The sequence below is a fragment of the uncultured Xanthomonas sp. genome, from assembly GCF_964278005.1.
Classification (GTDB): Bacteria; Pseudomonadota; Gammaproteobacteria; order Xanthomonadales; family Xanthomonadaceae; genus Xanthomonas_A; species Xanthomonas_A sontii.
Window position 1 is genome coordinate 1 of sequence record NZ_CAXYKF010000009.1, and the last position, 225,650, is coordinate 225,650.

The window sequence follows — 225,650 nt, forward strand, 5'->3', positions numbered from 1 at the left end:
AGGACTTCCCCGGCGTGTACGGCGAACTGAGCAAGGGCATCAACACCATGATGTTCGAGCACCTGGACGCCATCGTCGAGGCGGTCGAGATCCTCAACGAATACGCCAACGGCGATCTGCGCCGCGACGCGCGCCGGCTGCCCGGCAGCCGTGCGGTGCTGCACGAGTCGATGGATGCGGCCAAGGCCAGCCTGCTGGCGATCAATACCGAGATCAAGCGCCTGGCCGCGTCGGCCGCGGCCGGCGACTTCAGTGCCCGCGGCGATGCGGCCAGTTTCCAGCACGACTTCCGGCTGATGGTGCAGGACCTCAACGCGATGATGGAGGTCAGCGACCGCAACCTGGGCAAGCTGTCCGCCCTGCTGCAGGCGATCGCCGCCGGCGACCTCACCGCACGCATGCACGGCGACTTCCATGGCGTGTTCGCGCGGATGCGCGACGATGCCAACGCCACCGCCGACCAGTTGACCGGCATCGTCGGCCGCATCCAGACCGCCGCGGTCAGCATCAATGCCGCCGCCAGCGAAATCGCCACCGGCAACGACGACCTGTCGCGCCGCACCGAGCAGCAGGCCGCCAGTCTGGAAGAAACCGCCGCGTCGATGGAGGAGCTGACCTCCACGGTCAAGCAGAACGCCGAGCACGCGCGCCAGGCCAACCAGCTCGCCAGCGGCGCGGCGTCGGTCGCGTCCCAGGGCGGTGCCGTGGTCGGTCAGGTGGTCGAGACCATGAGCGGCATCGAGGCCTCGTCGAAGAAGATCGCCGACATCATCGGCGTGATCGACGGCATCGCTTTCCAGACCAATATCCTGGCGCTCAACGCGGCGGTGGAAGCGGCACGTGCCGGCGAGCAGGGCCGCGGGTTCGCGGTCGTTGCCAGCGAAGTGCGCACCCTGGCGCAGCGTTCGGCCAATGCCGCCAAGGAGATCAAGACGCTGATCGACGATTCGGTGACCCGCGTCGCCGAAGGCTCGGCGCTGGTCGACCGGGCCGGCAGCACCATGCAGGAGATCGTGGCGTCGGTGCAGCGGGTGACCGACATCATGGGCGAGATCTCGGCGGCGTCGCAGGAGCAGTCGGCGGGCATCGAGCAGGTCAACCAGACCGTCACCCAGATGGACGAAAGCACGCAGCAGAACGCGGCGCTGGTGGAAGAAGCCACGGCGGCGGCGCGCTCGATGGAGCAGCAATCGGTGGAGCTGACCCAGGCCGTGGCGCTGTTCAAGCTGGACGGCGCGCCGGCTGCGGCGCCGATGCCGGCTCCGTTGCCGCGCGGCAGGCACGCGACGCAGACGATGACGCGCAGTCCGCGCCCGCAGGCCGCGGTCGCACCGGCACGCCGCGCGCCGTCGTTCGCGGCGGCGGTGGCGCTGGACAAGGACTGGCAGGAGTTCTGAGTCGTTGCGGTCCGGTCGCCGGACTGTCGTTGGTGCGGCCGCCTTCCTCGGAAGGCGGCCGCACGCGTTTGCCGATCGCTCGCCGGGCGACGGGGCCGATCAGGGCACCCGCGTCCGCCGATCGACGGCGCTGGGTCACGCTGCGGCCGCCGGGCGCGGCCGCAGTGCGGTCGGCACTTACTGCGGCGGCTTGGTCTGCGGGCTCTTGATCACGTACGAGGTGATGTACTCGCCGTTGGAGCCGTAGACCACCACGATGGTGGTGTTGGCGTCGCGGTAGACCACGGTGGCGTTGCACGGGCAACTCGCCGCGGCGGTGACCATGCCTAGCGGTTGGTTCTTCGCGTCGTTGACCGCGATCATCTGCTCCTCGGCGGCGGTGCCGATCGGCAGCCGTGCCTCGGTGCCCGGCGTGGCGGTGAGCACGGTGATGACCTCGTCCCGCAACGAGTTGATCTGTACGAAGCGCAGGCCGGCCTTCTCGAACGTGTAGACCTTGAACAGCGGCGACAGGCTGACGTTCTTCTTGCCGATGGGCAGGCGTTCGCCCATGCCCTGGATGGCATCGGCGGCGTTGAGCGGTGCGCGCTCGGCGGCCTGCAGGCAGGGCACGGCCAGCGCGGCCGCCAGCACCGTCAGGGTCAGCAACGGTTTGATCATGGTGTCTCTCCTTGTCTGGATGGTACGGACCTGTACGCCATGGGACGAGCGGCAGCCGTGGTCCTTTCCGGCCGGAGCGCCCGCAACGGGCCGTCTCCCGGTCCGTCGTCGCCTGCCGTCCTCCTGGCTCAGCGTGCATGCCCTCATCGGCTGGTACGGAGACAGGAGATTCGGTGGGCGTCGAGTTCAGTATTTCTGACGTTAGTATCGCTGTCAATATGCTAAATCAACGAGATGGAGCAAAAGTCTGCGATGGCTGCGGGTAAGGAATATCCGTACATGTCGGGCATCGAGCGGTGCCGTCGTCTTGCCGGACGTGGGAGGGCCGCCAGCAACGCGCTCGCCGTCCGCCCCGGCGGTGTGGATCGCGGCCGCGTGCGCGGATCCGCGCTGCGTTGCAGCAGCCATGCCGCCGCTGTGCGCCGATCCGCGCTCGCAGGCGGCCAAACGCGCGCGTAGCCGCACGGCATCGTCGCCAGCCTGTATCGTGTCGCGTTTTCCGCACCCGACCGAGCCGATGCCGCATCCGTCCGCGCCTGTCCCGCCTGCCGCCGCACCCGCCTTGCGCCATGCGCTGAAACCGCGGCAACTGATCATGATGGGATTGGGCAGCGCGATCGGCGCCGGCCTGTTCCTGGGCTCCGGCGTCGGCGTGCACGCGGCAGGGCCCGCGGTGCTGATTTCCTACCTGGTCGCCGGCGCGCTGGTGATCATCGTGATGAACGCGCTGGGCGAGATGGCGGCGGCCAAGCCGGCCAGCGGTGCGTTCTCGGTGTACGCCGCCGACGCGATGGGTCCGACTGCCGGCGCCACCGTGGGCTGGCTGTGGTGGCTGCAGTTGGTGATCGTGATCGCCGCCGAGGCCGTGGGTGCCGCCGGCCTGCTGGCGACGGTGTGGCCGGGCTTGCCGGTGCCGTTGGCCGCGATCGCGTTCATGGCCGCGTTCACCGCGATCAACCTGCTGGGCGTGCGCAATTTCGGCGAGTTCGAATTCTGGTTCGCCATCCTCAAGGTCGCGGCGATCGTCGGCTTCATCCTGGTCGGCATCGCCTTGCTGGCCGGCTGGCTGCCCGGGGTGGCCTCGCCGGGCCTGTCCAACGTCACCGGCAACGGCGGCTTCGCGCCGAAGGGCCTGGCTGGCATCGGTGCCGCGCTGCTGGTGGTGGTGTTCGCGTTCGGCGGCACCGAGATCGTGGCGGTCGCCGCGGCCGAGACCGCCGACCCGGAGCGCAGCATCGCCCGCGCCATCCGCACCGTCGCCTGGCGCATCCTGGTGTTCTACATCGGCTCGCTGAGCGTGATCATCGCGGTGGTGCCGTGGCAGAGCGAGGCGCTGAGTTCGCCGTTCGCCGCGGTGCTGCAGGTGGCCCGGATTCCCGGCGCCGCCACCGGCATCACCCTGATCGCGGTGATCGCGCTGCTGTCGGCGCTCAACGCCAATCTCTACGGTGCCTCGCGGATGATCTTCTCGCTGGCCCAGCGCGGCGAAGCGCCGCGCGCGCTGGCCGCGTCCAGCCGCCAGCAGGTGCCGTGGATGGCGGTGCTGGCCAGCGTGCTGTTCGGCTTCGTCGCCGCGGTGCTGGAGCTGCTGTATCCCAACCGCGTGCTGCCGGTGCTGCTGAACATCGTCGGCGCCACCTGCCTGCTGGTGTGGACGATCTCGCTGCTGTCGCAGCTGATCCTGCGTGCGCGCGCCGACCGCGCCGGCACCCGCCTGCCGTTCCGCATGCGCGGCTATCCGGTGCTCACCGTGCTGGCGCTGGCGATCCTGGCGCTGATCTTCGGCCTGCTGGTGGCCTCGCCGGATACCCGCACGCAGTTCCTGTCGATGGCGGCGCTGACCGCGGTCATTGCCGTGGTCAGCGGCGTGGCGCGGCGGCTGCGCGCGGGGTAGGGCGCGCGCTCCAGCGGTGGCGGCATGCCGTTGTGGGAGGGACTGCCGTCTCGATGCGTGAGGGTGTCGGCCGGTGTCGGGCTTCGCTCGTCGCGACTGACGTCGCTCCCACAGGCGCGGGCTCCGCGCGCGTCATGTCCGCTGCCGTAACAGCGGCGCTTGTTGCTTTTCATGGATCAACCGCGGCAGTTGCCGTGGTAAGTCTGTCGCGGCTGAAGCCGCTCCTATGACGGCACCGCCAGCTCGCAGACTCCCTCGTAGTAGCGGCTTCGGCCGCGACGCGGTGCGGTAGAAGCCGCCGCGGCCGACCCGCGGTCGCTGCAGGCCGAGCCTGGGTGCCCATCCCGCGGGCTTGGCCGCCATGGGCAATCCGCGAAGTGGGCGCGCGCGACTCAGCCCAGCAGCAGGCGCGCACCCAGCGCGCACAGCAGCGCCGGCGGCATCACCAGCGCGCCGACCTTGAGGAAGCGCCAGAAGCCTACGTCCTCGCCTTCGCGGCGGATCGCGGTGAGCCACAGGATGGTCGCCAGCGAGCCGGTGATCGACAGGTTCGGGCCCAGGTCCACGCCGATCAGCAGCGCGTCCACCACCAGTTGCGGCGGCTGCGCCTGGGCCACGGTGGTGCTGGCGATCAGGCCGGCGGGCAGGTTGTTCATCAGGTTGGAGCCGAACGCCAGCAGGGTGCCGGCGATGCCGGCGGTGGCCTGCGGCGAGTGCGCAGCGGCGTCGGCCAGGGTACGCGCGAGCAGGCCGATCACGCCGGTGCGCGACAGCGCCTCCACCAGCACGAACAGGCCGGCGACCAGCGGCAGCACCGACCACGACACCGCCTTGGCCATCGGCAGCGGCGACTGGCGGCCACCCAGGCACACCACGCCCAGCGTCGCCAGGCCGGCCAGACAGGTCGGCAGGCCCAGGTCCAGGCCGAGCGCGGAGACGCCGACCAGCAGCGCGGCGGTGGCGAGGATGCCGACCAGGGCGAAGGTGCCGCCGCGGGTCAGCGGCACCGTGTCCACGCGCGTGGCGCAATGTCCGGTCAGGTCCTTGCGCTCGGCCCAGCGCAGCATCACGAAAGTCACTCCGATCGCCAGCAGCGACGGCAGCGCGAACGCGGCCATCCACGCGCCAAGGGTCGGCATCTTGCCGCCGTACAGCACCAGATTGGCGGGGTTGGAGATCGGCAGCACGAAGCTGGCGGCGTTGGCGATCAGCGCGCAGGCGAACAGCAGCGGCAGCGGCTTGGCGCCGGCCTTGCGCGCGGCCGCGTACACCGCCGGGGTCAGCACCACCGCGGTGGCGTCGTTGGACAGGAACGCGGTGACCACGATGCCGACGCCGAACACCAGCGCGAACAGGCGCTGGGTCGAGCCCTTGGCCAGGTTCACCGCATGCATCGCCACCCAGTCGAACAGCCCTTCGGCGCGCGCGGTCTCCGACAGCAGCATCATGCCGATCAGGAACAGATAGACGTCCAGGCCCTTGAGTACCGCCTGCCACGCCTCGCCGCCGGGCATCAGCCCCAGCACCATCAGCAGCAGCGCGCCGCCCACCGCCCAGCACGCCTCGGGCAGCTTGAACGGCCGCGCGATCACGCCGGCCGTGGCCAGCGCGCAGATGCTCCAAGTGGCGAAATTGGCCGTGTGCGCGCCGGGCATGCTCATGCCGCCGCAGCCGTGGCACGGGCGCCAAGGCGCGTGCGCGAGCAGGCCGCCGGGGCAGGGCAGGGGAGGGCAACGAGAGCGGGCACGGGCACGGGCATGGGGCGTCGGGCAGCGGAGTGCGAGGGGCGTGCAGGATAGCAGCGGGGCAGGTGCAGGCCGGGCTGGCATGGGCGCTCTGGCGCCCGCGGTTTAGCTTGCGTAGACACGCGCGGCGTGGCGGGCCGTATATCGATGCACGCCCGGGCCGCGCGGCGCCGCGGTGCCGCTACCCCAGATGGCGTGCGAGCCATCCTTGCACGAACGCCACCGGCCCGGTCCGCGGTGGTGGCGTCAGCCCGGCGCTGCGCACGAAGCCGGCGGCGGCCTGCGCCAGCGTCTGGTTGGAACGACGCACGGCCTGCTGCGCGGCCGCCTGCTGCTGGCGCAACTGCACCAGGTGCAGCGACGGCCGTCCGGGCGGTGCGAACTTCTGATCGCGGCGCAGCGCATCGGCGGACAGGCGGGTGGCCTGGCTTGCCTGGTGCAGCGCGTCCAGCGCATCCAGCACCTGCAACAGCCAGCGTCCGCTGTCGCTGAGTTGCAACGCAGCGGCGTCGTCGTGTGCCGGCACCAGCAGTGGCGGAATCGCCGCGCCGGCGACCACCGCTGCGCTCGGTTGCAGGGCGCGCAGGCGGGCGTGGAACGCGGTCTGCGATGAAGAGGGGGCGGTCGCCATGCCGGGCCTATGCACGAAAGCGCGGACTGTACGCGGTTTCACGCAACGTTGCGCAGCGATTGGCGTTGCAGCGGTAGCGACGTCGCGGCCAGCCACCGGCTGGCACGTGCCGTTTCAGTGCGTCTCCCCAACGCGCGGCGCATGCTTGAGCACGCGCCATTGGTGTAGCCGCGCTCAGTTGTCGGCGGTCGTCTGCGTGGCGGCGTCGCTGCGCTTCTGCGCGAACAGCCACTGCCACATCTTCGGGTCGCGGTAGGTGGCATCCCAGGCGTTGTGGTTGCCCTGCGGGTATTCGGTGTAGCGCACGTCGGCGTCGAGGTTCTTGAATGCACGGACGATCTTGCGGTCGTCGTGCGGCAGCACCACGTCGTCCTGGGCGCCGTGGAAGATCCACACCGGCACGTGCCGCAGGCGCTGCGCCAGGGCGCTGTAGGGATCGGCCAGATAGGCCACCGGCGTCACCACCAGGTATTCGCGGTCTTCGTGCGGGGAGAGGATCGCGCCGCAGATCGGTACCAGCGCAGCGAAGCGCTGCGGCTGCTTCAGGGCGATCTCCCAGGTGCCGTAGCCGCCCATCGACATGCCGGTCAGGTAGGTGCGCTGCGGGTCGCCATTGAACTCGGCACTGCTGTCGTCCAGCGCCTGCAGCGCCATGGTCGCGTTGGCGCCGTTCCATTCCTCGCCGTCGGGTGCCTGCGGCATCACCACCAGGGCCGGGAAATCGGCCAGGTGGCGGCGCAGGTACGGGCCCAGTCCAGCCGTGGTCTGGTCGCGGCCATCGTCGCCGCGCTCGCCGGAGCCGTGCAGGAACAGCACCACCGGCACCGGGCCCTGGCGATGCGCCGGCGCCGGCACGAACACCTGGTAGCGATAGACGCGCCCGTCGAGGCTGAGCTGGCGGCTGACGAAGTGGCCGGTGGCCGGGTCGCTGGGCAAGCTGCTGCAGCCGACCATCGACAGGCACAGCAGAAGCAGCAACGAACGCATCGACATGGCCGGCCCTCGGATGGGAAGGCCGCAGTATCGTGGGCGGGACGTCTCCGCGACAACCCGGGCAGGGGCGGCGGACATGCGCCAGTCAGCCGGCGGCCAAGGCGCGTGCTGGCGTGGCGTGCCCGTCGTGCACCGGTGGATGCGGCGACGCGCGCTGCTGCCGCTCCGTGCGGCGCGCCGGCGGGAACCGCGCCCGCCGTACGCACACGCCTTACAGCAGGACCAGGGTGGCCAGGCCGAGGAAGCTGAGGAAGCCCATCACGTCGGTCAGCGTGGTCAGGATCACCCCGCCGGCCAGCGCCGGATCGAAGCCCAGGCGCTTGAGCGTCAGCGGCACCAGCACGCCGCCCAGCGCGGCGGTGAGCAGGTTGATGGTCAGCGCCGAGCCGATCACCAGCGACAGCAGCGGCTGCTTGAACCACAGCAGCACGATCAGGCCCAGGCCGATGCCCAGCGCCAGGCCGTTGATCAGCGCCACCGCCAGTTCCTTGCGCAGCAGCACGATCACGTTGGAGGCGCCGATCTGGCCCAGCGCCAGGCCGCGCACCATCAGTGCCAGCACCTGGGTGCCGGCGTTGCCGCCCATGCCGGCCACGATCGGCATCAGCGCGGCCAGCGCCACCAGCTTGGCGATGGTGCCCTCGAACTGGCCGACCACGCTGGAGGCAATGAAGGCGGTGCCGAGGTTGATCGTCAGCCACAGCAGGCGGCGCCGGAACGCGCGCCGCACCGGGCTGAACAGGTCCTCGTCCTCGTCCAGGCCGGCGGCGCTCATCGCCTGGTGCTCGGCCTGGTCGCGGATGATGTCGACCACGTCGTCGATGGTGATGCGGCCGAGCAGGATGTTGTTGTCGTCCACCACCGGCGCGGAGATCCAGTCGTGGTCGGAGAACTGCCGCGCGACCTCGTCGGCGCCTTCGCCGACGTCGATCGCCGGCTGCTCGTCGTCGATCAGCCGGTTGATCGGGGTGGAATCCTCGTGGGTCACCAGCGCCGCCAGCGACACCCGCCCCAGGTACTGGTGGCGGCGGCTGACCACGAACAGGTGGTCGGTGTGGTCCGGCAGTTCGCCGCGCAGGCGCAGGTAGCGCAGCACCACGTCGACATTGACGTCGGCGCGCACGGTGACCACGTCCGGGTTCATCAAGCGGCCGGCGCTGTCCTCGGGATACGACAGCACCTGCTCGAGCCGCTCGCGGTTCTCGCGGTCCATCGACTTGAGCACTTCGTCGATGACCGTGTCCGGCAGGTCCTCGACCAGGTTCGCCAGGTCGTCGATGTCCAGGTCTTCGACCGCGGCGACGATTTCGTCGGGGTCCATGTCCGCGAGCAGGCTCTCGCGCACTTCCTCGCCGACGTGGACCAGCACCTCGCCGTCGTCCTCCGGATCGACCAGCCCCCACACCACCTCGCGCTTGCCCGGCGGCAACGACTCCAGCAGGTTGCCGATCTCGGCCGGCGCCAGCGTATTGACCAGCCGCCGCACCGGGCCCAGGCGCCCGCTGTCCAGCGCATCGGACAGCATGCGCAGCTGCCGCGCGGTCTTGTCGTGGCGGACGGCGTCGGCCATGCGCTGCTCCCTTGGGGTGAGGCCGCGCTCCGGAGAAACGCGGTGGGTCAGATGTTCATCCCAACATTATCGCCTGCATGTTGCGGGAAGCACAGTGTTGGTGGGGCCGGGAGTGGGGAATGGGGAATCGGGAATCGCAAGTGCAGAGCGAAGCAGGGTCAGTGCGCTGGGAGAAAAGCGACGGGGTAGCAAGCGAAAAACTGCTCTTGGGGAAGGGGACGAGAGGCAAAGGGCAGGGGGCAGGAACAGGGGAGCAGGGGAATAGGTAGCACCGAGAAGGAAGCAGAGAGCAGTGCAGAAGCCAGGAAGGCAGAAAGCCAGGGAGAGGGATGTCGATCGGAATGACGCATCTACGCCGGCACGCGGGCGACGGTTTTTTGTGGGAGGGACTTCAGTCCCGACGCGATAGGGTTTCAGGCGTCGGGACTGAAGTCCCTCCCACAAGGCAATGCCGCAACACGCACGGGAACTACCCGATCGCGCAGCCCAGCCAGCGCTCGATGCCCTTGCGGTCGCGCGCCTGCAGCAGTTTGGCGCCGCGCTGGCGCAGGGTCTGCAGGTCGGTGTCGCGGATCACCTGGCGTACTTCCAGCATCGTCGCCGGGTGCAGGCTGAACTCGCGCAGCCCCAGCGCCAGCAGCATCGGCGTCAGTGCCGGGTCGCCGGCGATCTCGCCGCACACCGCCACCGGCTTGCCATGGGCCTGGCCGGTGGCGATCACCTGCGCGATCAGCCGCAGCACCGCCGGATGCAGCGGCGAATACAGCGCGGCCACTGCTTCGTTGTTGCGGTCTGCGGCGAGCAGGTACTGCACCAGGTCGTTGGTGCCGATCGACAGGAAGTCGATCGTGTCGATGAAGGTATCCAGGGCCAGCGCTGCGGCCGGCACCTCGATCATCGCGCCGAGTTGCACCTGCTCGGCGATGGCATGACCGTCGCGGCGCAACTGCGCGGCGATGCGCTTGAGATGGCGGCGCATCGCCAGTAGTTCCTCGCGCGTGCTGACCATCGGCACCAGCACCCGCACCGGGCCGTAGGCGGAGGCGCGCAGCAGCGCGCGCAACTGGGTGTCGGAGACCTTGGGCCGGGCCAGCGACAGGCGCACGCCGCGCAGCCCCAGCGCCGGGTTTTCTTCGTTGCTCATGGTCAGGCCGGTGCGATCGGCCTTGTCCGCGCCCAGGTCCAGGGTGCGGATGGTGACGGGCCGTCCGCTCATGCCCAGCACCGCGTCGCGGTAGGTATGGAACTGTTCTTCCTCGTCGGGCAGGGCGTCGCGCTGCAGGAACAGGAATTCGGTGCGGTACAGGCCCAGGCCGTCGGCGCCCAGCGCATGCGCGCGGGTGACGTCGTCGCGCGACTCGGCATTGGCCAGCAGGGTGATGTCCACGCCGTCGCGGGTGCGGCTGGGCTTGGAGCGCAGCTTGCCCAGGCTGCGCTGCAGCTTGGCCTGCTCGCGCACGCGGCTGCGGTAGTCGCGCAGGTCGTCCGGGGTCGGGTCGACCAGCACCGCGCCCTGGGTGCCGTCGATGATCAGCACGTCGCCGTCGTTGATCTTCTGCAGCGCGTCGGCGACGCCGACCACCAGCGGCAGGTGCAGGCTGCGCGCCAGGATCGCGCTGTGCGAGAGGGTGCTGCCGGCGCTGGTGACGATGCCGACCACGCCCTGCGCCTGCAGTTGCGCCAGTTCCGACGGCGCCACGTTCTCGCACACCAGAATCTCGCCGGCCAGGCCTTCGCTGTCCGGCTGGCGCTTCTGCAGGAACGCATGGATCCGCCCGATCACATGGTCCAGATCGTCCATGCGGCTCTTGAGGTAGGCGTCTTCCATGTCGTCGAACACGGTCGCCAGGCGGTCGCGCTGCAGGCGCAGCGCGTAGTCGGCGCTGTAGCGGCCGGTGCGGATCAGTTCGTCCAGGCCGTGCAGCAATTCCGGGTCGTCGAGCAGCAGCGCGTGCAGGTCGAGGAATTCGCCGACCTCCTTGGCCAGGGCGCCGTGCAGGCGCTGGCGCAGGCCGTGCATCTCCTCGCGCGCGGCGTCCACCGCGCGGTGCAGGCGGTCGAGTTCTTCGGGGATCTGCGCGGCGCCGATGCGTTGCTCGGCCACCTCCAGCGCATGCGGCAGGCGCACCCGCGCCCGGCCCAGGGCATTGCCGCGCGAGGCGCCATGGCCGGCGATACGCACGCTCACCGCGCGTGCCCCGTGCGGCGGCACCGCGTCCCTGCCTGCGGCCGCCGGCGGCGCATGCTCAGCTGTCCTCGTCGAAGCGCCGCTCGAACAGGTCGACCACGGCCTTGAGCGCCTCGGCTTCGTCGGCGCCGTCCACCCGCACCGTCACCGGCGTGCCTTGCGCGGCGGCCAGCAGCATCACGCCCATGATGCTCTTGGCGTTGACCTCGCGGCCCTTGGCCGCCAGCGTGGCGTTGCAGCGGAACGAGGACAGCGTCTGCACCAGCTTGGCAGTGGCGCGGGCGTGCAGGCCGAGGCGGTTGGAGACCAGCAGTTCGCGTTCAAGCATCGTCGATCACCACGCCGTTGCGCGAGCCGGCGGCGGCGGTCGCGGGCAACTGCTCCAGTCCTTGTTCGGGGTAGTTCATGATCCGCAGCAGCATCGGCAGGCTCAACGCCGAGACGCGCCGCACCGGCGTGCCCAGGCGCGCCAGCCGTGCGGCGAGGTTGCTCGGGCTGGCGCCGTACAGATCCGTCACCACCAGCACGCCATCGCCGTCGTCCACCCGCCGCAACGCGGCAGATGCGTTCGGTAGCAGCGCGTCGAGGTCGGCGTCGAACGGCACCTCGAAGGCTTCGGTTTTCAGCGGCAATTGCCGCAACAGCCGGGTCGCCACGCTCAGCAGCGCGGCGCCGATCCCAGGGTGGGTGATGAGGAGAATGCCACAGGCCATGGGAGAACGTTAACAGGTCAGGCAGGGCGCAGGGAATGCCTGTGGGGAGCGGAGATTGGGGATTCGGAATTGGGGATTCGCAAGAGCCAGAGCAATGCCGCTTTTGCCAATCCCGAATCCCCGATCCCGAATCCCGGCTTTTCGATCAATCCTGCTCGCGATGGAAGGTCGCCACTTCCGGCCAGCCCTGTTCGCGGGCGTGGCGGGCCAGGCGTTCGGCCAGGTACACCGAGCGGTGCTTGCCGCCGGTGCAGCCGAAGGCGATGGTCACGTAGCTGCGGGTGTCGTTGCGCAGCCGCGGCAGCCAGGTGTCGAGGAAGTCGATCAGTTGCGCGGTGTAGCGCTGCACGTCCGGCTGCGCGTCCAGGTACTCGCGCACGCCGCTGTCGCGGCCGGTCATCGGGCGCAGTTCCGGGTCCCAGTGCGGATTCGGCAGCACCCGCGCATCGAACACGAAATCCGCCTCGGCCGGCACCCCGCGCTTGTAGGCGAAGGACTCGAACAGCAGCGACAAGGTGTTCTCGGCGGACAGTGCGAACTCGGTGGTGACCCGCCGGCGCAACTGGTGCACGTTGAGCGTGCTGGTGTCGATCACCGCATCGGCCGCCGCGCGCAGCGGCTCGGTCAGGGCGCGCTCGCGCTCGATCGCCTCCGGCAGCGACAGACCCTGATGCGACAACGGATGGCGCCGGCGGGTGTCGGCGTAGCGCTTGATCAGCGCCTCGTCGTTGGCGTCGAAGAACAGCAGCCGCGCATCCAGGCCGAACTGCGCCACCGCCTCGCGCCAGCGCGAGAGCTGGGTCAGGTCGCTGTGGCGGCTGCGCACGTCGATGCCCACCGCCAGCTTGCTGGGGCCGGCGTCCTCGCGCACCAGGCTCTTGACGAAGGCCGGCAGCAATTCCACCGGCAGATTGTCGACGCAGTAGTAGTCCAGGTCCTCGAAGGTCTTCAGCGCCACCGACTTGCCGGAGCCGGACAGGCCGCTGACGATGACCAGGGTGGAGGTGTTGGCGCCGGCGGTCATGGGGTGCGCCGCTCCAGCAGGTTGCTGTGGCGGGCGATGAACATCGCTGCCGGATCGATGCCCTTGGTGCGCAGGATGTGCAGGCGCGTGGCGGCCTCGGTCAGCACCGCCAAGTTGCGGCCGGGCATCACCGGCAGGGTGATCAGCGGCACGTCCAGGTCCAGCACGTGGCGGGTGCCGGAATCGCCGGTGAGGCGCTCGTAGCCGTGGGGCGTGGGCTCGGTCATGGGCCGGGTCAGATGCACGATGAGCCGAAGGTACTTGTTCTTCTTTACAGCCGTGTCGCCGAACATCTCACGCACGTTGAGCACGCCGAGCCCGCGCACTTCCAGCAGGTCCTGCAGCAGTTCCGGGCAGGTACCGTCGAGCACGTCGGGGGCGATCTGGGTGAATTCGGGCGCGTCGTCGGCGACCAGGCGGTGGCCGCGGCTGAGCAGTTCCAACGCCAGTTCGCTCTTGCCCGAGCCGGCCTCGCCGGTGATCAGCACGCCGATCGAGTAGATCTCCATGAACACGCCATGCAGGATCACCCGCGGCGCCAGCGTGCGTGCCAGGTGGTAGGAGAGGTGATTGAGCAGTTCGTGGCCGCGCTTGGGCGAGACCCACAGCGGCGTATCGGATTCGTCGGCGGCCGCGCGCAGGTCCTCCGGGCACGACTGGTTCTTGGTGACCACCAGCGCCAGCGGCCGCACCTGCACGATCTTCTCGATGGTCTCCCAGCGCTGGCGCGCGTCCAGCGAGTCCAGCCAGGCCAGCTCCTCGGTGCCGAGGATCTGCACCTTGTTGGGGTAGATGGTGTTGAGGTAGCCGGCCAGCGACGGCCGCCGCGAGACCGCATTGCCGGCCTCCAGCACCCGGTGCTCGCCCTTGTGCCCGGCCAGCCAGCGCAGGCCGAGGCGGTCGCGCTGCTGGTCGAACAGCTCGCGTGCGTCGATGCTGGTGTTCATGCGGCGGCCCGTGGCGCGCCGCCGAGCAGCGCATACAGTGCGGCGGCGTCCGGCGCGTTGCGCAGGGCGTCGCGGAATTCCTGGATGGAGAGCTGCTCGGCCAGTTCGGACAGCAGCATCAGGTGTTGGTGGGTGTAGTGCGCCGGGACCGCCATGGCGAAGATCAGGTCGACCAGGGTGCCCTGGCCGTCGAAATCGATCGGCTGTTGCAGGCGCAGCAGTGCGCCGCGTGGGGCGTCCAGGTCCGGCGCGCGGCCGTGCGGGATGGCGATCCCATGGCCGATGGCGGTGCTGCCGAGCTGCTCGCGCTCGCGCAGGCTGGCGAAGAGTTCATCGGCGCCGGCCTGCTGGCAGGCCAGCAGACCGGCAGCGGTGTGCAGCAGGGTGTCGCGATCGGCGGCCGGAAGCACCTGGGTGCTGACGGCCGCCATCAGATCGGTCAAGGGCATGGCGGCGCAACGTGGGGAGGATCACGCGAGATTGTCGCGCACCTCGGCCGCATGGTGGTCGTGCTTCTTTTCCTTGTGCTTGATGATCAGCCGGTCCAGCTTGTCGGCGAGCAGGTCGATCGCCGCGTACATGGTCTGCGCGGTGGCGTCGGCGTGCAGGGTGCGGCCGGGGACATTGACCGTGGCCTCGACGTGATGGTCGGGCTTGCGCAGCGCCAGCTGGGCGCGGACCTCGATGGTTTCCTCGTAGTGTCGCTTCAGCCGTTGCAGCTTGGTCTCCACATACTCGCGCAGGGCGGGGGTGACTTCGATCTGCTGGCCGTAGGTCTCGATACGCATCGGATACTCCTTGGTTCGGGTTTCACACCTATGAACCATCGCCGCCGCCGCTAGCCGATTCGAACGCGTTCGTGGGAGGCGGAAATGTTCATGGCCTCACGATACTTCGCCACGGTGCGGCGCGCTACAGGCACGCCGGCACTTTTCAGCAGGTCGGCCAGCTTGGCGTCAGAAAGTGGCTTGCGCGGATTCTCCGCCTCGATCAGCCGGCGGATCATCGCCTGGATCGCGGTGCTGGAGGCTTCGCCGCCGCTGTCGGTGTCGATGCCCGAGGCGAAGAAGGCGCGCAGCGGGATGGTGCCGCGCGGGGTGCGCACGTACTTGCGGGCGATGGCGCGCGAGATGGTGCTTTCGTGCAGGCCCAGTTCGCCAGCGATCTCGCGCAGGGTCAGCGGCCGCAGCGCCTGTTCGCCGAACTCCAGGAAGCCGGCCTGCTGCTTGAGCAGGCACCGGGTCACCTTGAGCAAGGTCTCGCCGCGCGCCTCCAGGCTCTTCAGCAGCCAGCGCGCTTCCTGCAGTTGCCCGCGCAGGTAGCCGGCGTCGCTTTCGCCGCACTGGCGGATCAGCCGCTCGTAGCCGCGGTGGATGGTGACCTTGGGTTGCGCATGCGCCGACAGCGCTGCATGCCAGACGCCGCGCTGACGCCAGACCACGCAGTCCGGCACCACGTAGGTGTCGCTGCCCAGTTCGCCGATCTGCTTGCCCGGGCGCGGGTCCAGCGAGCGCAGCAGCGTGACCGCGGTGTCGACCTCCGCCGTCGGCCGCTTGAGTTCGTGGGCCAGTCCGGCCACGCCGCTGCGCGGCAACCGCTCCAGCGGACCGTTGGCGATGATGCGGGCCAGCGCCAGCCCCGGCGTGTCCTCGGGCAGGATGTCCAACTGCAGGGTCAGACACTCGCCCAGGCTGCGCGCGGCGATGCCGGCCGGGTCGAAGCGCTGGATCTGGTGCAGCACGGTGAGGATCTCGTCCTCCTCGGCGGCGATGTCCGGGCGCAGCGTCTCGGCGATCGCGGCCAGCGGCTCGCGCAGATAGCCGTCGTCGTCCAAGGCGTCGATCAGCGCCGCGCCGATGCTGCGGTCGCGCGCCGACAGGGGCGACAGGTGCAACTGCCACAGCAGGTGATCGATCAGGGTGTCCGGTTCGGCGACGCGTTCGGCCGCGTTGCCCAGGTCGTCGTCGTCGAACGAACCGCCGCTGCCGCCGGCCCAGGCCGGCTCGGCGTCGGCCCAGTCGGCGCCGTCGGCGGCCTGCGTGGCTTCGCCGCGGTCGCCATCGCCGTCGCTACGTGTCTCGCCTGCCGCGTGGTCGCGGTCAAGTCCGTGGTCGGCGCCTTCGCTGCGTTCGAACGCCGGTGCAGCGTCCTCGGACCACTCCAGCAGCGGATTGCTCTCCACCGCCTCGGCGATCTCCACCTCCAGCTCGGCGCTGGACATCTGCAACAGCTTGATCGCCTGCCGCAACTGCGGCGTCATGACCAGGTGCTGTCCCAGCGATGTCTGCAGCCGTGCTTTCATCCGTCGTGTGTACTCAGCAGTGAAGCGGTTCTGAATCTTAGCGTTGTCTCAGAGAAGTTACCTGCGCTTGGCGGTAGGGGCTCCTGTGATCGCACTTAACATTTTTGTTGACGATGGATTAATTGGTGTGATATGTATCACGGGCGCGAGCTTTGCAATGGAGTTTGCGCGGATAATCAATGGCTAATACAAAAGGAGTTTGTTTACTATGGCCGTGCCAGTTTTTGCTAAGAAGCTTGCAGGTGTTTTATTGCTTGCGGTTACGACGACAGCGTTTGCAGACTCCGTTAGCATCAATGGGGTTAATTATAGTTGCACCAATAGTTGTGTCGTTACTATCAGTGGCAGTAATGTTCATGTCGCCGATTGTTGTGGCGGTCAAGTAACGATGCGGTTCAATACTCCGGGCACTCCTAAGCCTGGGAATTAATAAACAGTTGCGCCCCTGAAATGGGGTGCCTATACGTCTTGTGCTAATCGGGAGTGCGATGAAAAAGAAGCGGCTTTTGTTTTTCTCTTCCATCGCGCTCCTTGTTTTTGGGGTATTTTATTTTTTTGGATCTTCTTTGCTGTCTGTTGGAAGCATTGGCGACACGCCTGGGTCGGCTGCCCGACTGCGGCAGTCCGTTGATGCAGTTAATGCGGGGGATGATTCAGGTGGAATTCGAGCTGGAGTTCCTAGTAATCCCGTAGTTGGGGAGGGACTCAATGCTGTTGATGGCGGGAGTAAGGAAAATAAAGCGGAAGTGCCGATCGGTGAGAGTGCTGTGCTCTCCGGCGATGCTCTGTCTTTAAGTAAGGCAAAAAAGCTTCTCGATAAAGATAATTTCCCGGTGCTGCTACGCGGTTTCGCGGGTAAGTATGCTGGCGATCCGGAGGCTCAGGAATTAAAGAAAATTTATCTGTCTACGATGAAGGAGAAGCTTGCGGTACGCAATGATGTTAGTGGTATCGATTTTGAGTGTGGCACCTCTGTGTGTGTCGGCGAGGTGAATATGTCTGGAAATAAAGACGATGAGGGTCTTGTTTCTGGAATTTTTGGTCCTCCTACTCCGGCTTATGGGTTGCTGGAAACGTCTGAGGTCGTTGGGGGAGGGGTGGAAAAAAGGTTTGTTTTTTCCACCGATCCTAAGGTCAATGCGATATCCTCAAACTAACATCAAAGTTTGAATGTTTCTCCGAGGTAAACTCTTCTCACCTCTGAGTTCGCAAGAAGCATTTCCGGGGAGCCCTGCGCCAACACGCTGCCTTCGTTGAGGATATACGCCCGGTCGCAGATTCCCAAGGTTTCTCGCACGTTGTGGTCGGTGATTAGCACGCCGATGCCGCGCTGCTTGAGGTGGGTGACGATGCGCTGGATTTCGCCGACCGAGATCGGATCGACGCCGGCGAAGGGCTCGTCGAGCAGCATCAGCCGCGGCTTGGCCGCCAGCGCGCGGGCGATCTCGCAGCGGCGGCGTTCGCCGCCGGAGAGGCTGGCGCCAAGCTGGTCGGCGACGTGGCTGATCTGCAGTTCGTCCAGCAGCGCCACCAGTTCGCGTTCCTGTCCGGCGGCATCCAGGTCCTCACGCAGTTCCAGCACCAGGCGGATGTTGTCGGCGACGCTGAGCTTGCGGAACACCGACGGTTCCTGCGGCAGGTAGCCGACGCCGAGCTTGGCGCGCTTGTACATCGGCAGCGCGGTGATGTCGTTGCCGTCGAGCACGATGCGCCCGGCATCGGCGTCGACCAGGCCGACGATCATGTAGAAGCAGGTGGTCTTGCCGGCGCCGTTGGGACCGAGCAGACCGACCACTTCGCCGGCCTCCAGGGTCAGCGCAAAATCGCGCACCACTTCGCGCTGCTTGTAGCGCTTGCGCAGGCCTTCGGCGAGCAGCATCACTGGCCTCCTTGTTTCGCAGGCTTGGCCGGCTTGGCTGGCGTCGCGGCCGGTTTGGCGGCAGGCTTCGCGCCGTTCGCAGGCGTGCCGGCCGGAGCAGCGCCAGCGTTCTTCGGCTGGATCACCGTGTGCACGCGGGTGCCGTCGCCGCCGCCCTGCATGTCGCCGGTCTTGGTGTTGTAGACCATGCGCTGGCCGGCGTTGGTGCCCTTGGGCGAGGTCATGCGGTAGTTTCCGGTGAGGATCACCGTGTCGGTGGGCACCTTGTAGTCGATGTTGTCGGCGACCGCGTCCATCGGCGAGCCGTCGTCCAGTTCCTGCTTCAGGGTGGCCTGCTTGCCGGTCAGCACGACGCGATCGATGTCGCCGTTCTTGCGGAACAGGTCGGCGGTATCGGCATGGATCTCCAGCGTGCCCTGGATGATGACGACATTGCCGAAGAAACGGACCTTGCCGTCGTCGGCCATCATGTTGCCGTCCTGCGCGTCGGACTTGATGTCCATCGGCTGGTTGCGATCGGACGACTTGGCCAGCGCCAGGGTCGGCAGCAGCAGGGCGAGCAGGGCGAGCTTAGCGGGCAGCATTCGGTTCATAACGGGACTTGACCTGTGAAAGGAGCTTGTACTGCCGGGATTTCAAGTCGACCTGGAAGCCGACGCCGGTCTGCATCATACCGGGCCGGGTCATGGTGACCGGGTCGGCGGTGCGTGCGCTGTTGGTCTGCGGGAAGACGTCCAGGCTCTGGGTACGGAAGGTGGTGGGCGGGATGCTGGGCACCTTGGGGCTGTCGCCGGCGACGTCGTCGCGCAGGCGCAGTTCGTCGCCGTTGGCGCTGACCCAGCCGGTCTTGCTGCGCATTTCCCAGTGCTGGCCGTTGGCGTCGGGCAGCAGGAACAGCGGAGTCACGATCGACATGGTCTGATCGGCGCGGCTGCGTTCCATCTGCGGCGCGCGCAGGGTCATCGCTTCCTTGCCCTGCTTGTCCAGGCTGACGATCTCGAAGTCGCGGGCGATGTAGTCCACGCTGGCTTCGTCGGACGGATTGCGGCTGGGCTTGCTGCGCTGGTTCCAGGCCGACCAGCCGCTGATCAGGGCGCCGACCAGCAGCAGGCCGCCGAGAGTGGTACGCCAGTTCATGCGCCATGCTCCTGCAGCAGGGACGGGACGTGGCCTTGCGCCGCCAGCAGCACGTCGCACAGTTCGCGGGCGGCGCCTTCGCCGCCGCGGGCGCGGGTGGTCCAGTGCACGTGTTCGGCGGTCCAGGGATGGGCGTTGGCCGGTGCCACCGCCAGGCCGACCACGCGCAGCGGCGCCAGGTCGGGCAGGTCGTCGCCCATGAAGCAGACCTGCTCCAGGCCGATGCCGCGCTCGTCGCACAGCGCCTGCACCCCGGCGCGCTTGTCCTTGACCCCGATCTGCACCAGCAGGCCCAGTTCCTGGCCGCGCTTCTCCGCGGCCAGGCTGGGCCGCGCGGTGATCAGCGCCACGTCGATGCCGTGCCGGCGCAACTGCACCAGGCCCTGGCCGTCGAGCACGTTGAAGGCCTTGCTCTCGTTGCCGTCGCGGTCGTAGTACAGGCGGCCGTCGGTCAGCGTGCCGTCCACGTCGAAGCACGCCAGGCGAATCCGGGCGGCGCGGTCGATCAGGTCGGCGGGAAGGTCGGCCAGCGGGGAATAGGGCATGTTCGGGATATCGGGGCGGGGAGGCCGGCTTTCCAGCGGCCAGGGCCAGCGGCGTGGGGCACCGCGGGCAGTGAACGGGTTCAGCCTGTTAAACCACTCTGGCGCGCAACAGGTCGTGAATGTTGAGCGCGCCGACCGCGCGGCCGGCCGCATCGACCACTATGAGGCCGTTGATCTGGTGGGTCTCCATCAGCCGGGCGGCCTCGGCGGCGAGCTGGTCGGCGCCGATGGTGCGCGGCTGCCGGGTCATCACCTCGGCGATGCGGGTCTGGCGCACGTCCAGCGCGCTGTCCAGGGCGCGGCGCAGGTCGCCGTCGGTGAACAGCCCGAGCAGGCGGTCGTCGGCGTCCACCACCGCGGTCATGCCCAGGCGCTTGCGGCTCATCTCCACCAGCGCCTCGCTGAGGCTGGCGTCCTCGCGCACCTTGGGCAGTTCGTCGCCACGGTGCATGACGTCGGTGATGTGCAGCAGCAGGCGGCGGCCGAGGCTGCCGGCCGGGTGCGAGCGGGCGAAGTCGTCGGCGGTGAAGCCGCGCGCGTCCAGCAGCGCCACCGCCAGCGCATCGCCCAGCGCCAGCGAGGCGGTGGTGCTGGAGGTCGGCGCCAGGTCCAGCGGGCAGGCCTCGGCCGGCACGCTGACGTCCAGGTGCAGGTCGGCCTCGCGCGCCAGCGTGGACTGCGCGCGCCCGGTCATCGCGATCACCGCGTTGCCCTGGCGTTTGAGCACCGGCAGCAGCATCAGGATCTCGTCGGACTCGCCGGAGTAGGACAGCGCCAGGACCACATCGGCATCGGTGATCATGCCCAGGTCGCCATGCCCGGCCTCGCCCGGGTGCACGAAGAACGCCGGGGTGCCGGTGGAGGCGAGGGTGGCGGCGATCTTGCGCGCCACATGGCCGGACTTGCCCATGCCGGTGGCGACCACGCGCCCGCGCGAACCCAGGATCAGCCGGCAGGCGGCCGCGAACTCGGCGCCGATACGCGCGCCGACCGCCGCCAGCGCGGCCTGCTCGATCTCGACCACGCGACGGCCGCTGGCGACCAGGCCGGCGTCGTCGGGCATCGTGGGAGACAGGGGCGATACATCCATGCGGGTGCCGGTCGGAGGGTAGAATGGCCGATCATTTTATTAGGAAAGCCCGGTGGACGCCGAAACCATCCGTAAACTCATCGAGGCCGGCCTGCCGGACGCGCAGGTGCAGGTGCAGGGCGACGACGGCGTGCACTTCGAGGCCACCGTGGTCAGCGCCGCCTTCGCCGGCAAGCTCCCGCTGGCCCGCCACCGCATGGTCTACGCCACCCTGGGCGAACTGATGGGCGGGGCGATCCACGCGCTGGCCCTGACCACCCTGACCCCCGAGCAGGCCGGGCACGCCGCCGGCTGAGCCGCCGCGCCCGTTTTTCCCTTTTTCCCTTCCCCCACGAGACCCATGGCCAAAATCGTAGTGACCGGCGGCAACGCGCTGCACGGTGAAGTCAATATTTCCGGCGCCAAGAACGCCGTGCTGCCGATCCTCTGCGCGACCCTGCTGGCCGATGCGCCGGTGGAGATCACCAACGTGCCGCAGCTGCACGACGTGATCACCACGGTGAAGCTGCTCGGCGAGCTGGGCGCGGAAGTCACCATCGACGAAGGCACGCTGTCGCGCGGCAGCGCGATCACCGTCGACCCGCGCAAGGTCCACCAGCACGTCGCACCGTACGAACTGGTGCGCACCATGCGCGCCTCGATCCTGGTGCTGGGCCCGTTGCTGGCCAAGTTCGGCGCGGCCGAAGTGTCGCTGCCGGGCGGCTGCGCGATCGGCTCGCGGCCGGTCGACCAGCACATCAAGGGCCTGCAGGCGCTGGGCGCGGAGATCAGTGTCGAGAACGGCTACATCAAGGCCAGCAGCAACGGCCGGCTCAAGGGCGGCCGCTACGTGTTCGACATGGTCAGCGTCACCGGCACCGAGAACGTGCTGATGGCCGCGGCCCTGGCCGACGGCACGACGGTGCTGGAGAACGCGGCGATGGAGCCGGAGGTCAGCGATCTGGCCGACTGCCTGATCGCGCTGGGCGCCAGGATCGAAGGCGCGGGCACCTCGCGCATCGTCGTGCATGGCGTGGAGCGCCTGTCCGGCGGCCGCCACGCGGTGCTGCCGGATCGCATCGAGACCGGCACCTTCCTGGTCGCCGCGGCGATGACCGGCGGCAGCGTCACCGTGCGCCGTGCGCGCGCCGACACCCTCGACGCGGTGCTGGACAAGCTCACCGAGGCCGGCGCCAGCATCGAGACCGGCGAAGACTGGATCCGCCTGGACATGCACGGCAAGCGCCCGCGCGCCGTCAGCCTGACCACCGCGCCGTATCCGGCGTTCCCCACCGACATGCAGGCGCAGTTCATGGCGCTCAACTGCGTGGCCGACGGCGTCGGCGTGATCAACGAAACGATCTTCGAGAACCGTTTCATGCACGTCAACGAACTGCTGCGCCTGGGCGCGGACATCCAGATCGAAGGGCATACGGCGATCGTGCGCGGCGCCGAGCGGCTCAGCGGCGCACCGGTGATGGCCACCGACCTGCGCGCCTCGGCCTCGCTGATCCTGGCCGGCCTGGTCGCCGACGGCGACACCACCATCGACCGCATCTACCACCTGGACCGGGGGTACGAGAACATCGAGGAGAAGCTGGGGGCGCTGGGCGCGTCCATCCGGCGCGTCGCATGATCCTCAGCGGCCGCTTCAGCCGCCGGCGCAAGGTATTGCTGGCGATCGTGGTGGTGCTGCTGGCCTGGGTGGGCTATGCCTGGTACACCGGCATCGCCATCACCCAGGGCATCGAGGAGCGCGACATGGACTGGAACGGCGACGGCCAGGTCACCCGCGACGAGATCTGGCAGTCGTTCTATGCGGTCGGCGTCAGCCGCACCCAGAACGGCCCGCGCGAATGCAGCACCTTCTACTGGCGCAGCACCGGTGCGCAGATCCGCGTGGATTGCCGCACCACCTTCAAGGCCGCGCCGGCGGAGAAGAAGTAACGGCGTGGGGCAGGGCGCTGACTGGGCGGCGCCCGCGTTGGGAGTGCATCGGCAAGGCGCGTCGGTCGCCATGCTCCCGTGTTCCATGCAGAGGAAGTGGCTTGCGCCCTCGGGGCGCCTGCAAATCACTGGGCAGTTGCTGCAGGGCGATTCGCACAGTCGCGCCGGGGCTGAAGCCCCTCCCGCATGAGGGCGATCACGGGCGGGGAGCCGCTGCTGCGATTCCCCATTCCCGATTCCCCAATCCCGGCCTTACCGCAACGCCTTGATCGTCAGGTCCAGCGCGTCCTGGCCGTTCTCGCGCTGCAGGATGCGCACCGGCACCGGCATGTCCGGCACGATCCAGGCAATGATTTCCTTGGAGCCGTCGGTGCGGCTGACCTTGGTCGCCTGCTCGGTCTTGCCGTTGACGGTGACCGCTTCCTTGCCGGCGACGCGGTAGGTCATCGGCTTGGCGCGGCCCTCGTCGACCATGCGGTAGCTCGGGGTCTTGCCGGCGTTGACGTCGCGCGCGATCGCCAGGTTGATCAGCAGCGCGTCCATGTCGCCCGGCTGCAGCTTCACCGGGCCGCGGCGGTCGGCCTTGAGATCGCCGCCCCAGGTCGCCTGGCCGGTGCTCCAGTCGTAGTTGGCGGTCACCGCCTTCTTCTTGATCAGGAACACCGAGCGGTCGTCGCTGCTGAGCGGACGCAGCTGCCCGCCCTTTTCCTCGAACACGGTGCTCTGGCTGAGGTCGGCGACCTGGTTCTTGATCGCCAGGCTGTAGCGCCAGCGGTCGGCGCCTTGCTTGGCCAGGGTCATCACGCCGTTGGCCTGCATGCCCATGTAGCTGGCCTGGTAGTCCGCGGTGAACGGCTCCAGGGCCAGGGCGGGCAGGCTCGCCGTGGCCAGCAGGGCGGCGGCGAGGGCGGTCAGCGGGCGGGCGATGCGGGTCATGGTCAGGCTCCTTGGTATTCGGTCAGGCGCAGGTCGATGCGGTCTTCGCCATCTTCGCGCTGCAGGATGCGCACCGGCGTCGGCACGCCGTTGGCGATCCACAGGATGGTCTCATTGCGGCCGCCATTGGTGCGCGACACCCGCAATGCGTCGTAGCTGATGTCGCCGACCTGCACGGTCTCGGTCTGGTCGGCGGCGCGGTAGACATGTTCGCGCACCCGGCCGACGTCGACGAAACGGTAGGTCATGGTCTTGCCGGGCTGCGCGTCGCGCATCAGCGAGAGATTGAGCAGCAGCGCACTCTGGTCGCCGGGCTGCAGCGGGATCGGCGCCTGCCGGTCCTTCTTCAGGTCGCCGTCCCAGCGCGCCACGCCCTGTTTCCAGTCGTACACGCCGGTGACCTTCTTGCCGAAGAACACCGCCTTCTTGACCGTGCTCTGGCTTTGCGGGACGTAGCGGCCGTCCTGCACGGTGAACACCGTGCTCTGTTCGATGTTGAGGCCGAGGATGCTGGCGAAGCCGCTGCGGCCGTGCACGCCCAGGTCGACCCGCCACTGGTCGCCGCCGGTATGCACCACGTCCATGCGCGCGTCGCCGGCCGGCTTGCCCTTGTACAGCGCGTCGTAGGTGGCCACGAACGGCTGCAGCGGCGGCGGCGTCCAGGCCTCGGCGGGCAGCGCCGGCGACGCTGCGACAGCAGGTGCAGGTGCGCCGGTGGCGAGCGCGGTCGGAGCAGGGGCGGTCTGCGGCGCCGGCTGCGCGGCGGGCGCCGGCGCGACCTGCGCAGCGACGATGGGCGCCAGCAGGCCGAGGCCGGACGCGACGAGGAAGGCGAACGGACGCGGAGCGAGCTTCATGGGATCGGCTGGCGTGAGCGGGAGGGAAGAGGGGGAGGGGGCGCGGAAGGTGCGGCAGCGCATTCAGGGAAGCAACACGTCGTCGCAATCTAGGCGCAGCGGACTAAACCGGCACTGACCGTCCAGCCAGACCTTGCCGTCCCGTTCAGCCAGGCGGCCCGTCGCGGCCAGCCGCAGCACCGCGCACAGCAGCCGGTGTTCGCGCGGCAGCAGGCGCTGCGCGAGGTCGTCGGGACCGTCGCCGGGCTGCACCGGCACCCGCACCTGCGCGATCACCGCGCCGGCGTCCAGTTCCGGCACCACGAAATGCACGCTGGCGCCGTGTTCGGCGTCGCCGGCCGCCAGTGCCTGGGCATGGGTGTGCAGGCCGCGGTACTTGGGCAGCAGCGAGGGGTGGATGTTGAGCAGGCGCCCGCCGAAGCGCTGCACGAAGCCTGCGCCGAGAATGCGCATGTAGCCGGCGCAGACCACCCAGTCCGGCCGTGCCGCGGCGACCGCGTCGCCCAGCGCCTGCTCGAAGGCGACGCGATCGGGGAAGTCCTTGGGCCGCGCCGACCAGCGCCGGTCCGGCGCCACCATCGCCAGCGCCGGCGCCTCCGGACGATCGCCGAACACGCCGACCACCTCGGCATCGAGGGTGCCGGCGGCGATCGCGGCGAGGATGGCCTGCAGGTTGGAGCCGCGCCCGGAGGCGAGGACAGCGAGGCGGGGCGTCATCGGGCGGGAGTCCGGAACAGGGCGCCCACGGCCGGGCGTTGCAATGTCAGCAGGGTGGCGATGCCCAGTGCGGTGCCCAGCGGGAAGCCCAGGCAGGTGATCACGGCGCCGGCGTAGCACAGCCCCAACTGGCGGCGGTGGCGCAAGGCGCGCGCAACCAGCACCTTGAGCAGCAGCGCGAGCAGACCGAAGCCGAGCAGGATCGACAGCATCACGATCGCGATGACGCCGCTCTGCGCCTGGTCCGGGCTCTGGCCGACGGCGTTGAGCTGCGCCTCCTCGTGCACGCCGTAGGCCAGCAAAGCGCCCACCAGCAGCACCACGACGACCTGCAGCCCCGCCATGACGGCATACAGCGTCGCCAGGGTGTTCAGGTCGGAGGTGGCACGCACCACATCGGCGGCATGGCCGCCGGGGGCGGGGAGGGGCGGTGGCAGCGACATCGTCTGTCTCAGCGCAAGGTGGAGGGAATCGGGCGCGGGATGCGCCGCCACGGCCAAGCGCTGGCGCAGCCCAGCGTAGCCAGCAGCATGTCCATGTGCGCATCCCAGGGATCGCCCTGCTGGCCGTTGTAGGACTCGGCCTGCTCCGGCGACAGCAGCAGCGCGATCAGCCATTCCAGCCATTCGTAGACCAGGCTGACGCACATGATCGCCATCGTCGCCAGCACGAAGGCCTGCCGCGCCGACAGCGCCGGCCAGCGCTGGCGCGCGTGGTCGCGCAATGCCGGCGCGAAGCACACCCCGAACAGCAGGTGGATCAGCCGGTCGGTGTGATTGCGCTGCCAGCCGAACGCCGCACTCGGCGACCAGCCACCGGTCAGCGCGCGCAGCCACTGGTCGTAGGGCACATTGGAGTAGAGCCAGTGCGCGGCGATGTTGTGCACGCTGATGAAGAGGCAGATGGCGGCGAAATGGCCGGTGCGCAGCTGCCAGCGCCGGTCGTGCCAGACCAGCCAGGCCAGGCCCAGTACCGCCAGGGAGCTGTGCATGGCCTGTTCCGCCGGCCACAGCGGCCGTATCCAGCTGGCGGCGAACACCGCCAGCGCCAGCGTCAGCCAGGCGCGCTTGGCCGCCGCCATGCGGCTCAGCCGATGTGCACGCGTTCGCCGGCGTCCGCGGCGGCCACCACCGCGCCGATCTGCCAGTGCGCCAGGCCCAGGCTGTCCAGGCTGCGCTCCAGCGCGGCCACCTGCTCTGGCGCGGCGACCAGCACGAAGCCGATGCCGCAGTTGAAGGTGCGCCACATCTCGCTGTCGGCCACCGCGCCTTCGCGCTGCAGCCACTCGAACACCGGCGGCAGGGTCCAGGCACTGGCGCGGATGTCCAGGCCCAGGCCGTCCGGGATGACCCGGATGATGTTCTCGGTCAGGCCGCCGCCGGTGATGTGCGCCATGGCATGGATGGCTTCGCCCTGTTCGCGCAGCAGCGACAGGATCGGCTTGACGTACAGCGCGGTCGGCGCCATCAGCGCGTCGGCCAGGGCCACGCCGCCGACCTGCAGGTCGGCCGGGCGCCCGGCGCGGTCGTAGATGCGGCGGATCAGCGAGTAGCCGTTGGAATGCGGACCGGAGGAGGCGATGCCGATCAACACGTCGCCCTGGCGCACGCGGGCGCCGTCGAGCAACTGCGACTTCTCCACCGCGCCGACGGTGAAGCCGGCCAGGTCGTATTCGCCCGGCGGGTACATGTCGGGCATTTCCGCGGTCTCGCCGCCGATCAGCGCGCAGCCGGCCAGTTCGCAGCCGCGGGCGATGCCGCCGACCACCGCCACGGTGGTCTCCACGTGGAGCTTGCCGGTGGCGAAGTAGTCCAGGAAGAACAGCGGCTCGGCGCCCTGCACCAGCACGTCGTTGACGCACATGCCGACCAGGTCGATGCCGATGGTGTCGTGGCGGCCGAGCTGCTGCGCCAGCTTCAGCTTGGTGCCGACGCCGTCGGTGCCGGACACCAGGACCGGCTCGCGGTACTTGCCGGACAGGTCGAACAGCGCGCCGAAGCCGCCCAGCCCGCCCATCACTTCGGGGCGGAAACTGCGCTTGACCAGGGGCTTGATGCGTTCGACGACGGCGTTGCCGGCATCGATGTCGACGCCGGCGTCGCGGTAGGTCAACGGGGCGGCGGCGGGGGGCTGGGAAGTGGTCACGGGCGGCGGGGTCGGCGGATAAGGCGGCGATTTTAACAGGCCGCATTGGCGCTAGGCCCGCATTCGGGCAACAATTCGCCCCGGATACGCCGAGTATTGGACCCTTCATGCGCCGCAGCCTTGCCTTCCTCCTGTCTTTCGCGCTGTGCCTGCCCGCCGCGACCGCCCTGGCCCAGGCCGAGCTGCGCACCGAGGGCGACGTGGCCGGCGCCACCGGCCCCTACGATGCCGAGGTGCCGGTCAACAGCCAGAGCGAGGGCGACCGCAACGGTGCCCTGGCCCGTGCGCTCGGCGTGGTGCTGGGCAAGATCTCCGGCGACAAGAGCGTGATGTCGCGGCCCGGGGTGACCCAGGCGCTGCGCAACGCCAAGAATCTGGTCGACACCTTCGACTACCGCCAGGACCAGGGCACCTCGCCGAGCGGCGCGCCGACCTTCCGCACCATCCTGGTGGCGCGCTTCCGCCCGCAGGACGTGGACGGCCTGGCCGCGGCGCTGGGGCTGCCGGTGTGGCCGCAGCCGCGGCCCAAGCCGGTGGTGTGGCTGGCCATCGACGACGGCAGCGGCCCGCGCCTGGTCGGCGTGCAGCAGTCCAACGCCGCGCGCAGCCTGCTCGATCGTGCGATCGAGCGTGGCTTCCGCCTCGGCCTGCCGACCGGCAACGCCGCCGAGCAGGCCCTGGCCGGCGCGATCTGGCGCCAGGACACCGCGGCGGTGGCCAGCGCCTCGTCGCGCTACAGCCCGCCGATGCAACTGATCGGCAAGCTGTACCGCGGCAAGGCCGGCGGCTGGACCGCGGACTGGACCTTCGTCGATAGCGGCAAGGTGCTGTCGACCTGGTCGTCCAGCGACGCCGACGCGCGCCGCGCCATGGCCAGCGGTGCCGACGGCGCCGCCGACGCCCTGGTCAAGCGTTATGCCAAGGCGGTCAGCGCCGGCCCGGCCGGGATCTACCGGGTGGTGATCACCGGCATCCGCAGCGCCGACGATTACCTGCGCGCCTCCGCCGCGCTGCAGAACGCCTCGGTGGTGCGGCGCATCGTGCCGGTCCGCGCCGACGGCGATCGCCTGGAACTGGATCTGGATCTGCTCAGCGGCGTGTCCGGTCTGAACCGCATGCTCGGCCCGGACGGCGCGCTGCAGCCGGTGGTCGCGCCGGTCGACGGTCCGGTGATCCTCAACAGCGAGCCGACGGAGTACCGCCTGAAATGACGTTGTCGCCCGAAGCCGAGATCGCGCTGTTCCTGCGCCGCCTGAAATGGACGGCGGTGATCGTCGGCGTGCTGTGGGTGGTGTGGCTGCTGGCGCCGATCCTGACCCCGTTCGTGCTGGCGCTGCTGCTCGGCTGGCTCGGCGACCCGCTGGTGGACCGCCTGGAGCGCGCCGGGCGCTCGCGCAACATGGCGGTGACCCTGGTGTTCGTGCTGATGGTGTTGCTGCTGGTGCTGGCGCTGGTGATCCTGGTGCCGATGCTGGAGCGGCAGATCGTCACCTTCATCGACGTGCTGCCGCAGGCGCGCGACTGGTTCATCGGCACCGCGATCCCGTGGGCCGAGCGGAAGACCGGGCTGGAGCTGATGGGCTGGCTGGATCCGGAGCGGCTGATCGACTGGATCCGCGGGCACTGGCAGCAGGCCGGCGGCGTCGCCGCGACCTTCTTCGGCTACCTGTCGCGCTCGGGCTTCGCGATGGTGACCTGGGTGGTCAACCTAGTGCTGCTGCCGATCCTGACCTTCTACTTCCTGCGCGACTGGGACCTGCTGGTCGCGCGCGTGGCCGCCACCATCCCGCGCAACCACGTTGGCACCATCACCCGCCTGGCGCAGCAGTCCAACGAGGTGCTGGGCGCGTTCATTCGCGGCCAGTTCCTGGTGATGCTGGCGCTGGGCGTGATCTACGCGGGCGGACTGACCCTGGTCGGGCTCAAGCTCGGCCTGTTGATCGGTATCGTCGCCGGCCTGATCAGCTTCATCCCGTACCTGGGCGCGACCACCGGCATCCTGCTGGCGGTGTTGGCCGCGCTGGTGCAGGCCAAGGGCTTCGACCTGCAGTTGCTGATCCTGGTCGGCGTGGTGTTCACCGTCGGCCAGTTGCTGGAAAGCTACGTGCTGACCCCGCGCATCGTCGGCGACAAGATCGGCCTGCATCCGGTGGCGGTGATCTTCGCGGTGATGGCCGGCGGCCAGCTGTTCGGTTTCCTCGGCATGCTGCTGGCGCTGCCGGTGGCGGCGGTGGCCAACGTGCTGCTGCACTACCTGCACGAGCAGTACCGGCAGAGCGACCTGTACGCGGGCGAGAAGTCGGCGATCCTGCTGGATACGGTCACCGAGCGCACCACCATCATCGAACTGCCGCCGCGCAGCCCCGACCAGCCGTGAGCGTGCCGCAACTGCCGCTGGCACTGCGCTATCCGCCGGAGCAGCGCCTGGATCGCTATCTGGGCGCGCCGGACGGGCTGCTGGCGCAGCTGCAGGCGGTCGCCGACGGCGCCGCCGACGACTGGGTGTACCTGTCCGGCCCCGCCGGTACCGGCAAGACCCATCTGGCCCTGGCGCTGTGCGCGGCCACCGAACAGGCCGGGCGCAGCGCCGCCTACCTGCCGCTGCAGGCCGCCGCCGGCCGCCTGCGCGATGCGTTGGAAGCATTGGAGGGCCGCGATCTGGTCGCCCTCGACGGCCTGGAAGCGATCGCCGGGCAGCGCGAGGACGAAGTGGCGCTGTTCGATTTCCACAACCGTGCGCGCAGCGCCGGGGTGACCCTGCTGTACACCGCGCAGGCGATGCCCGACGGCCTGGCGCTCAGCCTGCCGGATCTGCGCTCGCGGCTGTCGCAGTGCACCCGCATCGCCTTGGCGCCACTGGACGACGCCGGCCGCGCCGCGGTGCTGCGCGAGCGCGCCCAGCGCCGCGGCCTGGTGCTGGAAGACGCGGCGATCGACTGGCTGCTGACCCACGCCGGCCGCGACCTGGCCGGCCTGATCGGCCTGCTGGAGCGCCTGGACCGCGAATCGCTGGCGGCGCAGCGGCGGGTGACGGTGCCGTTTTTGCGTAGGGTGGGAATCGGGAATGGGGAATCGGGAATGGGGAAAAACTGAAGCGCGAGGACTGAAGCAGTACGTAGAAGCCAGAAGAACAAAAAGTAGCTTGCAATCGATGCACTGGTTGCCGCTGCAGACAAAGATGGTTGCGGGGGCAGGATTTGAACCTACGACCTATGATGGGCGACGACGTATGCCGTGGTTGAGGCTGCCGAAGCTCGCGGGAAATCAGCTTTTCCCGATTCCCGATTCCCGTTTCCCCATTCCCAGCACCTCATCCAACTCCGCCAGCCGCTGCGGCGTCCCCACGTCGGTCCAGCGGCCAGGGTGGTGCAGGCCGTGCAGCTGGCCTCGTTCGGCCTGCGCACGCAGCAGCGGCACCACCGAGAAGCGGGGCGGCACGCCCGGCGCGGTCGGCGCCGGGGCGGCGATGGTCTGCCAGTCGCGCAGCAGGGCGGGGCGGTACATGCCGATGCCGGCGTAGGTGAGCAGCGGGTCGCCGGCGTTGTGCACGTGTCCGTCGTCCTGCAGGGCGAAATCGCCGTGCGCCGCATAGGCCGGCGGATCCACCAGCACCAGCTGCGCCAGGCCCGGTGGCTCGGGCGCCAGCCGGGCGAAATCGAAGTCGGTCCAGATGTCGCCGTTGACCAGCAGGAACGGCGCCTCGCCGAGCAGCGGCAGCGCGTGCAGCATGCCGCCGCCGGTTTCCAGCGGTGTGGCGCCTTCGTAGGAATAGGCGATGCGCAGCCCGAACGCGCTGCCGTCGCCGAGCGTCTGCGGGAATTGTTCGGCCAGCCAGGACGTGTTGATCACCACCTCGCGCACGCCCAGCGCGGCGAGCTTGCGCAGGTGCCAGACGATCAGCGGCGTGCCGCCCACCGCCAGCAGCGGCTTGGGCGTGTGTGCGGTCAACGGACGCATGCGCTCGCCGAGGCCGGCGGCGAAGATCAGCGCCTTCATACGCCGGCCGCCGCGCGCTGCGCCAGGGCCGGCTTGATCCGCGTCTGCAGCAGTTGCGCCAGCGGCTGCAGGCTGGGGTGCCGCGGCAATGCCTCGTCGAGGTAGGCGATGAAGCGCGGCACGTTGTCCAGGTACCAGGCCTTGCCGTCGCGGTAGTTCAGCCGCGCGAAGATGCCCAGGTTCTTCAGGTGGCGCTGCACGCCCATCCACTCGGCGTCGCGCAGGAATTGCGCCAGCGGCGGCACCGGAATCCCGGCCTGCAGCGCACGCGCGTGATAGCTGGCGAGCCAGGCGTCCACCTGCGCCAAAGGCCAGCTGACCGTGGTGTCCTTGAACAGGCTGACCGGGTCGTAGGCGACGGGGCCGATCACGCAATCCTGGAAATCCAGCACCGCCGGGCCGTCGGCCGCCGGCATCAGGTTGCGCGGCATGAAGTCGCGGTGCACCAGCACCTGCGGCTGCGCCAGCGCGTTGTCCATGAGCTGACGCTGCACGCCGTGCAGGGCCGCGCGTTCGTCGGCATCCAGGGTGATGCCCAGGTGGCGCTGCAGGAACCAGTCCTCGAACAGGCCCGCGTCGCGTTGCAGCAGCGCCTCGCCGAACACGCCCATGCCCGGTGGCGGCGCGATCGCCTGCAGCCGCAGCAACTGGCCGAGCGCGGCGTCGAAGTGCGCGTCCGCTGTGCTCGTGTCCAGGCATTGCGCCAGGGTCGGTTGGCCCAGGTCTTCCAGCAGCAGGAAGCCGGCCTCCGCGTCCTGCGCCAGGATCGTCGGCACCCGCACGCCGCCGCCGTGCAGCAGCGCGTGCATGCGCAGCCACGGCCGCACGTCTTCCAGGTCCGGCGGCGAATCCATCACGATGCGACTGACGCCCTGGCCATGGCTGCGCCAGTAGCTGCGCTGGCCGGCGTCCACCGAGGCGCGCTGCAGCGTCGCCTGTGCGTCGTCCAGGGCCGTGCGCGCCCAGGCCAGGCGTTGCGCGGCGCGTGCCGCAAGGACATCGGGAACCATCGGGCTGGCGCTCATCGGCAGGCTGCGGCGGAAATGAGCCGCACAGCGTAAACGGGCGCCGCCGCCGTGGCGAGCGGCGCGCCGTGCCTCAGCGCTTGCTGGAGAACAGCCGCAACAGCGCGAGCAGGGCGATGGCGCCGAGCAGCGCACCGAGGAAGCCCGCCGGCTCGCCACGGCTGTACCAGCCCATGTAGTGGCCGAACCAGCCGGCCAGCAACGCACCGGCGATGCCCAGCAACACGGTGAACAGGCAGCCGGAGCGCCCGCTGCTGGGGCCGAGGAAACGCGCCAGCAGGCCGACCACGAAGCCCACCAGGATGATGTAGAGCCAACTGTCGCTGCCGAACAGAGTGTGCATGGAGAGCGTTCCGGACGCGGAAGGGAATCAGCGTCGGATCGTGCCAGATCGACTGTGATGGCGTCGATGCTTGCGTGTGCAGCGCAGGCGGCCCAGCCCTCGAGGCTGGCCGCTCACGTTACCCAGCGATCACGCCACGGAGAGGCGTCGCATCTGGATCGACGCCTCTCCAGCAGTAACCCGGGTAGCCAGGTACTCAGAAAGCCGGCGTCGCCAATCCCGAATCCCGACTCCCCAGTCCCCCCCCCTCAGCAGCACCCATGCCCGCCATGCTGCTCGCCGCCGGCCACCGCCGCGCTGCCGGTGGTCTCGCCGCGCAGGCTGGCGGCATGGTGGGCGGCGATCACCCGCGACACGCAGGCAGTCACCCGCTTGCCCATCGGGATGTGCAGGAACTCGTTGGGGCCGTGCGCGTTGGAATGCGGGCCGAGCACGCCGGTGATCATGAACTGCGCGCCGGGGAACTTCTCGCCGAGCATGCCCATGAACGGGATCGAGCCGCCTTCGCCCATGTACATCGCCGGCTTGCCGAACGCCGCCTGCGAGGCCGCTTCGATCGCATCGGTCAGCCACGGCGACTGCGCCGGGGCATTCCAGCCGGAGGAGGACTTCTCCAGCGCCAGCGACACCTCGGCGCCGTACGGCGGATCGCGCAGCAACACGTCCTTGAGCAGTTCGCCGGCGTGCTTGCCGTCCAGCGTCGGCGGCAGGCGCAGCGACAGCTTCACCGCGGTCTCGGGGCGCAGCACATTGCCGGCCGAGGCCAGCGGCGGCAGGCCGTCGGCGCCGGTCACCGACAGCGCCGGGCGCCAGGTGCGGTTGAGCACCAGCTCGGACAGGTCCTCGTGCATCGGCCGCATGCCGGGCAGGAATGGGAACTTGCTGTAGACCTCGTCGCCCAGCACCTCGGCGACCTTGCGCGCCTGCGCCAGCCGCTCCTCGGGGATGTCGGCGTACAGGCCGTCGACCTTGATCTTGCCGGTGGCTTCGTCCTCCAGCCGCGACAGCAGGTCGCGCAGCACGCGGAAGCTCGACGGCACCACGCCGGAGGCGTCGCCCGAATGCACGCCTTCGCTGAGCACCTTGACGCTGAAGTTGCCGCCGGCCAGGCCGCGCAGCGAGGTGGTGCACCACAGTTGTTCGTAGTTGCCGCAGCCCGAATCCAGGCACACCACCAGCGACGGCTTGCCGATCCGTGCCGCCAGATGGTCGACGTAGGCGGGCAGGTCGTAGCTGCCCGATTCCTCGCAGGCCTCGATCAGCACCACGCAGCGCGCGTGCGGGATGCCCTGGTCCTGCAGCGCCTGGATCGCCGCCAGCGAACCGAACAGGGCGTAGCCGTCGTCGGCGCCGCCGCGGCCGTACAGGCGGTCGCCCTTGAGCACCGGCGTCCACGGGCCCAGGTCGGCGTCCCAGCCGGTCATTTCCGGCTGCTTGTCCAGGTGCCCGTACAGCAGCACGGTGTCCTCGCCGGTCGCGTCGCTGCTGGCCGGCACCTCCAGGTAGATCAACGGGGTGCGGCCTTCCAGTTGCACCACCTCCACCTGCAGGCCGGGGATCGCCTGCGCGCGCGCCCAGCGCTCCATCAGCGCCACCGCATCGGCCATGTAGCCATGCGCGACCCAATCGGCGTCGAACATCGGCGATTTGTTGGGGATGCGGATGTAATCGACCAGTTGCGGGACGATGTCGTCATCCCACTTTTCGCTCAGGAAACGGTCGATCTTGGCACTGTCCATGAAAAGCTCCGAAGTGATTGCACACGTGTGCAGCCATTCTACGCCCCGGTGCCCGTGTAGGGTTTTTCCTACACGGCGACGCGCCGTTTACCTGCTGTTTGTGACGCGTTCCGACGATAGGCTGTACCCATGTGGCGAGCGATGCTGACAACGCCGGCAGGAAAGGCCGGCGAAGTCCCCATCCAAGTCACAAGGAGCGTTGCCATGCAGTCTTTTATCGTGGTCCTGAAGTCGCTGGTCGTTGCCCTGATGCTGTCCGGTTCCGCGCTCGCCGCGGACAAGGTCAACATCAACTCCGCTGGAGCGGAGGAAATCGACCAGGTGTTGGTGAACGTGGGGGCCTCCAAGGCCCAGGCGATCGTCGACTACCGGCAGGCGCACGGACCTTTCAAGAGCGCCGAGGAACTGGCACTGGTGAAAGGCATCGGACTCAAGACGGTCGAGCGGAACCGCGACCGGATCGATGTGGGCGCCACGAAGGCACCCGCACCGACAGCCGCCAAGCAGGCAGCTGCCAAGCCGGTGGAAAGGCGTTAAAGGGATTTGCAACGAAAGGATAGGGCCGGCGCTGGACGCGCGGCCGCAGCCTCACTGAGCAGGATGCGAAGGGGGAAGGCAGGAAGCCGACAGGGAGGTACATCGTCGCCCGGCGTTGCACAGTGACGTGCAGCCGGGCGATGTTTTTTGGGCGCCATGGCGCCTCTTGCGTCGCATATTCGGGCTGGCCAAGGACAGGCCCCTTGCCCTGATCGTGCAGAATGCGCGCATGGACTGGTGCACGCTGCCCGCGCGGGTGATCCCCGCCAATGAGTATCGCCGCGAACGCTGGCGCAACGGCCTGGGCTGGACCCGGGAGATCCTGCGTCTGCCGGCCGCCGGCGATGACTGGGTGCTGCGCCTGTCCATCGCCGAGATCGAGCAGGATGCCGCCTTCTCAGCTTTCCCCGGGATCGACCGCGAACTGGTCCTGCTGCGTGGCAACGGCGTGCGCCTGCGTTTCGACGACGGCGAGGAACAGGTGCTGCAGGATCCTTGCGCGCGTCTCCGCTTCGCCGGCGAGCGGCCGTTGCGTGGCGAGTTGCTGGACGGGCCGACCCACGATTTCAACCTCATGTGGCGACGCGACCGGCTACGCACGCAACTGCTGCACCGGCCGCTGGTCGGGCCGATGCTGTTCTTCGCCGAACCCGCTGTCGCCTGGGCCGTTCATCTTCTGGCAGGGCAAGCGCAGTTCGATGCGGCCAGCGGACTGCCGCCATTGGCGGCCGGCGACAGCGCCTGGTTGGCCGCCGATGCCAGGCGCCGCTTTGCTTTGAGCGGGGGCGGGGAGGTGTTGGCGATGCGCATCGAGGCCCTGCCGACGCCGGCGGACTGAGCCCGCTGCACCACGCGCGCGGCTCTTGCAGCGTCGACGCCGACCGCGTCCAATGCGCGAACGCGGCCATCCGGGCCGTACAGCGGAAGCCGACAGGTGCTCTCGGACAACAGGTGGTTGGCGAAAATTCTGGTGGCGGACGCGGACGCGGTCTTGCGCGACCGGATTCGCGATTACCTGGCGTGTTTCAACCTGCAGGCCCACGACGCCGACAGTGCGCCGCACCTGCAGGCGCAACTGGCGGCCGGGCATTACGACGCGGTGGTGCTCGATGCCGGCCTCGACGGTGCCGAGGGCCTGCGCTTGTGCCGGCAACTGCGCGACCGCGGCGATATCGCCATCGTGATGATGGCCGACAGCGCCGAGCCGGTGGACCGGGTGATCGGGCTGGATCTGGGCGCGGACGACTTCCTGGTGCGGCCGCCCGACCTGCGCGAACTGGTGGCGCGGCTCAACGCGGTGCTGCGTCGGGTGCGCGCGACCCAGCCGCCGGCAGCGGCGCATGGCGGCTGGCAGGTCGATGCCGCGCGTCACCAGGCGGTGGCGCCGGACGGGCGGACGATCCCGCTGTCGCCCGGCGAACTGCGGCTGATGGCGGTGTTCCTGGAGCAGCCGGGCGAGGTGCTCACGCGCGAGACGCTGCGCACCGCGCTGGGCGACGGCGAGGCCAGCATGCCTGCGGGCAGCCGCGGCATCGATCTGCAGGTCTCGCGGCTGCGCCAGAAGCTCGGCGACGACCCGCTGGTGCCGCAATGGATCCGCACGGTACGCGGCAAGGGCTATGTGTTCGAGCTGCAGCGCATGGGGTTGCCGGCGTCGCGCTGATGGCGCGACGGCGTGGCGTTCCTGGCGTCGCCGCGGCCGAAGCCGCCACCGTAGCAGTGGCGGTCGGGTCGCGGCGCGTTGTCCGGAACACGCCGGCGCGAGGTCTCGCGCGGTGCCCTGGTGTTCTCCCCGGCCGCGGCTCATCGAGCAGCGCGCCGCGCTCAGCCCCGAGCTAACGCCGCGAAGCCGCTGCTGAGCTGTTCCTGCACTGCGCCGTCCTGGCGCACCAGGAAGCGCACCGCCAGTCCTTCGCGCTCGGCGCAGGCCAGCCCGGCTTCCACACCGAGCACGCTCAGGGCAGTGGCCCAGGCATCGGCACGCATGGCATCGGCGGCCACCACCGTCACCGCGGCCAGCGTCGCGGCGATCGGTCGGCCGCGACGCGGATCCAGCAGGTGTCCATAGCGTCGTCCGTCCTGTTCGAAGTGGTGCCAGCGATCGCCGGAGGTGGCCACCGCCAGGCCGTCGACCGCGAGCGCGCGCGGCGATGCGTCGCCATGCACCTCCTCGTCCGCAGCAGCCTCGATCAACACCCGCCACGGCTGCGCGTCCGGCTTGCGGCCATAGCCATAGAGATCGCCGCCGACCTCGACCAGTGCGCTTTCCACGCCATGCGCACGCAGCGCCGTCGCTGCCAGGTCGACGCCGTAGCCCTTGGCGATCGCCGACAGATCCAGATGCAGCCCGCCCGGCTGGTGCCAGCGGCCCGCGTCGTCGACGGTCAGTCGGCGCCAGTCGCCCGCGGCGCGGGCCCGTTGCAGGGCGGCGGGCTCCGGCACCCGCCGATCTCCGGCGGTGGCGCCGAAACCCCACGCGCCGACCACGGCGCCGATCGTGGGATCGAAGGCGCCGCCGCTGCGATGCGCCACTTCCAGCGCGCAGCGCAGCACCGTGTCGAACGCGGCCGGCAAGGCGTGCCAGGTATCGGCGTCGGCGCGGTTGTAGCGGCTGAGATCCGATTGCGCGTCCCACGTGCTCATCTGCGCGACGACCAGATCGAGTTGCGCCTGGATCGCATCGCGCAATGCGTGCAGGTCGCTGCGTCGGGGCGGCAGCAGCCTGGCGCTCCAGCGCGTGCCCATGCTGCTGCCGTGCAGCGTGGCGATGCCGGCGCTGGCGCGGACTGCGGTCGGTGAAGCGGGGCGACTCACGCGTCGACCCAGTGCGACCGTACAACGGCAGCGCGCAGGTGCCCTACGCTGCGCGACCGTGTGCCGGCGGCATGTTCGGCGTTCAGGTCGCCACGCCCGCTCATGTCTCCGACCAGTCGCGCAGCAGGTTGTGGTAGACGTTGGTCAGGCGCAGCAGCGCCGCCGCGTCCGCGCCGCTGGCGGTCAGCGCCTGGATCGCGGTGTCCAGGTCGAACAGGGTCTGCCGCCGGCCGGCGTCGCGCACCAGGCTCTGCACCCAGAAGAACGATGCCATGCGTGCGCCGCGGGTCACCGGCGCGACCCGGTGCAGGCTGCTGGACGGATACAGGATCAGGTCGCCGGCGGGCAGCTTGACCTCGTGCTCGCCGTAGGTGTCGTGGATCAGCAGTTCGCCGCCGTCGTACTCCTCCGGCGCACTCAGGAACAGGGTGCAGGACAGGTCGCTGCGCACGGTCAGCGCCGGCTGCGCGGCGGTGGCGGCCTGGGTCATCACGGCGCCGTCGACGTGCAGGCCGTAGCTGCCGCCGCCGCTGTAGCGGTTGAAGCGCGGCGGGATGGTGCGCAGCGGCAGCGCCGCGGCGAAGTACAGCGGACTGCGCGCCAGTGCGCTCAGCACCGCCTGGCCGAGGTCCTGCTTCAGCGGCGAGGCGTCGGCCAGTTGCAGGTTGCGCTTGACCTGCGCGCCCTGCGCGCCGACGGTCTCGCGGCCGTCCACCCAGTCGGCGGTCTCCAATGCCTGGCGGAACCGCGCGACCTCATCGGCGCTGAGGATGTCGGGAATGTGCAGCAGCATGGGGCGCTCCGGCAGTGGACGCCCAGCATAGGGCGTCCACTGCGCGTTGGAAGGCGCGGTCGGTCAGAACCGGACCTCGGCGGTCAGCAGCACCGAGCGCGGCGCGCCGGGCGTGTAGCGGAAGCCGCTCTTGTTGATCGCGGCGACGTAGTCCTTGTCGAACAGGTTGTAGGCGTTCAGGCGCAGCGCCACGTGGTCGTTGACCGGATAGCTCAGCACCGCATCCCACACCGTGTACGACTTCACGAACGCCGGCGTGCCGACCGCACCGTCACGGCCGCGCTTCATCTCGCCCGAGTAGCGCACGCCGCCGCCGACGGTCAGCCCGAATGGCAGGGTGTAGGTGGTCCAGGCAGTGAATGCGCTGTCCGGCGTGTAGGCCAGATCCTGGCTGCCGTCCTGCGAGACGGTCGTGCCCTGGCGCACCCGCGCATCCAGCTTGGTGTAGCCGCTGGACAGCGACCAGCGCTCGGTCAGCTTGCCCACCGCCGACAGTTCGATGCCTTGCACGCGCTTCGCGCCGCTCTGGTAGTACAGCCCGTCGCTGCCCTGCACGATCTCGTTGTTCACGTCGGTACGGAACAGCGCCAGCGTCGCGAACAGCGCATCGTCGAGGAAGTTCCATTTCGTGCCGACCTCGGCGGTCTTGGCCTTCTGCGGATCGAAGCGCGGATTGTTGGCATTGTTGGCCGAGGCGCTCAGTTCCAGCGTGCTGCCGCCTGGCGGTTGCTGCGAGGTGGCGAAGTTGGCGTACACGCTCACGTCCTCGTTGGCCTTGTAGACCGCGCCGAGCTTCCAGCTGAACAGCGTGTCGGCGATGTCGGTGTCCAGGCCGACCACGGTGGTGCAGGGCGCGGCGGTGGCGGTGGCGGAACTGCACACCAGGCTGTCGAAGTCGGTCTTGTAGCGATCCGCGCGCACTCCGGCGGTGACCAGGAAGCTGTCGCCGAACTTCAGCGTGTCGAAGGCATAGGCCGAGTAGGTGGTGGTGGTGCCATGGCTGCGCGCGCCGTTGCGCGCGGTGTGCAGCGGCGTGGTGTTCCAGTCCGGCGCATACAGGTTGGCCGGATTGGCTGCCAGCCAGGCGGCGCGGTCGACGATGTTGTGGCCCCAACTGCGCAGTTCCTCGCGCGAGGCTTCCACGCCGGTGCTGAGGTTGTGCTGCACCGCGCCGGTGGCGAAGTCCACGCGCAGGTTCAACTGGTCGGCGAGGGTGGTGTACTGCTGGTCCTTGAAGGTCGGCAGGCTGCGCAGCACCGTCCAGGTCGCAGGATCCGCCGGATTCGGCGTGCGCAGGTTGGCGGCGTTGGGCATGAACGCGAACAGCAGGTAGTCCTGCTCGTTGCGGCCCCAGCGCGCGGTATTGGTCAGCTTGACCGTGTCGGACACGTCGTGCTCGATGCGGAACGTCGCCATCTTCGCGGTCACGTCGTCGTGGTCGTCGCGGGTGCCGTAGAAGTTGCTGCTGTCCACGCGCGCCGCGCTGCCGAGCCACGGCCGTGCGGGGTCGGGCGAGCTGTAGCCGGGCAGGCCGATCGTCGGCACGCCGCCGTCGGGCACGTTGTCCTGCTTCACGTACAGCAGGTCGAGCAGGTAGCGCGTGTCGGTGCCCAGGCCGAACGCCAGCGACGAGGCCAGGCCCCAGCGCTTGTTGACGACATGGTCGCGGCCGATGGCGTCGCTGTCCTGGCCCATCACGTTCAACCGCAGCGCGCTGCTGGCGCCCAGCGCCTGGTTCCAGTCCGCGGTCGCGCGGCGCTGGCCATGGTCGCCGCCGGACAGCGTGGCGCTGCTGGCGTTGTCCAGGTGCGCCTGCTTGCTGACCAGGTTGATCGCGCCGGTCGGCGCGCTGCGGCCGTTGTCGGTGCCGGCCGGGCCTTTCTCGACCTCGATCTGCTCGATGTTGAACACGTCGCGCGAGATCGAGCCGAGGTCGCGCAACCCGTCGACGAAGATGCTGCTGGAGCTGTCGAAGCCGCGCATGTAGATCGCATCGCCGGTGCTGGTGTTGCCGTTCTCGCCGACATAGAACGTGCCCACGCCCGGGCTGTTGCGCAGCGCTTCGGTGAGGGTGGTGGCGCCCTGCTCGTTGAACAGGTCCTTGCCGATGATGTTGAGGGTCTGCGGGGTGTCGATCAGCGGCTGGGTGAACTTCGGCGAGTCCGGCGCCTCCACCAGGTAGCGCTTGGCGCGCTGGGCCTGCACGTCGACCTTGTCCAGGGTGGTGGGCTGGTCGCCGGTCTCCGCATGCGCGGGGGAGAGCAGGCTCAGCCCGCCGAGCAGCACGGCGGTGCTGAGGGTCGGTGCGGCGGCCTGGCGGGTCACGGTGTGTTTGCGGCGCTTGATCGGAGAGGTCATGGGCGGTTCGGTTTGCAGGAGGGGCGGCACCCCGATCGCGGGCAGCGGCCGTCCCCTAGTGGGAGCGGCCGCGGCGGCGAGATCGGGCGGCTGGGCGAAACGGTGTCTGCCGCGCATGCGATGCAGGCAGTGCATTCATTTTCCATGCAAATACGAATTGTTTGCAATCTCTTTGTCATCGGTGCCGGTCCGCCGCGGTTCGGATAGCCGGACTCGCCAGAAAATGCGGACCATCGACCAAGGCGCGCAATCGGCCAAAGGACCCGGCACTGAGTGGTTTGGGGCCCGTCCGTGCGGGCGCGCGACGCCAGCGCCGACCAGACGGGCGCTGCGGGTAGGTGGAAGTCCGAACTAGGGACGGTAGAGAGGCGCGCCGGTGTCAGGCAGCGGATGCTGCCTGGAGATGGCGCGGTACCGACAGCGCAGTGTCGCTGCCGGATCGTCGCACCAGGTGCGTTTCGACGTATGCCGAAGGAGCGGGTGGTGCAGTGCCAGATTGCGTGTCGCCATGAGCGTCGCCAGTGTCGGCGGACCACGAAGCCAGGCCGATACTCGCCCTCTGTGCAAGGGCGGCACGCGCCAATGCTGTCGGGATTGGCCGCTTGCGGCGCCGTCCCGCGGCACCGCAAGCAGCGGGGTTCAGGCCGCCGCGGCCTGTGCCACGCGCGGGCCTTCGCGCAGGGCGCGGCCGATCAGCCCGACCAGCAGATCCAGCTCTTCGCTGTCCATCGCGAAGTGCGGGGTGAAGCGCAGCGAGTTCTCGCCGCCGTGGATCACGTTGACGCCGTGCTGGCGCAGCCACTCCTCGGTGGAGCCGGCGCCGTAGCACTTGTACTGCGGGGCCAGCGCGCAGGAGAACAGCAGGCCGGTGCCCTGGACCTGGGTGATGGCGCCGCCGAGCTCGGCCTTGAGCTTCTCCAGCTTCTGCACCGCCTCGGCGCCGCGCTCGCGGATGTTGGCGCGCACCTGCGGGGTCAGCTGCGCCAGGGTCGCGGTGGCGACGTCGAGCGCGCGCGGGTTGCTGGTCATGGTGTTGCCGTAGGTGCCCTTGCGATACACCTGCGCCGCGTGCTCGGTCACCGCCAGCACCGACAGCGGGTACTGCGCGGCGTTGAGCGCCTTCGAATAGGTTTCCAGGTCCGGCGGGTCGAGCTGCTCGAAGCCGGGATAGTCCACCACCGACAGCACGCCGTGCGCGCGCAGGCCGGCCTGGATCGAGTCGACCAGCAGCAGGCTGCCGTGGTTGCGGGTCAGTTCGCGCGCGGCGGCGTAGAACGCCGGCGGCAGCGCGCGGCCGGGGTCGCCTTCGCCCATCACCGGCTCCAGGAACACCGCCTCGATGAACCAGCCGTGCTGCTCGGCGTCGGCGAAGGCGCGGCGCAGCGCCTCCACGTCGTAGGGCGCGATGGCGATCAGCGCATCGTCGCCGCGGTAGCTGGCCAGGTGCTGCAGATAGGTCTTGCGGCTGGAATCGGAATACATGCCGGGCCGGTCGGTGCGGCCGTGGAAGCTACCCTTGACCACAAGGCGCTTGATCTTGGCGCCGGCGTGGCGTGCGCCCGGATCGGTCTGCAGCTTGGCGTTGATGTCGACGATGCGTGCGGCCAGGCCCACCGATTCGGAACCGGAATTGAGGCACATGAAGCGGGCGTACGGACAGCCGCCGCGGCGGTGGCCGATCTCCGCGCGCAGCGCGCGCTCGAAGCGCAACTGCGACAGGTTGGGGGTCATCACGTTGGCCATCACCTGCGGCCGCGCCATCGCCTCCAGCACCGCCTCCGGGGTGTGGCCGAAGCCGAGCATGCCGTAGCCGCCGGCGTCATACAGCACGGCGCCCTTGAGCGTGACCACCCACGGGCCGCGTGCGCTCAGCGCCACGTAGGGGGTCACCGCGTCGTCGGCGTAGAAATTGACGAACCCGGCCTGCAGGTGGCGGATCTGCTCGGCTTCGTCCAGGTCCAGCAATTCGCCGAATTCGGCAGCGATGCGCGCGTAGTCGTCGCCCGCCGCCTCGATCGCCGCGCGCAGTGCCGGATGCGAGGCCGCCAGGCGCTCGATGCTGGCGTCGTCCAGGCCCTGGGTCAGGCGATCGCCGGCGTGGGCACGGAGCGGGGCGAGGGGGCCGAGTACGGTCATGGAGATCTCCTGAAGGCGGGCTGTCTGGCGACGATCCTGTCTATTATCGGGACAGGATCGTCGAATGGCAGCGTGAATCCGTGCAGGAATTGACGCATTTTCGTCGATTCGACGAAAATCGGTGGTCATGAAGATCACCGCCTCCGACGATGCCCTGCTGTCGCTGCTGCGCGAGGACGCGCGCGCCTCCACCGCCCAGATCGCCCGTCGCCTGGGCGTGTCGCGGACCACCGTGCAGAGCCGGATCGAGCGTCTGGAGCGCGAGGGCGTGATCTGCGGCTATACCGTGCGCACCCGCGACGACTACGAACAGGGCCATATCCGCGCCCACATCCTGATCACCGTGCTGCCGAAGAAGATGACCTCGGTGGTCAAGGCACTGCGCGAGATCGATGCGGTGCGCGTGCTGCATTCGGTCAGCGGCTCCTTCGACCTGATCGCGCTCGGCGTGGTGCCGGGCGTCAACGACATGGACGAACTGACCGACCGCATCGGCGCGCTGGACGGGGTGGAGCGCACGACCTCGTCGATCATTCTGTCCACGAAATTCGAGCGGTGAAGCGCCGGGATTCGGAATTGTAATGGGGCTTCGCAACAGTGCGATCCCGCTTTGCTTCAACGAATCCCCAATCCCGAATGCCCAATCCCGCCGCCGCTACAATGGCCGGCCCATTCCCGATCTCCCCCGGCGCCTTGAAAAAGTCCGATTTCCACTACGACCTGCCTGAAGACCTGATCGCGCAGGAACCGCTGGCCGAGCGCTCGGCCAGCCGGCTGTTGCTGGTACCGCCGGCGCCGGCGGCCTTCGCCGATCGGCACGTGCGCGATCTGCCGGAACTGCTGCGTGCCGGCGACCTGCTGATCTTCAACGACACGCGGGTGATCCCGGCGCGGCTGTTCGGGCAGAAGAGCACCGGCGGGCGGGTCGAGATCCTGATCGAGCGGCTGCTCGGCGGCCAGCGCGCGCGGGCGCAGCTGGGCGTGAGCAAGTCGCCCAAGGCCGGGGCGCGCATCGCCCTGGATGCCGGCGGCGAGGCCGAGGTGCTGGGCCGCGATGGCGAGTTCTACCAGTTGCAGTTCCATGTGGACGGCGCGCTGGAGCACTGGCTGCAGCAGGCAGGACGCTTGCCGTTGCCGCCGTACATCCGCCGCGAGCCGGGCTTGGACGACCGCGAGCGCTACCAGACCGTGTTCGCGCGCGAGGCTGGCGCGGTCGCCGCGCCGACCGCCGGGCTGCATTTCGACGCGCCCTTGCTGCAGGCGCTGCAGCAGCGCGGGGTCGAGGTCGGGCATGTGACCCTGCACGTCGGTGCCGGCACCTTCCAGCCGGTGCGGGTGGAAGCGCTGGAGCAGCACCAGATGCACCGCGAGTGGCTCAACGTCGGCGCCAGCCTGGTCGAGCAGGTGCGGCGCAGGCGTGCGGCCGGCGGCCGCGTGATCGCGGTGGGGACCACGGTGGTGCGCGCGCTGGAGAGCGCGTCCAAGGACGGCGAACTGCATCCGTTCGCCGGCGAGACGCAGATCTTCATCCTGCCCGGCTACCGCATCCGCAGCGTCGACGCGATGGTGACCAACTTCCATCTGCCCGAGAGCACACTGCTGATGATGGTCTCGGCCTTCGCCGGCCGCGAGCGCATCTTCGCCGCCTATCGCCACGCCATCGCCGAGCGCTACCGCTTCTTCAGCTACGGCGACGCGATGCTGTTGTGGAGCAGCGAGACGCCGGCAGACCGCGTGGGCTGACCCGCGTGAGGTCGTGCGGTCGTGGCGGCCGTCGATCGAACGCGTTGGCGAAGATGGTGGCGTTGTTACGCCCAGCCGGTGAACGCATCGACGACGCGTGCGCCGCGCACCGATGAGCAGGCGTCGTCGCGCTGGCGGTGCCTGACCTCGCGCCTCACCTCTGGCCTGCCGCTGCACAAAATGCAAGCCACCGCGAAGCGTCGCGAAACTTGCCTGCATCCGCGTGATTGCACGAGGCGGCGCCCGTACCCTCATCCGCCCCTTCGGGGCACCTTCTCCCGAGGGGAGAAGGGAGAGGCCAAAGCCCCTCTCCCGCCGGGAGAGGGGGTGGGGTGAGGGGGAGGCAGCGCGCAGCGACAGCCCATCAACCCCGCATCGCGCAGACACGGTATCGCGCCCGTATCAACGACCATGCAGCAGCAGGGGCCAGACGTTCTTGCCAATCCTCAAGGGCTTCACCACGGCCGCAGGCCCGTCATCCCGACTCCCCAATCCCGACTACTTGATCGGCTCGTCCAGCATCAGTTCGCGCACGAACCGCACCGGCGGGGCGCCGTAAGACAGCACCTGGTCGTGGTAGGTCTTGAGGTTGAACTTGGTGCCGAGCTTGTCCTGCATCGCCTTGCGCAGATCCAGGTGCTCCTGCACGCCGACGAAGTAGGTCGGCAGCTGCGCCGAAGTCAGCTGCGCGCGCACCCACTTGCCCTCGGCTTCGCTCTGCTGCTGGAAGGTGTCGTGGACCATCAGGTGCAGCGCCTGTTCCTTGCTCCAGCCGTCCACGTGCACGCCCTGGTCGAGCAGTGCGTTGGCGATGCTGCGCAGATAGAACTTCAGCTGCACCAGGTGGAACAGCGGATCGTTGTCCAGATAACCCTGCTCCTGCATCATCCGCTCGGTGTACACCGCCCAGCCTTCGGCGAACACGCCCGAGCGCAGCACGCCGCGCAGCGTCGACGGGAACTTGGCCGAATGCCAGCCTTCCACGTAATGCCCGGGCACGCCCTCGTGGATGCTCAGCAGGTGGATCATGCGGCTGTTGTACTCGCGCAGGAACGAGTCGGCCTGCTGCGCGGTCCAGTCGTCGGGAATCGGCGACACCGCGTAGAAGGTCTTCAGGTTCTTGTCCAGCGGACCGGGCGAATCGCAGTACGCCACCGCCACGCCGCGTTGGAATTCGGGCATCAGGATGATGTCCACCGGCGCGTCGGGCAGGGTCACCAGGTCCTTCTTGCGCACGAAGTCGGTGGCATCGGCCAGCGAGGCCTTGGCGGCCTCGACCACCTTGTCGCGCGCCGGATGCTGCGCATAGGCCAGCTCCAGCGCCGCCTCGATCGCCTTCTGCTGCTGTTCGTCGCTGGGCGCATCCACCAGCGGCGGCGCGCCGGGTTTGTCCTTGAGCACGGTGCGGGCGATGCCGTACATGTCCTGGCGCACGCGCGTGAGCTCGGCCTCGGCGCGCTGCTTGATGTCGGCGCGCGACAGCGAGGAGTTGAGCGCGAACTTCAGCTTCTGGTCGTACTTCTCCGCCCCAAGGCGGAAGTCGCCCTTGGCGTTGGGCACCAGGGTCTGGTCCAGCCAGGTCTGCTGTTCGGTCACGGCCTTCTTCAGGCCGTCGATCGCCGCCTGCAGGCGCTGCGCGTCGGCCTGCGGCAGTTCCTGGATGTGCGGGACGATGAAGCTGTCGACGATGCTGAGGATGCCGCGGTTCTGCTTGGCCACGGTCTTGGCGCTGATCTCCGACACGCGCGCCGGGTCCAGGTTGGCGCGCGCCTGCGCGAACAGCGCCGGGATCTTCTCCATGCGCGCGGTGGCCGACTTCAGCCGCTCCGGCAGCGGCGCGAACTCGCGCGCCATCAGTCCGTAGATCGCGCCGCCGGCCAGGCCGTTGTAGACCTGCGGGTCGGTCGCCCAGCCTTGTGCCACCTCGCTGTTCCAGATGTCCGACTGCAACTGGTTGCGCAGGATCGCCGCGTCCACCTGGTTCTCGCGCGAGAGCTTGGTGACGTCGAGCTTGTCCAGCTCGGCCAGCAACTGCTTGCTCGCGTCCAGGCTCTTCTGCCGGCCCGCGGCGCTGAGGTCGTCCAGTTCGCTGTCGTAGCGGTGATCGCCGGTCTGGGTGGCGCCGACCGGGGACAGCTGCATCCAGGTGTCGACGGCGCGCTTGGAAAGCGCGGCGAACGCAGTGTCGGCGGCCGGGTCCGCCGCGGCGGCGGCCGAGCCGGGGGCGGCGTTGCTGGCGGCAGGCGCGTCGGCGGGTTTCTGGCAGCCGGCAAGGGCGGCGAGCAGGGCGGCGGCGAGCAGGTGCTTGCGCATCGGGGTTCCTGGAGTGGGTCGATCCACCAGGGTAGCTGCGCCGTGCTGCCAGCGCCCCTGCCATTGGATTACCCTGAACGCTTTCGCCATTCAGGAGCACTGCAATGCAGGACAAGGGACGCCGCCATCGTGGCCATGTCGTAGGCGACACCGCGTTCGATCCGGATGGCGTCGCAGCAGCGGCTGGCACGCTCGATGTCGTCGCGCCTGCGCGTGGGCGCTGGTGTCGTTGGGGCGCTTCCCTGGCGCTGGCGGTGTCGATCGCTGCCTGCAGCCGGGGAGGCGAGAGCGCGGCGCTGCCGGCCGCTCATCTCTATTCCGCCGATGCCGCCGGTAGCGCGGCCAGTGCCGCCGAGGCCGCAGCGCAGGCGGCAGAGGCAGCCGTCGCAGCGCCGCCGCCGAGTCCCGGCGCTTTCGCCATGCCGTCCCTGGCCTATGAGCACGAGGTCGATGTGGCATTGCCGGTGGCACAGATTCCCGCGCGGCTCAAGCAACTCCAGGAAAGCTGCCTGAAATCCAGTTTCGGCGCATGCACCGTGTTGCAGGTCGAGCAGCGCGGCGGCGAGCAGCCGCGCGGTGAGCTCAGCGTGCGGATCGCGCCGGCCGGGGTCGAGCCGTTGATCGCGCAGGCGGGCCAGGACGGCCAGATCGAAAGCCGCACCACCCATGCCGAGGATCTGGCGCAGGCGGTGCAGGACAACGACGCGCAGCGCCAGCGCCTGCAGGCCGAGCAGCGGCGCCTGCAGGAGTTCCAGCAGCGCCGCGATCTCAGCGTGGCCGACATGATCGCGCTGTCGGAGAAACTGGCCGCCGTGGAGACGCAATTGCTCGCCACCAGCCAGGAAGCCGCACAGCAGCGCCGGCGCCTGGATACGCAGCGGGTGACGCTGACCTTCGCCGCGCCGACCGCCGAGCGGAGCCGCAGCGACATCGGCGAGGCGCTGCGCGACAGCGGCGAAATCTTTGCCGGATCGATCGCCTGGGCGATTCGCGCGGTGGTGGGGTTGGCCCCATTCGTGCTGCTCGGCTATGCGCTGTGGCGGCTGATCGCCTGGCGCCGACGTCGGCGTCGTTCGGCCTAGGAGACAGGCGCGGTTCCCGTCCGATGAAATCGGGCGGGAGCGGATGGAGGTGAGCGCGCGCGGTGTTGCCACGCGTTGCCGACGGAACGGTGGCATGTCATCCAGGAGCCGTGAACGACGATGGGTGGCGGGTCGCGGCTGAAGCGGCTGCTACCGTTCTTCTCGTCTGACCCTCAAGCTTGAGCAACAGCAAAACGACTCCTGCCGGGGCTCGCGATACATTGGCTGCGGGCACTGTGGGAGGGACTTCAGTCCCGACGCCTTGAAGTCGGGTACCTGAGGCACGGCTGGCGCCTCTAGAAATCCAGGATGCTGGCCATGGGCACGCCAGGACGCTGCGCCATGCGGCGCAACGTCCCGGATGCAGGCCCTCAGCCTTCGTCCTGTTCGAACTCCACGACCACGTCCAGTTCGAACGCCAGGGCTTCCACGGCCTCGCGCACCTTCTGGGCGGTGGCGGCGTTGCCGGCCTCCACTTCCACTTCGTGGGTGCCCGGTCCCTGGTCGTCGGGCAGGCCGGCGGAACTGGAATCGTCGTCGTCCATGTGCGGCATCAGGTCGTCGATTTCCTCGACGTGTTCGATGCCATCCAGGCTCGACAGCAGGTTGATGATGGCGCGGGCATCGTCCTCGCTACCGGTGATGCGGATGCGGAGCTGGGGCATGGGCCTTCCTCTTGGGGGGAAGGCGCAGGCTAGGCAGGCATCGGCTAAGGCGGGGTGATGACGCGCTCAATGCATCGGCGCGACCGCATCCGGCCCGGCATGTTCGGCCACGGGCAGCAGCAGCGCCTCGGCGGCCGCGCGCAGCAGCGTCGGGGCAATGTAGCGGCGATGCGCGGCGGCGATCAGCGCCATGTACAGGTGCCCGAAGCGGTTGCGGCAGGCCACCCGCGTTTCCAGGCTCAGTTCGGCGCTGCCGTCGTCGCGCAGCGTCACCCCGACGCAACTGCGGAACACCAGGTGGCGATCGTCGGCACCGAGCAGCACCTGCACGCGCCGCGCCTGCGCGGTGGAGGCCTGCGCCAGCACCGGGAACCGCCCGGCAAACAGTTGATCGCGCTGCGGCGACAGCAGCGAGGACACCGGGCAGCCCAGCGGCGAGGTGCGCAGCCGCAGCGGCGCCACCAGCACGTTGCGCAGGCGCATCAGCCAGGTCACGCCGCGCGGCGGGTGCTGCAGGAAACCGTCCAGCAACGCCGTCATCAGCGCATGCGCTCCCAGTGGCCGCAGCGCCTGCGCCGGCACCGTCAGCCGCACGCTGTCCTGGTGATGGTGCGCGGGCAGCTGCGGTTCGAGCAGCGAGCCGGGCAGCAACTGCGGCGTCACCCGCGCCCGCGACAGGCGCGGCGCCAGTGCCGCGAAGCCGGCCGGATGCCGCCAGGCACCCAGCCGCTGCCGCAGGCGACCGCTGAGGGCGCGCAGGCCGGCACACCAGGCCAGGCGCCGGCTGCCCGGCGAGGCCGCCAGCGACAGTCGCACGGTCGGTACGGCCAGCCCGTGCGCCTGCGGCGATGCCAGCAGGGTCGCGACCGGCGCCGGCAGCAATTCGGTGAGCGTGGCGATATCGGCAGTGCCGGCCAGCACCTGCGCGCGCACGTCCTCGGCCAGCGTGCCGCCGGCTTCGTCGCTGTGGCAGGACAGGGCGAAGAACGCCGGATGCCCGGACTGCGCACGCAGCGGCGCGAACTGGTGCCAGGTGCCGCCGCCAAAGCGCACACTGAACAGGCAGTCGGCGGGCAATTCGACATGGCGCAGCGCGGCGAGGAACTGCTGCGGATCCTGCGCCAGCTGCGCCGGCGAGGCGGTGCTGAAACGCAGCAGCGCGCCGCCGCTGCCGGTGATCGCGGTGAACATGCGATGCCCGGCATGGCAATGGAACGGATGGCCGCCGCTGCCGACCGCGAACGAATACAGCGCGGTGGACTCGCCGTTGCCGAAATCGGTGCCGGCCAGGCGCGCCGAGGGTTCGTCCAGCGCGTCGCGGAACTGCGGATGCGCGCGCTGGCGCAGGCAAGCCTGGGCGATCAGCGGATCGCCGGCGCCGACGCCGAGCTGGGCGATCAGGATGACCTCCACCGGCAAGCCACCGCTGTAGGAGGGCAGGCGCACCGAGGGGAATCCGGTTTGTGCGGCGGCGTGTTCGCTGAGCGGTGCGGCGGTCATCGGCGGACTCCTGTTGCCGTGGCGGATGGGTCAGGCGGTGCGCTTGGCCTGCCTGCGCGACTCGCGCTTGAGCGGGCCGGCGCTGGGGCAGATCTCGAAGGCGAAACCGCTGAGGGTGTTGACCAGGTTGTCGGGGGTGAGCCGGTAGACCACGAACTGGCCGCGGCGCTCGCTCGCCACCAGCCCGGCCGCTTCCAGCACGGACAGATGCCGCGAGATCGCCGGCGCGCTCATCGCGAAGCGCTGCCCGATCTCGCCGGCCGTGAGTTCCTGTGCCGACAGGTAGGCCAGGATCTCGCGGCGGGGGCGCGAGGCGAGGGCTTCGAAGACGCGGTCGATGGACATCGGGGATTAGCTAATTAACGAATTAGTTAATTAATGACGTGTTGCCTTGTCTATGTCAAGTGCCGAATCGGCGCGGTGACGCGGTTTCCCCCAAGGAGGTTCGCCATCCATGAGAAGAGCCGCCGTGTTGAAGAGGTGACGGGCGCAGCCCCCCGTTCGTCAACCTTCCTTGTGTGTCGTCACCAGGCGCAGGAAGGCTTCGTGCTGGTAGCGGCTCATCCGCAGTTGCTGCCCCGTCTCCATGGTGACCACGTGGTGGCCGTTGAACCAGGGGTGGATCGCCCTCACCCGACGCAGGTTGACGATCGCCGATCGATGCACGCGGGCGAAGTGGCGCGGGTCCAGCCGCGCGGCCAGCGTGGCCATGGTCTCGCGCAGTTCATGGGTGCGGTCGGCCAGGTGGATCAGCACCGTGTTGCGACTGGCCTTGATCCAGACGATGTCCTCGACCGCGACCAGCACCACCGCTTCGTCGACGCGTACCGGAATCCGTTGCAGATAGTCGTCGCGTTGGCGCAGCGCATCCAGGGTCTGCAGAATGCGTGCCTCGACAAAGGAACCCGCGCCGCTGCTGAAGGACAGTCGTCGTTTGGCGCGTTGCAACGTCTCGGCGAAGCGTTCGCGGCTGAAGGGCTTGACCAGATAGTCCACCGCATTGGCCTCGAACGCACGGACCGCGTACTGCTCGTAGGCGGTGACGAAGATCGTCGCCGGCATGTTGGCCGCGCCGATCGTGGCGACGACGTCCATGCCGGTCATGGCCGGCATCTGGATGTCCAGGAACACCAGGTCGGGCGATTGGCTGCGGATCGCGATCACCGCGGAGGCGCCATCGCCGCATTCGCCCAGCAGCGCGATGGCCGGATCGGCGCGCAGCAGTCGCACGATGGCGTGGCGCGCGATCGGTTCGTCGTCGATGACCAGCGCCGTGATGCTCATGCTGCGACGTGCTCCGGGGCGTCCTCGGCGTCCAGTTCGCGGAACGGCAGCCGGATACGGCAGGACACGCCCTGCGGATAGAGCATGTCGAGCCGGATGTCGGCGTTGTCGCCGTAGAGTTCCTTCAGCCGCAGGCGGCTATTGGAGAAACCGATGCCGTGTCCGCCCGCACTGCTGTTGTCCTGCAGCGTGCTGTTGCCGTTGCGCACTTCGATGGACAGCGTTTCGCCTTCGCGTCGGCACTCGATCTCGATGCGGTCGCTGCCGACACGTTGGCCGATGCCATGGCGGATCGCATTCTCCACCAGCGGTTGCAGCAGCAGGCTGGGCACTGCGCAGTGCAGCGTGCCGGGCGCGACATAGAGCTTCGTGCTCAGGCGCTCGCCATAGCGCTTGCGCTGGATGCCGAGATACAGGTCGAGCAGGGCCAGTTCGCGTTCCAGGGTGATTTCCTGGCCGTCGTAGTCTTCCAGGAAGGCGCGCAGCAGTTCGCTCAACCGCAGCAGCATGTCCTCGGCGGCGACGGTGTCTTCGTCCAGCAGGGTGACGATGGCATGCAGCGTGTTGAACAGGAAATGCGGTTGCAGCTGGCTCTTCAGCGCTTGCAGGCGCGACTGCGCGAGTTCGGCGGCCAGACGGCTGGCTTCCACGTCGCGCCGGGCCTTCTCGGCGTGGAAGTGCAGCGCTTGCTGGATCGCGAACAAGGTCCAGTAGGTCAGCAACCCGATGGCGAAGTGCTGCTCCAGGAAATACCCCAGTTGTTCAGCGAAACCGCTGGGCTCGAACAGAGTGGAGACCAGCGCGCCGATGACCATCGCGGCGAACGTCACGCACAGGCTTGCGGCTGCCTGCGCGCCAAGCCCGTGGAAGCGCTGGGCGCCGCGGACGGGGAAACGTTCGGCGAGCCGGAAGACGGTGGGCGCCAGGAGGGCCCAGCTGTACCACTGGATCAGCGACCACCGGATGAGCACCTCCAGAGGCCACCTGCCGGCAGACGCACCGTTGTTGATGATGTTCTGAAGCATGAACACCATAGCCACCAGCGTCCACAGCGCGACATAGCGCCACAGGCTGATTTGGGTACTGCCGAGTCGGACGTTCATCCAGCGATGGCCGAGGGGTGACGGGCGCATCCTAGGCGCAGCGACACGCCATGGAAAGCGCCGATGCGCGCGCACTACGATTGGGAGCGCGAGAACGACGATTCGTCCCGAATCGATTTGCAGCCGCACGGCTACACGGCCTGATGGGCACGTCAGCACCAAGGGAATTTGTTCCCTCGCGGCTGGCGAATCCTTCCCATCGGAGCTCTGTCATGCCCTCGATCCGTGTCCTTGCCTTGACCCTTTCCCTGTCCGTCGCGACCGCAGCGGCGGCCGCTGCCGAGCCGGTTCGCTATCTGGAGTTGAGCAACCGCGCCTACGACGCGCTGACGGCGCTGGCAGTCGCTGCCCCAGGCAGCCATGCCTTCCGTGACGTCGCGCTCGGTGCGCCGTTGCGGGGTGGCGGCGACGCAGCGACCTTCCCGCTCGCAGGCGCCGCATGCCGCTACGACCTCCGCTTCACCTTTCGCAACGGACGTTCGATGCTGTATCCGGATGTGGACGTCTGTGCCCACCGCGTGCGCATCCGGCCGTTGCCGCGCCTGCAGCCGGGCGCGCGTGCGTTGCAGGTCGCGGGAGCCGCAGGAACGTCGCCCTGACGCGCGCCGCGTTCGGCTTCGTCGCCGTGCGACTGTGTCGTCGCAAGGCGCTCTCCGTCGCGGCGGAGGCCGCGCCTGCGAATGCGTGCGGAGAGGGGCGCTAGCCCGCCTTCGGTGGCAACCCGAGCAGTTCCGCCGGCAGCGCCGGCATCGGCGTGCGCTCGTCCAGCGCCTCGCGCTTGAGCCAGTCGACGAAGTGGCTGGCGGCCGGGCTGAGCAGGCGGTGGGTCGGATGCACGATGTAGTAGGAATAGCGCGCGGTCAGCGCCGGGCCGGGCAGGCGCACCAGTTCGTAACGCTGCAGGTAGGGCTGGGCGATGTGCTTGCGTGCCAGCACCGCGCCCACGCCGTACACCGCCGCGCGCATCGCATCGGTGCTGTCGTTGAAGGTGTGCATGGGCGGCAGCGCCACACCGCGCACGCCGGCGGCGCGGAACCAGTCGCGCCAGCCCTGTGGCGACATGTCGGTGAGCAGCGGCAACTGCGCGATCTGCTCGGGTCGGCGCAGCGTCGCCAGTTGCGGCAGGGCGGGCGAGGCGACCGGGAACAGTTCGTCGTCCATCAGATGGTGCGAGGTCAGGCCCGGCCAGGCGCCCTGGCCGTAGCGGATGCCCAGATCCGGGCCGCCCTCCTCGAAGCGCGAGAACGCCGCATCGGTCTGGATGTCCAGCCGCACGTGCGGATACGCCTGGCAGAAGCGCGGCAGGCGTGGCAGCAGCCAGCAGTACGAGAGCGAGCGCAGCGTGGTGAGGCGCAGCGGCGCGGTGTCGGCCTGCGGATGCAGGTTGCCGGCGACCGCGGCGATGTCGGCCAGCGCCGCGCTGGCGGCATCGGCCAGTTGCCGGCCTTCGGCGGTCAGCTTGACCCCGCGCGCGTGGCGCTGGAACAGCGTGGCGCCGAGCAGGGCTTCCAGGCGCCGCACATGGTGGCTGACCGCGCTGGCGGTGAGATGCAGTTCCTCCGCGGCATGGGCGAAGTTCTGGTGGCGCGCCGCGGCGGCGAACACGCCGAGTGCGGGCAGCAGGGACGGGCGCAGTTGCATGAGCAGACACGCGGCAGATTTGTGGCTCGCGACGATACTACGCGCTTGTCGGCCCCGTGGTGCAGGGCGATGCTGGCAGCCGAACACGACATGCGCGGCGGGCAGCGGTGATGCGGAGTCGGTGCGGATGTGCCGCCCGGCGTCCTCAGCCGGCAGCGGATGCGTGGCGTCGCACGACCGCTGCGGCGCGTGTCCGATCGACCGCGAGCCTCTTCCATGCCCACCTCCGATCCTTCCCTGCAGCCGGCCATCGCCTCCGCGGCTGCTGCCTCCGCATCCGACGGCGCGCCCGCCCGCGACTGGCGCACGCCGCTGGAACTGGGTTTCCTCGGCGTCGTCTGGGGCTGCTCGTTCCTGTTCATGCGCGTGGCCGCGCCGCAGTTCGGCGCCTACGCGCTGGTGGAACTGCGCCTGGCGCTGGGCGCGGCGGTGCTGCTGCCGTTCCTGTGGCTGGCGCGGGCGCGCTTCCCGTTGCGGCGCTGGCCGACCCTGGCGGCGATCGGCTTGCTCAACTCGGCGCTGCCGTTCCTGCTCTTCGCCTGGGGCGCGCAACATGCGCCGGCGGCGATCGGCGCGATCTGCAACGCGATGACCGTGCTGTTCACCGCCTTGATCGCCTTCCTGTTTTTCGGCGAGAAGATCGGCACGCGCCGCGCGCTGGCGCTGTTGATCGGCTTCGCCGGCATCGTGGTGCTCGCCACCGGCAAGTCGGCCGGCATCAGCGTGGGCCCCGCCGCGCTGGCCGGCACCACTGCCTCCCTGCTGTACGGCATCGGCTACAGCCTGGTGAAGCGGCACATGAGCGATCTGCCGCCGGCCGCGGCGGCGGCGTCAACCCTGGGCTGTAGCGCGTTGCTGCTGGCGCCGCTGGCCTGGACGCACTGGCCGGCCGCACCGGTACCGGCGGTGGCCTGGGCCTGCGCCGGCGGCCTGGGCGTGCTCTGCACCGGCCTGGCGTTCCTGTTGTACTACCGGTTGATCCAGCGCATCGGCCCGGCGCGCGCGTCGACGGTGACCTATCTGGTGCCGGTGTTCGGCGCGCTGCTGGCCTGGGCGATCCTCGGCGAGCCGCTGACCTGGACCATGTTGCTGGCCGGCATGCTGATCCTGGGCAGCGTCGCCTTCAGCCAGCGCGCGCGGTAGCGGCGCAACTGGCAGGCGTGCGCGAGGACGTCGGCGCGCCGCAAATTCCGTGTCCACACTTTGCCTGAGAACGACGCAATGACCGATTCCCTGCTCGCATCGCAGTTCGCCTTCAAGGCCTGGGCCAACGCCGAACTGCTGCAGGCGCTGGCGCAGATCGATGGTGCGGCGTTTCCGGCGCAGCGGCAGCGCGCGATCCGGCTGTTGAACCATACCTACGTGGTGGACCGGATCTTCGCTGCGCACCTGGAGGGCGGCACGCATGCGTTCACCGCGAGCAATACGCCGCAGACGCCGGAACTGAAGGCGCTGGGTGCGGCGGTGGCCGAATCGGACCGGTGGTATGCCGACTATGTCGCCCGGATCGACGCGCCCGCCTTGCAGCAGACACTGGCCTTCCATTTCACCGATGGCGATGCCGGCCGCATGCGCCGAGAGGAAATGCTGTTCCACGTGCTCGCGCATGGCGCTTTCCACCGCGGCAACATCGCCATGCTGTTGACCGAGTGCGGCGTGGAGCAGCCGCGCGAACTGTTCACCCGCTTCCTGCACGCGCAGCAACCGCAGCGGCGCAGCGTCGGCGGCGCCTGAGCGCGCACCGTCCGGCGCGCGCATGACGCGTCACTTCGGCGGCGTACGCACCGGCAGCGGCACATTGCACAGGTCGATGTGCCCGGCCGGACGCTTGTAGAAATCGTCGCGGCGGTTGCGTCGCGCCTCGACCACCTCGCGGAAGGTGCGCGTATCGGTGCGCAGCAATTGCAGCGGGGTGCGCTCGTTCTCCGGCACATCGCTGGCCAGGCGGATGGCGTGGATCGGGGTGCGTTGTTCGGGTTTTTCGTAGAAGCCCATCGGGTCCGGCCCGCGCGGGATCACGCTGAGCAGTTCCATGCCCTTGACCACGCGGCCGACCACGGTGATGTTGCGGTCCAGTTGCCGCGGCGATTGCCCGGTGACCACGTACAGTTCGGCGCCGATGCTGCTGTCTTCGTCGTTGTTGCGGCCGGCGCCGAGCGTGCCGTAGCAATGCGCCAGCCAGGCGGTGCCGGCCTTGGGATCGCGCGCCACCGGAAAGCCGTCGACGAAGCCCACCTGCGGCGCCCAGCCGTCGCGGTCGGGCAGGGGCTGGAACGCCAGGCCCGCGGCCGGGCGCTGGAATTCGGCGGGCAGGTGGGTCTTGGCGCTGCCCAGCGACCTGGCCTTGCCCGGCTCCTCGCCGTCGGGGTCGCCGAACTGCACCACGAAATTGTCCTGCGCGCGGTAGATGCTCAGGCCGTCCCAGAAGTGCTCGTGGGCCAGGGTGCGGATGTTGCCGACGTGTTGCGGCGCGAACGCCGGCGCCAGTTCGATGATCACCCGGCCGGTGTCCAGTTCCAGGTACAGCGTGTTCGCCGGATCCAGCGTGCGCCAGTCGCTGGGCTTGGATGCGTCCAGGATCTGTTGCGGGCTGCGGTAGGGCACGGCCGGCGGCGGTGCCCCGGCCGACGCGGCGAAGGTGGACAGCGACAACGCGAGGGCGAGCAGGGAAGTGCGCAGCGGCATGAGGGCGGCCCGGTCGGTGAGCGCCCGATTCTCACCGAAGCGGCGGCCGCTGCCAATGTGCCAGCGGCATGGCGCGACCGCCGTGCCGCCGACAGCGCTGTCTACGACAGCGCGCGCTTCTGCGGTTCCTGTGTGTCCTGCACCGGCGCCTGGTTCGGCAGCGGCGGCAGCGCGGCCAGTTGCCTGGCGCTTTCCGCCGCCGGGATGGTGGCCGCCTGCGCGGCGTCCACGTAGGCCACCCGCTTGTCGCCGGCGCTGGGGTCGCCCTGCACCGCGAACACGCGGCCGTTGTCGTTGCGCAGCACGTGATCGACCTGGGTCAGGCCGTCGCGCCTGGCTGCCAGCAGCAAGTTGCTGGCGACGTTGGCGTCGTACGGGGTGAGCTTGCGCTCGATCGCCTGCTGCATCGCCTGTTGCCGCGGGTCGGCGGCGGCAGCGGCGTGCGGCTCCGGCCCGCTGCCGGTGGCGCGTGTCGGCGCCGTCGGCGACTTCTGCTCTGGCGTTTCGGCCTTGGCGTCGATGCGTTGCAGATCGCCGCCCGGCGTGCCGCCGGCGCTGTCGGCCACGCGGAACAGGCGCTCGCTCAGGCCGTACTGGGAATTGCCCAGGTTGCGCGCCAGGCCGATCGCGAAGTCCTGCGGACTTTGCTTGGCGTACTGCGCCGCCTCGTGCGCGGTCATCGGGCTGGCCTGCGCCGCGCGCTGGTACTGCTGACGCAGCGCATCCATCTGCCGCTCGGAGAAGTGCAGGGTGAGCTCCTGGCCGGCCTTCGCCGGACCCGCGGCACCGGCCTTGCCGGCGAGCACCGAGTTGAGCAGCTGCGCCTGGTTCTCGTCGACCTTGTCGAACTTGAACTGGTAGCTGCGTTCGTCCACGCGCTCGTTGTTCGCGGCGTCGAACTGGCGGGTCATGGTCATCGGCACGTTGCCGGCGTACTGCACCTTGCCGACCAGACTGTAGCTGCCGTCGGCATAGGTGGTGCGCACGTTCTCCCCGGTGTTGCGCTGGCCGCCCAGCTCGGCCTTGAACGGGCCTACCGCGAGTTGGGCACGGGTTTCCGAACTCATCGTGAGGCTTTCGACCTTCTGTACGTCGCTGACGCCGGGTACGTTGGCGGCGAGCTTGCCGCTGGCCAGGAAGTCGCGATAGGCGGCTTGCGCCTGCGGCTCGCGCAGGTCGAAGGTGGCGGTGCGCATGGTCGCCTGGCCGAGCGCGTCCTGGCGGCCGAGCATGGCCTGGGCGATGTCGGTCTTGAATCCGACCGCCTCCAGCCGCTCCAGCGCCTGGGTCGGGCCGACCGCCACGCGCACGCTGTGCTCGTCCACGCGCTGCACGGCGTAGCTCATGCCGGCCGCATCGGTGCGCTCGCTGGAGGTGGCCAAGCCGCGAAACGTCGCCTCCATCGAGGTCTTGGCGAAGGCCTGGCCATCGAGCTTGACGCTGCCGTCCACCGGGATGGTCTGCGGGTCGAACGGATTCACCTGGGCGGCGGCTTCGGCCTTGGCCTCGCCGGGCAGGCGCACCTCGTAGCGGCCGCGCTCGCCGACCGCCTGGGTCAGGCTGCCGTCGACGGCCAGGCGCCCGGCCTTGAATGCGCCCTCGATGCGATGGCCCTGGGTGAATTCCATCTCCACGTTGAACACGGTCTTGCCGTCTTCCTGTTTGCTGCCGGCGCCGACCTTGCCGGTCTGCACCAAGGCGTACTCCAGTGGGCCACGCCTGGCTTCGGTGACCGTACGGCTGTACTCGAGCGAGCCTGCGCCAGCGTTCGGATCCCGCTTGATCGGGCCAGCGGAGTATTGGTTGCCGGAACTGGCGAAGCTCGGGTCGGTGGCCTGGCCGGGTTGCTGTTCGGTGGGGGACGGGCTCATGCGATACCTCCTGGAATGCATGTGGAACGGAACCGTCACGAGTGTAGGGCGCGCGACGTTGTCGAAACGTTTGCCGCGGCAATCGCGGCGTCTGGGCGGCGTGCATGACCAATGGCACGATCACTATGTTGAACTCGTTACTAGTATCTAGCTCAACCTAGCGAGGGCGTCATGGTCGAGCCGGATGCACAGCTGAAGAAATTCCAGAAGGAGCTGAGCGCCGGCACCGTGTCGCTGGCCCTGCTGGCGGTCTTGGCCGCGGCCGAGGCGCCGCTGTACGGCTACCTGATCGCCAAGCGCCTGGAGCAGGTGGGCGAGGGCGTGCTCAGCGGCAAGCAGAGCGCGCTGTACCCGGTACTGCGCAACCTTGAGGCGGCGGGGCTGCTGTCCAGCCATGTCGAGCCGTCGGTGGCGGGGCCGCCACGGCGTTACTACCGCATCACCGCGGCGGGTCTTTCCACGCTGCGGCAATGGGCCGCGGCGTGGCGCGCCACCCGCGATTCCGTCGATTCCGTGCTGAAGGGGATTTCAGAATGAGCAGCGCACACACCGCACCGCGGCCCTTGCCGACCACCATTCCCGACTACCTGGCGCAACTGCGCGCGGCGCTGGCCGGCGCCGACCCCGCGCTGGTCCAGGACGCGCTGTACGACGCGGAGGAATACCTGCGCTCGGAGCTGGCCGAGCAGCCGGGCAAGAGCGAGGCCGAGGTCATCGCCGGCGTCGCCGGCAGCTACGGCGCACCGGAGGAAGTGGCCGAGATCTACCGCGATACCGAGGTCACGGTGAACCGCGCGCTGAAGCCGCCGGCGCCGCCCAAGCGCAAATCGTTGCCCGGCCGCTTCTTTGGCGTGGTCGCCGACCCGCGCGCCTACGGCAGCCTGTTCTACATGCTGCTGTCGCTGGTCACCGGCATCTTCTACTTCACCTGGCTGGTCACCGGCGTCAGCGTGTCGGCGGGCTTGCTGATCCTGATCGTCGGGGTGCCGCTGCTGGTGCTGTTCTTCGGGTCGGTGCGGCTGCTGTCGCTGGTGGAGGGGCGCGTGGTGGAAGTGCTGCTGGGCGAGCGCATGCCGCGGCGGCCGCTGTACAGCGCACCGCAACAGCCGTGGCTGCAGCGCATCGGGCAGATGTTCACCGATGCGCGCACCTGGACCACGATGCTGTACTTCCTGCTGATGCTGCCGCTGGGGATCGTCTACTTCACGGTATTCGCGGCCTTGCTGAGCATGTCCTTCGCCCTGCTGTTCTCGCCGGCGGCCTTGCTGGACCCGGACATCGCGCACCTGACGATCAACATGGGGAGCACGCAGTGGAGCGGCAGCGAGACCTGGTTGCCGCTGGTGCTGATGAGCGTGCTCGGCGGCCTGCTGTTCTTCGTCACCCTGCACCTGTCGCGCGGCTTCGGCAAGGCGCATGGCCTGCTGGCCAAGCACCTGCTGGTGCGCAGCGAGGCGCCCTGATGTCCTGATGCACGATCGCCTGCGGCGTGGTCGCCGCGGGCGAGATGCCGCTCAGCCCGCCTTGCGGCTGCCGCGGCGCTTGAGCGGGGTGACGTTGCCGGCCGCCGACGCGCGGCTGGCGCCGGCATTGGCGGCGATGAAGCTGCGCACCTGCGGATACACGATGTCGCGCCAGCGACGGCCGCTGAAGATGCCGTAATGGCCGGCGCCTTGCACTTCCAGGTGCTGGCGGCGCGCCGCGGGAATGCCGGTGCACAGGTCCTGCGCGGCCGCGGTCTGGCCCAGGCCGGAGATGTCGTCCAGTTCGCCTTCGATGCTGAGCAGCGCGGTGTCGCGGATCGCGGCCGGGTCGACGCGTTCGCCGTCGATCACCCATTCGCCGCGCGGCAGCAGGAATTCCTGGAACACCACGCGGATGGTGTCCAGGTAGTAGGTGGCCGGCATGTCCAGCACCGCGTTGTACTCGTCGTAGAAGCGGCGGTGCGCCTCGGCGTCCTGCAGGTCGCCCTTGACCAGATTGGCGTAGAAATCCCAGTGCGACATGAAATGCCGGCTCGGGTTCATCGCCAGGAAACCGATGTGCTGCAGGAAGCCCGGGTAGACGGCGCGACCGTGGCCGGGGTAGGCCGGCGGCACGGTATGGATGACGTTGTGCTCGAACCAGGACAGCGGATTGCGCGTGGCCAGGTTGTTGACTTCGGTGGGGCTGCGGCGCGCGTCGATCGGCCCGCCCATCATCACCAGCGAGCGCGGCGTGGTCTCGCCGCGCCCGGCCATCAGCGAGACCGCGGCCAGCACCGGCACGGTCGGCTGGCACACGCTCATCACGTGCAGCGATTCGGCGCCGATGTGGCGGATGAAGTCCTGCACGTAGCGCACGTAGTCGTCCAGGCCGAAGTCGCCTTCGGACTGCGGCACCATGCGCGCGTCGATCCAGTCGGTGACGTAGACCTTGTGGTCGCGCAGCAGGGTGCGCACGGTGTCGCGCAGCAGGGTGGCGTGGTGGCCGGACAGCGGCGCCACCACCAGCACGGCCGGCTGCTTCTTGAGTCCGTCCACGACCTTGGCGTCGTCGCTGAAGCGCTTGAAGCGCAGCAGGCGGCAGAACGGCTTGCGCAGCACTTCCTGCTCGACGATCGGCAGGGCGTGGCCGTCGACTTCGACATGGTCCAGCGCCCAGGCCGGCTTCTCGTAGTCCTTGCCCAGGCGGTGCATCAACTCGTTGCTCGCGGCCAGGCGCTCGGCGCCGGGCAGCGTCGACCACAGGCTGTTGGGGTCGGAGAAGATCTTGGCGTTGGCTTCGGCCTGATGCACCCAGGGGGCGAGCAGGTTACGGGTCAGTTCGTGCCACTGGTAGAGCATGCCGGTGTTTCCATCCTGAGCGTATGCTGCCGTGCAGCATAACGCATCCGCGCGGTTTGCACCTTAATGGGGCACCAGACCAATCGTCTCCAGGGCCGCCGCATCCCCCGCCAGCGCTGGCGCCAGCCAGCAATGACTGCCCACCGGGCGCAGCCCGAGCGCACCGAACTGGCGCCGGTACCAGCGCGCCGCGCGGGGCTGGAAGCCGGCGTGGTCGCCGTCGAAGTCGTCCTCGGCGGCGAAGGTCTCCAGGAACGCCACCCCGCCACACAGCTCCACCAGGCCGGGCAGACCCTGGCGCAGTTCGCGACTTGGCACGTAGTGCAGCACGTCCGAACACACCAGCAGGTCCACCGGTGCGCACGGCCGCAGCCAGGCGAAATCGCCGAAGCGCGCCGGGTGCAGGTTGCGGTGGCGGCCGTAGCGGGCGACGGCGTAGTCGCTGCTGTCGAAGCCGAGATAGCGCAGTTTCGGCCGCAGCTTCAGCAGCGGCGCGCGCCAGGCGCCTTCGCCGCAGCCGATGTCGAGCACGCTGCGGATCGGCCGTTCCAGGTAGTACTCCGCCTGGGCCACGGCGAGCGCGACCTTGCGCGCCAGGCGCGCGGCATCGCCGATGCCGTCGCGGCGATACCAGCGCTGGAAGTAGTCGGCGTCGTACTGTTTGTCCATGCGGGCGTGTGGTCCGTGCGGGCGCCGGACGAATCGGCGAAAATGGCCGCACATCCTACGCCAGCGACACGGAGCCAGCGCATGCAACTCTACCTGTGGATCAAGTCCCTGCATCTGCTGTTCGTGATCGCATGGATGGCGGCGGTGTTCTACCTGCCGCGGATCCTGGTCAACGTCGCCGAGAGTGAGGGCCAGCCGCAGGTGCAGGAGCGCCTGGCGCTGATGGGGCGGCGCCTGTACCGCTTCGGCCACAGCATGTTCGGTCTGGCGCTGCTGCTGGGGCTGGCGTTGTGGCTGGGCTACAAGGTGCTGCCGAACGCCATGCCGATGGTCGTTGCGCCCGGCCTCAGCGGCTGGCTGCACGCCAAGCTCGGCCTGGTGGCGTTGATGCTGGCCTACTACATCTTCACCGGCCGCTGGCTCAAGCGCGTCGGCCAGGCTGGCGCGCTGCCGTCCTCGCGCGCGCTGCGCCTGTTCAACGAGGTGCCGGTGCTGGCGCTGCTGGTGGTGATCTGGCTGGTGCTGGCCAAGCCGTTTTGAGCGGGGATTGGGGATTTGGGATTGGGGATTCGAAAGTCCCCGTTTCCGACCCTTTCCGGGTTTGCGCCAGCAGCTAGGCGTTGCGGCTGTCGAGTTGCTTCAGTTCGCTGCGGGCCAGGTCGATCCACTGGCGTTGGTCGCGCTGGTAGTAGCGTGGGGCCAGGCTGGAGCGCTTCAGTACTTCGTTGAACACTTCGCCGGCGCGCTGCGGCTGGCCCGCGCGCTGCAGCAGTTGCGCGTAGCGCACGCGCGCTTCTTCGCCGGGGTAGTCGTCGGCGAGCGCGGCGTATTCCTCCAGCGCCGCGTCGGTCTGGCCCAGCGCCTCGGTGGCGCGCGCGTAGAGCAGGTGGCCGTCTTGCGAGCGGAACTGCGGGTTGGCGGCGATCAGCCGGTCCAGCGTGGCTTTCACCGCGGCCGGCTGGTCCAGGCCGAACTGCGCCTTGGCCAGTCCGAGCAGTAGTCCGGGGTCGTCGCGGTGGATGCCGCGCAAGCCGCTCTCGAACACCTCGGCCGCCTGCGCGTACTCGCCGTTATCCAGGTGCACCTCGGCCAGTTGCCGGCGGTTGTCCACGGTGTCGGCCAGTTCCAGGCGATTGCCGGCGGTGCGCTTGTCGCGGTTCGGATCGAGCGTGGCACCGACCTTGCGCAGGTGGCGGCGCGCGCGCGGATCGTTGCGCCACTCCGGCAGCAGTTCGGCGATCACGTAGATCAGGATCCCCAGATACGAAAAGATCAGCAGGATGAAGATCCAATACAGCGGGCGGCCGCTGCGCACCACGTGCACGCAGCAGGCCAACTGCAAGGCCAGCGACAGCAGGACGATGGGATTCATGGACAACGCTTCCTTGTGTCGCGATCAGGCCACTTCGTACGCCCCGTAGCTGCGCAGGCGCGCGTAGCGCTTCTCCAGCAACTGCTCGATCGGCTGCTGTTCCAGGGCGTGCAGTTCGTTGAGCAGGACCGCCTTCAGGCGCTTGGCCATCTGCGTGGGGTTGCGGTGGGCGCCGCCGATCGGTTCGCGGATCACCTTGTCGACCAGGCCCAGCGCGGACAGGCGCTTGGCGGTCAGGCCGAGCTGTTCGGCGGCGTCCTTGGCTTTGGAGGCGTCCTTCCACAGGATCGAGGCGCAGCCTTCCGGAGAGATCACCGAATAGGTGCCGTATTCCAGCATCAGGGTGCGGTCGCCCACGCCGATCGCCAGCGCGCCGCCGGAGCCGCCTTCGCCGATCACGGTGCAGATCACCGGCACCTTCAGTTCGGCCATTTCCAGCAGGTTGCGCGCGATCGCTTCGCTCTGGCCGCGCTCCTCGGCGCCGATGCCGGGGTAGGCGCCGGGGGTGTCGATGAAGGTCAGCAGCGGCAGCTTGAAGCGCTCGGCCAGCTTCATCAGGCGCAGCGCCTTGCGGTAGCCCTCCGGGCGCGGCATGCCGAAATTGCGCGCGATCTTGCTCTTGGTGTCGCGGCCCTTCTGGTGGCCGATGATCACCACCGCGCGGCCGTCGATGCGGCCCAGGCCGCCGACGATGGCCTTGTCGTCGGCGAACGCGCGGTCGCCGGCCAGTTCCTGGAACTCGTCGCAGAACACGTTGATGTAGTCCAGCGTGTACGGGCGCTGCGGATGCCGCGCCAGCTGCGAGATCTGCCACGAGGACAGGTCGCGGAAGATCTGCGCCGTGCGCACCCGCAGCTTGTCTTCCAGCGCGCTGACCTCGGCATCGACGTTGACCGCCGGGCCGGTGCTGGCGTTGCGCAGTTCCTGGATCTTGGCTTCCAGATCGGCGATGGGTTGCTCGAAGTCGAGGTAGTTCGGGTTCATTGGAAGCCGTCGGATGGATCAAAGGTGGGGAAGCTTAGCCGAATGTACGGCAACTGCCCGTACGCTGCGGTGTGGAAAGGCCGGCGGGGCGCGGCTGGCCGGCGGCGGCGGCTCAGGGAACGACCAGCGCACTGCGCCCGGTCAGCTCGCCGAAGGCGTGCACGAAGGTGTTGCATGCCTCGTTGGCCGAGGGCGGCAGCGAGGCGCCCAGCGTCGCGGTGGCGGTGGTGAACGCCATCTGCGCCTGGAAGGCTTCCTTGCGCAGGGCACGCTGCGCGTCGGCGCTGGTCGCGCGCAGGTGGCGCGCGTAGAGCGCGCGCAGCGGGCCGGCATGGGCCTCGTAGGCCGGGTCCAGCGGCGGCAACGTCGCCGGGGCCTTCTCCAGCGCGAAGCGCGGCGTCACGTAACGGCCCGGCCGCGCGCGCTCGAACGCGCCGGGCTGGCCCATGCCGGTCTCGACGTAGGCGATGAAGTCCGGCGCAGTGAAGATCTTGCGGTCGATCTTGCCGCCGCTGGCATCGACATGCGCGACGACCTGCTCGTCCGGGAACGGCTCGCGCACGCCGAAGGTCCAGTCCTTGTCGATGAACAGGTTGTGGGTCTGTTTGAACGGGCCTTCGAAGGTGACGCCGTTCAGTTCGATCCGCGCGTTGATCGAACCGAAGTTCTTCGCCTTGTCCGGGCCGGTGAGGTAGATCGCGTTCGCGGTCACGTACTCGCTCAGGGTCGGATTGATCAGTCCGCCCCTGGTATCGGCGTAGACGATGAAGCGCACATCGCCCAGGCGTTCGCTGCGCAGGTGGTGCTCGCCGGCCGCCAACGTCACCGGCTGCGCCTGCTGTGCCGGCACCTGTAGGGTCTTGCCGTCGAGCGTGATCGACAGCGGCGCGGCGGTGGGGTTGTCGATCTGGAAGTCGACCTTGGACGAGGAACACGCCGCCAGCGCGAGCGCGGCAGCGAACGGGAACAGCACGGTCTTCATCGCGGCATCCTTCCTTCGGCCATGTGCAACGGGCGCGCCGCGCTGCGCGCCAGGCTCAGTTCGCCCATGGCGGGTTGTATTTGACCTTCACCGCACGCACCGCCGGGTCGCCGCGCAGGGCGTCCAGCAGTTGCGGGTCCACGCGCACCGAATGGCTGCCGTTGAGGTCGAGCATGCCGGCGATGCCGCCCTGCGCCGACTGCAGCAGCAGGTCCAGGCGCAGGGGGGTCTTGCCCGGGCGGTGGCGGGCGAGCAGACCGTCGATGCGCGGCCAGGCGCTGCGCTGGCGCAGGTCCAGGCGCAGCGACAGGCGCTGCGCGTGGTGCGTGCAGATCTGCTCGTAGTCCCAGCACTGGCGGATGCGCATCGCGTAGCCGCCGTTGAATTCGTCCTCGCGCACGCCGCCCTTGACGATCAGGATGCGGTCGCGGGTCAGCAGGTGGCCGAACTCGGCGATGGCGTCGGAGAATGCGCTGCACTCGATGCGGCCGCGGCCGTCCTCCAGTTGCACGAACACCTGGCTGTCACCCTTGCGGCGCACGCCGACCACCTGGCCGGCGAGGATCGCGCTGACCTCCGGGCGCCAGGCGCGCTTCTCGCCGTCGCCGCCACCGCCGCGGCCGCCGCCGGATTGCGCGCAGATCTTCTCCAGCGCGCTCAGGTCGCAGCCAACCAGTTCGCGCACTTCGTCGCGGTACGGATCGAACGGATGGCCGCTGAGGTAGAAGCCCAGCGTCTCGCGCTCGCCGGCCAGCAACTGGCCCAGCGGCCATTCCTTGCTTTCCGGCAGGTCCAGGCGCAGCGCCGGGGCGCTGGTGTCCGCGCCGCCGAACAGCGAGTTCTGTCCGGAGGCGCGCTCGCGCGCCATCTGCTCGGTGGCCTTCATCACCTCCGGCAACTGCAGCATCAGCGTGGCGCGGTTGGCGCCCAGCCCGTCCATCGCGCCGGCGTTGATCATCGCCTCGAGGGTGCGCTTGTTGAGCTTGGCCGATTCCACGCGGGTGCAGAAATCCAGCAGCGAGGCGTACTCGCCGCCGCGCTCGCGCTCGGCCACGATCGCCTCGCAGGCGCCGCGGCCCACGCCCTTGATCGCGCCCAGGCCGTACTGGATGGTGTCCGGCGTGGCCGCCTCGAACATGTAGGCCGAGGCGTTGATGCGCGGCGGCAGCACGGTCATGCCGAGGTTGCGCACCTCGTCGAGGAAGCCGACCACCTTGTCGGTGTTGTCCATGTCCGAGGACAGGGTGGCCGCCATGAACTCGGCCGGGTAATGGCGTTTCAGCCACGCGGTCTGGTAGCTGACCAGCGCGTAGGCGGCGGCGTGCGACTTGTTGAAGCCGTAGCCGGCGAACTTCTCCATCAGGTCGAAGATTTCGTCGGCCTTGGCCTCGCCGACGCCGCCCTTGGCCGCACCCTCGCGGAAGATCTCGCGGTGCTTGGCCATTTCCGCCGGCACCTTCTTGCCCATCGCGCGGCGCAGCAGGTCGGCGCCGCCCAGCGAGTAGCCGCCGACGATCTGCGCCATCTGCATCACCTGCTCCTGGTACACCATGATGCCGTAGGTGTCCTTCAGGATCGCTTCGGTGCGCGGATCGGGATAGACGATCTCCTCCTGCCCGTGCTTGCGCGCGTTGAACGAGGGGATCAGGTCCATCGGGCCGGGGCGGTACAGCGAGACCAGCGCGATCAGATCCTCGAAACGGTCGGGGCGGGCGTCCTTCAGCAGCCGGCGCATGCCCGAGGATTCGAACTGGAACACCGCGCCGGTGTTGCCCGAGGCGAAGATGCCCTTGTAGGTCGGCGCGTCGTCGAGCGGGATCGTGGCGATCTCCACCGGCGGGATGCCGGCGCGCGCGTGGCGCACGTTGATCGCCTTCACCGCCCAGTCGATGATGGTCAGGGTGCGCAGGCCGAGGAAGTCGAACTTGACCAGGCCGACCTGCTCGACGTCGTCCTTGTCGAACTGGGTGACCGGGTTCTTGCCGAAGGTGTCGACGTCGTGTTCGGCGAACAGCGGGCAGAAGTCGGACAGCGGCGTCGGCGCGATCACCACGCCGCCGGCGTGCTTGCCGGCATTGCGGGTGAGGTCCTCGAGCTGCCGCGCCAGGTCCATCAGGTCGCGGACGTCGTCCTCGGCCTGGTAGCGCTGGATCAGCTCCGGCGAGGCCATCTCGCTGTCCTTGCCTTCGCCCATCGCATCCTTCAGGGTGATGCCGAGGATGTTGGGGATCAGCTTGGCGACGCCGTCGACCAGGCCGTACGGGAAGCCGAGCACGCGGCCGCAGTCGCGCACCACCGCCTTGGCCGCCATGGTGCCGTAGGTGATGATCTGGCTGACCCGGTCGCGGCCGTACTTGCGCGCCACGTAGTCGATCACCTCGTCGCGGCGATCCATGCAGAAGTCGATGTCGAAGTCGGGCATCGACACGCGTTCCGGGTTGAGGAAGCGTTCGAACAGCAGGTTGTACGGCAACGGATCCAGGTCGGTGATCTGCAGCGCCCACGCCACCAGCGAACCGGCGCCGGAGCCGCGGCCCGGGCCGATCGGGATGCCCTGGTTCTTGCCCCACTGGATGAAGTCGGCCACGATCAGGAAGTAGCCGGGGAAGCCCATCTTGATGATCGTGTCCAGCTCGAACTCGAGCCGGTCCACGTAGTCCTGGCGGGTCTTGCCGGGCGCCAGCGGGTTCTTTTCCAGGCGCGCGGCCAGGCCGTCGCGCGACTGGCTGCGGATCCAGCTGTCCAGCGTCTCGTCGTCGGGCACCGGATAGGCGGGCAGGAAGTAGGTGCCCAGCTGCATCTCGATGTTGCAGCGTTGCGCCAGCGCCAGGGTGTTGTCGATCGCGTCGGGGATGTCGGCGAACAGCGCGGCCATTTCCTCGGCCGACTTCAGGTACTGCTGGTCGCTGTAGTCGCGCGGTCGCTTGGGATCGTCGAGCACGCGGCCGGAGGAGATGCACACGCGCGCCTCGTGCGCGGCGAAGTCGCTGGCGTACAGGAAGCGCACGTCGTTGCTGGCGATCACCGGCAGGCCGCGGGTGCCGGCGGCGTGCAGGGCGAACTGGTTGAACGCCTCCTCGCCATCGCGGCCGGTGCGGGTCAGTTCCAGGTGCAGGCCGTCGCCGAAGATGCGCTGCCAGTCGGCCAGTTGCTGCTCGGCCAGATCGTGGCGGCCTTCGCTGGCCAGGCGCCCGGCCAGGCTCTCGCGGCCGGCCAGCGCGAACAGGTTGTCGCTGCCGGTCTGCAGCCATTCCGGGCGCAGCGCCACGCCGCCTTCGTTGCGGTGGCCTTCCAGCCACGCGCGGGTCAGCAGTCGCGACAGGCTCAGGTAGCCGTCGCGATTGCGGCACAGCACGGTCAGCCGCCACGGCGCCTGGGTGCCGGCGGCGATCAGCAGGTCGGCGCCGGCGATCGGCTTGATGCCCACGCCCTCGGCGGCCTTGTAGAACTTGACCAGCGCGAACAGGTTGTTGAGGTCGGTGACCGCCAGCGCGGGCAGGTCCAGCTCCACCGCGCGGCTGAGCAGGTTGGCCTGCTTGGCTTTCTTCGGGTCAGCCTGATCCGGTTTCTCGGGCACACGGATGGTCGAATCCGCCAGCGAGAACTCGGTGTGGATGTGCAGATGGGCGAAGCGGGAAGTGGACATGCGGAACCAGAGCGATGCCCGGGCAGGGTAGCGGCGGGGGGCGAGCCGGGCAAGGCTTGACAGGTGGAAGAGGCGGGACCGGGGACCCGGGGCCCGGGACCCGGAAAAGCAAAAGCCAGGACTGCCGTCCGCGCACGTGCTTGGGAGCATCGCGTGATCGGCGTGGACACCGGTAAGTGGCGTCGAATTCGGAGCCTATGCGACCAGTTGCCGTTCCGGGTCCCGGGTCCCGGGCTCCGGGTCCCGGCTTTTCAGGGCCATCCGCACCGGCGCGAAGCTGCGCCGGTGATGGATGCAGGGGCCGTGCGCGGCCAGTGCGGCCAGGTGCGCCGGGGTGGCGTAGCCCTTGTGCAGGTCGAAGCCGTAGTGCGGGTGTTCGTCGTGCAGGCGCTGCATGATCCGGTCGCGGGTGACCTTGGCCACGATCGAGGCGGCCATGATCGCGCGGTCGCGGGCATCGCCGCCGACCAGCGCCTCGGCGGCGCAGGGCAGACCCTTGGGCACGCGGTTGCCGTCGATGCGGGCGAAGCCGGCCACGTGGGCCACGCCCTCGACCGCGCGGCGCATGCCCAGCATGGTCGCCTGGTAGATGTTCAGCCGGTCGATCTCCTCGGCCTCGATCAGCACCACCTGCCAGGCCAGCGCGCGCTCGACGATGCGCGCATACAGCGTCTCGCGCCGCGCCGCGGTCAGCTGCTTGGAATCGTCCAGCCCGTTGATGCGGGTACGCGCCGGATCGAACACCACCGCCGCCACCGCCACCGGCCCGGCCAGGGGGCCGCGGCCGGCTTCGTCGACGCCGGCATAGAGCCGGGAATCGGGAGTGGGGAATGGGGAATGGGACAAAAGCGACTGCTGCGGCGACGGCGGGGGAAGGGAGCGCTTCATGCCGTTGCTCCTGTCGATTCCCGATTCCCGATTCCCGATTCCCGGCCCTCCAGCAATTCGAGCACCGCATCGGCCGCGCGCGCCGAGGCGTCCTGGCGCAGCAGCAGGTGCAGGCGTTCGTATTCGGGCTGCAGCGCCGCCACCGCCTGCGGGTTGCGCAGCCAGTGCAGCAGCGCGGCGGCCAGGGCGTCGGGGGTGCAGGCGTCCTGCATCAGCTCCGGCGCCAGGTCGTGGCCGGCGAGGATGTTGGGCAGGGCGTAGCGGTCCACCTTCAGCAGGCCCAGCGCCTTGACGATGCGGTAGGTGAGCGGGGCGACCTTGTAGCCGACCACCATCGGCCGCTTCACCAGCATGGCTTCCAGGGTCGCGGTGCCGGAGGCCAGCAGCACCGCATCGGCGGCGAGCAGCGCGGTGCGGGCGTGGCCGTCCAGCACCTGGGTGGCGGCCGCCGGCAAGGCCGAGCGCGCGAGTTGTTCTTCGATCAGCGCCTTGCACGCGGCATTGGCGGCCGGCACCAGCACGCGCGCGTCCGGAAGCTGCTGCAGCACCTGCGCGGCAGCGGCGAAGAAGGTGTCGCCGAGCTTGCCGATCTCGCCCAGGCGGCTGCCCGGCAACACCGCCAGCACCGGCACGTCGGCGGCCACGCCCAGGGACGCACGCGCCGCGCCGCGGTCTTCGTGCAGCGCGATCGCATCGGCCATGGGGTGGCCGACAAAGCGCGCGTCCACGCCGTGCTTGGCGTAGATCGGCGGCTCCATCGGGAACAGGCACAGCACCCTGTCGGCGCTGGCGCCGATCTTGGCCGCGCGCTGCTCGCGCCAGGCCCATACCGATGGACTGACGTAATGCACGGTGCGCAGCCCGCGCTGCTTCAGCCAGCGCTCCACGCCCAGGTTGAAGTCGGGCGCATCGATGCCGACGAACACGTCCGGGCGCCAGGCCAGCAGCCGCTCGCGCAGCGCGCGGCGCAGCTTCAGCAGGCGCGGCAGGTGCCGCAGCACTTCCAGCAGGCCCATCACCGCCAGCTCGCTGGCGTCGAACCAGGTCTGGCACCCGGCCTGGCGCATCGCCTCGCCCCCGACCCCGGCGAACTCCGCGTCGGGATAGCGCGCGCGCAACGCCTCGATCAGCCCCGCGCCCAGCAGGTCGCCGGAGGCTTCGCCGGCGACCAGGGCGATGCGCAGCTTCGCTGCGCGGGGAATGGGGAATGGGGAATGGGGAATGGTTGAAGCAACAGCGGGGCTGGGGCCGGGCGGGCGACCGCTCTTCCCATTCCCCATTCCCCATTCCCCATTCCCGGCATTCATCGCAACAACGGCCGCTCGCTGGATTCGATGAACTCCAGCATCGCGCGCACGTCCTCGCTGCCTTCGGCCAGCACCGCCAACTGGTGCTTGGCCTCGGCCAGCGGCAGGCCGGCCACGTACAGCGCGCGGTAGGCGCGCTTGATCGCGGCCACGCGCTCGGGATCGAAGCCGCGGCGCTTCAGGCCTTCGCTGTTGATGCCGCGCGGGCGGCCCAGGGAATTGCCGCCGACCATGGTGAACGGCGGCACGTCGCCGTTGATCAGCGCGCCCATGCCGAGGAAGGCGTGATCGCCGATGCGGCAGAACTGGTGCGCGCCGGCGAAGCCGCTGATGATCACGTGGTCGCCCACTTCCACGTGCCCGGCCAGGGTGGTGTTGTTGGAGAACACGCAATGGTTGCCGACGATGCAGTCGTGGGCGACGTGGGTGTAGGCGAGGAACCAGTTGTCGCTACCCACGCGGGTGATGCCGCCGCCGCTGCCGGTGCCGCGGCTGACGGTGACGAACTCGCGGATCACGTTGCGGTCGCCGATCACCAGTTCGGTGCGTTCGCCGGCGAACTTCTTGTCCTGCGGGTCGCCGCCGAGCGCGACGTGGCCGACCAGGCGGTTGTCGCGGCCGAGCCGGGTCGGGCCGACGATGCTGCAATGCGAGCCGATCTCGCAGCCTTCGCCGATCTCCACCTCGGCGCCGATCACGGTGAAGGCGCCGACGCGCACGTTGGCGGCGAGTTTCGCGCCGGGATCGATGATCGCGGAGGGGTGAATCAGGGGAGCGTTGGCGCTCATCGCAGGTCTCCTGCCAGGGTCATTCGCGGGTGCCGGCGCACAGCACTTCGGCGCAGGCCACGACCTTGCCGTTGACCTTGGCCTCGCCGTAGTACACCGCCATGTTGCGGATCACCCGCTTGATTTCCACATGCAGCTCCAGCACGTCGCCGGGCACCACCTGGCTGTTGAAGCGGGCGTTGTCGACCTTGACCATGTAGAACAGCTTGGACTGCGCGTCGCGGCCCATCGCCAGCTGGGTCAGGATGCCGCCGGCCTGCGCCAGCGCCTCGATGATCAGCACGCCGGGCATGATCGGCTGGCCGGGGAAATGGCCCTGGAAATACGGCTCGTTGATGCTGACGTTCTTGTGCGCGACGATCCGGCGGTTCTCGAAATCCAGCGAGACCACCTTGTCCACCAGCAGGAACGGGTAGCGGTGCGGGAGCAGTGCGCGGATCTGGTTGATGTCCGGCAGGGTGGCGTCCGGCAGGGGCTGATCGTGGCTCATTCCTTCTCCTTGCTGACAGACAGGATGCGACGGGCCAGGGCATCGAGCTGTTTGAAGCGCGCGGCGTTCTTGCGCCACGTGCGGTTGTCGGTCAATGGGGTGCCGGACGAGTACTCGCCCGGCTCGTGGATGGAGTTGCGCACGACCGACTTGCCGGTGACCACGACCTTGTCGCAGATCTCCAGGTGGCCGACCACGCCGACCGCGCCGCCGAGCATCACGTAGCGGCCGATCTTGGCGCTGCCGGCGATGCCGGTGCAGCCGGCGATGGCGCTGTGCGCGCCGATGTGCACGTTGTGCGCGACCTGCACCAAGTTGTCCAGGCGCACGTCTTCTTCGAGGGTGGTGTCTTCCAGCGCGCCGCGGTCCACGCAGGTGTTGGCGCCGATCTCGCAATCGTCGCCGATGCGGACGCCGCCGAGCTGCGGCACCTTGATCCAGCGGCCGGCGTCCATCGCCAGGCCGAACCCATCGGCGCCGAGCACCGCACCGGGATGCACACGCACGCGCTGGCCCAGACGCACCCGGGTGACCAGGGTGACGCGGGCGATCAGTTCGCTGCCGGCGCCCACCTGGCAGTCCTCGCCGATCACGCAGCCGGGGCCGATCACGCAGCCCTCGCCGATGACGCTGCGCGCGCCGATGCTGACGAACGCGCCGATGTGCGCGCCGGGCGCGACCTGCGCGCTGGGATCGATACTGGCGCTGGGATGGATGCCGGGCGGTCGCAGCGGGGCCACGTCGAACAGCGCGGCGATCTTGGCGAAGGCGACGTACGGATCGCGCGCGATCAGCGCGGTGCCGGGCGCGGCCTCGGCATCGTCGGCACGCAGCACCACGATCGCCGCCGTGCTGTCGGCCAGTTGCGCACGATAGCGGGGATTGGCCAGGAAGCTGAGCTGTCCCGGGCCGGCCTGCGCCAGCGTGGCCACGCCGCGCACCGCGACGCTGCCGTCGCCATGCACCTGCAGGCCGAAACGCTCGGCGATCTCGTCAGCGGTATAGGTCGAAGTATTCACCGGGAGATTCTACCGTGTGCCACCAGCACGGTCATACGTACGCCCGCGTAGGGCGAGCGCGCCGCTCTCGCAACGCTATCCCGGACAGGTCACGATTAACCGACTGGAGCAAAGCCCCCTTTGGTAAAGGGGGCGCGCCGAAGGCGCGGGGATTCGGAGAGTGATGAGCCGGGGCCCGCGATTCGCAATGCGAATCGTGGGGCGTCAGCGCGAATGCGGTGACGCGCTCGGGGCGCGCCGACAGGCGCGGGGATTAGGCAAGCCAAGCCCCAGCAGGTTTTCGCGCAGCGAAAACCTGGCTGCCAGGGGCGCAGCCCTGGCAGCGGGTGGGCAGTTCTTTTAGAACTGTCCACCAAAGGTGAACTGCAGGCGCTCGATCTCGTCGTTGTCTTCCTTCTTCAACGGAATCGCATAGCTGATCGAGATCGGGCCGACCGGGGCCCGCCACAGCAGGGCGATACCGGTGGAGGCGCGCAACTGGTTGGACTTGAAGTTGTCCACGCCATTGAACACGTTGCCGACGTCCACGAACGCCGAAATGCGCGCCGACGGGCTGTCGAACAGCTTCGGGAAGTACATTTCCGCCGAGCCCACGGTCTTGAACGAGCCGCCCAGCGGCTGGCCGCGGCGGTACGAGGCGGTGGCCTCCGAGCGCGGGCCGAGGGTGTTGTCCTCGAAGCCGCGGACCGAGTTGGTGCCGCCGGCGTAGAAGTTCTCGTAGAACGGCAGGCCCGAGGCGGTGACGCTGCGGATCAGGTTGGAGCCGTTGCAGGCCTGCGGGTTGTAGGTCGTCGTGCCTTGCGCATCGCTGGTGTAGGTGCCGCAGATGTCGCGCGACACGTCGCTGCCGTAGCTGTCGCCGTAGCCGAACTCCGCGCGGGTGTTGAGCACCAGCGCCGGCGAGATCGGCCAGTACTTGGAGATCTGGTAGTTGAGCTTCCAGTACTCCACGGTCGAACCGGGCAGGGTGGCTTCCAGGCCCACACGCTGGTACATGCCGCGGGTGGGCATGAAGTAGTCGTTGCGGGTGTCGCGCGCCCAGCCGAGCTCGCTGCGCCAGGCATGGAAGGTCTTGGTCCCGATCGCGTCGATGTAGTTGATGATCGCCTGCGGGGTGAAACCCGGATAGGTGGTGATCTGGTTGCTGTCCACGCCGAACATCAGCGAGACGCTGTCGGTCTCGGTGATCGGCACGCCGAAGATCACCTGCGCCGCGCCGTTGGTGCTGTTGTACTGCGCGGTGCCGAAGTCGGAGTAGTCCAGCTTGCGCCAGGACAGGTTGTAGCCCAGCGACACGCCGTCGTCGGTGAAGAACGGGTTGGTGTAGGAGAACGCGTAGCGCTCCTGGTAGCTGCTGCGCGAGGCGTCCACCGCGACGCGGTTGCCGCCGCCGAGGAAGTTGTTCTGCGACAGCTGCACCGAGGTGGTGACGCCGTAGGTCTGCGAATAGCCTAGGCCGAAGGTGAAGCTGCCCGAGGTGGTCTCCTTGACGTTGTAGACCACGTCGACCTTGTCGTTGCTGCCCGGCACCGGCGGGGTTTCCACGTCCACCGACTCGAAATAACCCAGGCGCTGCAGGCGGATCTTGGAGCGGTCGATCGCCGCCTGCGAGTACCAGGTGTCCTCGAACTGGCGCATTTCGCGGCGCAGCACTTCGTCGGAGGTGCGGGTGTTGCCGCGGAACACGATGCGCCGCACCGACACGCGCGGGCCCGGGGTCACCTGCAGGTTCACCGCCACCGTGCGCTTCTCGCGGTCGGTGGTCGGGATCGGGGTGACCTTGGCGAAGGCGTAGCCGATGTTGCTCAGGGTGTTGGTGATGGCGTCGGAGCTGTATTCCAGCAGCGCGCGCGAGAAGGTGTCGCCGGCCTTGGGGATCACCAGCTTCTCGATCTCTTCCTGCGGCAGGATGGTGTCGCCGGTGACCTTGATGTCGGAGATCTTGTACTGCTCGCCTTCGGTGATGCCGGCGGTCAGGTACATGTCGCGCTTGTCGGGGCTGATCGCCACCTGGGTGGAGTCGACGCTGAAGTCGACGTAGCCGCGGTCCAGGTACCAGGAGTTGAGCTTCTCCAGGTCGCCGGACAGCTTTTCCTTGGAGTACTGGTCGTCGCGGCGGTACCAGGACAGCCAGTTGTGCTCGCGCGACTCCCAGTTCTCCAGGATGTCTTTGTTGAGGAATTTCTCGGTGCCGATCAGGTTGACGTGGCGGATCTTGGCCGCCTTGCCTTCCTTGATCGCGATGGCCACGTCGACGCGGTTGCGGTCCAGCGGGCTCACCGTCGGGGTGATCTCGACGTTGTACTTGCCGCGGTTGTTGTACTGGCGGGTCAGCTCCTGGGTCACCCGGTCCAGGCTCAGCCGGTCGAAGGTGCCGCCTTCGCTGAGGCCGATGTCGGACAGGCCCTTGAGCAGTTCCTCGCTCTTGATGTCCTTGTTGCCGGTGACGGTCAGCTTGTTGATCGCCGGGCGCTCCTTGACCGTGACCACCAGGATGTTGCCCTGGCGGTCGACGCGCACGTCCTCGAAGAAGCCGGTGCGGTACAGGGCACGGATCGCCTCGGCGACCTTGGCCTCGTCCACGGTGTCGCCGCGTTCCACCGGCAGGTAGGTGAACACGGTGCCGGACGAAATGCGTTGCAGCCCGTCGACGCGGATGTCGCTGGCGGTGAAGGGCTCCGCTACCTGGGCCAGGGCCGGCAGGCTGAGGCTGGCGGCGAGGGCGAGGGCAAGCAGGCGGCGAGTGGGAAATCTCGTCATGTCACGTCCGGTAGAGGTCGATATCGTTGTTGCATGGGCGCCGGCGCAAGACGACAGCGGGTCGAGTGGATCGGCGCGGGTCATCGCAGGGCCTGGCCGAAGAGGTCGTTGTAGAACGCCAACCCCATCAGTCCTGCCAGCAACGTCAGGCCCACGAATTGCCCCGCCGCCATGGCGCGCTCGCTCAGCGGGCTGCCCTTGACCAACTCGATAAGGTAATACAGCAAGTGCCCGCCGTCCAAGATCGGGATCGGCAGCAGGTTCATGATCGCCAGGCTCAGCGACAGCAGCGCCAGGAAATTCAGGAACCAGTCCGGGCCCTGCTTGGCCGAGACGTTGGCGACCTTGGCGATGGTGATCGGGCCGGACACGTTCTTCAGCGAGGCCTCGCCGGTCAGCATGCGGCGCAGGATGCCGAGCGTGTCGCCGGCCAGCCGGCCGGTCTCGCGGAAGGAGACCGGGATCGCCGCCAGCGGGCCGTAGCGCAGGGTGGCGTCGTAGGCCGGGCGGCGCTGCTCGCCGATGGCCACGCCCAGCGTCCAGCGCGGCGCGCCGGGGCCGGCGGCCTGCTTGAGATGGACGTCCAGGGCCAGGCGCTCGCCGTTGCGCTCGACCTCGATCAGGCCGTTGCCGCCGCCGCGGCCCAGGGCCTGCACCTGCGGCGCGACCTGGTCGGCGCTGGTGATCGGGGTGCCGTCCACCGCCAGCACGCGGTCGCCGGGGCGCAGCACGCCGTCGGCGGCCGAGCCGGCGGTGACGTTGGCGATGACCGCCGGCTGCAGGGTGAAGCGCCAGGTCAGGCCGGCCAGGGCCGGCACCTGCTGCTCGTCGAAGCCGACCGGCAGCTGCGACAGGCGCAGGGTCCGGGTATGGCTGGCGCCGTCCTGCGCGTCCTCGGTCTGCACCGGCACGTCCTCGCGGTCCATGGCGGCGACGGTCAACTGCATGGCGGCCTCGCTCCAGGTGGCGACGTCGCGGTCGCCGACGCGGACGATGCGCTCGCCGGGCTGGAATCCGGCCTGCTGCGCCAGGCCCTCGGCGCGGCCGACGATGGGCGCGTAGTCCTGCTTGCCGATCACGAACATCGCCCAGAGGAACGCCACGCACAGGATCAGGTTGGCGATCGGGCCGGCGGCGACGATGGCGATGCGCTGCCACACGCTCTTGTTGTTGAAGGCCTGCGCGCGCTCGGCAGGGGCCACCTCGCCCTCGCGTTCGTCGAGCATCTTCACGTAGCCGCCGAGCGGAATCGCGGCGATCGCGAACTCGGTGCCGTGGCGGTCGTAGCGCGACCACAGCGGCTTGCCGAAGCCCACCGAGAAGCGCAGCACCTTGACCCCGCAGCGGCGGGCGACCCAGAAATGGCCGAACTCGTGGAAGGTCACCAGGATGCCCAGGCTGACCAGCATCCACCAGATGGAGCCGACGACATTACCCATGCGCGTGGCTCATGGCGGCGTGGGGATCAAGCATGGGCGAAGTGGCGGGCAATGGCGAGTTCGGTGATCTTGCGCGAGTGCGCATCCGCCGCCAGCAACGCGTCCAGGGAATCGGCCGCGACCGCAGGCAGCTCGGTCAGGGCGTTCTCGACCAGCGCAGGAATCGATAGGAAACCGATCCGGCCCTGAAGAAAGGCTGAAACAGCCACTTCGTTGGCCGCGTTCAGGATCGCCGGGGCGCTGCCACCGGCCTGCATCGCGCGCCAGGCCAGGCCCAGGCAGGGGAAAGCGTCCAGGTCCGGCGCCTCGAAATCCAGCCGGCCCTGCGTCAGCAGGTCCAGCCCGGCGACCCCGGAGGCGATGCGGTCCGGCCAGCCCAGGCCCACCGCCAGGGTGGTGCGCATGTCCGGCAGGCCCATCTGCGCCAGGGTCGAACCGTCGATGAACTCGACCAGCGAATGCACCAGGCTCTGCGGGTGCACCAGCACCTCGATGCGCTCGGGCGCCAGCGCGAACAGGTGGTGGGCCTCGATCACTTCCAGGCCCTTGTTCATCAACGTCGCCGAATCGACGGAGATCTTCGGCCCCATCGACCACTTCGGGTGCGCCACGGCCTGCGCCGGGGTCACCGCCTGCAGGCGCGCGCGGTCCCAGCCGCGGAACGGGCCGCCGGAGGCGGTCAGCAGCACCCGCCGGACTTCGGCGCCGGTCTGGCGCGAGCGCAGGCACTGGAAGATGGCGTTGTGCTCGCTGTCGATCGGGATGATCTCGGCGCCGGCCGCGGCCGCCGCGGCGGTGACCAGTTCGCCGGCCAGCACCAGCGCTTCCTTGTTGGCCAGCAGCAGACGCTTGCCGGCGCGGGCCGCGGCCAGGGTCGAGGCCAGGCCGGCCGCGCCGACGATGGCGGCGACCACGCTGTCGCAGGCGTCGCTGGCCACCAGTTGGTCCAGTGCGGCGTCGCCGGCATGCGCCTGGGTCGACAGCCCGGCCGCGCGCAGGCCGTCGCGCAGCGCCGGGTACAGCGCCGGATCGGCGATCACCGCATGCGCGGGACGGTGCGTGGCGCACAGCGCCAGCAGCGCGTCGACGTTGCGCCCGGCGGCCAGCACGCCGGCGCGCAGGCGCTGCGGATGGCGCGCGATCACGTCCAGCGCCGAGGCGCCGATCGAGCCGGTGGCGCCGAGCACGGCGATGGTGCGGACCGCTGGGGTCTTGCTGCGTTGCGTGTTCACTGGCTCAGAACCCGAAGATGTCCTTGCCCAGTGCGAAGATCGGCAGCGCCGCCAGCACGCCGTCGATCCGGTCCAGCACGCCGCCGTGACCGGGAATCACGTTGCCCGAGTCCTTGGCGCCGACGTGGCGCTTGAGCAGGCTCTCGAACAGGTCGCCGACCACCGAGGCCAGCACGCTGACCGCGGCCACGATCAGCAGCCCGGGCAGGTGCGGCAGGGTCACCCCGGCCAGCCAGCCGAAACCGGCGGCCACGATCAGGCCGGCCAGCAGGCCGCCGACCAGGCCTTCCACGGTCTTGTTGGGGCTGATCCGCGGCGCGAGCTTGTGCTTGCCGAACTGGCGGCCGGCGAAATAGGCGCCGGAATCGGCGGCCCACACCGTCGCCAGCGCGGTCAGCAGCCAGCGGTGGCCGTTCGGCTCGCTGGCGTGGATCAGGCCCAGGGCGGCCCAGGCCGGCACGATCGCCAGGGTGCCGGCGGCGAGCTTGAACACCCGCGCATAGGTGGCGTGGTCGGAGCCGAAGCGGTAGAAGCCCAGCCACAGCAAGGCCACGCACCACCAGCCGGCGCCGATCAGGGTGGTCAGCTGGAACAGCACCAGCGAGCCGGCCGAGGCCCACACCAGCAGCACCATCAGCAGCAGGTTGAGCATCAGCAGGATGGTGCGCGGCAGGGTGTCGTCGACCTCGGCCAGCTTCAGCCATTCCCACAGGCCGATCAGGAAGATCAAGGCGGCCAGTGCGACCAGCCACTGGGTCGGCAGCAGCAGGATGGCGCAGATGGCCAGCGGGGCCATGATCAACGCGGCGATGACGCGGGTACGGGTCATGCGGAAACGTTCTCCGTCGCCGCTTCGGCGACCTGCGCGCTGGTGAGGCCGAAACGCCGCTCGCGGCGGGCGTAGTCGTCCAGGGCTTGTTGCAGCACCTCGGGGCCGAACTCGGGCCAGAGGGTCTCGGTGAACCACAGTTCGGTGTAGGCCAACTGCCACAGCAGGAAGTTGCTGATGCGCAGGTCGCCGCCGGTGCGGATGAACAGGTCCGGCGGCGGCAGGTCGGCCAGCGCCATGCGCGCCGACAGCGCGTCCTCGTCGATCTGCTCCGGGCGCAGGCGCCCGGCGGCGACGTCCTCGGCCAGCGCGCGCGCGGCCAGGGCGATGTCCTGGCGGCCGCCGTAGCTGGCGGCGATCGACAGGTGCAGGGCCTGGTTGTCGCGGGTGCGCGCCTCGGCCTGGGCCATGCGCTCGCACAGCGACGGCGCGAAGCGCGAGCGGTCGCCGATGAAGCGCACGCGCACGCCGCGCCGCTGCAACTCCTCGACCTCGCGGTCGAGCGCGTGCAGGAACAGCTTCATCAACGCGTCCACTTCCTCCTGCGGACGCCCCCAGTTCTCGCTGGAAAAGGCGAACAGGGTCAGCGCGCCGATGCCGCGCTCCAGGCAGAAGTCGATGGTGCGGTTGACCGCGCGGGCGCCCGCGCGGTGGCCGATCACGCGCGGCCGGCGGCGGCGCTGCGCCCAGCGGCCGTTGCCATCCATGATGATGGCCAGGTGGCGGGGCAGGGACATGGGGACGGGGTCGGAAGGCATGGCCGGCAGGCGCAGGCTCAGACCGCCATCAGTTCCTGTTCCTTGCCCTTGACCACGTCGTCCACGTCCTTGATCGCCTTGTCGGTCAGCTTCTGGATGTCGTCCTCGCTGGCGCGGGCCTCGTCCTCGGTGACCTTCTTGTCCTTCAGCAGATCCTTGACCTGCTGGTTGGCGTCGCGGCGGATGTTGCGGATCGCGACCTTGGTGTCCTCGCCTTCGCCATGCACGACCTTCGACAGCTCGCGGCGGCGCTCCTCGGTGAGCGCGGGCAGGTTGAGGCGGATGGTGGTGCCGGCGGTGTTCGGGGTCAGGCCCAGGTCCGAGGCCAGGATCGCCTTCTCGACCGCGCCGACCATCTGCTTTTCCCACGGGGTGATGGTCAGCGAGCGGGCGTCGGCGACGGCCACGCTGGCGACCTGGCTCAGCGGCATCTCCGAGCCGTAGTAGTTGACCTTCAGGTGCTCGACCAGGGCGGTCGACGCGCGCCCGGTGCGCACCTTGATGAGCGTATGACGCAGCGCGTCGATGCTCTTGGCCATGCGGGTCTGTGCGTCTTGCTTGATTTCGTTGAGCATCGCCGGTGTCCGTGCTGAATCTGAATCGGACGATTATAGCCTGCTGGGAGTGGGGAATCGGGAATGGGGAATGGCGAGGGCGGATCCCTGCGCGCCTGACTGAACGCCAGTGGCGCGAGAATCGGGGCTGGCGCCAATGTTGCAGTGCGCAACGCTGTTGCGATTCCCGATTCCCGATTCCCGATTCCCGGCTTTTCAGCCCCGACCTTTGACCAACGTGCCGATCTCGGCGCCGCGCAGGATCTTCAGCAGTTCGCCGGGCTGGCCCATGTTGAAGATGCGCAGCGGCAGGTCGCTGTCGCGGGCCAGGGCGAAGGCGGCGGTGTCCATCACTTCCAGGTTGCGGGCGATGACCTCGTCGTAGGTCAGGCTGTCGAAGCGTACGGCGTCGGCGTGCTTCTTCGGGTCCTTGTCGTACACGCCGTCGACCTTGGTCGCCTTCAGCAGCAGGTCGGCACCGATCTCGATCGCGCGCAGTGCCGCGCCGGAGTCGGTGGTGAAGAAGGGGTTGCCGGTGCCCGCGGCGAAGATCGCGATGCGGCCCTTTTCCAGGTGGCGGATCGCACGGCGGCGGATGAAGTCCTCGCACACGTCGTTGATCTTGATCGCGCTCATCACCCGCACCTTGGCGCCGAGCTTTTCCAGCGCGTCCTGCATCGCCAGCGCGTTGATGACGGTGGCGAGCATGCCCATGTGGTCGCCGGTGACCCGGTCCATGCCGTTGGCGGCCAGGCCGGCGCCGCGGAAGATGTTGCCGCCGCCGATCACCAGCGCCACCTCCGCGCCGGCCTGCTGCGCCTCGATCACCTCATGGGCGAGGCGATTGATGATCTTCGGGTCGATGCCGTAGTCCCCGTCTCCCATCAGCGCTTCGCCGGACAGTTTCAACAGGATACGGCGATAGGCGAGCTGGGACATGGCGACCTCGTTGGGGGATGACGGGCAAACCACACGATTTTAGCCGATGCGCGCCAGCGCGTCTGTGCCGCCGGCGATGCTTCAGCGTTGCGCCTCTCCGCATGAGCGCGCGGTGACGCGATTGCGACCGCCGTGCTTGGCGCTGTACAGCATGTCGTCGGCCGCCTGCAGCAGTTCCTGCGCGCTGTTGAAACGCTCGCGGCCGCCCTGGGTGGCCACGCCCGCGGAGAAGCTGATGCGCAGCGGCCCCTGCTTGGTGTCGGCCATCGGCCGCTGCGCGATCTCGGCGAGGATGCGCCGCATCACGCCCAGCGCGGCCTCTTCGCCGGTGTTGGGCAACAGCACCAGGAATTCCTCGCCGCCGAAGCGCGCCACGGTGTCGCTGGCGCGCAGCATCGGCTGCAGGGTCTGCGCGAATGCGCGCAGGACCTGGTCGCCGACCAGGTGCCCGTGCGCGTCGTTGATCTTCTTGAAATCGTCCAGGTCGATGAAGGCCACCGACAGCGGCCAGTCGTGGCGATTGGCCAGTTCGAACTGCTGCTTGAGCAAAGTGTCCAGCTGGTGCCGGTTGAACACGCCGGTGAGGGCATCGCGGCTGGCCTGTTCGGCCAGGCGCCGTGCGTGCTGCTCGTACTCGTCGGCGCGCTGGCGCACGCGGTTGGCTTCCTGCACTTCGCGCAGGTTGCGCAGCACCATCAGCTCGCGGGCATGGCTGATGATCGCGTCGACCCGTTCCGGCTGCGCGATGCGCACGTCGAAGATCGGGCTGACCGCCGGCAGCGCCTCGGCGATGTGGCCCACCACCTCGTCGAAGCGGCGGCTGTCCAGTTGCAGGTCGCGATAGGCGCACTGCATGGCGTGGGTGCGCGCGGCTTCAGGATCGTCGCCGAGCCAGATGTCGGCGACGGCGCCGGACAGGCGCACGCAGATGTCGAAGGGTTCGGTCGCGGCGCCGGCAGTGCCGCCGCCGCCGATACTGCGCTGCAGGTAGGCGGGCAGCTTCCATTTCTGCGCCAGCCAGGCACCGACCTCCGCGCGGTCGGCGCCCAGGTGCTCGCGCTCCAGCGCGCTCAGCCGTTGCGGATCGCCAGCCGCCTCGTGCAGCAGGGCGGCGTACTGGTCGTGGCAGACGTGCAGCAGGGCCAGTGCGCCCATGTCCTGCAGCAGCCCGGCCAGCATCAGTTCCTCGTGCTTGCGCAGCCCGGCGGCCTGGCCGAGCAGGCGGCTGGCCAGTGCCGCCAGCACGCTGCGTCGCCACAGCCGTTCCTGCGGCTCGCCGCTGCCGCCGCGCAGGCTCTGCACCATCGAAAAGCCCAACGCCAGGCTCAGCGCGGCGTTGAGGCCGAGCATGGTCAGCGCCTGGCCCAGGTTGTCGACACGGCGTCGGCTGGCGTACAGCGGGGAATTGGCGATGCGCAGCATGCGCGCGCTCAGTGCCATGTCCATGGCGATCGCATCGGCGGTCGCGGCCAGGTCCACGTCCGCATCCTGCGCCAGTTCGATGATGCGCAAGGCAACGCCGGGGGGCGAGGGCAGGTCGCGGGAGTGACTCAGGATCGCTTCGAGTTCAGGATGCATGCACTTCCGATACGGCATGGAATGAGAGGTGGGGGAGCGGCCTGTCCCGGCCTGCGCAGCGTACACCCGTAAAAAAAAAGCCGCGACAAGCGCGGCTCTTTTCTTCCCGGGAGCGGGATCAGGCCAGGCCGGCCTGCTTCATCACTTCGGCGGCGTAGTCTTCCACCACCTTCTCGATGCCTTCGCCTACCGCCAGGCGCTGGAAGCCGACCACGTCGGCGCCGGCGGCCTTCACCGCCTGCTCCACGGTCTGGTCGGTGTTCAGCACGTAGGGCTGGCCGTACAGGGTGACCTCGTTGACGATCTTGGCGATCTTGCCGCTGATGATCTTCTCCAGGATGTCGGCCGGCTTGGCCTTGTCCTTCTCCGACATCTTGGCCAGCTCGATTTCCTTTTCCTTGGCCACGAACTCGGCCGGGACGTCGGAGGCCTTGACGTGCGGCGGGTTCATCGCCGCGATGTGCATGGCGATGCCGCGGGCCAGGTCGGCGTCGCCGCCCTTGACCTCGACCAGCACGCCGATGCGGCCGCCGTGCACGTAGGCGGCGACGTTGTTGGCGCTGTCGATGCGCACCAGGCGGCGCACCTGCACGTTCTCGCCGACCTTGGCGATGACCGCGGCACGGGCTTCCTCGACGGTCTCGCCGCTGGGCAGCTTGGCGCTCTTCAGCGCTTCGACGTCGGCGGCGCCGGAGGCCAGGGCGGCCTGGACGACGGCGTCGGTGAAGGCCAGGAAGTTGTTGTCCTTGGCGACGAAGTCGGTCTCGGAGTTGATTTCGACCAGGACCGCCTTGCCGCCGTCCTGCGCCATCGCGATGCGGCCTTCGGCGGCGACGCGGTCGGCCTTCTTGTCGGCCTTGGCCAGGCCCGACTTGCGCAGCCACTCGGCGGCGTTGTCGATGTTGCCGGCGTTCTCGGTGAGTGCCTTCTTGCACTCCATCATGCCGGCGCCTGTGCGCTCGCGCAGTTCCTTGACCAGGGAAGCAGTGATTTCCACGGGATGTCCTCACGAAAGGTGGGAAAAGGCCGGCTTGCGGCCGGCCGGTAGATCTGGGAAGCGGGCGCCGCAGGCGGCGCTCGCGAAGCCGGGCGCGCCGAACGCGCCGGGCGGCGGCTGCGCATGATCGCGCAGCCGCATGGCGCGCCGGTTACTCGGCGGCGGGAGCGGTCTCTTCGGCCTTCTTGCCGTTCTTGCGCGGGCCGCGGCCCTTGTCGTCGCCGCCCTCGGCGAACTCTTCCTCGCGCACGCTGGCGGCGTTCGGCGCAGCGGCCTTGCCTTCCAGCACGGCGTCGGCGGCGGCACGGGCGTACAGCTGCACGGCGCGGATGGCGTCGTCGTTGCCCGGGATGGCGTAGTCGACCAGGTCCGGGTTGTAGTTGGTGTCGACCACCGCGATCACCGGGATGCCGAGCTTCTTGGCTTCCTTGATGGCGATGTCTTCATGGCCGATGTCGATGACGAACAGGGCGTCCGGCAGACGGTTCATTTCCTTGATGCCGCCCAGCGAGGCTTCCAGCTTGTCGCGCTCGCGGCGCAGGGTCAGCACTTCGTGCTTGACCAGCTTGTCGAAGGTGCCGTCGGTTTCGGCCGCTTCCAGCTCCTTCAGGCGCGCCACCGACTGCTTGACGGTGCGGAAGTTGGTCAGCGTGCCGCCCAGCCAGCGCTGGGTCATGAACGGCTGGCCGCAACGCTCGGCTTCTTCCTTCACCGCGTCGCGGGCGCTGCGCTTGGTGCCCAGGAACAGGATGGTGCCGCGCTTCTGCGCGACGCTGGAGATGAAGTTCATCGCGTCGTTGAACAGCGGAACCGTCTTCTCGAGGTTGATGATGTGGATCTTGCCGCGCGCGCCGAAGATGTACGGCGCCATCTTGGGGTTCCAGTAGCGGGTCTGGTGGCCGAAGTGGACGCCGGCTTCCAGCATCTGACGCATGGTGACCTGAGGCATTGCAGTGACTCCTGATGGGGAACCGGCCGTGCGCGGGCAGGAATGGGTGAAGCGCGCGCATGACGACGGCCTTGCGGGCCGCACGACGATTCCGGGGTTGGGCCTCCCTGCTGCCTCCGTGGCCGAACTCCTTGCGGAGCACCCCGGCACGGGCGATGGCGGCAGGTGTGAATTCGCCGGTGCGTCCGGCGTGGACGGTCCATCGGCCCATGACGGGCACGACGAAGCCGCGCACTATACCTGGCGGGGGCCGCTGGCGCAATGTGCCGGGCGGTTCACTCGGCGGGCAGCGCCTGCAGCGGCGCCTGGTCGTCGAGCCTGGCCGCGAAGTGGCCGCCGGGCGCGGTCGCGGCGGCCGGCAGCGGCCAGCGTTTGTAGGCGCCGGCCAGGACATAGCCGGAGAGACTGGGGAACAGGGGCAGGGTGCGGCCGTCGGCGCCGACGAAGCTCAGGTCGCTGAGCCGGGCGTGGGCGCTGCCGCGGTTGTGCACCACCAGCTCCGGCCCGCGCGCGCCGGCGCTCAGGTGGGCGCTGAGGCGCGGCGCGGCTGCCGGGTCCGCCGGGCTCAGGAACACCGGGGTCGAATAGCGCAGCAGCAAGGGTGGGGCCGGCGCGGCGGGCGCCGGTGCGGCCGGGTCGGCTGGGGCGGGGCGTTCCTCCAGCACCAGGCGGTAGGCGCTTTCCTCGGCGCTGGCCGGTCCGGGACGCACCAGCCGCAGCAGTTGCCGCCCCTGCGCCGGGATGTCGATCGATTGCGGGCTGGCGCGGATCTCGTCGTTGCTCTCCAGGTCGTCCATCCCGTCGGTCTGCCGCCAGCGGTACACCGTGACCTGCGCCTGCCAGCGGCGGTCCTGGGTATTGCTCAGCCAGATGTCGGTGCTGGTCTCGCCGGGGGCCAGTTGCACCAGGGTCGGGCTGATCCGCACCCCGGCCGCGCCGGCACTGCCGGCCAGCGCCAGCAGCAGCGTTGGCAGCAAGCGCGCGCGCGCGCTGCGGGCGCGGCCCACTAGAACGCGACCGTGGCGTAGCCCGCCGACGTGCGCGGCGTGATGCCGGCGGCGGGCAGGCTCAAGGCCAACGCCATGCCGGCGCCGGGCGCGGGTGTGCCGTCGATGCTGACCTGGTAGGCCAGCGGGCGGTTGCAGGCGACCGTCGGCAGTGCCCCGGGTTGCGGACGCGCCGGGGCGCCGATCTCGCAACTGCGTTCGATACGGATACCGATCCGCAACATCGCGCCGCCGGTGCCGACGGCGGGTTGCGCCGCCGCGTCGACGCCGGCCACGCACAGGCTCGCCAGCAGCAGCGGTCGCAGGAACGGCGCAGTCATCGAGCGGGACTCCGGGGAGGACACAGCCAATAGCGGCCCGACCCCCCGGCAACTTGACCGGCGCCACGGCGCCGTTCAGGCCTCAGTAGGTGACGGTGACCTTGACCACGTCGCTGTAGCTGCCCGGGGCGGGCGTCTGCCGGGCCGGGACCTGCCCGTACAGGGTCAGCGCCTGTGCGCTGCCGGTCCCGGTGCCGGTCTGGGTATCGGTATTCAGGGTGCTGCCCCAGCGTTGGGTGCGCGCAGCGTCGCGGTACAGCTCATAGGTCAGGTACTGGCCGCTGGCGCTGCGCATGCGGCGCACGTTGCCGCTGGCGTTCTGACCATTGTCCAGGCTCACCTGCCAGGCGGTGCGGTAGCGGCAGTTCATGCTGAGCACGGTGGTGTAGTTCAGCGGGTTGTCGATCAGGCCGGACTGGGTGCCGAAGTCCAGGTCGGCGATGCTGGCGATGGTGCAGGTCGGTGCGGCGGTGGCGCTGGCCACGAACGGGAACTGCACCGAGGTGCCGCCGCCCTTGCCGCCGGTGGTGCAGGAGGTGGGAATCACCGCGGGGTTGCCGACCAACGGCTCGTCGTAGCGGTACTGCAGGTTGGTGTACACGCCGCTGAAGCTGTTCTGGTAGGTCCCGGTGGCGATGCCGCTTTGCAACGGCACCCGCGCGTAGACGGTGTAGGTGCCGGTGCCGCTGCCGCCGGTCGCCAGCGACGAATAGGTCAGGTCCACCTGCAGTGGGGTGGAACCGCTCAGCGCGCTGCCCCAGACCAGGCTGCGCGCGCTGTCGCGGTAGAGCTGGAAGCCGAGGCTGTCGTTGAGCGGGTTGAGCATGCGCCGCGGGGTGATGCCGAGGCCGGCACCCTGCGCGCCCTCGCCGATGTTCAGGCACATGCGCACGTAGATCGTGCCCAGCACGCTGATCGCGCCGGTCTGGCAGGTCACCAGGATCTGTGCGGTGGCGTCGGTGGCGGCGGTGTCGGAGAGGGTGCCGAAGCTCACCGCCGTGGCCTGCGCGGTACAGGTGGTGGTCGCGGCAGCGCGCTGCGGCAGCAGCGCCGCGGCCACCAGCAGCAGCGCCGGCAGCCATATCCGCCAGGCGCGCGCGCTCACGGCGTGCGCTCCGACAGGCAGCGCAGCGGACCCAGCCGGGTGGGCGGCGCCTGCGTCGGGCGCTCGATCCGGAACCGGCAGCGGCTTCCTTGCATGTCCACCTCCAGGTCGTTGCGGCCGGGCGCGAGCCCTTCCACATAGGCCTGGCCATCGTAGCCGACCAAGGTGTCGACGCCCGGTCCATGCACCAGGCTGCCAACCGGCAGCGGCGCGTCGGCGGCGTCGTGCAGTTGCACCAGCACGCCGTCGCTGCGGCGGATCGGGAACGCCACCACCACCCCGGTGCGGTCGCGCGGTACCACGATCTGGTCCACCTGCTCCGGCCGCAACTCGGGCGGCAAGCGCATCGGATCGATCGACAGCCGGTTGTGCTGCCAGGCCAGCAGCGGCGTGACCAGCAGGAAGCCGCGCGCATCGGTGCGGCCGATCGGCCGGTTCTCCAGCAGCACTGGCACGTCGGCGACGCCGCCGGTGGAGACCAGGGCGAAGGCCTGGTCGAGATCGCGGCCAGGGAACCAGCCGCCGCCGATCCAGGCCACGCCGCCCGACGCTTCCGCGTAGGCGTAGCGCTGGCCGCCGGCGCTGGCGATGCCGCCGGCGTAGCGGGCGCTGTCGCCACGCCAACTGGCTTCGGCCAGGCCGCCGCCGCCGTCCTGCCCACCGCGCGCCTGCAGCCGCCAGCCGCTGCCGCCGTCGGCGGCCGCCGCCTGGCTGAGGTCGGCCGTCGCACTGGTGCGTTCGCCGATGCGTTGCATGGCCACGCCGGCCTGGCGGCGGCCGTCCAGCGCGATCGACCAGCCCAGGTACACGCTGCGGTCGCGGGCCTGGTCCAGGTTCTGGTTGACGCTCAGGTTCAACGACGACTGCCGCGGCAGGGCACGGGTCCAGAACAGGCTGGCGTAGCGTTGGTCGCCGCTGTCGGGGTAGGCCAGGCGCACGTAGCTCAGGGCGATGTTGCCGACGCCGTCCCAGGTGCTGCCGAACAGGGCGCGCTCGCTGATCCGCGGCGGCGCGGCGCCGTAGCGCGCGGCCACGTCGCGGTAGCCGGATTGCGCGCGCTGGGTATCCATCGCCAGGTTGAAGCGGCCGTTGTTCCAGCGGTAGCTCAGCGCGTACTGCAGGCCTTGCTGGCCGGCCGCACCGCCGTGCGCCAGCGAGGCGCCGAACACGCCGGCGCGCGGCAACAGCCACAGGCCGCCGACCCCGGCATTGCGCACGCCGGCGCCGGCCTCGGCGTGCGCCTCGGCGGTGAAGCGCGGGCCGAGGCCGCGCCGCCAGCTGGCGCTGCCGACGGTGTCGCCGGCATAGGCGAAATCGGCGACGCCGTACGCCTCGCGCACCCGGCCCAGCGCCAGCGACCAGTCGGTCAGGCCGCTGGCCAGCAAGTCCTGGGTCGCATAGAACGGAAAGGCCAGCGAGCGGGTGCGGCCGTAGGCGTCGGTGATCACCACCTGGGCATTGCCGGCGCCGTCCACGCCCGGCGCGGCGGACAGCTGGAACGGCCCGGCCGGCAGTTGCGCGCCGTACTGGCGGATGCCGTTGACGTACAGGTCCACGCTGGACGGCACCGCCACTTCGCCGAGGAATTCCGGCAACGGGGTGATCGCGCGATACGGCTGCAGGCCGAAGTCGCTGCCCACCCGCACGCCGCCCAGGCGCACGGTGCGGCTCCAACTGGTGCTGCTGCTGAAGGTGTCGCCCAGCACCACGCTGGTCATGCGCTCGGGCAGCGACCATTGCCATTGCGTGTCCAGGCGGATCGTCTGGGCACGCCAGTCCTGCTGCGGCTCGCGGTACACGCGGCCGACGAAGGACTGCCGCAGCAGGCCCTGGCCCAGACCGAACACGCGCAGCTCGCCACTGGCGGTGAGATTGCTAGCGCCGCCCTGGCGGCTGGCGTAGAGGTCGTAGTCGAGCAATGCGCCGGGTGAACTGGTCGCCGGCAGCGACGGCACGCCGCCGCGCGCGTCGATGCGGGTGGTGGCGACGTCCAGCAGCGCCACCGGCGCGTCGATCGTCACCTGCTGCAGGCTGGCGTCGTAGCGGAAGCGCACGCCGTCCAGGTCGCCCAGGGCGATCGCCGCGCTGGCGTCGCTGCCGTCCACGCGCAGGCCGAGCTGGCGCAGGGTGGCGGCGCTGGCGCGCAGTTGCTCGCCGTCGCGTTGGAACTGGAACAGGCCGGGCTGGCGGGTCTGGTTCAGGGTGACCTCCAGGTACAGGGTCTCCTGCGCCGGTGCCGCGGCCTGGGGCTGGGGCAGGACCTGCGGCTGGGCGACGGCGAGTGCGGCAGTGCCGACCCACAGCGCGAGCAGCAGTTCAAGGCGCCGCGGTGTCCACGACCAGCGACTGCGCGCGCGGCTCGCCATTGATCCTTGCCTCGAACGTTCCCTGGGTCTGCGCCAGCGCCGCCGGCAGCGGCCAGCGCTTGCGCTGGCCCGGCAGCACGTAGCCGGCCAGGCCTTCGGCGATCGCGCTGCGGCGGCCGTCGCCGGCGACGAACTGCAGGTCCACCAACTGCGCGTGGCCGTTGCCCTCATTGCGCACTTCCAGCGCCGCGCCCGCGCCGTCGCGGAGCAGCCGCGCGCGCAGTGCCGGCGCCGTGGTCGCGGCCGGCTTGAGGAACACCGGCACCGAATAGCGCAGCACGAACTGCAGCCCGGCGCTGGCGTTGCCGCCGGCATCCTGGCTGGGCAGTTCGTCGACCAGGATGCGATAGGCGTCCTCGCCGGCGGCGGGCGCGGGATCCAGGCGGATCACCCGCACCAGTTGCCGCGCGTGCGGCGCCAGTTGCAGCATCGGCGGGCTGAGCGCGATGCGGTCGCTTGGGTCGAGCACATCCTCGCCGTCGCGCTGCTGCCAGCGGAACACGCGCACCTGCGCGCGCAGCGGCACGTCGCCACTGTTGCTCAGCCACAGGCCCTGCGCGGTTTCCTCGGCGCGCAGCGAGACCGAAGTCGGCGCCACCTGCAGGCTCGCGGCGACAGCCGCGCCTGCCGCCGCCAGCCACAGCGCGGCGAGCGCCGGCAGGCGCAGGAAGGAAGACAGTCGCGAACGCATGCAGGCGGCTCCGGTTACCAGGTGACGGTGGCGGTGACGACGTCGCTGTAGGAACCGGCAGGGTAGTTGGTGCTGGCGACCTGGCCGTAGACGGTGATCGGTTGCACTGCACCATTGCCGGTGCCGGCCTGGGTGTCGGTGCCGATGGTCGAGCCCCAGTTCTGGGTGCGCGCGGCATTGCGGTACAGCGCGTACGGCACGCGTGCGGTATTGCTGGCGTCGGCACTGCCCATGGTGCGGGTGGTGACCGTGGCGCCGGAGCCGGAGCCGGCGTTCAGCGCGATGTTGTACGGCGTGCCGGAGGTGCAGCGCACGTTCAAGGTGCCGGTGCTGTTGATCGCGGTCTGGGTGGAATTGACGCTGCCGAAATCGACGTCGGTGGGCGCGGTCTGGATGTCGCAGACGCTGGTGATCTGGATCTTGACGTTGAAGGTGCGCGAGTCGGACTGGGCCCAGGCCAGGCCGGTCCCGGCGGCGAACAGCACGATGAAGGCGAGAACGCGATGGAAGAGGTACATGACAGGGTTCTTCGGTGAGGGCGGACAACCGCCGGTGCCACTGCCAGTGCAAAATGCGCGCCAGTTCACATATTTATGGATCGTTATCCAGTTTTCACATGGGATGACCGCCACAGGGTGCCGTGTTCAGTGCGATGAAGGCAGCGGCGACCGCGCCGGCGTGCCAAAAACCCGGCAACGCGTCCGGCGCGTTCAGCCAGCGCCGGGATGAGCGATAATGACGACCATGACCGTCAATCTGAAAACTCCGCAGGACATCGAGAAGATGCGCGTGGCCGGCCGCCTGGCCGCCGAGGTACTGGACCTGATCGGCCCGTACGTGAAGCCCGGCGTCACCACCGCCGAGCTGGACCGCATCTGCCACGACCATATCGTCAAGGTGCAGGGGGCGGTGCCGGCCAACGTCGGCTATCGCGGCTTTCCGAAGACCGTGTGCACGTCGGTGAACAACGTCATCTGCCACGGCATCCCCAGCGAGGGCAAGGTCCTGAAGGACGGCGACATCGTCAACATCGACGTCACCGTGATCAAGGACGGCTGGCATGGCGACACCAGCCGCATGTACTGCGCGGGCACGCCGTCGGTGATGGCGCGGCGCCTGATCGAGGCCACCTACGAGGCGATGTGGCGCGGCATCCGCGCGGTGAAGCCGGGCGCCACGCTCGGCGACGTCGGCCATGCCATCCAGCAGTACGCCGAGAGCGAGCGCTTCAGCGTGGTGCGCGAGTACTGCGGCCACGGCATCGGCAAGGTCTACCACGACGAACCGCAGGTGCTGCACTACGGCCGGCCGGGCGACGGCCTGGTGCTGAAGCCGGGCATGACCTTCACCATCGAGCCGATGATCAACGAGGGCACGCGCTACACCCGCGTGCTGCCGGACGGCTGGACCGTGGTGACCAAGGACCGCAAGCTCTCCGCGCAATGGGAGCACATGGTCGCCGTCACCGAGGATGGGGTGGAGGTCCTGACCCTGTCGCCGGGCGGCCTCGGCGAACCGTGAGCCTGCTGCCGGCCGGTGCCGATGCCGGCATGCCCGGTGCCGGCGTCGACGACGCCGGTTGGGCCGCCGCGGTCCGGCAACTGCTGGCGCAGACCGATGCGCGGCTGAGCAAGCGTTTCGACCAGGGCGACGACATCGATCGCCTGCTGGCGCTGCGCGCGCGCGCGCTCGACCAGTTGATCCGCCACGCCTGGAGCCGCTGCGTGCCGCGCGAGGCCGGGCTGGCGTTGTTCGCGGTCGGCGGCTATGGCCGTGGCGAACTGTTCCCGCGCTCGGACATCGACCTGCTGGTGTTCGGCGACCTCGATCCCGCCTGCGAACCGGCGCTGGCACGGCTGTTCCCGCTGTTGTGGGACGCCGGCGTGCCGGTGAGCCATGCGGTGCGCTCGGCCGCGCAGTGCACCGCGGCCTGCGCCGACCAGACCGTGCTGACCGCGCTGATCGAGGCGCGCCCGCTGCAGGCCGACGCCGCCGCCAAGGCGGCGCTGGCGGCGGCCATCGCCCCGCAGCGGGTGTGGCCGCCGCGCGAATTCTTCATGGCCAAGCGCGAGGAACTGCAGGCCCGCCACCAGCGCTTCGGCGACACCGCCGACAACCTGGAGCCGGACATTAAGGACGGCCCCGGCGGCCTGCGCGACCTGCATACGCTGGGCTGGATGGCGCTGCGCGCGTTCGGCGTGCGCGATCTGGAGCCGTTGATCGGGCTGGGCCATGTCGGCGGCGACGAGGCCGCCGCGCTGCGCCGCGAGCGCCGCGAACTGGCGCGCTTGCGCTACGGGCTGCACCTGGTCGCCAACCGTCCGGAAGAGCGCCTGCGCTTCGATTACCAGAAGACCCTGGCGCAGCGCCTGGGCTTCTCCGACGACGTCGAGAGCCTGGGCGTCGAAAAGATGATGCAGCGCTTCTATCGCAGCGCGGCGATCGTGCGCCGGCTCAGCGACCGGCTGCTGCAGCGCTTCGAGGAACAGTTCGACGGCGAAGCGCAGCCGCAGCCGCTCCACGGCGGCTTCTCGCTGCGCCGCGGCTACCTGGCCGCCGACGACGAGCGCTGGCCGCAGGCCGATCCGGTGCAGGTGTTCGCGCTGTTCGCCACCTGGGCCGCGCACGGCGAGATCCGCGGCCTGCATTCGCTGACCGCGCGCGCGCTGGCCGAGGCGCTGCCGCATCTGCCGGCCTACGCCAGCGCCAGCCCGACCGCGCGCGAGCGCTTCCTGGCGCTGTTGCGCGGCCCGCGCGCGGTGCAGACGCTGACCCGGATGGCGCGGCTGGGCGTGCTCGGGCAGTGGATCCCGGCGTTCGCGCAGGTGTCCGGGCGCATGCAGTTCGACCTGTTCCACGTGTACACGGTCGACCAGCACACGCTGATGGTGCTGAAGAACATGGCGGTGTTCGCCAACGCGCGCGCCGACGAACGCTTCTCCATCGCCCACGAAGTCTGGCCGCGGCTGCGCAAGCCGGAACTGCTGCTGCTGGCCGGCCTGTTCCACGACATCGCCAAGGGCCGCGGCGGCGACCATTCGGAGCTGGGCGCGGTGGATGCGCGCGCGTTCTGCGCCGCGCACGCGCTCAGCGCCGCCGACACCGAGCTGGTCGCCTGGCTGGTCGAGCAGCATCTGCGCATGTCGGTGACCGCGCAGAAGCAGGACATCGCCGATCCGGAGGTGATCCATCGCTTCGCCAGCCTGGTCGGCGACCGCGAGCGGCTGGACTATCTGTACCTGCTGACCTGCGCCGACATCGCCGGCACCAGCCCCAAGCTGTGGAACGCGTGGAAGGACCGGCTGCTGGCCGACCTGTACTTCGCCGCGCGCCGCGCCCTGCGCGAAGGCCTGGAGCATCCGTTGCCGGTGGCCGAGCGCCTGCAGGAGGCGCGCGAGGCCACGCGCGCGCTGATGCACATCCAGGGCCACGACGACGCCATCATCGACCGCCAGTTCGCCGGCATGCCGGACGAGAGCTTCCTGCGCTTCCGTCCCGAGCAACTGGCCTGGCAGGCGACCTCGCTGATGGAGGTGGAACTCGGTGGCACCCTGGTCAAGGTGCGCCCGGTCACCCCCGACGACGCGGCGCTGGAAGTGTTCGTGTATTCGCCGGACCGCGACGGCCTGTTCGCCGCGATCGTGATGACCCTGGACCGGCTCGGCTACGGCATCCATCGCGCGCGCGTGCTCGACGCCCCGCACGGGGCGATCTTCGACACCTTCGAGGTGATGCCGGCCGACGCCTTCGCCAGCGGCGACATCGCGCAGTTGCAGGCCGGACTGCGCGAGGCGCTGGCCGGCGACCTGGCGCGGCTGCGCCCGGCACGGCGGGTGGTGCCGCGCCAGCTGCGGCATTTCCGCTTCGCCCCGCGCATCGAATTCCGCGAAAGCCTCGACGGCCGCCTGACCCGGCTCAGCCTGGTCGCGCCGGACCGCCCGGGGCTGCTGTCGGACGTGGCCCAGGTGCTGCGCCGGCAGCACCTGCGCGTGCACGACGCGCGCATCGCCACCTTCGGCGAGCGCGCCGAGGATCTGTTCCACATCACCGACGAGCACAACCTGCCGTTGCCCGACGCCGCCCGCCAGGCGTTGCAGGCCGCGCTGCAGGCCTGCCTGGACCCCGATACCCCGCCTGGAGACCCCCGCTGATGGCCACCAAGAAGCCTGCCGCCAAGAAGCCCGCTGCCAAGACGGCGGCCCCCAAGAAGACGGCCAAGCCGGTTGCCGCAAAGCCGGCGGCGCCGACCGTGGCGAGCAAGCCCGCCAAGCCCGCACCGAAGCCGCTGCGCGCCAAGCCGGTGGCCGTGCCCAGCGCCGACGAACTGAAGTTCACCATCGACAGCGCCTTCGAGCGCCGCGCCACGCTGACGCTCGACGAGATCGAAGGGTCGACCCGGCCGGTGGTCAACCGCGTCATCGACGGCCTGGAGAGCGGCGAGTTCCGCGTCGCCGAGCCGGACGGGCACGGCGGCTGGAAGGTCAACGAGTGGCTGAAGAAGGCGGTGCTGCTGTACTTCCGGGTCAACGAGATGGCCGTGGTGGAAGCGCAGCCGGCGCCGTTCTGGGACAAGGTGGAGGCGCGCTTCGCCGGCTATCACGAAGCCGAATTCCGCAAGGCCGGGGTGCGCGTGGTGCCGGGCGCGGTGGCGCGCCGCGGCAGCTACTTCGGCAAGGACGTGGTGCTGATGCCGAGCTTCACCAACATCGGTGCGCACGTGGGCGAGGGCACCATGGTCGACACCTGGGCCACGGTCGGTTCCTGCGCGCAGATCGGCAAGCACTGCCACCTGTCCGGCGGCGCCGGCATCGGCGGCGTGCTCGAGCCTCTGCAGGCCAGCCCCACCATCATCGAGGACCACTGCTTCATCGGCGCGCGCTCGGAAGTGGTGGAGGGCGTGGTGGTCGGCCACCACAGCGTGATCGGCATGGGCGTGTTCCTGGGCCAGAGCACGCGCATCTACAACCGCGCCACCGGCGAGATCTCCTACGGCTACGTGCCGCCGTACAGCGTGGTGGTGTCCGGGCAGTTGCCGTCCAAGGACGGCTCGCACTCGCTGTACTGCGCGGTGATCGTCAAGCAGGTCGACGCCAAGACCCGCAGCAAGACCAGCGTCAACGACCTGCTGCGCGGCCTGGCCGACTGAGATGCCGGCGGCGGTGCCGGACCTGGCCGAGGCCGCGGCTTACCGGCACCCGTCCGCCGCCTGGTACGGGCGCGCGCTGCCGCGCCTGCTGCATGCGCCTGGCTGGACCCGGCTGCGGCGTGCGTTGACGCAACGCTGGCCGCTGCCGGTGCTTGTGAGCGACGTGCGCGAGGTGGTCTATCTGAACTGGTGGGTCGACGTGCGTCGCGCCCCGCCACCGCCGCCGGGCTACGCCCACGTCGTCCACCAGGGGCGCACGCCGTACACCATCCTCAGCTATCGCCACGGCCATTTCGGTCCTGCCCTGGCCGGACCGCTGCGGAAGCTGCTGCCATCGCCGCTGCAGAGCAACTGGCGGTGGTACCTGCGCCGCGTGGACGACGTGGGCGCCGGGCCGGTGGTGCTGTTCGACCGCAACGTGATGGATGGATTGGCCTACGTGGCCGGCGCACGCGCCGCCAGCGACGCCATGCAGCCGCACCTGGCCGCGCGCTTCGTGCACGCGCTGCAGTCCGATGGCAGCGGCCACACGCAGATCGAGCCGGGGCAGGGCAGCGCGCCGGCGCTGCAACTGCACTGGCAGCCTGCCGAGGCCTGGCACGATGCCGACTGGACGCCGGCGTTCGCCACGCGCGAGGCCCTGCTGCGCTTCCTCACCTGCCAGGACGAGGCCATCGCCCGTACCTGCGACGGCCGCTGGGCCAGCACCCGCATCGCCTTGCCGGTGGACCCGGCCACGCTGCAGCCGTTGCGGCTGACCGGGGCGCTGACCTGCCCGCGGCTGCAGGCGCTGGGTGTCGCGCTGGAGGAGGGATTGGCCTTCCGTCTGCCGCGTGTCGCGTTCCGGGTGGTGTCCGAACGGCTGCTCTGAGCGCCTGGCGCCTGGGTAACGCCGGCAGCGTGCAACCTGTTCGAGCGGTTCCGTCGCGTGCCTGCGGCCAGGGCCATGCGCGCCGGTTGCACCGCAGCGTCGCCGTGCCTGTTGCGTCGACGCTCGCCTCTGCCTGGGTGATCGACGGCGCAGGAGATGGACGGCCGGCTGTCGGGTGAACCGGGCGATCCCGTAGCCGGTCGGGAGCGCTGTGCATACCCGGCGTACATGGGTGGCCCGATACGCTGGCGCACGCGATTGCGCCACTGCCGCCACGTCAGGGGGCGGAACGGAAGAGGCCTGGCGCGCTGCCACGAACGAACAGGAGAGACCGATGCGTACGATCATGTGGGCTTGCTGGATGACGGCGGCGTTCGCGCTGTCCGGGTGCGACCGTGAGAGCGCACCGACGCCGACGGCGCCCAAGCAGGGCGACACGCCTGCGGCGGCCGCCGCTGCGCCCAATCCGGCGCCGGCCGCGACACCTGCGCCTGCGCAAGCGCCTGCGACGACGACGAGGACGGGGACTGCAGGCGCGGCGGGCGCGCCGCTGTCCTGCGCCGACGAGATCGGCGCCGACGCCGCGGCGGCGCGTGCGGCCACCTGTCGCTCGGTGTCGCCGGCCACGCACCCGCCCTGCAATGCCGCCAACAGCTGCGCCATGATCGACGACGAGATCGCCCGCAGCTGCGCGCTGCTCGGTCGCGACGGACCGGCCACCGCCGGGTGCGGCCCGGCCGCCGATAGCCCGCAGGCCGCGGCCGACGTGGTGCGGCGCTACTACGCGGCGATCAACGCGCGCGACTACGCCACGGCCTGGCAGCAGTGGGGCGAGGACGGGCGCCCGGGGCAGTCCTACGCGGCCTTCGAGGCCGGCTTCGCGCAGACGCGTGCGGTGAAGGCGACGATCGGCACGCTGGGCGCCAGCGATGGCGCCGCCGGTTCGGTGTACCAGCCGGTGCCGGTCACCGTGGAGGCGACGCTGGCCGACGGCACGCGGCAACGCTTCCGCGGCGACTACGTGCTGCGCCGGGTCAACGGTGTGGACGGCGCTTCGGCGGCGCAGCTGCGCTGGCGGATCGACTCGGCCAAGCTCCAGGAAGTGCCGGTGCAGTGAGGCCTGCCGGCGTCTTCTTGCGCCTGGGAGGCCGATGGCGCGCGCGGCGGGTAAGATCACGCGCGCTGCTGGCTGTCGATGACGGCATGCCCGGTTCGTCTCCTGATGGCATCGCCCGCCGAAAGGCGGTGCGCGGTGCTTTGGGGTGCGATCTGTTCTGGGCCGACCGACCCTCACCCCAACCCCGCTCCCGGTGGGAGAGCGGCTTCATTCGCTTGAAGGGATGTTTCGATGACGACGTTGTACGGATTGAAGAACTGCGACACCTGCAAGAAGGCGACCAAGTGGCTTGACCGCTTCGGCGTGGCCTACACCTTCGTCGATTACCGCGAGCACAAGCCGACCCCGGAGACCCTGCTGGACTGGGCCGGCCAGGCCGGTGGGTTCGACGCGCTGGTCAACAAGTCCTCCACCACCTGGCGGCAGTTGCCCGACAACAAGAAGACACCCGGCTCCGATGCCGAGTGGAAGCTGCTGCTGCGCGAGTATCCGCAACTGATCCGGCGGCCGGTGGTGGTGACCGACGACGGCAAGCTCAGCCAGGGCTTCTCCGACAATGGCTTCAAGCAGCGGTTCGGGGTGGCGTGAAGATCCGCCCGTACCGGGCCGACGACTGGGCGCGCCTGTGCGCCATCCACGATGCCGCGCGCCTGGAGGAGTTGCAGGCGGCGGGGTTGGCGGAGGCGTTCCTGGCGCTGCCGATCGCGGCCGAGCGCGAAGGCTTGTTCGACTACCGCGTGCAGATCGCAGAAGCGCAGGGTCAGGTGCTCGGCTTCGTCGCCGACGACGGCGAGGAACTGGCCTGGCTGTACGTGGATCCGGCCGCGCGCCGGCGCGGCGTCGGTCAGGCGCTGGTGGCCGCGGTGCAGGAGGCCAGCCCGGCTGGCTTGACGCTGGAATTGCTGGAGGGCAATGCTGCGGCGCTCGCGTTCTACCGCGTCTGCGGTTTCGTCGAAACCGGCACGCACGGCGGGCGCATGCCTGGCAACGAAGCTTTCGCGGTGCGCGTGCAGTGCATGCGCTGGCCCGGCATCGCGCCGTAGCGACGACCGGCGCCGCGACCGCGCACCCGTCCGGCGATCCTGACCGATGTTTCGAATCCGCCAGTCCCACTCGTACACTGCACGCCGTGCGCCGTCGGCACGCGACGCTGCCGCCGCCGATCCGCATCGCGTCTCCCTCGTGTTTCCAACGGTGTCCCTGCATGTCCGATGTCCTTGAACTCGCCTGCGACCTGATCGCCCGCCCGTCGGTCACCCCCGACGATGCCGGGTGCCAGGACCTGATCGCGCAGCGGCTGCAGCGCGCCGGTTTCGCCATCGAGCGGCTGCGCTGCGGCGAGGTCGACAATCTGTGGGCCACCCATCGCGGCGGCGACGGTCCGGTGCTGGCGCTGCTCGGGCATACCGACGTGGTGCCGCCGGGGCCGCGCGAGGCCTGGAGCAGCGATCCGTTCGCGCCGCAGGTCCGCGATGGCGTGCTGTACGGGCGCGGCGCCGCCGACATGAAGGGCAGCGTGGCCGCCTTCGTGGTCGCCGCCGAGCGGTTCGTGGCCGCGCAGCCGCAGCACCCGGGCACGCTGGCGCTGCTGCTGACCAGCGACGAGGAAGGCGATGCGATCGACGGCGTGCGCCACGTGGCGCGCGTGTTCGCCGAGCGCGGCGAGCGCATCGACTGGTGCATCACCGGCGAGCCCTCGTCCACCGAGCGGCTCGGCGATCTGCTGCGGGTCGGCCGTCGTGGCAGCCTCTCCGGTGCGCTGCGGGTGCGCGGCGTGCAGGGGCACGTGGCCTATCCGCACAAGGCGCGCAACCCGATCCACCTGGCCGCGCCGGCATTGGCCGAGCTGGTCGCGCGGCACTGGGACGACGGCTACGAAAGCTTCCCGCCGACCAGCCTGCAACTCTCCAACATCCATGGCGGTACCGGCGCCAACAACGTGATCCCCGGCGAACTGCAGGTCGCCTTCAACCTGCGCTACACCCCGCACTGGGATGCGCCGCGGCTGGAAGCGGAGATCGCCGAGCTGTTCGATCGCCATGGCCTGGACTACGAACTGCGCTGGCACCGCAGCGGCGAGCCGTTCTACACCCCCGAAGGCACGCTGCGCCGGGTGGCGCGCGAGGTGCTGGGCGAGGTCGCCGGCGCGCCGCCGGAGGAGAGCACCGGCGGCGGCACCTCCGATGCGCGCTTCATCGCGCCGCTGGGCGCGCAGTGCATCGAAGTCGGCCCGGTCAACGCCAGCATCCACCAGGTCGACGAGCACGTGCGCGTGGCCGACCTGGAGGCGTTGCCGGATTTGTACCTGCGCCTGATCGAACGGTTGCTGCGGTAACAGTTGCGCCGGCCCGCGTGCCGGGTTACGGTCGTTCCATGACCTCGCTGTCCGCCCTCCGCTCGAGCAACGCCAACGGCCGCAATAATGCGCTGGCGAATAATCGTGCGCGGCCGATGCGGGTCTGCGACTAGGCGCTACCAGAAACACCACGCCCAGCCACCAGAAAACCCGCATCGGCCGATGCGGGTTTTTTTGTGTCTGGGTGTCTCCCCTCCGCAACCAACACCCCACGATCAGGAGCTTTCCCATGTGTTCGATCTTCGGCATCTTCGGCCTGCAACCGGGCGACGACCTGCAGGCGCTGCGGCGTCAGGCGCTGGACTGCTCGCAGCGGCAGCGCCACCGCGGCCCGGACTGGAGCGGCGTGTATGTCGACGACGGCGCGATCCTGGTCCACGAGCGCCTGGCCATCGTCGACCCGGCCGGCGGTTCGCAGCCGCTGCTTTCCGACGACGGGCAGCTGGCGCTGGCGGTCAACGGCGAGATCTACAACCATCGCGAACTGAAGAAGCAGCTGGTGCAGCCATACGCCTTCCAGACCGGCTCGGACTGCGAGGTGATCAACGCGCTGTACCGCGAAACCACGCCGGACGCGCTGCTGAACCGCCTCAACGGCATCTTCGCTTTCGCGCTGTGGGACAAGGCCGCCGGGCGCGTGCTGATCGCGCGCGATCCGATGGGCGTGTGCCCGCTGTACTGGGGCCACGACGCGCAAGGGCGGCTGCGCGTGGCCTCGGAGATGAAGTCGCTGGCCGACAGTTGCGCCGACGTCGCCCAGTTCCCGCCAGGCCACTACTACGACAGCGCCAGCGGCGAACTCGTGCAGTACTACCGCAAGCCGTGGCGCGACTATGCGGCGGTGCAGGGCGTGGAGGTGAGCAAGCAGGAACTGCGCGAGGCCTTCGAGCGCGCCGTGCATCGCCAACTGATGACCGACGTGCCGTACGGCGTGCTGCTCTCCGGTGGACTGGATTCCTCGCTGGTGGCGGCGGTGGCGGCGCGCTTCGCGCGCAAGCGCATCGAGGAGAACGACGAGGCCGAGGCATGGTGGCCGCGCCTGCACTCGTTCGCGATCGGCCTGAAGGGCTCGCCGGATCTGGCCGCCGCGGCGATCGCCGCCGAGGCGCTGGGCACGGTGCACCACGGCTTCGAGTACACCTTCGAGGAAGGCCTGGACGCGTTGCCGGAGGTGATCCGGCACATCGAGACCTACGACGTCACCACCATCCGCGCCTCCACGCCGATGTTCCTACTGGCGCGGCGGATCAAGGCGATGGGGGTGAAGATGGTGCTCTCCGGCGAAGGCAGCGACGAGATCTTCGGCGGCTACCTGTATTTCCACAAGGCGCCGAACGCGCGCGAATTCCACGAAGAACTGATCCGCAAGCTCGACGCGCTGTACAACTACGATTGCCTGCGCGCCAACAAGTCGATGATGGCCTGGGGCGTGGAGCCGCGCGTGCCGTTCCTGGACGTGGAGTTCCTGGACGTGGCCATGCGCATGGACGCCCAGTACAAGATGGCCGGCACCCGCGCCGACGGCAGCAAGCGCATCGAGAAGGCGGTGCTGCGCGAAGCCTTCGAGGGCTATCTGCCCGAGTCGATCCTGTGGCGGCAGAAGGAGCAGTTCAGCGACGGCGTCGGCTACGGCTGGATCGATGGGCTGAAGGCGCATGCCGAGGCGCAGGTCAGCGACCGCGAACTGGCCGCGGCCGACAAGCGCTTCCCGGTGAACCCGCCGCAGACCAAGGAAGCCTATTACTACCGCAGCCTGTTCGAGCGCGTGTTCCCGACGCCGGCCGCGGCCGAGACCGTGCCTGGCGGCAAGTCGATCGCCTGCTCCTCGCCGGCGGCGATCGCCTGGGATGCCAGCTTCGCGACGATGGCCGATCCCTCCGGCCGTGCGGTGGCCGGGGTGCACGCGCAGGCGCTGGGGTGACCGGCGCCAGCCTGCTGGCGATCGCCGGGGTGCTGACGCTGGGGGCGATCAGCCCCGGCGCCAGCTTCCTGCTGGTGGCGCGGCTGGCCGCGGGGCGCTCGCGCGCGGCCGGGCTCGCCGCGGCACTGGGCATGGGCGTGGGCTGCGCGCTGTTCGCGCTGGCGGCCTTGTTCGGCCTGCAGGCGTTGCTGGAGCGGGTGCCGGCGCTGCATCGCGCGGTGTCGGTCGCCGGTGCCGCCTATCTGCTGTGGCTGGCCTGGCGGGCGTGGCGGACGCCGGCGTCGCTGGCCGCCACCGCGCCGGAACAGCAGGTGCCGGCGGTGCGCTCGGCCTTCGTCATGGGCCTGTTGACCCAGCTCGGCAACCCGCAGACCGCGCTGGTGTTCGCCGGCCTGTTCGCCGCGCTGCTGCCGGCGCAGCGCGTGCCCGCCGAGTACGTGGCGCTGCCATCGCTGGCCTTCGCCATCGATGCGGCCTGGTTCGCGCTGGTGGCCGGGTTGCTGTCCGCACCGGCGCCGCGGCGCTGGTGGTTGCGCGCGCGGCGGCCGCTGGACCGGCTCAGTGCGGTGTTGATGAGTGGCCTGGGCCTGCGCCTGCTGTGGCGGGCGGTGTAGCCGCAAGCGCAGGCGTGTCGCGCTGCCCGGGTAGCGTGCGTGTTCGACGCCGGCGATGCGTGCCGCGGGATGCGGCTCCTTTCCGCGCGCCTCCCGCTACGCCGGATCCGCCGTCGGCGCTGCGCTGTCGAGGACGCCGTGCACGGCCGCCATGATGGCTGGCCCTGTGGCGCTGTCCAGGCAGATCCGGCTCTTGCCGTCGCGCTTGGCCGCATACAGCGCACGGTCGGCACGCTTGAGCAGATCCGAGACGTCGCCGTCGGGATGCATGCGCGCGACCCCGGCGCTGAACGTGAAGGCCACGCCCTTGGCGCGGGTCTGGCGCACGCGTTCCAGCAGCCGCTGCAGCAGGGCATCGGTCTGGGCGTCGCTCATGCCGTCGAGCACGATGCCGAATTCCTCGCCGCCGAGCCGGCCGACCCGGCAGCCGTGTTCGAGCCGGGTCAGTTCGGCGGCCAGGGCGAGCAACACCGCATCGCCGACATCGTGGCCATGGCGGTCGTTGACCTGCTTGAAATCGTCGATGTCCAGCATCGCGAACTGCAGCGTGCCGCGGCGACCGCGCTCGGCCGCCAGCGCATGCAGTTGCGCCATCAGGGCGCGCCGGTTGGCCAGCCCGGTCAGCGCATCGGTCTCGGAGATGCGCCGGTAGTCTTCCTTCAGACGGTAGGTGATCAGCATGCTGCGCGCGAAGGTGCGGTTCATGGCCAGGCCGATCAGCGACACCGCGGCGACCAGCAGCCCCAGCAGCATCGGGTCGCTGGCGGCCGCCGGTGGCAGCGCCCGACCGCTCAGCATGATCGTCCAGGTGTATGCCAGCGCCAGCAGGTAGTCGCGCGTGAACGGGAACAACAGATTGATGCCCAGGCACAGGGTGACCGTGGTCGGCAGCCACCAGAATTCGCCATGTACGCCCATCTGCCGCAGCTCGATCTGATACGCCCACGACAGCAGCAGCACGTACAGCGCGCCGCTCAGGCGCCAGTGCCAGAAGCGGCGGACCAGCAGGGTGCAGGCGGCGGCGCCGAGCAGCGCGGCCAGCAGGATCAAATTGACCAGGCCCCATGGTCGCTGCAGATACGGATTGAACAGCAGCGTCGCGACCCAGATCGACAGGGTCAGCGCTTGGATGGCGGTGGTCGACCGGCCCAGCAGGTGGCGGATGTACTCCGGGTACGTCATGTGCTGCCCAACGGCGCGTCCCGGCCGGTTCGTGATGTGCGGACGCCGACGCGCACGCGATGGATCGATGGCAGCTTATCGGCATGCCGGCGTGGCGGCTTGAGTGGCCGCAGCGTCTGCGGTTCAGCCTGTTCGTGCCGCACGCAGCGGCGGTGAAGCGGGGTGGACGTCTGCGCTGTCTGCGTCGGGCCTGATGCGCGTGCACCACGAGCGAGTGCGCTGCGGGGCGGCGGCATGCGCCGCCCCGCGGGGGGGGCTGTTGGTGCTGCCTGCTACAGCGACGTGGCGGCCGGCAGCACGGGATCGCGCGCGAACGCCGCGGACGTGCTGGCCGACACCGGCGTGGCGCCGTCCAGGCGAAGGCTGTCGTTGCCCGCCTGCCGGGCGGCGGACAGCGCGCGGTCGGCGCGGGCGAGCAGGTCGGACAGTTCGCCGCCGGCCGGCAACGAGGCCAAGCCGACGCTGCAGGTGAAGCTGGCGCCATCCACGCGCAGGCCGCGGATGCGCTGCTGCAGGCGCCGCACCAGTGCGCTCGCCTTGTCCTGCGACACGCCCTCGAACAGCAGGCCGAACTCCTCGCCGCCGAGGCGGCCGACGCGGCAGCGCGGGTCCAGCCGCACCAGTTCCGTCGCCAGCGCCTGCAGCACCGCATCGCCGACGTGGTGACCGTGCTCGGCGCCGATCCGCTCGAAGTCGTCGATGTCCAGCATGGCCAACTGCACGGCGTGCTGGGTGCCGACCGCTGCCTGCAGGTCGGCCATCAGCGCGCGCCGGTTGGGGATGCCGGTCAGTGCGTCGGTCGCGGCCAGGCGCCGATAGCCTTCCTTCAGTGCGTGGTTGCTGCGCATGGTGGTGACGAAGATGCGGTTCAACGCGAACCCGACCATGGTCACCGCCGCCACCAGGATCTCCAGCAGCGGCAGGTCGGCGGAGGCCGGCACCAGGCTGTCGTGCCAGCCGAGCATGATCGCCCAGGTGCAGGCCAGCGCCAGCAGATAGTCGCGCGCGTGGCAGAACAGCACGCTGTAGCCCAGGCTCAGGGTCACCGCCACCGGCAGCATCCAGGCCAGGCCGGCGCCGCCCATGTGGTGCAACTGCAGCCGGAACGCGGCATCGAACGCGATCACCGACAGGAAGGCGCCCAGCCGCCATTGCCAGGACCGCCTGGCCATGCGCATGACCAGGCCGCTGCCGAGCATGGCGACGAACGCCAGCGCGTAGCGCGCGTCCAGTGGGTGGTTCAGGTAGGGGTTGCACAGCAGCAGCGCCAGCCACACGCACAGGGTCAGGCCCTGGATCGCCAGGATCGGCGTGTCGAGGGTGCGGCGGACATGAAGGTGGTAGTTCATCTGCTCTCCCAGAGCGCCGCGGCACTCCAGCGTCTGCGGCACGGCCGGTCGGTGGTCCAGCGCGGTCCGTCGGTCGCTGGGGCGTCGTCACCGGTTAGCGGCCGCTGCAGGCAGAGCTTTAATGGATGTGTCGCGGCGTGCGTGTCGTCCGCCTGGTCGTGGTCCGACACCCGCCTGGACGCGGCCTGGCCTGGGGGTCACCCCGGTTCTGCCGCCACGCGCGGGCGGGCGCGCCCCGGCCGACCTGTTCAAGGCCGGCCGGGTGGCGTGCGCAGGCGCCGCGGCCGCGCGCGCTTACTCGAAGCGCACGCAGTGGCCGTAGCGTTCGGGCTGGATGTCGATGCCCGAGGCATCGGCCTGGTTGTTCTTGCGCCACAGATTGGGGCGGAACTCCGGGCCGGTGCAGTTGGCCGCGCTGTCCACGCCGATGGTGTAGGTGTAGGGGTTGCCGCGGAAGGTGTTGTTCTCGAAGGTGTTGTCCTGGCTCATGCTGTTGTCCCAGCACAGGATCTGCGGCGTGCGCTGGCGGATCGAGCAGGTCAGGTAGAGCCCGGCGCCCTTGTTGTCGATGAACTGGTTGCCCGCGAACAGGTTGCGCCGCGCGTCGGCCAGGTACACGCCCTGGCTGCCATTGCGCTCCAGGCGGTTGTCGCGGATCTCGCTGTCTTCCAGATGCTCGGTGGTGATGCCGGCGGCGACGTTGTCGTGGATCACGTTGTCGATCAGCTTGACCTTGGCGGTGCGGTTGAACGACACCCCGTCCCAGGTCGCGCCGGACACGTCGTTGTGCGCGATCAGCAGGTCGCGGCTGTCGAACTCGCTGAGCAGGCAGGCGCTGCGGCACTTGCTCACTCGCAGGTGGGTCAGCTGGATGTTCTGGCCGTTGCGCACCACCACCAGGCTGTTGCTCAGGTACGGGCGTTCGGGCATGAACTCCTTGTCGATGGTGCCGCCGACGATCTGCAACTGCTCCACGCGCACGTCGCGGATCGGCCGGATCGGGCGCTCGTTCTGGTAGTCGCCGATGACGATGGTCGGCTGCTGCACGTGGTCGCGCATGCGCAGCACGGTGCTGTCGCCCTGGCCGCGCAGGCGCAGGCCGTCGCGCTGGATCGAGATCAACTTGCTCACCGGGAACTCGCCGGCGCTCAGGCACACGGTGGCGGGTTTGCCGTCGTTGGGGACGCGGTCGATCGCGGCCTGCAGATCGTCGCCGGGTTGGGCGCGTACGCTGCAGTCGGAGGCGGCCGCGGGCGCGTCGGCAGCCGGCGTGGCACAGGCGGAAAACGACACGGCCGCGGCGAGCGGCAGCAACAGGGCGAGCAGGGGAGGGCGCTTCATCGGTAGGCAGACTCGGCAGTGGGGGAAGGGGGAAGGCAGGCCGGCGTATGCGGTCGGACGCCGGCGCGGAGCCGATCGCGGGTCATTGTGGTGCGGACGGGCTTAATGTCAGCGTGTGCCGGGTCGGGCCGGGCAGGAACTTTGTGGCGCGGCCCTGCACCCAGTCGGCGTGGCCGGCGCCCCAGAACGGCGACAGTGGGTGGCCGCTCTGGCCGCCGGGCATGTGCACGATGCCGTCGGCCTCGTGACCCGGTGCCACCACCATGCGCTCGGAGGCGCCGAACGCCGGGCGCTGCACCCGCGGCATGTCGTCGTCGCCGGGCAGCGGCGTGTCCGGCATGCACAGCCAGCCGCGCAGCGGCGCTGGCAGGCCCTGCGCCAGCGGATGGCAGATCGCCGCACGGTTCTCCTGGCCCCAGCGGCGTGTGTCCAGCGGGCCATCGGCCTGCAGGTGCGTGCGCACCTCGGCGGCGGCGTCTTCCAGCAGCGCCTGCCAGCTGCCGTAGCGGCGCGGCAGCAGGTGCAGCGGCTGTTGCTGCAGCAGCGGCCAGGCCACGCCTTCCAGTTGCGGCAGCGCCGGTGGCGCGGCATCGGCGTCCGATCCTGTAGGTGCCGGCGCGATCAGGCCGTCGCGGATCCGGGTCAGCACCGCCAGGCGCCAGGCGCGCACCAGGGTATAGCTCACCGATCCGGTGCTGGCGCGGCCCTCCCAGTGCTTGGCCGCTTGCGAGATGGCGTGCAACGCCGGCGTCGCCGCACCGGCATCGCGTTGCTGCAGCAGCGCCCACCAGCGCTGCAGGAACAGGGCGCGGTCGTCGAGCTGGATCGCTAGCAACTGCGGTTCGTTCAGCCGCGGATGCAGGCGCAGGTCGTCGCGGATCTGCTGTGCGCGTGCGCCCAGCGCGTAGCCGCCGTCGCCGAGCGGTGCCAGTTCGGCGCCGCCGACCACGCGGGCATTGGCGGTCCACAGTTGCCCGTCGGCGGGGTCGATGCGTTGCGGCGACTGGCTGGTGGACAGCGGCCATGGCGCGCAGCGCGCCTGCGCCGGCACTGTCGCACGCACGTCGTGCATCACCGCATCGGCCGCGCAATGCGGGCCGCGCAGCGGCAGCGGGCCGAGCACGCGCCAGCCGATATGGCCGTCGCGGTCGGCCAGCACCAGGTTCTGCGCCGGCGTGGCGATGCGTTGCGCGCGGGCGAAGGCGTCGGGGAGGGACGTGGCGCGGGCGAAGTCGGCCAGCCCCAGATTCAGCGCACCCGGCAACTGCGCGGCCCAGCGCAACGCCAGCGCGCTGCCGTCGGGTTCGTGTTGCAGGATCGGGCCATAGGCGGTGTCTTCGACCTGCAGTTCGGTGTCGGGGGCGCCCGAGACCTTGATCCGTTCGCGATGCACGCTGACCGGCGTGCAGCCGGGCTGCGCCACCGCGGCGCACGGGGTGAGCCGGTACCAGTCGGCGGTATCGGCATAGCTGTTGGTGAACCCCCAGGCGACGTGACCGTTGCTGCCGACAATCACCGCCGGCAGGCCGGGCAGCGAGAATCCGGACACGTCCACGCGGCCGCCCGGCGCCTGCGCATCGGCATAGCGCAGGCGCACGCGGAACCACAGGCTGGGCGCGCGCAGGCCCAGATGCATGTCGTTGGCGACGATGGCGCGGCCGTCGGCGGTGCGGCTGCCGGCGATCGCCCAGTTGTTGCTGCCGGGCGCGCTGGTGGCGACCGCCTCCGTCGCGGCGGGGGCGGGCGCGTCCGCCAGGCGGCGCAGATCGACCTGATCGGCGGAGGGCAGCGCCGCGTCGCCGCGCACGCTGCCGTCCAGTGTCGCGTCCCAACTGCTGCCCTCGTGGCGAAGCAGGGCGTACAGCGGCGCCGGCAAGCGCTGCTGCAGACGGTACAGGGCCAGCTTGCGTTCGAGCTGCTTGCCCTGCAGGTCGAAGTACATCGCCTGGCCGGCCAGCGCCGAATCCACAGGCTGCCAGTCGCGCGGCGCGGCGAACAGCATCAGGTAAGGCCACGGCCGTATCCGCAACGCGTGCAGGCCCTGGTTGACGCCGGCGCTGTAGGCCTGCAAGGCCGCCGCGTGCTGGCCGGCGAACGCGGCCAGTTGCGCGCTGCTGCGCGCGCGCAGGCGATGCGCCCGCCGTGCCTTGTCCACGTCCAGCGCGTGCGGGCCGACCAGTTCGGACAGCTCGCCGGCGGCCGCGCGGCGCAGCAGATCCATTTCGAAGAAGCGTTCCTGCGCGTGCACGTAGCCGAGCGCGCGCATCGCATCGGCCTCGTCGGCGGCATCGATGGTGACCACGCCCAGCGCGTCGCGCTGGATGCTTGCCGGTGCGCGCAGGCCTTGTAGCGGGGCCTTGCCGTCGAGCGTGGCCAGGCTGCCGCGCAGCAGCAGCCAGATGCCCAGCGCCACGGCCGCCGTCAGCAGCAGCGTCCCCAGCAGCAGGCGTTTCCATCGACCGCGCATCGTCTCTCTCCGGTGGGCAAGTCTTCGATTCTAGACACGACTGCGTGTCGTTCCCGCGTAGGCGCGGCACGCTGTGCGCGGGGTCACGCATCGTGGGTGGTGCGACTCGGGATGTGAATGATTCCGATTGGAACGCGGCGCGGCGGCATCGGGCACTATGGCGCCCTCAGTCGACCCCACGGAGCCCGCCCCATGAAGGGACACCCCGACGTTGTGCAATGCCTCAAGGAGCTGCTGCGCGGCGAACTGGCCGCGCGCGACCAGTATTTCATCCACTCGCGGCGTTACGAGGACCAGGGCCTGCTGGCGCTGTACGAACGCATCAACCACGAGATGGAAGAGGAGACCGAGCACGCCGATGCGCTGCTGCGGCGCATCCTGTTCCTGGAGGGCGACCCGGACATGCGCCCGCATGCCTTCGAACCCGGGCGCACGGTCGAGGAGATGCTGGAGAAGGATCTGAAGGTCGAGTACGAAGTGCGCGCCAATCTGGCCGCGGGCATGAAACTGTGCGAGCAGCACGGCGACTACGTCAGCCGCGACGTGCTGCTGGCGCAGCTGCGCGACACCGAGGAAGACCATGCCTGGTGGCTGGAACAGCAGCTCGGCCTGATCAAGCGCATCGGCATGGCGCTGTACCAGACCTCGAAGATCGACGGGCACGTGTCCGGCAAGGACGCCTGATCCGTCCGTGCGCCTCCCACATGCGGGAGGCGCCGATGCACTGAGCGGGACCCATCCCCGCCATCGCGGCCGTGCCATCGCCGGTCGCTTCTGACCCGCCGATCGTGCCGGTCGCCACAACTCTCGCTGGCCCGCACCGGCGCTGCCGACCTTCGCGGGCGATAGTGCGCATGGCGGTGTCGCGGCGGTTGCTGCTGCAGCAAGGCCGCAACGACTGCCGACACGCCTTCTGCCCTTCTCGTTTCCTGACGCCGCCGATCGGGTTCGGCCGCGCGCGGCCGCGTGGCTGGATGGCGTGGCTGGCGCATTCGCTCGGTTCGCAGTGCGACGCCATGGCGATCGGACGAGCCGATCTGTCGTCGCCGTCCTCGCCGATGGCTGTTGCAACGCCGCAAAAATCGGCCGTCGCACGCATGTCGCTGTATCCGCGAACCCTTGAAATCCCGGCGTTTGCGCGCCTCGCCACGTCCGTGGCGAACGCCGCGCGGGCAATGCTTGCAAAACGATAGTTATCGCTATACGGTAGTTTTCACTACTTAATTGCGCGATGGCGAGGGGGCGTTCGATGCAGGCGAGTCCGGGAATGAAGCGGTACGGCGTGGTCGGTGTGGTGGTCGCGGGATGGCTGCTGGCGACCGCGCCGGCGTGCGCCTCGCCGGCCGCGGCGCAGGGGTTGTGGCTGACCGCGGCCAAGGACGCGGTGGTGGAGTTCGCGCCGTGCGCGGATGCGGCCACGGCCTTGTGCGGACGCATCGTCTGGGACAAGGACGCCGGCACCGCCACCGATACCTGCGGCGTGCAGATCGCACGTCTGGGGCGCGAGGACGGCGATACCTGGCGCGACGGCTGGGCCTTCGATCCGCGCAGCGGCAAGCGCTACAAGGCCACGCTGCGCGCCAGCGGCAAATCGCTGGACCTGCGCGCCTTCGTCGGGGTGGAAGTGCTCGGCGAGACCGAACGCTTCACCCGCGTGCAGACGCTGCCCAGCACGCCGGTCTGCGCGACGTGATTCACCCGCCGCGCGCGCAACGCGCCGGCGTCATCGATGTGCGGGGGCCAGCGACGGCCGCCGCGCGTCCCACCTTCCTCAGCGAACAGGGGAGATTGAGATGACCGCAGTCCGCTTCATGGCGACCCTCGCGGGCGCACTGGCCCTGCACGGCGCGTGCTGCGCCCGGGCCCAGGCCCAGCAGGCCGACGCCGATGGCATGGTCAATTACGAGTTCCAGAACCAGATCAAGCTGATGAGCGAGCAGCGTACGCGCGGCGTGTCCGACTCGCTGATGCGCCCATCGTTGAAGTGGACCACCCAGTTCGTGCACGCCAGTGGTTTCGTCGCGCTGCTGGAGGTGGCCAAGGTCAGCAAGAAACAGTTCCTCGACGGCGACGGCCTGGGCATCACCGCCGCGGCCGGCTACCGCTTCGGCAATCCCGATGCCTGGCATGCCGGCGTCGGCCTGGCCACCGAGCGCTTCCCCGGCGCCAGCTTCCTGGCCCCGCACCGGATCGACCTGGAGACGGGAACGCCCGAGGACATCCGCCGCACCGACTACGACAGCAATTTCGGCGTGCTCGAACTCGGCTACGGCGCGGTCGAGGGCCGCCTGCTGTACGTGTTCTCCAAGACCTACCGTGGTGCCGACACCGGCGGCGTGTGCGCGCAGATCCTGCAGTTCGCCGCCGACCCGACGACGGCGCTGCGCTGCTTCGCCCGTGGCGAGCACGACTCGCGCGGCACGCTGCTGGGCGATCTGAACTACCAGACGCCGCTGCTGCCGTCGGTATTGCCGTCGACCACGCTGCGCCTGCACGCCGGCTACCAGAAGCTGCGCAACTTCAGCGAGGGCAGCTTCGCCGACTACCAGATCGGCGTCACCCACAAGCGCTGGGGCCTGGACTGGAACCTGGACTGGGTCAGCACCCGGGTCAACGCGCACGAGCTGTACTGGGTGCAGGACGGTGCGCGCATCCGCAAGACCGACGGCGACACCCTGGTGGCCTCGATCGGCTACACGTTCTGACCGATGCGCAGCGAACTGCTCGATGCCGACCGGGGCGGCGACCAGCCGCTGGTGCTGGCGGTGGACCTGGGAACCTCCGGCTGCAAGTGCGCGCTTGTCACCCTGGACGGCCAGGTGATCGCCTGGGCCTTCGAACCGGTGCCGCTGCACGTGCATGGCGTCTGCGCCGAGCAGGATCCGCGCGACTGGTGGAACGCGTTGCTGGTCACCGCGGCGGCGGTGCTGCAAGGCAGCGAGGCGTTGCGCCGGCGGGTGACCGCGGTGTGCTGCTCGACCCAGGGCGAGTGCACCGTGTGCGTGGACCGCGACGGCCGCGCGCTGGGCAACGCCATGCTGTGGCTGGACATGCGCGGGCAGGCCGCGATCGCGCGGCGCCTGCGCGGGCGTTGGCTCAACGTGCGCGGCTATGCGCCGCTGAAACTGCTGCGCTGGCTGCGCCTGAGCGGCGGCGCGCCGGCCGGCAGCGGCAAGGATTGCGCCGGCCATATCGCCTACCTGCGCGACCACGAGCCGCTGCGCTACCAGCGCACGCACAAGTTCCTCAACGCGCTGGACTATCTCAACCTGCGCCTGACCGGGCGCTTCTGCGCCACCGCCGATTCGGTGCTCACCACCTGGGTCACCGACAACCGCGACCCGATGCGCATCCGCTACGACGACGGCTTGCTGAGGCTGCTCGGCATCGAACGCGACAAGCTGCCGGAGCTGGTGGCCTCCACCGAGGTGCTGGGACCGCTGCTGCCGGGCGTGGCCGCGCAACTGGGCCTGTCGCCGCAGACCCGGGTGATCGCCGGCGCCATCGACAACTCGGCGGTGGCGGTGGCCGCGGCGGTCGAGGACTACGCCGCGCATCTGTATCTGGGCACCTCGTCGTGGCTGGGCGCGCACGTGCCGCGGATGAAGACCGACGTGTTCAGCAACATCGCCGCGGTGCCGTGCGCGGTTAGCGGGCGCTACCTGGCCACCGCGCTGCAGTCCACCGCCGGCGCCAACCTGTCGTTCCTGCGCGACCGCATCCTGTTCCATCCCGACGAACTGCTGCGCGACGAGGAACGCCCGGACGTGTACGAGGTGCTCAACGTCATCGCCGCGCGCGTGCCGCCCGGGGCCAACGGCCTGGTGTACATGCCGTGGCTGTTCGGCGAGCGCACCCCGGTGGAGGATCACAGCCTGCGCGCCGGGCTGGTCAACCTGTCGCTGATGCACACCCGCGAGGACATCATCCGCGCCTTCATGGAAGGCGTGGCGCTGAACACGCGTTGGATGATGGAGCCGTTCGCGCGCCTGCTCGGCCGCGATCCCGGCGTGATCGCCGCGGTCGGCGGCGGCGCGCAGTCGGACCTGTGGTGCCAGATCATCGCCGACGTCAGCGGCCAGCCGATCCGGCAACTGCACAACCCGATCCAGGCCAATGCGATCGGCGCCACCTTCATCGCCGGCGTCGGCCTGGGCCGGCTGCGCTTCGCCGACCTGCCGGCGCTGCAACGCGCGCGCCGGGTGTACGAGCCGTCGCCGCTCACCCGCGCGCTGTACGACGACCGCTATGCGATGTTCCGCGAATTGCAGCGCACGCTCGCGCCGATCTACCGGCGCATGAATCCCGTTCCCGAATGCGTGCCGGAGGTTCCCCAGCATGTTTGCCCATGAACAACGCATGCGTGTGGTCGCGCTGTGCGTGGAGCTGTCGCGGCGCGGCTACCTGGCCGGCACCGGCGGCAATGTCGCGCTGCGCCTGGATGCCGAACGCTTCGCGGTGACGCCGTCGGCCATCGATTACCTGGCGATGCGCGCCGAGGACATCTGCGTGGTGGGCCTGGCCGACCTGCGGCAACTGGACGGCGCCGCCACGCCGTCGGTGGAGACCGGCCTGCATGCGCAGGTGCTGCGCCGCCGGCCCGACGTGGCCTGCAGCATCCACACCCACCAGCCGGTGGCCAGCGCCTGCGCGCTGCTGGGTGCGGCGCTGACGGTCGAGGATCCGGCGTTGCAGGCAACGATCGGCACGCGCGTGCCGATGGTCGGCTACTTCCCGTCCGGCACCGGGCTGCTGGCTTGGCTGCTGGCGCGGCAACTGCGCGCGTCGAGCAACGCCTACCTGATGCGCAACCACGGCGTGCTGTGCTGTGGCCGCAGCCTGGAGCAGGCGGTGGCCGCGGTCGATGCGCTGGAGCAGCTGGCGCGCGATCACCTGGCGCGCCGCATCGAACGCCGCGCGCTGCACGACGCCGGCCTGGCCGCGCCGTTGCGTGCCGTCCTCACCGCCCTGGAGGCCTGACCCCATGCACGCCCTTTCCGTTTCCGCTCCCCCGAACCCGGCACCGACCATGAGCCAGACCCCCGCCATTTCGCAATGGCCCGATGTGGACCAGTTGTACGCACGCTTCCATGCACTGGTGAACCAGCCGATGCGGCCGATCGGCGCCGCCGGCATGGCCAAGGTGATGCGCTATTTCGACGCGCGCTGCCAGGGCTCAAGGCGCCTGGGCGAGGCGGCCAAGCAGGTGATCCCCGGCGGCGTGCAGCACAACCTGGCGTTCAATCATCCGTTCCCGCTGGCCATGCACAGCGCCGAGGGTGCGTACCTGACCGACGTCGACGGCAACCGCTACATCGACTTCCTGCAGGCCGGCGGCCCGACCCTGCTCGGATCCAATCCGCCGGAACTGCGCGAGCACGTGCAGGCGGTACTGGACCAGTGCGGCCCGGTGACCGGCCTGCTGCACGAGTACGAGGTCAAGCTGGCCGAACTGGTCTGCGCCAGCATGCCGGCGGTGGAGATGCTGCGCCTGCTCGGCTCCGGCACCGAGGCGGTGATGGGCGCGGTGCGCCTGGCCCGCACCCACACCCGCAAGAAATGGATCATCAAGATCGGCGGCGCCTACCACGGCTGGAGCGACCAGTTGGTGTACGGCATGCGCCTGCCGGGCACCGGGCGCATGGAGGCGATCGGCATCCCGCGCGGCGCCACCGCCTACACCCAGGAATGCCATCCCAACGATCTGGAGGCATTGCGGCGCAAGCTGCAGTTCAATCGCCTGCGCGGCGGCACCGCGGCGGTGCTGCTGGAACCGCTGGGGCCGGAGAGCGGCACGCGGCCGGTGCATCACGACTACAACCGGCAGGTGCGCAAGTTGTGCGACGAGTTCGGCGCGCTGCTGATCTTCGACGAAGTGGTCACCGGCTTCCGGCTCGGGCCGGGCGGTGCGCAAGGCTACTTCGGGGTCCTGCCGGACATCACCGTGCTCGGCAAGTGCCTGGCCGGCGGCTATCCGATGGCCGGCGCGATCGGCGGTCGCCGCGAGGTGATGATGAGCCTGGTCGGCGGCATCGGCACCACCGCGCGGCGCGCCTTCGTCGGCGGCACGCTGTCGGCCAATCCGCTGTCCTGCGTGGCCGGTTACCACGCCTTGCTGGAAGCGCAGCGCAGCGACGCCGCCGGCCAGGCCGGCCGCGCCGGCGATCGCCTGCGGCAGGGCCTGGAGGCGATCATCCGCCGTCTCGGCCTGCCGTACGTGGTCTACAACATGGGCTCGATCGTGCACCTGCAGACCTCCGGCGTGCTGCTGCTGGACACCGGCAACCTGTACAAGCTGTGGCGCGTGCGCAACGAAGCCAAGGAGCGCAAGCACATGATGGAAGAGATGGGCGCGGCGTATTCGGCGCACGGGCTGATCACCCTGGCCGGCAGCCGCATCTACACCAGCCGCGCCGATACCGATGCGGTGGTGGACGAGGCGCTGAACCGCTTCGACGACGTGTTCAAGCTGGTGTAGCGCATGCCCACCGTCCCGCAGATCGAAGCACTCTGGCTGCACACCCGCGCGCGGCTCGTGGCCAAGCGCCTGCTCGGCGACGACGCGGCAGCGCTGGCGCTGCGCTGTCCGGGCAGCACGGCGATGTGCTGTGGCGCGCTCGAGGCGGAGCGGCCGCAGTGGCTGGACTGGCACGACCCGGCGCTGCCGGCATGGGCGCAGGTGCACGCTCAGGTGTATGCGCGGCGTCCCGATGTCGGTGCCAGCGCCTGGTCGGCCGGCGCGTTCGGCCACCTTCTGGCCAATGTCGGCGGCGTGTTGCCGCAGGTGTTCGACGAACAGGCGCGGCACATCGGGCCGATGCCGGCGCCGTTTCCTGCGCTCGACGCGTTGGCGACGGCCGCGCCGGGCAGCGGCAGCGTCCTGCTGTTCGGCGGACGCCCGCTGTGTCTTGGCATCACCGCGCAGCGGCTGGCACTGAACGTGGAGTTGTTCGAGAAATGCGCCAAGGCCTATGTGCTTGCCGCGGCCACCGGCGGGCAGGTGCGGGAGCTGCCCTGGTGGGTGCGGCGCATCGCCAACGGGCGGCTGCGCAAGGACCAGGTGCGTGCCGCCGCGGCCTTCGCCGCGGGCGAACTGCCGGCCGAGAGCAAAGGCTACTGAGGGTCCATCGCGATGACCGCCACGCCATCCCCGTCTTCCGTCGCATCAACCGCCGTCCAAGCGACACGTCCGCTCGCTGCGGCCTTGTCGATCGGCGCCATCGCGCTGCTGATCCTCGGCGTGCAGCCGATCGTGCTCGGCGCACTGGTCGAGCAGCACCTGATCACGCTGCCCGGCGTGGGCGTGGTGGCGATGGGCGAGATCATCGCCCTGGGCATCGGCGTGGCGCTGGGCGATGCGCTGCTGCCGGTGTCCTGGCAACGCACCACGGCGGTCGTGGCGGCGTTGCTGGCCGCGCTGCTGAACCTGGCCACGGTACAGGCACAGGGCGATGCGGCGTTCGTCGCGCTGCGCGCCGTCGCTGGCCTGGCCGAGGGCCTACTGGTCTGGGTGGCCACCGTCAGCATCGTGCGCGCGGCCACACCGGACCGGATCACCGCGGTGTTCATGGTGCTGCAGGCGCTGGCGCAGATCGCGCTGGCGGCGGCGCTGGCGCTGTGGGTGTTGCCGGCGGCCGGCTGGCAGGGCGGTTTCGTCGCCATGGCCGCGACCTGCCTGCTGGTGCTGCCGCTGGCGGCGGCACTGTCGGTGCCGGCAAGCCTGGCTCCCGCCGCCGATGCACAGTGCGCGGCGACCGCCACCGCCAGGCTGCGCTGGTCGCCGGCGACGCTGGCGCCATTGCTGGTGGCGTTCCTGCAGATGTCGGCGATCGGCGCGCTGTGGGCCTACCTGGAGCCGCTGGCGTTGCGCGCGGGGCTGGACGCGCACGCGGCGCAACTGCAGACCTCGTGGGTGCTGGGCATGCAGATCGTGGGTGGTCTGGCGGCGATCTACTGGGTGCGCCGGCTCTCGGTGACGGCGACCCTGACCCTGGGCAGCGTGGCGCTGTGCCTGGTGGCCGCGGCGATGTACCGGGTTCCCGGCAATGCGGCGCTGGGCTTTGCCGCGGTGTGCGTTGCGTTCGGCTTCGCCTGGATGTTCCTGATGCCGTTCCATGTCGGCCTGGCGCTGCGTGCCGATGCGCAGGGGCGGGTGGCGGTGCTGGTGCCGGCCGCGCAGTTGATCGGGTCGGCCTGCGGGCCGTTGTTGGCGTCGCTGCTGCTGCACGCCGACGATCCGGCGCCGGTGCCGCTGGTCGGTCTGGGCTTTGCGCTGACCGCGGCGCTGCTGGCGCTGTGGATCGGCCGGCGGCAGCGCCGTCCGGCCGTCGTGGAGGCAGGCTCGCATGCGGGCTGATGGTGGTGGCCGTGCGAGCGCGCTGGTCGCTGCGGTGACGCGCTTCCGTCGGCCGCGCATGGCGCAGGGCAGGAGACTGCCAGGCACCGGGCGATGGCCGATGTCCGCCAAGCAGGAGCGCGGCGATGGCGCCTGAGCCCGTGCTGGACGCCCCACCGGAGACGGTCGCGGCGCTGTTCGCCGCGCAGCAGGCCATCGCGCTGGCCTGGCGCGGCTCCTCGGCGAACACGCGGCGCGCGCATCTGCGTGCGCTGCGCGATGCCTTGCTGGCGCGACGGCAGGCGCTGATCGCCGCCTTCGCCGCCGATTTCGCCAAGCCCGCACTGGAAGTGGAATTGACCGAGCTGCTGCCGGTGGTCGACGAGATCGCCACCGCCATCGCGCAGCTGCCGCGCTGGATGCGTCCGCGCAAGGTCTCGCCCACCTTGCTGGCCCTGGGTACGCGCGCGCGCATCGCGTTCCAGCCCAAGGGCCGCTGCCTGATCATCGGGCCCTGGAACTACCCGGTGGCCACCGTGCTGGGGCCGCTGGTGTCGGCGCTGGCTGCCGGCAACACGGCGCTGATCAAGCCCTCCGAGTTCACCCCGCAGGTCAACGCGGTGCTACAGGCGGTGCTGGACGAGGCATTCGCACCGGAAGAAGTGGCCCTGGTGCAGGGCGGCGCGGCGACCGCGCAGGCCTTGCTGGCCTGTCCGTTCGACCATGTGTTCTTCACCGGTTCGGCGTCGGTCGGCCGGGAGGTGATGGCCGCGGCGGCGCGGCAGCTGACGCCGGTGACGCTGGAACTGGGGGGCAAGTCGCCGGTGATCGTCGACCGCAGCGCCGACCTGCGTCTTGCCGCCGAGGTGATCGTCTGGGCCAAGCTGGTCAATGCCGGACAGACCTGCATCGCGCCGGATACCTTGTTCGTGCATCGCGACGTCAGCGCGCGCCTGCTCGCACACTGCCGCGCCCTGCTGGCGCAGCGCTACGGTGCCGACGCGCAGGCGGTCGCCTCCAGCCCGCACCTGGCGCGCATGATCCACCCGGCGCATGCCGCGCGGGTGGCCGCGCTGATCGACGAAGCGCGCGCCGGCGGCGCGCAGTTGCTGGCCGGTGGCGAGCACGACGCGGAGCGCTGCTACGTGGCGCCGACGCTGCTGGCGCAGGTGCCGGCGCAGGCGCGGATCGCGCAGGAAGAGATCTTCGGTCCGGTACTGCCGGTGGTCGAGTTCGCGCGCCTCGACGAGGTGCTCGATCGGCTCGACGTCGCGCCCAAGCCGCTGGCGCTGTACCTGTGGAGCCAAGACCGTGCCGGCATCGCCCAGGTGCTGGCGCGCACCAGTTCCGGCAGCGCGGTGGTCAACCACTGCCTGCAGCAGTTCGTGCACAGCGGTTTGCCGTTCGGCGGGGTGGGCGCCTCGGGATTCGGCAGCGCGCACGGCGTGCACGGCTTCCGCACCTTCTCGCACGAACGCGCGCTGCTGCGGGGCGGCCGCCAGCCGATCGTCAAGGCGTTCTTTCCTCCGTACACCACGTTGCAGCGGCGCTTGGCGGCCGGCCTCAGCGGTTGGCTGGCACGGCGTTGAGCGACGCTGCCGGTGTGCCAGCGGCCGGCGCGGTAAGATGCGATATCGGCGCGTGCCGCGACGTCGCGGCGCAGCCCGCGCACCCATTGCCGCGGCGATGCGTGCCGTCAGGCTGGCGACGTGCCGCCACCGCGGCGCCTGCTGCTTCACCACCATCGAGATCCCATGCCCGCCGACACGCCGCGTTCCCCCGCACCGCACCGCCCGCGCCTGACCGGGAACAAGGTGCCGGCCCAGCATCGCGCCACCGAGACCTACGAACAGATCCTCTCGGTCACCGCGCAACTGCTCGGCGACGTCGGCGTGGAGCGGCTGTCCACCAACCTGGTGTGCGCGCGTGCCGGGCTGACGCCGCCGGCGCTGTACCGCTATTTCCCCAACAAGTACGCGCTGCTGTCGGAACTGGGCCGGCGGCTGATGGAGCGGCAGAACCAACTCATCCCCAAGTGGATCACCCTGCATGCGATGAGCGGCACGCGCGAGGAATTGCAGCGCGCGCTGGCCGGGTTGGTGCTGGATACCTACCGCGTCACCAAGGCGACCGAGGGCGGTGTCTGGGTGCTGCGCGCATTGCGCGCGGTGCCGGCGCTGCAGCAGGTGCGCCTGGAGTCGCATGCGCAGGTGACCAAGGGCCAGGTGCGCTTCCTCAGCGAGGCCTTCCCCGACGCCGACCCGCGCCAGTTGCGCCTGGTCAGCCGCATCGTGGTCGACCTGATCTATGCCACGGTGGAACTGTTGTTCGATACCCGCCTGAGCGCGCGCGCGGTGGCCGACACGGTGGCGGCGATGATCGCCAGCCATATCGAGCAGTTGCGCGATGCTGCGACAGTAGGCTAGGCGACTTGGACTCGGTCGCTCGGGCAGCCGCGTTGTGCGAGGGGCTTCAGCCCCGACGCGCTGCAGGTGATGCGCGTCGGGGCTGAAGCCCCTCCCACAAAAGCCTCGTGACGTGCAGGTATTGGGGACGCTTGGGTTCGCACGCGATGCGCGTGCAGCCAGTGGTCGCTGTTGCGCTTCAACCGCGACGCTTCAGCGGTAAGGCCTCGCGGCAGAAGCCGCTCCTAAGAGAAGCGGGATGCCGCGCCGTATGCAAACGCTGCACCGGCGCGAAACTCCCATCCCGCATCCCAAATCCCGAATCCCGCGCTTGGCGCCAAGAGCTTACTCCACCGCCAGATCGTCGACCTTCTGCCACCCGCGCGGCAGCAATCCGCCGCGGCTGGCGCGGGCGCCGAGGTAGGCGTCCAGGTCCTTGAACGACAGCGACATGGTGCGTTGGCCGCTCTTGACCAGCAGCGTGTTGCCCGGCGCCACCGCGGCGATCGCCACCACCCGTTCGGTGCTGAGCTTGGCCTTGGGGATGTCGATGATCTTGTTGCCCTTGCCCTTGTCCAGCTCGGGCAGGTCGGCGACCGGGAACGCCAGCAGGTGGCCGGCGCTGGTGACCGCGACGATGCGGTCGCTGCCGGCGCCGCTCACCGGCGCGGGCGGCAGCACCTTGGCGTTCGGGGTCAGGTTGAGCATGGCCTTGCCGGCCTTGTTGCGGCTGGTCAGGTTCTCGAAGCGGGTGACGAAGCCGTAGCCGTGCGAGGACGCCAACACCAGGCGGCTGTCGTTCTCGCCGCTGGCGATGGCCTGGAACGAGGCACCGGCCGCGGGCGAGAAGCGTCCGGTCAGCGGCTCGCCGTTGCCGCGCGCCGAGGGCAGGGTGTGGACCAGGGTCGAATAGGCACGGCCTTCCGAATCCAGGAACGCCACCTGCTGCGTGCTGCGCCCGCGCACCGCCGCCAGCAGGCCGTCGCCGTCGCGGTAGGACAGCGCCGCCGGGTCCACGTCGTGGCCCTTGGCCGCACGGATCCAGCCCTTCTCCGACATCACCACGGTCATCGGCTCGCTCGGCACCAGCTCGGTCTCGTCGATGGCCTGGGCCGCGCCGCGCTGCACCAGCGGCGAACGCCGCGCATCGCCGAACTTCTTGGCGTCGGCCGTCAGTTCGTCCTTGATCAGCTTCTTCAGCTTGGTCTTGCTGGCCAGCAGCGCCTGCAGCTGCTCGCGTTCCTTGGCCAGCGCGTCCTGCTCGCCGCGGATCTTCATCTCTTCCAGCCGCGCGAGCTGGCGCAGGCGCGTCTCCAGGATGTAGTCGGCCTGTTCCTCGCTGAGCGCGAAGCGCGCGATCAGCGCCGGCTTCGGCTCGTCCTCGGTGCGGATGATGCGGATCACCTCATCCAGGTTGAGGAACGCGGTCAGCAGGCCTTCCAACAGGTGCAGACGGCGCTCGACCTTCTCCAACCGATGGTTGAGGCGGCGCACCACGGTGTCGCTGCGGAAGCGCAGCCATTCCTCCAGCAGGGTCTTGAGGTTCTTGACCTGCGGGCGGCCGTCCAGGCCGATCACGTTGAGGTTGACCCGGTAGCTGCGCTCCAGGTCGGTGGTGGCGAACAGGTGGCCCATCAACTGCTCGGCGTCGACCCGGTTGGAACGCGGCACCAGCACCACCCGCACCGGGTTGGCGTGGTCGGACTCGTCGCGGATGTCTTCCAGCCAGGGCAGCTTCTTGGCGCGCATCTGCTGCGCGATCTGCTCGATCACCTTGGACGGCGACACCTGGTAGGGCAGCGCCGTGACCACGATGTTGGCGTTTTCCTTCTGGTAGGTGGCGCGGGCGCGCACGCTGCCATGACCGGTTTCGTAGATCGCGCGCAGGTCGGCGGCCGGGGTGATGATCTCGGCGGTGGTCGGGTAGTCCGGGCCGCGCACGTGTTCGCACAGGTCGGCGACGCTGGCATCGGGATCGTCGAGCAGGCGGATCAGCGCGCTGACGATCTCGTTGAGGTTGTGCGGCGGCACGTCGGTGGCCATGCCCACGGCGATGCCGGTGGTGCCGTTGAGCAGCAGGTGCGGCAGCCGCGCCGGCATCCAGGTCGGCTCGTCCAGGGTGCCGTCGAAGTTCGGCGACCAGTCCACCGTGCCCTGGCCCAGTTCGCCCAGCAGCACTTCGGCGATCGGGGTCAGCTTGGACTCGGTGTAGCGCATCGCCGCGAACGACTTCGGGTCGTCGGTGGAGCCAAAGTTGCCCTGGCCTTCGATCAGCGGGTAGCGGTAGGAGAACGGCTGCGCCATCAGCACCAGCGCTTCGTAGCAGGCGCTGTCGCCATGCGGGTGGTACTTGCCGATCACGTCGCCGACGGTGCGCGCGGACTTCTTCGGCTTGGCCGTCGCGTTCAGGCCCAGCTCGCTCATCGCATAGATGATGCGCCGCTGCACCGGCTTGAGCCCGTCGCCGAGGAAGGGCAGGGCGCGGTCCAGCACCACGTACATGGAGTAGTCGAGGTAGGCGCGTTCGGCGTATTCGCGCAGCGGCAGCTGTTCGAAGCCATGGAAGGCGGGGCGGGCGAGATCGGTCATGCGCAGGAAATACCTATAGGGGAACGCGGCGCCAGGCGCCGCAGGTCAGCCGGTCGATTATCCGGATGCGGCCGGCGATGCCAAGCCGCGCGTGCCGCCGGCGCTGGCCAGGTAACGGGCCGGAGGATGGCCGAAGCGGCCGCGAAAGGCGGTGACGAAGGCGCTGGGGCTGCTGTAGCCGAGCCGGAAGGCGGTGTCGGCGACGCTGGCGCCGTCGCTGAGCCGGCGCAGCGCCTCGGCCAGCCGCGCCTGCTGGCGCCAGCCGGCGAAGCCGAAGCCGGTCTCGTCGCGGAAGTGGCGGCTCAGGCTGCGCGCCGACAGCCCGGCCCAGTGCGCCCATTGCGCCAGCGAGCGGTCGTCGGCGGGGGTTTCCAGCAACTGGGTGGCGATGCGCAGCAGCCGGCGGTCGCGCGGCATCGGCAGGTGCAGATGCTCGACCGGGGCGTTGCGCACCTCGTCCAGCAGCACCGCGCACAGGCGCTGCTGCTCGGCCGCCAGCACCGGCGGCACCCCCCACTGGCTCATCCGCCGCAGCACCTCCCGGAACAGGCCGTTCATGCCGATCACGCAGGTCCGCGGCGGCAGGTCGGCGCAGACGTCGGGGCGGATCAGCACCAGGTAGCTGCGCACCCGCCCGGACACCTGCACCGTGTGCAGTTCCTGCGGCGGCATCCAGCCGGCACAGCCCGGCGGCAGCGACCACTGGCCGTGCGCGGTGCGGGTGCTCAGCACGCCGTCCTCCACATAGATCAATTGCCCGCGCACGTGGCGGTGCCAGTCCACCTCGCGCCGTAGCGACACCGGCGAATGCGCGATGAAGGCCAGCGCGGGCGGGCCATCGGCGCGTTCGAACCACTCCATGGCGCGCGGGTCCAGCGCGCTGTCGGAGCCGACGCTGGCCGGAACGTCGGCCGGCTGGGTTGGCGCGATTTCGATATCCATTGTCCGGATTGTAATACCGAGCCATAGCCGCGCGCCGCTACAGTGCGCTCGCCGTCAGCGTTCCTCTACTGCAACGCAGCATCTAGTTTCCTTGGGGATATTTTCTTGACATATATTTCTAAATGAAAATAATAGGCGCCCATGAACTGCGCTCCCTCCTTTCCTGGCCAGCCCTCGTTCGGCCTGTTGCTGCGCCAGGTGCGTGACGGCCTGATGCGCCGCCTCGACCGCGCCATGGCCGGGCTGGAGCCGGACCTGGGCTTCAGCCACTACATCGGCATGAAGGCCCTGGCCCACATGGCGCCGTGCACCGCCAACGAACTGGCCCAGGCCATCGACCAGAACCCCAGCGCGGTGACGCGCCTGCTGGACAAGCTGGAAGACCTGGGCTGGGTGCGCCGCGAGGCGCACGCGCAGGACCGCCGCGCGTTGCGCCTGGTGCTGACCGACGAAGGCCAGGCGCTGTGGCAGCAGCTCAAGCAGCGCGGCGACGACGTCATCGCCGATGCCTTGCGCGATCTGTCCGCCGACGAGCGCGAGCACTTGTTTTCGCTGTTGGTCCGCGTCCGCGATTCCCTCAATTCGCCCTGAACCCGCCCACATGACTCTGTCTTCTTCTCCCTCCCGCCTGCGCCCGTTCGCGGTCGCGGCCCTCACCCTGGCACTGGCGGCCTGCGCCAGCAGCCGTGGCCTGGAACCGCAGGGGCGCCGGCTCGATGCCGACCGCCAGCTGCACATCGGCAAGACCCTGGCCGCCGACGCGCTGGCGCCAGCGCCGTGGCCGCAGCAGGACTGGTGGAAGGCGCTGGGCGATCCGCAGCTCGACGCGCTGATCGCCGAGGCCCTGCAGGGCACGCCCAGCCTGGACGCGGCCGATGCGCGGCTGCGCCTGGCGCAGGCCCAGGCCGGCGCGGCCGATGCCGACCGCGGCGCCAAGCTGTCGCTGTCGGCCGGCTACACCGGCCTGCAACTGCCCAAGGGCCTGGCCGGCGACGAGATCGGCGGCAAGTACATCCACAACGAGCAGGCGCTGCTGAACTTCAGCTACGGCTTCGACCTGTGGGGCGGCAAGCGCGCCTCGTGGGAGGCGGCGGTGGACCAGGCGCATGCGGCCGAGGTCGACGCGCAGGCCGCGCGCCTGGACCTGTCGGCCGGCGTCGCCCGCGCCTATGCGCAACTGGGTTACGCCTGGCATCTGTACGACCTGGCCGGCGCCGAACTGGCGCGCTCGGAGAACAGCCTGAAGCTGGTGCGGCAGCGCCGCGATGCCGGCATCGACAACAACCTGCAACTGCGCCAGGCCGAGGCGCGGGTGCCGGCGGCGCGCCAGCAGCAGGCGGCGGCGCAGCAGCAGATCGACGAAGCGCGCACCGCCCTGGCGGCCTTGCTCGGCCGCGGCCCGGATCGCGGGCTGCAGATCGAGCGCCCGCGCCTGCTCGACCCGCAGGTCGCGCGGGTGCCGTCGGTGCTGCCCAGCGACCTGCTCGGCCGCCGGCCCGACGTGGTCGCCGCGCGCTGGCGCGTGGAAGCCGCCTCGCAGGGCATCCATGCGGCCAAGGCGCAGTTCTATCCCAGCATCAATCTGACCCTGCTGGGCGGCGTCGCCGCCACCAATCCGGGCGACCTGTTCAAGAGTTCGTCGGTGCTGGGCCTGCTCAGCCCCGGCGTGAGCCTGCCGCTGTTCGACAGCGGGCGGCTGCGCAGTCAGCTGGCCGAGCGCGATGCGCAGTACGACCTGGCGGTGGCCAACTACAACCAGACCCTGGTGGCGGCGTTGCGCGAGGTGGCCGATCAGGTCAACGCCGCGCGTTCGCTGGCCGAGCAGGCGCAGCAGCAGGCGCAGGCGCTGCAGACGGCACAGGCCGCCTTCGACCTGTCGCAGCAGCGCTACCGCGCCGGCATCGGCAACTACCTGGACGTGCTCAGCGCGCAACAGCAGTTGCTGGACGCGCAGCAGCGCCTGGCGTCGCTGCAATCCAATCAGATCCTGGTCTCGGTGCGCCTGAATCAGGCGCTGGGCGGCGGCTACGACGCCACCTCCGCCGCCGATGCGCCGAGCTCTTCTTCTTCCGCACCTTCGCATTCCTGAGATCGCTGCAATGAATCAGACAACGACCCCCGCTTCCTCCGCTCCCGCCCCCAGCCGGCGCGGCAAGCTGCTGCGCGGCCTGGCCGTGGTAGTGGTGCTGGTGCTGATCGCGCTGGCGATCTGGTATTTCCTGGTCGGCCGCTGGCACGAGGACACCGACGACGCCTACGTGCAGGGCAACCTGGTGCAGATCACCCCGATGGTGGCCGGCACCGTGGTGCGCATCGACGCCGACGACGGCATGCGCGTGGAGCGCGGCCAGCCGCTGGTCAAGCTCGACCCGGCCGACACCGAGGTCGCCCTGCAGCAGGCCGAGGCCAATCTGGCGCGGACCGTGCGCCAGGTGCGCGGTCTGTACCGCTCGGTCGAGGGCGCCCAGGCCGAACTGTCCGCGCAGCAGGTGACCCTGCAGCGCGCCCGCGCCGACGTCGCCCGCCGCGCCAGCCTGGTCGCCACCGGCGCGATCTCCGCCGAAGAGCTGGCGCATGCCCGCGATCAGCTGGCCGCCGCCGAAGCCGCGGTCAGCGGCTCGCGCGAGACACTGGCGCGCAACCGCGCCTTGATCGACGAGAACGGCGTGGCCGACCAGCCCGACGTGCAGGGCGCCGCCGCGCAGGTGCGCCAGGCCTTCCTCAACAATGCCCGCAGCGCCATCGTCGCGCCGGTGGCCGGCTACGTGGCGCGGCGCTCGGTGCAGGTCGGTCAGCGCGTGCAGCCCGGCACCGCGCTGATGGCGGTGGTGCCGCTGAACCAGGTGTGGGTGGACGCCAACTTCAAGGAAACCCAGCTCAAGCACATGCGCCTGGGCCAGCCGGTGGAACTGGAGTCGGATGTGTACGGCAGCGCGGTGACCTACCACGGCACCGTGCAGAGCCTGGGCATCGGCACCGGCAGTGCGTTCTCGCTGCTGCCGGCGCAGAACGCCAGCGGCAACTGGATCAAGATCGTGCAGCGCGTGCCGGTGCGCATCGCCATCGACGCCAAGCAGCTGGAGCAGCATCCGCTGCGCATCGGCCTGTCGATGAAGGCCGACGTCAACCTGCATGACCAGAACGGCGCGGTGCTGCCGACCAAGCCGGCCAGCGGCACGCTGCTGGATACCGATGTGTATGCGCAGCAGCTGCAGCAGGCCGATGCGGCCGTGAAGCAGATCATCCACGCCAACCTGCCCGACGCCGCCAAGGCGAACTGAGCCCGGTCATGTCCAACCAAGCTGCCGCTCCCGCCGCGCCCGGGGTTCCGGGCGCACCGGCCGCCGGGTTCCGCCCGGCCAGTGTGGCGTTGTGCACGGTGGGCCTGGCGATGGCCTCGTTCATGCAGGTGCTCGACACCACCATCGCCAACGTCTCGCTGCCCACCATCGCCGGCAACCTCGGCGCCAGTTCGCAGCAGGCGACCTGGGTCATCACCTCGTTCGCGGTCAGCAACGCCATCGCGCTGCCGCTGACCGGCTTCCTCAGCCGCCGTTTCGGCGAGACCAAGCTGTTCGTGTGGGCCACGCTGGCCTTCACCGCGGCCTCGCTGCTGTGCGGCCTGGCCCAGAGCATGGGCATGCTGGTGGTGTCGCGCGCGCTGCAGGGCTTCGTCTGCGGCCCGATGTACCCGATCACCCAGAGCCTGCTGGTGTCGATCTACCCGCGCGAGAAACGCGGCCAGGCGCTGGCCTTGCTGGCGATGATCACCGTGGTCGCGCCCATCGCCGGGCCGATCCTCGGCGGCTGGATCACCGACAACTACAGCTGGGAATGGATCTTCCTGATCAACGTGCCGCTGGGCATCATCGCCGCGACCGTGGTCGGCTCGCAGCTGCGCGACCGTCCCGAGCCGACCGAGCGCCCGCGCATGGATTACGTCGGCCTGATCACCCTGATCATCGGCGTCGGCTGCCTGCAGGTGGTGCTGGACCTGGGCAACGACGAGGACTGGTTCAGTTCGACCAAGATCGTCGTGCTGGCCGCGATCTCGGCGGTGGCGCTGGCGGTGTTCCTGATCTGGGAGCTGACCGACAAGGATCCGATCGTCGACCTGCGGCTGTTCCGCCACCGCAACTTCCGCGCCGGCACCATGGCGCTGATCGTGGCCTATGCGGCGTTCTTCAGCGTGTCGCTGCTGATCCCGCAGTGGCTGCAGCGCGACATGGGCTACACCGCGATCTGGGCCGGCCTGGCCACCGCGCCGATCGGCATCCTGCCGGTGATCATGACCCCGTTCGTCGGCAAGTACGCCTCGCGCTTCGACCTGCGGCTGCTGGCCAGCATCGCCTTCATCTTCATGGCCACCACCAGCTTCATGCGCTCGGACTTCAACCTGCAGGTGGATTTCCCGCACGTGGCCGGGGTGCAGTTGCTGATGGGCGTGGGCGTGGCGCTGTTCTTCATGCCGGTGCTGCAGATCCTGCTGTCGGACCTGGACGGGCGCGAGATCGCCGCCGGTTCCGGCCTGGCCACGTTCCTGCGCACGCTGGGCGGCAGCTTCGCCGCCTCGCTGACCACCTATCTGTGGGCCAAGCGCACGCAGCTGCACCATGCGCACCTGACCGAGCACATCTCCACCTACACGCCGGGCATGCAGGAACAGGTGCAGATGATGGGCAACGGCAGCCTGCAGAACGGCGCGGCGCTGCTCAACAACACCATCAACCACCAGGCCTCGCAGATGGGCTTCAACGACATCTTCTACCTGCTGGGCTGGACCTTCCTCGGGATCATCTTCTTCCTGTGGCTGGCCAAGCCGCCGTTCGGCGGTGGTGGTGGTGGCGCGGCGGCGGCTGGCGGCCACTGAGCCTCGACGTCGGCACGGGCGGCACCACGACCCGTGCCGTTCCGTGCCGCTGCAATGGTGGTGCGCAAGCGGCGCTTGCACGCCATTGCCTGATGGCGTGCCGTCCGGCGCGCCGCACCAGGGCATGCCAAGTGACATGCATGCCCGGCGTCGCGCTCCGGCGCGGGGACACTTGCCGCTGCCGCGGCCTGCGCACCAGAATGCGGCCCTTCGCAGGCTTCGGCAGCCCCGCACATGCAGCGCTTTCTTCGCGCCTTCGGCGCCCGCTTCGCCGCATCGCTTCCGCGCGCGGCCGTCCTCGTACTGCTATGCCTCGGTGCGCACCCGGGCCACGCGCAGGCCGCGCCGCCGCCGGCGCCCTCGCCGGTGCCGGTGACCCCGGCCGATCGCCTGCACGAAGCCTGGTGGGCCGAGCGCCACCAGCAGGTGCTGGCGCAGGTGCGTGCGCACCCGGATGCGCCGCTGCTGCTGATCGGCGATTCGATCACCCAGAACGACGAGAAGGCGCAGGCACCGGACGAAGACTTCCAGTCGACCTGGCAGACCTTCTACGGCAGCCGCGGCGCGCTCAACCTCGGCTTCAGCGGCGACGCCACCGAACACGTGCTGTGGCGCCTGCAGCACGGCGAGGTCGACGGCCTGCGGCCCAAGGTCGCGCTGCTGCTGATCGGCACCAACAACACCGTCCACCAAGGGCAGAGCGCGGCGGACACGGTGCGCGGGATCGATGCGGTGGTCGCCACGCTGGAGCAGCGCCTGCCGCGCACCCGCATCCTGTTGCTCGGCCTGCTGCCCAGCGCACTGTCGGCGCAGAAGAGTGCGCGCGACGCCGAGGTCAACCGCGCGCTGGCGGTGCGCTACGGCGACAATCCGCGTGTGGCCTATCTGGACATCGGCACCGTGTTCCAGCGCGTCGATGGCACGCTGGACCCGAGCCTGTTCTACGATCCGCGGCAGCGTCCCGGCAGTGGCGCGCTGCATCCGGACACGCGTGGGCAGCGGCGCATGGCCGAGGCCATCGAGCCGACCCTGGCGCGGCTGCTCGACGAGGCGCCGCGGGTGCCGCTGGACGCAATGACCGACGTCGACACCGCGCGCATCGCGGTGCCCTGGCTGGAGCAGGATTCCTACGACTGGTACGGCCGCCACCATGCCGCGCTGGACGCCGCGCGGCAGTTGCAGCCGCAGGTGGTGATGCTCGGCGACTCGATTACCCATTTCTGGGCGGGCGCGCCACAGGCGATCCGGGTGAATGGCGCGCAGGCCTGGCAGCGCACCTTCGGCGACGCGCGGGTGCTGAACCTGGGCTTCGGCTGGGACCGCACCCAGAACGTGCTGTGGCGGCTGCGCCAGGGCGAGGTCGACGGCCTGGCGCCGCGCTGGGTGGTGATCAACCTCGGCACCAACAACCTCGCCGGCACCGAGCATGCGCGCACCAACACGCCGCAGGAGACCGCCGACGGCGTGGCGGCGGTGGTCGCCGAGATCCGGCGGCGCCTGCCGCGCAGCCGGATCGTGCTGATGGGGATCTTCCCGCGCGGCTTCGCCGCCGATGCGCCGCAGCGTGCGCCGATCCTGGAGACCAACCGCCTGCTGGCCGCGCGCTTCGCCCACGACCCGCAGGTGCGCTGGCTCGACATCGGCGCGCGCTTCCTGCAGCCGGACGGCACGCTGCCGGTGGCGCTGATGCCCGATGGCACCCATCCCAGCGAAGCGGGCTACGCGATCTGGGGCGAGGCGCTGCGCACGCTCGGCGTCGGCGGCTGAAGAGCGTCTCGAACATCACGCGTGCCGCGCCTCAGCGGGAAGCGTGGTCGTCCTCGTAAGAGCGGCTTCAGCCGCGACGGGCATGCCGGTCGCGTTTGGTCGCGGCTGAAGCCGCTCCTGCGAACGACATCCCGTCGTTACTGGCGATGCCCGAACGCCACACGCGCCGCCAGTGTGACTCAGCCGTTGTCCGGCTTGAGCAATTCCAGCACGGCTTCGCGGCGCCGCACCGAGGCGTTGCGATAGCGCGCGAGCAGGGCACGCTCCTGCGCGTCCTGCGCCAGCAACGGATAGTCGGCGGGCAGGTCCTGCACGCGCTTGCCGGGACCGACGCCGCACACCAGTTCGTCGAGCGAGCGGTTCAGCACGCTGCGCAGCGTCGGCAGCAGGCGGAAGCTCGGCGTTTCGCGGTCGTTCTCCCAGGCCGACACCGAGGACTTGGTGACGTCCAGCGCGAAGCCCAACTGCTCCTGGGTGAGCCCGGCGGCTTTTCTGGCTTCGCGCAAACGCTCGCCGAAGCTATTCATCGCGGTGGGCCTTGGGGGACGGCGGGCCTACCAAGATATGGAGCATCCGCCGGCTTGTCGTACAGTCACGCTTGACTCCAATTGTTCGGAGATTCAATACTCGTGCGGTGCGGAATGCACGGACGCGCGAGGATGCGCATGCAGGACATGGATGTTGTGGACACGAGGGTGTCGGCGCCGCGGTGCGCTGCCGCCATGCATTGGCCGATCGCGGCACGACGCGGCGCCTGCCGGTACGTGGGGGAGGGCGCATGGCCACCTACGAAGTGAGACTCCGGCGCGTCGCGCAACTGGAGCCGTCCTTGCAGGTGCTGGTGCATGCCGCCAATGCCTACCTGGCCGCGCGTGCGGCCGAACGCCACAACCCGGGCTACCGTGCCTACAAGGTGGCGGTGTGGGTGAAGGGCGTGCGCGTGGACATCGGTCCGTTGCGTCCGCCGCAGCGCTGAGCGCCGCGGCCTGCGCGCAGCCAACAAAAAACCCGCCGAAGCGGGTTTTGAGATCTTGCTCGACCTGTCGGTCGTGGTGCCCAGGAGAGGACTCGAACCTCCACGGTTTTACCCGCTAGTACCTGAAACTAGTGCGTCTACCAATTCCGCCACCTGGGCAACTCAGAACGAGAATTGTGCGCGTGGCGGCGGGCACTGTCAAGCGCTTTGCGACGGCGGCAGTGCAGCGCCGTCGCGGACGCGTCGGTGGCGACCTCAGTAGCCGACGTTGAAGCGCAGGCCCTGGTTGATCGCGCAGCGGTAGCCGAGGGTGCTGCCGGTCTGCTGGTAGCTGGGCAGGGCGAACACAAACATGGTGAAGTCCACGGTGTTGTCGGGATGCACCTGGTAGCGCAGGAACTGCTGGATCGGCTTGCCGTCGCGGCCGACGGTCACGTGCTCGTCGGCGAAGGACAGGGTGCCGTCGGCGGTGACGCGGTAGGCGCCGATGCGCAGGCCGCCGCGGGTCTGGCTGGGCGTGGCGCCGCCGGAGGTGGGCGTGCACTGGCTCAGGTCGATCGCCACGGCGACCGAGGCGCCGCTGTCCAGGGCGCGCTGGATCTCGGTGAGGGAATTGAGCGTGGCGTCGTCGGCGCCTGCGGCGGAGGCGCTGGTGGCGCTGGCGAACAGGGCGGCGGCGAGCAGGGAAGCGGACAGGCTGTGCATGGGGGAGGCTCCAGAGCGTGGGGGAGGGCGACGGATTGCCGGATGCAAGCTAGCGGGGCGCCGATCCGGGTCAACCGACAAAATCGCGAACTTCCGCTGCCGTCACGCCGGATCTTCGAAGCGGGTCCGCTTGTGACAGCGCCGTGTCGGAATCCGCATTGCACTGCGGTTTTCCGCCGAATGCGTGCGCCGCCGACGCGCGCGGTGCGGCTGCTTGGCCCGACGGGGTCGTGGCATCGGTGCAGGCGATCGCGAGCGAATGCGAAATAGGCGTTGACAAGGTCGCGCGGGCACCGCAGAATTCGCGGCCTTCAGCGCCCAGGTGGCGGAATTGGTAGACGCACTAGTTTCAGGTACTAGCGGGTAAAACCGTGGAGGTTCGAGTCCTCTCCTGGGCACCACATGCAAGATCGCGAGAGCGCTGAACTCTCGCACCGACCGGCCCGCTGACGCGGGCTTCGTCGTTTCTGGGGCGCACGTTCGCCGCAGCGCGCCGCCCGGTTCGGGTGACGCCACCTGCATGGGAGTACCATGCGCGGATGACAACTCGCAAAAGCAAGTCCGGCAAGCCCGGCAAATCCGCGTCCGGCGACGCGCCCACCTCCGATACGCCGAAGAAATCGCGTCTGCCCGCCTGGATGCCCAGCTTCCTGCGCCGTGGCCCCAAGCCGCCGCTGCAACCGCTGCACCCTCCGTCGCCACCGCCGGCGGCCGCGCCCGACACTGCCGCGCCGATCCACGACCCCTATGCCGCACGCGAGGCCGAGCGCTATGCGCAGCCGATCGCCAGCCGCGAGGCGATCCTGCAACTGCTCGAACGCTGCGACGGTCCGCAGACCCTGGACGAACTGGCCGAACAGCTCGGTCTGACCGAGCCGACCCGCAAGGAAGCGCTGAGCAAGCGCCTGGGTGCGATGCTGCGCGAAGCCCAGGTCGTGCAGAACCGCCGCGGCGGCTACGCGCCGCTGCAGCAGACCAACCTGATCCCCGGCGTGGTGATCGCCAATCCGGACGGATTCGGCTTCCTGCGCCCGGACGAGGGCGGCGACGACCTGTTCCTGCCACCGTACGAGATGCGCAAGGTGCTGCACGGCGACCGCGCCCTGGCCAACGTCACCGGCATCGACCGCCGCGGCCGCCGCGAAGGCAGCATCGCGCGCGTGCTCGAGCGCGGCCTGACTCGGATGATCGGCCGCTTCAGCCTGGAAGCCGGCATCGCCTTCGTGGTGCCCGACGACAAGCGCATCCAGCGCAACGTGCAGATCCCCGCCGACGCCGTCGGCGAGGCCCGCGACGGGCAACTGGTGGTGTGCGAACTCACCTCCGCGCCGGACGCGCGGCGCCCGCCGATCGGCAAGATCATCGCCGTGCTGGGCGACAAGCTGACCCCGTCGCTGCTGGTGGAAGCGGCGATCCACGGCCACGAGCTGCCCTACGAGTTCCCGCAAGAGGTGCTGGACGAAGCCGCGGCGGTGCCGCTGACGGTGGAGCCGGCGGCGATCAAGGGCCGCGTGGACCTGCGGCAGACGCCGCTGGTGACCATCGACGGCGCCGACGCCAAGGACTTCGACGACGCGGTGTTCTGCGAGTCCAACGCCGACGGGTTCCGCCTGGTGGTGGCGATCGCCGACGTGTCGCACTACGTGCGTCCGGGCACGCCGCTGGACACCGAGGCGGTCAAGCGCGCGACCTCGGTGTATTTCCCCGGTTTCGTGGTGCCGATGCTGCCGGAGACGCTGTCCAACGGCATCTGCTCGCTCAACCCCAAGGTCGACCGCATGTGCTTCGTCTGCGACATGCAGATCGACCGCCAGGGCGAGGTGGCCGGTGCGCGCTTCTACGAGGCGGTGATGAACTCGCACGCGCGGCTCACCTACGAACAGGTGTGGCAGGCGGTCGGCGAAAAAGACGAGCAGGTGCGCAAGGACGTGGCGGCGGTGCTGCCGCAGCTGGAGCGGCTGCATCAGCTGTACCAGATCCTGGCCAAGGCGCGCGCGCGCCGCGGCGCGATCGAGTTCGAGACCGCGGAAGTGCGCTTCGTGCTCGACAACACCGGCGAGGTGACCCAGGCCGGCATGCTGGTGCGCAACGACGCGCACAAGCTGATCGAGGAATGCATGATCGCCGCCAACGTGGCCGCGGCGCGCTACCTGCTGGAAACGCATATTCCGGCGCCGTTCCGCGTGCACGAGCGCCCGCCGGAATCCAAGTACGCCGACCTGCTGGAGTTCCTCAAGGAATTCAAGCTGAGCCTGCCGGCGTGGAGCAAGGTGGTGCCGGGCGACTACACCAAGCTGCTGAAGAAGGTGCGCGAGCGCCCGGACGCGGCGCTGCTGGAATCGGTGCTGCTGCGCAGCCAGAGCATGGCGGTGTACTCGCCCGACAACGCCGGCCACTTCGGCCTGGCGTTGGAGGCGTACGCGCACTTCACCTCGCCGATCCGCCGCTATCCGGACCTGCTGGTGCACCGCGCGATCAAGTACGCGCTGACCCGCGGCGCGCCGGACAAGTACCTGTACGCGCCGCGCGCGATGGCGGCGCTGGCGCTGCAGTGCTCCGAGCGCGAGCGCCGCGCCGACGAGGCCGAGCGCGAGGTCGACGAGCGCTACCGCGCCGCGTGGATGGAGAAGCACGTCGGCGGGCAGTTCGACGGCGTGGTCAGCGGCGTCACCAGCTTCGGCCTGTTCGTCGAACTGGACCAGTCCAAGGTCAACGGCCTGATCCACGTGACCCAGTTGCCGCAGGACTATTACCAGTTCGACGCGACCCGCAAGACCCTGACCGGCGAGCGCCGCGGGCGCGAGTTCCGCCTGGGCGACCGCGTGCGCATCCTGGTGCTGAAGGCGAGCATGGAAGAGCGCAAGATCGACTTCCGGCTGGTCGAGGAAGGCTCGTCGGCGCATGACGAGTTGCCGCCGCCGCCACCGCGTGGGCAGCCGGCCAAGCGCAAGAAAAAGAAGTACTGACGGCGCAGCGTCGCGGCGAACCGCCTGGCGGCCGCCGCGATCGCGCTTCCCGTGCGTCGTGCGGGAGGTCACCTGCGCGATGCGGTTCGCAGCGGAGAGCGGATATGGAGCAGGAGCAGGAGTACAGCGGCGGTTGCCAGTGCGGGGCGGTGCGTTTCCGCGTGCGCGGGCGGCTGCACGACGCCTCGATCTGCCATTGCCGGATGTGCCAGAAGGCGTTCGGCGCCTACTACGCGCCGCTGGTCTCCACCCGCGGTGCGGACCTGACCTGGACCCGCGGCGCGCCCAGGCGCTTCGCCTCGTCCAATCTGGTGCAGCGCGGCTTCTGCGCCGACTGCGGCACGCCGCTGACCTACGAGGCGCCGGACGGCATCGCCGTGGCCGCCGGCGCTTTCGACCATCCGGAGGCCGTGCCGCCGACCATCCAGTACGGCATCGAAGCGAAGCTGCCATTCGTCGACGCCCTGCATCGCCTGTCGGCGATCCGCACCGAGGGCGATCTGGTCGCCGCGCCGTTTCTGGCCGATATCGTCTCGCGCCAGCATCCGGACCACGACACCGAGCGCTGGCCGGCTTGAGCCGTGACTGACAGTGCCGACCTCGCGCGGCGCGTTGTCGGGAGATCGCTGGCGACCTCGGGAATCGGTCGCGCCAGGCAGCTGGCCGGTGTTCCCGACGTCATCGCGTCGGGACTGAAGTCCCTCCCACAAGGCTGCGCCGCGCCTTGTCTGGATGGCGCTGCGTCGTTGGTCTTGCTGTCGCGACACGCAGGCCCCGGGCATCGCAGGAAAGTGCGACGTCACGGCCAAGCCGCTTCTACCAATCCCCAATCCCGAATCCCCAATCCCGGCCCCCAAGGCATGACGCCAGCGGCCACAACCCCTACCATGCCCGCTTTCCTTACGCGTAGTCCCGCCTCATGAGCAAGCAGAACCAGTGGATCGTCGGCGTCAATGCCGTGGCCTCGTCGATCGAGAACGACGCGGACAACGTGCGCGAGGTGCTGGTGGAAGCGGGCAGCAAGAATCCGCGTCTGCAGGAGATCGAGGAGAACGCGCGGCGCAAGGGCATCGACGTGCGGCGGGTGAACACGCAGGCGCTGGACGGCGTCGGCGGCGCGGTGCGGCACCAGGGCGTGGCCGCGCGTTATGCCGCGGCGCGGACCTGGGCCGAGAGCGAGCTGGAAGGCCTGGTCAGCGCCGCCGAAGGCCGCGCGCTGCTGCTGGTGCTGGACGGTGTGCAGGATCCGCACAACCTCGGCGCCTGCCTGCGCAGTGCCGCCGCGGCCGGGGTGACCGCGGTGGTGATTCCCAAGGACAAATCGGCGCCGGTCAACGCCACCGTGCGCAAGACCTCGGCCGGCGCCGCCGACCGCCTGCCGATCGTGGCGGTGACCAACCTGGCGCGCTGCCTGCGCGAGCTGCAGAAGCAGGGCGTGTGGATCTACGGCCTGGCCGGCGAGGCCGAGACCTCGCTCTACGCGCAGGACCTGCGCGGCAACGTGGCGCTGGTGCTGGGTGGCGAGTCCGACGGCCTGCGCCGGCTGACCCGCGAGCATTGCGATGGCCTGGTGCGGATCCCGATGCCGGGCGAGATCGAGAGCCTCAACGTCTCGGTCGCCGCCGGCGTGACCCTGTTCGAAGCGGTACGGCAGCGCCTGGGCTGAGCGCCCCTTCGAAAAGCCCCTCTCCCTCCGGGAGAGGGGTTGGGGTGAGGGTCCGGGGGCGAAGCCCCTCGCCGCATCAGTGCGACACCAAGCTTTCGCGCTTCACCCTCAACCGCCGCTGCAATCGACGTTTCCCCAGGCTTCGCCCGTACCCTCATCCGCCCCTTCGGGGCACCTTCTCCCGGCGGGAGAAGGGGAGCGCGTGGCGCCTGGAGCCACTCTCCCCCCGGGAGAGGGGTTGGGATGAGGGTGCGGGGCGGAGCCTTCGCGCATCAGAACGACACCAGGCTTCGCCCGCGCGCTTGTCCGCCGCTGCGATCGATGTCTTCCCAGGCTTCGCCCGTACTCTCATCCGCCCCTGCGGGGCACCTTCTCCCGGTGGGAGAAGGGAGCGTGCTGCGATGGGATGTTGTTGGTGCTCCGCTCTGCGAAGACCGCTCCGGCTTAACCGCCGCGCAATCTTCACGCGTCCTTTTCCCGCAGGCTGCTACGGCCTCCACCCGCAGCGACGCTTTTTTGCCTACCATGGGCGCTCGTCCCGTGTTCCGCTCCGGTAATGAGTCTGTGTCGCCCCCGTCCCCTTGACGCTGGACCCCCGCGCCAGGGTCCTGTCGCGCCCCGCCTGCGTCGGATCGGGTCGGGACAGTGAGCGTCGCCAGGGGGAGGGGGGAGACAGCACGCGACCGCGGGCGCGCGTGGCCGGTGCTGCTGTTCTTGCTGCTGGCATTGGGCGTGGCGTGGCGCGCCGTTGCCGCCGATGGTGGCGCAGACGGGGTGCCGCCGCTACGCGACTACGCGATCGATTCCTGGACCTCGCGCAACGGCCTGCCGCACAACTCTCTGCGCGATCTTGCGCAGACCCCGGACGGCCGCCTGTGGTTCGCCACCTGGGAAGGGCTGGTGCGCTACAACGGCCTGGACTTCGCCGTCATCGACCGCAGCACCCGCCCGGGCCTGCCCGACAACGGCGTGGGCTCGCTGTACGTGGACCGCGCCGGCGCGCTGTGGCTGAGCGATTCGCGCGGCAATCTCGGCCGCCACGATGCGGCCGGCAACTGGCGCTTCTGGCGGCAGCCGCCGGGCTGGCCGCATGCGCTGATCCACGCCATGACCCAGGACCGCGACGGCCGCATGTGGCTGCTGTTCGAAGGCAACGGCCTGGGCTGCCTGTGGCCGGACGGTCGCTTCGATTACCAGCCGGCGCCGCGCGACCTGCCGTTGGCGGCGAGTTTCCCGCACCTGGCCGCAGACGACCAGGGGCGGATCTGGATCGGCAGTCTCGATGGCCTGCTGTACCGCGACCCGCAGGGCGTGCTGCGGCGCGCGCCGGCCGCGTTCGGCCTGCCGCCGGGGCTGGCCTGGCCTTATCGGGCACCGGACGGCTCGTTGTGGCTGGTGGCCGGCGAGAACCTGTACCGACTGCAGGGCGAGCAGGTGGTGCTGGTGCAGCACTTGCCGGGCTACGGCCATTTCACCTCGATGCTGCGCGACCGCGATGGCGCGATCTGGCTGGGCACCGAGAACCAGGGACTGCTGCGGATCAGTGTGCACGGCATCGAGCGCATGCTGCCGGGCGACGTGCTGCCCAACGGGCGCATCGTCAGCCTGCTGCAGGACGCCGAGGGCAGCATCTGGATCGGCGCCAATGGCGGCCTGTTCCGGCTGCGCGAGACGCTGTTCGCCGGCTACACTCGCCGCGACGGACTCAGCGGCGACTACGTGCGCGCGCTGCTGGAGACGCCGGACGGCGCACTGTGGATCGGCAGCGCCGCCGGGCTGGACCGGATGGCGCCGGATGGCCGCATCGCCCCGGTTGCGCTGCGCGACGCGCCATCGGTCCTGAGCCTGGCGCGCGGCCGCGACGGCGACCTGTGGATGGGCACCTACGCCGACGGCGTGTTCCGCCTGCGCGACGGCCGCGTCGTGCGCCACTACGGAACCAACGAGGGCTTGCCCAGCGGGCAGGTGCGTGCGCTCAGCGTCGATGCCGCCGGCACCGTCTGGATCGGCACGCGCAGCGGGGTGATGCGCATCGACGGCGACCGGCTGTCGGTGCCGGACGTGCCCGGCTTGCCGCGCGGCCTGATCACCGCCCTGGCCAGCGTCGACGGCGCACTGTGGATCGGCTCGGTCGAAGGCGCGGCGGTACTGCGTGATGGCCGGGTGCGGAAGCTGGCGCTGGAACCGCTGGGCGGCGCGCGCACCGTGTTCGGATTCCAGGCGTTGGGCCGCGATGTGTGGATTTCCACCGACCGCGGCCTGCACCGCGACCGCGATGGCCAGCTGGCGCGGGTGGGGCTGGAGCAGGGCATGCCCGTGGATACGGTGTTCCAACTGGTTCGCGATCGCCTCGGCAACGTCTGGATCAGCAGCAACCGCGGCGTGCTGCGGACCACAGCGGCGGCGCTGGACGCGGTCGCCGACGGCCGCCAGGCGCGGTTGCAGGTGAGCCGTTACGACGAGATCGACGGCATGTCCAACGCCCAGGGCAATGGCAGCTCCGGGCCGTCGATGATCCTGCGCCACGACGGCACGGTGTGGCTGGTCACCGCCGGTGGCGTCAGCATGGTCGATCCGCGGCGCCTGGCGCGCTTCCGCGATCGCCTGCCGCCGCCGGCGGCGATCGAGAGCGTGTTGCTGGATGGCCAGCCCTTCCCGTGGCAGAACACGTCGCAACTACCCGGCGCCAAGCGCATCACCGTGTCCTATGTCGGCCTCAGCTATCTGCTGCCCGAGCGTATCCGCTACCGCACCCGGCTCGACGGCCTGGACACCGGTTGGATCGATCGCGGCAACCAGCGCAGCGTGGAGTTCATCGGGCTGCCGCCGGGCGACTACACCCTGCACGTCGCCGCGGCGCATCCGGACGGCGCCTGGAGCACCCGCGAAGCCGTGTGGCGCTTCAGCGTGGCGCCGCTGTGGTGGCAGCGGCACAGCGTCCATGCGGCGGCCGCGGTGGCGCTGCTGCTGGCGCTGGTGCTGCTGTACCGCTACCTGATCGCGCGCTACAAGCGTCGCGCCCTGCGCCTGGAGCGGCTGGTGGCGCGGCGCACCAGCGCGCTGCGGCTGCAGACCGAGCGCCTGCTGCAGGCCGATGCCGAGAAGAGCCAGTTGCTGGCGGAACTGCAGCGCCAGGCTACCGCGTTCGAGCGCCTGGCGCACGAGGATGCGCTGACCGCGTTGCCCAACCGGCGTCACTTCGACGAGGTGCTGGTGCACAGCATGCAACGCGCGCAGCGCAGTGGCGCGCCGCTGTGCCTGTTGGTGATGGACATCGACCGCTTCAAGCAGATCAACGACGGCTACTCGCATGCCACCGGCGATGCGGTGCTGCGCGAAGTCGGGCAACTGCTGCTGAGCGCCTGCCGCGCCTCCGACCTGCCGGCGCGCCTGGGTGGCGAAGAGTTCGCGGTGCTGCTCGGCGACACGCCGCTGGCCGACGCCGAGCGCCTGGCCACGCGCCTGCGCGACCTGTTCCATGCACGCCTGCAGTGGGCGCCCGAGGCGCCGGCGCTGCGCGTCACCTTCAGCGCCGGCCTGGTCGCGCTGCGCCCGGACGACACGCCGAGCCAGTGGCTGGAGCGCGCCGATGGCGCGCTGTACCGGGCCAAGGGTATGGGGCGCGATCGGGTATGCGTGGGCTGAGTGCATGCGTCCGGGCATGCGGATCGAGTGCTGTCGTTCTACCTTGTCGCGTGATCGCAGACGCGAGCGTTTCAGCGTGAGGCGTGTAGGTCCAGCATCTCCAGCGCCATCTCCGCCGCCTCACGGGTGTCTGGACGTTCCGACCGCAACGACAGGGCCAGCCCCGCGCGCAAGGTCGGATCCGCAAAGGCGGCGGCCAACTGCGTAACCCAGTAGCGGCTACCGCCAGGGAGCGTGGGATCTTCCAGCGCCTCCCGGATCGCGGCGACGGTATCGCTGCGGTCGCAGGCATGGAACACGTCCTCGACCAGCGGGTAGACACCCCAGCCATCGCCGTTGCCGAAGGAGCGCAGGAACAGCGGGAGCGCGGCGCGATCGGGATCGGCGACAAACAGCCGTCTCGCCGCGTCGTAGGCGTCGATCAAGTCCTGGCTGAGCTGGTCGTCGTCGGGCAGCGGTTGCTGCGCGCGCAGGAAGGTCAGGGCGTCGGTCTTGTTCACTAGGAGGGTGATCGTTTGTGGGGTCATGTTCGTCATGATGCGCGTCGTCGTGTGCAGGCGAGAGGCCTTGTACACGTGCGGAGTGCCAATGCCCGCGCGCTGGATGCGGCGGGCGAGCGCAGGATCAGCGCGCAGGCAGGTGCCGCGACACCTTCGCGGTCAGCAGCTGCACCAGCGCCGGATCCATGTATCCGTAGTCGTCGGGGATGTCGAGGCAGACGATGCGTGCGCGGCCGAGATGGCGCTTGAACCGCCGCGACAGCTTGTTGCGATGCGCCGGTTCCATGACGAAGACGATGTCCGCCCACTCCAGCAGTTCCGGGGTGATTGGGGTGTCCGCGTCGTGGTCGACGCCGGCCGAGGCGGTTTCCACGCCGGGCCAGGTGGCGAACACCTGTTCGGCGGTGGGGCTGCGCAGCCGGTTGCGGCTGCAGACGAACAGCAGGTGGCGGGTCATGCGAGCGGCTGGCGGTGCGCGCGTGCCTTGCGATCCATGCCGCGGCTATGGCGCTGCGCCGACCGGCGGGGCCGGCCAGGCGTTGGCGATCTTGCAGAACAGGCGCGCGGTCTGCTCGGTGTCGTAGACCGCGCTGTGCGCGTCGGCGGCGTTCCAGTCGAAGCCGGCGGCCTGCACCGCGCGCGCCAGCACGGTCTGGCCGTAGGCGATGCCGGCCAGGGTGACGGTGTCGAACACGCTGAAGGGGTGGAACGGATTGCGCTTGTGGCCGCAGCGGGCGACCGTGGCGTTGAGGAAGTTGAGATCGAAATGGGCATTGTGGCCGACCAGGATGGCGCGCTGGCACCCGTACTTCTTCACCGCCGCGCGCACCGGCGCGAACACATGGTCCAGCGCCTCGCGTTCGGGCTTGGCGAAGCGGAACGGATGGTCCAGGACGATGCCGGTGACCTCCAGCGACTTCGGATCGATCAGGGTGCCGGGCGCCGGCACCACGTGCGCGCTGGCGGTGACGCCGGGATAGAGCTGGCCGAAATCGTCCATCTCGATCGGCACCACCGCGATCTCCAGCAGCGCATGCTTGTTCCAGTCGAAACCGCCGGTTTCCACGTCCACCACCACGGGCAGGTAGCCGCGGAAACGCCGCGACATCGGGGTGATGACCAGGGGTTGCGAGGGACTGTCGACCGAATCGTTCATCCGCCAAGGTTAGCAGAGCGCGGCCTCCGGCCGCCGCGGCGTCACTCCGGCAAACGCGTGCCGAGCACGCTGCCCTGCGCGCGCAGCCGTTCCAGCAGGGCCGCGCCCTCGTCCAGCAGGGCGCCAGGCGCAAGGCCGTGCGCGGCGGCCAGATCCAGCAGCAGTGCGCGTCCGCTGCGCGTGCCTGGCTGCAGCGCCGCCAGCACGGCGTAGGCCAGCGGCGCCAGTTCGGCGAAGCGCACCTGGCCGTCGGCCTCGCGCCGCGCCAGCAGACAGGTCGGCTGCGCCGGCGCCGTGTCCGGCTGCCAGGCCGGGCCGATGCGCTGCACCGGCCAGCGGTAGCGCAACAGGCGCAGCCACGGCGACAGCAGCGGGATGCCGTCGAGCAGGTCGCCGCGCGGATCGTGCGGCGGCAGCGCCGCATCGTCGATCTGCACCTGCAGTTCCACGGTCTCGTAGTGCGCCAGTTCGGCCAGCCAGGGATGCTGCGGATCGGGTGCGCGCTGCGCCAGGAACGCCACCAGTTCCTCGCCCAGGCGCGGGAACAGTGGCGTGCGAGCGCGGTGTTCGGCGCAGAACGCACGCAGCAGCGCCTCCCAGTCGGCGTCGCCGAGGGTGGCGCGCAGCACCGGGAACTGGCCGCTCAGCAGCTGCGCCAGATTGTCGAAGAACAGGGCGCGGTACACCGCCAGGCGCTGCGGCGGGATGTCGGCCGGCGGCGGGTGTCGCTGCGGATCGCGCAGATGCAGGGTCAGCGCGAACTGCTGCGCGCGCAGCGTCTCGCTCATGCGTCGGGCGACTGCGCATGCGCCTGCGCGGCGCGGATGCACTGCACTTCGTCCAGCAGCTCGCACAGCGGCGGGAACTGGCCGTCGCGCTCGAGCACGGTGGGACGCACGCCGTGCAGGCGGTAGGCGGCGGCAAGCAGGTCCCACACCGGGTCGGCCACCGGCGCGGCGTGGGTGTCGATCTTCAGCCCGCTGGCGGCATCGTCACGATGGCCGGCGACGTGGTACGAGGCGATGCGTGCGCTCGGCAGGGCGGCGAGGAAGGCCAGCGCGTCGTCGCCGTGGTTGCTGGCGTTGACGTGCACGTTGTTGACGTCCAGCAGCAGGTCGCAGTCGGCCTCGGCCAGCACCGCGGTCACGAAGGCGGCTTCGCTCATCGTCTGGCTAGGTGCGGCGTAGTAGGAGACGTTTTCCACCGCGATGCGCCGGCCCAGCGCGTCCTGCACCTGGGCGATGCGCGCGCCGACGTGGCGCACCGATTCGTCGGTAAACGGCAGCGGCAGCAGTTCGTAGAGGTGGCCGTCGTCGGCGCTGTAGCTGAGGTGCTCGCTGTACAGCGCGACCCGGTGCCGGTCGAGGAACTGCCGGGTCTGCTGCAGCAGCGTGGTGTCCAGCGCCGCCACGCCGCCCAGCGACAGCGACAGGCCGTGGCAGCTGAGCGGATGCCGCGCGCTCAGCGTCTGCAGCAGTTCCCCGGGGCGGCCGCCGACGCCGATCCAGTTGTCCGGTGCGCATTCGAGGAAGTCGAACGCATCCGTCGGCGCCTGCAGCAGGTCCTGCAGCAGGCCGCGGCGCAGCCCGAGGCCGGCGCTGGCCGCGGCCAGCGGCCGGGCGTCGTACCGGGGTGGTTCAGAGGCTGCCACCGCATTTGCCCTCGCCGCACTTGCCTTCGGCCATGGCCTTGTCGTCGTGCTTGGCCTGGGGCGTGGCGGCGCTCCCGGCCGCCGCGGGCTTGGCCGGCGTCGCCGCCGGGGCGTGCGCACCGCAGCTGCCGTCGCCGGCCTTGGCGCCGCAGCCGCCTTCGCTGGCCTTGGCCGGGTCGGCGGCCTGCCCGTTGTGCGCCGTCGGCGCGGGCGTCGGCGTTGCCGGCGCGCTCGCCTCGGTGCTTTGCGGCGGGGTGACGGCAGCCTGCGCGCCCAGCGCATAGCCCTGGGCGAGGTCGGTCATCGCCAGCGCGGAGGCGGACAGGCCGATCCCGCCAAGCAGAACCGCACCGGCGAGGGCAGAGGACGGACGGGACGACGTGGACATGCGCAGGCTCCTGGCGATGGACGGGTGCCGGTCGGGGTGGCCGACAGTGCGCCAAGCCTACCCGCTGCCGCACCGCGCTGCATGCGGCGGTGCGTGGCGACAAAAAAGGCTCCGTTGCGCACGGAGCCTTGGGACGCCAGCGGCGGTGGAACGGCGCATGGCCGGTCCGCACGCCGGGGATCAGATGCCGCTGGTGGAGCTGGTCTCGTCGCGCTTGTCGCGCGGCGGCAGCGGCTCGTCGCCGTGCACCAGGAACCACACGTTCTCAGCGATGTTGGTGGCGTGGTCGCCGATCCGCTCCAGGTTCTTGGCCATGAACAGCAGATGCGTGCACGGGGTGATGTTGCGCGGGTCTTCCATCATGTAGGTCAGCAGCTCGCGGAACAGCGCGGTGTACTGCGCATCGAGCTGCGCGTCGCCCTGGCGCACCAGCAGCGCGGCGTCGGCGTCGTTGTTCTGGTAGGCGGCCAGCGCCGCGCGCACCTGTTCGGCGGCGAGCTTGCCGAGCTGGCGCAGGCCCAGGGTCTGCGGCATCGGCGGGGACATGTTCAGCGCGATCGAGCGCTTGGCGACGTTGGCGGCGTAGTCGCCGATGCGTTCGACGTCGGCGGGAATGCGCAGGCCGGCCAGGATCTCGCGCAGGTCGCGCGCCATCGGTCCGCGCAGCGCCAGGCGCATGACGTCGTGGCTGATGGAGTGCTCGAGCGCGTCGATCGCTTCGTCGTTGACGACGATGCGCAGCGCGGCGTTGTCGTCGCGGCGTTCGACCACGTCCAGCGCCGCTTCCAACTGCGCCACCGCGGTTTCGCCCATGCGCACGATCTCGGCGGCGAGGCGATGCTGTTCTTCGTCGTAGCTCTTCACGATGTGCTCGTTGGGCTGAGTGTTCATGTCGTAGGTCCAATAGGTGCGTTGGTGTCGCCGCGGCCATGCCTGGCGGTGCGGTGCTGGCGTCGCCGGGCGCCCGCCCGTGGGGCGGCGGGCGCGGCCGCTGCGTCGAGGCAGCGGCGGCCGCAGCGGCTCAGCCGAAACGGCCGGTGATGTAGTCTTCGGTCTGCTGCTTGTTCGGCTGCGAGAAGATGATTTCGGTGCGGTCGTGCTCGATCAGGTCGCCCAGGTACATGAAGGCGGTGTAGTCGGACACGCGCGCGGCCTGTTGCATGTTGTGGGTGACGATGACGATGGTGTAGTCGTTCTTCAGCTCTTCCACCAGCTGCTCGATGCGGCTGGTCGAGATCGGGTCCAGCGCCGAGGTCGGCTCGTCGAGCAGCAGCACGTCCGGACGCAACGCCACCGCGCGGGCGATGCACAGACGCTGCTGCTGGCCGCCGGACAGGCCCAGCGCGCTCTGCCCGAGCTTGTCCTTGACCTCGTCCCACAGCGCGCCCTGGCGCAGCGCCTGCTCGACGCGGTCGGCCATGTCGGCCTTGGACAGCTTCTCGTGGTGGCGGATGCCGTAGGCGACGTTCTCGAAGATGGTCATCGGGAACGGCACCGGCTTCTGGAACACCATGCCGACCTTGCTGCGCAGGCGGTTCATCGGGTACTTCGGCGAGAGGATGTTCTCGCCGTCCAGCAGCACCTCGCCGCGCGCTTCCAGCTTCGGGTACAGCGCGTAGATGCGGTTGAAGATGCGCAGCAGGGTGGACTTGCCGCAGCCGGAGGGGCCGATCAGTGCGGTGACGCGCTTCTCCGGCACTTCCAGGTTGATGCCCTTCAGCGCGTGGTACTTGTCGTAGTAGAAGTCCAGGCCGCGCGCGGCGATCTTGACCGGCGACGGCGCCAGCGCGGTGTGCCCGTTGGGCATGGCGATGCGGTGCATCGGGGCGGCGTTGTGGTGATCGTTCATGGCCGGGTCCATAGGGGAATCAATCGTTGGAGATCTTGTTGCGCACCAGCAGGGCGCGCGCGCCGAGGCTGACCAGCAGGACGAAGACGGTGAGCACCAGCGCGCCGGACCAGGCCAGTTGCTGCCAGGTCGGGTAGGGGCTGCCGGCGAAGTTGTTCATCACCACCGGCACGCTGGCCATCGGCTTGAGGATGTTGTTGTTCCAGTACAGGTTGCCGAAGGAGGTGAACAGCAGCGGTGCGGTCTCGCCGCTGATGCGCGCCAGCGCCAGCATCACGCCGGTGACGATGCCGGCCGAGGCGCTGCGGTACAGCACCTGGATGGTCACCTTCCATTGCGGGATGCCCAGCGATAGCGCGGCCTCGCGCATCTGCGCCGGCACCAGCCGCAGCATCTCGTCGGTGGTGCGGACCACCACCGGCAGCACGATGAAGGCCAGCGACAGCGCGCCGGCCAGCGCCGAGAAATTGCCGCCGGTCTGCATCACGTAAAGGGTGTAGACGAACAGGCCGAGCACGATCGACGGCGCCGACAGCAGGATGTCGTTGACGAAGCGCACCACCTGGCCGGTCTTGCGCGCGTTGCCGTACTCGGCCAGCCAGGTGCCGGCGGCCACGCCCAGCGGCGTGCCGATCAGCAGCGCCAGGCCGCACATCACCGCGCTGCCGAAGAACGCGTTGGCCAGGCCGCCGTCCTCGCCGGGCGGCGGGGTCATGCGCGTGAACAGGTCCAGGTTGATGCCGGAGATGCCCTTGGCCAGCAGGGTCCACAGGATCCAGGCCAGGAACACCAGCCCGAACAGCGCGGTCAGGCAGGACAGGGTGAGCGCCACGAAGTTGACCACGCGGCGGCGGTTGTACAGGCGGTGTGCGATGTCGGCGGCCATCTCAGTTGCCCTCCTTGCGCGACAGTTGCGCCAGCATCAGGCGGGCGATCGCCAGCACGACGAAGGTCACCAGGAACAGGACGAAGCCCAGCAGCAGCAGTGCCGAGCGGTAATCGCCGGTGGCTTCGCCGAAGTCGTTGGCGATCAGCGCGGCGATGGTGGTGCCCGGCTCCAGCAGCGAGGGCGACAGGCGCACCGTGTTGCCGACCACGAAGGCCACCGCCATGGTCTCGCCGAGCGCGCGGCCCAGGCCCAGGAAGATGCCGCCGATCACCGCCGAGCGGGTGTAGGGCAGCACGATGTCCCAGCTCACCTCCCAGCGCGTGGAGCCGAGCGCGTAGGCCGACTCCTTGAGACGGGTCGGCACGGTCAGGAACACTTCGCGCATCACCGAAGAGATGAAGGGAATCACCATGATCGCCAGCACGAAGCCGGCGGTGAGCAGGCCGATGCCGATCGGGGGGCCCTGGAAGATCGGGCCGATCAGCGGCAACGTGCCGAGGTGGTCGTTGAGCCAGGGCGTGACGTACTCGGACATGATCGGGATCAGCACGAACAGACCCCACATGCCGTAGATGATCGACGGGATGCCGGCCAGCAGTTCGATCGCGGTCCCGACCGGGCCGCGTAGCCAGCGTGGCGCCACTTCGGTCAGGAAGAAGGCGATGCCGAAGCTCACCGGCACCGCGATCAGCATCGCGATCAAGGCAGTCACCAGGGTGCCGTAGATCGGCGCCAGTGCGCCGTATTTGTTCTCGACCGGGTTCCACTCGCTGGAGTAGAAGAAGCTCAGGCCCTGCAACTGCAGGGCATGACGGCCGCCCCACAGCATCGACAGCGCAGCGCTGCCCAGGGCGACGAGTACCAAAACGACGGTGGCGGTGAGGATCCAGCGGAACAATCGGTCGGCGCGGGCGTCACGCAGGTCGCGTCCGCGTGGCGCCGACATCGCTTCGGGAAGGACAGTGCTGTTCATGGGCTCGGTCGTCGCCGGAGCACGCGCCTGCGCGCTCCGATCGTGGCCGCGGCGGGGATGACCGCGCGCGGTGGGTGGTTGCATCGCTCCCGCACAGGCGGGAACCCGAAAGTCCGGATCACAAGTTGCCGAGACGGCGACCGGCGGCGCCTGGACTGCACCGCCGGTCGCCGGTTGCCGCCGCGCTGCGCGCAGTGCGCACCGCGGTGGCGCTTACTTGAATTCCTTGCTCCAGTAGGACTCGATCTGCTGCACCAGTTCCGGCGGCAGCGGCACGTAGTGCAGGGCGTCGGCCTGCGGCTGGCCCTTCTCGAAGGCCCACTTGAAGAAGTCCAGGGTCGCCTTGCTGCGCGCCGGGTCCTTGGCCTGCTTGTGCATCAGCATGAAGTTGGTGGCGGTGATCGGCCACGCCTGCGCGCCTGCGGCGTTGGTGATGACCAGGTTGAAGTCCTTGGCGTTGGCCCAGTCGGCCGACGCGGCGGCCGCGGCGAAGCTCTCGGCATTGGGCTGCACCCAGTTGCCGGCGGCGTTCTGCATCGACGCGTACGGCATCTTGTTCTGCAGCGCGTAGGCCAGTTCGACGTAGCCGATCGAGCCCTTGATCTGCTGCACGTACGAGGCCACGCCTTCGTTGCCCTTGCCGCCGACGCCGCCCGGCCACTGCACCGAGGTGCCTTCGCCGACCTTGCCCTTCCACTCCGGGCTGACCTTGGACAGGTAGTTGGTGAAGTTGAAGCTGGTGCCCGAGCCGTCGGAGCGGTGCACCAGGTTGATCTTGGTGTCGGGCAGGGTCACGCCCGGGTTCAGCGCGGTCAGCGCCGGGTCGTTCCACTTGCTGATCTTGCCCAGGAAGATGTCCGCCAGCACCGGGCCGGTCAGCCGCAGCTTGCCCGCGTCCATGCCGTCCAGGTTGACCACCGGCACCACCCCCCCAATCGCCGAGGGGAACTGGCCGAGACCGGCCGCGGCCAGCTCGGCGCTGTCCAGCGGCTTGTCGGAAGAGCCGAAATCGACCGTGCCGGCCTTGATCTGGGCGATGCCGCCGCCGGAACCGATCGACTGGTAGTTGATCTTGTTGCCGGTGGCCGCGTTGTAGTCGGCCGACCACTTGGAGATCAGCGGGTAGATGAAGGAGGCACCCGCGCCGGAAATCTCCGCCGCAGTCTTGGCGCCGGCGGCCGGCGCGGCAGCGGGCGTCCCACCTGCCGCATCGGCGGCGCCCTGCTTGTCGCCGTTGCCGGGCTGGCAGGCGGTGACGGCGAAGGCCAGGGCGAGGGACAGGACGGCAATGCGCGCCGGCTGCAGTTTCATGGGGGGTCACTCCGTAGCGAAGAGCGCCGGGACATCCGGCGGATGCTCGCTATGAAATGATATTTTTGTTACAGCGAGATGACTTGCGGACTGGTTGGCGGACGCCATCACCGGATGCGGCGCTCGCGCCGCCTTCCGGAACCGTGGCAGGGCAGGGCGGCGTGCCCCCGCTGGGCCTGCGCACGGCTCCGCCAGCGGGGACAAAAAAAGACGCGGACCCTGCGGTCCGCGCCTTCGGGACATCGCCGTGCCGGCGCGCGAGCGCCGGACGGGCGAGGCGCCGGCTTACTTCATGTTCTGCGCCCAGTAGGCTTCGATCTGCTTGACCAGCGGCTCCGGCAGCGGCACGTAGTCCAGCGCCTTGGCCTGCGGCTGGCCCTGCTCGAACGACCACTTGAAGAAGTCCAGCGCGGCCTTCGACGACGCCGGCTTCTTGGCCTTCTTGTACATGATGGCCCAAGTGGTGGCGGTGATCGGCCACGCGTCCTGGCCCGGCGCGTTGGTCATGATCAGGTTGAAGTCCTTGGCCGACTTCCAGTCCGCGGTGGCGGCGGCAGCGGAGAAGGTCTTGTCGTCCGGCATCACGAAACGGCCGGCGGCGTTCTTCATGCCGGCGTAGCTGAGCTTGTTCTGCAGCGCGTAGGCGTACTCGACGTAGCCGATGCCGCCGCGGATCTGCTTGACGTAGGCGGCCACGCCTTCGTTGCCCTTGCCGCCGATGCCGGCCGGCCACTGCACGGCGGTGCCTTCACCGACCTTGCTCTTCCACTCCGGGCTGACCTTGGACAGGTAGTTGGTGAAATTGAAGCTGGTGCCCGAACCGTCGGAGCGGTGCACGATGGTGATCTTCAGGTCGGGCAGGGTCAGGCCCGGGTTCAGCGCGGCGATCGCCGGGTCGTTCCACTTGGTGATCTTGCCGAGGAAGATGTTGGCCAGCACGGTGCCGTCGAGCTTCATCGCACCCGGGGCCACGCCCGCCACGTTGAACACCGGCACGATGCCGCCGATCACGACCGGGAACTGGCCCAGGCCGAACTTTTCCAGATCCGCGCCGCTCAGCGGCTTGTCGGAGGCGCCGAAATCGACCGTGGCCGCCTGGATCTGCGCGATGCCGCCGCCGGAACCGATCGACTGGTAGTTGACGCGGTTGCCGCTTTTCTCAGCATAGGCAGCCGACCACTTCGACAGCACCGGGTAGACGAAGCTGGAGCCTGCGCCAGTGACATCGGTGGCTTGCGCCGCGAGCGAAAACGTAGCGACCGCGGCGGCTGCCAGCAGTCGGAGCTTGAGGGAACGCATCGGGAGAACTCCTGAAATAGGTGGAATGCCGGCACCCCGGCCGGCATCGGCTGCATTCCAAGACTTTTTCATGAACGTCTGAAGAAAATCAGATGTCAGTCCGGTGACAGCCTTTCCGGACGGGGTTGCCTTCGTTTCGAAACGAAGCTGACTCAAAACCGTCATGTCTTTGACGGAATCTTTACAAATGGTCGGGCCATCGCACTGGGGCCGCACCGCACCCATACCACCCTGCCACCACCCATCGGAGAGATTCTAATGCGTTCCCATCTTCTCGCCACGGCGATCCTCGCCAGCCTCGGCCTCGCGTCGGCGCCGCAGGCGTTCGCGGCGAAGGCCAAGGCCAGCAGCAACCCGCCCGCCGTCAGCGCTGCCCAGCTGCAGCAGCTGCAGGCCCAGATCGAAGCGCTGCAGACCCAGGTCCAGCAGCTGCAGGCGCAGTCGGAAGCCCTGCAGGCGCAGTCCGACGCGCAGTCGGAAGTGAATGTCGTGCAGGCCCAGGCGACCGAAACGGCGCAGGCCAGCGCCGCCAAGGTCGACAAGCTCGCCAAGCTGGTCAACGACAACAAGATCGGCGGCCGCATGTTCTTCGATCTGACCAACATCGACCGCACCAGCGGCGGCGCCAAGACCGCCGCCAGCGGCACCGGTCTGGACGTCAAGCGCTTCTACCTGACCGTCGACCACAGCTTCAACGAGATCTGGTCGGCCAACCTGACCACCGACTTCCAGTACAGCTCGGCGCTGTCCAACACTCAGCTGTTCGTCAAGAAGGCCTACGTGCAGGGCAAGTTCGACGACGCCTTCGCCCTGCGCATCGGTGCCGCCGACATGCCGTGGGTGCCGTTCGTCGAGAAGTTCTACGGCTACCGCTACGTCGAGAACACCCTGACCGACCGCCTGAAGTACGCCAACTCCTCCGACTGGGGCCTGCACGCCTTCGGCGACCTGGGCTCGCAGGTCAACTACGCGATGTCGGTGGTCAACGGCGCCGGCTACAAGAACCCGACCCGCGGCAAGGGCATGGACGTGGAAGGCCGCGTCGCCTACATGCCGATGCAGAACCTGGCCATCGCCGTCGGCGCCTACTCGGGCAAGCTGGGCAAGGAAACCGACATCCTCGACGCGCAGCACGACTACACCCGCGCCGATGCGATGGTCGCCTACGCCGATTCCAACTTCCGTCTGGGCGGCGAGTACTTCCAGGCCAAGAACCTCAACAACGTGCTGACCCCGGCCACCGACAAGTCCAGCGGCTGGTCGGTGTGGGGCAGCGTGGCGCTGACCGACGGCGGCATCAACGCCTTCGCCCGCTACGACAAGACCGACCTGAGCAAGACCATCGACCCGACCCTGGCCGACAAGTACTGGAATGTCGGCGTCGAGTTCCCGGTGCTGAAGAACCTGAAGCTGGCCACCGTGTACAAGTACACGCACCAGGACAACGCCAGCAAGAAGACCGACGTGGAAACCAAGGAATTCGGCGTCTGGGGCGACCTGTCGTTCTGATTCGCGGAGATTCCCGCACGTGGAACGAAAGGCGGCGCATTGCGCCGCCTTTCTTTTTTACGGCGCGATCGCCGCGGCGCGCGATGGGGCGCGGGCCGGGGCGCCTTTCACGGTTCGCGTCGACGACCGTGGACGATAGTCGCTGCTACAGCGGCCAGGTGGCCTCTCGTGGAGAACTGGAGAAGCGGTTTCAACCGCGACGGGCGCAGCGGCGGACGACATGCGCCGCGCAAGTTGCCCAAGCCGACATCCCCGGCGCTGTACCGGCCGGCGCCGCGGCACGCCGCTCAACCCGGCGTCTTGTCCTTGTACCGGCACAGGTCGCGGATCGCGCACTGCGGACAGTCGGGCTTGCGCGCCTTGCACACGTAGCGGCCGTGCAGGATCAGCCAGTGGTGCGCGTCGTGCAGGAACTGCGGCGGCACCCGCTTGAGCAGCGAATCTTCGACCGCGCGCACGTCCTTGCCCGGGGCCAGCCCGGTGCGGTTGGCGACGCGGAAGATGTGCGTGTCCACCGCCATGGTCGGTTCGCCGAAGGCGGTGTTGAGCACCACGTTGGCGGTCTTGCGGCCGACCCCGGGCAGCGCTTCCAGCGCGGCGCGCGAGCGCGGCACCTCGCCGCCGTGCTGCTCGACCAGGATGCGGCAGGTGGCGATGACGTTCTTGGCCTTGGCGTTGAACAGGCCGATGGTGGAGATGTAGCGCTTCAGGCCGTCCTCGCCCAGCGCCAGGATCGCGGCCGGCGTGTTCGCCACCGGATACAGGCGCCGCGTGGCCTTGTTGACGCCGACGTCGGTGGCCTGCGCCGAGAGGATCACCGCGATCAGCAGTTCGAACGGGCTGTCGTATTCCAGCTCGGTGGTCGGGCTGGGGTTGAGTTCGGACAGGCGCGAGAACAGCTCATGGATCTCGTCCTTGCTCAGCAGGCGCCCGCGCCGTGCAGGCGTGCTTGCGCCCGTGCTCGCGGTCGCGCTCATTGGCCGCCTCGCTGCGCGGCCTTGGCCTTGGCGCGGGCCAGGATCGCCGCAGCGGCCGCCGGCAGGGCCGGCGCGCTCGGTGCGGCCGTGGTCGACGTCGAGGCGATCGGTGTCGCTGCCGCACGTCGCGCCTGGCGCGCATTGGCATGTCGCTCCAGGCGCGCGCTGCGCGCCCGGTAGCGCGCACGCGCGTCCCACGCATCGCGCAGGCGCTGCTGCGCGGCCAGCACCTGCGCGCGCAACTGCGGATGCGCCGGGTCCAGGCGATCGTCCTCCGGATCGGTGCCGCGGTAGTCCATCAGGCCGCCGTCGATCGCGGCATCCAGATCGTCGTCCAGGATCCAGCGCAGCAACTGCAGCGGCGTGGCGGGAGCGGGGGCGTGCGACATCGTGTGCGGGCTCAGCGGGCGCGGAACTGCGGCGGGCGCCGCTCCAGGAAGGCGCGGGTGCCTTCGCGCATGTCCTCGCTGGAGAACAGCAGGCCGAACTGCGCGGTCTCGTATTCCAGCCCCTGTTCGATCGCGCTTTCGCCACCGATCTGGATCGCGTCGAGGATGCCGCGCAGTGCCAGTGGCGCGGCATCGGCCAGTTGCTGCGCCAATTTCAGCGTGGTCGCCTGCAGTTCGCCGGCGGCGACCACGCGGTTGACCAGGCCCAATTGCAGTGCGCGCGCCGCGTCGATCGGCACGCCAAGCAGGCACAGTTCCAGCGCCGCGGCGCGGCCGACCAGCCGCAGCAGGCGCTGGGTGCCGCCGAAGCCGGGAATCAGCCCGAGATTGATCTCCGGCTGGCCCAGGCGCGCGCCTTCGGCGGCCACGCGCAGGTGGCAGGCCATCGCCAGTTCCAGCCCGCCGCCGAGGGCGAAACCGTTGACCATCGCCAGCACCGGCTTGGGCATGCGCTCGATCCGGCGCATCAGGCGCTGGCCCAGTTGCGAGAAATCGCGGCCCTGCACCGGTGTCAGTTCGTTCATCTCGGCGATGTCGGCGCCGGCCACGAAGGCTTTCTCGCCGGCGCCGGTCAGCACCACCACGCGGATCTGCGGGTCGTCCGCGGCCGCGGCGAAGGCCGCATCCAGCGCCTGCAAAACCTGGCGATTCAAGGCGTTGAGCTTGTCGGCTCGATTCACGGTGAGGATGCGGATCGCACCCTGGGTATCGGCGAGGACCGGCGTGCCGGACATGTGCATTCCTGGTTGTTAAAAAAAGGTAATGGGAACTCTGGGCGGGCCGCACCAGTCAGAGCAGCGTCGTCGGTAGCGGTTACGCGCCGCGGCGGCTATCCTAACGCGTCATCTCAGGCGGCACGGGCCGCCCTGTGCCACCACCCTGGAGAATTGTTTGATGAAGTTGCGTTCTATTGCGGTCGCTGTCGCGGCCCTCGCCCTGAGCGGCAATGCGTTCGCCCAGGACACCTCGTCCGAGAAGGGCAAGCTGAGCTATTACTTCGGCTACGACTACGGCAACAACCTTGCCGAACTCACCGGCCGCGGCGAGCAGCTCGATATCAATGCGGTGGTGAAGGGCTTGCAGGACGCCTACGCCAAGAAGCAGCCGGCGGTCAGCGCCGACCAGCTGAAGCCGGCGGTGGAAGCGTTCCAGAAGCGCGAGCAGGCCCGCGCTCAGCAGGCCAAGGCCGACTACGAGAAGGCCGCTGCCGAGAACAAGACCAAGAGCGACCAGTTCATGGCCCAGAACAAGGCCAAGGCTGGCGTGCAGACCCTGCCCAGCGGCGTGCAGTACCGCGTGATCGAGGCCGGCAAGGGTGCCAAGCCGACCCAGGCCAGCACCGTGCAGCTGGAAGTGGCCGGTCCGTACCCGTTCGGCCAGCGTCCGGCGCAGGCGCGTCCGGCGCAGCAGATCCCGGCGATCAAGGTCAGCGAAGTCGAGATGCAGGCCATGCGCGACACGCTGCTGCAGATGCCGGCCGGCTCCAAGTGGGAAGTGACCCTGCCGCCGGACAAGGCCTACGGTGCCGACCCGCGTACGCCGTTCCCGCCGAACGTGGCGGTGCAGTTCGAGATCAAGCTGGTCAGCGTCAAGTAAGCACGCCGTTCCAGTGCACGACGATTGCGCCGGCAGCGATGCCGGCGCAATTTTTTTGGCAGGCAACGACGGCGCCGACGAATCGCGCTAGGCTGGCAAGGTGTCGAATCCGATGGATCCCGTTCCGCATGCCCTGCTCACGCCCTGCATCGGTCTCTGCCGTCTCGATGCGCAGGGCTATTGCGCCGGCTGCCTGCGCAGCGGCGACGAGATCGCACGCTGGCGCGGCATGAGCGACGCCGAACGCCGCCGCTACATGGACGAGGTGCTGCCGGGCCGCGGCTGGTCGCCGTCGCCGGGGCAGCGCCTGGCCGAACGCGCGCATCTTCTGCGCGCACTGCACCCGCTGCAGCAGCCGCCGGCGGGGCCGGGCTGGAACCACCACGAACTGCAGGATCTGCTGCCGGACGGCGCGCCGGTGGAAGCGGCGGTGCTGGCCGGCCTGGTGCCGCGCGCCGATGGCACCCATGTGCTGTTGACCCGGCGCACCGACAGCCTGCGTCACCACGGCGGCCAGGTCAGTTTTCCCGGCGGCCGCATCGAGGCCAGCGACGCCGATGCGGTGGCCGCGGCGCTGCGCGAGAGCGAGGAGGAGATCGCGCTGGCGGCGTCGCAGGCCGAGCCATTGGGCTACCTGGATCCGTTCGTCACCATCAGCGGCTTCCGGGTGATGCCGGTGGTCGCGGCGATCGATCCGCGCTTCGTGCCGCAGCCGCATCCGGGCGAGGTGGCCGAGGTGTTCGAGGTGCCGCTGGCCTATCTGATGGCGCCGGACAACCTGCGCAGCATCGAGACCGATTACCGCGGACGCCCGCGCGTCGTGCTGGAGTACGGCTGGCCCGGCCAGCGGATCTGGGGCGCGACCGCGGCGATCCTGCTCAACCTGCGCCGCCGACTGGAGCAAGCCGCATGACCGCAACGTCCCCCGCATGGCACACCCTGGTCGAGGCGCCGGCGCTGGCCGCCGCGTTCGACGATCCCGCGCTGCGCCTGGTCGATGCGCGGTTCGTGCCGGCGGCGCTGCTCGATCCCGCCGCGGCGGCGGCCGCGCGCGAGGCCTATGCGCAATCGCACCTGCCCGGCGCGGTGTACGCCGATCTGAACGCGGACCTGTCCGATCTCGGCCGTCCCGGCCTGGGCCGGCATCCGTTGCCGGACGACGCGGCGTTCGCGCGCACCCTGGGGCAGTGGGGCATCGGTCCGCAGCACCAGGTGGTGGTGTACGACGCCAGCGACGGCAGCATGGCCGCGGCGCGGTTGTGGTGGATGCTGGGCCTGCTCGGCCATCGCCGTGTCGCCGTGCTCGACGGCGGCCTGGCCGAATGGCGCCGGCTCGGCCTGCCGGAAACCGACGCGGCCACCGCGCCGTCGCCATTGCCGCCGTATCCGCAGGTCTTCGATGCGGCGCGCATCGTCTCCGCCGAGGAGGTCGCCGCACGCCTGCACGAGGCGCCGGGCTGGTTGCTGGATGCGCGCCCCGGCGAACGCTTCCGTGGCGAGGTGGAGCCGATCGACCCGCTGCCCGGGCACGTGCCCGGCGCGCTCAACCGGCCGCTGGCGCAGAACCTGCGCGACGGCCGCCTGCGCCCGGCGCAGGAACTGCGCGCGGAGCTGCAGCCGTTGCTGCAGGGGCGCGATCCGCGCGAGGTGGTGCTGATGTGCGGCTCCGGCGTCACCGCCTGCCATCTGCTGCTGGCGCTGGAACATGCCGGCCTGCACGGTGCGCGCGTGTATGCCGGCTCCTGGAGCGGCTGGATCGCCGACCCGTCGCGGCCGCGCGCCGTCGGCTAGGTCCGCGGCGCGCACCGAACGCATGCACGATGGCGCGCGTCAGGGGCGGCACCATGCGCTGGCGTGAGGCCTGCGGGCTGGCGTTGATGCTCGGCCTGGTCGCCTGCGGCGACCGCCGCGCGGCGGCCGATGGCGCCGACGCCTCGCCGCGCGCGCAATCTGCCACGCACTATCGCGAGGCGGTGCAGCGTGGCCGCGCGCAGCGCCTGGCGACGTTGCGGGCGCCGTCCGGCTGGTTGAGTTATACCGGCTCCGGGCGCCTGCACAGCGGCCTGCATCGGGTCGGCAGCGCACCCGACAACGATGTGCAGTTGCCGGCCGGTCCGGCGCATCTGGGCACGCTGCAGGTGGATCCGCAGGAGGGCGTGCAGTTCCAGCCCGCAGCGGACGCGACGGTGCAGGTGAACGGCCAGCCGTTCGCCGGCGGCCGCCTGGAGACCGACGCGGCGCACGGCACCGAGACCCGGCTGATGCTGGGGGCGCAGGAGTTCTACGTGGTGCGCACCGGCAACCTGTTCGGCTGGCGCTTCCGCGATCCGCAGGCGCCTGCGCGCGCGCGCTTCCGCGGCATCGACTACTTCACGATCGATCCGCAGTGGCGGGTGGTGGCCGACTGGCATCCGGTACCGGCGCCGCGGGCGATGGTGCTGCTCACCTCGATCGGCACGCCGCAGCCGCTGGCCCTGGTCGGCAGCGCCGACTTCGTGCTGCAGGGGCGGCACTACCGCCTGCAGGTGCTGCGCGACGGCGCCGGCCAGCGTCTGTTCCTGCCGTTCTCCGATCGCACCAGCGGCCGCGAGAGCTATGGCGGCGCCCGCTATCTGTTCGTGCCGGCGCCGCAGGGTGACCGCATCGTGCTGGATTTCAACCTGGCGCAGAACCCGCCGTGCGCGTTCACCCCGCACGTGGTGTGTCCGCTGGCGCCGGTCGGCAATCGCCTGGACGTGGCGGTGACCGCGGGCGAGAAGAACTACGTCGGCGTGCACTGAGCGCGCGTGGAAGATCGCGCAGGAGCGGCTTCGGCCGCGACCGGGCCGTTCCTGATGAAGCCGGGTCGCGGCTGAAGCCGCTGCTACGGGAGCGTGCGAATGCGACGCTGTCTGCTACTCCATCGCGGCCCGGATCGACCGTTCCAATCCACCTCCAGCGCGATCACACAGGCGGCGCATACGGCGCCAGCGCCACCGCCTCCAGCACGTGCGGCCATGGGAAGCGCGGGCCCGGATCGAGCTTGCGCTGCACCTGCCGCGTCGGATCGTCGCTGGCCGGTTCCAGGCTGCGGTCCAGCGCGTCGTGTCCGGCGATGTGGTGCAGCTGCGGCAGTTCCGCGCGCAACTGCTGCAGCAGCCGGATCAGCGCCTGCACTTGCGCCGGCGGGTAGTCCTCGCGCATCGCCTGGTGGCGCGAATCCAGCCACAGCGGATAGCGTCCGCGGTTGACCAGTTCGATGCCCAGCGATTGCCGGTTGTAGCCGCGCACGTGGTGCGCGACGCGCTGCAGCGGCACATAACGATGCACGCTGCCGTCGCGGTCGATGTAGAAGTGGCCGCTGTTGCCGGTGCCCGATGGATACAGAACACGCTCGCCGTACAGGCGCGCGCTGGCCAGGTCCGGCAACTCGGTGCAGTGGATCACCGCCAGCGTGATGCTGTCCGGCGCGCGCTCCTCCAGCAGTCCGACGTAGGGCAGGGGCGCATCGTGGATCGGCAACGGCGAGGTGGGCGGCATGCGCGGATGCTAGCATTCGCCGATGACCCTGAATTCCGAAAGCCCGCTGGCGACCCTGCTGGCCACACTGCCGCGCGCCGGACGCGTGGAATGGATCGGCCTGCGCCCAGCGCGCGATGTGCCGATGCACGAAGTCGACGCCGCCACCGCGCAAACCGAGGGCGGCCTGCACGGCGACCGCTACGCCGGCCGCAACGGCAAGCGCGGCGTGACCCTGATCCAGGCCGAACACCTGCCGGCGATCGCCGCGCTGGCCGGCCATGCGGCGGTGGCGCCGGCGACCCTGCGGCGCAACGTGGTGGTGTCGGGCATTCCACTGATCGCGCTGAAGGGGCGTCGCTTCCGGATCGGCGAGGTCGAGCTGGAAGGCATCGCGCCGTGCGATCCGTGCTCGCGCATGGAGCAGGCGTTGGGGCCCGGCGGCTACAACGCCATGCGCGGCCACGGCGGCCTGTGCGCGCGCATCGTGCAGGGCGGCACGCTGCGGTTGGGCGATGCGGTGGTGGCGCTGTGAGCCGCGGCCACTGCATCCTCTCGCACGGCTTCGAGAGCGGGCCGGACGCGATCAAGGTGACCGCATTGGCCGAGGTGGCGGAACGCCTGGGCTGGAGCCATTCGCGCCCGGACTACACCGACCTGGATGCGCGCCGCGACATCAGCCCGCTGGGCGACGTGCCGACGCGTCTGCAGCGCCTGCTGGAGCTGGCGCAGGCGGCGGCGCAGCGCGGGCCGCTGGTGCTGGCCGGTTCCAGCCTCGGCGCCTACATCGCCGCGCAGGTGTCGCTGCACGTGCCGGTGCGCGGCCTGTTCCTGATGGTGCCGCCGACGCGGATGGGGCACATGCCGGCGCTGGATGCGGCACCGGTGCCGACCTCGGTGGTGCATGCCTGGCGCGACGAACTGATTCCTGCCAGTGAAGTGATCGCCTGGGCGCAGGCGCGCGCGGCGCGGCTGCTGCTGGTCGACGACACGCATCGCCTGGGCGAGCACGTGGCGACCTCGGCGCAGGCCTTCGCCGAGCTGCTGGAGCGCCTGTGAGCGCAGCCGACGACATGCTGTTGCGCGCCGAGCGGCCGGCCGACGCGGCGGCGATCGAGGCGCTGACCCTGGTCGCGTTCTTCCGCGTCGCGCACAGCCGCCACGAGGAGCAGGACATCATCGAACGGCTGCGCGCGGACGGCGCGCTGACCCTGTCGCTGGTGATCGAGCACGAGGGCTACATCGTCGGCCACGTCGCGGTGTCGCCAGTGAGCCTGTCCGACGGAAGCCGCGGCTGGTACGGGCTGGGACCGCTGTCGGTGGGGCCGGGCCACCAGCGCCAGGGCCTGGGCACGCGGCTGGTGCGCGAGGCGCTGGCGCAGTTGCAGGCGCTGGGTGCGGCCGGCTGCGTGGTGCTGGGCGCCCCGGCCTACTACGCGCGCTTCGGCTTCCATCCGGAACCCGGGCTGACGCTGCCGGGTGCGCCGGTGGAGGCCTTCCAGGCGTTGGCCTTCGGCGAGCGGCTGCCGCCGATGGCCGAGGTGGCCTACCACCCGGCGTTCCTGTCCGCGGCCTGAGCCAGCGCGCCGCGCCGTGGCCCGTCGCGGCCGCGTTGCGTTAGCATCGTCCCGCGTCCACTCCGATCGAGGATCCACGCCGATGCGCCATTGATGCCGCCGTCTTCGCGACGGCCCTCGTCCCACCTGCCGAGCGATCGGCGGGCACGACCGGCATCCATGGAGGTTCCCATGACGCATCCGCTGCTTGCGCTGGACAGCGCGACCCATGTTCTGCCCGACGGCAGGATTCTGTTCTCCGATCTGCACTTCGCGCTCGATGCGCGCCGCACCGGCCTGGTCGGCCGCAATGGCGTCGGCAAGAGCGTGTTCGCGCGCCTGCTCGCCGGCGAGCTGACGCCCAGCGCCGGACGCTGCGTGCGCCACGGCCGCCTGCATTACGTGCCGCAGCAGATCGCGCCGGCACCGCACGCCACGGTCGCCGATCTGGCCGGGGTGGGCGCGGCGTTGCGGGCGCTGGCGCGGATCGAGGCCGGCAGCGCCGACGTGGCGGATTTCGACGCGCTGGGCGAGCGCTGGGACATCGCCCAGCGCCTGCAGGCACAGCTGCACGCGCACGATCTCGGCGCGCTGGAGCCGCACCGCCTGGCGGCCACGCTCAGCGGCGGCGAGGCGATGCGGGTGGCGCTGATCGGCGCCTGGCTGGCCGAGGCCGATGCGCTGATCCTGGACGAGCCGACCCTGCACCTGGACGCGGCGCAGCGGCAGCGCCTGCGCGAGGCGCTGCAGCGCTGGCCGGGCGGCCTGCTGGTGATCAGCCACGATGCGCTGCTGCTGCAGGACATGCAGCGCACGCTGGAACTGTCGCCAGGCGGGCTGCGCGACTACGGCGGCGACTACGCGTTCTACCTGCAGCGCCGGGCGCGCGAGCGCGAGGCCGCGCAGGCCGAACTGGCGCAGCACAAGCTGCAGCACGCGCGCGACAACGCTGCGTGGCAGGCGCAGCACGATCGACAGCAGCGGCGCAGTGCGCGCGGGCGGCAGCAGGCCGGCACGGCCAACCAGGCGCCGATCCTGCTCGGCCGGCAGAAGCAACGCAGCCAGGACAGTGCCGGCAAGCGGGTGCGCGATCATCAGGTCACGCAGGCGCGCAGCCTGGAGCGCATCGCCGAGGCCGCGCGTCAGGTACAGCCCGACGCACCGGTGGCGCTGTTCGCGCCGCCGCCGGCCGATGCGGCCACCCGGCGCCTGGTCGAACTGCACGCGCTGCGGCTGCCGTTCGCGCCGGCGACGCGGCAGCCGCTGGACCTGGTGGTGCAGGGCGGCGCACGCATCGGCGTGGTCGGGGCCAACGGCAGCGGCAAGTCGACCCTGTTGCGGCTGCTGGCCGGGCAGGTGGCGGCGCTGTCCGGCACCTGCCGGGTACGCGCCGCCAGCGCCTATCTGGACCAGTCGCTGGTGTCGCTGGACCCTGACGCCACCGCGCTGGCGCAGGTGCAGGCCGCAGCGCCCGGCATCGCACTCGCCGACCTGCGCACGCGGCTGGCCTTGCTCGGCCTGGACGCGCAGCGCATCGGCGTGCCCTGCGGCCAGCTCAGCGGCGGCGAGCGGCTGAAGACTGCGCTGGCCTGCGCCTTCTACCGCACGCCGCCGGCCGAACTGCTGTTGCTGGACGAGCCGGACAACCACCTGGACCGCGAAGCCCGCGACGCCTTGCGCGCGGTGCTGCTGCAGTACCCCGGCGCGCTGCTGGTGGTCTCGCACGATGCGGAGTTCCTGGACACGCTGCGCCTGCAGCAGCGCTTGCAGGCGGATGCCGAAGCGTGGCGGCTGACGCCGTGGTGAGTGGCCTGCGCTGCCGTCGACGGGGTCTGCCGCCGGGCATGCCCGGCGCCGGATTCGTGGCCTCGCATTGCGCGATGCGTCGCGCACCAAGGCGGCAGGAGGGCGCGTCTGCAGCGCCAGCTTCATCTGCCACGGCGCGGGGTGGTCGCGAAGCGAACGCCGGCGGGCGACGTCGCTGTGCCCGTCACACGAGGCCAGTGACGGCCGCGGCGCACCCTGCGCCAGGGCACCGCGTAGCAGGCAGGGGCGCACGGACCCTGTGGTATTCTGCGCGCCGTTCCGGTGCGGTGCGTGCGCGTGCCCATCCCTCGATCCGCGGCCGCGGCCGCGGTAACGCCGGATCCGGCGCTGCGATGCGCCACGCGCGCGGCGTCCGCCGTGCCTCCCTCCCGTCCGTCCTGGTCCGCCTTCCGTGAAATTCTTCGTCTCCTGCGCCAAGGGCCTGGAATACCTGCTCGTCGATGAACTGCTCGCGCTCGGCGTGGCGCAGGCCACCGCCACCGTCGCCGGGGTCAATGCCGAAGGTAGCCTGCAGGACGCGCAGCGCGCGGTGCTGTGGTCGCGCCTGGCCAGCCGGGTGCTGTGGCCGTTGCAGTCCTTCGACTGCCCCGACGAGGCGGCGCTGTACGCCGGCGTGGCGGCGCTGCCGTGGCGCAGCCATCTGGCGCCGCAGCACACCCTGGCGGTGGACGCGCATGTGTCCGGCACCGGCATCACCCACGCGCGCTTCGCGGCGCAGCGGGTCAAGGATGCGGTGGTGGACACGCTGCGCGGCGAGGGCCTGGAGCGGCCGTCGGTGGACGTGGAGCACCCGGACCTGCGCCTGAACCTGTCGCTGCGCAAGGGCCGCGCGACGCTGTCGGTGGACCTGGGCGGCGGCTCGCTGCACCGGCGCGGCTGGCGCCAGGCGCAGAACGAGGCGCCGCTGAAGGAGAACCTGGCCGCGGCGGTGCTGCTGCGCGGGCAGTGGCCGGCGCTGTATGCGCAGGGCGGCGGGCTGCTGGATCCGATGTGCGGCAGCGGCACGCTGCTGATCGAAGGCGCGCTGATGGCCGCCGATGTCGCGCCGGGCTTGCTGCGCGGCGAACTGGCGGCGCAGCAGCGCGGCGACACCGATGCCGATGCCGCGCCGAGCCGCTGGCTGGGGTTCGACGTGGCGGCCTGGCGTACGCTGCTGGCCGAGGCGCGGCAGCGCGCCCAGGCCGGTCGCGCCGCGTTGCGGCCGGTGCTGTACGGCAGCGACATCGACCCGCATGCGCTGCGCGCGGCGCGCGAGAACGCGCTGGCGGCCGGCGTGGTCGAGGCGATCGCCTTTGCCGCGCACGACGTCGCGGCGTTGCCTGCGCCGGCGCAGGCGTTGGGCACGGTGGTGTGCAATCCCCCCTACGACGAGCGCCTGGCCGCCGACGCGGCGCTGTACCGGCGCCTGGGCGATGCGCTCAAGCGCGCGGTGCCGCAGTGGCGCGCCAGCCTGCTGTGCGGCAGCGACGAACTGGCCTATGCCACCGGCCTGCGCGCGGCCAAGAAGTACCAGATGTTCAACGGCGCGCTGGAGTGCCCGTTGATCGTCTGCGACCCGATCGCGGTCGCGCCGCGCGCGGGCGCCAGCGAGGAGCCGCGCGCGCTCAGCGACGGCGCGCAGATGGTTGCCAACCGCCTGCGCAAGAACCTGCGCAAGTTCAAGACCTGGCGGGCGCGCGAGCGGATCGGCTGCTACCGGGCCTACGATGCCGATCTGCCCGAGTACGCGGCGGCGATCGACGTGTACCAGGAGGACGGCGGCCAGGCGCGCACCTTCCTGCACGTGCAGGAGTACGCGGCGCCGGACAGCATTCCCGACGTGGACGTGCGCCGCCGCCGCAACGAACTGCTGGCGGCGGCGCGCGAGGTGTTCGCGGTGCCGGCCGAGCAGGTGGCGCTGAAGACCCGCGAACGCGGCAAGGGCGGCAGCAAGTACGGCCGCTTCGAGCAGCGTGGCGAGTTCCTGGTGGTGCGCGAGCACGACGCGCTGCTGCGGGTGAACCTGTTCGACTACCTGGATACCGGGCTGTTCCTCGACCACCGCCCGCTGCGCGGGGTGATGGCGCAGCAGGCGCGCGGCAAGCGCTTCCTCAACCTGTTCTGCTACACCGGCGTGGCCAGCGTGCAGGCGGCGGTGGCCGGCGCCGATTCCACCACCAGCGTGGACCTGTCCGGCACCTATCTGCAGTGGTGCGCCGACAACCTGGCCTTCAACGGCAAGGGCGGCGCCCAGCACCGGCTGGTGCAGGCCGACGCGCTGAGCTGGCTGGAGGCGGAGAAGAACCGCTACGACGTGATCTTCTGCGACCCGCCGACCTTCTCCAATTCCGCGCGCGCCGAGGATTTCGACATCCAGCGCGAGCACGTGCGGCTGTTGCGCGCGGCGGTGGCGCGGCTGATGCCCGAGGGCGTGCTGTACTTCTCCAACAACTTCCGCCGCTTCAAGCTGGACGAGAACGCGCTGGCCGAATTCGCGGTGTGCGAGGAGATCAGCGCGCAGACCATCGACGTCGATTTCGAGCGCAACCCGCGCATCCACCGCGCCTGGCGTCTGCAGCGGCGCTGAGAAGCGGTGCCTCGTGTGTCTTTCCGCAGGAGCGGCTTCAGCCGCGATGGGCGTGACCGGTCACGCCCATCGCGGAGCGTAGTGCGCTGTTGCTTCTCCATCCGGGAGAAGGGGCCCCGAAGGGGCGGGTGAGGGGACGGGCGAAGCCGCGTGTCCTCGATCTCTGCGCGTCGCTTCGCGCCGTCCCCTCACCCCAACCCCTGTCCCGGGGGGAGAGGGGCTTGTATCAACTGCCGTGATGCCCCAGCGCGGCCTGCGCCTTGCCGCGTGGCGGCGGGTCATCCTCGGTCTCGCGCTCGTTCCAGTACGCCTGGATCTGCAGGATCTGCGGCAGGATCGCCTCGAACAACTGCACTAGGCGCGGCTCGAACTGGCTGCCGGCCTTGTCGCGGAACAGCGCCATCGCCTGTTCCAGCGGCCATGCGTCCTTGTACGGACGCGGTGAGGTGAGCGCATCGAACACGTCGGCCAGCGCCACGATCCGTGCCGATTCGGGAATCTGCGTGCCTGAAACGCCGGCCGGGTAACCGCCGCCGTCCCAGTGCTCGTGGTGGTACAGGGAGACCTCGGCGGCGAGCCGGAACAGCGGCGCGTTGCTGCGGCTGAGGATGTCGTAGCCGATCCGCGGGTGCCGCTTCATGACCTGCCACTCGTCGGCGTCCAGCGGCCCGGGTTTCTTCAGCACCGCATCGGGGATGCCGATCTTGCCGGTGTCGTGCATCGGCGCGGCCTGTTCCAGCAGATCGGCGTCCTCGCACGACCAGCCGGCGGCCAGCGCGAGCGCGCGGGCGTAGGCGGCCATGCGCCAGATATGCGTGCCGGTGTCCGAGTCGCTGTAGTGGCCGGCCATGCCCAGCATCTGGATCGCGTCGCGATGGCTGTCGGCCAGGCTGGTGGCGCTGACCAGCGACAGGTGGGTACGCACCCGCGCGCGCAGGATGCTTGGCGAGTAGGGCTTGGTGATGTAGTCGACGCCGCCGGCGTCGAACCCGATGCTCTCGTCGGTGTCCTTGTCCTTGGCGGTGACGAAGATGATCGGGATCGCCGCGCTGCGCGCGTCTTCCTTGAGGGTGCGGGCGAGGGTGTAGCCGTCGATGTCGGGCAGGTCGACGTCCAGCAGGATCAGCGCCGGGTGGTGCTTGGCCACCCCGCGCAGGGCTTCGGCGCCGTTCTTGGCGAACACCAGCGCATAGTCCTCGCGCAGGAGCTGGCGGATCAGCGCCAGGTTGCTGGGTTCGTCATCGACACAGAGGATGCAAGGCTGGGTCATGGTGGGTTCCCGTCGGACACGCGCCGCCGCGCGGGCGGCGCTCTCTCAATCGCGTGCATCGGCCAGCCATCGCCTGACTTGAGCCTCGGCTTCGCGGAAGGAAAAATTCTCCAGCAACTGTTGCAGCTCGGCGGCCTGCGCCGCCGGCAGGACAGGCGCCAGTTGCCGCAGCGTGCGGTCGATGCGGTCCGGATCGTCGCTGTCCAGCACCTGCAGCACCTGATGCCAGGAGGCCTGCAGCGTCGCCGGATCGACCGCGGCGATGTTCGCTGCCGCGGGTGGCGTCGCAACCTGGGTGGCGTCGGCGAAGCGCAGCACTTCGGCAGCGGTGTCGGCCATCGCCGCGGCCAGCGCGGCGATCTCGGCATCGGCCTGCGTCGGCGCCGTGCTCAAGCGTTCTTCCAAGGCGGCGCTGGCGATGCTCAACGCCGGCAAGGCCAGCGATCCGGCCGAGCCGCGCAACTTGTGCACCAGCGAGACGGCCTCGGCGGGCCGTTGCGCTTCCAGCAGGGTGCGGACGCTGGCCGCCGGGTCGGGATGTTCCTGCAACAGCTTCAGCAGATAGCGCCGATACGGCTCGCGTTCGCCCCAGAGCCGCTGCGCCTGGACGGTATCGAGCAGCGCGGGGTCGCTGGCCGGCCAGTCGTCCGCCGGCAGCACCGACGGTGGCGCCGCCAGCGGCAGCAGCGGCAGCGCGGTCAGGTTCGGCGGCAGGAACCGCCGGATGATCGCGATCAGGTCCTCGACCTGGAACGGTTTGGCGATGAAGTCGTTCATGCCGCTGGACAGCGCCATCTCCTGCTGCTGGCGATAGGCGCCGGCGGTGAGGGCGATCACCGGCACGGCGGCCAGGTCCGGATCGGCACGCAGTTGCCGGGTGGCTTCGTAGCCGTCCATGGTCGGCATCTGCACGTCCATCAGCACGACGTGGAAGCGGCCGGGATCGCGGCGTAGCCGCTGCAGCGCCTGGGCGCCGTCCTGCGCCAGCTCGACCAGCGCGCCTTCGCCTTCGAGGATGCGCTGCGCGACCTCGCGGTTGATGTCGCTGTCGTCGACCACCAGCAAGCGGGCCCCGGCCAGGCGTGCGACGCCGTCGCCGGGCGCTGCCGCGGGCAGCTCGCCGTTGCGACGCGCCAGCAGCATGGCGATGGTGCGCTGCAGGGCCGAGGCGGTGACCGGCTTGGTCATCACCGCATCCACGTCGGCGACGCCGGGCTGTTGCTCCTGGATCATGCGCCGCTCGTAGGCGGTGACCATGACGATGATGGGTTGCCGGTCCGGCGCCGATTGCGCGCGGATGCGCTGGGCCACGCTCAACCCGTCCAGGTCGGGCATGCGCCAGTCCAGCAGGATCACGTCGAACTCGGCCCGTTCCGGCGCGGCCGCGGCCAACGCGGCGGTGCCGCTGGACACCGCTTCCACCTGCCAGCCGAAGCCGTTGGCGATGTCGGTCAGGCTGCGTCTCACCAGGTCGTGGTCGTCGGCGATCAGCACCCGCCGCGCCTGCGCCGGTTCGGCGTCGTCGGCCGGTGCCGGCGCCACCGCGAACGGAATGACGAAGTAGAAATCGCTGCCCTGACCGGGGGCGCTCTGCACTTCCAGTTGCCCGCCCATCAGCTCCACCAGGCGCCGGCTGATGGTCAGGCCCAGGCCGCTGCCGCCGTAGCGGCGGCTGGTGGAGGTGTCGGCCTGCAGGAACGGCGAGAAGATCAGGCTCTGCTTCTCGCGCGGGATGCCGATGCCGGTGTCGCGCACCGAGAACAGCAGCTTGAGCTTGCCGGGTTCGGCGCCGGGGAAGGCACGCACCGACAGCACCACCTCGCCCTGTTCGGTGAACTTGATGGCGTTGCCCACCAGGTTGATCAGCACCTGGTTCAGGCGCAGCGCGTCGCCGCGCAGCCAGCGGCAGCCCGGCGGCAGCGGCTCGACGATCATCTCCACCGGCTTGGCGCTGGTCGCCGAGGTCATCAGCGCGGCGATGTTCTCCAGCAACTCGTTGAGGTCGAACGGCGCCGATTCCAGGTCGATGCGTCCGGACTCGATCTTGGAGAAGTCGAGGATGTCGTTGATGATCTCCAGCAGGTTGCGTGCGGACAGCTCGATCTTCTGGATCATGTCCTGCGCCGCCTGCGACAGCGCGCTGTGCCGCAGCAGGTACAGCATGCCCAGGATCGCGTTCATCGGCGTGCGGATCTCGTGGCTCATGTTGGCCAGGAAATCGCTCTTGGACTGGTTGGCGCTTTCGGCCGCGTCGATCGCCAGGCGCAGCTCGCGCTCGCGCCGCTTCTGCTCGGTCAGATCGACCGCGATGCCGAGGTAGCCGATCACCCGGTCGTCGTCGTCGCGCAGCGTGCTCAGGGTGAGCAAGACCGGGAAGGCGTGGCCATCCTTGCTCAGGTAGGTCCACTCGCGGGTGTCGCTGCGTCCCAGCGTGGACAGCGCGGCCACCGACTCGAACGAGGGCTGCACCGGCATGCCCGATTGCGCGGCCATGCGCTCGGCGCGTGCGCTCAGCTGTTCCGGATCCAGGAACAGGCCGGTGGCCTTGCGCCCGATCAGCTCGTGCGCGGCGTAGCCGAGCAGCAGTTCGGCGGCCGGATTGAACAGGGTGATGACGCCGTCCGGGTCGGTGGCGACGATCGCGTAGCCGGCATTGGTCAGGATCGCGCGCTGCAGTGCCGAATAGGTCACCAGTTCGCTGGTGCGCTCGGCCACCTGTTGCTCCAGCGTGGCGTTGAGCTCCAGCACCCGCGCCTGCGCGCGCACCTGTTCGGTGACGTCGTGCAGCAGGTGCGAATGGCCGATGGTGCCGCCACGGGTGCCGGCGATCGGCGAGACGCTGGCCAGGACGCTGACGGTGTGACCATCGCGGTGGCGCAGCTCGCGGACGCCGTCGCCGCTGTTGATGGGATCGCGGACGTGCGCGCCCAGCAACCGCTGCAGCGGCTGGCCGATGGCCTGCTCCGGGGTGTAGCCGAAGATGCGCTTGGCCGCGGGATTCCAGTGGGTCACGCGGCCGTTCAGGTCTTCGGCGACGATCGCTTCGCTGGTGCCGGCGACCAGGGCGGCCAGTTGGCTCTGCTCGCTGAGGATCAGGTCGCGGCGGCGCAGGCTGGTCAGGAACACGTACAGCAGGGTGGCGAGCAGCAGCGCGATACCGGCGGCCAGCGCGCCGGCGAACAGCGGCGAGGTCTGGTCGAGCGAGCGCACGAAGCCCGGCGTGGCGCGTGCACCGATACGCCACTGGCGTCCATAGACCGCCAGGGTGCGCTCGGCGGTGGGGCCTCCGGCCAGGATCGGTGTGGCGTCGTCGCGATAGAACGGCTGCCCAGGGGTCAGGCTGTCGGCCAGGCTCAGCTGCAGCGCGTTGCTGTGGTCGTCGGAGGAGGCCAGTACCTCGGTGATGCTCAATGGCGCGTATGCCCAGCCGCTGGTGGCCTGCCAGCGCTGTTCCGGGGTCTGCAGCGGCAGGCCTTCGCGATACACCGGCAGCAACAGCAGAAAGCCGCTCTTGCCCAGCCCCGGCCGCTGCACCAGGCGGATCGGCGCGGTGATGGTGGGCTTGCCCGAGTGTGCGGCGGCGATCGCCGCGTCGCGTCGCGCCGGTTCGGAGGCGATGTCGAAGCCCTGCGCCGGCGTGTTGGACTGCACCGGCTGGATATAGACGATGACGAAGCGGTCGCCGTCGTGCGGGGCCAGCTCGCGGATCTGCAGCGACGGTGCGCCGTCGGCGCGGGCCTGCTGCAGGAACGCCGCCTCGTCGGCGCGCGGCACCCGCTGGATGTAGCCGAAGCCGCGCACCCCGGGAAACTCGCGCAGATAGTCGCGCGAGGCGCTGTAGCGTGAGAAGCGCTCGCGCGAGATGCGGTCGCCGCCGGCCGCGATCACCGCACCGCGCGCGCCGCGCAGGCCATGCTCGTACATGTCCAGGCGCTGCCGCAGATCGCTGGCCACGTGCGAGACCAGTTGCTGGAAGCGCGCCTGCGCCTGCGCGCGGTTGCGCTGCTGCACGCCATGCGCGATCAGCAGCGCGGCGAGCAGCCCGACGGCCAGCACGGCTAGGGCGGCGAGCCGCGCAAGCCGCGCAGGGCCGGCGATGGGTGTCCGGCGTTTCTTCGACATGCTCCCCTTTCCTCTGGCGAACGCGCGTTCGGCACGCGCATCGGCTTCCCCCCGACCGGTTGCGGGATGGCGTTCACAGCGGCGACGCAGGCCCCGCAGGTCGTCCCCCAACGCTAGCGCGGGCGTGGCTGTCGCGCCAGCCCTTCGGTCCAAAGAGTCGAGGCGTGTCTACACCTTGCTGCGTGGATGGCACCGGGTGCCGCGGGTCGGCGGTCCGTCGTGGGGTGCGTGCGTCGCATCGTGCGTCGGCAGCGGGCCGGCCGCTCCAGCGGCGCAGTGCATCCTTGCCATGCACGCTCAGCCAAGCAGCGTGACGGCAGCGTGCAGCGCCAGCCCGATCAATCCGCCGACCAGGGTGCCGTTGAAGCGGATGTACTGCAGGTCGCGGCCCACGCTCAGTTCCAGTTGCTCGACCAGGTGGCGTTCGTTCCAGCCCTTCACGGTCTGCGCGATGTGCTCGGTGACGCCGCTGCGCAGGCGCTGGGTCAGCCGCTCGGCGCCGCCGAGCAGGTGCTGGTTGAGCGCCTCGCGCAGGGCGGGATCCTGCGCCAGCGACTGGCCGAGCGCGCCGAGGGCGCGCTGCAGGTGCTGCACCAGCGCGCCGTCCTGGCGCGACAGGTCCTCGCGCAGCGCGCTGTGGATCTGATCCCACAGGCCCTGCACGTACGCCTGTACGCCGGGGTGGTCGATCAGCCGCTGCTTCAGCGCCTGCACTTTCTCGGCGGTGGCGGGATCGGCGCGCAGCCGCTGCACGTAGCCGCCGAGCCAGCGCTCGTAGTCCTGGCGCAGCGGATGCTGCGGCTGCGACAGCACCTCCTGCAGTTCCTCCAGCAGCGCGTGCGCCAGGCGCTCGGCGAGGGTGTCGGCGATGCCTTCCACCGGCTTCACCCATTCCACGGTGCCGACCAGCTTGGGCCATTCGCGCCGCGCGTACTTGACGATCATCGCCGACACCCGCTGCTTGACCGCGGCATCGTCCAGGTGCCGGCCGAGCCGGGTCAGCGCTTCGTCGAGCAGTGCGTGGTGGCGGCCGTCGGCGGTGAGCAGGCCGAGCAGTTCGCCGGCGGTGGCGGCGGCGTCCCAGTCGCGCAGCCGCGCCACCACGAAACCATGGATGCGGCGCCGCACCGCGGCTTCGTCCAGCAGGTCCAGCGCCTGCAACGCCCAGCCGCGGGCCAGATCGGCCAGCCGTGCGGACTGCGCCGGTTCGGCCAGCCACTGGCCCAGCCGCGCCGCCGGATCGAACGCGCTGAGCTTGGCCAGCAGCGCGCCCGGTTCCAGGAACTGATCGCGTACGAACACCGCCAGGCTGTCGGCGATGCGCGCCTTGCCGTGCGGGATGATCGCGGTGTGCGGAATCGGCAGGCCCAGCGGGTGCCGGAACAGCGCCACCACCGCGAACCAGTCCGCCAGCGCGCCGACCGTGGCCGCTTCGCAGAACGCGCCGACCCAGGCCCACACCCCCTGCAGGCCCATGGCATGGCTGAGCAGGAAGCCGCACAGCATCGCCAGCAGCAACAGCGCCGCCAGCAGCTTCATGCGCCGCAGCTGCGCGCGGCGCGGATCGGGGGGCAGGGCAGGGGCGGAAGACACGCTCATGCGGCCGAGTCTACGCAGTGCGCGGTGAGCGCGGTTGCACGCGCGGCGGCGAGGTCATCCGGCCGCGGCACGGATGGCCGGTGCGCGTGGATCAGCCCGGCAACTGCGCGCGCAGCGCCGCCACTTCCTCGCGCAGCGCCTGGTTCTCGGCCTCGAGTTCGGCCACGCGCTGGCGCAGCGTGGCCGCCGTGTCGCCCTCGGCATCCGCCGCCGGGGCCGCGTCCTCGGCGGCGTCCGCAGGCGCCGGTTTGGGCTTGCGCTTGGACTCGCGGGCGCGCTTGGCGGCCTGCTTCAGCTCGTCCTTGCCGGCCATCGCCGCGGCGCGCTGTTCCTCCTCGGGCAGGCTGGCCACTGCCGCGGCGGCATTGATCGAGATCGCACCGGACTTGACCGCTTCCACCACCTCGGCCGCGGCCTGCTTCTGGATCTTCTCGATCTGCACCACCTGGCTGTTGCTGAGCCGCGCCACGCGCGCCAGTTCGGCGCGGCTGAGCGGTGCCGGTGCGTCGGCCCAGGGTGGCGTGTCGGTGTCGGTGTCGTTGGCGGTCTCGCCAGCCGCGTCCGGGTCAGTGGCGTCGGCTGCGGGCGCCTCTGCGGCAGCCGCGCTGGCGCGCCGCTCGGCGAGGATCTCGCGCTTGCGCAGCGCCAGCACGCCGCGCTGGAAGTCGGAGACGCTGCGCCGGCCCAGGTGCTGGTCGATCATCCACAGGTGCACGTCCTGCAGCGACTGGAAGCGGGTGTTCTGCACGGTCTGGAACGGCAACCCATGCTTCTGGCAGATGCCGTAGCGGTTGTGCCCGTCGACCAGGATGTCGCCCCACAGCACCAGCGCGTCGCGGCAGCCCTCGGCCAGCAGGCTGCGTTCCAGGGCAGCGTATTCGTCGGCGGTCAGCGGATCGATATAGGCCTTGAGGTCTTCTTTGACAACGATGTTCATCAACGGGCGGTGCGGCGTGGCGACGGGGGCGGCATTGTAGAGGCCGGGAATCGGGAACGGGGAATCGGGAATGGCAACAGCGCGTGTCGCGGCCGCATGGCCTGAGTCGTTCGCGCATGCGGCGCTTTCCGATTCCCTACTCCCGATTGCCCATTCCCGGCTTCACCCCACCACCACCTCACTGATCTGCATCACCGGCGTCAGGTCGGTGTAGTTCTTGATGTCGCCGAGGATCTCCTCCGCATGCGGGCCGAAGCCGGCCTGGAAGGCCTCCACCGACTCGCTGAAGATGTGGCACATGCCGACGTAGGTCGGGTCGCTGCCGGGGGTGCCGCCGGACAGGCCCTTGTCCACGGTGTAGCGCAGGCAGGCGGCGCCCATGCGCGCCTGCAGCAGCGGCATGTGCGTGTCGCGGTAGTAGGCATGGTCGAAACGGGCGCCTGGCGTGTACGGGTACATCACGCTGACCTTGATCATGGAGCGGCTCCTGTGGCGGCGGTGGGTCCCGGCCGGGCGCCGGGGTGGCGCAAGGCTACACCCGGGAATGGTCGGCGTGTGTTGCGCTGCGGTGGGCGCAGGGCCGGGAATGGGGAATGGGGATTGGGGAATCGCAACAGCAAGAGCAACAGCAAGTGATGCGGTTGCCGGGTTGCCCGATGCGGGCGCCGCGGCGCTTTTGCGATTCCCTATTCCCGATTCCCCATTCCCAGCCCTTTACCGCATCGTCGGCATCGCGAACTCGGCGCCGGCCGCGGCCTCGGGCCAGCGCGCGGTGACGGTCTTGAGCCGGGTGTAGAAGCGCACCCCGTCCGGGCCGTGCACGTGCAGCGGACCGAACAGCGAGCGCTTCCAGCCGCCGAAGCTGTGGAACGCCATCGGCACCGGGATCGGTACGTTGATGCCGACCATGCCGGCCTGCACCTGCCGCGCGAACGCACGCGCGGCGCCGCCGTCGCGGGTGAATACCGCCGCGCCGTTGCCGTAGTCGTGGTCGGCGATCAGGCGCAGCGCGGCGGCGGCGTCGGCCACCCGCACCACGCACAGCACCGGGCCGAAGATCTCTTCGCGGTAGATGCGCATGTCGCTGCGCACGTGGTCGAACAGGCTGCCGCCGAGGAAGAAGCCCCGCGGATGGTCGGGCGCGCCCGCCGGGCGCCCGTCGACCACCAGGCGTGCGCCCTCGGCCACGCCGCTGTGGATGTAGCCGAGCACGCGCTCGCGGTGCGCGGCGCTGACCAGTGGGCCCATGTCCGGTTCGTCGCGGCCGGCGTCGGCCTGGCCCGCGCCCAGGCGCAGCGCGGCCACGCGCGGCGCCAGTCTGGCCACCAGCGCATCGGCCAGCGCGTCGCCCACGCACACCGCCACCGAGATCGCCATGCAGCGTTCGCCGGCCGAGCCGTAGCCGGCCCCGAGCAGGGCGTCGGCGACATCGTCCAGGTCGGCGTCGGGCAGCACCACCAGGTGATTCTTGGCCCCGCCCAGCGCCTGCACGCGCTTGCCCAGCGCACTGCCGCGCGCGTACAGGTCGGCGGCCACCGCGGTGGAGCCGACGAAGCTCAGCGCCTGCACCTGCGGGTGCGCCAGCAGTGCGTTCACCGCCGGTTTGGCGCCGTGCACCACGTTGCACACGCCGGCCGGCAGCCCGGCCTCGTGCAGCCATTCGGCCAGGAGCAGCGACGCCGAGGGTGCGTGTTCGGAGGGCTTGAGCACGAAGCTGTTGCCGCAGGCCAATGCCACCGGCAGCATCCACAGCGGCACCATCGCCGGGAAGTTGAACGGGGTGACGCCGGCCACCACGCCCAGCGGCGCGTATTCGCTCCAGGCGTCCACGCCGCGGCCGACGTCGTGCGAATGCTCGCCCTTGAGCAGGTGCGGGATGCCGCAGGCGAACTCCACCACCTCCATGCCGCGGACCACTTCGCCGCGCGCGTCGGTCACGGTCTTGCCGTGCTCGGCGCTGATGCAGCGTGCCAGTGCATCAGCATTGCGTTCCAGCAGCTCGCGGAAACGGAACAGCACCCGCGCGCGCTGCAGCGGCGGCGTCGCCGCCCAGCCGGGAAAGGCCGCACTGGCGGCACGCACCGCCATCTCCACCGCATGCGCGGCGCCCAGCGGCACGTGGCGCTGGACGGCGCCTGTCGCCGGGTCGAAGACCTCGGCGTGCTCGTCGCCGCGGAAGGCGACGGGCTGGCCGTCGATGTAGTGGGACAGGGTGTCGCGCATCGTGCTCGATCCTCGGATGGACAGCGTCAGCCCAGCGCGTCCAGCGGCCGCACGAACTCCTGGCCCAGCGCCTGCGCCACCGCGCGGTGGGTGAGCTTGCCGGCGTGCACGTTGAGGCCGTTGCGCAGGTCCTGGTCGTCGCGCAGCGCCTGCAGCCCGTGTTCGGCCAGCAGCAGCACGAACGGCAGGGTGGCGTTGGTCAGGGCGAAGGTGGAGGTGCGGGCGACGCCGCCGGGCATGTTGGCCACGCAGTAATGCACGATGCCGTCGACCTCGTAGGTCGGCTGCTGGTGCGTGGTCGGGTGGCTGGTCTCGAAGCAGCCGCCCTGGTCGATCGCCACGTCCACCAGCACCGAGCCGGGCCGCAGCAGCGCCAGTTGCTCGCGCGACACCAGCTTGGGCGCGGCGGCGCCGGGGATCAGCACCGCACCGATCACCAGGTCGGTGTGCGGCAGGCACTGCTCGATCGCATCGCGGGTGGAGTACAGCGTGGTCAGTTGCTGGCCGTAGAGCTCGTCCAGGTACTTGAGCCGCTCCAGCGAGCGGTCCAGCACGGTCACCCGCGCGTGCAGGCCCATCGCCATGCGCGCGGCGTTGATGCCGACCACGCCGCCGCCGATCACCAGCACCTGCGCCGGCTTGACCCCGGGCACGCCGCCGAGCAGCACGCCCGAGCCGCCCTGCGCCTTCTCCAGCGCATGCGCGCCGGCCTGGATCGCCATGCGCCCGGCGACCTCGCTCATCGGCGCCAGCAGCGGCAGGCCGCCGTGGCCGTCGGTGACGGTCTCGTAGGCGATGGCGGTGCAGCCGGAGCGCTGCAGCGCCGCGGCCTGCTGCGGATCCGGCGCCAGGTGCAGATAGGTGAACAGCAATTGCCCGGGGCGCAGCATCGCGCATTCCTCCGGCTGCGGTTCCTTGACCTTGACGATCATCTCGGCCTGCGCGAACACGCTGGCCGCATCCTCGGCGATGCGTGCGCCGGCGCGCTCGTACTCGGCATCGGTCAGGCCGATGGACTGGCCGCCGCCGCGCTGCACCAGCACCTGGTGGCCGTGCAGCACCAGTTCGCGCACCCCGGACGGGGTCAGCCCGATCCGGTATTCGTGGTTCTTGATCTCTTTCGGAACGCCGACCAGCATGAGCGGTTCTCCAGGCAGACGCAGCGCGTGGGGAGCGCGGGCGGTGGGTTGGGTGAGGGAGGGGTCAGGGCGTGCTGCGGATCATGTCCGCCAGCACCGCGAAGATGTGCTCGATGTGCGTGGCTTCCACGATCAGCGGCGGCGACAGCGCGATGGTGTCGCCGGTGACGCGGATCAGCAGGTCGCCTTCATGGAAGCAGCGCTCGAAGATCTCGTAGGCGCGCGCGCCGGGCGCGCCCTTGCGCGGCGCCAGTTCGATCGCGCCGATCAGGCCGAAGTTGCGGATGTCGATGACGTGCGGCAGGTCGCGCAGCCGGTGGATCGCCTCCTCCCACACCGGACCCAGCTCGATGGCCTTGTCGAACAACTGTTCCTCGGCATAGGTGTCCAGCGTCGCCAGCGCCGCGGCACAGGCCAGCGGATGGCCGGAGTAGGTGTAGCCGTGGAACAGGTCGATGGCGTTGGCCGCACCGTGCGCGAAGGCCTCGTGGACGGCGTGGGACACGAACACCGCGCCCATCGGCACGCAGCCGTTGGTCAGGCCCTTGGCGGTGGTGATCATGTCCGGGGTCACCCCGAAGCGCTGCGCGGCGAAGGCGTGGCCGACGCGGCCGTAGCCGGTGATGACCTCGTCGAAGATCAGCAGGATGCCGTGCTTGTCGCACAGTTCGCGGATGCGCTGCAGATAGCCGTGCGGCGGCAGCACCACCCCGGCCGAGCCGGAGATCGGCTCGATGATCACCGCGGCGATGGTGGAGGCGTCGTGCAGCGTCACCAGCCGCTCCAGATCCTCGGCCAGTTCCGCGCCATGGGTCGGCAGGCCGCGCGAGAACGCATTGCGCTCCAGGTCGAGCGTGTGCCGCAGATGGTCCACGCCCGGCAGCAGCGGGCCGAACGCCTTGCGGTTGTTCGGCAGGCCGCCGACTGAAATGCCGCCGAAGCCGACGCCGTGGTAGCCCTTCTCGCGGCCGATGAAGCGCGTGCGCTGGCCCTCGCCGCGGGCGCGGTGGTAGGCGAGTGCGATCTTCAGCGCGGTGTCCACCGACTCGGAGCCGGAGTTGGTGTAGAACACGTGGTCCAGGCCCGGCGGCGCCAGTTCCACCAGCCGCTCGGCGAGCACGAACGGCAACGGCGAGCCCATCTGGAAGGTCGGCGCGAAATCCAGCGTGGCGATCTGCCGTGCCACCGCCTCGACGATGCGCGGCCGCGCGTGGCCGGCGTTGCAGCACCACAGCCCGGCGGTGCCGTCGAGGATCTGGCGCCCGTCCACGCTGCGATAGTGCATGCCCTCGGCCGAGGCCAGCAGCCGCGGCCGCGCCTTGAACTGGCGGTTGGCGGTGAACGGCATCCAGAACGCCTCCAGCGTGTCCGGCGCGCGGGTGGCCTGCGCGGCGTAATGGTCGGACAGCGCCTGGGACGAGAGGGGCGGCTGAGGGCGCATCGCAGGCTCCACGCGAGGGATGTTGAAAAAACTTTACACCATGCCGCTGCGCCGGGTGTGACCCGGCGTGTCGCAGTGCGCGCGAATCGGGCGGGCTTTTCCTGGTTGCGCCGCAACACGGGCGCGCCGCCCGAAATTGACCGTCCGGGGCGGGTGTGTAAAGTATCCGGCAACACCGCCACCGGCGTTCCCATTCGCGATGGATATCGGCGCCCGCCTGCATCGGGTTCGCACCGCCCACGGCCTGAGCCAGCGCGAGTTGGCCAAGCGGGTGGGCGTGACCAACAGCACCATCTCGCTGATCGAGCAGAACAAGGTCAGCCCGTCGGTCAGTTCGCTGAAGAAGGTGCTGGACGGCATCCCGATCTCGCTGGCCGAATTCTTCACCCAGGACCTGGACGCCGGCGCGGCCGATGCGCCGTTCTACCGCGCCGACGAACTGCCCGACGTCGGCAGCGACGGCATCCACTACTACCTGGTCGGCCAGCATCGCCCGCAGCGGCAGATGTGCATCCTGCGCGAGGTGATGCCGCCGGGCAGCGACACCGGCAGCGCGATGCTGGTGCACGACGGCGAAGAGGGCGGGGTGGTGGTGGCCGGCGAGGTGGAGATCACCGTCGGCAGCCAGGTGCGGGTGCTGCGCGCGGGCGAGGGCTACTATTTCGAAAGCCGGGTGCCGCACCGCTTCCGCAACGTCGGCCGCGACACCGCGGTGCTGGTCAGCGCCAATACGCCGGCCACATTCTGAGCCGCATGCGCGCCGCGCCGCCGCCGGCCGTCGCGTGCTTCCGATCCTTCCGCCGCAGCAGGAGTTTCCGATGACCGCACCCCGCACCCGCGACGCCTGGCAGGCGCTGGCCGACACGCTGCGTCCGCGCACCCAGGCCTTCATCGACGGCCGCTACATCGATGCCGCCAGTGGCAAGACCTTCGACTGCATCAGCCCGATCGACGGGCGCCTGCTCGGCCGCGTGGCCGAGGGCGAGGCCGCGGACATTGACCGCGCGGTGGCCGCGGCACGGCGCAGCTTCGAGGCCGGGCACTGGTCGCAGGCCAAGCCCGCGCAGCGCAAGAAGACCCTGTTGGCGTTGGCCCAGTTGGTCGAACGCCATGCCGACGAACTGGCCTTGCTGGAGTCGCTGGACATGGGCAAGCCGGTGCGCGATGCGCGCGCGGTGGACCTGGCGGCGACGGTGCGTTGCCTGTCCTGGACCGCCGAAGCGGTGGACAAGCTGTATGGCGAAGTGGCGCCGACCGGACAGGACGAACTGGGCCTGATCACCCGCGAGCCGCTGGGTGTGGTCGGCGCGATCGTGCCGTGGAATTTTCCGCTGCTGATGGCCGCGTGGAAGATCGCCCCGGCGCTGGCCGCCGGCAACTCGGTGGTGCTGAAACCGTCGGAGAAATCGCCGCTGAGCGCGTTGCGCCTGGCCGAACTGGTCGCCGAGGCGGGTATTCCCGACGGCGTGTTCAACGTGGTGCCGGGCTTCGGCAAGGGCGCCGGCGAGCCGCTGGCGCTGCACATGGACGTGGACGGGCTGGTGTTCACCGGCTCCACCGCGGTCGGCCGGCGCCTGCTGCAGTGCGCCGGGCTGTCGAACATGAAACGCGCGTACATGGAATGCGGCGGCAAGAGCCCGAACCTGGTGTTCGCCGATGCGCCGGACCTGGAACAGGCGGCGCAGGCGGCCGCCGCGGCGATCTTCTACAACCAGGGCGAGGTCTGCACCGCGGCCTCGCGGCTGCTGGTGGAGCGTTCGATCAAAGATGCCTTCGTCGAGCGCGTGGTCGCCGCCGGCCGCGCGCTGCAGCCGCGGCATCCGTTCGACGACGACGCGGCGATGGGCGCGCTGGTGGACGAGACCCAGACCCACCGCGTGCTCGACTACATCGCCCGCGGCAACGCCGAAGGCGCGCGCCTGCTGCTCGGCGGCAAGCGCGTGGAAGTGGTGCCCGGCGGCTGCTACGTGGAGCCGACCATCTTCGACGAGGTCGGCCACGAACACACCATCGCCCGCGAGGAGATCTTCGGCCCGGTGCTGTCGGTGATCGCCTTCGACGACGAGGCGCACGCCCTGCGCATGGCCAACGACAGCGACTACGGCCTGGCGGCGGGCGTATGGACCCGCGACATCGGCCGCGCGCATCGCGTGGCGCGCAAGCTGCGCGCCGGCAGCGTGTGGGTGAACTACTGGGATGGCGGCGACATGACCGCCCCGTTCGGCGGCTACAAGCAATCGGGCAACGGCCGCGACAAGTCGCTGCACGCCTTCGACAAGTACACGGAGATGAAGGCGACGTGGATCAATCTGGGTGAGTAGCGGGGATTTGGGATTGGGGATTGGTGAAAGCGGGGTTGCGGCCGCTCCTATAGAACAGGTGGTGTTCCAGAGCGCAGTGGCGCCACTCATCCCCAATCCCGACTTCCCAATCCCGGCTCTCTCTCCACCCGGCACGCGAAACAGCCATGCCGCGCATGATGCAGATGCAGGTAGCGCACCTGCGGGTCGGCGAAGGCGCAGGCGATCGCGGTGGCGATGCGTTCGCCCGGCTGCACGTCGGCGGCGATCAGCATGTCGCTGGCGTCGTAACCGCGCAGCGAGATCAGGCGGCGGACGATGGCATCGGGTACCTCGCCCGGCGCCGGTGCGGCGCACGTAGATCGGGCCGGCGGCGCGGTACGGGGTCTGCGCGGGTTGGTGCAGGTAGTGCAGCAACAGCAGTTCCTCGCCGGGCCGCGCGTCCTCCAGGCTGATCCGGCAGGGATAGCCGAGCGCGCTGTCGGCGCGGAGGCGCCGCGCGTGACGTGCCAGCAGCTGTGCGTCGTCGAGATCGAACAGCGGGTCGAACGCGGCGGCCGGCAGGCCGACGCAGCGGAAGCTGGACATGGGCGCTCCAGTAACGAATGGAGCGCGCAGCGTGCCGCTCGCCGCGATCCCGCGCTGGCCGTATTCGGACCCGGCATTCGACCGGTGCCCGGTCCGGCATGCGCGCAGCGCCGGGCCGGGCGGTGTGTCTCGGTAGCAATGCCGTGCCGCCGCCGCGGCGCGTCCGCGCCTCAGCGCGGCAGGTAATCGGCGAAGGCGACCGGATGCCGCGGATCGGCCGACTGCACCTGGTCGGCGTCCTTGACCAGCGCCTCGGCGTCGGGCGAAGGATTGGGGTTCATCTCCCAGCGCTGCTGGATGCGCTTGTGGAACAGCCACTGCTTGCGCTGCGCGTCGTAGCGGAAGGTGATGAAGTCGGTCCAGTGCTGGCCGCAGGAGACCCCGTTCTGCACGGTGAAGTAGCGACCCTTGGCGGCGAACGGTTCGTCGCCATCGGTGAACGGATCGCACTGGCCGCCCTCGTCGCGCTTGAGGATCACCCGGTCGTTGCGTGCCGCCAGCCGGTAGTGGCCGTCGCCCTGCTGCACGAAGATCAGCAGCGGTCGCGCCGGGGCCGGATCGCGCTGCGCCTCGCCGCGCTGCTGCAGCGCGACCAGGTAATCGGCGCGGCCGTCGCCATCGAGATCGGCCTGCAGCTGCGCCAGCGGCTGGTAGCCGGCCGGCACCTGGCGCAGCACATCGGCGGGAAGATCGGCGGCGTTGGCGGTGTGGGTGCCGAGCAGCACAAGGCCGGCGGCAAGGCAGAGGCGGAACGGGATGGGCATGGGGGGCGGTTTCGCAAACGTGGGGCCGCCAGCCTACCCGACCGGCGGGTGATGGCGGCAGCGCGACGTGGCGGCGGTGTGCGTCGCCACGTCGCGCCTTGCGCTGGGGCTTCTTGCAGCGCACAAGGAAAGGCGCCTGCCGCGCGCCGCGTCGCCGATCGCAGCCGGGTGGGGGCGCGGCTGTTGAAAGGGGGCGGCATCCGTCGTAGGTCGCTGGGTGTGCCTGCGCGGGCGCTTGGAAACGGCAGCGTGCCCACGCGCGCGGGGGACCGGGTGGCTCGGCCAGGCGCTGGCCGGCGCTTCAGCCCGCACGTGCGCGGGTCGCGTTGGCAGGGCGTGACCCGCGTTGCCAGTGGCGATTGGCCTGCCGCCCTCACAGGTGTACAACACGACGCTGTAGCATCCTTGGCAGGTAGCAAGGCGTGTCCGATCGGCGCCCGCATGAAGCTGGTCGTGGGCTGACGCGGGGAGGCGGCAGCCGCGGAAGGCCTTCCGGCGTGCGGCACGGTCGCCGACGGCGGCCACCGCTGCCGCTGGTCCGGCCGAGCGACGGGAGTGCCCCGGCATCCCCGTCGCACGGCAGAATGCGTTCGTGCTGTTCCACTGAGTCCGGAGGGTCGCGATGTATTCGGGTGCGTCATCCAGGCCAGGTGCGGTCGCGCGCGGCGTGCGTCGCCACCGCGACGGGCGCACGGCCGTCGCCCAGGACCTGGTCGCGGCCGAGGTGCCGGTGGCGTTCGCCTACAACGACACGCCGTTCGTGGTGATGATGGCCACGCCGGAAGACCTGGAGGATTTCGCGCTGGGCTTCTCGCTCAGCGAGGGCATCGTCGAGGCGCCGGCGCAGTTGCGCATCGAGGCGGTGGAAACGTATCTGGAAGGCGTGTCGCTGCGCCTGCAGATTCCGCCGACGCAGGCGGCGGCCTTACAGGCGCGGCGCCGCAACCTGGACGGGCGCAGCGGCTGCGGCGTGTGCGGCAGCGAATCGCTGGAGGCGGTGTTGCGCGCGCCGCGGCCGGTGCCGGCCGGCACCCCGATCGCGCCCGCGGCGCTGGCCCAGGCCCTTCGCGCGCTGCGCGCGCAGCAGACCCTCAACGCGCTCACCGGCGCGACCCATGCCGCGGCCTGGGCCGATGCGCAGGGCGAGCTGCAGCTGATCCGCGAGGACGTCGGCCGCCACAACGCGCTGGACAAGCTGATCGGCGCGCTGGCCGGCGCCGGCCTCGACCCGGGCGCCGGCTTCGCGGTGGTCACCAGCCGTGCCAGCTACGAAATGGCGATGAAGGCCACGCAGGCCGGCATCCCGTTGCTGGCCGCCATTTCCGCGCCCACCGCGCTGGCCATCGCGCTCGCCGACAGCGCCGGCCTCACCCTGATCGGCTTCGCCCGCGATCACGATTACGTCGTCTACAGCCATCCGCAGCGCCTAGCGCACACAGAACCCGCCGGAGAGCCCGCATGAGCAAGAAGACCATCCAGCCCTACACGCAACCGGCCGGCGGTTGGGGGGCGTTGCGCGCGGTGGCCAAGCACCTGATGGAGCAGGACGTGGCGGTGCAGGGCGCCAAGACCCTGCTGCACGTCAACCAGCCCGACGGCTTCGACTGCCCCGGCTGCGCCTGGCCCGACCGCGACCACACCTCCACCTTCGAGTTCTGCGAGAACGGCGCCAAGGCGGTGGCCGCCGAATCCACCGCACGCCGCGCCACCCCCGAGCTGTTCGCCCAGCACAGCGTCGCGCAACTGGCCCGCTACAGCGACTACTGGCTGGAAGGGCAGGGCCGGCTGACCCAGCCGCTGCGCTACGACGCCGACACCGACCACTACGTGCCGATCGACTGGGACGACGCGTTCGCGCTGATCGCCCGGCACCTCAATGGCCTGGCCTCGCCGAACGAGGCGATCTTCTATACCTCCGGCCGCACCAGCAACGAGGCCGCGTTCCTCTACCAGCTGTTCGTGCGCGAGTTCGGCACCAACAACTTCCCGGACTGCTCCAACATGTGTCACGAGCCGTCCGGCACCGCGCTCAAGGCGCAGATCGGGGTCGGCAAGGGCACCGTGTCGCTGCAGGATTTCGAACTGGCCGATGCGATCTTCATCTTCGGCCAGAACCCCGGCACCAACCACCCGCGCATGCTCGGCGAACTGCGCCAGGCGGCCAAGCGCGGCGCGGCGATCGTCTCGTTCAATCCGCTGCGCGAACGCGGCCTGGAGAAGTTCGCCGATCCGCAGGACAAGCTGCAGATGCTGCACAACGGTTCTACGCGCATCTCCTCGGACTACTTCCAGCTCAAGATCGGCGGCGATCTGGCGGCGGTGAAGGGCATCATCAAACATGTGCTGGAGCGCGACGCCGAGGCGGCCAGCAGTGGCCAGCCGCGGCTGCTGGACCTGGAGTTCATCGCCGGCCATACCGTCGGCTTCGAGGCCTTCGCCGCCGAGGTCGCGGCCGAGCCGTGGGACACCATCGTCGAGGAGTCCGGGCTGAGCGAGGCCGAACTGCGCAAGGCCGGCGAGATCTACCTCAAGGCCGAGCGGCTGATCGCCTGCTGGGGCATGGGCATCACCCAGCACAAGCATTCGGTGGCGACCATCCAGATGATCGCCAACCTGCTCCTGCTGCGCGGCCATCTCGGCCGTCCCGGCGCCGGCGCCTGCCCGGTGCGCGGCCACAGCAACGTGCAGGGCGACCGCACGATGATGATCTACGAGAAGCCGCCGGAAGCGTTCCTGGACCGGCTGCAGGCGGTGTTCGGCTTCGCCCCGCCGCGCGCGCCCGGTTACGACACGGTCGGTGCGATCGAGGCGATGGCCGACGGCCGCGCCAAGGTGTTCTTCGCCATGGGCGGCAATTTCGCCACCGCCACCCCCGATACCGACGCGACCCATCGTGCGCTGCGCCGCTGCGATCTTACCGTGCACGTCACCACCAAGCTCAACCGCAGCCACCTGGTGCACGGCCGCGACGCGCTGATCCTGCCGTGCCTGGGCCGCACCGAGATCGACATCCAGGAGGGCGGGCCGCAGCACGTCAGCGTCGAGGATTCGATGAGCATGGTGCACCTGTCCGGCGGCATCAATCCGCCGGCCTCGCCGCAGTTGCTGTCCGAGCCGGCGATCGTGGCGAGGCTGGCCGAGGCCACGCTGGGGGCGCGCAGCGCGATACGCTGGCGCTGGCTGGTGGCCGACTACGACCGCATCCGCGACCTGATCGGGCAGATGTTCGACGACTTCGCCGACTTCAACGCGCGGGTGCGGGTGCCGGGTGGCTTCCGCCTGTCCAACGGCGCGCGCGACCGCGAATGGGACACGCCGGAGGGCCGCGCGGTGTTCAAGGTGCATGCGGTGCCCACCGACAATCCGATCCACCGCGCGCGCCGTCAGCACCCCGGGCAACTGGTGTTCACCCTGGCGACCACGCGCTCGCACGACCAGTACAACACCACCATCTACGGCCTGGACGACCGCTACCGCGGCGTGTTCGGCGAGCGCCGGGTGCTGTTCATCAACGCGGCCGACATCGCCGACCTGGGCATGCGCGCCGGCGACTGGGTGGACCTGCACAGTCTCTGCGAGGACGGCGTGCCGCGCCAGGCCAAGCGCTTCCTGCTGGTCGAGTACAACATCCCGCGCGGCTGCCTGGCGGCCTACTACCCGGAGACCAATGCGCTGGTGCCCTTGTCCAGCTTCGCCGACGAGGCGCGCACGCCGACCTCCAAGTCGATTCCGGTGGTGGTCACCGCGCATCTGGCCGACGCCGCCGCGGCCGCCCCGCGCGACATCGGTGTGGCGCTTGTCCGCTGATCCGCTGCTGACCGCGCGTCTGTTGCGATTGCTGGCCGAGGCGCCGGACGGCATGGCGCTGGCGCGCGTGTGCAAGCGCCTGGACGTGCGCATGAGCGTGCTGTTGCGCACGCTGGCCTGGCTGGGCGATGCCGAACTCGCCGGGCAGCCGGGACCGGGCTGGGTGCGGGTGGAGCGCCGCGGCGAACGCGAGATCGCGGTGCTTGCCGAGGCAGGCCGAGCCGCTGCGCAGGCGGCGGGTGCTGTCTCGTCCTGAGTCGGGCGATGGCCGTCGGGCCGGCCCTGTGATGCGCACCACGGGATGCACCGAGCCTGCCAGCGCACGGCGCATTTTTTCGCCGTGTCCGCGCCGCAGGCGGTCAAGTTTGCTTCCACCATGCCGATGAGGCGATCACGCATCGCGGGTGTCGCGTCGTGTTCGCCAGGGCAGGACACTGGCACTGCGACAACGCGTGCAGGGCCCGATCCACCGACACGGCGCTCCGGGGAGGGGCCTGAGGATGTCCAGGTTGTTGTTCAAGCGCAGTCCGTTCTATTGGTCGCTGGCGACGCTGCTGATCGGCGCGGCGCTCACCACCGCGGTGGCGCTGCAACTGCAACGGGCCAACGCGCGGCACACGCAAGCGCAACTGGACGCGAAAGCCCACGTCGCCTTCGACCGCATCGAAGAGCTGTTGTCCAACTACGACCACGGCTTGCGCGGCATGCGCGGCATGATCGTCACCGCCGGCGACGAATTGCACCGCGATCAAGTGCTGCGCTACAGCCAGAGCCGTGATCTGCGCCGCGAGTTTCCCGGCGCGCGCGGCTTCGGCTTCATCCGCCGTGTCGCGGCGGCCGAGCAGGAACGTTTCGTCGCCAACGAACGCGCGCTGGGGAGCAAGGATTTCGACATCCGGCAATTGGCGCCGCACAGTGGCGACCGCTTCGTCATCCAGTACATCGAGCCGGTGGACAGCAACGCCGCGGCGCTGGGCCTGGACATCGCCTCGGAGTCGTCGCGCCGTGGCGCGGCCATGGCGGCGGCGCTGAGCGGCGAATCGCGTTTGACCGGGCCGATCACGCTGGTGCAGGCCGGCGCGCAACATGCGCAGTCGTTCCTGTTGTTGCTGCCGGTCTACCGCAGCGCCACCACGCCGCCAACGGCGGCGCAACGCCTACGCGAGCTGCGGGGCTGGACCTACGCGCCGCTGCTGATGCCGCAGGTGATGCAGGCGCTGGATCTGGATCCGCAGCGGATCGAACTGACGCTGAGCGACGAGAACGCGGATGCTGGCGCGACGCCGTTCTATCGCAATGTGCCGCAGGCCACGCTCGCGCAGGCGCCGCGTGCCGAGTTGCGACGCGACGTGATGGGACGGCACTGGCGGATGGACATGGTCGCCAGCCCGGCCTTCGTCGCCGCCAGCGCGCGCTGGTCGGTGCACGCCGCGGTGCTGGGTGGCGCGCTGCTCAGCGTGCTGGCGTCGGCGCTGGCGTTCGCGCTGTGCAGCAATCACCTGCGGCGCCGGCAGATCGCCCGCGACCAGGCGAACCTAGTCGCGGTGGTGCAGAGCTCGGCCGACGGCATCATCGGCAAGACCCTGGAGGGCGTGGTCACCAGCTGGAACCGCGCTGCCGAACAACTGTTCGGTTTCAGCGAGGCCGAGGCGGTGGGCCGGCGCCTGGGCGAGCTGATCGTGCCGCCGGAACTGATGCACGAGGAGGAGTCGGTACTGCGGCGGATCGGGCGCGGCGAGGACGTGCCGTACTTCGAGACCGTGCGCCGGCATGCCGATGGACGCATGATCGACGTGCTGGTCAGCGTCTCGCCGATCTACAACGCCCAAGGCCGGCCGATCGGCGCGTCCAAGACGGTGCGCGACATCTCCGAGCAGAAGGCGGTACGTGCGCAGATCCTGGCCCTGAACGCCACCCTGGAAAGTCAGGTGGCGGCGCGGACCGCCGAGTTGAGTCGCAGCACCGCGATGCTCGAAGGCGTGCTGAGCGCCGCCTCGGAAGTGGCGATCATCGCCACCGACCGCGACGGCACCATCACCCTGTTCAACACCGGCGCCGAGCGCCTGCTCGGCTACCGCCGCGAGGACGTGGTCGGCACGCTGACTCCCGCTGCGTTCCATCGGGCCGAAGAGGTGGCCGCCCGCGGCGCGATGCTGGCCGCCGAACTCGGGTATCCGGTGGAAGGCTTCCGCGTATTCGTGGAAAAGACCGAGCGCGATGGCGCCGACATCTGCGAGTGGACGTATGTGCGCCGCGACGGCACGACCCGCCAGGTGAGCCTGGTGGTCACGGCGATCCGCACCGCACAGGGCGAACTCTCCGGCTACCTGGGCATCGCCCTGGACATCAGCGAACGTCAGGCCGCCGAGCGCTCGCTGGCGCGCAGCATGGCCCTGACCCAGGCGATCCTGGACACGGCGGTCAATCCCATCATGACCTTCGATGCGCGCGGCAAGGTGCGCTCGGTCAATCGCGCCGGCGAGCGCGTATTCGGGTACGGCGCCGAGGAGATCGTCGGTGAGGACGTGAGCCGGCTGATGCCCGAGGCGGCCTCCAGCCTGCACGCGGCGATGGCGGCCGACGTGCCGCCGACGGGCACGTGGCCGGAACGCGTCGACAGCGCCCACGAACTGCAGGCGCTGCGCAAGAACGGCGATGCGTTCGCGATCGAGATCAGCCTCGGCAGTATGTGGATGGACGGCGAATACCTGGTGGTCGGTGTCATCGCCGACATCACCGAGCGCAATCGCCAGCGGCAGGCGCTGACCCGCGCGCACGACCAGCTGGCGATGGCCGCCGATGCCGCCGAACTCGGCATCTGGACCTGGACCCCGGGCGACGACGCGCTGGAATGCAACGAGCGCATGTACGACCTGTACGAGTGGCCCGCGGCTTTGCGCGAACGCGGCTTGCGTTATTCCGATTGGCGGGTGAAGGTGCACCCGGACGATATCGCCATATCCGAGGCCAGCCTGCAGGCTGCGATGGAGCGGGGGACGGTCTACGACCCGGTGTTCCGGGTGCAGTGCAGCGACGGCGGCCTGCGGCATATCCAGGCCGGCGCACACACCGAACGCGATGCGCAGGGCCGGGTCACCCGGGTCATCGGCATCAACCGCGACATCAGCGCGCAACTGCAGGCCGAGCAGGACCTGCGCCAGGCCAAGGCGCGCGCGGACGAGGCCAGCCAGGCCAAATCCTCGTTCCTGGCCAACATGAGCCACGAGATCCGCACGCCGATGAATGCTGTGCTGGGCATGTTGCAACTGCTGCAGCGCACCGCGCTGGATGCGCGCCAGGACGATTACGTGGGCAAGGCGCAGAAGGCCGGCAAGTCGCTGCTGAGCCTGCTCAACGACATCCTCGACTACTCCAAGATCGAGGCCGGCAAGCTGCAGCTGGACCTGCATCCGTTCCGCATCGAGGAGTTGCTGCGCGACCTGGCGGTGGTGCTGGCCGGCAATCATCAGCGGCCGGAAGTGGAGATCGTGTACCAGCTCGACCGCGGTATCCCCGATCGCGTGATCGGCGATGCGCTGCGCCTGCAGCAGGTGCTGATCAACCTGGCCGGCAACGCGCTCAAGTTCACCGAGCACGGGCATGTGCGCTTGCGCGTTGAACTGCTGCAGCGGCAGGCGCAGGCGGTGACCCTGCGGATGATCGTGGAGGACACCGGCATCGGCATCAGTGCCGAGCAGCAACAGCGCATCTTCCACAGCTTCACCCAGGCCGAGGCCTCGATCAGCCGCCGCTTCGGCGGCAGCGGCCTGGGCCTGGTGATCAGCCGGCGCCTGATCGGCATGATGGGCGGCGAGCTGCAGGTGCACAGCGTGCTCGGCGAGGGCAGCCGGTTCTGGTTCGATCTGCCGCTGATGCTGGATGCCAACGGCGAGGCGGCGGCTGGATGCGGCTGCGCGCGCCCGCGGCATGTGCTGGTGGTCGACGACAGTGCGCTGGTGCGCGAGGTACTGACCGACGCGCTGGGCGCCTGCGGCTGGCAGGTGGAGGGCGTCGCCAGCGGTGAGGACGCGGTGGCGCGCGCGATCGCGGCCGAGCGCGAGGGCGCACGCTTCGACGCCGTGTTGATGGATTGGCGCCTGCCCGGCATCGACGGCGTCACCGCGGCGGCGCAACTGCGCGCGATGTGCGCCGCGCCGCCGTTGGTACTGATGCTGACCGCCTACCAGAGCGAACTGCTGGGCCAGACGCAGCGCCACGTGTCGCCGCCGTTCGCCGATCACCTGGTCAAGCCGGTGACGCCGTGCCAGGTGATCGAAGCTCTTGAGCGGGCCTGGAGCGGGGGTGCCAGGATCGCTGCGCCAGTGCCGGTGTCGCAGCGCGCGGCGCGTCTGCCCGGGCTGCGCGTGCTGGTGGTCGAGGACAATGCGCTGAACCGGCAGGTGGCCGAGGAATTGCTGTGCGCCGAGGGCGCGCAGGTGGCGCTGGCCGAGGACGGCCTGTCCGGCGTTCAGTGCGTGCGCGACAGCGGCCAGGTCTTCGACGTGGTGGTGATGGACATGCAGATGCCGCGCGTGGATGGCCTGGAGGCGACCCGGCGCATCCGTGCCGACGCGCGTTTCGCGCGATTGCCGATCCTGGCGATGACCGCCAATGCGGCGCAGGACGACGTCGACGCCTGTCTGGCGGCGGGCATGGATGCGCATATCGGCAAGCCGATCGATCTGGAACAGATGGTGGAGGCGCTGCTGCGCCTGAGTGGCCGCACCGCCGCGCCGGCATCGGTGGCCCCGCAGCCGGCGCCGCCCGAGCCGGCGGCGCCGGCTGCGCTCGATGCGATCCTGGCGCGGTTCGGCAACAACGCCGGCCTGTTCGTGCGCATGCTGGACGCCTTCGCCGAGGAGCACCGCACGCTGCTGCAGCGGGTCGAGGCGGCCTTGCGGCAGGGCGATGCCGGTGCCAGTGCCGATGCCGCACACGCTTTGAAAGGCAGCGCCGCGACGCTGGGTGCCGCCACCCTGGCGCAGGCCGCTGCCGTGGTGGAGCAGGACGCCCGCGGCGGACGCCTGCCCGACGTCGCGGCGACGCTGGCGGCGCTGCGCGCGGCGGCCACGCAGGATCTGGAGGCGCTGCGCACCGCGGCCGCGCCGCTGCGCGCGCCCGCGCCACCTGCCGGCATGGATGCCATGGCCGAAGACGCCCTGTTGCCGTGGTTGCGCGCGCTGGAGCCGCTGCTGCGCCATTCCGACCTGGCCGCATTGACCCTGCTGGAGCAGGCCCCTCCGGCCATCGCCGGCGCCCAGACAGGCGACGCGCTGCGGCTGCGCGAGCAGGTACAGACGCTGCGCTTCGACGACGCCCTCGTCATCCTGAACACCCTGTTGGAGACCGCTTCCCGATGAGCGATTTCGCTGCCTACCGACGCCTCGCCCCGCAGGGACGGCGCCCGCGTGTGCTGATCGTGGACGACCAGCCGATCAACATCCACGCGCTGCACGAACTGCTGCGCGACGCCTGCGAGGTCAGCATGGCGCTGGATGGCGCGCGCGCCCTGGCCTTGTGCCAGCAGCAGCCGCCGGACCTGGTGCTGCTGGACGTGATGATGCCGGAGCTGGACGGACTGCAGGTCTGCCGCCGGCTCAAGGCCGACCCGGCGACCGCGGACATCCCGGTGGTGTTCGTCACCGGGCAGGATGCGCCGGAGGACGAGGTCGCCGCGCTGGAAGCCGGCGGCGCCGATTTCATCAGCAAGCCGGTGCAGCCGGTGGTAGTGCGGGCGCGGGTGCAGAACCATCTGATCATGAAACTGCAGAGCGACCTGTTGCGCGAGGTCGCGCTGCTGGATGGGCTGACCGGGGTGGCCAACCGCCGCCGTTTCGACGACGCCCTGGCCACGCACTGGCAGGCCTGCCTGCGCGAAGGCAAGCCCTGCGGGGCGCTGATGATCGACGTGGACTACTTCAAGCGCTACAACGATCACTATGGCCATCAGCTCGGCGATGGCTGCCTGCGCGCCGTTGCCCAGGCGCTGGCCGGCTGCGTGCTGCGCCCGCACGATCTGCTCGCCCGCTATGGCGGCGAGGAGTTCGTGGCGTTGCTGCCGGGCAGCGATGCCGATGGCGTGCGCGAAGTGGCGCAGCGCATGCTGCAGCGGGTCGCCGAGCTGCAGCTGGCGCACGACGCCTCGCTGGTGGGGCCATGCGTGAGCATCAGCCTGGGCGGCGCGGTGGCGGTCCCCCAGGCGGACGCCAGCCCCGCACAACTGCTGGCGCAGGCCGATGCGCAGTTGTATCTGGCCAAGCAGGGCGGGCGCGCGCGGGCCTGCGTGGGGTGATGCGCCGCGCCGGCGATCGTTGCCTGCGCAACAAAGCGCGTCGCCTCGGCGCCGATCTGCCAGAATCGGCCGATTGCCTGTCGATGTCGCCTCCATGACCGTTGCCGCGTCTCCCGTTCCGCCCGTCAACTCGCCGCGTCGCGTGCTGCTGGCCAGCCTGGTCGGCACCACCATCGAGTTCTTCGACTTCTACATCTACGCCACCGCCGCGGTGCTGGTGTTCCCCAAGCTGTTCTTCCCCGAAGGCGATGCCGATGCGGCGCAGTTGCAGTCGCTGGCGACCTTCGCCGTGGCCTTCGTCGCGCGGCCGCTGGGATCGGCGCTGTTCGGCCATTTCGGCGACCGCATCGGCCGCAAGGCCACGCTGGTCGCGGCGCTGCTGACCATGGGCCTGTCCACCGTGCTGATCGGCCTGCTGCCCGGCTACGACCGGATCGGCCTGTGGGCGCCGGCGCTGCTGGTGCTGTGCCGCTTCGGCCAGGGCCTGGGCCTGGGCGGGGAGTGGGGCGGGGCGGTGCTGCTGGCCACCGAGAACGCGCCGCCGGGCAAGCGCGCCTGGTACGGCATGTTCCCGCAACTGGGCGCGCCGCTGGGCTTCCTGCTGTGTTCGGGCATCTTTTTGCTGCTGGGCGCGCTGCTGGACGAGGCGCAGTTCCTGCGCTGGGGCTGGCGCATTCCGTTCGTCGCTAGCGCCCTGCTGGTGATCACCGGGCTGTGGGTGCGCCTGCGCATCCACGAGACCCCGGACTTCCAGCGCGCCCTGGACCGCAACGAGCGCGTGCGCCTGCCGATGCAGACGGTGCTGTCGCAGCACGTCGGCGCGACGGCGCTGGGCACGTTCGCGGTGCTGGCGACCTTCGTGCTGTTCTATCTGATGACGGTGTTCGCGCTGGGCTACGGCACCACCACGCTGCACTACAGCCGCGAGCAGTTCCTGCTGCTGCAGATGGTCGGCATCCTGTTCTTCGCCGCCGGCATCCCGTTGTCTGCCTGGTACGGCGACCGCCGCGGCACGCGCCCGGCGATGCTGGTGGCCAGTGTGGCCATCGTCGCGTTCGGGCTGTTCTTCGCGCCGCTGTTCCAGGCCGGGCAGCCCTGGCAGGTGCTGGGCTTCCTGGCGCTGGGGTTCTTCTTCATGGGCCTGACCTACGGCCCCTGCGGCACGCTGCTGGCCGAACTGTATCCGGTGCCGGTGCGCTACACCGGCGCCTCGCTGGCGTTCAACCTGGCCGGCATCGTCGGCGCGGCGCCGGCGCCGTACGTGGCGGTGTGGCTGGCCACGCACTACGGCCTGCCGTGGGTGGGCTACTACCTCAGCGCGGCGGCGCTGCTGACCTTGCTGGCCCTGCTGGCGATCAGGCGGCCGCGTCGCTGAGCGCCGGCTCCGCCGGCGGCGCGTGTTCGACCCGGTTGCGGCCGCCGGCCTTGGCCAGGTACAGGTACTTGTCGGCCTCGGTCAGCAGCGGATGCAGGGTCTGCCGCTGCGGTCCGCTGCTGCTGACGCCGATGCTGATGGTGAGACGCAGCGTCTGCGTGCCCAGCGGAATCGCGAGGTCGGCGATGCGCGCGCGCAGGGTTTCGAAGTAATCGGCGGCCGCGGTGGGGGCCAGGCCCGGCACCAACATGCAGAATTCCTCGCCGCCGAAGCGCGCCACCATGTCCTGCGGGCGCGCGTGCGCGGCCAGGGTCGCCGCCACCGCGCGCAGCGCTTCGTCGCCGGCCTCGTGGCCGAAGGTGTCGTTGATGTGCTTGAAATGGTCGATGTCGAGCATCGCCACGCAGACCGGCTCCTGCCGCGCCAGCCACTTCGCCAGCACGCGCTGGCTCTGTTCGAGGAAGTGCCGGCGGTTGGGCAGGCTGGTGAGGAAGTCGCGTGTCGCCAGGTCCTGCAGGGTGCCGATCAGCTCCAGCTGATCCACGTTCTGCGAGACCCGGCAGAAGAACTCCTCGCGCGAGAAGGGCTTGCGCAGGAAGTCGTTGGCGCCGTTCTTGAGGAAGCGCGGTACCAGCGACGGGTCGTTGTTGCCGGACAGGCCGATCACCGCCAACATGTCGCGCGCGCGCAATGCGCGCAGCCGGCGGGTGAATTCCACGCCTTCCATGCCCGGCATTTCCTGGTCCACCACCGCCAGGCGGATGGACGGATTGGCCTCGATCGCGCGCAGCCCGGCGGCGCCGTCGGCGGCCTCGACCACGCGGTAGCCGTACATCGACAGCAGGGAGGCGGCGTAGGCGCGCGCCGACGGCGAGTCGTCCACCACCAGCGCGGTGATGGACCGGTTGCGCGCCAGTCGCTGCACCAGCCAGGCCAGGTAGTCGATGCTGTCCGGCGCGTTCTTCAGGACGAAGTCGATGATCTGTTGGGTCAGGATGCGCTTGCGCAGGCTCTCGTCGTAGACCCCGCTGACCACCACCGTGGGCAGCCCGCGCGCGACGAAGAAGTCCACGACGGTGTCGCGGTCGCCGTCGGCCAGCACCAGCCCGGTCAGCGCCAGGAACCAGGGACCGCCGTCATCCAGGGCGGCGGCGGCCTCGGCCAGGGTGGAGACCACCACGACCGGCAGTTCGACCCGTTGCTCGATCGCCGCGCGCAGCAGGTCGGTGAAGGTGCGCGAGTTTTCCACCAGCAGGATGCGCTGCTGTGCGGGGCTGCCGTCGGGGGCGATCGGGGCGATCGACAACGGGTGCGACATGCATGCCTCGCGGGCGGCAATCCAGGAATGGAACCCGGTTAGCGGCCGTGCGCGCGCAAACTTGAGGGCGGCGTGGGTGCGTCGCTGGCTACCAGAGCGCGTCGCGCAGCTTGTACCAGGACATCGCCGCCACCAGCAGCGGCGTGCGCAGCAGGCGCCCGCCGGGAAAGGGCGCGTGCGGGATCCGTGCGAACACGTCCAGCCGCTGCGCCTGCCCGGCGATCGCCGCGGCGATGACCGCCCCGGCCAGGCCGGTGGCGGCCACCCCGTGGCCGGAGAAGCCCTGCGCGAAGTACACGTTCGGGGTCAGCCGGCCCCAGTGCGGGGCGCGGTTGCGGGTGATGTCGACGTAGCCGCCCCACACCGAGTCCATCTCGACCTGGCGGAGTTGCGGGAACACCCGGCGCATGCGCCGCGTCATCACCCCGCGCAGGCCGGGCGGCGGCAGCGACGAATAGCTGGCGCGGCCGCCGAACAGCAGCCGGTGGTCGCGGCTGAGGCGGAAGTAGTCCAGCGCCCAGTTGACGTCGGCCACCGCCATGTCGTTGCCGATCAGCTCGCGGGCCAGCGCCTCGCCCAGCGGCGCGCTGGCGCCGATGTAGGTGCCGACCGGCATGATCCGCGATTCCAGCTCCGGGGCGATGCCGCGCAGCCAGGCATTGCCGGCGAGGATGGCGAACTCGCCCTCGACCTCGCCGTGCGCGCTGCGCAGGATCGGTCGCGCGCCGCGCACCAGTTGCGTGACCGGCGTCTGCTCGTAAATGCGCACCCCGGCCGCCAGCGCCGCCCGCGCCAGGCCACGCGCGTACTCCAGCGGATGCAGGTGGCCGCTGGCCGCGTCATACATCGCCCCCAGGTAGCGTGGGCTGCGCAACTGCGACTGCAGCTGCGCGCGGTCCCACCATTGCAGCGGATAGTCGTAGCGCTGCGCCATCTCGATGATGCCGGCGCGCAAGGCGCGTTCCTGCCGCGGCTTGATCGCCACGTGCGCATGCCCGTCGCGCCAGTCGCAGGCGATGCCATGGCGGGCGATGCGGGTACGCAGCAACTGCATGCCGTCGCGGGAGAAGTCGAACAGCAGCCGCGCATCGTCCTGGCCGAGCAGGGCTTCCAGGGTGTGCTGCTCGCAGCCGTAGCCGACGATGGCCTGGCCGCCGTTGCGCCCGGACGCACCCCAGCCGACCCGCTGCGCCTCCAGCACCACCACCCGATACCCGGCCTCGGCCAGGGCCAGCGCCGCACTCAGCCCGGTATAGCCGGCGCCGAGGATGCACACGTCGGCGCGCACCTGGCCTCGTAATGGTTCCTGTTCCGGGAATGGTGCGGCGCTGTCGAGGTACCAGGACGCGCCGGGAATGGGGACTCGGGAATGGGGAACGGGAGAAGCGCCGGTCATGGCGGCGAACTGCAGTGATGGCCCAGGCGCACCGTATCCTGGGCTCCAGACGCTTTCGCGCTCGCTGCTTTCGATTCCCGATTCACCATTCCCGATTCCCAGCCTTCAAACCGTGCGCAAATACCAGCGATAGTCCACATCGCTGACCTGCGCCTGGAAGTCCAGCAGCTCGCGGCGTTTCTGCTGACCATAGATATGCCGGAAACGTGTGCCGAACGCGGTGGCGGCGAAGTCGCTGTCCAGGAAGCGGGCGATCGCGCTGCGCCAGTCCGGCTCGCGTGCAGCGTGTTGCGCGTAGGCATTGCCCTGGGTCGGCGGGCCGGGGTCTAGGCCCTGCGCCAGGCCGTGTTCGATGCCGGCCAGCACCGCCGCGACGACCAGGTAGGGGTTGGCGTCGGCGCCGGCGATGCGGTGTTCGATGCGGGTGTTGGCCGGGTCGCTGTGCGGCACCCGCATCGCCACGGTGCGGTTGTTGAAGCCCCAGCTGTCGTTGAGCGGGACGAAGGCATTGGCGACGAAGCGCCGGTAGCTGTTGGCGTGCGGGGCGAACAGCAGCAGGCAGTCCTCGGCGCTGTGCTGCAATCCGCCGATGGCATGGCGCAGCGGCGCGGCCGGCACCTGCGGGGTGCAGGCGAACACGTTGTGGCCGCCATCGTCGAGCAGGCTCACGTGCACGTGCAGACCGCTGCCGGATTGCGCGGCGAACGGCTTGGCCATGAAGCTGGCGAGCAGGCCCTGCTGCTGCGCGATCGCCTTGATCGCGCGCTTGAGCAGCACCGCATCGTCGCAGGCGGCCAGCGCATCGGCGCGGTGCTTGAGGTTGATCTCGAACTGGCCCGGCGCGTATTCGGCGACCGCGGTATCGGCCGGGATGCCCTGCGCGCGGCAGGCCTGCGCGACCGCGTCGGTGAAGCCGCGCTGGTCGTCCAGTTCCTGCATGTAATAGACCTGGGTGCTGTCGTTGCGCAGTCCGCTGTGGGCGTGCAGCGGCGGCTGCGGGCGGCCGTGCGCGTCGGCGTGCGGATCGAACAGGTAGAACTCCAGCTCCACCGCGATCACCGGGGTCAGCCCGCGTGCCTGCAGGCGTGCCAGCACCTGCGCCAGCACCTGGCGCGGGGCGAAGTCGAGCGCGCCGCCGGCGCCGTCCTGCATCGCCAGCAGCAGTTGCGCCGACGGCACCGGCGCCCACGGCACCGGCCGCAGACTGCCCGGCACCGGGAAGCACAGCCGGTCCTCGTCGCCGATGTCGTAGCCCAGCCCGGTTTCCTCGACGGTATTGCCGGTGATGTCGGTGGCGATCAGCGACATCGGCAGGCACACGCCGTCGCGGTAGACCTTGTCCAACGCGTCGCGGGCGATGCGCTTGCCGCGCAGCAGCCCGTTGCAGTCCGGCAGCAGCAGGTCGACCTGCTCGCAGCCGGCGATACGCTGCAGGGTCTGGGCATCGTCCGGGGGCAGCAGCGGGGCGTCGTGCATGCGGGTCATCGCGGCGGACGGCGGGAGTGCTTCGAGCTTAGCAGAGCGCCATGGCGTCAAGAATACTCAACAGCGGCAGGAGGCGACGTGCCGACGCTCGCTCGCGCGGCACGCTGGCCGTGTTGCGCTTTTGCGGCATGGCGGAGGAGATTTTGCGGCATCGTGCGGGCCGGTCAGCGCCTCTGCAGGTGCGTTGTGCGCCGTGTCCCACTGCGTGTCGTGTTGTAAAAATAAAACGCTCGCGGTAACTTGCGAGGACGCCACACGAGTTCTTCGCATGGCCGTATCGCCCCTGGTCGGCGTGCCGACCGATCGCAAGCTCATCGGCCAGCATCCGTTCCTGGCCGCGGGCGAAAAGTATCTGCGTGCCGCCGTCGATGGGGCCGGGGTGACCCCGGTGCTGCTGCCCTCGCTGCAACCGCCGGTCGACGCCCGCGCCTGGCTGACGCGGCTCGACGGCCTGCTGCTGACCGGCGCGGTCAGCAATATCGAGCCGCACCATTACAGCGACGAGCCGAGCTGGCTCGGCAACCTGCATGACCCGGCGCGCGACGCCAACACGCTCGACCTGATTCCGCAGGCGATCTCGCTGGGCCTGCCGATCCTGGCGATCTGCCGCGGCTTCCAGGAAGTCAACGTCGCCCTCGGCGGCACCCTGCACCAGAAGGTGCATGCGCAGCCGGGGCTGTCCGATCATCGCGAGGATCCGCAGGCGCCGCTGGAAGCGCAGTACGCACCGGCGCACGAGGTGGCGCTGAGCGAAGGCGGCTGGCTGGAGGAGATCGCCGGCCGCGGGCGGGTGCGGGTCAACTCGCTGCACGGCCAGGGCGTGGCCCGGCTCGGCGGCGACCTGATCGTCGAGGCGCTGGCGCCGGACGGGCTGATCGAGGCCTTCCGCGGCATCGGCCCCGGTTTCCTGCTCGGTGTGCAATGGCATCCGGAGTGGCGGGTCCTCGACGACCCGTTCTATCTCGGCATCTTCCAATCCTTCGGCGACGCCTGTCGCCACTATGCGGCCAGCCGCAGGCACTGATTCCCATGGCCAGTCGACCCCGATCGCGCAAGCACACCCCGGAACAGCAGGAAAGCTCGCTGCGGCGCTGGCTCAAGGAACGCCACATCACCGAGGTCGAGTGCCTGGTGCCGGACATCACCGGCAACGCGCGCGGCAAGATCATTCCCGCCGCCAAGTTCTCGCACGACTACGGCACGCGCCTGCCCGAGGGCATCTTCGCCACCACGGTCACCGGCGACTACCCGGACGATTACTACGACCTGACTTCTCCGTCGGATTCGGACATGCAGCTGCGCCCGGACCCGGACACGGTGCGCATGGTGCCGTGGGCCGCCGATCCCACCGCGCAGGTGATCCACGATTGCTATACCAAGGAAGGTCAGCCGCACGAACTGGCGCCGCGCAACGTGCTGCGCGGGGTGCTGGAGGCGTATGCGGCGATCGGCTGCAAGCCGGTGGTGGCGCCGGAGCTGGAGTTCTTCCTGGTGCAGAAGAACACCGACCCGGACTTTCCGTTGCTGCCGCCGGCCGGCCGCTCGGGGCGGCCGGAGACGGCACGGCAGTCGTACTCGATCGACGCGGTCAACGAGTTCGATCCGATCCTGGACCTGATGTACGACTATTGCGACGCGATGGAGCTGGACGTGGACACGCTGATCCACGAATCCGGCGCGGCGCAGCTGGAGGTCAACTTCACCCACGACGACGCGCTGTCGCGCGCCGACCAGGTGTTCCTGTTCAAGCGCACCATGCGCGAGGCGGCGCTGCGCCACGGCGTCTACGCCACCTTCCTGGCCAAGCCGATGGAGAACGAGCCGGGCAGTGCGATGCACATCCACCAGAGCCTGGTGGACAAGCACGGCAAGAACGTCTTCAGCGGCCGCCGCGCCGGCGAGTACAGCCGCACCTTCGCCCATTACCTGGCGGGCCTGCAGAAGTACGTGCCGATGGCGATGGCGTTCTTCGCGCCGAACGTCAACTCCTACCGCCGGCTGATGTTCGGCGAGGTGTCGCCGAGCAATGTGCTGTGGGGCTTCGACAACCGCACCTGCGGCCTGCGCGTGCCGATCGACACGATCGAGAACATGCGCGTGGAGAGTCGTTTCGCCGGTTCCGACGCCAATCCCTACTTGGCGATGGCGGCGACGCTGGCCTGCGGCTTGCTCGGAATCCGCGAGAAGCTCGAGCCGACCGAGCCGACCACGGGTAGCGGCAAGGAGATGGGCTATCAGTTGCCGCGTTCGCTGGGCGAGGCGCTGGACGAGCTGGAGCGGTGCGGGCCGTTGCAGGAGTTGCTGGGGCCGCGTTTCGTGCGGGCGTACATTTCGGTCAAGCGCAAGGAGTACGAGACGTTCTTCCGGGTGATCAGTTCGTGGGAGCGGGAGTTTTTGTTGTTGAACGTGTGAGTTGCTGTTGGCTGTTGTGGTTGGGCTGCTGCGCAGTTGTTCGTACTCCTCGACGCTGCTTCGATCTTGCCGCTTCCGCTTCCGCTTCCGCTTCCGCTTCCGCTTCCGTTTCTGCTTCTGCTGCCGCTTCATCTGTTGCTGTTGCTTCTGCTGTTGCTTTTTGGCTTTTGATTTACCGGGTTCCCTTCCGTAGCGGCGGCCATCGCGGGGAAAAACCCGAAGGGCGGCGTACATGGATGTACGCCGTCCGCGGCAGGGGCAGGATGCCCCTTCCGCGGATCCCCGTGATGGACGCGGACCCGGAGCGCGTAGCGCGGAGGGCGCGAGGCAGGGCGCGCTTTCTTTTGGGTACCTTTTCTTTGCGCGAGCAAAGAAAAGTAACTCGCCCGCAAGGGCGAAAGCCTTTGCTGTTGTTGTTGCTTTAAGACCCATGTAGGAGCGGCTTCAGCCGCGACCAAGGAGGTGACGAAGCACCTGTCGCGGCTTAAGCCGCTCCTACAAGTTCCGTGCGTCCGACAGGAAAAAAGCAATCAACAGCAACAGCTTTCGCCTGGCGGCGAGTCACTTTTCTTTGCTTGTGCAAAGAAAAGTAACCAAAAGAAAGCACACCCCGCAGCGCGCCCTCCGCGCTGACGCGCTCCGGGTCCGCAGCCACGACGGGCATTTTTCGACGGCACATCCATGTGCCGGCGAAAAACGACGCGCATCCTGCGCGTCGCCCTTCGGGTATTCGCCCGCCGTGGCTGCCGCGCCGAGGGGACCCCGGGTGAAGCAAAACAGCAACAGCCAAAGCCAGAGCAACAGCCAGAGCAACAGCCAGAGCCAAAGCCAGAGCCAAAGCCAGAGCCAAAGCCAAAGCCAAAGCCAAAGCAACGTCCGAAGCCAAAGCAACGTCCGAAGCAACAGCAGCAGCAACAGCTAAGAGAGACAGTGCGATCGAATTCCCCCCGTTAACGGAACCACCATGAACTTCATCTCCACCCGTAACGCCGCTCCCGCCGTTTCGCTCAGCCAGGCCATCGCCGCCGGGCTCGCCCCCGATGGCGGCCTGTACGTCCCCGAGCGCCTGCCCGCCGCCCGCGACCTGCGCGCCGGTGCCAGCCTCGCCGAGACCGCCGCGGACCTGCTGACGCCGTTCTTCGATGGCGACGCTCTGGCTGCGGAACTGCCGGCCATCTGCGCGGAGGCCTTCGACTTCGCCGCGCCGCTGCAGCCGCTGGCAACGCCCGGCGACCACGCGCTGGAGTTGTTCCATGGGCCGACCGCCGCGTTCAAGGACTTCGGCGCGCGCTTCCTGGCCGCCTGCCTGACCCGGCTGCGGCGGGGTGCGGAAACGCCTTTGACCATCCTCGTCGCCACCTCCGGCGATACCGGTGCCGCGGTCGCGGCCGCGTTCCATCGCCAGCCCGGGTTGCGCGTGGTGGTGCTGTATCCGGACGGGCGCGTGTCGCCGCGGCAGGCGCACCAACTCGGCTGCTTCGGCGACAACATCCAGGCGCTGCGCGTGGCCGGCTCGTTCGACGATTGCCAGGCGCTGGTCAAGCAGGCCCTGAACGACGCCGACCTGCAGGCGCAGGCACCGTTGAGTTCGGCCAACAGCATCAGCCTGGGCCGTCTGCTGCCGCAGATGAGCTACTACGCGCACGCAGCCCTGCAGCACCACGTCGCGCACGCGCAGCCGCTGAACCTGGTGGTGCCGACCGGCAACCTGGGCAACGCGATGGCCGCGATCCTGGCGCGTGCGCTGGGCGTGCCGCTAGGCCGGATCGTGCTGGCGACCAATGCCAACCGTGTACTGCCGGACTTCTTCGCCGGCGCCGATTATGCGCCGCAGCCCAGCGTGGCGACCCTGGCCAATGCGATGGACGTCGGCGCGCCGAGCAATGTCGAGCGCCTGCGCTGGCTGTACCAAGGCGACGACGCCACGCTGCGTAGCCAGTTCCAGGCGTACTCGGTGGACGATGCGCAGATCCGCCAGACCATCGGCGAGCGTTTCCGCCGCTACGGCGAGGTGCATTGTCCGCACACCGCCACCGCGCTGCACGTGCTGCAGCAACTGCGCGCCGAGGGCGCGGAGGCCGACGCCGGCGACTGGGCGGTGGCGGCCACCGCGCATCCGGCCAAGTTCGAAGGGGTGGTGGAGCCGCTGATCGGGCAGGCGGTGCCGGTGCCGCCGGCATTGGCGGCGCTGTTGCAGCGGCCGGCGCAGGCCGAGCCGCTCGCGCCGGACTACGCGGCGCTGCGCGCGCGGCTGCTGGCCGGCTGAGCAGCGCAGGCCGGGGCGCGCGAGCGCGCCCGACGGCTCAGTCGGACGGCTGCAACCGCTGCCAGGCGGCCAGGACGATGCCGCGTACCTGCAGCCAGTCCAGGCGCGAGCGCGGGTGGTCGCGCAGGAACACGTCGCGCAGTTGCGCGACCACCTCTTCCACGCGCTGGCCGTGGTACCTGAGGTAGGCGTCGTAGGCCAGCTTCAGCGCCGGCTCGTAGTCGTGGAACGTGTAACCGGGCTGATGGAAGGGGCTGTGTGCGTAATGCGCCTTCCAGAACTCCAGTTCGCGCTCGCGGTCCAGCATCACGCAGGCGCGCGAGGCGTGTTGCATCTCGATGGCGACGGCCATGTTGGCCCTCCGAGTGGTCCCCCCCACCGGCACCGCGGCGGCGCCGCAGGTGTGTTGCGCACGCAGTCTATGCCGGTCGGGCGTCGCCGCCGCGATGGCCGGCTGAAGCGTTCAGAGCTGGCGGTGCGGCAGTGCTGCACGCCGCGGCAAACCGGTGATCGGTTGGCCGCCGGCGGGCGCTGCACGGTTGTCCACACGCGATGTGGAGCGTTGCTCTGGAATCCTGTGGATAAGTGGCCAGGCACCGCATGGCGTCGGTGCCTGGAGCCGCGTGGCGAAAAAATCGCCACGCCGGTCCGCTCAGTCTTCGTCCGACGCCAGCCGGTGCAGCGCGGCGAAGTCGCGAATCTCCACCACATGCAGTTGCGGCAGCGCGATCAGGCCCTGCTGGCGCAGCTTGGTGAAGGTACGGCTGACCGTCTCCATGGTCAGGCCGAGATGGTCGGCGATGTCGCCGCGGCCCATCGGCAGCACCACCTTGTTGCCGGCATCGCCCTGGCGCGCCGCGCGGGCCGCCAGCTTGAGCAGGAAGTCGGCCAGTTTCTCGGCCGGCTGCAGCCGCGCCAGCGACAGCGCCGCGTCCTGCGCCGCATCCAGCTCCAGGCAGGCGCGTTGCAGCAGCTTGCGCTCCAGGTGCGGGAACTGCGTGCGCAACTGCTGCATCTGCGCCACCGGCACCCGGCACACCCGGCTGTCGGCGATGGCTTCGATGTCGTGGCGGTGCCTGACCGATTCGCTCAGGCCGACGTAGTCGCCGGGCAGGACGAAACCGGCCACCTGGCGGCGTCCGTCGGCGAGGGTGCGGACCAGGCGCAGCGCGCCGGCGGTGACGGTGTAGACCGCCTGTCGTGCCTCGCCGGTGCGGGCCAGAGTGGCGCCGGCGGCGTAGTGCAGCGAGGTCGTGGCCCGTTCCAGCGCCTGCACCTCGTCGCAGGCCAGCGCCGAGCAGATCGCCAGGTGGCGGACCGCGCAATGCAGGCATTCGTTGCCGCGCGGTTCGCGCGGGGCGGACGCGTCGGCGTAGGGCAGGGCGAATCCGGAAGGAGGCCTGTTCATGGGCGGGGCAGCGGCTTCGGCACCGGCGAATGATACGCCGATGCGGCCGCGCGTGGCCGGTGCGGCTAGAATTGGCGTCCCGCTCGCCCCCGAATCGCAGGAGTTCCGCACGTGATCAAGCCCCGTACGCCGCCCGGCATCATGGAATTGCTGCCACGCGAGCAGATCGCGTTCCAGCGCATGCTGGACGTCATCCGCCGCAATTACGAGCGGTTCGGGTTCCTGCCGGTGGAGACGCCGGTGTTCGAGCTGTCCGACGTGCTGCTGACCAAGTCCGGCGGCGAGACCGAGCGCCAGGTGTACTTCGTGCAGTCCACAGGTGCGCTGGCCAATGCCGCGGCCGAGGGCGGCGAGGGCGGGCTGCCGGAGCTGGCGCTGCGCTTCGACCTGACCGTGCCGCTGGCCCGCTACGTGGCCGAACACGAGCACGAGCTGAGCTTCCCGTTCCGGCGCTACCAGATGCAGCGCGTGTACCGCGGCGAACGCGCCCAGCGCGGCCGTTTCCGCGAGTTCTACCAGTGCGACATCGACGTGATCGGCAAGGATGCGCTGAGCATCCGCTACGACGCCGAGGTGCTGGCGGTGATCCACGCGGTGTTCGCCGAACTGGGCATTGGCGATTTCGCGGTGCAGTTGAACAACCGCAAGCTGATGCGCGGTTTCTTCGAGAGCCTGGGCGTGGCCGAGGGCGAGCGCCAGCTCGCGGTGCTGCGCGAGGTCGACAAGCTGGACAAGCGCGGCGCCGACTACGTGCGCGAGACGCTGGCCGGCGAGGGCTTCGGCATTCCCGCCGAGCAGGTGCAGCGCATCCTCGATTTCGTCGCGGTGCGCTCCAGCAGCCACGACGATGCGTTGGCGCGGCTGCAGGCGCTGGAGGCTGATGCTGTGTTCAGTGCGACCCTGCGCGAGGGCGTGGCCGAATTGCGCGAGGTGCTGGCCCTGGTCAAGGCGCTGGGCGTGCCGGAGACCGCGTACTGCCTCAACTTCTCCATCGCCCGCGGCCTGGACTACTACACCGGCACCGTCTACGAGACCTTGCTGACCGACTACCCGCAGATCGGCTCGATCTGCTCGGGCGGCCGCTACGAGGACCTGGCCAGCCACTACAGCAAATCCAAGCTGCCCGGCGTGGGCATCTCCATCGGCCTGACCCGGCTGTTCTGGCAGTTGCGCGAGGCCGGCCTGATCGACGGCATCGCCTCCAGCAGCGTGCAGGCGATGGTGGCGCTGATGGACGAGGCCAAGCTGGACGACGCGCTGGACATCGCGCGGCGCCTGCGCGCCGGCGGCATCAACACCGAAGTGCAGATGGAGCCGAAGAAGATCGGCAAGCAGTTCCAGTACGCGGCGCGCGCCGGCATCCGCTTCGTGGTGCTGGCCGGCGACGACGAACTGGCGCGCGGGGTGGTCGCGGTCAAGGACCTGCTGCGCGAGCAGCAGTTCGAGGTCGCCCGCGACGAACTGGCCAGCACGCTGCAGGTGGAGCTGGAGCAGGCCAAGGTGATGGCCTGAGTCTGGTGGCGGCGGCCGGCGACGGCCGCCGCGCTGTGCGAGATCTGCGTGGGGCGGCTTCAGCCGCGACCGGCATGGCCGATCCAGGCCACGGCCGATCCCAAAAACGCAGGCTACAGCAGGCCGGCACCCTGCAGCATCGCCTTGAGTGCACGCCGCTGCGCGCCATCGTCCGCCGGCCAGCCCTGCACTTGCGCGACGACCTTGTCGTCGCGCACCAGGAAGAACGTCGGCATGCGCCACTCGCGCGGCAGCAGCGGCCACTCTTCCACGTCGTAGATCGGATGCAGCGGCGTCTGCGGCTGCGCCTGGTTCCAGGCGCGCAGTGCCTCCAGGTCCTCGCTGCCGGGCGGCAGGGTCAGCCACAGCGCATGGCGCCTGAACGCCGGACCCAGTTCGGGATCGGCGGCAATGGCGCGCGCGGCGTCGGCGGCGAAATGGCAGCCGGCGGTGACCAGGAGTTGGGTCGGCGCCAGATCGATGCGCTGCCGATGCAGGGTGCGGCCATCGGCGTCCAGCGACCACAGCGTCGGCCCCTGCGCCGCCGCGCCCAGGCGGTCCTCGAAGCGCAGCCAATGCGGCCAGTCGGCGCTGCCGCCATCGGCCAGCAGGCGCCGTGCGTCTTCCACGCGATGCGCGAGCAGCAGCGCGTTGCCGGCGTCGTCCACCTGCGCCGCGCTGGCCTGGCCGCGGCGCCGCAACTGCGCCAACACCTGCAGTTGCGTGTCCAGCCCCGCGGGGGTGGGGCGCAGCGCGTAGGTCGCGACGACGGCCCGATACAGAAGATCCAGCGCGGCCGCGTCCGATTGCGCGATGGCGGCGGGGTCGAATGCTTCGGGCAGGGCGCTGCGCACTGCGGGCCAGGGATCGCGTCCAGTGCGGCGCAGGCCGTCCAGATTCCGGTTGTAGCCGTTGTAGCGACGCTCCAGGTCGCCGATCGCGGCGGTGGGCTCGTTGGCGCGCGGTTGCGTCGCCCAGTGCGGCAAGCTTTCCGCGTAGCGCTCGACCCCGAACAGCGCCAGCAGCGCCCGGCCCTGCGTGCGGGTCAGCTGCGGCAGGTCCTGCGCATCGAATCCACCCAGGCCATTGCGGCCGAACACCAGGCCGTCGAGGAAGCGTTCGCGGGCGCCGGGCGTGAGCGCGTCCAGCGGCGTGCGTTGGCCGGCGTGGGCGCGGAGGTAGGCCTTGAGCTGGGCGGCGGAGCGGATCGGCAGTTGCTCCACAGTGGCCGCGGTGTCGGCGTTTGCGGCCCCCTGGGCGGGAGGCGCCGGCGGCGGCTGCGCCGCTGCCGACATCGCCATGCACAGGACAAGGGCGGCAAAACACGCAGTGCGCATGCGGTACTCCAGAGCGGCGGCGGTCATCGCCGATCCTAGCGGCCGCCGGGCGATCCTTCCATCCGCCGCGGGAGGTGTCTGCGCGCAGCGTGAGGCCGGATCGCGGCAACGCACAGGGCGCCAGAGCGCGCAACAGGATGGCCCGGAGGCTGAACGCCAGGTCGCCGCGGCCCGCGCAAACTTGACCTTGTAATAGCGTGCTATTACATTAGCGCAATGAAACAACGTCCCGTCCCTGCAGCAGACCGCGACAGCGACGCCTCGTTCAAGGCGTTGGCGCGCACCCTGGCCCAGCTCGGCAAGCCGCAGGAAGTGGCGGCGTTCCTGCAGGACCTGTGCACGCCGGCCGAGCTGGAGGCGATGGCGGACCGCTGGCGGGTGGTGCCGCTGCTGCTCAAGGGCGTGCCGTACCGCGAGATCCACGACCTGACCCAGGTCAGCGTCACCACCATCGGCCGTGTCGCACGGACCCTGGAATACGGCGCCGGCGGCTATGCCGCGGCGCTGCGCCGGCAGACGGCGCGCCCCTCCGATTCCCACTGAGATGTCCTGATGAGTGCTTCCCTGGCAGCACCGGCCCGCGACCGGCTGCGTATCGCGATCCAGAAGAGTGGCCGCCTGGCCGAGCCGGCCCGTGCGGTGCTGGCCGCCTGCGGGCTGAGCTGGCGCGAGAGCCGCGACAAGCTGTTCTGCTACGGCGAATCGTTGCCGGTCGACCTGCTGCTGGTGCGCGACGACGATATTCCCGGGCTGATCGCCGACGGCGTGTGCGACTTCGGCATCGTCGGCCGCAACGAACTCGAAGAGCAGGCCGGCGAGCGCCGCCGCAATGGCCTGCCGGAGGCCTATCGTGCCCTGCGCGGGCTCAACTTCGGGCAGTGCCGGCTGATGCTGGCGGTGCCGGACAGTTGGGAGTGGAGCGGCCCGCAGCAGGTGCAGGGGCTGCGCATCGCCACCAGCTACCCGGCGGTGCTGGCCGACTGGCTGGACGCGCGTGGCATCGCCGCGCAGGTGGTGGAGCTGTCCGGCTCGGTGGAGATCGCGCCGCGCCTGGGCACCGCCGACCTGATCTGCGATCTGGTCTCCAGTGGCGCCACCCTGGCCGCCAACCAGCTCAAGCCGGTGGAGACGCTGCTGGAGAGCGAGGCGGTGCTGGCCGGTCCGGTCCGCGAACCGGCCGATGCCCGCGCCGGCCTGGCGGCGATGCTGCTGCGCCGGCTCGACGGCGTGCTCAAGCTGCGCGACAGCAAGCTGCTGATGTTCCGCGCTGCGCGCGAACGCGTGGCCGACCTGGCGCGGTTGCTGCCCGACGCCGAACCGCTGGTGCAACTGCCCGGCGATGCCGATGGCCCGCTGCAGTTGCAGACCATGTGCCACGGTGCGATCACCTGGCAGCGCATGGAGGAACTGGAGCGCGCGGGCGCGCAGGGCTTGATGGTGTTGACGGTGGAGCGGTCGCTGGCATGAATCGTTTGGAATGGAGCGCGCTCGACGCGCAGGAACGCACCCAGGCGCTGACCCGGCCGGTGCAGCGCGTGGCCGAGCAGACCCGCAACGCGGTGGCGCAGGTGCTCAATGACGTGCGCAGCCGCGGCGACGACGCGCTGCGCGAGCTCACCGCGCGTTTCGATGGCGTGGTGCTGGAGACCTTCGAAGTGAGCGCCGCCGAGTTCGCCGCCGCCGAGGCGGCGGTGCCGGCGCCGCTGCGCGCGGCGATGGCCGAGGCGGCGGCGCGGATCGATACCTTCCACCGCGTCGGCATGGCGCAGCCGTACGCGGTCGAGACCGCGCCGGGCGTGGTCTGCGAGCGCGTGGTGCGGCCGATCGGCCGGGTCGGCCTGTACGTGCCGGCCGGCAGCGCGCCGCTGCCGTCGACCGCGCTGATGCTGTGCGTGCCGGCGGCGCTGGCCGGCTGTCGCGAGGTGGTGCTGTGCACGCCGCCGCGCGCCGACGGCTCGGCCGACCCGGCGGTGCTGGTCGCGGCGACGCTGTGCGGCGTCGACCGGGTGTTCAAGCTCGGCGGCGCCCAGGCGATCGCGGCGATGGGCTTCGGCACCGAGACCGTGCCGTCCTGCGACAAGCTGTTCGGTCCGGGCAACAGCTACGTCACCGAGGCCAAGCAGCAAATCGCGCAGGCCGGCGCGGCGGCGATCGACATGCCGGCCGGACCGTCCGAGGTGCTGGTGATCGCCGACGCCGGCGCCGATGCGGCCTTCGTCGCCGCCGACCTGCTGTCGCAGGCCGAGCACGGTCCCGATTCGCAGGTGCTGCTGCTGTCCGACAGCGCCGCGCTGATCGAGGCGGTCGAGAACGAACTGGAGCGGCAGCTGGCGACGCTGCCGCGCGCGGCGATCGCCCGGCAGGCGCTGGCCGCGTCGCGGCTGATCCGCGTCGACACGCTGGAGGATGCGTTCGCCATCAGCAACCGCTACGCCCCGGAACACCTGATCCTGGCGCTGCGCGCGCCGCGCGACTGGCTGGACCGCGTCGAGGCCGCAGGCTCGGTGTTCCTGGGCGACTACACGCCCGAGGCGCTGGGCGATTACTGCAGCGGCACCAACCACGTGCTGCCCACCAGCGGCGCGGCGCGTGCCTACAGCGGCGTGAGCGTGGCCAGCTTCCAGAACTTCGTCAGCGTGCAGAGCGCCAGCGCCGCCGGCATCGCCGCGATCGGCGGTTGCGCGGTGTTGATGGCGCGCGCCGAGGGCCTGGACGCGCACGCCAACGCGGTGGCGCTGCGCATGGAGAAGGCGGCATGAGCCAGACTCCAGACGCACGCGCCGTGCTGGCGCTGGTCCGCCCGGACCTGCGCGAGTTCGCCGGCTATTCGTCCGCGCGCAGCAGTGCGCTGCAGGGCGAGATCTGGCTCAATGCCAACGAGTCGGCCTGGGCCAACGCCGCCGATGGCGACGCCGGCAATCGCCGCTATCCCGACCCCCAGCCGCCGGCGCTGCGCGCCGCACTGGCGCAGCTGTACGCCTGCGCCCCGGAACAACTGCTGCTCGGCCGTGGCAGCGACGAGGCCATCGACCTGCTGCTGCGCGCCCTGTGCGAGCCGGGCCGCGACGCCATCGTCATCACCCCGCCGGTGTTCGGCATGTACGCGGTGTGCGCGCGGCTGCAGAACGCGCGCGTGGTCGAGGTGCCGCTGCGCGATGCCGCCGAGGGCCTGCTGACCGACGTGGACGCGGTGGTGGACGCCGCATTGAGCCAGATGGCCAAGCTGGTATTCCTGTGTTCGCCGGGCAACCCCGGCGGTGCGGCGATCGCCCTGGCCGACATCGATCGCGCCGCCGAGCGCCTGCAGGGACGTGCGGTGCTGGTGGTGGACGAAGCCTATGGCGAGTTTTCCGACGAAGCCTCGGCCACCAGCTTGCTCGCGCGCCATGCCAACCTGGCGGTGCTGCGCACGCTGTCCAAGGCGCACGCGCTGGCGGCGGCGCGGATCGGCTGCGTGATCGCCGATCCGGCCCTGATCGCGGTGCTGCGCCGCTGCCAGGCGCCGTATCCGATTCCGGCGCCATGCACGCAACTGGCGCTGGCCGCGCTGCAGCCCGAACCGCTGCGGCAGACCGCGGCGCGGGTGCAGGAGGTGCGGACCGAGCGCACGCGCATGCAGGCGGCGCTGGCGGCACTGCCCGGCGTGCGCCAGGTGTATCCGTCGCAGGGCAATTTCCTGCTGCTGCGCTTCGACGACGCCGAGGGCGCGTTCCAGGCGCTGCTGGCGGCCGGGGTGGTGGTGCGCGACCAGCGCGCCGCGCCGGGCCTGGGCGATGCGCTGCGCATCACCCTGGGCACGCCGGCGCAGAACCAGCGCGTGCTCGGCGCCTTGCAGGCATGGAGGGCCGCGGCATGACCCCGATCCTGTTCGTGGACCGCGACGGCACCCTGATCGAGGAGCCGGCCGATTTCCAGATCGACGCCTACGAGAAGCTGCGCTTCGTGCAGGGCGTGATCCCGGCGATGCTCAAACTGCGCGACGCCGGCTACCAGTTCGTCATCGTCACCAACCAGGACGGCCTGGGCAGCGAGGCCTACCCGCAGGCCGCCTTCGACGGTCCCAACGACCTGATGCTGCAGATCTTCGCCAGCCAGGGCATCGTGTTCCGCGAGGTGCTGGTCGACCGCAGTTGGCCGGCCGACAATGCGCCCACGCGCAAGCCCGGCATCGGCCTGATGCTGCCGTACCTGCAGGACCGCAGCATCGACTGGGCACGCTCGGCGATGGTCGGCGACCGCGTCACCGACATCCAGTTCGCCGAGAACCTGCGCATCCGCGGCTTCCAGCTGCGTACCGCGCAGTTCGGCGGCGAGTGGGACTGGGCCGGCATCGCCCACGAGCTGGCCGATGCGCCGCGGCGTGCGCGGGTGCAGCGCGACACCAAGGAAACCCGCATCGCGGTGGAACTGGACCTGGACCTGGCGCGCGACCCGCACTGCGCCACCGGTCTGCCGTTCTTCGACCACATGCTCGAGCAGATCGGCAAGCACGGCGGTTTCGCCCTGGACGTGCGTGCCGAAGGCGACCTGCACATCGACGAACACCACACCATCGAGGACACCGGTCTGGCCTTGGGCCAGGCGTTGCGTCAGGCGCTGGGCGACAAGCGCGGCATCGGCCGCTACGGCTTCACCCTGCCGATGGACGAGACCCTGGCCAGCGCCGCGCTGGATTTCAGCGGGCGCCCGTACTTCGTGTTCGAAGGCGAGTTCAAGCGCGAGCGGGTCGGCGACATGCCCACCGAACTGGTACCGCACTTCTTCCGCTCGCTGTGCGATGCGGCCGGGCTGAACCTGCACCTGAGCGTGCGTGGCGACAACGACCACCACAAGGTCGAGGCCTGCTTCAAGGCGCTGGCCCGCGCCTTGCGCCAGGCGCTGAAGCGCGAGGGTGCGGCGCTGCCCTCGACCAAGGGCGTGCTGTGAATCGGCGCGTCGTGGACACGCGGAGGGTGCGATGAGCACGGTGGCCTTGATCGACGCCGGCGGCGCCAACCTCGGTTCGGTGCGCTATGCGCTGCAGCGGCTCGGCGTGGAGCCGCGGCTGGTGCGCGACGCGGCCGGTCTGCAGGGCGCGGAGCGGGTGATCCTGCCGGGCGTGGGGGCGGCGCCGCATGCGATGGCGCGGCTGCGCGAGCAGGGCCTGCTCGAGCCACTGCGCGCGCTACAGGTGCCGCTGATCGGCATCTGCCTGGGCATGCAGTTGCTGTTCGAGCATTCCGAGGAGGGCGATGTCGATTGCCTGGGCCTGCTGACCGGCGTGGTCCGGCGCATGCCGCCGGCGCTGGGCATCCGCGTGCCGCACATGGGCTGGAACCGGCTGTTGCCGCTGCGCCCGTCGTCGTTGCTGGCGGGCGTGCCGGACGGTGCCAGCGCCTATTTCGTGCACGGCTATGCCGCACCGGTCACAGGCGACACTGTCGCCGCCTGCGATCATGGCGGTCTGTTCACCGCGGTGGTGCAGCATGGCCGCCGCTGCGGCGCGCAATTCCATCCCGAGCGCTCCGCCGACACCGGCGCGCGCATCCTGCGCAACTTCCTCGAGACTGATTTCCCATGAGCTTCGTCGTCTATCCCGCCCTGGACATCCGCGACGGCCGCGTGGTGCGGTTGGCGCAGGGCGACTACGCCCGCGAGACCCACTACGGCGACGATCCGTTGCGCCGCGCGCAGGCCTTCGCCGAGGCCGGTGCGCAGTGGATGCACCTGGTCGATCTGGATGCGGCCCGCGCCGGCGGCTATACCCTGGCACCGCTGCTGCAGCGGATCCGCAACGAGACCGGGCTGCAGGTGCAGACCGGCGGCGGCGTGCGCTCGCGCGCCGACGTGCAGCGCCTGCTCGATGCCGGCGCCAGCCGCGTGGTGATCGGCTCGCTGGCGGTACGCGACCGCGAGTCGGTGTTGGAGTGGCTGGCCGAATTCGGTCCTGAGCGCATCACCGTGGCGCTGGACAGCCGCCAGGACGCGCACGGCGTCTGGCGCTTGCCCGTGCATGGCTGGACCGAAACCTCCTCGCTGAGCCTGGACGCGCTGGCCGGCGAGTACGCCGCGGCCGGGCTGATCCACCTGCTGTGCACCGACATCGCCCGCGACGGCATGCTGTCCGGGCCGAACCTGGCGCTTTACGCGCACCTGCGGCAGCTCGCGCCGGCGTTGGCGGTGCAGGCCTCCGGCGGCATCCGCAACGCTGCCGACGTGCGCGGCGCGCGCGAGGCCGGCTGCGCCGGGGCGGTGCTCGGCAAGGCCTTGCTGGAAGGGCGGCTGCGCCTGGACGAGGCGCTGGCGTGCTGAGCCGGCGCATCATCCCGTGCCTGGACGTGCGCGAAGGGCGCGTGGTCAAAGGCGTGAAGTTCCGCGACCACGTGGACATGGGCGACATCGCCGAACTGGCGTTGCGCTACCGCGACCAGGGCGCCGACGAACTGGTGTTCTACGACATCGGCGCCAGTCCGGAAGGGCGCTCGGTGGACTACGCCTGGGTCGAGAAGGTGGCGCGGCTGCTGGACATCCCGTTCTGCGTGGCCGGCGGCATCCGCGACGTCGCCACCGCGCGCGCGGTGCTGCATGCCGGCGCCGACAAGATCTCGATCAATTCGCCGGCGCTGGAGCGGCCGGCACTGATCGCCGAGCTGGCCGAGGCCTTCGGCGTGCAGTGCGTGGTGGTCGGCATCGATTCGATCCGCGAGGACGACGGGCAGTGGCGCGTGCGCCGCTTCACCGGCGACCCGAGCAAGACCCAGGCGCTGCGCATGCGCACCCTGGACTGGGTGGTGGAGGCGCAGCGCCTGGGTGCCGGCGAGATCGTGCTCAACTGCATGGACAGCGACGGCGTGCGCCGCGGCTACGACATCGCCCAACTGCACGAAGTGCGCGCCCTGTGCAAGGTGCCGCTGGTGGCGTCCGGCGGCGCCGGCGAGATGCAGCACTTCGCCGACGTGTTCGAGCGTGCCGACGTCGACGGCGCGCTGGCCGCCAGCGTCTTCCACAGCGGCGCGATCCCCATTCCCGAACTCAAGCGCTTCCTGCGCCAACGACAGATCGAGGTGCGCGATGGCGCATGAACATTCCCACGGCGCGGACGCCGCCGATGCGGCGCTGGACTGGGGCAAGGGCGATGGCCTGCTGCCGGTGGTGGTGCAGGACGCCGCGACCCTGCGCGTGCTGATGCTGGGCTACATGAACCAGGAGGCACTGGCGCAGACGCGCCGCAGCGGCCAGGTCACCTTCTACAGCCGCAGCAAGCAGCGCCTGTGGACCAAGGGCGAAAGCTCCGGCAATGTGCTGGACGTGGTGGCGATCGACACCGATTGCGACCGCGACACCCTGCTGGTGCTGGCGCATCCGCGCGGGCCGACCTGCCACCTCGGCCGCGACAGCTGCTTCCCTCAGGCGCCGGGCCAGTTCCTGGGCGCGCTCGACCGGCTGGTCGCGCAGCGCGAGCGCGAACGGCCTGCGGGCAGCTACACCACGCAGCTGTTCGAGAAGGGCACGCGACGCATCGCGCAGAAGGTGGGCGAGGAGGGCGTGGAGACCGCGCTGGCCGGCGTCGCCCAGGGCGACGAGGACCTGCTCGGCGAGTCCGCCGATCTGCTCTACCACCTGACCGTGCTGCTGCGCGCACGCGGCCTGGGCCTGGCCGACGCGGTGGCGGTGCTGGAAGCGCGGCACCGCTGAGTCTGTCCGGCGCGGTCATCGTCGCGTCGATGTCCTTGGCTACAATCGGGGGCCCTCGGCTTCTCCGGATGTTCCGCATGCTGCGCACCGTCGTCCTTGCCTGCCTGTTGGCCGCCGCTGCTCCCGCCGTGGCGCAGACCGCGACGATCAGCGGCAGCGTCTACCAGGAACGCGACAACGCCCCGGGCCGCGGCCCGGGCGATACCGGCATCGCCGGCGTGCAGGTGTCCGACGGCGTGCACATCGTCCGCACCGACGCGCAGGGCCGCTACCGCTTGGAAGTGGAGCCCGGCCGCACGGTGTTCGTGATCAAGCCCGATGGCTACAGCTTCGCCAGCGCCGGCAACGGCCTGCCGGACTACTGGCGGCACTACGCGCCCGCCGGCTCGCCCACGCTCAAGTATCCGGGCATCGCGCCCACCCGCGGCGCCACCGACCACTGGGACTTCGCGTTGCGCGCGCAGCCCAAGGCCGACAGCACCGAGGTGCTGGTGTTCGCCGATACCCAGACCGCATCGATGACCGATGTCGGCTACTACGCCCGCGACATCGTCGCGCCCTTGCGCGGCAAGACCCACGCGCGCATCGGCACCACCCTGGGCGACGTGGTCAGCGACGACCTGTCGCTGTATCCGGCGCTGAATGCGGAAACCGCCAAGCTCGGCGTGCCATGGTTCCATGTGCCCGGCAACCACGACCTCAACTTCGACGCGACCGACGACGTCGATTCGCTGTCGAGTTGGCGTGCGGTCTACGGTCCCGACACCTACGCGGTGGAAGAGGGCGGCGCCAGCTTCGTGTTCCTGGACGATGTGGTCTACCAGCCGACGCAGCAGCCCAAGTACATCGGCGGCCTGCGCGCGGACCAGTTCGCGTTCCTGCAGGCCTACCTGACCAGCGTGCCCAAGGAGCGGCTGGTGGTGCTGGGCCTGCACATCCCGCTGTTCGATGCGGCGCCCGGCAAGGAGACCTTCCGCCATGCCGATCGCGCGCGGCTGTTCGCGCTGCTGCAGGCGTTCCCGCATGTGCTGGTGCTCAGCGGCCACAGCCACACCCAGCGCCACTATTACCACGGTGCCGACGAGGGCTGGCACGGCGCGCAGCCGCTGCACGAATACAACGTCGGCGCGGCCTGCGGCGCGTTCTGGTCCGGGGTCAAGGATGCCGAGGGCATTCCCGCCGCGACCATGGCCGACGGCACCCCGAACGGCTATGCGCTGCTGACCGTGCGCCGCGACGGCGGCTATGCGCTGGCCTACCACGCCGCGCGTGCCGCCGACGACACCCAGATCGGCCTGCATGCGCCGAAGGTATTGCGCCGCGGTGCCTATCCGGCCTGGGGCGTGTACGCGAACGTGTACATGGGCGAGGACGACACGCGCGTCGAGTACCGCGTGGACGACGGCGCCTGGAAGCCGATGCAGCGGGTCGAACAGCCGGACCCGGCCCTGCTCGCCGAGAACGCGCGCGACGATGCCGCCGACGCGTTGCGCGGCTACGATCGGTCGCCGGAAGCGATTCCGTCGCAACACCTGTGGCGCGGCGCCTTGCCGACCGACCTGAGCGTGGGTGCGCACCGCATCGAGGTCCGCGCGTTCGACCGCTGGCGCGGCGAGCAGCACGCCAGCGGCAGCTATCGATTGCAGGACGCCTCTCCCTGATCGCGCCGCGGTTGCGACGCTGGCGTCGCGTCTCGGCGACGCCAGGTCAGCCGCGATCTAGGTTTTTTTGATCGCCGTCCTGGGCTGTGCCCGGCGCACGCGGGCGCTGGGCGAAGTGGGACCGGCTGTTGTCGTTGGCGATGACGCCGATGAGCCGATCGGCGCCGGCATTGGCGAATGTGCCGCCGTTTGTCCAGTTCGGCGCGCCGTCCCAGGAGCCGTGCCAGCTTTCATCTGCAAGTTATTCGAAGGACATGCTTTGCATTGATTGAATAACTGCACTGTTCCACACGGTTCGCCAGTTTTACGTCATGCGTTTGCTTGTCCGCGTACCTGCAGCGTACGGTGACGAATCGGCCCTCATCGTAGATGTAGCCCAGAACCCAATGGCCGTATCGCTCCTTTGCCACGTCGGGCTCAAGCGTTGCGAGATCCTGTGGTTCTCCATCGAATGCATCGATGGAGCGAAGTGGCTGATCCTGTCGAATGGGGCAGACCGAAGGCGCGGCGAGCACGGGACTCCAGGCAAAAAGGCAGAGTAGAAGAGCGGCAACTCGCTTGCTCAATGGAATAGACGTTGTTTCCATTGTTTGTAGCTCATATCTGCGCTGCCGTGCCTGCGGATCCGTCAGTATCAAGTCGGGCGCGGCGAAGACCCATTCTTCATCGGATACGTCGGTTGGCGTGGTGGCTTCATCGCCTACGATAGCCGCGTGAACTCCAAGTTCATAACACGCTCTAGGCTTGGCCACTGCTGAGAACAACTACACCATCGACCTGCTGAGACGGTTGTGGACCATCGCTGCGGCGCGGTCCGGCTTACTACCGGTCTGGAGTCGGCATGAAACAAAAAAACCTCCATGAAGGAGGCCTATAAAACGAGAGGATCCTGGCTGGCGAGCGAAGGCTGGCGGGCGGATCGGTGCGCAGCTGGCTGGCGAAAGGCTGGCGGGCTTGCTGCGGGGCGCAGTGTAACGGCTGCACGCGATCGGCGATCGAATGCGAATTACTCTCATCTATGGGGTTCCTGCGGACTCCTGCTCCAGGCCCCAGGCGCACCGAGCGTTGGGGTCTTACGTGCGGTGCTCGACGGAGCAGTGCGGCTCACTGCCTGGGAGTGGCAGTCGATGGCGGTAGCGCCGGTTTTGCGGGCGTCGGGGGAGCAGTGGTTTGCATGGTCCCGGGCGCGTGGTCCGGTTCGCCATCGGTCGCAGTCACTGCGTCGTCCGCATCGGGTTCCGGATACGGATAGACCGGTGCGGCGGCGTTCGGCAACTGCGCGCGCCAGTGCTGCAGCCACGCGCCGATGCGCGCGCCCACGTACAGCTGCGGATACGACGGCGCCTCGCCTTCGGCCTGCTCGCGTGCGCTGATCTCGGCACTGGCCAGGCGATAGCTGTCGACCAGATCGGTGGTGTGCGCCAGTGCGTCGATCAACCAGGCGCGGCCGAAATAGGTGGCGCTGGCGGTGTTGCCGCAACCGAACGAGGGCCGGTCGCGACGCGCGGCGGTGATCACCAGGGTGTCGGCGGTCTTCAGTGCGGGCACGAAGCCGCCGGAGTAGCAGGCCGAGATCACGATGATGCGGTTGCGGATGCCGGCGTCGTCGAGCAGGCGGCGCAGGTCCTGCGGCGTGATGGTGTCGTACTCGGCATCCTCGCCGGGGCCGAACTGCAGATACAGCTCGTGCTGCTCGGTGCCGTGGCTGGTCAGGAACAGCAGCAGCGCGTCCTCGCGCTTGTCCATCAGCTTGCCGATGCGGTCCAGCGTATCGGCCAGGTTGTCGTAGGAGGCCTGCGGCGCGTAGGCGTGCGCGCCGAGATTGTCGCCGTGGTTGATCAGGGTGGCGATGCGGCCAGCGGCGCCAAAGCGCTGCGTGAACATCTGCCGCAGGTACAGCACTTCGTTGCGGAACACGTCCTCGCTGGCGTCGCCGGCGAAGCCCACCACGTACAGGTCGGGGATGCCCGGGCGCTGCGCCTGCAGCGATCCCAGCGCCAGGCGCAGCTGCGCCTGGTCGACCGGATCCTGCGCCGCCTCGTCCTGCGCGGTGTCGGCCGTGCCGGCCGGCGTGGCGCCGGCATCGGAATGGCAGGCGGGCAGCGCCAGCGCCAGCAGCGCGGCCGGCAGCAGTCGGCCGCGCACCACGGCAAGCGGGCGCCGCATCGCCGCCAGGGCGGCCATCAAGGCAGCGACAGGCCTGCGCATACGCGGGCTCAGAAGCCCAGGTCGGCGAAGCTCTCCGCGCGGCGGTGGCCGTTGCAGGCCTCGTCCTGGCGCGGTTGCGGGTAATCGTCGCGGCGGTCGATCAGCACCGTGTCCAGGCCGGCGGCGCGGGCCGCATCCAGTTCGGCGACCACGTCGGACAGGAATACGATCTGCGCCGGCGCCACCCCGATCGCCTCGGCGATGCGCGCGTAGCTGGGCTGCTCGCGCTTGCCGCCGATCTCGGTATCGAACCAGCCGGAGAACAGCGCGCGAAGGTCGCCGGCGTCGCTATGGCCGAAGAACAGCTTCTGTGCCGGCACCGAGCCGGACGAGTACACGTACAGCGCGCGGCCGTCGGCATGCCAGCGGCGCAGTGCCGGCGCGGCATCGGGATAGATGTGCGCGGTGAAGTCGGCATCGCGGTAGCCGGCTTCCCAGATCATGCCCTGCAGCGCCTTCAGCGCGGTGTGCTTGCGATCCTCGTCGATCCAGCCCTGCAGGGTCTCCACGATCACCGCATCGGTGCAGATGCCGCCGCATTCGCTGGCGACCGCATCCAGCCATTGCCGCACCTGCGGCTGCTGGCCGTGCTCGCGCACGAAGCCGGGCAGGGCGCGGCGCGCATAGGGGAACAGCACGTCCTTGACGAAGGAGATGCTGCTGGTGGTGCCTTCGATGTCGGTGAGGACGACGCGGGGATCGGTCATCGCTCAGTGCGCCTCGCCGCGCAGCTTCGCCTCGTAGCGCGGGAAGCGCTGGGCGATGTCGGTGCCGGTGAAGTGGCCGACCCAGCCGTCCGGCTCGGTGAAGAAGCGGATCGCGACGAAGCGCGGCTCCGGCCCCATGTCGAACCAGTGGTGGGTGCCGTCGGGCACGGCGATCAGGTCGTTCTGCACGCACTCGATCTCGTAGACCTTGCCGTCCACGTGCAGGGTGAACAGGCCGGAGCCGGCGACGAAGAAGCGCACCTCGTCTTCCTTGTGGAAGTGCTCGTCGAGGAACTTCTTGCGCATCTCCTCGCGCTGCGGGTTGTCCGGGGCGATGCTGACCACGTCCACGGTCTTGAAGCCGTTGGCGGCGACCAGGCGGTCGATGTCGGCCTTGTAGGCGGCCATGACCGCGTCCGGCGAGGCGCCGGGCTCGATCGGCTGGTTGGCCTGCCAGCGCTCGAAGGTGACGCCGATCTTGCGCAGTTCGGCGGCGATCGCGTCGCCATCGCGGCTGTCGAACAGCGGCGCGTCGGGAGTGGTGTCGGCGAAGATGCGGAGTCGGCTCATGGCGGCGGGCGAAAGCGTCAGTGGGGACGAAAAGGGTAGCAGGTGCGCGGCCGACGGCCGTTGCGGCGCTGGAACGCTGTCGCGCCGCGGCGGATCAGCCGGCGGCGCGCAATTTGCGCAGCTCCAGCTCGCAGTGCAGCAGGAACTCGAAGGCTTCGAGGTGGCGGCGCGCTTCGGCCATGTCGCGGCCCCAGGCATACAAGCCGTGGCCGTCGATCAGGTAGCCCCACAGCGGCGTGCGATCGAGCTGGGCGTCGACCTGCGCGGCCAGCACGGTCATGTCCTGGGTGTTGGCGAACACCGGCAGGTCCACCGCGGCCTCGTGGGTCTGGTTGCCGTGCAGCGCCTTCAGCAGCTCGTAGCCTTCCAGGCGGATATGACCCTGCGGCGCATACAGGCGCGAGGCGATGGTCTGCACCGGCGAGTGCGTGTGCAGAATGCAGCCGACCTCGGGGAAGCGCCGGTACAGCTGGGTGTGCAGCAGGGTCTCGGCGGACGGACGCAGCGGCCGGCCGACGGCCTGGCCGTCGAAGTCCACCACCATGATGTCGTCCTCCACCAGCCGGCCCTTGTCGCGACCGGAGACGGTGATCGCGGCATGGCGATCGTCCAGGCGGTGCGAGAAGTTGCTGCTGGTGGCGGGCGTCCAGCCGGCCTGCGAGAGCTCGCGGATGTTGTCGATCAGCAGGTGCGCCAGCGTGCGCAGGCGCTCGGAATCGTAGGGTAGTGCGTTCATGCGCGTAGTGTAGGGCTTGGGGGTTGGATTGGGATGACAGGTGGCTGGATCCAAGCGCATCTGCTCATGCCGTACCCTCACCCCAACCCCTCTCTAGAGGGATCACTAGCGGTCGGACCCTCACCCCAACCCCTCTCCCGGGGGGAGAGGGGCTACGGCGTTCCCCTTCTCCCATCGGGACCATGGCCCCTTTTGCGGGGGAAGGTGCCCCGCAGGGGCGGATGAGGGTACGTGCGAAGCCTCGTGTTGCCAGATGGGTGCAGCGCTTCGCGCGCCGTACCCTCACCCAAACCCCTCTCCCGGGCGGAGAGGGGCTCTGCGCTCAGCCTTGGCTGCCGCGCAGGCGGCTGTGGCGGTAGCCGTAGCCGAAGTAGATCGCCAGGCCGATCACCGTCCAGCCGGCCATCAGCATCCAGTTGTGCGCGGTCATCGCCGACAGCAGCGCCAGGCAACTGAGCACGCCGGCGATGCAGATCGGCCAGGCGAACGGGATGCGGAACGGCCGCGGCAGGGCCGGCTGGGTGCGGCGCAGGATCAGCACGCCGGCGCAGACCGCGGCAAAGGCGATCAGGGTGCCCATCGAGGTCAGTTCGCCCAGCACGTCCAGCGGGAACAGCGACGCCAGCAGGGCGATGCCGATGCCGGTGATCACCGTGTTGACGTGCGGGGTGCGGTAGGTCGGGTGGATCTTGGTGAACACCGGCGGCAGCAGGCCGTCGCGGGCGATGATCATGAAGATGCGCGGTTGGCCGATGATCATCACCAGCACCACCGAGGACAGGCCGATCAGCGCGCCGACCTCCACCACCACGCGCAGCCAGCCCAGTTGCGGATGCGCGGCGACCGCGGTCACCACCGGCTCGTCGGTGCCCAGTTGCGCGAACGGCACCAGCCCGGTCATCACCGCGGCCATGGCGATGTACAGCACGGTGCAGATCACCAGCGACAGGATCATGCCGATCGGCAGGTCGCGCTGCGGCCGGTGCGATTCCTGCGCCGCCACCGACACCGCCTCGAAGCCGATGTAGGCGAAGAACACCATCGCCGCGCCACGCAGCACGCCATCCAGGCCGTACTTGCCCGGGCCTTCGTTGGCCGGGATGAACGGGTGCCAGTTGGCCGGGTCCACGTACTTCCAGCCGGCGGCGATGACCAGCACGATCAGGCCGCTCTTCAGCACCACCATCGCCATGTTCATCGCTGAGGACTTGCGGATGCCGACGTAGCACAGCCAGGTCAGCAGCAGCACGATGCCGGCGGCAGGCAGGTTGGCGATCGCGCCGGTGGGCTGCAGCTTGCCGTCCAGCGGCGCGTTGACCAGGGCCGCGGGCAGATGGATGTTGAAGTGGTCGAGCAGGCTCAGGAAATAGCCGGTCCAGCTGACCGCCACCGCCGAGGCCGACACGCCGTACTCCAGCACCAGCATCCAGCCGATGAACCAGGCCGCCAGTTCGCCGAAGGTGGCGTAGGTGTAGGTGTAGGCGCTGCCGGAGACCGGCACCATCGCCGCGAACTCGGCGTAGGCCAGCGCGCAGAACGCGCAGCACACCGCGGCCAGCACGAACGAGAGCATGATCGCAGGCCCGGCGTGGTTGGCCGCGGCCTGCCCGGTGATGACGAAGATGCCGCCGCCGATCACCGCGCCGATGCCCAGCGCGGTCAGGCCCCAGGGGCCGAGCGCGCGTTGCAGGCCCAGCCCGCCGGCGTCCTCGTGGCTGGCATGGGGGTGTTTGGTGGCTAAGAGTTGTTTGAGCATCGAGCGGTTCCAGCCGGGCGCGGCGTGCGAGGAAGAGGGTGCGAACGCGAAGACCGGCGCGGACGCCGGTCTTCGGGGGAGCGGATCAGGCCTTGGTGGCCAGGCGGCTGTTGCGGATGCCGTAGAAGAAGTAGATGCACAGGCCGATCAGGGTCCAGCCGACGAACACCTTCCAGTGTTCCTGGAATGCCTGGAAGAACAGGCCGACGCAGAACAGCGCGCCCAGTGGGCACACCGCCCAGAACAGCGGCACCCGGAACGGGCGCGGCAGATCCGGACGGGTGAAGCGCAGCACCATCACGCCGACGCAGACCGTGGCGAAGGCCAGCAGGGTGCCCATCGACACCAGTTCGCCGAGCACGTCCAGCGGGATCAGTCCGGCCAGCAGCGCCGCCAGCACGCCGACCACCACGGTGCCGACGTAGGGGGTGTGGAAACGGCGGTGCACCTTGCCGAACAGCTTCGGCAGCAGGCCGTCGCGCGCCATGGTGTAGAAGATGCGCGGCTGCGCCATCAGCATCACCAGCACCACCGAGGACAGGCCGGCGATGGCGCCGATCTCGACGAAGGTCTTCAGCCAGGCCAGCTGCGGATAGTGCTCCAGCGCAGTGGCCACCGGCTTGGCGGTGCCGAGCTGGGTGTAGGGCAGCAGGCCGGTCAGCACTGCGCAGACGATGATGTAGATGACGGTGCAGATGGCCAGCGACACCAGGATGCCGATCGGCATGTTCTTCTGCGGGTCCTTGGTCTCGCCGGCGGAGGTGGAGACCGCATCGAAGCCGATATAGGAGAAGAACACGATGGAGGCGGCGCGGAAGATGCCGCTCCAGCCGAACTCGCCCGGGCCGGTGTTCTCGGGGATGAACGGATGCCAGTTGTCCGGGTTGATGTAGAAGATGCCGACGCCGACGAACAGGCAGATCACCAGCACCTTGATCGCCACCACGATGGCGTTGACGAAGGCCGATTGAGTGACGCCGACGTAGCACAGCGTGCTGACCGCGGCCACGATCAGCACCGCCGGCAGGTTGACGAGGTTGCCCGAGGCGACGAAGGCGTGGCCGGTCCAGGTCAGCGGCGCGCTGGCCAGTTCCGCGGGGAAGGGCAGGCCGAGGGTGCCGGTGACGAAGCTGATCAGGTAGGCCGACCAGCCCACCGCGACGCTGGAGCCGGCGAACAGGTATTCCAGCACCAGGCACCAGCCGATGAACCAGGCCACGCCTTCGCCTAGCGTGGCGTAGGAGTACGAGTAGGCGCTGCCCGAGACCGGCAGCATCGCCGCGAATTCGGCATAGCACAGGCCGGCGAAGGCGCAGGCCAGGCCGGCGAACACGAACGACAGCATCACCGCCGGGCCGGCATGATTGGCCGCGGCCTGGCCGGTGAGCACGAAGATGCCGGCGCCGATCACCGCGCCGATGCCGAGCAGGATCAGGTGTCTGGCGGTGAGGGTGCGTTTGAGGGTGGCTTCGCCCTCCAGACTGCCTTCGAACGGTTCGCCGGCATCGACGTGACCGGCCGGTTCGATCGGCTTGACCCTCAGCAAAGACTTGAGCATTCGGTGCATCCCCAGGTGGCGGTACGGGGCAAGCGGCCCCGGCAATGGCGAAGCGCCGGGCCCGCAGCGGGCGACGCAAGCGTCGTACCATGCCAAAGCCGGCCGGCCGCCACAAGCCGCGCTGCACCGTGGACGGCGATAATGGCCGCCCCCGAATGCGAGAACGCCGATGCCGGAGTCGTCCCTACGCCAGCAGTTGCGGGCCCATGCCGGGCAGTGTCCGGACCAGGCCGAGGTCGCCGCGCAGTTCCTGGCCTTGCTCGACGATGCCGCCGATCCGTTCGTGCGCGCGCGCCTGGACGGCCATTTCACCGGCTCGGCCTGGCTGGTCAGCGCCGACGGCACGCGCACCTTGCTGACCCATCACCGCAAGCTGCAGCGCTGGCTGCAACTGGGCGGCCACGCCGACGGCGACCGCGATCTGGCGCGGGTGGCCTTGAAGGAAGCCGAGGAAGAATCCGGGCTGCCCGGCCTGGCACTGGAGGATGGCGCGATCTTCGACCTGGACCGGCACTGGATTCCAGCCCGCGGCGAGGTGCCGGGGCACTGGCATTACGACGCACGCTACGTAGTCCGCGCCGGCGCCGATGACGTCTTCGCGGTCAGCGCCGAGTCGCTGGCGTTGGCCTGGCGCCCGATCGCCGAACTGCTGGACGAAGCGGACCTGGATCCGTCGCTGCGGCGCATGGCGCAGAAGTGGTTGAAGCGCAGCGCATCAGCCCCTCTCCCCCCGGGAGAGGGGTTGGGGTGAGGGTCGGGCGCGAAGCGCAGGCGGTGTTTCAGCTGCACGAGGCTGCGCCCGTACCCTCATCCGCCCCTTCGGGGCACCTTCTCCCAAAAAGGGGGCCATGGTCCCGGCGGGAGAAGGGAAATGCATAGCCCCTCTCCCTCCGGGAGAGGGGTGAGGGTACGGGCGCGCAGCGCCCCCACGAATCCCCAATCCCCAATCCCCAATCCCCAATCCCCGCTAATAAAGAATGCGCGTCCGCAACGTCCCCGCCACCTGCGCCAGTTCCTCCTTCAGCACCGCCGCCTGCTCCTCGCTGGCGCCGACGTCGATCACCACGTAGCCGACCTTGGGGTCGGTGCGCAGGAACTGGCCGTCGATGTTGACGTTGTGGCGCGAGAACAGTTCGTTGATCTGCGACAGCACGCCCGGCACGTTGCGGTGGATGTGCAGCAGGCGCAGGCTCTCGGCGTGCTCGGGCAGGGTCACCTCGGGGAAGTTCACCGCCGACAGGGTGCTGCCGTTGTCGCTGTAGCGCACCAGCTTGGCCGCCACTTCCACGCCGATGTTGTCCTGCGCTTCCAGCGTGCTGCCGCCGACGTGCGGGGTCAGGATCACGTTGTCGTGCGCAGCCAGCGGCGATTCGAACAGGTCGCCGTTGCCCTTGGGTTCGATCGGGAACACGTCCACCGCGGCGCCGCCGATGTGGCCGCTGCGCAGCGCCGCGTCCAGGGCGTCGATGTCGATCACCGTGCCGCGCGAGGCGTTGATCAGGTGCGCGCCCGGCTTCATCTGCGCCAGCTGCGTGGCGCCGATCATGTCGCGGGTGGCCGCGGTTTCCGGCACGTGCAGGGTGACCACATCCGAGCGCGCCAGCAGGTCGTCCAGGTCGGTGGCGGTGCGGGCGTTGCCCAGCGACAGCTTGGTCTCGATGTCGTGGAAGATCACCTGCATGCCCAGCGCCTCGGCCAGCACGCCGACCTGGGTGCCGATATGCCCGTAGCCGACGATGCCCAGCACCTTGCCGCGGGTCTCGTGGCTGCCGGCGGCCGACTTCGACCAGCCGCCGCGGTGGCATTCGGCGTTCTTCTGCGGAATGCCGCGCAACAGCAGGATGGCCTCGGCGATCACCAGCTCGGCGACGCTGCGGGTGTTGGAGTAGGGCGCATTGAACACCGGGATGCCGGCCAGTTCCGCGGCGTCCAGGTCGACCTGGTTGGTGCCGATGCAGAAGCAGCCGACCGCGATCAGGCGCTTGGCGTGGGCCAGCACCTCGGCGCTGAGCTGGGTACGCGAGCGGATGCCGACGATGTGCGCCTCGGCGATGCGCTGCTTGAGCTCGTCTTCCGGCAGCGACTTGGCGTGCAGTTCGATCTGCGAGTAGCCGGCCGCGCGGAACACGTCGACGGCGGTCTGGCTGATGCCTTCGAGCAGCAGCACGCGGATATCCTGCTTCGGAAACGAGGTCTTCTTGGGCGACATTGCGGCGAGGGAGCGATGGCCAACGGGCCGGTCACTATGCCAGATGGCTTCGCGCTTTGGTGCGCCGCAATAGGATGCCGTGAGGATAGCGATGCAACGCTGGAAAGGTTTCAGGTGCATCGATGTTTGTTGGGAGGAGTCGGGACTCGGGACCCGGGACCCGGAGAAGCGTGCACCTCTTGCGCCTGACGGTGTTGCTTGACGTCCCACGTCGGTTGCTTTTGCTTTTCCGGGTCCCGGGTCCCGGCTCTAGATTCCCGAGCCCCGGCTCCTCCCCAACTGGACGCGGTTACGCAACGCTGGCACGCTTGAATGCTTGCCTCCACCGATGCCTCTCCGCCCATGACCGACCCGCGCCTGGATGCCCTGGCCCTCGCTGTCCCCGGCCTGCGCCTGAAGACCGATCCCGCCGACCTGGAGCACTACGGTCGCGACTGGACCCGGCGCTGGACCCCGGCGCCGCTGGCGATCGCGCTGCCGGCGACGGTGGAGGAGGTGCAGGCGGTGCTGCGCTGGGCCAACGACCACGCGGTGGCGGTGGTGCCCTCCGGCGGCCGTACTGGCCTGTCCGGCGGCGCGGTGGCCGCGCACGGCGAACTGGTGCTGAGTCTGGAGCGGATGAACAAGGCGCTGGCCTTCGATCCGGTCGACCGCACCCTCACCGTGCAGGCCGGGATGCCGCTGGAGGCGGTGCACAACGCCGCGCGCGAGCACGGGCTGCTTTACCCGGTGGACTTCGCCGCGCGCGGGTCGTGCTCGATCGGCGGCAACATCGCCACCAATGCCGGCGGCATCCGCGTGATCCGCTACGGCAACACCCGCGAGTGGATCGCCGGGTTGAAGGTGGTCACCGGCAGCGGCGAATTGCTCGAGCTCAACCGCGGGTTGATCAAGAATTCCAGCGGCTACGATTTCCGCCAGTTGCTGATCGGCTCCGA

At 69.9% G+C, this 225,650-nt stretch carries 201 protein-coding genes, 2 tRNA genes and 1 pseudogene (1 of these 204 running past the window's edge); 87 read left to right on the top strand and 117 right to left on the bottom strand.

Translation table 11 applies throughout. The annotated features are described in order from the left end of the window. The coding region (locus ACHWVH_RS05640) for a methyl-accepting chemotaxis protein (RefSeq protein WP_295963556.1) at window positions 1-1,397 on the top strand (1,397 nt) is incomplete at its 5' end. A 177-nt stretch (window positions 1,398-1,574) separates the two neighbouring features. Here the strand turns inward: ACHWVH_RS05640 and ACHWVH_RS05645 are convergent. Beyond that, entirely contained in the window at window positions 1,575-2,057 is a 483-nt protein-coding gene (locus ACHWVH_RS05645; protein WP_267117801.1) for a hypothetical protein, read from the bottom strand. A gap of 517 nt (window positions 2,058-2,574) precedes the next feature. On the opposite strand from ACHWVH_RS05645, the gene ACHWVH_RS05650 reads away from it, so the two are divergent. Continuing rightward, window positions 2,575-3,951 carry an amino acid permease gene (locus ACHWVH_RS05650; RefSeq protein WP_152244994.1) on the top strand — a complete coding sequence of 459 codons (1,377 nt, stop codon included), beginning with the start codon at window positions 2,575-2,577 and terminating at the stop codon, window positions 3,949-3,951. A 392-nt stretch (window positions 3,952-4,343) separates the two neighbouring features. On the opposite strand, the gene ACHWVH_RS05655 is transcribed toward ACHWVH_RS05650, so the two are convergent. The 12 genes from ACHWVH_RS05655 to ACHWVH_RS05710 form a co-directional block, all read right to left on the bottom strand. Beyond that, complete coding sequence (locus tag ACHWVH_RS05655; RefSeq protein ID WP_267099354.1) at window positions 4,344-5,612, bottom strand: arsenic transporter; 1,269 nt, start codon at window positions 5,610-5,612, stop codon at window positions 4,344-4,346. Window positions 5,613-5,877: 265 nt separating this feature from the next. Beyond that, complete coding sequence (locus ACHWVH_RS05660) at window positions 5,878-6,327, bottom strand: hypothetical protein (protein ID WP_295927922.1); 450 nt, start codon at window positions 6,325-6,327, stop codon at window positions 5,878-5,880. A 174-nt stretch (window positions 6,328-6,501) separates the two neighbouring features. Beyond that, entirely contained in the window at window positions 6,502-7,320 is an 819-nt protein-coding gene (locus ACHWVH_RS05665) for a prolyl oligopeptidase family serine peptidase (protein WP_017915553.1), read from the bottom strand. 211 nt (window positions 7,321-7,531) lie between these two features. Further along, window positions 7,532-8,890, bottom strand: coding sequence for a magnesium transporter (gene mgtE, locus ACHWVH_RS05670; RefSeq protein WP_017913818.1), 1,359 nt, complete (start codon window positions 8,888-8,890; stop codon window positions 7,532-7,534). 469 nt (window positions 8,891-9,359) lie between these two features. Beyond that, the gene (gene ptsP / locus ACHWVH_RS05675) at window positions 9,360-11,078 is read right to left on the bottom strand and encodes a phosphoenolpyruvate--protein phosphotransferase (protein ID WP_026143486.1); all 1,719 of its coding nucleotides are present in this window, start codon (window positions 11,076-11,078) and stop codon (window positions 9,360-9,362) included. A gap of 58 nt (window positions 11,079-11,136) precedes the next feature. Further along, window positions 11,137-11,406, bottom strand: a complete 270-nt coding sequence (locus tag ACHWVH_RS05680) for an HPr family phosphocarrier protein (protein ID WP_010344110.1) — start codon at window positions 11,404-11,406, stop codon at window positions 11,137-11,139. Then, window positions 11,399-11,791, bottom strand: a complete 393-nt coding sequence (locus ACHWVH_RS05685; protein WP_017910659.1) for a PTS sugar transporter subunit IIA — start codon at window positions 11,789-11,791, stop codon at window positions 11,399-11,401. The genes ACHWVH_RS05680 and ACHWVH_RS05685 overlap by 8 nt, the downstream gene beginning before the upstream one ends. 145 nt (window positions 11,792-11,936) lie before the next feature. Beyond that, the gene (rapZ, locus tag ACHWVH_RS05690; protein WP_295927911.1) at window positions 11,937-12,815 is read right to left on the bottom strand and encodes an RNase adapter RapZ; all 879 of its coding nucleotides are present in this window, start codon (window positions 12,813-12,815) and stop codon (window positions 11,937-11,939) included. Next, window positions 12,812-13,762, bottom strand: a complete 951-nt coding sequence (gene hprK / locus ACHWVH_RS05695) for an HPr(Ser) kinase/phosphatase (RefSeq protein ID WP_209029729.1) — start codon at window positions 13,760-13,762, stop codon at window positions 12,812-12,814. Before hprK ends, rapZ begins: the two co-directional genes overlap by 4 nt. Beyond that, on the bottom strand, window positions 13,759-14,211 hold the full coding sequence (locus tag ACHWVH_RS05700) for a PTS sugar transporter subunit IIA (protein WP_394686828.1): 453 nt from the start codon (window positions 14,209-14,211) through the stop codon (window positions 13,759-13,761). Before ACHWVH_RS05700 ends, hprK begins: the two co-directional genes overlap by 4 nt. Window positions 14,212-14,232: 21 nt before the next feature. Next, entirely contained in the window at window positions 14,233-14,550 is a 318-nt protein-coding gene (hpf, locus tag ACHWVH_RS05705) for a ribosome hibernation-promoting factor, HPF/YfiA family (RefSeq protein WP_152236581.1), read from the bottom strand. Between the two features lie 50 nt (window positions 14,551-14,600). Next, window positions 14,601-16,064, bottom strand: a complete 1,464-nt coding sequence (locus ACHWVH_RS05710) for an RNA polymerase factor sigma-54 (RefSeq protein ID WP_267123167.1) — start codon at window positions 16,062-16,064, stop codon at window positions 14,601-14,603. 488 nt (window positions 16,065-16,552) lie between these two features. On the opposite strand from ACHWVH_RS05710, the gene ACHWVH_RS05715 reads away from it, so the two are divergent. Next, a complete protein-coding gene (locus ACHWVH_RS05715; protein ID WP_267123168.1) occupies window positions 16,553-17,221 on the top strand; it encodes a hypothetical protein in 669 nt (222 codons plus the stop codon). 2 nt (window positions 17,222-17,223) lie between these two features. On the opposite strand, the gene lptB is transcribed toward ACHWVH_RS05715, so the two are convergent. From lptB to ACHWVH_RS05740, 5 genes are all read right to left on the bottom strand, one after another. Next, on the bottom strand, window positions 17,224-17,943 hold the full coding sequence (lptB, locus tag ACHWVH_RS05720) for an LPS export ABC transporter ATP-binding protein (RefSeq protein ID WP_010344103.1): 720 nt from the start codon (window positions 17,941-17,943) through the stop codon (window positions 17,224-17,226). Continuing rightward, complete coding sequence (gene lptA / locus ACHWVH_RS05725) at window positions 17,943-18,536, bottom strand: lipopolysaccharide transport periplasmic protein LptA (RefSeq protein WP_267099351.1); 594 nt, start codon at window positions 18,534-18,536, stop codon at window positions 17,943-17,945. Before lptA ends, lptB begins: the two co-directional genes overlap by 1 nt. Then, window positions 18,514-19,080 carry an LPS export ABC transporter periplasmic protein LptC gene (gene lptC / locus ACHWVH_RS05730; RefSeq protein WP_152182017.1) on the bottom strand — a complete coding sequence of 189 codons (567 nt, stop codon included), beginning with the start codon at window positions 19,078-19,080 and terminating at the stop codon, window positions 18,514-18,516. The genes lptA and lptC overlap by 23 nt, the downstream gene beginning before the upstream one ends. Then, window positions 19,077-19,625 (bottom strand): HAD family hydrolase, encoded by a 549-nt coding sequence (locus ACHWVH_RS05735; protein WP_017910666.1) that lies wholly within the window; start codon window positions 19,623-19,625, stop codon window positions 19,077-19,079. Before ACHWVH_RS05735 ends, lptC begins: the two co-directional genes overlap by 4 nt. An 88-nt stretch (window positions 19,626-19,713) precedes the next feature. Continuing rightward, a complete protein-coding gene (locus ACHWVH_RS05740) occupies window positions 19,714-20,715 on the bottom strand; it encodes a KpsF/GutQ family sugar-phosphate isomerase (RefSeq protein WP_267098268.1) in 1,002 nt (333 codons plus the stop codon). 52 nt (window positions 20,716-20,767) lie between these two features. Here ACHWVH_RS05740 and ACHWVH_RS05745 point away from each other — a divergent pair, with 52 nt between their 5' ends. The 3 genes from ACHWVH_RS05745 to ACHWVH_RS05755 are packed head-to-tail and all read left to right on the top strand — an operon-like array spanning window position 20,768 to window position 22,641. Then, window positions 20,768-21,010, top strand: a complete 243-nt coding sequence (locus tag ACHWVH_RS05745; protein ID WP_019799407.1) for a BolA family protein — start codon at window positions 20,768-20,770, stop codon at window positions 21,008-21,010. Window positions 21,011-21,055: 45 nt separating this feature from the next. Further along, window positions 21,056-22,330: a UDP-N-acetylglucosamine 1-carboxyvinyltransferase gene (gene murA, locus ACHWVH_RS05750; RefSeq protein WP_295927899.1), complete on the top strand. Its 1,275-nt coding sequence runs from the start codon at window positions 21,056-21,058 to the stop codon at window positions 22,328-22,330. After that, window positions 22,327-22,641 (top strand): hypothetical protein, encoded by a 315-nt coding sequence (locus ACHWVH_RS05755; protein ID WP_010344096.1) that lies wholly within the window; start codon window positions 22,327-22,329, stop codon window positions 22,639-22,641. Before murA ends, ACHWVH_RS05755 begins: the two co-directional genes overlap by 4 nt. A 252-nt stretch (window positions 22,642-22,893) precedes the next feature. Here ACHWVH_RS05755 and ACHWVH_RS05760 read toward each other — a convergent pair whose 3' ends face one another. From ACHWVH_RS05760 to purM, 6 genes are all read right to left on the bottom strand, one after another. Further along, on the bottom strand, window positions 22,894-23,577 hold the full coding sequence (locus ACHWVH_RS05760; RefSeq protein WP_017910671.1) for a DUF3108 domain-containing protein: 684 nt from the start codon (window positions 23,575-23,577) through the stop codon (window positions 22,894-22,896). Between the two features lie 2 nt (window positions 23,578-23,579). After that, the gene (locus ACHWVH_RS05765; protein WP_295927896.1) at window positions 23,580-24,434 is read right to left on the bottom strand and encodes a DUF3108 domain-containing protein; all 855 of its coding nucleotides are present in this window, start codon (window positions 24,432-24,434) and stop codon (window positions 23,580-23,582) included. A 63-nt stretch (window positions 24,435-24,497) separates the two neighbouring features. Next, complete coding sequence (purN, locus tag ACHWVH_RS05770) at window positions 24,498-25,151, bottom strand: phosphoribosylglycinamide formyltransferase (protein WP_394686829.1); 654 nt, start codon at window positions 25,149-25,151, stop codon at window positions 24,498-24,500. Further along, window positions 25,148-25,594, bottom strand: a complete 447-nt coding sequence (locus tag ACHWVH_RS05775; RefSeq protein ID WP_017913806.1) for a hypothetical protein — start codon at window positions 25,592-25,594, stop codon at window positions 25,148-25,150. The genes purN and ACHWVH_RS05775 overlap by 4 nt, the downstream gene beginning before the upstream one ends. A gap of 8 nt (window positions 25,595-25,602) precedes the next feature. After that, a complete protein-coding gene (locus tag ACHWVH_RS05780; RefSeq protein WP_295927890.1) occupies window positions 25,603-26,232 on the bottom strand; it encodes a DUF2238 domain-containing protein in 630 nt (209 codons plus the stop codon). Between the two features lie 5 nt (window positions 26,233-26,237). Then, window positions 26,238-27,296: a phosphoribosylformylglycinamidine cyclo-ligase gene (gene purM, locus ACHWVH_RS05785; RefSeq protein ID WP_295927888.1), complete on the bottom strand. Its 1,059-nt coding sequence runs from the start codon at window positions 27,294-27,296 to the stop codon at window positions 26,238-26,240. Window positions 27,297-27,391: 95 nt separating this feature from the next. Between purM and ACHWVH_RS05790 the strand changes: the two genes are divergently transcribed. Genes ACHWVH_RS05790 through hda form a run of 3 tightly spaced genes read left to right on the top strand, consistent with a single transcriptional unit; the run spans window position 27,392 to window position 30,389 of the window. After that, a complete protein-coding gene (locus ACHWVH_RS05790) occupies window positions 27,392-28,507 on the top strand; it encodes a DUF2066 domain-containing protein (RefSeq protein WP_295927954.1) in 1,116 nt (371 codons plus the stop codon). Further along, window positions 28,504-29,673 (top strand): AI-2E family transporter, encoded by a 1,170-nt coding sequence (locus ACHWVH_RS05795; protein WP_017915780.1) that lies wholly within the window; start codon window positions 28,504-28,506, stop codon window positions 29,671-29,673. Before ACHWVH_RS05790 ends, ACHWVH_RS05795 begins: the two co-directional genes overlap by 4 nt. Continuing rightward, on the top strand, window positions 29,670-30,389 hold the full coding sequence (gene hda / locus ACHWVH_RS05800; RefSeq protein WP_267084407.1) for a DnaA regulatory inactivator Hda: 720 nt from the start codon (window positions 29,670-29,672) through the stop codon (window positions 30,387-30,389). The genes ACHWVH_RS05795 and hda overlap by 4 nt, the downstream gene beginning before the upstream one ends. A gap of 171 nt (window positions 30,390-30,560) precedes the next feature. Here hda and murU read toward each other — a convergent pair whose 3' ends face one another. The 4 genes from murU to ACHWVH_RS05820 all read right to left on the bottom strand — a co-directional run bounded on the left by murU (window position 30,561) and on the right by ACHWVH_RS05820 (window position 34,399). After that, window positions 30,561-31,292 carry an N-acetylmuramate alpha-1-phosphate uridylyltransferase MurU gene (murU, locus tag ACHWVH_RS05805; RefSeq protein ID WP_152240387.1) on the bottom strand — a complete coding sequence of 244 codons (732 nt, stop codon included), beginning with the start codon at window positions 31,290-31,292 and terminating at the stop codon, window positions 30,561-30,563. Continuing rightward, window positions 31,289-32,317: an aminoglycoside phosphotransferase family protein gene (locus ACHWVH_RS05810; RefSeq protein WP_394686830.1), complete on the bottom strand. Its 1,029-nt coding sequence runs from the start codon at window positions 32,315-32,317 to the stop codon at window positions 31,289-31,291. Before ACHWVH_RS05810 ends, murU begins: the two co-directional genes overlap by 4 nt. A 73-nt stretch (window positions 32,318-32,390) precedes the next feature. After that, window positions 32,391-32,660, bottom strand: a complete 270-nt coding sequence (locus ACHWVH_RS05815) for a GlsB/YeaQ/YmgE family stress response membrane protein (RefSeq protein WP_010344083.1) — start codon at window positions 32,658-32,660, stop codon at window positions 32,391-32,393. A gap of 248 nt (window positions 32,661-32,908) precedes the next feature. After that, window positions 32,909-34,399: a M20 family metallopeptidase gene (locus tag ACHWVH_RS05820; RefSeq protein ID WP_017909202.1), complete on the bottom strand. Its 1,491-nt coding sequence runs from the start codon at window positions 34,397-34,399 to the stop codon at window positions 32,909-32,911. 204 nt (window positions 34,400-34,603) lie between these two features. Here ACHWVH_RS05820 and ACHWVH_RS05825 point away from each other — a divergent pair, with 204 nt between their 5' ends. From ACHWVH_RS05825 to ACHWVH_RS05835, 3 genes are all read left to right on the top strand, one after another. Continuing rightward, complete coding sequence (locus ACHWVH_RS05825; RefSeq protein ID WP_017909203.1) at window positions 34,604-34,936, top strand: ComEA family DNA-binding protein; 333 nt, start codon at window positions 34,604-34,606, stop codon at window positions 34,934-34,936. A 229-nt stretch (window positions 34,937-35,165) separates the two neighbouring features. Beyond that, window positions 35,166-35,774 (top strand): HutD family protein, encoded by a 609-nt coding sequence (locus ACHWVH_RS05830; protein ID WP_148829380.1) that lies wholly within the window; start codon window positions 35,166-35,168, stop codon window positions 35,772-35,774. A gap of 132 nt (window positions 35,775-35,906) precedes the next feature. Continuing rightward, window positions 35,907-36,599 carry a winged helix-turn-helix domain-containing protein gene (locus tag ACHWVH_RS05835; RefSeq protein ID WP_295861571.1) on the top strand — a complete coding sequence of 231 codons (693 nt, stop codon included), beginning with the start codon at window positions 35,907-35,909 and terminating at the stop codon, window positions 36,597-36,599. Between the two features lie 161 nt (window positions 36,600-36,760). Here the strand turns inward: ACHWVH_RS05835 and ACHWVH_RS05840 are convergent, their stop codons facing one another. The 4 genes from ACHWVH_RS05840 to ACHWVH_RS05855 form a co-directional block, all read right to left on the bottom strand. Then, window positions 36,761-37,681, bottom strand: coding sequence for an FAD:protein FMN transferase (locus ACHWVH_RS05840; protein WP_267094596.1), 921 nt, complete (start codon window positions 37,679-37,681; stop codon window positions 36,761-36,763). Window positions 37,682-37,850: 169 nt separating this feature from the next. Further along, window positions 37,851-38,543 carry a Fe2+-dependent dioxygenase gene (locus tag ACHWVH_RS05845; protein WP_017913793.1) on the bottom strand — a complete coding sequence of 231 codons (693 nt, stop codon included), beginning with the start codon at window positions 38,541-38,543 and terminating at the stop codon, window positions 37,851-37,853. A 63-nt stretch (window positions 38,544-38,606) separates the two neighbouring features. Beyond that, window positions 38,607-40,901 carry a catecholate siderophore receptor Fiu gene (locus ACHWVH_RS05850; RefSeq protein ID WP_295927874.1) on the bottom strand — a complete coding sequence of 765 codons (2,295 nt, stop codon included), beginning with the start codon at window positions 40,899-40,901 and terminating at the stop codon, window positions 38,607-38,609. Between the two features lie 639 nt (window positions 40,902-41,540). Beyond that, complete coding sequence (locus ACHWVH_RS05855) at window positions 41,541-43,037, bottom strand: aminotransferase class III-fold pyridoxal phosphate-dependent enzyme (protein WP_295927871.1); 1,497 nt, start codon at window positions 43,035-43,037, stop codon at window positions 41,541-41,543. A 127-nt stretch (window positions 43,038-43,164) separates the two neighbouring features. Between ACHWVH_RS05855 and ACHWVH_RS05860 the strand changes: the two genes are divergently transcribed. Both ACHWVH_RS05860 and queA read left to right on the top strand, forming a co-directional pair. Continuing rightward, window positions 43,165-43,596: an Lrp/AsnC family transcriptional regulator gene (locus tag ACHWVH_RS05860; protein ID WP_017909210.1), complete on the top strand. Its 432-nt coding sequence runs from the start codon at window positions 43,165-43,167 to the stop codon at window positions 43,594-43,596. A 134-nt stretch (window positions 43,597-43,730) separates the two neighbouring features. Further along, a complete protein-coding gene (gene queA, locus ACHWVH_RS05865; protein ID WP_295927869.1) occupies window positions 43,731-44,780 on the top strand; it encodes a tRNA preQ1(34) S-adenosylmethionine ribosyltransferase-isomerase QueA in 1,050 nt (349 codons plus the stop codon). A gap of 498 nt (window positions 44,781-45,278) precedes the next feature. Here queA and ACHWVH_RS05870 read toward each other — a convergent pair whose 3' ends face one another. Next, entirely contained in the window at window positions 45,279-47,093 is a 1,815-nt protein-coding gene (locus ACHWVH_RS05870; RefSeq protein WP_295927867.1) for a DUF885 domain-containing protein, read from the bottom strand. A gap of 254 nt (window positions 47,094-47,347) precedes the next feature. Here ACHWVH_RS05870 and ACHWVH_RS05875 point away from each other — a divergent pair, with 254 nt between their 5' ends. Further along, window positions 47,348-48,175: a DUF4349 domain-containing protein gene (locus tag ACHWVH_RS05875; RefSeq protein ID WP_394686871.1), complete on the top strand. Its 828-nt coding sequence runs from the start codon at window positions 47,348-47,350 to the stop codon at window positions 48,173-48,175. 371 nt (window positions 48,176-48,546) lie between these two features. Here the strand turns inward: ACHWVH_RS05875 and ACHWVH_RS05880 are convergent, their stop codons facing one another. The 5 genes from ACHWVH_RS05880 to ACHWVH_RS05900 all read right to left on the bottom strand — a co-directional run bounded on the left by ACHWVH_RS05880 (window position 48,547) and on the right by ACHWVH_RS05900 (window position 52,727). Beyond that, window positions 48,547-48,840 carry a hypothetical protein gene (locus ACHWVH_RS05880; protein WP_017909065.1) on the bottom strand — a complete coding sequence of 98 codons (294 nt, stop codon included), beginning with the start codon at window positions 48,838-48,840 and terminating at the stop codon, window positions 48,547-48,549. Window positions 48,841-48,906: 66 nt separating this feature from the next. Further along, window positions 48,907-50,340, bottom strand: coding sequence for a DUF2867 domain-containing protein (locus tag ACHWVH_RS05885; RefSeq protein ID WP_394686831.1), 1,434 nt, complete (start codon window positions 50,338-50,340; stop codon window positions 48,907-48,909). A 30-nt stretch (window positions 50,341-50,370) separates the two neighbouring features. Further along, complete coding sequence (locus ACHWVH_RS05890; protein WP_017909067.1) at window positions 50,371-50,685, bottom strand: metalloregulator ArsR/SmtB family transcription factor; 315 nt, start codon at window positions 50,683-50,685, stop codon at window positions 50,371-50,373. Between the two features lie 159 nt (window positions 50,686-50,844). Continuing rightward, on the bottom strand, window positions 50,845-51,624 hold the full coding sequence (locus ACHWVH_RS05895; protein ID WP_394686832.1) for a LytR/AlgR family response regulator transcription factor: 780 nt from the start codon (window positions 51,622-51,624) through the stop codon (window positions 50,845-50,847). Next, a complete protein-coding gene (locus tag ACHWVH_RS05900; protein WP_295927860.1) occupies window positions 51,621-52,727 on the bottom strand; it encodes a sensor histidine kinase in 1,107 nt (368 codons plus the stop codon). Before ACHWVH_RS05900 ends, ACHWVH_RS05895 begins: the two co-directional genes overlap by 4 nt. Before the next feature lie 212 nt (window positions 52,728-52,939). Between ACHWVH_RS05900 and ACHWVH_RS05905 the strand changes: the two genes are divergently transcribed. After that, on the top strand, window positions 52,940-53,326 hold the full coding sequence (locus ACHWVH_RS05905) for a hypothetical protein (RefSeq protein WP_152237365.1): 387 nt from the start codon (window positions 52,940-52,942) through the stop codon (window positions 53,324-53,326). Between the two features lie 100 nt (window positions 53,327-53,426). Here the strand turns inward: ACHWVH_RS05905 and ACHWVH_RS05910 are convergent, their stop codons facing one another. Then, on the bottom strand, window positions 53,427-54,368 hold the full coding sequence (locus ACHWVH_RS05910) for a LysR substrate-binding domain-containing protein (protein WP_017908809.1): 942 nt from the start codon (window positions 54,366-54,368) through the stop codon (window positions 53,427-53,429). A 216-nt stretch (window positions 54,369-54,584) separates the two neighbouring features. Here ACHWVH_RS05910 and ACHWVH_RS05915 point away from each other — a divergent pair, with 216 nt between their 5' ends. Both ACHWVH_RS05915 and ACHWVH_RS05920 read left to right on the top strand, forming a co-directional pair. Then, on the top strand, window positions 54,585-55,511 hold the full coding sequence (locus ACHWVH_RS05915; protein WP_017915767.1) for a DMT family transporter: 927 nt from the start codon (window positions 54,585-54,587) through the stop codon (window positions 55,509-55,511). 78 nt (window positions 55,512-55,589) lie between these two features. Beyond that, on the top strand, window positions 55,590-56,102 hold the full coding sequence (locus ACHWVH_RS05920; RefSeq protein WP_394686833.1) for a DinB family protein: 513 nt from the start codon (window positions 55,590-55,592) through the stop codon (window positions 56,100-56,102). A gap of 30 nt (window positions 56,103-56,132) precedes the next feature. Here ACHWVH_RS05920 and ACHWVH_RS05925 read toward each other — a convergent pair whose 3' ends face one another. Beyond that, window positions 56,133-57,053, bottom strand: a complete 921-nt coding sequence (locus ACHWVH_RS05925) for a peptidylprolyl isomerase (RefSeq protein WP_394686834.1) — start codon at window positions 57,051-57,053, stop codon at window positions 56,133-56,135. A 101-nt stretch (window positions 57,054-57,154) separates the two neighbouring features. Further along, window positions 57,155-58,924 carry an XVIPCD domain-containing protein gene (locus ACHWVH_RS05930; RefSeq protein WP_394686835.1) on the bottom strand — a complete coding sequence of 590 codons (1,770 nt, stop codon included), beginning with the start codon at window positions 58,922-58,924 and terminating at the stop codon, window positions 57,155-57,157. A 171-nt stretch (window positions 58,925-59,095) separates the two neighbouring features. Here ACHWVH_RS05930 and ACHWVH_RS05935 point away from each other — a divergent pair, with 171 nt between their 5' ends. Next, complete coding sequence (locus ACHWVH_RS05935) at window positions 59,096-59,461, top strand: PadR family transcriptional regulator (protein WP_017908804.1); 366 nt, start codon at window positions 59,096-59,098, stop codon at window positions 59,459-59,461. Continuing rightward, the gene (locus ACHWVH_RS05940; RefSeq protein ID WP_394686836.1) at window positions 59,458-60,387 is read left to right on the top strand and encodes a sensor domain-containing protein; all 930 of its coding nucleotides are present in this window, start codon (window positions 59,458-59,460) and stop codon (window positions 60,385-60,387) included. The genes ACHWVH_RS05935 and ACHWVH_RS05940 overlap by 4 nt, the downstream gene beginning before the upstream one ends. A gap of 51 nt (window positions 60,388-60,438) precedes the next feature. Here ACHWVH_RS05940 and ACHWVH_RS05945 read toward each other — a convergent pair whose 3' ends face one another. Further along, a complete protein-coding gene (locus ACHWVH_RS05945) occupies window positions 60,439-61,749 on the bottom strand; it encodes a polyhydroxyalkanoate depolymerase (RefSeq protein WP_152238589.1) in 1,311 nt (436 codons plus the stop codon). 63 nt (window positions 61,750-61,812) lie between these two features. Continuing rightward, entirely contained in the window at window positions 61,813-62,418 is a 606-nt protein-coding gene (locus tag ACHWVH_RS05950; protein ID WP_010344055.1) for a class I SAM-dependent methyltransferase, read from the bottom strand. Window positions 62,419-62,499: 81 nt separating this feature from the next. Between ACHWVH_RS05950 and ACHWVH_RS05955 the strand changes: the two genes are divergently transcribed. Beyond that, window positions 62,500-62,958, top strand: coding sequence for a CopD family protein (locus ACHWVH_RS05955; RefSeq protein WP_267111596.1), 459 nt, complete (start codon window positions 62,500-62,502; stop codon window positions 62,956-62,958). A 73-nt stretch (window positions 62,959-63,031) separates the two neighbouring features. Here the strand turns inward: ACHWVH_RS05955 and ACHWVH_RS05960 are convergent, their stop codons facing one another. The 25 genes from ACHWVH_RS05960 to ACHWVH_RS06080 form a co-directional block, all read right to left on the bottom strand. Continuing rightward, window positions 63,032-63,790 (bottom strand): tetratricopeptide repeat protein, encoded by a 759-nt coding sequence (locus tag ACHWVH_RS05960; RefSeq protein ID WP_017908799.1) that lies wholly within the window; start codon window positions 63,788-63,790, stop codon window positions 63,032-63,034. 24 nt (window positions 63,791-63,814) lie between these two features. Then, window positions 63,815-64,774: an acetyl-CoA carboxylase carboxyltransferase subunit alpha gene (locus ACHWVH_RS05965; RefSeq protein ID WP_394686837.1), complete on the bottom strand. Its 960-nt coding sequence runs from the start codon at window positions 64,772-64,774 to the stop codon at window positions 63,815-63,817. Between the two features lie 112 nt (window positions 64,775-64,886). Next, window positions 64,887-65,756: a hypothetical protein gene (locus tag ACHWVH_RS05970; RefSeq protein ID WP_394686838.1), complete on the bottom strand. Its 870-nt coding sequence runs from the start codon at window positions 65,754-65,756 to the stop codon at window positions 64,887-64,889. A gap of 55 nt (window positions 65,757-65,811) precedes the next feature. Beyond that, window positions 65,812-69,402, bottom strand: a complete 3,591-nt coding sequence (gene dnaE, locus ACHWVH_RS05975) for a DNA polymerase III subunit alpha (RefSeq protein ID WP_394686839.1) — start codon at window positions 69,400-69,402, stop codon at window positions 65,812-65,814. Between the two features lie 195 nt (window positions 69,403-69,597). Next, window positions 69,598-70,290 carry a ribonuclease HII gene (locus ACHWVH_RS05980; protein ID WP_193312663.1) on the bottom strand — a complete coding sequence of 231 codons (693 nt, stop codon included), beginning with the start codon at window positions 70,288-70,290 and terminating at the stop codon, window positions 69,598-69,600. Further along, the gene (lpxB, locus tag ACHWVH_RS05985) at window positions 70,287-71,570 is read right to left on the bottom strand and encodes a lipid-A-disaccharide synthase (protein ID WP_394686840.1); all 1,284 of its coding nucleotides are present in this window, start codon (window positions 71,568-71,570) and stop codon (window positions 70,287-70,289) included. Before lpxB ends, ACHWVH_RS05980 begins: the two co-directional genes overlap by 4 nt. A 23-nt stretch (window positions 71,571-71,593) precedes the next feature. Then, window positions 71,594-72,385 carry an acyl-ACP--UDP-N-acetylglucosamine O-acyltransferase gene (lpxA, locus tag ACHWVH_RS05990; protein ID WP_152237374.1) on the bottom strand — a complete coding sequence of 264 codons (792 nt, stop codon included), beginning with the start codon at window positions 72,383-72,385 and terminating at the stop codon, window positions 71,594-71,596. Window positions 72,386-72,404: 19 nt separating this feature from the next. Further along, the gene (gene fabZ / locus ACHWVH_RS05995) at window positions 72,405-72,875 is read right to left on the bottom strand and encodes a 3-hydroxyacyl-ACP dehydratase FabZ (protein ID WP_010344048.1); all 471 of its coding nucleotides are present in this window, start codon (window positions 72,873-72,875) and stop codon (window positions 72,405-72,407) included. Continuing rightward, complete coding sequence (lpxD, locus tag ACHWVH_RS06000) at window positions 72,872-73,894, bottom strand: UDP-3-O-(3-hydroxymyristoyl)glucosamine N-acyltransferase (protein WP_017908792.1); 1,023 nt, start codon at window positions 73,892-73,894, stop codon at window positions 72,872-72,874. Before lpxD ends, fabZ begins: the two co-directional genes overlap by 4 nt. Window positions 73,895-74,233: 339 nt before the next feature. Further along, window positions 74,234-76,654: an outer membrane protein assembly factor BamA gene (gene bamA, locus ACHWVH_RS06005; RefSeq protein ID WP_017908791.1), complete on the bottom strand. Its 2,421-nt coding sequence runs from the start codon at window positions 76,652-76,654 to the stop codon at window positions 74,234-74,236. An 80-nt stretch (window positions 76,655-76,734) separates the two neighbouring features. Beyond that, on the bottom strand, window positions 76,735-78,093 hold the full coding sequence (gene rseP, locus ACHWVH_RS06010; RefSeq protein ID WP_394686841.1) for an RIP metalloprotease RseP: 1,359 nt from the start codon (window positions 78,091-78,093) through the stop codon (window positions 76,735-76,737). Window positions 78,094-78,119: 26 nt separating this feature from the next. After that, window positions 78,120-79,325 carry a 1-deoxy-D-xylulose-5-phosphate reductoisomerase gene (gene dxr / locus ACHWVH_RS06015; RefSeq protein WP_150408999.1) on the bottom strand — a complete coding sequence of 402 codons (1,206 nt, stop codon included), beginning with the start codon at window positions 79,323-79,325 and terminating at the stop codon, window positions 78,120-78,122. Window positions 79,326-79,329: 4 nt separating this feature from the next. Beyond that, a complete protein-coding gene (locus ACHWVH_RS06020; protein ID WP_017908843.1) occupies window positions 79,330-80,154 on the bottom strand; it encodes a phosphatidate cytidylyltransferase in 825 nt (274 codons plus the stop codon). Beyond that, a complete protein-coding gene (gene uppS / locus ACHWVH_RS06025; protein WP_160970844.1) occupies window positions 80,151-80,891 on the bottom strand; it encodes a polyprenyl diphosphate synthase in 741 nt (246 codons plus the stop codon). The genes ACHWVH_RS06020 and uppS overlap by 4 nt, the downstream gene beginning before the upstream one ends. A 38-nt stretch (window positions 80,892-80,929) precedes the next feature. Next, window positions 80,930-81,487, bottom strand: a complete 558-nt coding sequence (gene frr / locus ACHWVH_RS06030) for a ribosome recycling factor (RefSeq protein WP_152237379.1) — start codon at window positions 81,485-81,487, stop codon at window positions 80,930-80,932. Between the two features lie 195 nt (window positions 81,488-81,682). Continuing rightward, complete coding sequence (gene pyrH, locus ACHWVH_RS06035; protein WP_010344040.1) at window positions 81,683-82,405, bottom strand: UMP kinase; 723 nt, start codon at window positions 82,403-82,405, stop codon at window positions 81,683-81,685. 81 nt (window positions 82,406-82,486) lie between these two features. Next, window positions 82,487-83,983 carry a GGDEF domain-containing protein gene (locus ACHWVH_RS06040; RefSeq protein ID WP_295927841.1) on the bottom strand — a complete coding sequence of 499 codons (1,497 nt, stop codon included), beginning with the start codon at window positions 83,981-83,983 and terminating at the stop codon, window positions 82,487-82,489. A 118-nt stretch (window positions 83,984-84,101) separates the two neighbouring features. Beyond that, a complete protein-coding gene (gene tsf / locus ACHWVH_RS06045; RefSeq protein WP_017908840.1) occupies window positions 84,102-84,980 on the bottom strand; it encodes a translation elongation factor Ts in 879 nt (292 codons plus the stop codon). 151 nt (window positions 84,981-85,131) lie between these two features. Further along, window positions 85,132-85,929, bottom strand: a complete 798-nt coding sequence (gene rpsB / locus ACHWVH_RS06050) for a 30S ribosomal protein S2 (RefSeq protein ID WP_017908839.1) — start codon at window positions 85,927-85,929, stop codon at window positions 85,132-85,134. 275 nt (window positions 85,930-86,204) lie between these two features. Then, complete coding sequence (locus ACHWVH_RS06055; RefSeq protein ID WP_394686842.1) at window positions 86,205-86,906, bottom strand: molecular chaperone; 702 nt, start codon at window positions 86,904-86,906, stop codon at window positions 86,205-86,207. A gap of 29 nt (window positions 86,907-86,935) precedes the next feature. Then, window positions 86,936-87,256: a hypothetical protein gene (locus ACHWVH_RS06060; protein ID WP_152237623.1), complete on the bottom strand. Its 321-nt coding sequence runs from the start codon at window positions 87,254-87,256 to the stop codon at window positions 86,936-86,938. 82 nt (window positions 87,257-87,338) lie between these two features. Continuing rightward, a complete protein-coding gene (locus ACHWVH_RS06065) occupies window positions 87,339-88,361 on the bottom strand; it encodes a spore coat U domain-containing protein (protein ID WP_295927837.1) in 1,023 nt (340 codons plus the stop codon). Next, a complete protein-coding gene (locus ACHWVH_RS06070) occupies window positions 88,358-90,727 on the bottom strand; it encodes a fimbria/pilus outer membrane usher protein (RefSeq protein WP_394686843.1) in 2,370 nt (789 codons plus the stop codon). Before ACHWVH_RS06070 ends, ACHWVH_RS06065 begins: the two co-directional genes overlap by 4 nt. Next, complete coding sequence (locus ACHWVH_RS06075; protein ID WP_394686844.1) at window positions 90,678-91,418, bottom strand: molecular chaperone; 741 nt, start codon at window positions 91,416-91,418, stop codon at window positions 90,678-90,680. The genes ACHWVH_RS06070 and ACHWVH_RS06075 overlap by 50 nt, the downstream gene beginning before the upstream one ends. Before the next feature lie 14 nt (window positions 91,419-91,432). Next, the gene (locus ACHWVH_RS06080; RefSeq protein ID WP_267094417.1) at window positions 91,433-91,936 is read right to left on the bottom strand and encodes a spore coat U domain-containing protein; all 504 of its coding nucleotides are present in this window, start codon (window positions 91,934-91,936) and stop codon (window positions 91,433-91,435) included. 226 nt (window positions 91,937-92,162) lie between these two features. Here ACHWVH_RS06080 and map point away from each other — a divergent pair, with 226 nt between their 5' ends. The 10 genes from map to ACHWVH_RS06130 all read left to right on the top strand — a co-directional run bounded on the left by map (window position 92,163) and on the right by ACHWVH_RS06130 (window position 103,443). Beyond that, a complete protein-coding gene (gene map / locus ACHWVH_RS06085) occupies window positions 92,163-92,939 on the top strand; it encodes a type I methionyl aminopeptidase (RefSeq protein ID WP_017911155.1) in 777 nt (258 codons plus the stop codon). Between the two features lie 29 nt (window positions 92,940-92,968). Further along, window positions 92,969-95,569, top strand: coding sequence for a [protein-PII] uridylyltransferase (locus ACHWVH_RS06090; RefSeq protein WP_295927948.1), 2,601 nt, complete (start codon window positions 92,969-92,971; stop codon window positions 95,567-95,569). Then, a complete protein-coding gene (dapD, locus tag ACHWVH_RS06095) occupies window positions 95,569-96,564 on the top strand; it encodes a 2,3,4,5-tetrahydropyridine-2,6-dicarboxylate N-succinyltransferase (protein WP_017917099.1) in 996 nt (331 codons plus the stop codon). The genes ACHWVH_RS06090 and dapD overlap by 1 nt, the downstream gene beginning before the upstream one ends. Before the next feature lies 1 nt (window position 96,565). Beyond that, window positions 96,566-97,435 carry a hypothetical protein gene (locus tag ACHWVH_RS06100; protein ID WP_295927830.1) on the top strand — a complete coding sequence of 290 codons (870 nt, stop codon included), beginning with the start codon at window positions 96,566-96,568 and terminating at the stop codon, window positions 97,433-97,435. Between the two features lie 334 nt (window positions 97,436-97,769). After that, window positions 97,770-98,552 carry a hypothetical protein gene (locus tag ACHWVH_RS06105; RefSeq protein WP_295927828.1) on the top strand — a complete coding sequence of 261 codons (783 nt, stop codon included), beginning with the start codon at window positions 97,770-97,772 and terminating at the stop codon, window positions 98,550-98,552. Between the two features lie 231 nt (window positions 98,553-98,783). Continuing rightward, a complete protein-coding gene (locus ACHWVH_RS06110; RefSeq protein WP_017912256.1) occupies window positions 98,784-99,140 on the top strand; it encodes an arsenate reductase in 357 nt (118 codons plus the stop codon). Beyond that, window positions 99,137-99,595, top strand: a complete 459-nt coding sequence (locus tag ACHWVH_RS06115; protein ID WP_295927826.1) for a GNAT family N-acetyltransferase — start codon at window positions 99,137-99,139, stop codon at window positions 99,593-99,595. The genes ACHWVH_RS06110 and ACHWVH_RS06115 overlap by 4 nt, the downstream gene beginning before the upstream one ends. 161 nt (window positions 99,596-99,756) lie before the next feature. Beyond that, on the top strand, window positions 99,757-100,887 hold the full coding sequence (gene dapE / locus ACHWVH_RS06120; protein ID WP_295927823.1) for a succinyl-diaminopimelate desuccinylase: 1,131 nt from the start codon (window positions 99,757-99,759) through the stop codon (window positions 100,885-100,887). 250 nt (window positions 100,888-101,137) lie between these two features. Continuing rightward, window positions 101,138-102,829, top strand: coding sequence for an asparagine synthase B (gene asnB, locus ACHWVH_RS06125; RefSeq protein WP_017915799.1), 1,692 nt, complete (start codon window positions 101,138-101,140; stop codon window positions 102,827-102,829). After that, window positions 102,826-103,443 carry a LysE family translocator gene (locus tag ACHWVH_RS06130; RefSeq protein ID WP_295927822.1) on the top strand — a complete coding sequence of 206 codons (618 nt, stop codon included), beginning with the start codon at window positions 102,826-102,828 and terminating at the stop codon, window positions 103,441-103,443. The genes asnB and ACHWVH_RS06130 overlap by 4 nt, the downstream gene beginning before the upstream one ends. A gap of 96 nt (window positions 103,444-103,539) precedes the next feature. On the opposite strand, the gene ACHWVH_RS06135 is transcribed toward ACHWVH_RS06130, so the two are convergent. The 4 genes from ACHWVH_RS06135 to ACHWVH_RS06150 form a co-directional block, all read right to left on the bottom strand. Further along, on the bottom strand, window positions 103,540-104,625 hold the full coding sequence (locus tag ACHWVH_RS06135) for a diguanylate cyclase (protein WP_295927820.1): 1,086 nt from the start codon (window positions 104,623-104,625) through the stop codon (window positions 103,540-103,542). 272 nt (window positions 104,626-104,897) lie between these two features. Next, entirely contained in the window at window positions 104,898-105,974 is a 1,077-nt protein-coding gene (locus tag ACHWVH_RS06140) for a diguanylate cyclase (RefSeq protein WP_295927819.1), read from the bottom strand. 294 nt (window positions 105,975-106,268) lie between these two features. Further along, on the bottom strand, window positions 106,269-107,315 hold the full coding sequence (locus ACHWVH_RS06145) for a right-handed parallel beta-helix repeat-containing protein (protein ID WP_295927816.1): 1,047 nt from the start codon (window positions 107,313-107,315) through the stop codon (window positions 106,269-106,271). Window positions 107,316-107,397: 82 nt separating this feature from the next. Next, window positions 107,398-109,782: a penicillin acylase family protein gene (locus tag ACHWVH_RS06150; RefSeq protein WP_394686845.1), complete on the bottom strand. Its 2,385-nt coding sequence runs from the start codon at window positions 109,780-109,782 to the stop codon at window positions 107,398-107,400. A 192-nt stretch (window positions 109,783-109,974) separates the two neighbouring features. Here ACHWVH_RS06150 and bfr point away from each other — a divergent pair, with 192 nt between their 5' ends. The 11 genes from bfr to ACHWVH_RS06205 all read left to right on the top strand — a co-directional run bounded on the left by bfr (window position 109,975) and on the right by ACHWVH_RS06205 (window position 120,543). Then, window positions 109,975-110,466, top strand: coding sequence for a bacterioferritin (bfr, locus tag ACHWVH_RS06155; protein WP_026143459.1), 492 nt, complete (start codon window positions 109,975-109,977; stop codon window positions 110,464-110,466). Window positions 110,467-110,636: 170 nt separating this feature from the next. Continuing rightward, window positions 110,637-110,975 carry a hypothetical protein gene (locus ACHWVH_RS06160; RefSeq protein WP_295927812.1) on the top strand — a complete coding sequence of 113 codons (339 nt, stop codon included), beginning with the start codon at window positions 110,637-110,639 and terminating at the stop codon, window positions 110,973-110,975. Window positions 110,976-111,049: 74 nt separating this feature from the next. Then, complete coding sequence (locus tag ACHWVH_RS06165) at window positions 111,050-111,475, top strand: DUF2147 domain-containing protein (protein ID WP_295927810.1); 426 nt, start codon at window positions 111,050-111,052, stop codon at window positions 111,473-111,475. A gap of 118 nt (window positions 111,476-111,593) precedes the next feature. Then, window positions 111,594-112,487: a TorF family putative porin gene (locus ACHWVH_RS06170; RefSeq protein ID WP_295927946.1), complete on the top strand. Its 894-nt coding sequence runs from the start codon at window positions 111,594-111,596 to the stop codon at window positions 112,485-112,487. 3 nt (window positions 112,488-112,490) lie between these two features. Next, a complete protein-coding gene (locus ACHWVH_RS06175) occupies window positions 112,491-114,134 on the top strand; it encodes an FGGY-family carbohydrate kinase (RefSeq protein WP_295927808.1) in 1,644 nt (547 codons plus the stop codon). Next, entirely contained in the window at window positions 114,121-114,762 is a 642-nt protein-coding gene (locus ACHWVH_RS06180) for a class II aldolase/adducin family protein (protein ID WP_295927806.1), read from the top strand. Before ACHWVH_RS06175 ends, ACHWVH_RS06180 begins: the two co-directional genes overlap by 14 nt. 49 nt (window positions 114,763-114,811) lie before the next feature. Next, window positions 114,812-116,260 carry an aspartate aminotransferase family protein gene (locus ACHWVH_RS06185; protein ID WP_295927804.1) on the top strand — a complete coding sequence of 483 codons (1,449 nt, stop codon included), beginning with the start codon at window positions 114,812-114,814 and terminating at the stop codon, window positions 116,258-116,260. 3 nt (window positions 116,261-116,263) lie between these two features. Continuing rightward, entirely contained in the window at window positions 116,264-116,902 is a 639-nt protein-coding gene (locus ACHWVH_RS06190; RefSeq protein WP_295927803.1) for a hypothetical protein, read from the top strand. An 84-nt stretch (window positions 116,903-116,986) separates the two neighbouring features. After that, a complete protein-coding gene (locus tag ACHWVH_RS06195; RefSeq protein WP_295927800.1) occupies window positions 116,987-118,138 on the top strand; it encodes an MFS transporter in 1,152 nt (383 codons plus the stop codon). 125 nt (window positions 118,139-118,263) lie between these two features. Beyond that, window positions 118,264-119,706 (top strand): aldehyde dehydrogenase family protein, encoded by a 1,443-nt coding sequence (locus ACHWVH_RS06200; RefSeq protein ID WP_394686846.1) that lies wholly within the window; start codon window positions 118,264-118,266, stop codon window positions 119,704-119,706. Between the two features lie 165 nt (window positions 119,707-119,871). Next, complete coding sequence (locus ACHWVH_RS06205) at window positions 119,872-120,543, top strand: TetR/AcrR family transcriptional regulator (protein ID WP_394686847.1); 672 nt, start codon at window positions 119,872-119,874, stop codon at window positions 120,541-120,543. Between the two features lie 324 nt (window positions 120,544-120,867). Here ACHWVH_RS06205 and parC read toward each other — a convergent pair whose 3' ends face one another. Together parC and ACHWVH_RS06215 are read right to left on the bottom strand one after the other, a co-directional pair. Further along, window positions 120,868-123,111: a DNA topoisomerase IV subunit A gene (gene parC, locus ACHWVH_RS06210; protein ID WP_279363543.1), complete on the bottom strand. Its 2,244-nt coding sequence runs from the start codon at window positions 123,109-123,111 to the stop codon at window positions 120,868-120,870. Window positions 123,112-123,168: 57 nt separating this feature from the next. Continuing rightward, on the bottom strand, window positions 123,169-124,053 hold the full coding sequence (locus ACHWVH_RS06215; RefSeq protein WP_394686848.1) for an AraC family transcriptional regulator: 885 nt from the start codon (window positions 124,051-124,053) through the stop codon (window positions 123,169-123,171). A 141-nt stretch (window positions 124,054-124,194) separates the two neighbouring features. Here ACHWVH_RS06215 and ACHWVH_RS06220 point away from each other — a divergent pair, with 141 nt between their 5' ends. From ACHWVH_RS06220 to ACHWVH_RS06240, 5 genes are all read left to right on the top strand, one after another. Further along, entirely contained in the window at window positions 124,195-124,644 is a 450-nt protein-coding gene (locus ACHWVH_RS06220) for a MarR family winged helix-turn-helix transcriptional regulator (RefSeq protein ID WP_026144760.1), read from the top strand. A 10-nt stretch (window positions 124,645-124,654) separates the two neighbouring features. Then, window positions 124,655-126,142 carry an efflux transporter outer membrane subunit gene (locus ACHWVH_RS06225; protein WP_017910993.1) on the top strand — a complete coding sequence of 496 codons (1,488 nt, stop codon included), beginning with the start codon at window positions 124,655-124,657 and terminating at the stop codon, window positions 126,140-126,142. Window positions 126,143-126,152: 10 nt separating this feature from the next. Further along, window positions 126,153-127,334, top strand: a complete 1,182-nt coding sequence (locus ACHWVH_RS06230) for an efflux RND transporter periplasmic adaptor subunit (RefSeq protein ID WP_017913465.1) — start codon at window positions 126,153-126,155, stop codon at window positions 127,332-127,334. 8 nt (window positions 127,335-127,342) lie between these two features. After that, window positions 127,343-128,923 (top strand): DHA2 family efflux MFS transporter permease subunit, encoded by a 1,581-nt coding sequence (locus tag ACHWVH_RS06235; RefSeq protein WP_295927784.1) that lies wholly within the window; start codon window positions 127,343-127,345, stop codon window positions 128,921-128,923. Window positions 128,924-129,157: 234 nt separating this feature from the next. After that, window positions 129,158-130,690, top strand: coding sequence for a GDSL-type esterase/lipase family protein (locus ACHWVH_RS06240; protein WP_295927782.1), 1,533 nt, complete (start codon window positions 129,158-129,160; stop codon window positions 130,688-130,690). A 179-nt stretch (window positions 130,691-130,869) separates the two neighbouring features. Here the strand turns inward: ACHWVH_RS06240 and ACHWVH_RS06245 are convergent, their stop codons facing one another. Continuing rightward, window positions 130,870-131,217 (bottom strand): helix-turn-helix domain-containing protein, encoded by a 348-nt coding sequence (locus ACHWVH_RS06245; RefSeq protein ID WP_017910998.1) that lies wholly within the window; start codon window positions 131,215-131,217, stop codon window positions 130,870-130,872. A gap of 251 nt (window positions 131,218-131,468) precedes the next feature. Here ACHWVH_RS06245 and ACHWVH_RS06250 point away from each other — a divergent pair, with 251 nt between their 5' ends. Continuing rightward, window positions 131,469-131,666 carry a hypothetical protein gene (locus ACHWVH_RS06250; protein ID WP_010343993.1) on the top strand — a complete coding sequence of 66 codons (198 nt, stop codon included), beginning with the start codon at window positions 131,469-131,471 and terminating at the stop codon, window positions 131,664-131,666. Between the two features lie 74 nt (window positions 131,667-131,740). Here ACHWVH_RS06250 and ACHWVH_RS06255 read toward each other — a convergent pair. Then, window positions 131,741-131,825 (bottom strand) — tRNA-Leu (locus ACHWVH_RS06255). Window positions 131,826-131,921: 96 nt separating this feature from the next. Further along, complete coding sequence (locus tag ACHWVH_RS06260; protein ID WP_017913462.1) at window positions 131,922-132,371, bottom strand: VirK family protein; 450 nt, start codon at window positions 132,369-132,371, stop codon at window positions 131,922-131,924. A gap of 316 nt (window positions 132,372-132,687) precedes the next feature. Here ACHWVH_RS06260 and ACHWVH_RS06265 point away from each other — a divergent pair. The 5 genes from ACHWVH_RS06265 to ACHWVH_RS06285 all read left to right on the top strand — a co-directional run bounded on the left by ACHWVH_RS06265 (window position 132,688) and on the right by ACHWVH_RS06285 (window position 140,648). Then, window positions 132,688-132,772 (top strand) — tRNA-Leu (locus ACHWVH_RS06265). A 138-nt stretch (window positions 132,773-132,910) separates the two neighbouring features. Then, on the top strand, window positions 132,911-135,337 hold the full coding sequence (gene rnr / locus ACHWVH_RS06270; RefSeq protein WP_295915600.1) for a ribonuclease R: 2,427 nt from the start codon (window positions 132,911-132,913) through the stop codon (window positions 135,335-135,337). A gap of 104 nt (window positions 135,338-135,441) precedes the next feature. Next, window positions 135,442-135,915: a GFA family protein gene (locus ACHWVH_RS06275; protein ID WP_267123865.1), complete on the top strand. Its 474-nt coding sequence runs from the start codon at window positions 135,442-135,444 to the stop codon at window positions 135,913-135,915. 341 nt (window positions 135,916-136,256) lie between these two features. Beyond that, complete coding sequence (gene rlmB / locus ACHWVH_RS06280; RefSeq protein WP_017911002.1) at window positions 136,257-137,003, top strand: 23S rRNA (guanosine(2251)-2'-O)-methyltransferase RlmB; 747 nt, start codon at window positions 136,257-136,259, stop codon at window positions 137,001-137,003. A 702-nt stretch (window positions 137,004-137,705) separates the two neighbouring features. After that, window positions 137,706-140,648, top strand: a complete 2,943-nt coding sequence (locus ACHWVH_RS06285) for a two-component regulator propeller domain-containing protein (protein ID WP_394686849.1) — start codon at window positions 137,706-137,708, stop codon at window positions 140,646-140,648. A 71-nt stretch (window positions 140,649-140,719) separates the two neighbouring features. On the opposite strand, the gene ACHWVH_RS06290 is transcribed toward ACHWVH_RS06285, so the two are convergent. The 12 genes from ACHWVH_RS06290 to pstS (ACHWVH_RS06345) all read right to left on the bottom strand — a co-directional run bounded on the left by ACHWVH_RS06290 (window position 140,720) and on the right by pstS (ACHWVH_RS06345) (window position 150,664). Further along, window positions 140,720-141,223, bottom strand: coding sequence for a hypothetical protein (locus ACHWVH_RS06290; protein WP_394686850.1), 504 nt, complete (start codon window positions 141,221-141,223; stop codon window positions 140,720-140,722). 49 nt (window positions 141,224-141,272) lie between these two features. After that, a complete protein-coding gene (locus ACHWVH_RS06295) occupies window positions 141,273-141,605 on the bottom strand; it encodes a low molecular weight protein tyrosine phosphatase family protein (RefSeq protein WP_267099304.1) in 333 nt (110 codons plus the stop codon). Between the two features lie 45 nt (window positions 141,606-141,650). Then, complete coding sequence (gene rnt, locus ACHWVH_RS06300; RefSeq protein WP_017911007.1) at window positions 141,651-142,304, bottom strand: ribonuclease T; 654 nt, start codon at window positions 142,302-142,304, stop codon at window positions 141,651-141,653. 41 nt (window positions 142,305-142,345) lie between these two features. Continuing rightward, entirely contained in the window at window positions 142,346-143,092 is a 747-nt protein-coding gene (locus tag ACHWVH_RS06305; RefSeq protein WP_295927768.1) for a DUF2063 domain-containing protein, read from the bottom strand. Beyond that, window positions 143,089-143,955, bottom strand: a complete 867-nt coding sequence (locus ACHWVH_RS06310) for a DUF692 domain-containing protein (RefSeq protein WP_394686851.1) — start codon at window positions 143,953-143,955, stop codon at window positions 143,089-143,091. Before ACHWVH_RS06310 ends, ACHWVH_RS06305 begins: the two co-directional genes overlap by 4 nt. Further along, window positions 143,942-144,343, bottom strand: a complete 402-nt coding sequence (locus tag ACHWVH_RS06315) for a hypothetical protein (RefSeq protein WP_267092513.1) — start codon at window positions 144,341-144,343, stop codon at window positions 143,942-143,944. The genes ACHWVH_RS06310 and ACHWVH_RS06315 overlap by 14 nt, the downstream gene beginning before the upstream one ends. 180 nt (window positions 144,344-144,523) lie before the next feature. Then, window positions 144,524-145,234, bottom strand: coding sequence for a phosphate signaling complex protein PhoU (gene phoU / locus ACHWVH_RS06320; RefSeq protein WP_017914020.1), 711 nt, complete (start codon window positions 145,232-145,234; stop codon window positions 144,524-144,526). A gap of 130 nt (window positions 145,235-145,364) precedes the next feature. After that, entirely contained in the window at window positions 145,365-146,192 is an 828-nt protein-coding gene (gene pstB / locus ACHWVH_RS06325) for a phosphate ABC transporter ATP-binding protein PstB (protein ID WP_010343978.1), read from the bottom strand. A 19-nt stretch (window positions 146,193-146,211) separates the two neighbouring features. After that, entirely contained in the window at window positions 146,212-147,078 is an 867-nt protein-coding gene (gene pstA / locus ACHWVH_RS06330) for a phosphate ABC transporter permease PstA (protein ID WP_017910162.1), read from the bottom strand. 1 nt (window position 147,079) lies between these two features. After that, window positions 147,080-148,054, bottom strand: a complete 975-nt coding sequence (gene pstC / locus ACHWVH_RS06335; RefSeq protein ID WP_267084451.1) for a phosphate ABC transporter permease subunit PstC — start codon at window positions 148,052-148,054, stop codon at window positions 147,080-147,082. A 213-nt stretch (window positions 148,055-148,267) separates the two neighbouring features. Further along, a complete protein-coding gene (gene pstS / locus ACHWVH_RS06340) occupies window positions 148,268-149,365 on the bottom strand; it encodes a phosphate ABC transporter substrate-binding protein PstS (protein WP_043092425.1) in 1,098 nt (365 codons plus the stop codon). 285 nt (window positions 149,366-149,650) lie between these two features. After that, window positions 149,651-150,664: a phosphate ABC transporter substrate-binding protein PstS gene (gene pstS / locus ACHWVH_RS06345; RefSeq protein WP_017910159.1), complete on the bottom strand. Its 1,014-nt coding sequence runs from the start codon at window positions 150,662-150,664 to the stop codon at window positions 149,651-149,653. 258 nt (window positions 150,665-150,922) lie between these two features. Between pstS (ACHWVH_RS06345) and ACHWVH_RS06350 the strand changes: the two genes are divergently transcribed. Then, window positions 150,923-152,173 carry a porin gene (locus tag ACHWVH_RS06350; RefSeq protein ID WP_017910158.1) on the top strand — a complete coding sequence of 417 codons (1,251 nt, stop codon included), beginning with the start codon at window positions 150,923-150,925 and terminating at the stop codon, window positions 152,171-152,173. Between the two features lie 287 nt (window positions 152,174-152,460). Here ACHWVH_RS06350 and nth read toward each other — a convergent pair whose 3' ends face one another. Genes nth through ACHWVH_RS06365 form a run of 3 tightly spaced genes read right to left on the bottom strand, consistent with a single transcriptional unit; the run spans window position 152,461 to window position 154,333 of the window. Continuing rightward, complete coding sequence (nth, locus tag ACHWVH_RS06355) at window positions 152,461-153,150, bottom strand: endonuclease III (protein ID WP_150409158.1); 690 nt, start codon at window positions 153,148-153,150, stop codon at window positions 152,461-152,463. Next, window positions 153,147-153,539 (bottom strand): hypothetical protein, encoded by a 393-nt coding sequence (locus tag ACHWVH_RS06360; protein WP_394686852.1) that lies wholly within the window; start codon window positions 153,537-153,539, stop codon window positions 153,147-153,149. Before ACHWVH_RS06360 ends, nth begins: the two co-directional genes overlap by 4 nt. Before the next feature lie 11 nt (window positions 153,540-153,550). After that, window positions 153,551-154,333, bottom strand: a complete 783-nt coding sequence (locus ACHWVH_RS06365) for an enoyl-CoA hydratase/isomerase family protein (protein ID WP_394686853.1) — start codon at window positions 154,331-154,333, stop codon at window positions 153,551-153,553. 160 nt (window positions 154,334-154,493) lie between these two features. Here ACHWVH_RS06365 and ACHWVH_RS06370 point away from each other — a divergent pair, with 160 nt between their 5' ends. From ACHWVH_RS06370 to ACHWVH_RS06385, 4 genes are all read left to right on the top strand, one after another. Beyond that, window positions 154,494-155,195 carry an FKBP-type peptidyl-prolyl cis-trans isomerase gene (locus tag ACHWVH_RS06370; protein ID WP_242159305.1) on the top strand — a complete coding sequence of 234 codons (702 nt, stop codon included), beginning with the start codon at window positions 154,494-154,496 and terminating at the stop codon, window positions 155,193-155,195. A gap of 112 nt (window positions 155,196-155,307) precedes the next feature. Further along, a complete protein-coding gene (locus tag ACHWVH_RS06375; RefSeq protein WP_017913753.1) occupies window positions 155,308-156,108 on the top strand; it encodes a DUF1289 domain-containing protein in 801 nt (266 codons plus the stop codon). Continuing rightward, window positions 156,105-156,986, top strand: coding sequence for a sulfurtransferase (locus ACHWVH_RS06380; protein WP_394686854.1), 882 nt, complete (start codon window positions 156,105-156,107; stop codon window positions 156,984-156,986). Before ACHWVH_RS06375 ends, ACHWVH_RS06380 begins: the two co-directional genes overlap by 4 nt. 53 nt (window positions 156,987-157,039) lie before the next feature. After that, complete coding sequence (locus tag ACHWVH_RS06385) at window positions 157,040-157,975, top strand: DUF1684 domain-containing protein (RefSeq protein WP_394686872.1); 936 nt, start codon at window positions 157,040-157,042, stop codon at window positions 157,973-157,975. A gap of 163 nt (window positions 157,976-158,138) precedes the next feature. On the opposite strand, the gene ACHWVH_RS06390 is transcribed toward ACHWVH_RS06385, so the two are convergent. Beyond that, entirely contained in the window at window positions 158,139-158,714 is a 576-nt protein-coding gene (locus tag ACHWVH_RS06390; RefSeq protein ID WP_295927749.1) for an N-acetylmuramoyl-L-alanine amidase, read from the bottom strand. Between the two features lie 22 nt (window positions 158,715-158,736). Between ACHWVH_RS06390 and ACHWVH_RS06395 the strand changes: the two genes are divergently transcribed. The 5 genes from ACHWVH_RS06395 to rlmKL all read left to right on the top strand — a co-directional run bounded on the left by ACHWVH_RS06395 (window position 158,737) and on the right by rlmKL (window position 164,642). Continuing rightward, window positions 158,737-159,228: an MOSC domain-containing protein gene (locus ACHWVH_RS06395; RefSeq protein ID WP_010343960.1), complete on the top strand. Its 492-nt coding sequence runs from the start codon at window positions 158,737-158,739 to the stop codon at window positions 159,226-159,228. Beyond that, complete coding sequence (locus ACHWVH_RS06400; protein WP_017916756.1) at window positions 159,225-159,752, top strand: alpha/beta fold hydrolase; 528 nt, start codon at window positions 159,225-159,227, stop codon at window positions 159,750-159,752. The genes ACHWVH_RS06395 and ACHWVH_RS06400 overlap by 4 nt, the downstream gene beginning before the upstream one ends. A 14-nt stretch (window positions 159,753-159,766) precedes the next feature. Then, a complete protein-coding gene (locus ACHWVH_RS06405) occupies window positions 159,767-160,270 on the top strand; it encodes a GNAT family N-acetyltransferase (protein WP_394686873.1) in 504 nt (167 codons plus the stop codon). A gap of 171 nt (window positions 160,271-160,441) precedes the next feature. Continuing rightward, window positions 160,442-162,055: an ABC-F family ATP-binding cassette domain-containing protein gene (locus ACHWVH_RS06410; RefSeq protein WP_043092415.1), complete on the top strand. Its 1,614-nt coding sequence runs from the start codon at window positions 160,442-160,444 to the stop codon at window positions 162,053-162,055. A 412-nt stretch (window positions 162,056-162,467) separates the two neighbouring features. Continuing rightward, complete coding sequence (gene rlmKL / locus ACHWVH_RS06415) at window positions 162,468-164,642, top strand: bifunctional 23S rRNA (guanine(2069)-N(7))-methyltransferase RlmK/23S rRNA (guanine(2445)-N(2))-methyltransferase RlmL (RefSeq protein WP_295927744.1); 2,175 nt, start codon at window positions 162,468-162,470, stop codon at window positions 164,640-164,642. Between the two features lie 226 nt (window positions 164,643-164,868). Here the strand turns inward: rlmKL and ACHWVH_RS06420 are convergent, their stop codons facing one another. The 8 genes from ACHWVH_RS06420 to ACHWVH_RS06455 all read right to left on the bottom strand — a co-directional run bounded on the left by ACHWVH_RS06420 (window position 164,869) and on the right by ACHWVH_RS06455 (window position 177,385). Continuing rightward, on the bottom strand, window positions 164,869-165,912 hold the full coding sequence (locus ACHWVH_RS06420) for a two-component system response regulator (protein WP_295927742.1): 1,044 nt from the start codon (window positions 165,910-165,912) through the stop codon (window positions 164,869-164,871). Between the two features lie 45 nt (window positions 165,913-165,957). Beyond that, on the bottom strand, window positions 165,958-170,034 hold the full coding sequence (locus ACHWVH_RS06425) for a CHASE domain-containing protein (protein ID WP_394686855.1): 4,077 nt from the start codon (window positions 170,032-170,034) through the stop codon (window positions 165,958-165,960). 297 nt (window positions 170,035-170,331) lie between these two features. Further along, a complete protein-coding gene (locus ACHWVH_RS06430) occupies window positions 170,332-171,633 on the bottom strand; it encodes a DUF445 domain-containing protein (protein WP_394686856.1) in 1,302 nt (433 codons plus the stop codon). A gap of 91 nt (window positions 171,634-171,724) precedes the next feature. After that, a complete protein-coding gene (locus ACHWVH_RS06435) occupies window positions 171,725-172,570 on the bottom strand; it encodes a plasmid replication/partition related protein (RefSeq protein ID WP_152236404.1) in 846 nt (281 codons plus the stop codon). 162 nt (window positions 172,571-172,732) lie between these two features. Then, window positions 172,733-173,047, bottom strand: coding sequence for an EthD family reductase (locus tag ACHWVH_RS06440; RefSeq protein ID WP_017908811.1), 315 nt, complete (start codon window positions 173,045-173,047; stop codon window positions 172,733-172,735). Window positions 173,048-173,284: 237 nt separating this feature from the next. After that, window positions 173,285-174,793, bottom strand: a complete 1,509-nt coding sequence (locus ACHWVH_RS06445; RefSeq protein ID WP_267084459.1) for a CoA-acylating methylmalonate-semialdehyde dehydrogenase — start codon at window positions 174,791-174,793, stop codon at window positions 173,285-173,287. A 26-nt stretch (window positions 174,794-174,819) separates the two neighbouring features. Next, window positions 174,820-175,932 (bottom strand): alanine dehydrogenase, encoded by a 1,113-nt coding sequence (gene ald / locus ACHWVH_RS06450; RefSeq protein WP_017912338.1) that lies wholly within the window; start codon window positions 175,930-175,932, stop codon window positions 174,820-174,822. Window positions 175,933-175,996: 64 nt separating this feature from the next. Then, complete coding sequence (locus tag ACHWVH_RS06455) at window positions 175,997-177,385, bottom strand: aspartate aminotransferase family protein (RefSeq protein WP_394686857.1); 1,389 nt, start codon at window positions 177,383-177,385, stop codon at window positions 175,997-175,999. Window positions 177,386-177,572: 187 nt separating this feature from the next. On the opposite strand from ACHWVH_RS06455, the gene ACHWVH_RS06460 reads away from it, so the two are divergent. Further along, window positions 177,573-178,121, top strand: coding sequence for a cupin domain-containing protein (locus ACHWVH_RS06460; protein ID WP_017915752.1), 549 nt, complete (start codon window positions 177,573-177,575; stop codon window positions 178,119-178,121). A 70-nt stretch (window positions 178,122-178,191) separates the two neighbouring features. Further along, complete coding sequence (locus tag ACHWVH_RS06465; RefSeq protein WP_295927732.1) at window positions 178,192-179,694, top strand: aldehyde dehydrogenase; 1,503 nt, start codon at window positions 178,192-178,194, stop codon at window positions 179,692-179,694. Window positions 179,695-179,780: 86 nt separating this feature from the next. Here ACHWVH_RS06465 and ACHWVH_RS06470 read toward each other — a convergent pair. Both ACHWVH_RS06470 and ACHWVH_RS06475 read right to left on the bottom strand, forming a co-directional pair. Then, window positions 179,781-180,261, bottom strand: a pseudogene (locus tag ACHWVH_RS06470) (DUF1203 domain-containing protein). Window positions 180,262-180,431: 170 nt separating this feature from the next. Beyond that, complete coding sequence (locus ACHWVH_RS06475; RefSeq protein WP_153750258.1) at window positions 180,432-181,025, bottom strand: hypothetical protein; 594 nt, start codon at window positions 181,023-181,025, stop codon at window positions 180,432-180,434. A gap of 622 nt (window positions 181,026-181,647) precedes the next feature. Here ACHWVH_RS06475 and fdhD point away from each other — a divergent pair. The 6 genes from fdhD (at window position 181,648) to ACHWVH_RS06505 (ending at window position 192,499) form a co-directional block, all read left to right on the top strand. Further along, window positions 181,648-182,487, top strand: coding sequence for a formate dehydrogenase accessory sulfurtransferase FdhD (gene fdhD / locus ACHWVH_RS06480; RefSeq protein ID WP_295927727.1), 840 nt, complete (start codon window positions 181,648-181,650; stop codon window positions 182,485-182,487). Then, on the top strand, window positions 182,484-184,832 hold the full coding sequence (locus tag ACHWVH_RS06485; protein WP_043092400.1) for an FdhF/YdeP family oxidoreductase: 2,349 nt from the start codon (window positions 182,484-182,486) through the stop codon (window positions 184,830-184,832). Before fdhD ends, ACHWVH_RS06485 begins: the two co-directional genes overlap by 4 nt. Further along, a complete protein-coding gene (locus tag ACHWVH_RS06490) occupies window positions 184,822-185,088 on the top strand; it encodes a hypothetical protein (protein WP_295927725.1) in 267 nt (88 codons plus the stop codon). The genes ACHWVH_RS06485 and ACHWVH_RS06490 overlap by 11 nt, the downstream gene beginning before the upstream one ends. A 244-nt stretch (window positions 185,089-185,332) precedes the next feature. Continuing rightward, window positions 185,333-190,192 carry a PAS domain S-box protein gene (locus ACHWVH_RS06495; RefSeq protein WP_394686858.1) on the top strand — a complete coding sequence of 1,620 codons (4,860 nt, stop codon included), beginning with the start codon at window positions 185,333-185,335 and terminating at the stop codon, window positions 190,190-190,192. Next, a complete protein-coding gene (locus ACHWVH_RS06500) occupies window positions 190,189-191,124 on the top strand; it encodes a diguanylate cyclase domain-containing protein (RefSeq protein WP_284468623.1) in 936 nt (311 codons plus the stop codon). Before ACHWVH_RS06495 ends, ACHWVH_RS06500 begins: the two co-directional genes overlap by 4 nt. A 94-nt stretch (window positions 191,125-191,218) precedes the next feature. Beyond that, entirely contained in the window at window positions 191,219-192,499 is a 1,281-nt protein-coding gene (locus tag ACHWVH_RS06505; RefSeq protein WP_267083204.1) for an MFS transporter, read from the top strand. Here the strand turns inward: ACHWVH_RS06505 and ACHWVH_RS06510 are convergent. The 3 genes from ACHWVH_RS06510 to ACHWVH_RS06520 all read right to left on the bottom strand — a co-directional run bounded on the left by ACHWVH_RS06510 (window position 192,480) and on the right by ACHWVH_RS06520 (window position 196,698). Beyond that, complete coding sequence (locus ACHWVH_RS06510) at window positions 192,480-193,817, bottom strand: diguanylate cyclase (RefSeq protein ID WP_267113888.1); 1,338 nt, start codon at window positions 193,815-193,817, stop codon at window positions 192,480-192,482. The genes ACHWVH_RS06505 and ACHWVH_RS06510 overlap by 20 nt on opposite strands. 88 nt (window positions 193,818-193,905) lie before the next feature. Beyond that, window positions 193,906-195,213, bottom strand: a complete 1,308-nt coding sequence (locus ACHWVH_RS06515) for an FAD-binding oxidoreductase (RefSeq protein WP_295914162.1) — start codon at window positions 195,211-195,213, stop codon at window positions 193,906-193,908. A gap of 105 nt (window positions 195,214-195,318) precedes the next feature. After that, a complete protein-coding gene (locus ACHWVH_RS06520; RefSeq protein ID WP_295914166.1) occupies window positions 195,319-196,698 on the bottom strand; it encodes a glutamine synthetase family protein in 1,380 nt (459 codons plus the stop codon). Between the two features lie 268 nt (window positions 196,699-196,966). Here ACHWVH_RS06520 and ACHWVH_RS06525 point away from each other — a divergent pair, with 268 nt between their 5' ends. From ACHWVH_RS06525 to thrC, 3 genes are all read left to right on the top strand, one after another. Then, on the top strand, window positions 196,967-197,722 hold the full coding sequence (locus ACHWVH_RS06525) for a gamma-glutamyl-gamma-aminobutyrate hydrolase family protein (protein ID WP_295967624.1): 756 nt from the start codon (window positions 196,967-196,969) through the stop codon (window positions 197,720-197,722). Window positions 197,723-197,727: 5 nt separating this feature from the next. After that, window positions 197,728-199,110 (top strand): glutamine synthetase family protein, encoded by a 1,383-nt coding sequence (locus tag ACHWVH_RS06530; protein ID WP_017911359.1) that lies wholly within the window; start codon window positions 197,728-197,730, stop codon window positions 199,108-199,110. 964 nt (window positions 199,111-200,074) lie between these two features. Further along, complete coding sequence (gene thrC / locus ACHWVH_RS06535; protein ID WP_295926104.1) at window positions 200,075-201,376, top strand: threonine synthase; 1,302 nt, start codon at window positions 200,075-200,077, stop codon at window positions 201,374-201,376. 37 nt (window positions 201,377-201,413) lie between these two features. Here the strand turns inward: thrC and ACHWVH_RS06540 are convergent, their stop codons facing one another. Together ACHWVH_RS06540 and ACHWVH_RS06545 are read right to left on the bottom strand one after the other, a co-directional pair. Continuing rightward, window positions 201,414-201,728: a hypothetical protein gene (locus ACHWVH_RS06540; RefSeq protein WP_295926107.1), complete on the bottom strand. Its 315-nt coding sequence runs from the start codon at window positions 201,726-201,728 to the stop codon at window positions 201,414-201,416. A gap of 300 nt (window positions 201,729-202,028) precedes the next feature. Continuing rightward, on the bottom strand, window positions 202,029-202,784 hold the full coding sequence (locus tag ACHWVH_RS06545) for a Crp/Fnr family transcriptional regulator (RefSeq protein WP_153750887.1): 756 nt from the start codon (window positions 202,782-202,784) through the stop codon (window positions 202,029-202,031). Between the two features lie 111 nt (window positions 202,785-202,895). Between ACHWVH_RS06545 and hisS the strand changes: the two genes are divergently transcribed. Beyond that, window positions 202,896-204,296: a histidine--tRNA ligase gene (gene hisS, locus ACHWVH_RS06550; protein WP_295926110.1), complete on the top strand. Its 1,401-nt coding sequence runs from the start codon at window positions 202,896-202,898 to the stop codon at window positions 204,294-204,296. Between the two features lie 113 nt (window positions 204,297-204,409). Here the strand turns inward: hisS and ACHWVH_RS06555 are convergent, their stop codons facing one another. Continuing rightward, on the bottom strand, window positions 204,410-205,660 hold the full coding sequence (locus tag ACHWVH_RS06555; RefSeq protein ID WP_394686859.1) for a hypothetical protein: 1,251 nt from the start codon (window positions 205,658-205,660) through the stop codon (window positions 204,410-204,412). 189 nt (window positions 205,661-205,849) lie between these two features. Here ACHWVH_RS06555 and ACHWVH_RS06560 point away from each other — a divergent pair, with 189 nt between their 5' ends. The 10 genes from ACHWVH_RS06560 (at window position 205,850) to ACHWVH_RS06605 (ending at window position 214,968) form a co-directional block, all read left to right on the top strand. Beyond that, entirely contained in the window at window positions 205,850-206,176 is a 327-nt protein-coding gene (locus ACHWVH_RS06560) for a YerC/YecD family TrpR-related protein (protein WP_152236964.1), read from the top strand. Window positions 206,177-206,185: 9 nt separating this feature from the next. Next, window positions 206,186-207,100 carry an ATP phosphoribosyltransferase gene (gene hisG, locus ACHWVH_RS06565; protein WP_017908285.1) on the top strand — a complete coding sequence of 305 codons (915 nt, stop codon included), beginning with the start codon at window positions 206,186-206,188 and terminating at the stop codon, window positions 207,098-207,100. Beyond that, on the top strand, window positions 207,097-208,392 hold the full coding sequence (hisD, locus tag ACHWVH_RS06570) for a histidinol dehydrogenase (protein WP_295926117.1): 1,296 nt from the start codon (window positions 207,097-207,099) through the stop codon (window positions 208,390-208,392). Before hisG ends, hisD begins: the two co-directional genes overlap by 4 nt. Next, window positions 208,389-209,489 (top strand): histidinol-phosphate transaminase, encoded by a 1,101-nt coding sequence (gene hisC / locus ACHWVH_RS06575; RefSeq protein ID WP_295926120.1) that lies wholly within the window; start codon window positions 208,389-208,391, stop codon window positions 209,487-209,489. The genes hisD and hisC overlap by 4 nt, the downstream gene beginning before the upstream one ends. Continuing rightward, window positions 209,486-210,559: a bifunctional histidinol-phosphatase/imidazoleglycerol-phosphate dehydratase HisB gene (gene hisB / locus ACHWVH_RS06580; protein WP_152181167.1), complete on the top strand. Its 1,074-nt coding sequence runs from the start codon at window positions 209,486-209,488 to the stop codon at window positions 210,557-210,559. Before hisC ends, hisB begins: the two co-directional genes overlap by 4 nt. Before the next feature lie 31 nt (window positions 210,560-210,590). After that, complete coding sequence (gene hisH / locus ACHWVH_RS06585) at window positions 210,591-211,193, top strand: imidazole glycerol phosphate synthase subunit HisH (RefSeq protein WP_017913325.1); 603 nt, start codon at window positions 210,591-210,593, stop codon at window positions 211,191-211,193. Then, window positions 211,190-211,924 (top strand): 1-(5-phosphoribosyl)-5-[(5-phosphoribosylamino)methylideneamino]imidazole-4-carboxamide isomerase, encoded by a 735-nt coding sequence (hisA, locus tag ACHWVH_RS06590; RefSeq protein WP_017913326.1) that lies wholly within the window; start codon window positions 211,190-211,192, stop codon window positions 211,922-211,924. Before hisH ends, hisA begins: the two co-directional genes overlap by 4 nt. Further along, window positions 211,918-212,694 carry an imidazole glycerol phosphate synthase subunit HisF gene (hisF, locus tag ACHWVH_RS06595; protein ID WP_152238865.1) on the top strand — a complete coding sequence of 259 codons (777 nt, stop codon included), beginning with the start codon at window positions 211,918-211,920 and terminating at the stop codon, window positions 212,692-212,694. Before hisA ends, hisF begins: the two co-directional genes overlap by 7 nt. Continuing rightward, on the top strand, window positions 212,684-213,307 hold the full coding sequence (hisIE, locus tag ACHWVH_RS06600) for a bifunctional phosphoribosyl-AMP cyclohydrolase/phosphoribosyl-ATP diphosphatase HisIE (RefSeq protein ID WP_267104892.1): 624 nt from the start codon (window positions 212,684-212,686) through the stop codon (window positions 213,305-213,307). The genes hisF and hisIE overlap by 11 nt, the downstream gene beginning before the upstream one ends. 77 nt (window positions 213,308-213,384) lie before the next feature. Continuing rightward, window positions 213,385-214,968 (top strand): calcineurin-like phosphoesterase family protein, encoded by a 1,584-nt coding sequence (locus tag ACHWVH_RS06605; protein ID WP_295926128.1) that lies wholly within the window; start codon window positions 213,385-213,387, stop codon window positions 214,966-214,968. Window positions 214,969-215,198: 230 nt separating this feature from the next. On the opposite strand, the gene ACHWVH_RS06610 is transcribed toward ACHWVH_RS06605, so the two are convergent. The 7 genes from ACHWVH_RS06610 to ACHWVH_RS06640 all read right to left on the bottom strand — a co-directional run bounded on the left by ACHWVH_RS06610 (window position 215,199) and on the right by ACHWVH_RS06640 (window position 222,503). Then, entirely contained in the window at window positions 215,199-215,555 is a 357-nt protein-coding gene (locus ACHWVH_RS06610) for an STY0301 family protein (RefSeq protein ID WP_343229595.1), read from the bottom strand. A gap of 517 nt (window positions 215,556-216,072) precedes the next feature. Continuing rightward, window positions 216,073-217,152 (bottom strand): C13 family peptidase, encoded by a 1,080-nt coding sequence (locus ACHWVH_RS06615; RefSeq protein ID WP_394686874.1) that lies wholly within the window; start codon window positions 217,150-217,152, stop codon window positions 216,073-216,075. Between the two features lie 32 nt (window positions 217,153-217,184). Further along, window positions 217,185-217,883 (bottom strand): acireductone synthase, encoded by a 699-nt coding sequence (gene mtnC / locus ACHWVH_RS06620; protein ID WP_295926132.1) that lies wholly within the window; start codon window positions 217,881-217,883, stop codon window positions 217,185-217,187. A gap of 3 nt (window positions 217,884-217,886) precedes the next feature. Further along, window positions 217,887-218,453, bottom strand: a complete 567-nt coding sequence (locus ACHWVH_RS06625) for an acireductone dioxygenase (protein WP_043091914.1) — start codon at window positions 218,451-218,453, stop codon at window positions 217,887-217,889. Between the two features lie 94 nt (window positions 218,454-218,547). Next, the gene (locus tag ACHWVH_RS06630) at window positions 218,548-219,189 is read right to left on the bottom strand and encodes a methylthioribulose 1-phosphate dehydratase (RefSeq protein ID WP_295926137.1); all 642 of its coding nucleotides are present in this window, start codon (window positions 219,187-219,189) and stop codon (window positions 218,548-218,550) included. Between the two features lie 322 nt (window positions 219,190-219,511). Next, window positions 219,512-220,945 (bottom strand): amino acid permease, encoded by a 1,434-nt coding sequence (locus ACHWVH_RS06635; protein WP_394686860.1) that lies wholly within the window; start codon window positions 220,943-220,945, stop codon window positions 219,512-219,514. An 85-nt stretch (window positions 220,946-221,030) separates the two neighbouring features. Further along, entirely contained in the window at window positions 221,031-222,503 is a 1,473-nt protein-coding gene (locus tag ACHWVH_RS06640) for an amino acid permease (RefSeq protein WP_043091917.1), read from the bottom strand. A 169-nt stretch (window positions 222,504-222,672) separates the two neighbouring features. Between ACHWVH_RS06640 and ACHWVH_RS06645 the strand changes: the two genes are divergently transcribed. Next, on the top strand, window positions 222,673-223,254 hold the full coding sequence (locus tag ACHWVH_RS06645) for an NUDIX hydrolase (RefSeq protein WP_295923402.1): 582 nt from the start codon (window positions 222,673-222,675) through the stop codon (window positions 223,252-223,254). Between the two features lie 216 nt (window positions 223,255-223,470). Here the strand turns inward: ACHWVH_RS06645 and serA are convergent, their stop codons facing one another. Next, complete coding sequence (gene serA / locus ACHWVH_RS06650) at window positions 223,471-224,712, bottom strand: phosphoglycerate dehydrogenase (RefSeq protein WP_043091919.1); 1,242 nt, start codon at window positions 224,710-224,712, stop codon at window positions 223,471-223,473. 342 nt (window positions 224,713-225,054) lie between these two features. Here serA and ACHWVH_RS06655 point away from each other — a divergent pair, with 342 nt between their 5' ends. Further along, a protein-coding gene (locus ACHWVH_RS06655) for an FAD-binding oxidoreductase (RefSeq protein WP_295923404.1) crosses the window boundary here: on the top strand, window positions 225,055-225,650 show its beginning. 793 nt of this gene lie beyond the right edge of the window; 596 of the gene's 1,389 nt are visible here — the first part of the coding sequence; its start codon is at window positions 225,055-225,057; the stop codon falls past the right edge of the window.

Bases quoted from the DNA above. Each gene is read 5' to 3' on its own strand.
- ACHWVH_RS05960 (WP_017908799.1), bottom strand. From the start codon at position 63,790: ATGAATCCCATCGTCCTGCTGTCGCTGGCCTTGCAGTTGGCCTGCTGC.
- ACHWVH_RS06275 (WP_267123865.1), top strand. From the start codon at position 135,442: ATGGAGCAGGAGCAGGAGTACAGCGGCGGTTGCCAGTGCGGGGCGGTG.
- ACHWVH_RS06360 (WP_394686852.1), bottom strand. From the start codon at position 153,539: ATGTCGCACGCCCCCGCTCCCGCCACGCCGCTGCAGTTGCTGCGCTGG.
- ACHWVH_RS06245 (WP_017910998.1), bottom strand. From the start codon at position 131,217: ATGAATAGCTTCGGCGAGCGTTTGCGCGAAGCCAGAAAAGCCGCCGGG.
- ACHWVH_RS05755 (WP_010344096.1), top strand. From the start codon at position 22,327: ATGATCCTCAGCGGCCGCTTCAGCCGCCGGCGCAAGGTATTGCTGGCG.
- ACHWVH_RS05880 (WP_017909065.1), bottom strand. From the start codon at position 48,840: ATGCCCCAGCTCCGCATCCGCATCACCGGTAGCGAGGACGATGCCCGC.
- rapZ (WP_295927911.1), bottom strand. From the start codon at position 12,815: ATGACCGCCGGCGCCAACACCTCCACCCTGGTCATCGTCAGCGGCCTG.
- ACHWVH_RS06645 (WP_295923402.1), top strand. From the start codon at position 222,673: ATGCCGGAGTCGTCCCTACGCCAGCAGTTGCGGGCCCATGCCGGGCAG.
- phoU (WP_017914020.1), bottom strand. From the start codon at position 145,234: ATGAACACTCAGCCCAACGAGCACATCGTGAAGAGCTACGACGAAGAA.
- ACHWVH_RS06205 (WP_394686847.1), top strand. From the start codon at position 119,872: ATGCCCGCCGACACGCCGCGTTCCCCCGCACCGCACCGCCCGCGCCTG.
- ACHWVH_RS06295 (WP_267099304.1), bottom strand. From the start codon at position 141,605: ATGACCCGCCACCTGCTGTTCGTCTGCAGCCGCAACCGGCTGCGCAGC.
- ACHWVH_RS05655 (WP_267099354.1), bottom strand. From the start codon at position 5,612: ATGAGCATGCCCGGCGCGCACACGGCCAATTTCGCCACTTGGAGCATC.
- ACHWVH_RS06075 (WP_394686844.1), bottom strand. From the start codon at position 91,418: ATGCGTTCGCGACTGTCTTCCTTCCTGCGCCTGCCGGCGCTCGCCGCG.
- ACHWVH_RS06445 (WP_267084459.1), bottom strand. From the start codon at position 174,793: ATGCGCGACACCCTGTCCCACTACATCGACGGCCAGCCCGTCGCCTTC.
- ACHWVH_RS06370 (WP_242159305.1), top strand. From the start codon at position 154,494: ATGAAGTTGCGTTCTATTGCGGTCGCTGTCGCGGCCCTCGCCCTGAGC.
- ACHWVH_RS06405 (WP_394686873.1), top strand. From the start codon at position 159,767: ATGCTGTTGCGCGCCGAGCGGCCGGCCGACGCGGCGGCGATCGAGGCG.
- ACHWVH_RS05980 (WP_193312663.1), bottom strand. From the start codon at position 70,290: ATGAAGCGCTCCCTTCCCCCGCCGTCGCCGCAGCAGTCGCTTTTGTCC.
- ACHWVH_RS06545 (WP_153750887.1), bottom strand. From the start codon at position 202,784: ATGAACAGGCCTCCTTCCGGATTCGCCCTGCCCTACGCCGACGCGTCC.
- ACHWVH_RS06520 (WP_295914166.1), bottom strand. From the start codon at position 196,698: ATGACCCGCATGCACGACGCCCCGCTGCTGCCCCCGGACGATGCCCAG.
- ACHWVH_RS05825 (WP_017909203.1), top strand. From the start codon at position 34,604: ATGCAGTCTTTTATCGTGGTCCTGAAGTCGCTGGTCGTTGCCCTGATG.
- ACHWVH_RS05895 (WP_394686832.1), bottom strand. From the start codon at position 51,624: ATGAGCATCACGGCGCTGGTCATCGACGACGAACCGATCGCGCGCCAC.
- ACHWVH_RS06615 (WP_394686874.1), bottom strand. From the start codon at position 217,152: ATGGCCGCCCTGGCGGCGATGCGGCGCCCGCTTGCCGTGGTGCGCGGC.
- ACHWVH_RS06525 (WP_295967624.1), top strand. From the start codon at position 196,967: ATGGCCGTATCGCCCCTGGTCGGCGTGCCGACCGATCGCAAGCTCATC.
- ACHWVH_RS06635 (WP_394686860.1), bottom strand. From the start codon at position 220,945: ATGCTCAAACAACTCTTAGCCACCAAACACCCCCATGCCAGCCACGAG.
- ACHWVH_RS06540 (WP_295926107.1), bottom strand. From the start codon at position 201,728: ATGGCCGTCGCCATCGAGATGCAACACGCCTCGCGCGCCTGCGTGATG.
- ACHWVH_RS06190 (WP_295927803.1), top strand. From the start codon at position 116,264: ATGCCCACCGTCCCGCAGATCGAAGCACTCTGGCTGCACACCCGCGCG.
- ACHWVH_RS05680 (WP_010344110.1), bottom strand. From the start codon at position 11,406: ATGCTTGAACGCGAACTGCTGGTCTCCAACCGCCTCGGCCTGCACGCC.
- hisC (WP_295926120.1), top strand. From the start codon at position 208,389: ATGAGCCAGACTCCAGACGCACGCGCCGTGCTGGCGCTGGTCCGCCCG.
- ACHWVH_RS06140 (WP_295927819.1), bottom strand. From the start codon at position 105,974: ATGAACTACCACCTTCATGTCCGCCGCACCCTCGACACGCCGATCCTG.
- ACHWVH_RS06440 (WP_017908811.1), bottom strand. From the start codon at position 173,047: ATGATCAAGGTCAGCGTGATGTACCCGTACACGCCAGGCGCCCGTTTC.
- lpxB (WP_394686840.1), bottom strand. From the start codon at position 71,570: ATGGGGAATGGGAAGAGCGGTCGCCCGCCCGGCCCCAGCCCCGCTGTT.
- pstS (WP_017910159.1), bottom strand. From the start codon at position 150,664: ATGCGTTCCCTCAAGCTCCGACTGCTGGCAGCCGCCGCGGTCGCTACG.
- ACHWVH_RS05915 (WP_017915767.1), top strand. From the start codon at position 54,585: ATGCCCACCTCCGATCCTTCCCTGCAGCCGGCCATCGCCTCCGCGGCT.
- mtnC (WP_295926132.1), bottom strand. From the start codon at position 217,883: ATGACCGATCCCCGCGTCGTCCTCACCGACATCGAAGGCACCACCAGC.
- ACHWVH_RS06505 (WP_267083204.1), top strand. From the start codon at position 191,219: ATGACCGTTGCCGCGTCTCCCGTTCCGCCCGTCAACTCGCCGCGTCGC.
- ACHWVH_RS05650 (WP_152244994.1), top strand. From the start codon at position 2,575: ATGCCGCATCCGTCCGCGCCTGTCCCGCCTGCCGCCGCACCCGCCTTG.
- ACHWVH_RS05955 (WP_267111596.1), top strand. From the start codon at position 62,500: ATGCAACTCTACCTGTGGATCAAGTCCCTGCATCTGCTGTTCGTGATC.
- ACHWVH_RS06020 (WP_017908843.1), bottom strand. From the start codon at position 80,154: ATGACCCGTACCCGCGTCATCGCCGCGTTGATCATGGCCCCGCTGGCC.
- ACHWVH_RS05665 (WP_017915553.1), bottom strand. From the start codon at position 7,320: ATGTCGATGCGTTCGTTGCTGCTTCTGCTGTGCCTGTCGATGGTCGGC.
- ACHWVH_RS05775 (WP_017913806.1), bottom strand. From the start codon at position 25,594: ATGTCGCTGCCACCGCCCCTCCCCGCCCCCGGCGGCCATGCCGCCGAT.
- ACHWVH_RS05715 (WP_267123168.1), top strand. From the start codon at position 16,553: ATGAAAAAGAAGCGGCTTTTGTTTTTCTCTTCCATCGCGCTCCTTGTT.
- pstS (WP_043092425.1), bottom strand. From the start codon at position 149,365: ATGAAACTGCAGCCGGCGCGCATTGCCGTCCTGTCCCTCGCCCTGGCC.
- purN (WP_394686829.1), bottom strand. From the start codon at position 25,151: ATGACGCCCCGCCTCGCTGTCCTCGCCTCCGGGCGCGGCTCCAACCTG.
- ACHWVH_RS05710 (WP_267123167.1), bottom strand. From the start codon at position 16,064: ATGAAAGCACGGCTGCAGACATCGCTGGGACAGCACCTGGTCATGACG.
- ACHWVH_RS06170 (WP_295927946.1), top strand. From the start codon at position 111,594: ATGGCGACCCTCGCGGGCGCACTGGCCCTGCACGGCGCGTGCTGCGCC.
- fabZ (WP_010344048.1), bottom strand. From the start codon at position 72,875: ATGAGCCACGATCAGCCCCTGCCGGACGCCACCCTGCCGGACATCAAC.
- frr (WP_152237379.1), bottom strand. From the start codon at position 81,487: ATGCTCAACGAAATCAAGCAAGACGCACAGACCCGCATGGCCAAGAGC.
- dapE (WP_295927823.1), top strand. From the start codon at position 99,757: ATGTCCGATGTCCTTGAACTCGCCTGCGACCTGATCGCCCGCCCGTCG.
- ACHWVH_RS06060 (WP_152237623.1), bottom strand. From the start codon at position 87,256: ATGACTGCGCCGTTCCTGCGACCGCTGCTGCTGGCGAGCCTGTGCGTG.
- ACHWVH_RS06435 (WP_152236404.1), bottom strand. From the start codon at position 172,570: ATGAACATCGTTGTCAAAGAAGACCTCAAGGCCTATATCGATCCGCTG.
- ACHWVH_RS06040 (WP_295927841.1), bottom strand. From the start codon at position 83,983: ATGCATCCTGAACTCGAAGCGATCCTGAGTCACTCCCGCGACCTGCCC.
- ACHWVH_RS06100 (WP_295927830.1), top strand. From the start codon at position 96,566: ATGCCGGCGGCGGTGCCGGACCTGGCCGAGGCCGCGGCTTACCGGCAC.
- ACHWVH_RS05950 (WP_010344055.1), bottom strand. From the start codon at position 62,418: ATGGACAAACAGTACGACGCCGACTACTTCCAGCGCTGGTATCGCCGC.
- ACHWVH_RS06105 (WP_295927828.1), top strand. From the start codon at position 97,770: ATGCGTACGATCATGTGGGCTTGCTGGATGACGGCGGCGTTCGCGCTG.
- ACHWVH_RS06430 (WP_394686856.1), bottom strand. From the start codon at position 171,633: ATGAGCGTGTCTTCCGCCCCTGCCCTGCCCCCCGATCCGCGCCGCGCG.
- lpxA (WP_152237374.1), bottom strand. From the start codon at position 72,385: ATGAGCGCCAACGCTCCCCTGATTCACCCCTCCGCGATCATCGATCCC.
- ACHWVH_RS05890 (WP_017909067.1), bottom strand. From the start codon at position 50,685: ATGTCCATCGACCGCGTCTTCGAAGCCCTCGCCTCGCGCCCCCGCCGC.
- ACHWVH_RS05780 (WP_295927890.1), bottom strand. From the start codon at position 26,232: ATGGCGGCGGCCAAGCGCGCCTGGCTGACGCTGGCGCTGGCGGTGTTC.
- ACHWVH_RS06230 (WP_017913465.1), top strand. From the start codon at position 126,153: ATGAATCAGACAACGACCCCCGCTTCCTCCGCTCCCGCCCCCAGCCGG.
- ACHWVH_RS06200 (WP_394686846.1), top strand. From the start codon at position 118,264: ATGGCGCCTGAGCCCGTGCTGGACGCCCCACCGGAGACGGTCGCGGCG.
- ACHWVH_RS06305 (WP_295927768.1), bottom strand. From the start codon at position 143,092: ATGAGCGAGACGCTGCGCGCGCAGCAGTTCGCGCTGACCCTGCATCTG.
- pstA (WP_017910162.1), bottom strand. From the start codon at position 147,078: ATGGCCGCCGACATCGCACACCGCCTGTACAACCGCCGCCGCGTGGTC.
- ACHWVH_RS06150 (WP_394686845.1), bottom strand. From the start codon at position 109,782: ATGCGCGGTCGATGGAAACGCCTGCTGCTGGGGACGCTGCTGCTGACG.
- hisH (WP_017913325.1), top strand. From the start codon at position 210,591: ATGAGCACGGTGGCCTTGATCGACGCCGGCGGCGCCAACCTCGGTTCG.
- ACHWVH_RS05900 (WP_295927860.1), bottom strand. From the start codon at position 52,727: ATGAACGTCCGACTCGGCAGTACCCAAATCAGCCTGTGGCGCTATGTC.
- ACHWVH_RS06185 (WP_295927804.1), top strand. From the start codon at position 114,812: ATGAGCCAGACCCCCGCCATTTCGCAATGGCCCGATGTGGACCAGTTG.
- ACHWVH_RS05700 (WP_394686828.1), bottom strand. From the start codon at position 14,211: ATGCCCTTGACCGATCTGATGGCGGCCGTCAGCACCCAGGTGCTTCCG.
- ACHWVH_RS05930 (WP_394686835.1), bottom strand. From the start codon at position 58,924: ATGAGCCCGTCCCCCACCGAACAGCAACCCGGCCAGGCCACCGACCCG.
- ACHWVH_RS06630 (WP_295926137.1), bottom strand. From the start codon at position 219,189: ATGAACGCACTACCCTACGATTCCGAGCGCCTGCGCACGCTGGCGCAC.
- ACHWVH_RS05935 (WP_017908804.1), top strand. From the start codon at position 59,096: ATGGTCGAGCCGGATGCACAGCTGAAGAAATTCCAGAAGGAGCTGAGC.
- ACHWVH_RS06240 (WP_295927782.1), top strand. From the start codon at position 129,158: ATGCAGCGCTTTCTTCGCGCCTTCGGCGCCCGCTTCGCCGCATCGCTT.
- ACHWVH_RS06475 (WP_153750258.1), bottom strand. From the start codon at position 181,025: ATGCCCATCCCGTTCCGCCTCTGCCTTGCCGCCGGCCTTGTGCTGCTC.
- ACHWVH_RS06165 (WP_295927810.1), top strand. From the start codon at position 111,050: ATGAAGCGGTACGGCGTGGTCGGTGTGGTGGTCGCGGGATGGCTGCTG.
- hisD (WP_295926117.1), top strand. From the start codon at position 207,097: ATGAATCGTTTGGAATGGAGCGCGCTCGACGCGCAGGAACGCACCCAG.
- rnr (WP_295915600.1), top strand. From the start codon at position 132,911: ATGACAACTCGCAAAAGCAAGTCCGGCAAGCCCGGCAAATCCGCGTCC.
- ACHWVH_RS06605 (WP_295926128.1), top strand. From the start codon at position 213,385: ATGCTGCGCACCGTCGTCCTTGCCTGCCTGTTGGCCGCCGCTGCTCCC.
- ACHWVH_RS05765 (WP_295927896.1), bottom strand. From the start codon at position 24,434: ATGAAGCTCGCTCCGCGTCCGTTCGCCTTCCTCGTCGCGTCCGGCCTC.
- ACHWVH_RS06410 (WP_043092415.1), top strand. From the start codon at position 160,442: ATGACGCATCCGCTGCTTGCGCTGGACAGCGCGACCCATGTTCTGCCC.
- ACHWVH_RS05850 (WP_295927874.1), bottom strand. From the start codon at position 40,901: ATGACCTCTCCGATCAAGCGCCGCAAACACACCGTGACCCGCCAGGCC.
- ald (WP_017912338.1), bottom strand. From the start codon at position 175,932: ATGCTGGTCGGCGTTCCGAAAGAGATCAAGAACCACGAATACCGGATC.
- ACHWVH_RS05855 (WP_295927871.1), bottom strand. From the start codon at position 43,037: ATGACCGTACTCGGCCCCCTCGCCCCGCTCCGTGCCCACGCCGGCGAT.
- parC (WP_279363543.1), bottom strand. From the start codon at position 123,111: ATGACCGATCTCGCCCGCCCCGCCTTCCATGGCTTCGAACAGCTGCCG.
- ACHWVH_RS06390 (WP_295927749.1), bottom strand. From the start codon at position 158,714: ATGCCGCCCACCTCGCCGTTGCCGATCCACGATGCGCCCCTGCCCTAC.
- bamA (WP_017908791.1), bottom strand. From the start codon at position 76,654: ATGACGAGATTTCCCACTCGCCGCCTGCTTGCCCTCGCCCTCGCCGCC.
- ACHWVH_RS06395 (WP_010343960.1), top strand. From the start codon at position 158,737: ATGACCCTGAATTCCGAAAGCCCGCTGGCGACCCTGCTGGCCACACTG.
- lptB (WP_010344103.1), bottom strand. From the start codon at position 17,943: ATGCTGCTCGCCGAAGGCCTGCGCAAGCGCTACAAGCAGCGCGAAGTG.
- thrC (WP_295926104.1), top strand. From the start codon at position 200,075: ATGAACTTCATCTCCACCCGTAACGCCGCTCCCGCCGTTTCGCTCAGC.
- ACHWVH_RS05810 (WP_394686830.1), bottom strand. From the start codon at position 32,317: ATGAGCGCCAGCCCGATGGTTCCCGATGTCCTTGCGGCACGCGCCGCG.
- ACHWVH_RS05830 (WP_148829380.1), top strand. From the start codon at position 35,166: ATGGACTGGTGCACGCTGCCCGCGCGGGTGATCCCCGCCAATGAGTAT.
- ACHWVH_RS06385 (WP_394686872.1), top strand. From the start codon at position 157,040: ATGCGCTGGCGTGAGGCCTGCGGGCTGGCGTTGATGCTCGGCCTGGTC.
- pyrH (WP_010344040.1), bottom strand. From the start codon at position 82,405: ATGTCCCAGCTCGCCTATCGCCGTATCCTGTTGAAACTGTCCGGCGAA.
- ACHWVH_RS06235 (WP_295927784.1), top strand. From the start codon at position 127,343: ATGTCCAACCAAGCTGCCGCTCCCGCCGCGCCCGGGGTTCCGGGCGCA.
- uppS (WP_160970844.1), bottom strand. From the start codon at position 80,891: ATGTCCCTGCCCCGCCACCTGGCCATCATCATGGATGGCAACGGCCGC.
- ACHWVH_RS06375 (WP_017913753.1), top strand. From the start codon at position 155,308: ATGGATCCCGTTCCGCATGCCCTGCTCACGCCCTGCATCGGTCTCTGC.
- ACHWVH_RS05660 (WP_295927922.1), bottom strand. From the start codon at position 6,327: ATGGCGACCGCCCCCTCTTCATCGCAGACCGCGTTCCACGCCCGCCTG.
- rlmB (WP_017911002.1), top strand. From the start codon at position 136,257: ATGAGCAAGCAGAACCAGTGGATCGTCGGCGTCAATGCCGTGGCCTCG.
- ACHWVH_RS06090 (WP_295927948.1), top strand. From the start codon at position 92,969: ATGCCCGGTGCCGGCGTCGACGACGCCGGTTGGGCCGCCGCGGTCCGG.
- ACHWVH_RS05795 (WP_017915780.1), top strand. From the start codon at position 28,504: ATGACGTTGTCGCCCGAAGCCGAGATCGCGCTGTTCCTGCGCCGCCTG.
- murA (WP_295927899.1), top strand. From the start codon at position 21,056: ATGGCCAAAATCGTAGTGACCGGCGGCAACGCGCTGCACGGTGAAGTC.
- lptA (WP_267099351.1), bottom strand. From the start codon at position 18,536: ATGAACCGAATGCTGCCCGCTAAGCTCGCCCTGCTCGCCCTGCTGCTG.
- ACHWVH_RS06425 (WP_394686855.1), bottom strand. From the start codon at position 170,034: ATGTCGAAGAAACGCCGGACACCCATCGCCGGCCCTGCGCGGCTTGCG.
- ACHWVH_RS06610 (WP_343229595.1), bottom strand. From the start codon at position 215,555: ATGGAAACAACGTCTATTCCATTGAGCAAGCGAGTTGCCGCTCTTCTA.
- hisG (WP_017908285.1), top strand. From the start codon at position 206,186: ATGAGTGCTTCCCTGGCAGCACCGGCCCGCGACCGGCTGCGTATCGCG.
- ACHWVH_RS06070 (WP_394686843.1), bottom strand. From the start codon at position 90,727: ATGGCGAGCCGCGCGCGCAGTCGCTGGTCGTGGACACCGCGGCGCCTT.
- ACHWVH_RS05965 (WP_394686837.1), bottom strand. From the start codon at position 64,774: ATGAACCCGAACTACCTCGACTTCGAGCAACCCATCGCCGATCTGGAA.
- ACHWVH_RS06495 (WP_394686858.1), top strand. From the start codon at position 185,333: ATGTCCAGGTTGTTGTTCAAGCGCAGTCCGTTCTATTGGTCGCTGGCG.
- mgtE (WP_017913818.1), bottom strand. From the start codon at position 8,890: ATGGCCGACGCCGTCCGCCACGACAAGACCGCGCGGCAGCTGCGCATG.
- ACHWVH_RS06180 (WP_295927806.1), top strand. From the start codon at position 114,121: ATGTTTGCCCATGAACAACGCATGCGTGTGGTCGCGCTGTGCGTGGAG.
- ACHWVH_RS05645 (WP_267117801.1), bottom strand. From the start codon at position 2,057: ATGATCAAACCGTTGCTGACCCTGACGGTGCTGGCGGCCGCGCTGGCC.
- ACHWVH_RS05760 (WP_017910671.1), bottom strand. From the start codon at position 23,577: ATGACCCGCATCGCCCGCCCGCTGACCGCCCTCGCCGCCGCCCTGCTG.
- ACHWVH_RS05840 (WP_267094596.1), bottom strand. From the start codon at position 37,681: ATGGGCACGCGCTGGAGCGCCAGGCTGCTGCCGCCCCGACGCAGCGAC.
- ACHWVH_RS05925 (WP_394686834.1), bottom strand. From the start codon at position 57,053: ATGCCGCTGCGCACTTCCCTGCTCGCCCTCGCGTTGTCGCTGTCCACC.
- ACHWVH_RS05970 (WP_394686838.1), bottom strand. From the start codon at position 65,756: ATGAAGACCGTGCTGTTCCCGTTCGCTGCCGCGCTCGCGCTGGCGGCG.
- ACHWVH_RS06560 (WP_152236964.1), top strand. From the start codon at position 205,850: ATGAAACAACGTCCCGTCCCTGCAGCAGACCGCGACAGCGACGCCTCG.
- serA (WP_043091919.1), bottom strand. From the start codon at position 224,712: ATGTCGCCCAAGAAGACCTCGTTTCCGAAGCAGGATATCCGCGTGCTG.
- ACHWVH_RS05920 (WP_394686833.1), top strand. From the start codon at position 55,590: ATGACCGATTCCCTGCTCGCATCGCAGTTCGCCTTCAAGGCCTGGGCC.
- ACHWVH_RS05860 (WP_017909210.1), top strand. From the start codon at position 43,165: ATGAAGATCACCGCCTCCGACGATGCCCTGCTGTCGCTGCTGCGCGAG.
- murU (WP_152240387.1), bottom strand. From the start codon at position 31,292: ATGAAGGCGCTGATCTTCGCCGCCGGCCTCGGCGAGCGCATGCGTCCG.
- ACHWVH_RS05735 (WP_017910666.1), bottom strand. From the start codon at position 19,625: ATGCCCTATTCCCCGCTGGCCGACCTTCCCGCCGACCTGATCGACCGC.
- ACHWVH_RS05815 (WP_010344083.1), bottom strand. From the start codon at position 32,660: ATGCACACTCTGTTCGGCAGCGACAGTTGGCTCTACATCATCCTGGTG.
- ACHWVH_RS06160 (WP_295927812.1), top strand. From the start codon at position 110,637: ATGGCGGTGTCGCGGCGGTTGCTGCTGCAGCAAGGCCGCAACGACTGC.
- hisIE (WP_267104892.1), top strand. From the start codon at position 212,684: ATGGCGCATGAACATTCCCACGGCGCGGACGCCGCCGATGCGGCGCTG.
- ACHWVH_RS06380 (WP_394686854.1), top strand. From the start codon at position 156,105: ATGACCGCAACGTCCCCCGCATGGCACACCCTGGTCGAGGCGCCGGCG.
- dnaE (WP_394686839.1), bottom strand. From the start codon at position 69,402: ATGTCCACTTCCCGCTTCGCCCATCTGCACATCCACACCGAGTTCTCG.
- ACHWVH_RS06465 (WP_295927732.1), top strand. From the start codon at position 178,192: ATGACCGCACCCCGCACCCGCGACGCCTGGCAGGCGCTGGCCGACACG.
- ACHWVH_RS05940 (WP_394686836.1), top strand. From the start codon at position 59,458: ATGAGCAGCGCACACACCGCACCGCGGCCCTTGCCGACCACCATTCCC.
- ACHWVH_RS06315 (WP_267092513.1), bottom strand. From the start codon at position 144,343: ATGTCCACGTCGTCCCGTCCGTCCTCTGCCCTCGCCGGTGCGGTTCTG.
- ACHWVH_RS06215 (WP_394686848.1), bottom strand. From the start codon at position 124,053: ATGGATATCGAAATCGCGCCAACCCAGCCGGCCGACGTTCCGGCCAGC.
- ACHWVH_RS06515 (WP_295914162.1), bottom strand. From the start codon at position 195,213: ATGACCGGCGCTTCTCCCGTTCCCCATTCCCGAGTCCCCATTCCCGGC.
- ACHWVH_RS05820 (WP_017909202.1), bottom strand. From the start codon at position 34,399: ATGGACAGTGCCAAGATCGACCGTTTCCTGAGCGAAAAGTGGGATGAC.
- ACHWVH_RS06365 (WP_394686853.1), bottom strand. From the start codon at position 154,333: ATGTCCGGCACGCCGGTCCTCGCCGATACCCAGGGTGCGATCCGCATC.
- hpf (WP_152236581.1), bottom strand. From the start codon at position 14,550: ATGCGTATCGAGACCTACGGCCAGCAGATCGAAGTCACCCCCGCCCTG.
- ACHWVH_RS06080 (WP_267094417.1), bottom strand. From the start codon at position 91,936: ATGTACCTCTTCCATCGCGTTCTCGCCTTCATCGTGCTGTTCGCCGCC.
- ACHWVH_RS06460 (WP_017915752.1), top strand. From the start codon at position 177,573: ATGGATATCGGCGCCCGCCTGCATCGGGTTCGCACCGCCCACGGCCTG.
- ACHWVH_RS05685 (WP_017910659.1), bottom strand. From the start codon at position 11,791: ATGGCCTGTGGCATTCTCCTCATCACCCACCCTGGGATCGGCGCCGCG.
- ACHWVH_RS05905 (WP_152237365.1), top strand. From the start codon at position 52,940: ATGCCCTCGATCCGTGTCCTTGCCTTGACCCTTTCCCTGTCCGTCGCG.
- rseP (WP_394686841.1), bottom strand. From the start codon at position 78,093: ATGGGTAATGTCGTCGGCTCCATCTGGTGGATGCTGGTCAGCCTGGGC.
- ACHWVH_RS05870 (WP_295927867.1), bottom strand. From the start codon at position 47,093: ATGCGCAAGCACCTGCTCGCCGCCGCCCTGCTCGCCGCCCTTGCCGGC.
- ACHWVH_RS06530 (WP_017911359.1), top strand. From the start codon at position 197,728: ATGGCCAGTCGACCCCGATCGCGCAAGCACACCCCGGAACAGCAGGAA.
- dapD (WP_017917099.1), top strand. From the start codon at position 95,569: ATGGCCACCAAGAAGCCTGCCGCCAAGAAGCCCGCTGCCAAGACGGCG.
- ACHWVH_RS05885 (WP_394686831.1), bottom strand. From the start codon at position 50,340: ATGACCGCCGCACCGCTCAGCGAACACGCCGCCGCACAAACCGGATTC.
- ACHWVH_RS06225 (WP_017910993.1), top strand. From the start codon at position 124,655: ATGACTCTGTCTTCTTCTCCCTCCCGCCTGCGCCCGTTCGCGGTCGCG.
- ACHWVH_RS06420 (WP_295927742.1), bottom strand. From the start codon at position 165,912: ATGACCCAGCCTTGCATCCTCTGTGTCGATGACGAACCCAGCAACCTG.
- ACHWVH_RS05740 (WP_267098268.1), bottom strand. From the start codon at position 20,715: ATGGATGTATCGCCCCTGTCTCCCACGATGCCCGACGACGCCGGCCTG.
- ACHWVH_RS06555 (WP_394686859.1), bottom strand. From the start codon at position 205,660: ATGACCGCCGCCGCTCTGGAGTACCGCATGCGCACTGCGTGTTTTGCC.
- ACHWVH_RS06485 (WP_043092400.1), top strand. From the start codon at position 182,484: ATGAGCAAGAAGACCATCCAGCCCTACACGCAACCGGCCGGCGGTTGG.
- pstC (WP_267084451.1), bottom strand. From the start codon at position 148,054: ATGAACAGCACTGTCCTTCCCGAAGCGATGTCGGCGCCACGCGGACGC.
- ACHWVH_RS06175 (WP_295927808.1), top strand. From the start codon at position 112,491: ATGCGCAGCGAACTGCTCGATGCCGACCGGGGCGGCGACCAGCCGCTG.
- ACHWVH_RS06350 (WP_017910158.1), top strand. From the start codon at position 150,923: ATGCGTTCCCATCTTCTCGCCACGGCGATCCTCGCCAGCCTCGGCCTC.
- ACHWVH_RS06135 (WP_295927820.1), bottom strand. From the start codon at position 104,625: ATGACGTACCCGGAGTACATCCGCCACCTGCTGGGCCGGTCGACCACC.
- ACHWVH_RS06110 (WP_017912256.1), top strand. From the start codon at position 98,784: ATGACGACGTTGTACGGATTGAAGAACTGCGACACCTGCAAGAAGGCG.
- rpsB (WP_017908839.1), bottom strand. From the start codon at position 85,929: ATGCCTCAGGTCACCATGCGTCAGATGCTGGAAGCCGGCGTCCACTTC.
- bfr (WP_026143459.1), top strand. From the start codon at position 109,975: ATGAAGGGACACCCCGACGTTGTGCAATGCCTCAAGGAGCTGCTGCGC.
- ACHWVH_RS06640 (WP_043091917.1), bottom strand. From the start codon at position 222,503: ATGCTCAAGTCTTTGCTGAGGGTCAAGCCGATCGAACCGGCCGGTCAC.
- hisB (WP_152181167.1), top strand. From the start codon at position 209,486: ATGACCCCGATCCTGTTCGTGGACCGCGACGGCACCCTGATCGAGGAG.
- ACHWVH_RS06500 (WP_284468623.1), top strand. From the start codon at position 190,189: ATGAGCGATTTCGCTGCCTACCGACGCCTCGCCCCGCAGGGACGGCGC.
- ACHWVH_RS06220 (WP_026144760.1), top strand. From the start codon at position 124,195: ATGAACTGCGCTCCCTCCTTTCCTGGCCAGCCCTCGTTCGGCCTGTTG.
- ACHWVH_RS06510 (WP_267113888.1), bottom strand. From the start codon at position 193,817: ATGTCGCACCCGTTGTCGATCGCCCCGATCGCCCCCGACGGCAGCCCC.
- ACHWVH_RS06145 (WP_295927816.1), bottom strand. From the start codon at position 107,315: ATGAAGCGCCCTCCCCTGCTCGCCCTGTTGCTGCCGCTCGCCGCGGCC.
- nth (WP_150409158.1), bottom strand. From the start codon at position 153,150: ATGAGCGCGACCGCGAGCACGGGCGCAAGCACGCCTGCACGGCGCGGG.
- hprK (WP_209029729.1), bottom strand. From the start codon at position 13,762: ATGAACACCAGCATCGACGCACGCGAGCTGTTCGACCAGCAGCGCGAC.
- ACHWVH_RS05845 (WP_017913793.1), bottom strand. From the start codon at position 38,543: ATGCTGCTGCACATTCCCGACATCCTCAGCGCCGATGAGGTCGCGCGG.
- rnt (WP_017911007.1), bottom strand. From the start codon at position 142,304: ATGAACGATTCGGTCGACAGTCCCTCGCAACCCCTGGTCATCACCCCG.
- pstB (WP_010343978.1), bottom strand. From the start codon at position 146,192: ATGAACGATCACCACAACGCCGCCCCGATGCACCGCATCGCCATGCCC.
- fdhD (WP_295927727.1), top strand. From the start codon at position 181,648: ATGTATTCGGGTGCGTCATCCAGGCCAGGTGCGGTCGCGCGCGGCGTG.
- asnB (WP_017915799.1), top strand. From the start codon at position 101,138: ATGTGTTCGATCTTCGGCATCTTCGGCCTGCAACCGGGCGACGACCTG.
- ACHWVH_RS06250 (WP_010343993.1), top strand. From the start codon at position 131,469: ATGGCCACCTACGAAGTGAGACTCCGGCGCGTCGCGCAACTGGAGCCG.
- ACHWVH_RS06625 (WP_043091914.1), bottom strand. From the start codon at position 218,453: ATGAGCCGACTCCGCATCTTCGCCGACACCACTCCCGACGCGCCGCTG.
- lptC (WP_152182017.1), bottom strand. From the start codon at position 19,080: ATGAACTGGCGTACCACTCTCGGCGGCCTGCTGCTGGTCGGCGCCCTG.
- map (WP_017911155.1), top strand. From the start codon at position 92,163: ATGACCGTCAATCTGAAAACTCCGCAGGACATCGAGAAGATGCGCGTG.
- ACHWVH_RS05910 (WP_017908809.1), bottom strand. From the start codon at position 54,368: ATGCAACTGCGCCCGTCCCTGCTGCCCGCACTCGGCGTGTTCGCCGCC.
- ACHWVH_RS06260 (WP_017913462.1), bottom strand. From the start codon at position 132,371: ATGCACAGCCTGTCCGCTTCCCTGCTCGCCGCCGCCCTGTTCGCCAGC.
- ACHWVH_RS05945 (WP_152238589.1), bottom strand. From the start codon at position 61,749: ATGCTCTACCAGTGGCACGAACTGACCCGTAACCTGCTCGCCCCCTGG.
- hisA (WP_017913326.1), top strand. From the start codon at position 211,190: ATGAGCTTCGTCGTCTATCCCGCCCTGGACATCCGCGACGGCCGCGTG.